Below are 193,104 nucleotides of genomic sequence, written 5' to 3' on the forward strand. Positions count from 1 at the left end.
ACCGAAGAGGAAGTCGCCAAGCGCCGCCAGGAGCTCAAGACCCTCATCAAGATGGGCAAGACGCGGGGTTTCCTGACGCATCAGGAAATCAACGACCACCTGCCCGAGAAGCTGATCAACGAGGAAATCCTCGAGGCGATCGTGTCGATGCTCAACGACATGGGCATCGCCGTGTACGAGCAGGCGCCCGACGCCGCCACGCTGCTGATCCAGGGCTCGACGTCTCCGACGGCCACCGAGGAGGAAGCGGAAGAAGCCGCGGAAGCCGCGCTGTCGACCGTGGACTCCGAGTTCGGCCGCACGACCGACCCGGTGCGCATGTACATGCGCGAGATGGGCACCGTCGAGCTGCTGACCCGCGAGGGCGAGATCGAGATCGCCAAGCGCATCGAAGGCGGCCTGCAGGCGATGATGCTGGCCATCTCCGCCTCCCCGACGACGATCGCCGAGATCCTGGCCATGGCCGCCAAGATCCGCGCTGGCGAGATGCAGATCTCGGAAGCCGTGGACGGCTTCGTCTCCGATGACGAGGCGGACGACTACGTCGCGGAAGAGGACTTCGACGAGTTCGACGAAGAGGACGACGACGACGGCGCCGGCGGCTCCAAGGCGCTGACCAAGAAGCTGGAAGAGCTCAAGAACGCCGCGCTGGCCAAGCTGGACTCGCTGGCGGTCAACTTCGACAAGATGCGCAAGGCCTTCGAGAAGGACGGCTACAAGTCGCCCAACTACAACAAGGCCCAGACGGCCATCAGCGCCGAGCTGATGACGATCCGCTTCACCGTCAAGACGATCGAGAAGCTGTGCGACATCCTGCGCTCGCAGGTGGACGACGTGCGCCGCTTCGAGCGCGAGATCCGCAAGATCGTGGTGGACAAGTGCGGCATGCCGCAGGACCACTTCATCAAGACCTTCCCGCCCAACGTGCTGAACCTGCAGTGGGCCGAGAAGGAAGTGGCCTCGGGCAAGCCGTACGCGAACATCATGTCGCGCAACCTGCCGGCCATCCAGGAGCTGCAGCAGAAGCTGATCGACATCCAGGGCAAGGCCGTGGTGCCGCTGGACGACCTCAAGGGCATCAACAAGCGGATGAACGAGGGCGAGAAGGCCTCGCGCGACGCGAAGAAGGAAATGATCGAGGCCAACCTGCGCCTGGTCATCTCGATCGCCAAGAAGTACACCAACCGCGGGCTGCAATTCCTGGACCTGATCCAGGAAGGCAACATCGGCCTGATGAAGGCGGTGGACAAGTTCGAATATCGCCGCGGCTACAAGTTCTCGACCTACGCGACGTGGTGGATCCGTCAGGCCATCACGCGCTCGATCGCGGACCAGGCCCGCACCATCCGCATCCCGGTTCACATGATCGAGACGATCAACAAGATGAACCGCATCTCGCGTCAGCATCTGCAGGAGTTCGGCTTCGAGCCGGATGCGCCGACGCTGGCCGAGAAGATGGAGATGCCGGAGGACAAGATCCGCAAGATCATGAAGATCGCCAAAGAGCCGATCTCCATGGAAACGCCGATCGGGGACGACGACGATTCGCATCTGGGCGACTTCATCGAGGACACCAACAACACCGCGCCGATCGAGGCGGCCATGCAGGCCGGCCTGCGCGAGGTGGTGAAGGACATCCTCGACAGCCTGACCCCGCGCGAAGCGAAGGTGCTGCGCATGCGCTTCGGCATCGAGATGAGCACGGACCACACGCTGGAGGAAGTCGGCAAGCAGTTCGACGTCACCCGCGAGCGCATCCGCCAGATCGAAGCCAAGGCGATCCGCAAGCTCAAGCATCCGTCGCGCAGCGACAAGCTGCGCACGTACTTGGACAATCTCTGATTGCCCAAGGACGTGCCCGCCGCAGGCGGATGACGACGCAGTCGGCATGCAGCGAGCGGCGGAGCCACAAGCTGCGCACTTACTTGGACAACCTGTAAATCCCCCTGCCCCTTCGGCGGCCAAACGGCCGCCGAACTTCGGGCACCGGGTTTGCCTCGCCAACCGGCCACCGTCTTCCGACGCTGGCCGGTTTTTCGTTTGGAGGCGCTATCGCTCCAGCGCGTTCCGGCATTCGCCCGCGTGTCGGGGGGGTGTTGTCGCGCTGGCGCCGATGGCCCCCGGAGCGGGGGCTTATCACCACGCTTGGCCCCGGGTGGCGCGGCTACACTGAGACTTCCTTCACATCTCACACCTGCCAGGCCGATGACCCAGATCCGCGAGCGCACCGTCCTGTTTGCCGATCTGCGCGGCAGCACGGCGCTGTTCGAGACGCTGGGCAACGCGGAAGCCTCCGGCCTGGTGACGCAGACGGTGGCCCTGGTGGGCCGCGCCGTCGATGAGCACCGCGGCGACATCATCAAGACGCTGGGCGATGGCCTGATGGCTGCGTTCGACAACCCGCGCGACGGCATCAAGGCCGCGATGCGGATGCAGGAGCTGCTGGTCAGCACCTCCGCGCGCAGCGAGCGGCTGCGGCACACGCACCTGCAGATCGCGCTGGCGCGCGGCGAGGTGGTCGAGATCCATGGCGACTGCTTCGGCGACGCGGTCAATGTCGCGGCGCGGCTGCTGGACCATGCCGGCGACGGCGAGACCGTCGTCACCGCCGAGGTCGTGCTCGGGCTGACCAGCGCGCAGAAGGCGCGCTTCCGCAGCCTGGACCACATCAGCGTGCGCGGCCGGGCCGAGCCGGTCCACATCTACGTGCTGGACCAGGGCCGCGGCGACCCGGCGGCGACGCAGTTCGGCGAGATCGTCCGCAGCGCCGCGCCGGAAGGCATCCGGCTGGTGTGGCAAGACCTGGACCGTGTCTTCGACATCGACCAGATGCCGGTCGTGCTGGGCCGCAGCACGCAGGCGACCTACTGCATCACCGACGTGCGCGTCAGCCGCTCGCATGCGCGCATCGACTGGCAGGGCAGCAGCTTCAGCCTGACCGACCTGAGCTACAACGGCACCTTCGTGCGCTTCGGCGCCGGCGGCCAGACGCTGAGCCTGCGCCGCGGTTCCTGCACGCTGCACGGCGCCGGCGCGATCGGCCTGGGCGGCCCGCCGTCCGAGACGCAGGCGCCCACGGTCCGCTTCGAAGTGCAGCACCTGGCCGAATCCGCCTCCCCGCTGCTGTCGCGGCGCGGGTTCTGAACGGCCCGGCGACGTTCCCGCCGCCCACCGCGGTGCCGGCCCCCCTTCTCTTTCCGCTGCCTCCCCGATGTCCTTCCGACCCGAACCCGAACACACCCACGGGCGCGCGCCGACGATCGGCGTGCTGCTGGTCAACCTCGGCACGCCCGACGCGCCGACGCCTGCGGCCACGCGGCGCTACCTCGCGCAGTTCCTGTCGGACCCGCGCGTCATCGAGATTCCCAAGGCCGCCTGGTGGCCGATCCTGCACGGCGTGATCCTGCGCACGCGGCCCGCGAAGTCGGCGAAGAAGTACGCCAGCATCTGGACCCGGGACGGCTCGCCGCTGATGGTCTGGACGGTGAAGCAGGCCAAGCTGCTGCAGGGCCAGCTCGGCGAGATGGGCCACCGGGTGAAGGTGCTGCCGGCGATGCGCTACGGCAACCCGTCGATCGCGTCGCAGCTCGACGCGCTGCGCGCCGATGGCGCGACCCGCGTGCTGGTGCTGCCGGCCTATCCGCAGTACTCGGGCGCGACGACGGCCAGCGTCGCCGACGACGTCGCGCGCTGGTCGATGGCGCAGCGCCACCTGCCCGAGCTGCGCTTCATCAACCGCTATCACGACGACAAGCGCTACATCGCCGCGCTGGCCGAGAGCGTGCGCGCCCACTGGAAGGCCGAGGGCCGCGGCGAGCTGCTGGTGATGAGCTTCCACGGCATGCCCGCGCGCACGCTCGCGCTGGGCGATCCTTATCACTGCGAATGCCTGAAGACCGGCCGGCTGCTGGCCGAGGCGCTGGGGCTCTCGGACGCGCAGTACAAGGTCACCTTCCAAAGCCGCTTCGGCAAGGCGCGCTGGCTGGAGCCCTACACCGAGCCGACGCTGCGCGAGCTGGCCGGCCGCGGTCTGAAGTCGGTCGACCTGATCTGCCCGGGCTTCTCGGCCGACTGCATCGAGACGCTGGAGGAGATCGACATGGAGGCGCGCGAGGCCTTCCTGCACAGCGGGGGCCAGCGCTTCAGCTACATCCCCTGCCTGAACGACCGGCCCTCGCATGTGCGGGCGCTGGCGGCGATCGCCGAGCAGCACCTGCAGGGCTGGCCGACGACCGCGGTCCCCGACGAGACCCAGGCCGCCGCCCTCGCCCGCCAGCGTGAGGCCGCGATCGCGGCCGGCGCCGCGCGCTGAGCGGGGCTGACCAGGGCTGACGGCGCCGCTCAGCCCATTGCCACGGCGGCCTGGCGGCGCGCCCGGCGCGCGCCCAGCCACTTCATGAGGCGCGGCAGCAGCAGCACGATGGCCACGACGCCCAGCAGGAAGGCGGACATCGGGCGCTCGAAGAACACGCCCCAGTGGCCGCCGCCGATGGCCACGCCATTGCGCAGGTGTGCCTCGGCCAGCGGGCCCAGGATCATGCCCACCACCACCGGCGCGGTCGGGAAGTCGAAGCGCCGCATCACCACGCCCAGCAGGCCGATGGCCAGCATCAGATAGAGGTCGAAGGCGCTCTGGCGCATGCCGTACACGCCGACGGTGGCGAAGATCAGGATCCCGGCGTACAGCGGCGCGCGCGGGATGCGCAGCAGCTTCACCCACAGGCCCACCAGCGGCAGGTTCAGCACGAGCAGCATCACGTTGCCGATGTACAGCGACGCGATCAGCGCCCACACCAGGCCCGACGAGGTCGTGAACAGCTGCGGACCGGCCTGGATGCCGTAGTTCTGCAGCGCCGACAGCAGGATGGCCGCGGTCACCGAGGTCGGGATGCCCAGCGTCAGCAGCGGCACCAGCGTGCCGGTCACGGCCGCGTTGTTGGCCGCCTCCGGGCCCGCCACGCCTTCGATCGCACCGGTGGTGCCGAACTCCTCCTTGTGCCGGGACAGCTTGCGCTCGGTGGCGTAACTGAGGAAGGTCGGGATCTCGGTGCCGCCGGCGGGAATCACACCGAAGGGGAAGCCCAGCCCGGTGCCGCGGATCCATGCCGGGATCGAGCGCTTCCACTCCTGGCGCGTCATGTGCACGCGGCCCATCGTGTTCATCGTCAGGTTGCTGCGCCCTTCGTAGAGCGCCACGTACAGCGTCTCGCCGACCGCGAACAGGCCCACCGCGACCAGCACCGTCTCGATGCCGTCCATGAACTCGGGGATGCCGGCGGTGTAGCGGATCTGGCCGGTGATCTGGTCCATGCCGACCAGCCCCATCGCCAGGCCGATGAACAGCGCGGTCATGCCGCGCAGCGTGCTCTGTCCGAGCACCGCGCTGACGGTGGTGAAGGCCAGCAGCATCAGGCAGAAGTACTCGGGCGGGCCCAACGTCACGGCGAAGTCCGCCAGCACCGGCGCGAACAGCGTCACCAGCACCGTCGCGATCGTGCCGGCGAAGAACGAGCCGATCGCCGCCGTGGCCAGCGCCGCGCCGGCGCGGCCGTGGCGGGCCATCTTGAAGCCCTCGAGCGCGGTCACCATGGTGCCGGTCTCGCCCGGGGTGTTGAGCAGGATGGAGGTGGTGGAGCCGCCGTACATCGCGCCGTAGTAGATGCCGGCGAAGAAGATCATCGACGCGGTCGGGTCGACCTGCGCGGTGATGGGCAGCAGCATCGCCACGGTCACTGCGGGGCCCAGGCCCGGCAGCACGCCGATGGCGGTGCCGAGCGCGCAGCCGACGAAGGCCCACATCAGGTTCGCGCCCGAGGCGGCCGTGGCGAAGCCGCCCATCAGGTGGGTCCAGAGGTCTTGCATGTCAGGACTCCGGTGGGCTCAGAGCCAGCCGCCGGCGGTGATGGCCGGCAGGTTCAGGGCGAGCAGCTTGTTGAAGAGCCAGAACACCGGGGCCGCGATCAGCAGGCCGGTGATGGCGTCGATGAGGACCTGGCGCGCGCCGCCGTGGCCCTTGCCCTCGGCGCGGCGCAGGCCGCGCACGGCCAGCATGAAGCACAGCGTGCAGGCGAGCACGAAGCCGATGGTGGTGATCAGCGCCGCGTTGGCGACCACGCCGCCCGCGACCCAGAGGGCGGACAGCCAGTCCGCGCGTGGCGCGCCCGAGGGCGGCTCCATCGAGCGGTAGCCGCCGGTGCGGGCTTCCCACACCAGCCAGGCGCCGCACAGCATGAGCACCGCGGCGACGAACCAGGGCAGCGCGTTGGGGCCGATGCCGGCGTAGCCTGCATCGGACGGGATCGCGCTGGCCCCGAAGGCCATCACGCCGCCGACGGCGACCGCCGCGACACCGACCAGGGTCTGATAGAGCGGCCCCGGTGCGGCCTGCTCGATGGAATCAGTCATAAGAGACTCCCGCTCCGAGATCAATGGACGAGGCCGCGCCGTTCCTACCCAGCGGAGCCCGTGGAACTGGCTCCGCCAGGCCACTGGGCTCGCCCCCTTGAGGGGGCCGGCGGAGCCGGTAGGGGGTGGGTCAGGCCCTGCCCCCTTGAGGAGGCCGGCGAAGCCGGCAGGGGGTGGGCTACACCATGCCGGACTTGTGCATGATCGCGCGCAGCGACGCGAACTCGCGGTCGACGAAGTCCTCGAAGTCCTTGCCCGTCAGCACGGCCGGTGTCCAGCCGTTCTTGTCGAGCGCCTCGGCCCAGGCCTTGGACTTCGTGGCCTTGACGATGGCGTCGATCAGCACCTGGCGCTGCTGCGGCGTGATGCCGGGCGCGCCGTACACGCCGCGCCAGTTGCCGATCTCGACGTTGTAGCCGAGCTCCTTCATCGTCGGAATGTCCAGGCCCTTGAGGCGCTGCGGCGCGGTGATGGCGATGGGGCGCATCTTGCCGCTCTCGATGTAGGGCTGGAATTCGCTGTAGCCGCTGCCGCCGATGGTGACGTTGCCGCCCAGGATCGCGGCCACCGCCTCGCCGCCGCCGCGGAAGGCGACGTAGTTGACCTTGGTCGCGTCGACGCCCACCTCATGCGCCAGCATCGCCGCGGCGATGTGCTCGGTGGCGCCGCGCGAGCCGCCGCCCCACTTCACCGAGCCGGGATCCTTCTTCAGCGCCTCGACCACGTCCTTCATCGTCTTGTAGGGCGAGTTGGCCGGCAGCACGAAGACGTTGTACTCGCTGGTCAGGCGCGCGATGGGGGTGGCCTGCGTCAGGCTCACCGGCTGCTTGCTGGTGATCAGGCCGCCCAGCATCACCGCGCCCATCACCATCATCGCGTTCGGGTCGCCCTTGGCGGCGTTGACGAACTGCGCCAGACCGATGGCGCCCGCGGCGCCGCCCTTGTTCTCGAAGGTCACCGCGCCCGCGGCGCCGGCGTCCTGCAGCGCCTTGCCCAGCGCGCGGCCGGTCATGTCCCAGCCGCCGCCCGGATTGGCCGGCACGAGGATCTTCAGCGCCGTCGCGGCGCGCGCGCTCAGCGGCAGCCCGGCGGTGGCGCCCAGCGCGGCCAGCGCGGCCGCGGACTTGAGGAACTGGTCTCGACGCATGCTCATGTCTCCTGGGTTGTCGCGCCGGGGCGGAGCTCGCGCCCGGCGTTCGTTGTAGGGGCGCATCCTGCACATGGCGGCTTTCAATCGGCTGTCGCGAGGCTCAGGGTTCACCCTGAGCGGCGGCGCCGCGGCGGCTGTCGGACACTGCCGCGATGAGGTTGTTTTTCGTCGAGGACAACGCGGCGCTGCAGACCACGGTCGCGCGCTCGTTCGAGCGCCGCGGCATCCAGGTGCACGGCTTCGCCGAGGGCCGTCCGGCGCTCGAGCGCTGGCGCGCGCACCCGCCCGACGTGGTGCTGCTGGACCTGTCGCTGCCCGACATGGACGGGCTGGACCTGCTGTCCGCCGCGCGCGCCGCGCAGCTGACCACGCCGGTGATCATCCTCACCGCGCGCGGCACGGTCGGCGACCGCATCCTGGGCCTGAACATCGGCGCCGACGACTACCTGCCCAAGCCCTTCGACCTCGATGAGCTCGAGGCGCGCGTGCGGGCGCTGGCGCGGCGCAGCCGCGGCTCGCCGGGCTCGCCTGGCGCGGCGGTCGAGACCGAGGCCTTCTGCGGCCTGCGCGTCGACGCCGACAGCGGCGCGGTCTATCACCTGGGCCTGCCGCTGGACCTGCCGCCGCGCGAGGCCGCGCTGCTGCGCGCGCTGCTGGCGCGGCCCGGTCACGCGGTGGCGAAGGAGCGCCTCACCGGCATCGTCTTCGCCGACGACCTGGACGTGCAGCCCGACGCGGTCGAGGTCGTCGCCTACCGGCTGCGCAAGCGGCTGCCGGCCGGCAGCGTGAAGCTGGTGACGCTGCGCGGGCTGGGCTACCTGCTGAAGGCGGCGGATTGAAGCGTCTGTCGTCCATGCGCAGCCGGCTGCTGGCCGGCATCCTCGTGCCGGTGGGGCTGCTGATCGCGGCCAACGCGCACCGCCTCTACCAGGACGCGCTCAAGGCCATCGACACCGCCTACGACCGCACGCTGCTGGCCTCGGCCAAGACCATCGGCGAGCAGCTCGACGTGGCCGGCACGCGCGACGCGCCGCGGCTCATCTCCGAGGTGCCCTACGCGGCGCTCGAGGCCTTCGAGGCCGACAACCGCAGCCGCATGTTCTATCGCGTCACCGGCTTCCAGGGCGAATGGGTCTCGGGCTTCGACGACCTGCCGCCGTGGCGCGGCAGGCTGCCGGACCGCGGCGCCTACGCGGCGCTGGTCGATTTCTACGACGACGTCTACCAGGGCGAGCCGATCCGCGTGGCGGTGCTCAAGCAGCCGGTGGCCGGCGAGGCGGGCCTGGGCGTGGCGACCATCCAGGTCGCCGAGACGCTGGAGATCCGCCGCACGCTGGCGCGTCAGGTGCTGGTCTCCACGCTGTGGCGGCAGGCGGCGCTGCTGGCGGTGATCGCGATCGTCGTGTGGGGCGTGGTGCTCCTGGCGACGCGGCCGGTGCGCGAGCTCAGCCGCGTCATCGCCGCGCGCGCCGGCGACGACGTCAGCCCCATCCCGCTGCCCAGCGTGCCGGCCGAACTCGCGCCGCTGGTGGCCGCCATCAACGAGGCCTGGCAGCGCCAGGCGGGTCTGCTCGCGCATCAGAAGCGCTTCGTGCGCGACACCTCGCACCAGCTGCGCACGCCGCTGGCGGTGCTCAAGGCGCAGGTGCAATCGGCCCGCCGCGGCGACCTGCCGGCGGCGCAGGCCATCGACGAGATCGGCATCACCGTCGACGGCGCGACCGCGCTGGCGAATCAGATGCTCGCGCTGGCCAAGGTCGAGCAGCTGCGTCAACAGGGCGATCCGCCGCGGCTGGACCTGGCCGGCACCGTGCGCGAGGTCGCGCTGGACCTGGCGCCGCTGATCGCCGACGCCGAACTGGATTTCGAGCTCAGCACCGAACCGGCGCCGGTGCGCGGCCATGCCTGGGCACTGCGGGAGCTGGTGCGCAACCTGCTGCACAACGCGCTGCGCCACTGCCCGCATGGCGGCCGGCTGGCGGTGGATCTGCGCGGCGGCGACGCGGTGGTGCTGCGCATCAGCGACAGCGGGCCGGGCATCGCGGCCGCGCTGCGGCCCAAGCTGGGGCAGCCGTTCGCGGCGGGACCCAATGGCGGTTCGGGCCTGGGCCTGGCGATCTGCCGCGAGATCGTCGGCTCGCTCGGCGGCACGCTGGCGCTGGACAACCGCGAGCGCGACGGGGTCATCGACGGCCTGGACGCCGTGGTCCGGTTGCCGGCGGCAGCATGGACCGATTCCCCGCCGGCATAGGACAATCCGCGCCCGATGGCTGCTTCCTCCCGCTCCTCCACCGAACTCGCCGCGCTGCGCCTGGACAAGTGGCTCTGGGCCGCGCGCTTCTACAAGACCCGCTCGCTCGCCGTCGAGGAGATCGGCAAGGGCCGCGTGACGGTCAACGGCCAGGCGGCGAAGGCCTCGCGCGACGTGCGGGTTGGCGACCTGGTCCAGCTGCGCCAGGGGCAGGTCGACCGTGAAGTTCGCGTCGCCGGCCTGAGCAGCGTGCGCGGCCCGGCACCGGTGGCGCAGACGCTGTACGAGGAGACGCCGGCCAGCGTCGCCGCCCGCGAACGCGCGGCCGAGGCGCGCCGGCTCGCGCCCGAGCCCGCCGACACCATCCAGCAGGGCCGCCCGACCAAGCAGGACCGCCGCAAGCTCGCCGAGTGGGACCGCTGGAGCGCCAGCATCGACGAATGACTGGACATCCCGCACTTCCCCCTCGCCCCCTTCGGGGGAGAGGGAGGGGTGAGGGGTCGCGCCACACCGCTGCTGCCTTTCGAGGCACCCCCTCTCCCCTGCCCTCTCCCCCCTCGCGGGGGGCGAGGGAGTTCTTGCGCAGGGGCGCAGGGGCGCAGGGGCGCTAGCAGGCCCCGGGTTTGCCCGCGCCCGGATGTGAAAATCACCCTCTTGAACTTCCGGCCATGGGCCCCAGATGCGTCGGATCGCCCGGCGCAGACCGGGCTCCGCCCTGGGCACAGCAACCATGACGACCGACCACCAACAACCTGACCCGACCCTTGATGAACTGACCCAGCAGGCCGCCGCGGCGGCCGCCGCCTCGGTGCCCGAGACGCTCGAGGCCAAGCTGGCCGATACCGAACGGCGCTTGGCCGAGATGTCCGACGCCTACCTGCGCGCCAAGGCCGAAGTCGAGAACACCCGCCGCCGCGGCGAGGAGGAAGTCTCCAAGGCCCGCAAGTACGCCGTCGAAGGCTTCGCCGACGCGATGCTGCCGGTGATGGACAGCCTCTCCGCCGCGATCGCCCGTCCCGATGCCAGCGTCGAGCAGGTGCTCGAAGGCGTGCACGCCACGCTGCGCCAGCTGCAATCGGCGCTGGAGCGCAACAAGGTGCTGGAGATCAACCCGGCCGCCGGCACGAAGTTCGACCCCCACCAGCACCAGGCGATCTCGATGGTGCCGGCCGAGCAGGACGCCAACACCGTGGTCACGGTGCTGCAGAAGGGGTTCCTGATCGCCGACCGTGTCCTGCGTCCCGCGCTGGTGACCGTCGCGGCGCCCAAGTAGGCCGGCCCTTGAATCCCGGCCCCTCATCCACAGATCAGAAGCATTCCGGAACGACGTTCCAGCCGCCCCGGGGCTGAGCCTCCCGCGCTGACCGTTCCCCCCGTTTTTTCATATTCAGGAGCACCACATGGCTAAGAAGAAGATCATCGGCATCGACCTGGGCACGACCAACTCGTGCGTCGCGGTCATGGAAGGCAACACCACCCGCGTGATCGAGAACGCGGAAGGCGCCCGCACCACCCCGTCGATCATTGCGTACCAGGAAGACGGCGAAGTGCTGGTGGGCGCCTCGGCCAAGCGCCAGGCCGTGACCAACCCGCGCAACACCCTGTACGCGGTCAAGCGCCTGATCGGCCGCAAGTTCCAGGAGAAGGAAGTCCAGAAGGACATCGACCTGATGCCCTACACCATCGCCGCCGCCGACAACGGCGACGCCTGGGTGGAAGTGCGCGGCAAGAAGATGGCGCCCCCGCAGGTCTCCGCCGAAGTGCTGCGCAAGATGAAGAAGACCGCCGAGGACTACCTCGGCGAAGAGGTCTCGGAAGCCGTCATCACGGTCCCGGCCTACTTCAATGACGCGCAGCGCCAGGCGACCAAGGACGCCGGCCGCATCGCCGGCCTGGACGTCAAGCGCATCATCAACGAGCCCACCGCCGCGGCCCTGGCCTTCGGCCTGGACAAGCACGGCGCCGGTGACCGCAAGATCGCGGTGTTCGACCTGGGCGGCGGCACCTTCGACATCTCCATCATCGAGATCGCGGACGTCGACGGCGAGAAGCAGTTCGAGGTGCTGTCCACCAACGGCGATACGTTCCTGGGCGGCGAGGACTTCGACCAGCGCATCATCGACTACATCATCGGCGAGTTCAAAAAGGAACAGGGCGTCGACCTGACCAAGGACGTGCTGGCCCTGCAGCGCCTGAAGGAAGCGGCCGAGAAGGCCAAGATCGAGCTGTCGAACTCGTCGCAGACCGACGTCAACCTTCCCTACATCACGGCCGACGCGACCGGTCCGAAGCACCTGAACATCAAGCTGACCCGCGCCAAGCTGGAGTCGCTGGTGGACGAGCTGATCGAGCGCACGATCGCCCCCTGCCGCACCGCCATCAAGGACGCCGGCGTGTCGGTGGGCGAGATCGACGACGTGATCCTGGTCGGCGGCATGACCCGCATGCCCAAAGTGCAGGAGAAGGTCAAGGAGTTCTTCGGCAAGGAGCCGCGCAAGGACGTCAACCCCGATGAGGCCGTGGCCGTCGGCGCCGCGATCCAGGGCCAGGTCCTGGGCGGCGAACGCACCGACGTGCTGCTGCTGGACGTCACCCCGCTGAGCCTGGGCATCGAGACCCTGGGCGGCGTGATGACCAAGATGATCAAGAAGAACACGACCATCCCGACCAAGTTCAGCCAGGTGTTCTCGACCGCCGAGGACAACCAGCCCGCGGTGACGATCAAGGTCTACCAGGGCGAGCGCGAGATGGCGCAGGCCAACAAGAGCCTGGGCGAGTTCAACCTGGAAGGCATCCCGCCGGCGATGCGCGGCACGCCGCAGATCGAGGTGAGCTTCGACATCGACGCCAACGGCATCCTGCACGTCGGCGCCAAGGACAAGGGCACCGGCAAGGAGAACAAGATCACCATCAAGGCGAACTCGGGCCTGTCCGAGGCCGAGATCGAGAAGATGGTGAAGGACGCCGAGGCCAACGCCGCCGAGGACAAGAAGAAGGTCGAGCTGGTGCAGGCCAAGAACCAGGCCGACGGTCTGGTGCATTCGGTGCAGAAGTCGCTGGGCGAGCATGGCGACAAGCTCGAGGCCGGCGAAAAGGAGAAGATCGAGGCCGCGATCAAGGACCTTGAGGAAGCCATCAAGGGCGAGGACAAGGCCGACATCGACGCCAAGACCGAAGCGCTGATGACCGCCAGCCAGAAGCTGGGCGAGAAGATGTACGCCGACGCCCAGGCGGCCCAGGCGGCCGCGGGCGCGGCCGCTGCGGCCGGCGGCGCCGAGGCCGGACACGCGCAGGCGGCCGGCGCGCAGCAGGCCTCGTCCAAGCCGGCCGACGACAACGTCGTCGACGCCGAGTTCAAGGAAGTCAAGGACTCCAAGTAAGCCGCGCCTGCCGACAACGTCGGCATCGCGATCGGCAATCGCTGTCGATGACAGCCGCCGCGCGGGGTCGCCAGCCTCGCGCGGCGTTTTGGTTTGAGGCTCCCAGGAAGATCCATGGCCAAGCGTGACTATTACGAAGTCCTAGGCGTCGCGAAGAACGCCAGCGAGGACGACATCAAGAAGGCGTATCGCAAGCTTGCGATGAAGTACCACCCTGACCGCAATCAGGGCGAGGGCGCCAAGGACGCCGAGGACAAGTTCAAGGAGGCCAAGGAGGCCTACGAGATGCTGTCCGACGGCCAGAAGCGCGCGGCCTACGACCAGTACGGCCACGCGGGCGTGGACCCCAACCAGGGCTTCCGCGGCGGTCCGGGCGCGGAGGGCTTCGGCGGTTTCGCCGAGGCCTTCGGCGACATCTTCGGCGACCTGTTCGGCGGCGGTGGCGGCGGCGCGCGGCGCGGCAACGGCGGCCAGCAGGTCTACCGCGGCAGCGACCTGAGCTACGCGATGGAGATCACGCTGGAGGAGGCCGCGCGCGGCAAGGAGACGCAGATCCGCATCCCGTCGTGGGAGGGCTGCGAGACCTGCCACGGCAGCGGCGCCAAGCCCGGCACCAGCGCCAAGACCTGCGGCTCCTGCGGCGGCAGCGGCACGGTGCACATGCGCCAGGGCTTCTTCAGCATCCAGCAGACCTGCCCGCACTGCCACGGCACCGGCAAGATCATTCCGGAGCCCTGCACCACCTGCAACGGCGCCGGCAAGATCAAGAAGACCAAGACGCTGGAAGTCAAGATCCCGGCCGGCATCAACGAAGGCATGCGCATCCGCTCGGCCGGCAACGGCGAGCCGGGCGTCAATGGCGGGCCGTCGGGCGATCTCTACATCGAGATCCGCATCAAGCAGCACGACATCTTCGAGCGCGACGGCGACGACCTGCACTGCACGATGCCGGTGTCGATGACGACGGCGGCGCTGGGCGGCTCGATCGAGGTGCCGACGCTGGGCGGCAAGGCCGAGATCGAACTGCCCGAGGGCACGCAGCACGGCAAGACCTTCCGCCTGCGCGGCAAGGGCATCAAGGGCGTGCGCTCGAGCTATCCGGGCGACCTGTACTGCCACATCAGCATCGAGACGCCGGTCAAGCTGACCGAGCATCAGCGCAAGCTGCTCAAGGAGCTCGACAAGAGCCTGCGCGACGGCGGCGAGCGCCACTCGCCGAACGCGAAGTCCTGGACCGACCGGGTCAAGGACCTCTTCAAGTAAGCCCCCAACAGCCGCGCGCAAATCGCGGCCACGGTTGAGGAATCCGGCCGGGCGACCCCACGCAAACACGGGGGCCCGGCCCTTGTCGCCAGGCGGACAATCCGTCCGTGGTTGACGACATTCGCACACATCGTTGGGATACCGCCAGCCCGCTCTCTCCGGAGGCGGGCTGTTTCATTTGGGGGCAGCGGTCATGACCCTGGCCAGCCCGCTCGCGAAGACCCAGGCGCTGGTGATCGACGGCAACGCGACCTCGCGCAGCCTGATGACGGCGCAGTTGCGCGAGCTGGGCGTGGGCCATGTGCGCCAGGCCACGCGGGTGCGCGACGCGCGGGTGATCCTCGAGACCCAGCCCTACGACATCGTCCTGTGCGACTACTACTTCGACGGCTCCGAGCTCTCGGGTCAGGACCTGCTCGACGAGCTGCGCCGCGAGCAACTGCTGCCCTACTCCACCGTCTTCGTGATGGTCACCGGCGAGGCCTCGTACGCGAAGGTCGCGGAGGCGGCCGAGGCCGCGCTCGACGCCTACCTGGTCAAGCCCTACACCAGCGCGGCGCTGGCCGACCGGCTCGCCAACGCGCGGCACCGCAAGCTGGAGCTGAAGGCGATCTTCGAGGCCATCGACACAAAGGCGTTCGACCGGGCGGCCGACCTGTGCCTGGCGCGCTTCCAGCAGCGCGCGACATACTGGCTCTACGCGGCGCGCATCGGCGCCGAGCTGCTGCTGCGGCTGGAGCGCCATGCCCAGGCGCGCGAGCTGTACGAGGCCATCATCGCCGCGCGCACCGTGCCCTGGGCGCGGCTGGGCGTGGCGCGGACCGAGGTCGCCAGCGGCAACCTGAGCGCCGCGCGCCGCACGCTGGAGACGCTGATCGGCGAGATGCCGGACCAGGCCGACAGCTACGACCTGATGGGCCGCGTGCAGATGGAGCAGGGCGAGATCGGCGCCGCGCTGGCCACCTACCGGACGGCCGCGACGCTGACGCCGGGCTGCCTGCTGCGCCAGCAGCATTGCGGCACGCTGGCCTTCTACGCCGGCGAGCGCGAGGAGTCGGCCCGGATGCTCGAACGCAGCCTGGCGCAGGGACTGCGTTCCAAGCTCTTCGACTGGCACAGCGTGGCGCTGCTGGCGCTGATGCGCTTCGATGCCAAGGACGGCAAGGGCCTGAAGTACGCCACCGATGCGCTGATGCAGGGCATTGATCGCGCGCCGCGCGATGCGCGGCTGCAGCGCTTCGACCAGTTGATGCAGGGCCTGCGGCTCCTGATGGAGCGGCGCCTGGCGGATGCGCTGGAGATCGCGCGCCGCTTCGCGCGCCAGGCGGCCGAGGAGGATTTCGACCTCGAGTCGGCCAGCCTGCTGATCGCGCTGTGGGTGCGCATGGCGCGGCAGGACATCGAACTCGGCGAGATGGAGACGCTGATGACGCAGCTCGGGCTGCGCTTCTGCAGCTCCAAGTCGGCCGCCGAGGTGCTGACCTGCATGGCCGAGGGCCACGAGCCCAGCACGCAATTGCTGCGCGACGCCAATGGACGGGTGTTCGCGATCTCCGAGACGGCGATGCGGCACGCGATGCGCGGCGATCCGCAGACCGGCGTGCAACTGCTGCTCGAGCAGGGCGCGCTGACGCTCAATGCCAAGCTGATCGACATGGCCGCGCTGGTGCTCAAGCGCTACCGCGAGCGCATGACCGACCCGGAGGCGTTGGCACCCCGCATCGAAGCGCTACAGCGCCGCTACGTCCAAGCCAGTGGGCAGGGCCTCAAGGCCGCTCGTGCGGCCGGCGGAATGGCGTTAAGAAGCTGAAGCCCCTCTCGGATAAGCTGGGCGACTACTCAAACAGGCTTCAGGGCCGCTTCAGCCGCGCGCTCTACAAGAGCCGGCTTCTTGCCTGCCCGCCCTCAGAACGATGCCGCTTTCCGATTCCTCGACCCTGTCTCCGCGCGGCGCTGGCGCCGCGCGCGCCCGTTCCCCGCTGACCTTGGCCTGGCTGACCGCGCTTTGGGTGGGCGCGCTCGGCAACTGGCCGCTGTGGCAGCGGATGTGGGGCATGCCGGACTACGCCGGCGCCTCGGGCAAGCTCTTCGTGATCGTCTTCGCCGGCATCGTGATCATGGTGCTGGCGGCCTTCTTCAGCCTGATGGCGTGGCGGGTCGCGGTCAAGCCGCTGCTCAGCCTGATGCTGCTGCTGACGGCGCCGCTGGCCTACTTCATCGGCAGCTACGGCGTGATCATCGACAGCACGATGGTCACCAACGCGCTGCAGACCGATGTGCGCGAGACCCGTGACCTGATGGGCTGGGGCCTGGCGGCGCATGTGCTGGTGATCGCGCTGATCCCGATGGTGTGGATCTGGCGGCAGCGGCTGAGCGACCTGCGCTGGTTCAAGCGGCTGGGCTGGAACCTGGCCAGCGTGGCGCTGGCGCTGGCGCTGGGCTTCGGCCTGGCGGCGGCGCGCACGGCGGACCTGGCCTCGACGCTGCGCAACAACAAGGCGCTGACCAAGATGGTCAGCCCGGTGAATGCGATCTGGGCCACGGCCGCGCTGGCGGCGGAGAAGCACAAGAAGCCCAAGGGGCCGCCCGAGGTGGTCGCGGCCGATGCGAAGCTGACGCCGCGCGCGGCCGGCACCCGTCCGCCGCTGGTGCTGCTGGTGGTCGGCGAGACGGCGCGCTCGGTCAACTTCCAGCTCAACGGCTATGACCGGCCGACCAATCCCGAGCTTTCGGCCAAGCCGGTGCTGAGCTATCGCGAAGTCGCGTCCTGCGGCACGTCGACGGCGGCCTCGCTGCCTTGCATGTTCTCGCAGCTCGGGCGCGAAGCCTTCGTCGATCACCCGGGCAACCAGGAGACGCTGCTGGACGTGCTGCAGCGCGCGGGGCTGGCGGTGCTGTGGCTGGACAACCAGTCAGGCTGCAAGGGCATCTGCGATCGCGTGCCCAACGCGCAGGCGATCAATCCGATCCGGCCGGACCATCCGATTCCGGCGGGCCTGTGCCGCTCGGATGGCGAGTGCTTCGACGAAGTGATGCTGCACGACCTGGACGCGCGCCTCGCGGCGCTGGACCCGCAGCGGGTCGCGCGCGGCGTGGTGCTGGTGCTGCACCAGATGGGCAGCCACGGCCCGGCCTACTACCTGCGCGCGCCGGAGGACCGCAAGCCCTTCCAGCCGGAGTGCCGCAGCAACGCGCTGCAGCAGTGCCCGGTCGAGCAGGTCCGCAACGCCTACGACAACACGATCGCGTACACCGATCACGTGCTGGCGAAGGCGATCGACTGGCTGGGAACGCAGGAGAAGCGCTTCGATCCGAGCCTGCTGTACGTGTCGGATCACGGCGAGTCGCTGGGGGAGAACCAGCTCTTCCTGCACGGCATGCCCTATGCGCTGGCGCCCAAGCAGCAGAAGCATGTGCCGCTGATCCTGTGGCTGCCGGAGCAGACCAGACAGTCGCAGAAGCTCGATGGTGCCTGCCTGCAGCAGCGGCGGGACACGCCGATGTCGCACGACGGGCTGTATCACACGGTGCTGAGCCTCACCGGCGTGCAAACGGCGGTCTATCGCAAGGACTGGGATTGGGTGGCGGCGTGCCGCCGTCCGTGACCGCGATGGACGGCGGCGGCATGAAACGGCGCTAGCCGCCGCGCACCGACGGCAGGACGGACTGGAGCGCGCCGCAACCTTTGCGGCCTGGATCGGTACCCATGACATCGATCCGCTTGCCCGCCCCCGTCCATGACCCTCCGCGCCGCAGCCGCGACGCCTTCGTCCGCCCCCCTCGCGCTGGTGCTGCATGACGCCGGCGCCGGGCCGCCGTTGCGGCTCGCCGGCGGGTGGATCGTCGCGGCCAGCGCGCCCGGCCCGGCGGGACCGGTCATCGCGCTGCGCGGCGACCGGCTGCTGCCGGGCCTGATCAACGCGCACGATCACCTCCACCGCAACTCGCTGCCGCGCCTGCGGTACCGCGCGCATCACCGCAACATCGCCGACTGGATCGCGGACCTGACGCCGCGCCGCGCCACGGATCCCGTCCTGCTCGCCGACAGCGCTCGTCCGCGCGAGCAGCGCTTCTGGCATGGCGCGATCAAGAACCTGCTGAGCGGCGTGACGACCGTTGCTCACCACGACCCGCCCGATCCGGCCCTCGATGCCGCCGACTTCCCGGTGCGCGTGCTGGCCCACCCCGCCTGGCGCGACGCGCTGGGCCTGGACGGAGAAGAGGCTGTGCGTCGCTCGCATCGCGAGACGCCGCGGACCGCGCCCTGGATCGTCCATGCCGCCGAGGGCCTCGACGCCGCGGCCGAGGCGGAGTTCGACACGCTCGAGCGTCTGGGCTGCATCACGCCGAACACGCGCCTGGTCCACGGCGTCGGACTGACCGGCGCACAGCGGCAGCGTCTGGCCGCGAGGGGCGCGGCGCTGATCTGGTGCCCGGCCTCCAACCTGCACCTGTTCGGCCGCACCGCGGAGACCGGCGCGCTGCTGGCGATCGGGCGTGTGGCGCTGGGCAGCGATTCGCGCGCGAGCGGCTCGCGGGACCTGCTCGCCGAACTCGCGCTCGCCCGCGAATGCCAGCCGCTGAGCGACGCGCAGGCGCAGGCGCTGGTGACCTCAAGGGCCGCGGCCTGGCTGGGCCTGCCGGATCGCGGGCGGCTCACCGCCGGCGCGCGTGCCGATCTCGTGGCGCTGCCAGCCGGCCTCCCCTTGGCCCGGGCGACCCGCGCGGACCTCCGTCTGGTCATGCTCGGGGGCGAGCCGCTGCTCGCCGATCCCGATGTCGCCGAGGCCCTCGGCCCGCTGGCCGATCTGGTCCCGGTTCGCGTCGACGGCCGGCCCAAGCGCCTCGCGCGGCGCGTGGTCCGGCGACTGTGGTCGCTCGGTGTCGAAGAAGCCGGCCTGGCGCTGCCGCCTCGCCCTGCGGATGACGAGGCAAGCGGATGAGCAGCGGCACGGGACTTCGCGTCGTCCAGCTCTGCCTGCTGCGCGATCCGGCCGGGCGGCAGCCCGCGGAATTGCTGCGCGCCTGGCCGACGACCGCGCTCGTCGCCGAGTCAGCGGCCAGCGCTGGCTGCACGGTGTCGCTGCTCATGGCGAGCGCGCATCGCGAGACCCTGGCGCGCGCGGGTGTCGAGCATCACTTCGGTCCCTGGGACCGCGATGCCGGCCCCGAGGCCGACAGCGCGCTCGCGGCAGTCCTGCGCAAGCTGCGCCCGGACGTGCTGCACCTGCATGGGCTGGACTTCGCCGAGGAAGCGCTGCGGCTGCGCCGCCTGATGCCGGACGTGCCGCTGCTGATCCAGGATCACGCCGACCGCCCGCCTCCCGTCTGGCGATGGGAGCGCTGGTGGCGGCAGCGGCTCGCGCTGGCGGGCGCCGCGGGCGTGCTCTTCTGCGCCGCGGAACAGGCCCGCCCATGGCGCCGCCGCGGACTGATCCCGCGCAGCCTGCCGGTGATCGAGCTCGCCGAGTCGAGCACCGACGTCACGCCGGTGGCGCGCGAGGCCGCACGGGCGCGCCTGCGCGTGCGGGGCGCGCCAGCGGTGCTCTGGGTCGCGCACCTCGATGCCAACAAGGATCCGCTCACGGTGCTCGACGGTGTCGCGAGCGCGAGCGCCGTTCTGCCCGAGCTGCAGCTGTGGTGCTGCTTCCGCGACGCGCCGCTGCTCGAGGCGGTGCGCGCGCGCATCCGCCGCGATCCCCGTCTGGCCGCGCGCGTCCACCTCGTCGGCGCGGTCCCGCATGCGGAGATCGCGGGCTGGTTGTCGGCGGCCGACCTCTTCGTCGCCGGCAGCCACCGCGAGGGCTCGGGCTATGCGCTCATCGAGGCGCTTGCCTGCGGCCTGCCGCCGGTGGTGACCGGCATCCCGTCGCATCGGATGCTCACGGGCCGCGGCGCCATCGGTCAGGTCTGGCCCGCCGGCAATGCCCAGGCGCTGGCACGGGCGCTCGTGGACGCCTGGCCGGCCGACCCACGGGAACGCGCCCGGCAGCGCGAGGCCACGCGGGCTCATTTCGACCGGCATCTGTCGCGCGAAGCGCTCGGCCGCGCACTGGCGGCGGCTTATGCGGCCGCTCACGGCGCAGCGCAGTCCACCGTCCCTGCCGCCGCTCCTGCAACCTCTGCAACCTCTGCAACCTCTGCAACCTCTGCAACCTCTGCAACCTCTGCAGCCCCTGCAACCTCTGCAGCCGCTGCAGCCTCTCATGCCGCCGCGCGCCGGAGCCGCTGATGCAGCGCCGCGCCTCGTGGATCCACGCCGGCTCCCTCGCATCGACGCAGGCGATGCAGTTCGGCGTCGCGCTGATCCTGGCGCGGCTGCTCACGCCGCACGAACTCGGCCTCTTCGCGATCGCCTCGGCGCTGACGGGGCTGCTGCACGGCGCCCGCGATCTCGGCGTGTCGGCCTACCTGCAGCGCGCGCCGTCGCTCGACGCGGCCCAGGTCCGCGCGGCGCTCGGCCTGTCGTGCGCCGCCAGTGCGCTGCTGGCGGGCGGACTGCTCGCGCTGGCCCCGGGCATCGCGGCCGTCTTGAACGAAGCCGCGCTCGCCGCACCGCTGCGCGTGCTCGCGCTGGGCTTGGCGGCGGTCCCTGTCGGGGCCGTCATGACGGCGCTTGCGCTGCGTGATGGCGATGCGCGCCAGCTCGCGCGCACCACGGCCTGGGGCAATGCCAGCCAGGCAATCGTCGCCATCGCGCTGGCCAGCGCCGGCGCGGGCGCCCAGGCGCCGGCCTGGGGACAGGCCGTCAACCTGGCCGTGTGCAGCCTGGTGGTGTGGCCGCTGCGGCCGCGCGCGCTGTGGGGCTGGCCTCGCCTGCGCGGCTGGGCACCGATCCTGCGCATCGGCCGCGGCACAGTCGCCGGCGGCGCGTTGACGGCGGCCCAGGGTGCCGCGCCGGCCCTGCTGCTGGGCCATTGGGCCGGCGCCGCGCAGGTCGGGTGGCTGGGCCGCGCCCAGTCGCTGACGGCGCTGGTGCCCGGGCTGGCCGGCATGGCGCTGAACTTCGGCGCGCTCGGACGCTGGGCGCGGCTGCACCATCGGGGCCGGGCGCTCGCGCCGGCGGTCGCTGCCTCGGCGGGGCAGTTGGCGGCCATCGCCTGGCCCTTGCTCGCCATCGTCACGGCGCTGGCCGAGCCGCTCGTGACGACGCTGTTCGGCCCCGCGTGGCGCCAGGCCGCCGCCGCCGTCGGGCCGCTCGCCTGGCTGGCCGCGGCGACCATCGTGTTCAACGGGCTGGGGCCGGCGCTGGCGGCCGTCGGACGGCCGGGCTGGGCCGCGCTGCCGCAGGGCGTGACGCTGATCGCCTGGGCGGCCTTCGCCATGGTCCTCGCGGCGACCTTCGGCGGGCCGGACGGCCTGCTCCGCGCCAACCTGAACGACGCGGCCACGGTGCGCTGGTTCGCCGTCTGCTGGCTGATCGCCGGCCTCGCGGCCCTGCCCTGCCAGTTGTGGCTCTGCCGGCGCTGGCTGGGCCTGCGGCCTGCCGTCCTGCGGCGCGCCCTGCTGCCCGGCGCGATCGCGGCGGGAATGGCCGGCGTCGCGGCCCGGCTCGGCGCCGGCGCGGTCCCGGCCGGCGCGCCCGAGTGGCTCACCGTCCTTGCCGGCTTCGCCGCGGCCACGCCCGCGTGGTGGCTGACCGTCCGCAGCGCCCGCGGCGCGCGCCCGGCTCAGCCGGCCTCGGCCTCGGACCGCTTGCGCATCACGATCAGGAAATGATCGCCAAGCTGCCGCAGGCCGGGCCAGCCCGCCACTCGCCGATCGAGCCGCCACAGCCGCTCGTGCCAGCCCGGATGCCGCTCCTTGAAGTCGACCAGGTAAGGCGGCGGCGCGAACACGCACACGCCGCGCACCTGCACGAGCTCGAACTCCGGCGCGAAGTCGCGATGGAACTCGCCCGGCGTGAAGTAGCGCGTCCAGATGGTCTGGCGGTTCATGCCCACCGGCACGGTGCCGCGCTCGTAGCGGACCAGCGCGCGCGCCCAGCGGCCCTGGCGCGCGTAGTGCAGCACTTCCCACGGGCAATGGCGGCCGATGACGGTGAAGACCAGCGCGCCGCCGGGACGCAGCAGCCGGGCGCATTCACGCGAGACGGCGCGCAGGTCCGGAACGCAGTTCAGCGGGCCCAGGTTCGAGTAGGCGCCATCGAAGCCGGACGCGGCGGCGGCGTCCGGCTCGCCGGGCTCATCGAGACCATCGAGCTCATCGAGCTCGCGGCCCGAGAGCCGGTGCAGCTCGTGCGCCCCGACCGCCAGCGCCCGCACCCGATCGGCGACGCCGGCGAGCGCGGCCCGGTCGCCGGTGCGCTCGACCATGCGCGGCGACCAGTCGGTGGCCAGCACGCGATGGCCGGCCTCGGCGAGATGGACCGCATCCAGGCCCGTGCCGCAGCCCAGGTCGATCAGCCGGCTGCCCGGCGCGAAGGTGGCATCGAGCCAGCGCCACATCTCGGCGCGCATGTCCTGGATCGCGGCGTTGTTGCCGCGCGGGCCGTCGTAGTCGGCGGCCACGCTGTCGAAGGCGGCCTGCGTCTGGCGCAGCTGGGTCTGGAGATCGGGAAGGGTGTTCATGGCAAGGGGCTGGGCGTGAGGGATGACGAAATGAGGAAAGCGCAAGGGGAATGCATGACGAAGGCAAGGACGCCGGGAACGCCGATGACGTGCGCGCCCGCGCAGGAGCGCGCGGCATGACGAAGCTGGCGCTGGTGGTCCCGGGCGGGGTGCATGGCTCGGGCACGCAGGACGTGATTCCGGCGGTGCTCGCGCTGGTGGAGCGGCTCGCGGCCCGGCACGAGCTGCATGTGTTCGCGCTGTTCCAGCAGCCCGAGCCGGCACGCTGGGCCTTGCGCGGCGCGCAGGTGCATGCGGTCGGCGGCCGCGCCCGCGCGGCCCCGTGGCGGGCGCTGGCGGCGATCGCGGCCGAGCATCGGCGCGCGCCGTTCGAGCTGGTGCAGTCGCTGTGGGCGGGGCCCTGCGGCATGACGGCCGTGCTGGCGGCGCGGCTGCTGTCGTTGCCCGCCGCGGTCCATGTCGCGGGGGGTGAACTGGCCGCGCTGCGCGACATCGGCTACGGCGGCCTGCTGACCTGGCGCGGCCGCCTGCGCGAGCGCTGGGTGCTGCGCCGCGCCCATGCGGTCACCGCGGCCAGCGCGATGATCCTGACGCAGATCGCCACGCAGGGCGTGACGGGGCGGCGCCTGCCGCTGGGCGTCGACCTGCGCGCCTGGCCGCCGCGTGCGCCCCGGCCGCGCCGCGCCGGCGAACCGCTGCGGCTGCTGCACCTGGCCAGCCTGAATCGCGTCAAGGACCAGGCGACGCTGCTGCGCGCGGTCGCTCGCGCGGCCGCCGCGGGCCTGCCGCTGCGGCTGGACGTGATCGGCATCGACACGCTCGGCGGCGCCGTCCAGGCGCAGGCCCGGGCGCTGGGCCTGGACGACGGGCTGGTGCGCTTCCACGGTTTCCTGCCTCAGGCCGGCTGCCGTTCCTGGGTCGCGCAAGCGGACCTGCTGGTGATGGCCTCGCGGCACGAGGCCGGTCCGCTGGCGCTGCTGGAAGCGGCCGTCGCCGGCGTGCCGGGCGTGGGCACGGCCGTCGGCCATTTCGCCGAATGGGCGGAGCAAGGCGCCGCCCTCGCGGTGCCGGCCGGCGATGACGAGGCGCTCGCGCGGGCCATCCTGCGCCTCGGCGCGGATGAGCCGCTGCGGCTCGCGCTCGCGCGGCGCGCGCAGGCCCTGGCCTGCGCCGAGGACGCCGATCACACCGCGGCGGCCTTCGAGGCGCTGCATGCAGAGCTCCTGGCGGGCCGGAGCCAGCGATGACATCGGTCCGCCGCTCATCGCCACTCGTAGGCCATCGCCTGCTCGACCGAGAAACGCGCCGCCGGCAGGCCGTCGATGCGCCAGCGCCTGACGCGCGCCCAGCGCGGCAGCGATGCCGTCGGGTTGTCCCGTATCCAGGCCTCGGCGCCGCGCGCCGCGCGCGATTGCTCCTTCGCGGCGCGGGACGGCCACAGGCGTGCGCGCACCAGCCGCAGCGCCTCCACGGGGTCGCGCGCCCACACCAGGCCGGGGAGCCAGGGACAGAACAGCCGCGAGGTCGACAGGTCGGTCAGCGAGGCCTCGCGGGCATGCCGCCGCAGCCAGGGCGGGCAGCCCGGCTCGAAGGCCCGCAGGCGGTGTTCGTCGATGCCGCACGACGGGAAATGGCGCAGGGCCATGCGCAGCGGCGGCAGCGCCCACCAGGCCGGCGCGTGTCCGCCCTCCCCCGCGGCCAGCGACGTCCAGTCGGACTCGGTCAGGCGATCGGCCATCAGTGCCAGGTCGTGCAACTGGATCAGCCGCAGCGACCGGGTGCGCATGTTGCCGGCCGCGTGCAGCAGCAGATGCCGCATCAGCGCCGCCCGGCCGGGGTACGGCCGCAGCCCTGGCCTGGCCGATGCGGGCAGGATGCGCGCGGTGATGTCGACCTCGCGCGCGGGCAGCGGCTCGGCCACGCGGGTGTGGAGTTCCAGCTTCACCGGGTGATCGGCGTGCTCGCCGAGATGGACCGGCGCGTGCGGGGCCGACGACGCCGGCAGCAGCGTCAGGTGACGGCCGCTGTCCACGCCGGGCCGGTAGCCAAGCCGCGCCAGCATCCGCAGCGCGGTCAGCCGGTTCTCGGGCTGCACGAGCAGGTCGATGTCGGCCATCGGACGGCGGCCCGGCGCGTACAGGTTCATGCTCAGCAGCGCCGAGCCCTTGAGCCCGACCACCGGCAGACCGTCGCGGCGCGCCTCAAGGTCGATGCGTTGCAGTGTGTCGCGGATGCGCTGCTCGCGCTGCCGCATCTGATGCCGCTGATCGGCCAGGAAGGCCTGCCAGAGCGGTGGTCCTTCCCAGCGCAGCCGATCCGCGAGCAGGCCGGCGACGCCATGGATGGTCGCCGCGGCCATCGCCACGCGCCAACCGGCCTCGTGCCAGGCCGGCGGCTCGTCCGAGGCCTGCGCCAGTTCGCGGGCCAGGCGCTCGGTGCTCTCGCGCAGCATCGCCGCGAGTTCCGCGGCCGGCGGCAGCGCCGGACGGCCGCCGCTGCGCGTTTCCTGGCGCCCGGCGGCGCGCGTGGCGTCCTTCGCGGCCTCCTTCGCGCCCTCAGCGCGCGCCATGCCGTTCATGCTTGTTGACATTGAATTCCTTCCATCGATGACTGCCATGCGAATGACTCCCCTGGGCGATCCGGTCGACCCCTTTGACGAACAGACCTCCCCGCGCTGGCGCCGCCAGGCGCATCTGCTGGGCGCGTCCTTTGAATTCCTGGCCGACGACGAGGCGCTGCTCGCGCTGGCCGACGCGGCTTACGCGGGCTTGCCGCCCCAGCGGCTCGGCAACGCCGCGCCGCTGCAGGTGCGGCTGCGGCGCGGCGACGCGGCCGGCTGGCCGCCGGACCTCGAGCGCCCGCCCGCCGCGCGTCATCTCAGCGGCGCGGGCGTGGTCGGCGTCGCACTCGATGCGGTCAACATGGCGCTGGTGATGCCGGAACTCGGCCGGGCGCTGGTGACGGTCTCGCCCGAGCTGCTCGCCCGGCCGCGCGACGCGCGGATCGAACTGGTGGAATGCGCCGTCTACCAGCTCGCCGCCCGCGCGCAGGGGCTGCACGCGCTGCATGCGGGCGCGGTGGCGCTGGACGACCGCGCCGCGCTGCTGATCGGTCACAGCGGCGCGGGCAAGTCGACGCTGACGCTGCAGGCGATGCGTCAGGGCCTGGCCGGCGTGACCGAGGACGGCGCCTTCCTCGACCCGGTCTCGCTGCGGGTGCTGGGCGTGCCGGGCTTCCTGCACCTGCGCACCGACAGCCTCGATCGCATCGACGATCCCGCGCTGCGCGCGCGGCTGGCGGTCTCGCCGGTGATCCGGCGGCGCAGCGGCGCGGAGAAGGCGGTGCTCGACCTGCGCGGCACCGGACTCGCGCTGGCGGGGGATCCGCCGGCGCTCGCGCTGCTGGTATTCCTGTCGCCGGAGCCCGCCGCCGGCCCCGATCCCTGGCGGCCGCTGGCGCCGCACGAGGTCGCGGCCAGACTGGCCGCGACGCAGCCCTACGCCGCCTGGCGTCCCGGCTGGGCGGACACGGTCGAGCGCTGTGCGCATCTGCCGGCCTTCGAGCTAGGTCGCGGCCGCGATCCCGGCGACAACGCCGCGCGGCTGCGACTCCTGCTCGGCGCCGGCGCGGCCTGACACCGGCGTGCGATGGCGGTGCTCGCGGCCGAGCAGCACCTGCCACTGGCGCCGCAGCCGCGTGCGCTCCTGGCGCAGCCGCGCGGCCTCGGCATCGCGAGTCGCGTTCGAGTTCGCGAGCTTCACCTGCCGGTGCAGCAGGTCGCGGAAGGCGCGGTAGAAGCCGCTCGTGTAGCGGCCCTGGAACATCATGGCCAGGTCGCCGCTGTCCTCCCAATGGGTCTTGGCGCCGAGCTGGGCCTTGACCTGTTCATGGAAGGGCGTGCCCGGCAGCGGATAGGACACGCTGACGCCGATGTCGTCCGGGCGCGTGGCCTCGATCAGCGCGCGGGTGGCGCGCAGGTCCTCGATCTCCTCGCCGAGGTAGCCCAACTGGATGAAGAAGCCGACGCGGATGCCGCGCTCGCCGAGCCGGCGGCGCGCGACATGCAGTTCCTCGACGGTCGTGCCCTTGTGCATCGCGTCGAGCACGCGCTGGCTGCCGCTTTCCGCGCCGATCCAGGCCTCCTGGCAGCCGGCGTCACGCAGCGCGTCGGCCATCGCCTCGGTGATGAGGTCGGCCCGGGTCTGGATCGTGAACGGCAGACCGCCGCCGCCGGCCGCCAGCGCCGCGGCGAAGCGGCGCACCCAGTCGGCGCGGAAGCCGAAGATGTCGTCGGCGAACCAGACATGGTCCGGCGCCAGGCGTTGCCGGAGCCAGAGCATCTCGGCGGCGACCGCCTGCGGGTCGCGCGGCTGATAGCGGTTGCCCCAGATGGGCTTGGCGCACCAGGCGCAGCGGAAGGAGCATCCCTTGGAGCCGGCCATGTTCAGGCTGAAGCGGCCATGCGCCCCGCGCCACACGGCGCGATAGCGATCGACATCGACCAGGTCCCAGGCGACGTCGTCGACGGGCGTGCGCGGTGGCGCCGAGGGCGGCGATTCGTCCGCCCCGAGCCAGAGCACCTGGCGGCCGGCGGAGACGTCCGCCACGGAGGCGGGCACGGGCGCGGGCGCGGGCGCTGCGGCCGCCGCCTCGTCATGGCGGCGGACGGTCTGCCCGCCGACGCGCGTGGCGATGCCGGACAGGCCCAGGCAGAGCTGCTCGACGGGCGCGTGGAGATCTCGATCCAGCCGCGCCAGCAATTGGCGCAAGGGCTCGAGTCCTTCACCGATGAGCACGACCTCGGCGCCGGCATCGAGGTAGGGATCGGGGTCATCGCTGGGGTCGGAGCCGGCGACGAGCACCCGCGCGCCGCGGCGCCGGGCGGCGGCGGTCATCTCGCAGGCGGCGGCCCGCATACGGGCCAGGCACATCTTGCTCAGGTAGTTGTAGTTGTCCTCGTAAAGCACCACGACCTGCGGCAGCTGCGCGCGCAACTGGGCCTCGAAGTCGGCGGTGCCGTCGGCCAGCATCGCGTCGAACAACGCGACTTCATGGCCGGCACGGCGCACCTGCGCGGCGACTTGCAGCGTGGCCAGCGGGGGATAGGGCTTGGCGCGCTCGAACTGCTTGGGATCGAAGCGAAGGAAATAGGCATGGCCGATCAGGATGGACAGCATCGCGCTCCCGCGAAAGAGAACCCTCTGGACCTTCGCGATGGAGCGATGGCGCCGATGCGGCGAGCGATTTCCGGGAAGGGGCCGCTGGCCGCTTCATGGGTGCTCGTTCGGTGCGCAGAAGGTTGCGGGAGCGGGAGGGGATACGTTTTTTTACTTGTGCCGCGTCGGCACTACTTTCGGGCGGGGAGCGGGCGGATGTAGGTGACCGAGATGCCGCCACGCTCCAGATACTCGAGCGGCCGAGACAAGAGATCCCAGGTCGTGTACTTGCAGACGGCATCCGAAAGCCCCTGCCCTTCGGGCGGACCGAAGAGCAGCCCTGGCGACTTCAGAAGGTCGATCACCGCCTCCAGTTCGGACACGTCATGCGCTACCGGCAAGGGCCGCACCATCACAGCGACCAGCCGGCTACTTGCGCTGCTCGACGTCACCACCCGCTCATCCGTCATCGACCCATTCACGATCATCGCCACACCCTCTGCCAAGCGAGTCCACGACTCGAAGGCCACCAGTGTCTGCGTGCCGTTCACAAAAGAGAGCCCCTCCGAAGGACGTTTCGACGGGGGATGCTGATCTCGGTGGGTCACTCCCCCTGCGCATACTGAGGAAGGTCATTGCAGCTTGAGCCGTGATGGGGTCAGGCCTTGCGCCCCCGCTCCGGACTGCTTTCAGAACAGCGACTGCTGCCCCTCCACCTTCGATGGCGGACGGAACTCGCTGAAGTCGAACTGATGCCGTTCGCGCCCCAGTCCCAGCCGCTGCGCCGCCTTGCGCAGCCGCTGCTGCAGCAACTCCGCCCAGATGCCCTCGCCCGTGAAGCGCGTGCCGAAGCGCGGATCGTTGTCCTTGCCGCCTCGCATGTCGCGCAGCCGCGCCATGATGCGCGCCGCCTTGTCCGGTTGATGCAGCCGCAGCCAGTCGTGGAACAAGGGCGCCACCTCCCACGGCAGCCGCAGCGGGATGCTGAAGGCCTTGGTCGCGCCTGCCTGCGCCGCGGCCTCGAGGATGCGCTCCAGCTCCGGCTCGTTGAGGAAGGGAATCACCGGCGACACGCTCACCCCGACCGGCACGCCCGCCTCGGCCAGCGCCTTGATCGTGCGCAGCCGCCGCTGCGGCGAGGCCGCGCGCGGCTCCAGGATGCGCGACAGCTCCGGATCCAGCGAGGTCACCGACAAATACACCGACACCTGCCGCCGCTGCCCCATCGGCGCGATCAGGTCCAGATCGCGCTCGATGCCGCTGGACTTGGTCACCACCGAGAACGGATGCCTCGCCTCGGTCAGCACCTCCACCACCGCGCGCGTGAGGCCGAGCTTGCGCTCGATCGGCTGATACGCGTCGGTCGCCGTTCCCAGCACCAGCGGCGCCGGCCGGTACGCCGGCGAGGCCAGCGTCTCGCGCAGCCGCTCCGCGGCGTTGACCTTGGCGATGATCTTGGTCTCGAAGTCCAGGCCCGGCGAGAGGTTCAGGTAGCTGTGCGTCGGGCGCGCGAAGCAGTAGATGCAGCCGTGCTCGCAGCCGCGGTACGGGTTGATCGACAGATCGAAGCCGATGTCCGGCGACTGGTTGCCGCTGACGATCTTCTTGGCGTGCTCCTCGATGATCTCGGTCCGCGGCGCGACGTGTTCCTCGACGGCCTCCTGATCCAGCGTGCCCCAGCCGTCGTCGTACTGCTCCCGCTCCACCGATTCGAAACGGTGCGGCATCGCCCAGGCGCTGCCCCGCCCCTTGAGGGCGTCGGCCTGGATGAACAGTGGTGGAGCGGCGATCTTGGGGGGCTGCGGCATACTGTCAATTTATACAGTATCGGCGCCGATTGCCAGTGCCTCTCGGCATGTGCGTCCTGGGCGCGGGCGATCCCGCACACAATGGCCGACTCCTTCACGACCCCGGACATGCCGACGATGGACCCGCTCCAGGACCTGCTGCGCGCCGCGCTCGCAGAGATGACCCGCGGCCGCCATGACCGGGCCGTCGCGCTGCTCGAGCCGCACGCCCAGGTGGCCTCCAACGAGCTGCAGCGCTATCTGGGCGAGTCGCTGCGCCGCGCCGGCCGCGTGCAGGACGCGATCGGCCCGCTGATGCAGGCGCTGTCGCTCAAGATCGATGACGTCGACGCCTACCTGCAGCTCGCCTTCGCGCTGCAGTCGCTGCAGATGAAGGCGGAGGCCGCCGAGTGCTTCCGCACCGTCGCCACGCTGCAGCCCGCCAGCGTCATGGCCCAGGCCTATCAGGCTCATGGCGACCAGCAATGCGCGCGCTGGCAGGACTTCGAGGCCAATCTCCAGGCGCTGCGCGCGGCGCTGAGCGCCAAGCCGGACGACGCCGGCGACGAATTCGGCGTCCCCTTCGCACTGGCCGCCCTGCCCCATGCGCCGGCGGAGCTGCTCAAGATCGGCAGGCTGAGCGCGCGCTTCCTCAGCCGAGGCCTCCGCGCGCTGCCGCCGGTGCAGGCGATCGCGAAGCCGCGGCTGCGCATCGGCTATCTGTCCTCGGACTTCCACGCCCACGCCACCGCCGCGCTGATGGTCGAGGTGCTCGAGCAGCGCGACCGCGAGCGCTTCGAGGTGCTGCTGTTCTCGCATGGGCCCGACGACGGCTCCGCGCTCCAGCGCCGCATCCGCGCCGCCTGCGAGCGCGTCGTCGAGGTCGGCGATCTCGATCCGTCAGGCATCGCCGCGCGGATGCGCGCCGAAGGCGTCGACATCGCCGTGGACCTGAAGGGGCACACCGCCGGCAGCCGCTTCGCCGCGCTGGCCGCGCGGCCGGCGCCGGTGCAGGCCGCCTGGCTCGGCTTCCCCGGCACCTGCGGCGCGGACTTCATCGACTACGTCATCGGCGACGCCATCGTCACGCCGCTCGAGGACGCGCCCTTCTATTCGGAACGGATCGCCCAGTTGCCGCGCTGCTACCAGCCCGGCGACGCGGCGCGGACCATCCACCCGGTGCCGCGCGCGGAGCTCGGCCTGCCCGAGGACGCGATCGTGCTGCTGTCGGCGAATGCGGTCTACAAGATCACGCCGCCGCTGTTCGATGCCTGGATGGCGATCCTGCATCGCCTGCCCGGCGCGCTGCTCTGGCAGCTCAGCGGGGGCGAGCAGGCGGACGCGCAGTTGCGCCTGGAGGCGCAGCAGCGCGGCATCGCGCCTGAACGGCTGGTGTTCATGCCGCCCACGGGCATGGAGAAGCACTGGAATCGCCTCGCGGCGGCGGACGTGGCGCTCGACACCTGGCCGTGCAACGGCCACACGACGACCAGCGACGCCCTCGCCGCGGGCGTGCCCGTGGTGACGCTGCGCGGGGATGGCTTCGCCTCGCGCGTCGCGGAAAGCCTGCTGACGCAGGCCGGCTTGTCCGGACTGGTCTGCGATTCGCTGCAGGCGTATGTCGATCAGGTCTGCGCGCTCGCCACCGGACCGAAGCCGGCGATCCGGCCTTGGATCGACTCCACCGGTTTCGCGCGCGATCTGGAGGCGCTCTATGAGCGGATGTGGGCCCGCGCGGTCGCAGGCCTGCCGCCAGCGGAGCTGCCGGCCCAGCCGCTCGCTGGAGGCGGCGCCGGCAGCGCTGCAGTTCAGAAGGTGTAACCCGCCGCGACGTAGGCCACCGGCGTCGTCTTGCGGCGCGTCAGCGGGCTCTTCGCGGCGTCGCCGACCAGGTGCTGCGCGCCGACCGAGCCCAGCACGCTCCAGTTCTTCGAGAACTTGTGCTGCCAGCTCGCGCTGGCCTCGACCTGGTAGAAGCCGGACTTGGGCGTGAACACCGCGTAGCCGGTGCGCGCGGCCTGCGCGGCCGTCACGCCGTGATAGGTCTGCAGGTACTTGGCGTCGCCCGCGTTGGCGCCGGCGCTCAGCACCCAGGTGTCCTTGCCGTCGTCCAGCAGCTTGGCCGACACGCCCAGACCGTAGACCGCGCCGTTCTCGCGCTTGGTCAGCGGCTGCTCGGTGTGGACCTGCAGGTCCAGCCACGGCAGCACTGAATAGCCCACCGAGAAGTGGCCGGTGACGCTGCCCTTCACGTCGCCCATGCCGTTCAGGTATTTGCTGCCGCTGCCAAAGCCGGCGCCATCCTTCTTCTTCTCGTAGCGCGGGCCGCGATAGCTGATCGCGGCGCTGTAGCTCACCGGGCCCAGCCCGCCGCCGTAACCGGCACCGCGCAGCGTGCCGATGAAGAAGCCGCTGGGGTGGGTGTATTCGGCCGCAACCAGCGGGGCCACGAGCGTCTCGTCGGAGCCGGCATAGCGCGTCGTCACCGCGGCGCCGCCGCCAATGGTGAAGGTCGATTCCGCCGGGGGCGCCTTGGGCGGCGTGGCGGCCGGCGCGGCGGTGGAGGCCGCGGTCTGCGCCCGCACGGCGCAGGAAAACAGGCTCAGGCAGGTCAGCGCGGCGGCCAGCGCGGCGGCGCGCGGCAGGACGTGGCGGAGGAACAGCTCGGAGTTCAGGGATTCAGTCATGTCGACAACTCGGTAAAGGAACGGGACCTGAGGGAAACGGCAAGGGCCGGATTGCGGATGCAGTGTCGAAAACGCCCATGAAGTGAACCTTTGGGCTGCATGAAGAAAGCATGAAGGCGCGGCGCGCATCGCCCATGGCCGGGCCGGCGCGCTGGTCCAATGCGCGGCATGAAGATCCTTCTCATCGAGGACGACCTGGACCTGGGCAACGGCGTGCGCATCGCGCTGGCCGATCAGGGCATGGACGTCGTCTGGACCCGCCAGCTCGCCGCCGCCCAGCGTCAGCTGGACGAGCAGCCCAGCGACCTGGTGCTGCTGGACCTGGGCCTGCCCGACGGCGATGGCCTGCATCTGCTGGCCAAGCTGCGGCGCGAGCACGGCACGCTGCCCGTGCTGATCCTGAGCGCGCGCGACGCGCTACAGGACCGGCTCACCGGGCTGGATTCCGGCGCCGACGACTACCTGGTCAAGCCTTTCGAGCTGGCCGAGCTGCTGTCGCGCATCCGCGCGCTGGCGCGCCGCAGCTACGGCTTCGACGGCGAATCGCTGTCGCTGCGCGGCGTGCTGCTGCACGTGCCGACGCGGCGCGTCAGCGTCGACGGCCGGCCCGTGGACCTGACCGTCAGCGAATACGAGTTGCTGCGCCAGTTGATGATGCGCGCGGGCCGCATCGTCACGCGTCGCACGCTCGAGGAGCAGGTGCTGCCCGGCGGCGCCGGTAACGCGAGCAACGCGCTGGACGTGCACATGGCCAACCTGCGCCGCAAGGTCGGCGACGGCCTGGTGCGCACCGTCCGCGGCGTCGGCTACGTGATCGACCAGGAGGCCCCATGAACCCGGAGGCTCCATGAGCGCGCTCGTGCCGCCGATCGGCGAGCCCCACCCGCGCGGCCTGCTGCACCGGCTCGCACGGCTGCCGCGGCGCGTGGTGCTGTCGGTGCTGCGGCCCAGCCTGGTGCGGCGGCTGCTGGTGGCGCAGATGGCGCTGCTCACGCTGGCCTGGGTCTGCGGCCTGGCCTACCTGCTGAGCGCCGGCGGCCGCGCGATCCTGCTGCTCGAGTCCACGCAGATCTATCCCACCATCATGGCCATCGCCGACGACCGCGGCGGCACGCCCGAGCGGCGCCAGCGCCAGCTGGACCTGCTGCACTCGGCCATCGTCGAGGACTACCGCACCACGCCGGACCGGCAGCCCTCCTTCACCGTGACGCGCGGCGCGCACTTGCTCTATCGCTCGCCCAATGCGCCGGACCTCCAGCCGCCCGCGGACACCGGCCGCCTGGTGCGGATGCAGGCGAACGGACGCGGACTCGGCGCCCGCAGCGAGGCCGGGCCGGACGGCCTGCGGGTGACCTTCTTCGCGCCCGATGATGGCTGGAACGTGCTGCGCACCGTGTACTCGGACGGCTTCTACCTGTGGCCGCTGCTCACCTGCCTGCCCTTCCTGGTGATGCCCGCCTGGCTGTCGATCGTGATGGCGATGCGGCCCTGGACCGCCGTCGCGCGCGAGGTCGCGCGGCGCGGGCCGCAGGACCTCGCGCCGCTGAACTACCGCGATGGCCACCGCGAGCTGGCGATCATGGTCGACGCGATCAATGGCTGGATGCGGCGTGTCGAGAGCAGCGCGCAGCGCGAGCGCACCTTCATCGCCGACGCGGCGCATGAGCTGCGCACGCCGCTGGCGGCGATGCTGGTGAACGTCGAGGCGCTGCGCGCGGCCACGCATGACGAGCGCGAGCGCCAGCTGATGACCGGCGTGCTGAGCAGCGGCCATCGCGCGACGCGGCTGGTGAACCAGTTGCTCTCGCTGATGCGCAGCGACGCGGCGGCGACGGAGCCGGTGGCGGACGTGGAGCTCGAAGGCCTGCTGCAGGACCGGCTGGCCGCCTTGGGCGGGCTGGCCTCGGCGCGCCGGGTGGAACTGGAGCTCGCCACCGAGCCGGGCCTGGCCGTGCGCGGTCAGCGCGGCGCGCTGGAATCGCTGGCCGACAACCTGGTCGAGAACGCGATCAAGTACGGCCCGCCCGGCGGCCTGGTGCGCGTGGCGCTGCGTCGCGATGGCGGCGAGGCCGTGCTCGCCGTCGAGGACCAGGGCCCCGGCATTCCGGAGGTGCTGCGCGAGCGCGTCTTCGACCGCTTCTTCCGCGATCCGGCGCAGCGCGAGCCCGGCAGCGGGCTCGGCCTGGCGATCGTGCGGGCGGTGGTGACGCGGCACGGCGGCCGCATCGCGCTGGCCGGCGGCACGCGCCGCGGCCTGCGCGTGACGGTGCGGCTGCCGCTGTCCGCGTCAGGATGAGCGCCGGCGCGCGGTGAGCCACTTGTCCGAGCCCAGCGGCTCGCTGCACAGGCGGATCTCGCCGATGCTGCCGAGGAAGCCGTTGGACGGCGCGCCGCCGTAGACACCGCCGCCCACGATCATCCGATCGGTGGCGCTGGTGACGGCGATGCCGTTCGTGTTCGACGCGTTGCGCAGGATGGGCGCGCCCTCGACGTACATGATGGTGCTGTTCTGCGCCGGGTCATTGACGATCGCCACATGGATCCAGCGCTCGGTGATGATCTCGCCGGAGAAATTGGCGGCCGGCGAACGGGTGCCCGGCGTGCTCGGCGTCACCTCCCATTGCACCTCGCGCAGGCTGGAGATCGCGAAGATCAGCGCGCTTTCATCGCCGTCGGCATCGGGATCGATGCCGGCGATGTCGCCCCGGCGGCCCTCGCGCTCCATGATGTTCATCCACGCGTTGTTCGAGGCCGTCCAGCCCGCGGGAATCTTCAGGAAGGCCTCGACGGTGTAGCCGGCATCGAAGCTCACGCCATTCAAGGGCGCGTTGACATCGGTCGCGAAGGCACTCATCCGCAGCGGCGAGTTCACCGAGTTGGCGAAGCGCACGCTGCCGGGCGCGGCGGACAGGTAGTGGTGGTCGCTGGACCAGGTGAGGTCGCCGTCCTGCGCGGCGCCGCCCTGGGCGAGCGCCTGGCGCGCGATCGGATTGCGCCCCGTCTCGTCGTTGATGACCTGGCCCACCGGCACCACGGCGCCGTCGGCACCGCCGAAGAAGCGCCAATGCGCGACGGTGCTGGCCACGAGCGGGTAGTCGGACGTGCTCGAGGCCGGCGTCTTGGCGCTCGCGGCCGGCTCGGTGAAGTGGGACAGCAGCGCCGCCTTGGCGCGGTCGTTGATCGGCGCATTCGCGGCCGCCGGCGTGGTGAAGCCCGGATTGAAGCGGGCAAAGCGCTTCTTGAAGTCGATGGCGATCTCGAACTGATGGTTGGGCTCGGTCAGCACGGCCACATCGAACTCGTTGAGCGTGTCGGCCGGCTTCTGCGTCACCCACGGCGAGAACGACAGCACCTTGATCTTGTTGTTCGTGAGGTCGAACTCGTAGAGCCGCATCAGCCCGTTGCCGCCCATGTAGGCCATCTGGTAGTCGACCACCATCTCCTCGACGGCATTGCCGAAGTCGTTGGTCTTGGTCAGGTGCGCGCCGCCGTGGTAATGACCGTTCAAGGTCATGAAGATCTGGTCGTTGTCGCGGATCAGCTTCTCCCACAGCATCAGGCCGTAGGGCACTTCCAGCGGGCTCACGCCGTCGGCCGCGATGTTGAGCAACTGGTGGGTCGACAGGATGACCGGCAGCGTCGGATGCTGGGCGAGCACGCCGCGCGCCCAGGCGATCGCGGCGTCGGAGGCGCGCCAGGACATCGACAGCACCATGAAGGCGTTCCCGTCGACGTTGAAGACGTGGTACTCGTGGAAGCCCGACGGATCGCGGCCGCCGAAGGTGGCCTGCTGCTGCGCCCGCGTGGTGGGGAAGGCCTGCAGGTAGGGCTCCTTGGCGAGGTTGCGCTGCGCATCGGTGTTGGCCGACTGGCTGCTCGCGTCGACGTAGTCGACATCGGAGATGACGTCGTGGTTGCCGGCCAGGATGGCGTACGGCATCTTGGCGGCCTCGAGCACCTTCATCGCCGAGTCCGCCACCTGCCATTGCAGCGGCTTGCCCTGCTGGTCCACGACGTCACCCAGGTGGATGGTGAAAGGGATGCGCAGCGCCGCGGCGTTGTCGGCGATCCACTTGGTCTGGGCAACGAAGGGCGTCGAGCCGTACTTGCGCTGGAACTGCAGGTTCTCGTCGGTCGTCGCGTAGCGCGAGTAGAACTGCGTGTCGGGCAGCACGGCCAGCGCGAAGCTGTTGACTTGCGCCGTGCCGGGACCCTGCGCGGGATTGCCGCTGGCATCGCCGCCGTTGTCGCTGCCGTTGCCGCCACCGCCCCCGCAGGCCGACAGGACGGCCGAGCCGCCCAGGGACAGGCCCAGGCCGGCGCGCAGCAGCAGCCGGCGCTGGCGATCGGGCAGGCCCTCCAGTTCACGCAGGGACGACAGGGAAAGCGGCGTGGCGCTCGAGGGCTTTGAAGACATGGCCGAAGGGGGTCGGGAGTGCGGAAACCCGTGACCCTATCCAGGCGGGATGTCACCGGCATGGCGTTCCCGTGAAACGGGATGCGGGCGCCGTTAAGGCGGGCTCGGGCCCGCGCGAACTACCGCTTCCCCGCGCCCGCCCCGGCGCCGCCTGACGGCGACGGCGACGCTGACTGGCCTTGCTGCTGTTGCTGCCCCTTGATGAAAGCGTCCGCATCCTCCAGGCCCGCGCTGAGTTCGACCTTCTGCAACGCCCTGCGCTTGTCGAAGGTCCATTCCTTGAGCGGCCCGTCGGGCGACCGCGCCGCCTGCGCGGCTTGCGCCAGCACGGCGTCCCCCGCCGCGCGCGTGAGCGGGCGGAAGCTGACCTGTACCGCGGGCATGGACGGCAGCACGCCTCGCACGACCTCCAGGCCGCGCTGGCCGTAGCGCCACATCACGCGGCCAAGATCCGCGCTGCTCACACCGAAAGCGCGTTCGAACGCCGCGGTCGGCGACGCGCCGTCACCGACCCGCTGGAGATAGCGGCTCAGCCGCTTGCGCCGCTCGTCCGACGAGAACGCGTAATGCGTCAGCAACCACGACTTCGCCTCGAACTCCAGACGCATGCCGTCCTCGCCGCCATGGCCGTGCGCCAGTGGCAGCCGATGCTCGAGCACGTCTTCCCATTCGAGGTGGTATTTGCGCCCCGCATTCAGGAATCTCAGGTAGCCGGCGACGTCCCTGGGCGCCCGTCCCACGACCGTCTGCTGCGCCGAGAACCGCACGCTGGAGAAGTACTGCGCGAAGCCCTCGATGAACCACGCGGGCGCGCGGATGTCGGTATGGCGGTGGAGGAAGTGCCGCGCATAGGCCTCGAAGACATAGGTCAGCGAGTCGTTCAGCGGCGCCTTCTCGAGTTGCTCGTCACCCAGCGTGGCGATGCGCTCCAGATGAACGCCGAATCCCTGCGCGGCGCCCGCGTCGCCGCTGTACAGGCCGATGGCGTCGGCCGGCGTGCTGCCCGCGACCGCCCGCAGGCCCGAGAGGCTGGCGTGGTAGTACAGCGTCAGCTTCGGCTCCTGAGGGTCGCCGGACGCGCCTGCGCGCGGGGATTGCTCAGGCTGGGATTGCGGGAGCTGGGATTGCGGAAGCTGGGTATAGGCACGCAGCAGCCGATCCAGCTTCTCCAGGTTGTCCAGCAGCGGCGCGACGTCCTCTTCCCGGGTGTCCGAGTACACGACGAAATGCGGACTCTCGGCGCGGAACCAGGGCGAGACTTCCGTCTTCCGTCCCGCCACCTCGACGCGCTCCAGGTTGGCCGTGCCGGCATCCTGGGCACAGGCGGCGCCGGCCGGGCATAGGCAGAGCAGCGAGAACAGGGAGAACGGGACAAGGGCCGCGGCGAGCGCGGCCCGGAATGAATGGGACATGAGTATCGGAATCCAGGCAGGGGCCCGCCGTGTCCGGGCGGGCCCCGATCCGCATCGGCGGTCGTTCAGAGCTCGTAGCGGCCCGTCAGGTAGTAGCTGCGTCCCGGGAAGTTCCAGCTCGAGCCCATGAAACCAGGGGTCTGCTGGAAGGTGCGGCGAACCGTCACGTTGTTCAGGTTGGTCACGCTGAGCGACAGCCCGAACTTCTCCGTGAAGTTGTACGACACGCCGCCATCCCACTGCCCGAAGGCCTCCTGGTACTGCGGCAGACCCCACCACGTGTCCTGCGCGCCGGCGCGCGCCGGATCCGCGCTCGTGCCGTTCTGGCCATTGAAGTCGACGCCGACATTCCTCAGCACGCGGCTGGTCCAGTTGTAGGCCAGGCGGGCTGAGAAGCCGTAGCGGTCATAGCGCAGCGCGAAGTTGGCCGCGTTCTTCACCAGGCCGGGCACCGGCAGCGCGCCGAAGGGCCTGCCGTTGGTGTCGCAGCCGTACACCTTCAGCGCGTCGCTCGTGATCGTGCCGCTGGGCGGGCAGAACTGCACCTGGGCGTCGCGGTAGAAGCGCTGGCTGCTGCCCAGGTAGGTGTAGTCCGCCGAGACGCCGAAGCCCTTGACCCAGTCAGGCAGCCGGTCCTTCAGGAAATCGAAGTGGTCCAGATAGGTCTCGGCCTTGAGCTCGATGCCATGCACCCAGGCGCGGGCGGCGTTGCGCGGTCCCTTGATCAGGAAGGTCTGCGGGTTGCCGGCCAGGCTGTTGTAGTCGCGCGTGTAGGTCGAGTCGTAGATCACGTCCTTCACGTCCTTGTAGAAGGCCGTGACCGAGACCATCTGGCCGCTGCGCGGGTACCACTCGAGCCCCAGGTCGAAGTTGTCGGACGTCAGCGGCTTGAGCTTGGCGTTGCCGGTGTTCTCGCCCGTGTAGGTGATGCGGTTGTTGGCCGTGTCGATGTTCTGCTTGAGCGACACCGATTCCTGCAGCTGGTTGAAACCCGGCCGGTACACGCTGCGGGCCGCCGCGATGCGCCCCAGCAGCTTGTTGTCGCCCGTCAGGTTGAACTTCAGGTTCAGCGAGGGCAGCACGTCGACATGGTTGGCGTCGACGTTCAGGTTCTCGTTGATCGGACCGAAGCGCGGCACGTCGGGCGGCGTGCGGTTGTCGTAGGTCGCGTCGAAGGTCGTGTGCCCGTGCGACGAACGTCCGGTGTAGACCACGCGCACGCCCAGGTTGCCGTCCACCGGGATCTTCCAGTCATCGAAGCCGAAGCGCAGGCTGCCGTAGACGGCATGGGTGCGCTCGGAGATGTCGCTGGTCATGTTCGGGTTCAGCCCGTAGTACAGCGTCGTGTCGTACTTGTAGTCGCTGGCGTTGCAGGTCGGGACGTTGATCTGGTTCTGCGGGTTCTTCGCGTTCTGCCCCTTCGCCCACGCCTGCGAGTCCAGGCACTGGTTGTAGCGGACGTCGCCGATCAGCTTGCTGTAGGTGTTGTAGTCCTTGAGGGCGCCATAGGTGGGAAACACCACGCTGGGCGGGTTGTTGCCACCGAAGGGGGTGTAGTTGAACAGCTCCACCGGCGCGGCCGCCGCGTAGCGCGGATCGCTCAGGTAGGCGAAGTTGCCGCGCGACTTCCAGCTCTGGTCATCGGTGGGTCCGGGCAACTGGCCCGGCGTGCTGGTCTGACGCACGGTCCACGGCTCGGCGATCGACTTCCAGCCCACGCTCGTCAGATCACCCGCGTAGACCGCCGCTTCCCGCTTGGAGCTGCGGTAGGTGGTGCGGAAGCCGACTCTCAGGTCGCGCAGGATCGAGTCGTCGAACACGTACTTGCCGTCGACCTTCCAGGCATACAGGTCGGCGTCACCCTTGTAGCGGCCGGGCATGACCGACAGCCAGAAGTAGTTGCCCGGGTCGGCGAGGAAGTTGCGCGACCTCTCGTCGAAGCCGATCTGCACCGGCTTGCTGCCCGAGGTGGTGATGTCCATGCTCGGCACGAAGGTGGCCGTCTGCACTTCCTCGCCGCGGGTACGGAAGGTGGACTTCACCCACTGCAGGTCGTTCTGCAACGCGAAGCGGTCGTTGACGGCCCACTGGAAATTCCAGGCCAGCTCGGCGGTGTTGGTGCGGTGCTGGGTGAACGCGCGGCTGGTGCCCATCATGATGCCGCCGTCGGCGAACTGGTTCGAGCCCTTGCCCCCGTGGTTGAAGTCCGTCACGTTGCCGTTGGCATCGCGGGTCAGCTGCAGCGGATAGCTGTAGTGGCCCGACACCACGACGCCCCGGTCGTCGATCACCGGGTTGTCGACCCGCACGTTGTACGGCGACATGTTGAAGTTGCCGTCCGCGAAGCTCGGGTAGATGTTCGAGCCGGTGTTCTCCTCCCGCGACTTCGAGACGAACGCCGTCAGCGACGACTGCATGTTGTTCTTCTTCCACTGCAGCGCGCCGTAGAAGCCCTTGCGGTCGCTGTTGCCGACGTTCTGCCCCCAGTCCGCCGCGCCGGGCACCCACACCGTCCGGCCGGGCACCACGTCGCTGCGCGGGTAGTAGGGCTGGACCTCGAGCTTCTGCTGCTCATACGTCGAGTGGTTCATCGCCAGGTCGACCAGTGCGCCCCAGCGGCCGGACTCAGCCTCCCACCGCGTCGAGTAGAGCCCCGAGAGCGTCGGCGATGTCTTCTTCGTGCGTTGCTCGTAGTTGCCGCCGAACGAGACGACGCGCTTGGTGCCTTCGTAGTCGAAGGGCAGCGCCGTGCGCAGGTCCACCTGGCCGCTGACGCCGCCCTCGATCTTCTCCGCTGAGGGATTCTTGTAGACGTCCACGCCCGCCATCAGTTCGGCGGGCACGGCGCTCCAGCTCAGGTCGCGGCCCGGCCAGCCGGCCGAGAACACCTCGCGGCCGTTGAGCGTGGACGATCCCCACGAGAGGCCGCGCACGTTGATGCGGTCGTCGCTCCCTTCGGAGAAGTGCTTGGGGTCGTTGTTGGTCGAGCGCAGACGCTCGACGGTCACGCCGACGATGCGCTGCAGCACTTCGGTGATGGACTTGTCGGGCAGCTTGCCGGCTTCCTCCGCCACGACGGAGTCGACGATCTCCTCGGCGTTCTGCTTGATCTTCTGGGCCGACTGCAGGGCGGCGCGCTGTCCCTTGACGACAACGGTCCCCAGGGCGGCTGGCGTTTCAGGCTCCTTGGGGGGAGGGGTCTGGGCAAATGCGGTGCTGCCAGCGGTCAGCAGGAGCATCTGGACCATGCCGCGATGGACGGCGGTGGTGCGGAACTGTCTCATCGTTTTTCTTTCTGATGCGGTTGTGCGGCGCCAGGCGATCACTGGAAGGTGATCGGGCCGAAGACGGTGATGTCCGTGCTGAGCGTGTAGGCCGGGTCGGTCGGAGCCGGCAGCGAGCCATCCGCGTTGGGCGTCGGGCGGCTCAGGTTGATGCTCGGACCGAACTGCAGGGCGCGCACGCCGAAGCTGCGGATCTGGGCCAGCCCGGCCTCCGCGGTCTGCGCGATGTCGGTGCCGCAGGTTTCCGTCACCGAGAAGTTCTTCAACGGGATGAAGTACGCGGTGGGCGCGGCGGACGTCGGCTGCACGTTGGCCGAGGCGGTGATGTAGCACTCGTCCCCGTTGGGCTTTTTCTGCAGGTTGTTCGTCTGGATGCGGACGGCCACGGCGCCGCCGCCGTCGAACAGCGTCTGGTTCAAGCCGAGCGTGACGAACAGCGACTCCTCGGTCTTGAGGTCGAACGGCAGGCGGTCACCGCTCTGCGTCTTGGGCGCGCCGATCTCGTAGTTGTAGTAGGCCCACCATCCCGACGTCGAGCCGTCCCAGCCGCTGCCCGCCTTCTGCTTGATGTCGAACCCGAAGGTCGACGCGAAGCTGCTCACCGTCAGGTGGCAGAACGAGGGATCCACGCCGCCACACCAGCTGGCGATGGGCACGCCGGCGCCGGTGTTGATGTCGCCGAACTCCAGCGTGCGGTTGGTCGCCGGGTTGAATCCGCTCGCGAAGAAGTGCGGATCGACGACCACGCCGAGGTTCTCGGTGGCGCCGCTGGCGCTGGACAGGGTCACGGTGCAGGTGCCCTTGGTCAGGATCTGGAGCTCGCTGCCCGCCACCGTGCACACGGTGGGCGCGGTGCTCGCGTAGCTCAAGGCGCTGCCACCGGCATCGACCGTGGCGAGCGCGACGGTCTGCGTCTTGCCCTGGCTCTGCACGACGGGCGGGGGCAGCGGCGACACCGCGATGAGCGCCGTGCCGGTCAAGGCCTCGTGGGTGGCGTCGGCGGGAGCGGTCACGGCCAGCTGGCAAAGCCCGCTGGCCAGCACCGTCAGCGCGTTGCCGCTGACGGTGCATGCGGAAGGCGTCGTCGACTGGTAGGTCGCCGCCAGCCCCGCGTCGGTCTTGGCGGACAAGGTCACGGTGGCGCTGGCCGCGCGCAGCATCACGGCGACCGGCACGACCGGGGCTTGCGCCCGTCCGAGCACCGTGAACAGCTGCCCCACGTCATCGGCCGCGGCCCATTGCTTGCCGCCGGCGTCCGCGCCGCCGGCCTGGCTGGCGGTCACGCGGCATTCGCCCTTGGCCACGAGCGTGAGCTGGTCACCGGACACCGTGCAGATGTCGGGCGTCCCGGACTTGAACGTCACGGGCAGCCCGGAGTCCGCGGTGGCCTTCAAGGTCACCGGTCCGGCCAGCAGCGTGGCGCCGCCGGGGTAGCTGAAACTGATGGCCTGGAACAGCCCCGAGCCGCCCCCGCCATCGCCTCCGCCCCCGCCGCAGGCCGCCAGCAGGGCACTGGCAGCCAATAGCGAAAGCGTGGTCCTGTGTTTGCACACCGTCTTCGTCACGTCCTGTCTCCTCTTTTGTAAGTGGCCGCGCCACACCCGAAATCTGTGTTCGGTACTCGCCCTCGGTTAACCCGTAGCAGCAAGATTTTGCGCTAAATCATATGTTTGGCCTGACCAAAGCGTGTTAGTACAAACGCCGGTCTGACCAAATCCAACGAAATGCGCACAGAGGTCCAACGGGACGCACGGGGCGTGGGGAGCGGCGCATGGGCGCGCCGCTTCTGGGGCCTCACGGCCGAAGGTGGTGGGGTTCGCTCATCGGCGGGCTAGCGCGCGCCGGCCTGGTCCGCGATGCAGGACGGCAGGCTCGAAGCGGTGCTGAGCACCGCAGAAACGGCCAGGGCCGGCGCCAGCCTGCCCTCGCGGCCGGGATCAGTACTCGTCGCCGCCGGGGCTGACGTAGCCCGGCGCCAGATTCTCGAACTTGGTGTTCTGCCGCGCGAAGGCCAGCTTCACCGTGCCCACCGGGCCGTTACGCTGCTTGGCGATGATGATCTCCGCGACACCAGGCTCCTTGCACTCGTCCTTGGTGTAGTACTCGTCGCGGTAGATGAACATGATGATGTCCGCGTCCTGCTCGATGGCGCCAGACTCGCGCAGGTCGGACATCATCGGCCGCTTGTCCGGCCGCGTTTCGACCGACCGGTTCAACTGCGACAGCGCGATCACCGGGCAGCGCAGCTCCTTGGCCAGCGCCTTCAGGCCCCGCGAGATCTCGCCCACCACCGTCGCGCGGTTCTCCTCGGAACCGCCGCCGTTGCCGCTCATCAGCTGCAGGTAGTCGATGATGATCAGGCCGATCTGCCCCGAGATTCGCGCCTGGCGTCTGGCACGGGCGCGCACTTCGCTCGGCGACAGGCCGGGGCTTTCGTCGATGTAGATCGGCGCGTTGCCCAGCTTGTCCACCGCCTCGGCCAGCCGGCCCCATTCGTCGTCCTTGAGGCGGCCGGTGCGCAGGTTGCTCTGGTCGATGCGGCCGATGGAGCCGACCATCCGCAGGGCCAGTTGCGCCGCCCCCATTTCCATCGAGTAGATGATGACCGGCAGACCCTCGTTGATCGCCACCGCCTCGCCGATGTTGATCGCGAACGCCGTCTTGCCCATCGACGGACGCGCCGCCAGGATGATCAGGTCGCCGCGCTGCAGGCCGGCCGTCATGCGGTCCAGGTCGTAGAAGCCGGTGCGCACGCCGGTGACGTCCTCGGCGCCCTGCTCGGCCAGCTCGTTGACGCGGTCCATCAGCTCGACCATCAGCCGGTCCATGCTCTGGAAACCGGTGCCGCCGCGCGAGCCCTCCTCGTTGATGCGGAAGATCTTGCCTTCGGCCTCGTCCAGGATCTCGTTGACGGCGCGGCCGGCCGGGTTCAGCGCCGCCGTCGCGATCTCGTCCGAGGTCGCCACCAGCTTGCGCAGGATCGCCCGCTCGTGAACGATCTCGGCGTAGCGGCGCAGGTTGGCGGCGCTCGGCACGCCTTGCGCGAGCGCGTTCAGATACGCCAGCCCGCCGCAGTCCTCGGCCTTGCCGACCGAGGTCAGTTCCTCGAACACCGTCACCACGTCCGCCGGCTTGCCGGCGTTCACCAGCTTGCCGATCGCGGCGTAGATCTGCTTGTGCTCGTAGCGGTAGAAGTCGCTGTCGCTGAGCGTGTCCGCCGCCTTGTCCCAGGCGGTGTTGTCGATCAGCAGGCCGCCAAGCACGCTCTGCTCGGCTTCCACCGAGTTCGGCGGCACGCGCAGCTTGGCGACTTCGCTATCGCCGGCAGCAGATCCTGGTGAGGTAAAGATCGCGGACATTGTGGACAAGCCTGTGGATGAACGCTGGACAGCCTGTGGGGCGAGCGGGATAACTCTCACCCCGGAAAAGCAGAAAGCCGACCGCTTCGCAGCTGTCGGCTTTCTTGGGTCTTCCACCATCGTTGCAGCCCTCGAAGGGACTGCAAAGCTGGGGAATGTCCGGTGGACGCGTACAGCGCCCAACCGGTGTGTCGAGTGATTACTCGGCTTCGGCGACGACCTTGACGGTCACCTCGACCACGACGTCCGTGTGCGGGGCGACGCTGATCGGGAATTCGCCGACGGTCTTCAGCGGACCGTTGGGCAGACGCACTTGCGACTTGACGATGGCCGTGCCGGCCTTGGTCAGCGCTTCAGCGATGTCGGCGTTGGTCACGGAACCGAACAGACGGCCATCGACGCCAGCCTTCTGCGAGATCACGACGGTCGAGCCGTTGATCTTCTCGCCCAGGGCTTGAGCGGCCGACAGCTTCTCGGCGGCGACCTTCTCGAGCTCGGCGCGCTTGGCTTCGAATTCCTTGATCGCGGCTTCCGTGGCGCGGCGCGCCTGGCGGGTCGGGATCAGGAAGTTGCGTGCGTAACCGTCCTTGACCTTGACGACGTCGCCCAGGTTGCCCAGGTTGGCCACTTTTTCCAGCAGGATGACTTGCATGGGGTGGACTCCTTAGACCTTGTGCTGGTCGCTGTACGGCAGCAGGGCCAGGTAGCGGGCGCGCTTGATGCACACCGACAGCTGACGCTGGAAGAAGGCGCGCGTGCCGGTCAGGCGGGCGGGCACGATCTTGCCGTTTTCGCTGATGAAGTCGCGCAGGACGTCGACGTCCTTGTAGTCGATCTGCTCGACACCGGCGACGGTGAAGCGGCAGAAGCGCTTGCGCCGGAACAGCAGCGATTGTTGGTTGCGCTTGGGCTTGCGGTCCTTCGAGAACCGACCTTTACCACGTGGCGGGGGCATAGTGACCTCTTGATCTATCCAGATGTAAACGATATGCGCGAGCTGTCCGTCCCGTTCAGTCCGCCAGCCCGGTGATGTGAAACACCGTGCCGCGGCCTTGCCGCTGTGCCGAGAGGAATCCGGTGAACACCGTCTTCTCCGTCAGGCTCAGCGCCTGGACCCGCTTCACGACCTCTCCGATGGCCACCGCCTTGATCTCCAGCGCGACCTTGCGCTGGGAACCGGCTTCATCGACCAGGGACTCGTGCCGGAGCATCAGGTCCAGGGCCGGGAGCCCGGCGGGGGTGTATCGGATCGCCGCGGTTTCGAGGATCTGCGCCTGCAGGACCAGTCGGTTCATGCGTGCGCGGATCGGCGGGTCAGCAGTTCGGGAACGTCAGGAATCGCGCCTGTCAGCTCAGGCGGACGCTTCTTGCGGAGCCTTGCGGGCTTCTTCGCGCTCGACGGCCTTCATCATCACCGACGGGTTCGTCTCGGCCTTGTCCTTGACGACGGTCAGGTGACGCAGCACGGCGTCGTTGAAGCGGAAGCCGGTTTCGATTTCAGCCAGGACTTCCTTGCTGCACTCGATGTTCAGGCACAGGTAATGCGCCTTGGCCAGCTTCTGGATCATGTAGGCCAGCTGACGGCGGCCCCAATCTTCCACGCGATGCACCTTGCCACCGCCGTTGGTGACCAGGCCCTTGTAGCGCTCCAGCATCGCCGGAACTTGTTCGCTTTGATCCGGATGGATCAGCAGAACGATCTCGTAATGACGCATATGAACTCCTTGTGGATTTCAGCGGCCGCCGGCGGGATTCCGCCCTTGGCCTGAAAGCCGGACCCCAGCGTCAATTCCTGGGCCCGGCAAGGGAATCGCGGATTCTAGTCGAACCCGCGCGTCCCCGTCCACCCGCGCGTCGGGATCAGGGCCGGACCCGCGTGGCGGTCTCTCCGCCGGCGTCGGCCGTCGCGCGGTTCGCGCCCGTCGCGCCCAGGCCCGCGGCCACCTTCGGCAGCTGTTTGGCGACCTCGTCGCGGATGGACTCCTGCAGGGTCTCGATTTTCTGCTTGGTCGTCAGCAGATCCCAGGCGTCGCCTGCCCCGTCCACGCTGTTGGTGGTCATCGACTCCGCGAAACGGATCGGCGCGCTGCCGGTCACCGCGCCCTGGGCCACGTCGATCACGCTGAGCTCGGCATAGACGTAGGGCGCCAGGAAGCCGCGGCGCGCCGCGATCGCCTCGGACTCGGCGCGCACGAAGGTGTTGCGATCCAGATAGAAGCCCAGGCCGCGAAGCTGCCCCTGCCCCATCGTGTTCTGCGCCATCTGCACGCGCGCGGGCGCGCGCAGCGGCCGCAGCAGCACCAGGTGCGTGGCCTTGAGCTCCTTCAGCGCCTGGTTCAGCATGTCGCTGCCGACCCAGCGGCCTCCGTCGACCAGCTTGTCCGTGTCGCCGAGCACCGAGGCCGACTTCAGCTTGAGCGGGATCAGCAGCGCATTGGCGCCGGCCAGGCCCTGCTGCAGCTGCCCCAGCGCGTAGACGTCGAAGATGCCCTCGGGCACCGGGAAGACGTCCTCGACGCGGCGGTCCTTGAAGTGGCTGCCGGTGGTGGGCTCGCTCTGGACGACGGTGATCGAGTCGCCCAGCGCCGAAACGATCGCGACGCGTCGCTGTTCCTGCGCCTGCGCCGCCATGGGGGCCACCAGCGCGGCGGCCCCGGCGAGGCCGGCGGCCAGCAGCGCGCGGCGCGCCAGGCGGGTCGGGAACAGCGTGTTCAGCGTCTTCATAGGAATCCTCCCTTGCATGTGGAATGTGCGCTCCCCTTCTTGTTGGAGCGCTGGATGGCCGGCCTTCGATCGAGGCCAGACGGGAGCGGCCGGCGCCTCGCTCCCGCCGGCCCTGTCATCCGGAGCCCGTGATCCTGGCCTGCAGCGCTTGGGCGGTGGGCGATGGGGACGGCGTGAGCAGGCTGACGGCCACCAGCGCCGCGATGCCCGCCGGCAGGCCGAAGATCGCGGCCGCCATCGGCTGGATGCCCCACCACAGTTGCGGCTCGCCGCCCAGGCCCAGCGCCTGGCGCAGCCCGGCATGGGCGCCGACCATGTAATAGAGCGTCACGCCCAGCCCGGCCAGCATGCCGGCCGCGGCGCCCTGCTTGTTGGCGCGCTGCCAGAAGATCCCGGCGACCAGTGCCGGCACCAGCGTCGAGCCCGACAGCGAGAACGCCGCCGACACCAGCAGCAGGATGTCCGCCGGCCGCTGCGCGGCGACGGCGGCGGCGGTGAGCGCCGTGGCGAGCAGCAGCGCCTTGGAGATCGTGACCCGCTGCGTCATCGAGGCACGCGGGTTCATGACGCGGTAGTACACGTCGTGCGACAGCGCGCTGGAGATCGTCAGCAGGAGCCCGTCCGCCGTCGACAGCGCCGCCGCCAGCGCCCCCGCCGCGACCATCGCGGCGAGCACGGACGGCAGCCCCGCCAGCTCCGGCGTCATCAGCACGACGATGTCGCCGCCCAGCCTCAACTCGCCGAGCTGCAGGATGCCGTCCTGGTTGATGTCCTGGATGCTGAGCAAGCCGGGATCGACGCGCATCCACTGCCGCATCCAACCCGGCAGTTCCGCGATCGGCATGCCGACGAGGTGATGCAGCACCTCATGCTTGAGCATCACCGCCAGCGCGGGCGCGAACAGGTAGAGCAGCGCGATGAAGAACAGCGTCCAGGCCACCGAACTGCGAGCCTCCGCGACCGAGGGCACGGTGTAGTAGCGCGTCAGGATGTGCGGCAGGCCCGCGGTGCCGACCATCAGCACCAGCACCAGCGCGAGGAAGTTGCGCCGCGAGAGCGTGTAGGCCTCCTGCTCGGCCGGCGTGCCCTCGGGGTCGCCCGCGAAGGGCCGCGCATGCGGCGGCATGCCGCCGAGCGGCTCGGCGCGCTGACGGTTCGCGGTGACGGCGCGCTGCCAGAGCTCCCGGGCCTCGGACTCGGTCCGAGGCAGCGCGGCGCGCACCTTCTCCGCGGCCTGGATCTGCGCCAGCGGCGCGTCCTCCGCCCGCAACTGCGCGATCACCTGCGAGACGCGCTGGCGCTCGGCATCCAGGGACTGCGGCAGGCCGGCCAGCAGATGCTCGAAGTCCTGGGCGCGCTGCTCGAAGAGCGCGCGCACCTGCAGCTCCTTCGGATCGCGCAGCAACTGCTGCTCGCGGGTGGCGATCTCGCGGACCTCGCTGCCGGCGGTGAACTGCGGCAGCGGGAAGCCGGTCTGCTGCGTCGACAGCCACATCACCGGCACCACGTAGGCCACGATCATGATGATGTACTGCGCCACCTGGGTCCAGGTCACGGCCCGCATGCCGCCAAGGAAGGAGCACACCAGCACGCCGCCCAGACCGACGAACAGGCCGATCTCGAACGTGAGACCCGTGAGGCGCGTGGTGATCAGGCCGATCGCGTAGATCTGCGCGACCAGGTAGATGAACGACACCAGCACCGCCGCGGCCGCGCCCATCACGCGCAGGCCGCGGCTCTCGAACCGCGCGCCGAGGAAGTCCGGCACCGTGAAGCCGCCGAAGCGGCGCAGGTACGGCGCCAGCAGCAGCGCCACGAGGCAGAAGCCGCCGGTCCAGCCCAGCACGAAGGCCAGTCCGCCATAACCGGCCAGATACAAGCTGCCGGCCATGCCGAGGAAACTCGCGGCGCTCATCCAGTCGGCGCCCGCGGCCATGCCGTTGTAGAACGCCGGGACGCGGCGGCCGGCCACGTAATACTCGACCGGGTCGGTGGTCCGGCTGAACACACCGATGCCGGCGTAGACCAGCACCGTCAGCAGCAGGAACGAAAAGCCCAGCCACTGCTTGGGCATCCCCAGCCGCTCGAGCACGCCCAGCGCGCCCGCCAACAGCACGAAGCCCAGCGTGTACGCGGCATAGGTGCGGTTCAGGCGGCGGCGGAAGGCAGCGTCGGACGACGGACGGGGCATGGGGCCGCATCATCGTCGTCTTGCCGCGGCGGCACATCCACAACTTCCCCTGTATGGGGCGCCCGCCATGAAAAACGGCCCCTTGCGGGGCCGTTCAACGCAGCGCGTCTCAGCGCTTGGCCAGGCGCTGCCAGGTGTCGATGACCGTGTCCGGATTCAGCGACAGCGAGACGATGCCCTCGGCCGCCAGCCATTCGGCGAAGTCGGGATGGTCACTGGGGCCCTGGCCGCAGATGCCGATGTACTTGCCGGTGGCGCGGCACGCGGTGATGGCGCGCGAGATCATCGCCTTGACCGCCGGATCGCGTTCGTCGAAGTCGCCCGAGAGCAGCTCCAGCCCGGAGTCGCGATCCAGACCCAGCGTCAGCTGCGTCAGGTCGTTCGAGCCGATCGACATGCCATCGAAATGCTCCAGGAACTGCTCGGCCAGGATGGCGTTGCTCGGGACCTCGCACATCATGATGACGCGCAGGCCATCCGTGCCACCCGCGGCGGCGCGCTTCAGGCCGCGCTCGGCCAGCATCGCCACGACCTTCTCGGCCTGCCTGACGGTGCGGACGAAGGGCACCATGATCTCGACGTTGGTCAGGCCCATGTCGTTGCGCACGCGCTTGAGCGCCTCGCACTCCATCGCGAACGCGTCCTGGAACTCGCCCGAGATGTAGCGCGACGCGCCGCGGAAGCCCAGCATCGGGTTCTCTTCGTCCGGCTCGTAGCGCGAGCCGCCGATCAGCTTGCGGTACTCGTTGCTCTTGAAGTCGGACAGACGCACGATCACCGGCTGCGGCCAGAAGGCGGCCGCGATGGTCGCGATGCCCTCGGCCAGCTTGTCGACATAGAACGCGCGCGGCGAGGCGTGGCCGCGGGCCACCGATTCGACCGCCTTCTTCAGGTCGCTGTCGACATTCGGATAGTCCAGGATCGCCTTCGGGTGGACGCCGATGTTGTTGTTGATGATGAACTCGAGGCGCGCCAGGCCGACGCCGCTGTTGGGCATCTGCGCGAAGTTGAACGCGAGCTGCGGATTGCCGACGTTCATCATGATCTTCACCGGGCTGTAAGGCATCTCGCCGCGGTGGACTTCGCTGATCTCGGTCTCGAGCAGGCCGTCGTAGATGTAGCCGGTGTCGCCTTCCGAGCAGGCCACCGTCACCAGCTGCCCGTCCTTGAGCCGGTCGGTCGCGTCGCCGCAGCCCACCACTGCCGGGATGCCGAGCTCGCGCGCGATGATCGCCGCGTGGCAGGTGCGGCCGCCGCGGTTGGTGACGATGGCGCTGGCGCGCTTCATGACCGGCTCCCAGTTCGGGTCGGTCATGTCGGTGACCAGCACGTCGCCGGGCTGGACGCGCTCCATCTCGGCGACGCTGTCGACCAGGCGGACCGGACCGGTGCCGATCTTCTGGCCGATCGCGCGGCCCTCGGCCAACACGGTGCCGGTGCCCTTGAGCTTGAAGCGCTGCTCGACCTGCCCCTCGGCCTGGCTCTTCACCGTCTCCGGACGGGCCTGCAGGATGTAGAGCTGGCCGTCCTTGCCGTCCTTGCCCCATTCGATGTCCATCGGGCGGCCGTAGTGCTGCTCGATGATCACGGCGTACTTGGCCAGCTGCACGACGTCCTCGTCGCTCAGCGAGTAGCGGTTGCGCTGCTCGACCTCGACGTCGACGGTCTTGACCAGCTTGCCGCTGGCGGCCTTCTCTTCCGGGGTCGAGAAGGTCATCTGGATCAGCTTGGAGCCGAGGTTGCGGCGGATCAGCGCGAACTTGCCACGCTGCAGCGCCGGCTTGTGGACATAGAACTCGTCGGGGTTGACGGCGCCCTGCACCACCGTCTCGCCCAGGCCGTAGCTGGAGGTGATGAAGACGACGTCCTTGAAACCCGACTCGGTGTCGATGGTGAACATCACGCCGGCCGCGCCCAGGTCGGAACGCACCATGCGCTGCACGCCCGCCGACAGCGCGACGTCGCTGTGCGCGAAGCCCTTGTGCACGCGGTAGCTGATGGCGCGGTCGTTGTACAGGGAGGCGAAGACCTCCTTCATCTTGTGCAGCACCTCCTCGATGCCCACGACGTTCAGGAAGGTCTCCTGCTGGCCGGCGAAGGAGGCGTCGGGCAGGTCCTCGGCGGTCGCGGACGAGCGCACTGCGAAGGATGCGTCCGGATTGCCTTCGGTCAGGCGGGCGAACTCGGCGCGGATCGCGGCCTCGAGGTCGGCCGGGAACGGCTGGGCCTCGAGCCAGCCGCGGATTTCGGCGCCGGCCGCGGCCAGCGCGCGGACGTCGTCGGTGTTCAGGTCGGCCAGGCGCTTCTGGATGCGGGCGTCCAGCCCTTCATGCTTGAGGAAGTCGCGGAAGGCATGCGCGGTGGTGGCGAAGCCGCCAGGGACCCGCACGCCGGTCTCGGCCAGCTGCGAGATCATTTCGCCGAGCGAGGCGTTCTTGCCGCCCACCGACTCGACGTCGGACATCCTCAGTTTCTCGAAGGGTACGACCAGGGCGGTCGCCTCGAAGCGAGCATCAGACATGGGAAAACTCCGTGATGTTGAGAAACCGGGGCTCCCCGCGCGCTCCCGAGCAGGCCGGCGTGGCCGGCGGCGTCGAGGGAGGCAGGCATGACGCGGCGCGCGACAGGTCTTGTCGATTCTTGTGGGCGTCGCGGCGTGGCGGTCATGCGGCAGGCAGGGGCAAGTTGCGGGCGATTCTAGTGGGTCGCCGATCTATGATGTAAGCCCTCGTTCGGGGCGCGGCCGGGCGCTCGTCCCGTCCAAACTTCCTGCTTCGGCACGCGGCATGCCCGGTGTGGCGAAGGCTCCCGGACCGCTTCCGGATCGTTTCCCCAGGCTCGCCATGACCCAGCACACCGTCTACTTCGTCTCCGATGGCACCGGCATCACCGCCGAAACCTTCGGTAACTCGATCCTGGCCCAGTTCTCGGTGAAGGCGCGCCACGTGCGCCGCCCCTTCATCGACAGCGGCGAGAAGGCCCGGCAGTTGGTGCGCGAGATCAACGAGACCGGCGAGCGCGAAGGCGTGCGCCCGATCGTGTTCGCGACGCTGGTGAACCGCGAGGTGCTGAATGTGGTGCGGCAGGAATGCCAGGGCCTGGTGATGGACATGTTCGGCACCTTCATCGCGCCGCTGGAGGACGAGTTCCGCGTCAAGTCCAGCCACCGCGTGGGCCGTTTCTCGGACGTGGCCAAGAGCCAGGAATACCACGACCGGATCGAGGCGATCAATTTCTCGCTGGCGCATGACGATGGCCAGTCGGCGCGCAACCTCGACTCGGCGGATGTGATCCTCGTGGGCGTGAGCCGCTGCGGCAAGACGCCGACCTCGCTGTACCTGGCGATGCAGCACGGCATCAAGGCGGCCAACTACCCGCTGATCCCCGAGGACTTCGAGCGCGGACAGCTCCCCTCGCTGCTGATTCCGCACAAGAAGAAGTGCTTCGGCCTGACCATCGATCCCGAGCGCCTGGCGCAGGTCCGCAACGAGCGCCGTCCGGGCAGCAAGTACGCCGACCTGATGAACTGCCATTACGAGGTGCGCGAGGCCGAGACGATGATGAAGAAGGCCGGCATCAGCTGGCTGTCGTCGACGCACAAGTCGATCGAGGAAATCGCGACCACCATCCTGCGGGACATCCGCCCGGATCGCCTGATCTACTGATCGCGGACGCCCGAACGCATGCCGGTCACCGCGCTGGCCCTGGTCGTCGCGGCCGCGCTGATCCACGCGCTGTGGAACTTCGCCGCCAAGAAGGCCCAGGGCAATCATCATTTCGCCTGCATCACCGCCGTCGGTGTCAGCCTGCTGTGGCTGCCGGTGGTCGTCGTCGCGGGCCTGGACGAACTGCCGCGATGGGGCTGGCAGGCCTGGGCTTTGACGCTCGCCAGCGCGATCGTCCACCTCGCCTATTTCAATTCGCTGCTCGCCGGCTATCGCGCGGCCGACATGACCGTGGTCTATCCGGTCGCGCGCGGCAGCGGGCCGCTGATCTCGGCGCTGGTCGCGGTGGTGCTGCTGGACGAGCACCTGGGCTTCGGCGGCACGCTCGGCCTGGCGGGCGTCGTCGGCGGCATCCTGCTGATGGCGGCGGGACCGGCGCTGCTGGCGCGTGGCAAGGCCGTCGATCCAGCACTGCAGCGCAAGCGCCGGCTGGGCATCGCCTGGGGCGCGCTGACCGGCGCGACCATCGCCGCCTACAGCGTCATCGATGGTTACGCGGTGAAGGTGCTGGCGCTGTCGCCGCTGGTCTACGACTACTTCTGCAACCTGCTACGCGTGCCGGTGAGCCTGCCCTCCGTGCTGCGCGACCGCGCCGGCTTCCTGCCCGCGCTGCGCCGCCAATGGAAGCATGCGCTGGTGGTCGCGATCGGCGCACCGTCGGCCTACATCCTGGTGCTGTACGCGATGAAGCTGGCGCCGCTGTCGCGCGTCGCGCCGGCCCGCGAGCTCTCGATGCTGTTCGCCGCGCTGATCGGCGGCCAGTTGCTCGGTGAAGGGGAACGCGGCTGGCGCATCGCTGGGGCGATGCTGATCGCGCTGGGCGTCGCGGCGCTGGCGATGGCGAAGTGATGCGCTGACGCGCATGGGCCTGTGATCAGGCCTGACGCTGCCCCCAGGCTTCGAGTCGATTCAACCAGGCGTCGAACAATGGGCATTCGGCGCGCATGGGCGCGAGGCCGATCTCAAGCGCCGCGATCGTTCCGTAGAGCGGCTTCTGATACTCCGGGACCAGCGCTTCGATCCGCTTCGAGGGCGCGGTCTGCGGCGAGTCGTTGATCGCTTCTGGCGATTCGAATTGATCCCGGATTGCCTGGAACGGCACCTGGAGTTCCGGACGGCCTATCCCCTCGCTGAATCGCCTCGGGCAACTGAAAAGCAGCCCCTCGAACTCGTGCATGACGACGAACGGAATAAAGCGCTCGCTCGCGGATCCGGCAGCGGCGCCGAGTTCCAACGCCATGTCGCTGTGCAGAGCCGCTTCCACCACCGAGGACTTGTTGGCGAAGGACATTTGGTTGGCCTGCTCACGTCCGGGCCATGCACCGGAACCAGTGGCAGGGAGCGCATAGAAGTCGACGAATGTCGCGGAGGCTGCGCCAGCATCCTGCAGCAGGTGCCGGGCAATGTCGCGCTTAACGGCTGGCCAGGCCTTGATCCCCCCGCGTCGTTCCCGCAAGCGGGCGTTGCCAAGCAATCGAGCCGAGACGTGGGTAAAGCCATGCCCATAGAGATGCGGTGCCAGGATGTCGTTGACGAACGACTCCTCGGTCTGGCCCTCGACGTGAATGAGCAAACGCGCCAAGGCTTCTCCTACACCGGCTCCGCCGAGGGCCGGCCACCTAGTTCGTTCTTTTCCCAGAGCTGACCCAGACTGTAGTCCTCCAGCCAGCTCGTGAGCTTGTCGACGTCCAGGCGCTTCAACTGCGTTCCCCCATCGACACGGTCCGCGACCAGCACGTCGGCCGGATCGAAGTGGTCGAGCAGCAGCGGCGATTGCGTCGACAGGATGACCTGAGTTGCCACGGCAGACTGCTTCACGAGGGATGCCAATATCGTTACCGCGAACGGGTGGAGGCCGAGTTCGGGTTCATCGACGAGGATGACGGAAGGTCGATAGTCCACCGGTTGAAGGAAGAGCGTCGCGAGCGCGATGAACCGGATCGTGCCGTCTGAAAGGCTGGAGGCATCGAAGTAGTCCTCCGTCCCGACGTGCCGCCATTCGAGCCGGATCTTGTTCGGATTGAGCTGCTGCGGCGCGAGCTGGAAGTCCTCGAAGAAGGGCGCGACCCGCTTGACGCTCTTGCGGATCAGCTCGTACGACTCGTTGTGTTTTTCCTTGAGGAAATAAAGGAACGCAGCCAGATTGGATCCGTCAGGGCGCAGGTACGCGTTGTCGTGAAGATCCGTCGTCTGCTTCATCGGAGACGTGCTGCTCGTATCGTGAAAGTGATACAGGCGCCATCGATCGAAATGGTCCCGGACGTACTTCGCGATCCGCGTTGAGCGGTCGGTTCCGATGCCCGCTTCCTTGCCCCTTCGAGACAACGATTCCGAGAATGGCTGTGGATGGGTCTTGTCCCAGAAGTAGACCTGCTCGCTGAGGGGGACAAGCTCATCGGTCGTCGTCGGAGACAGCAAGACGCTGTACTGGTTCTTTTCACCTTCAAAGGCAACCCGCACCGATAGATGCTTCGACTTCTTCGCTCCGAAGTGCAGCACTCGGTTCGCTCCGCCAGCGTTCAGCGTGTATTCCTCGAGGTGGCCCGCCTTCAATGCATGAAGAAACGAGAACACGCCGATGAAGTTGGACTTGCCCGAACCGTTGGCGCCGATCACGACATTGATGGCCCCCAGCTTCAGCTTCTCGATCGAAGCGATGCTCTTGAATCCTTTGACGGTGATCCAGTCGAGTTCAGGCATTGCAGGCAGAGTTCAGATGACCGCACGTAGCGGATTGATCAGTATGCGCGAAATCCGGCGATGTCTGCGTCGCCGTACCACTCACACCAGCCGCCGCCGCGCGCTTTCGTAGAGGCAGATCGACGCCGCGCTCGCGACGTTCAGCGACTCCTCGCCCCCCGGCTGAGGAATGCCGATGCGCAGCGCGCAGCGCTGCATCAGCGCCTGCGCGACGCCCTGCCCTTCGTGGCCCATGACCCAGGCGCAGGGGCTCGGCAGATCAGCCTCGTGCAGCAGCGCGTCGGAGTGCGAGCTCGTCGCCAGCAGCGGCACCTTCAGCGCGTCGAGCTCCTCGACGGCCAGCCCCTCGATGAGCCGGAGCCCGAAGTGCGCGCCCATGCCGGCGCGCAGCACCTTGGGCGACCACAGCGCCGCGGTGCCCTTCAAGGCGAGCACCTGGCGGAAGCCCAGTGCCGCCGCGCTGCGCAGGATCGTGCCGACGTTGCCAGCGTCCTGCAGGCGGTCCAGCACCACCGAATCGGCCATCGGCTCGATGCGTGGCTGCGCCGGCAGCGCCAGCTCGAACCCGATCTGCGCCGGCGACTCCAGTCCCGACACCGTCTTGAACAGCGCCGCCGAGACCACCAGCACCTTGGGCGCCTCGTCGGCCAGCGCGCGCATCGACGCGTCCGCCGCCGCCGCGTCGGTGATCAGCGCCAGCGCCGGCCGCACGCCGCGCTGCAGCGCCGCGCGCGCGAGGTGGTCGCCCTCCAGCCACACGCCGCCCAGCTTGCGGTATGCGCCGCCGTCCTGCGCCAGCTTGCGCAGGTGCTGCAGCTTGGGGTTGTCCCGCGCGGTGATCGATTGCCAGCTCATCCGATGCTCATTCCATGGCCGCTTCGCCCAGCGAGACGGCGAACCCGTCGATCTCGAGCGAACGCACCGGCGCGAAGCTCTGCCGGTGCCAGACCGTCGCGCCGTGCACGCGCAGCGCCTCGAGGTGCTCGCGCGTGCCGTAGCCCTTGTGACTGTCGAAGCCGTACTGCGGATGCTGCTCGTGCATCTGCAGGCAGAAGCGGTCCCGATGCACCTTGGCCAGGATCGACGCCGCCGAGATCGCCGGCACCAGCGCGTCGCCCTTGACGATGGCCTCGGCCGGGATGCGCAGCACCGGCAGCCGGTTGCCGTCCACCTGCACCCGCGCCGGCTTCAGCCGCAGACCCTCGACGGCACGGCGCATCGCCAGCATCGTCGCCTGCAGGATGTTGATGCGGTCGATCTCCTCGACCGTCGCCTCCGCGATGCAAAAGCACAGCGCCTTGGCGCGGATCTCGTCGAAGAGCTGCTCGCGCTTCTTCTCGCTGAGCACTTTGGAATCGTTCAGTCCCTTGATCGGGTTCTGGTCGTCCAGGATCACCGCCGCCGCCACCACCGGGCCGGCCAGCGGCCCGCGGCCCGCCTCGTCGACACCGCACAGCAGGCCCTCGCCGGCCCATTCCAGGCCCAGCTGCGTCGGCTTCTCAGGCGCCGAGGATTTTCGCGATCGCATCGCCGGCCCTTTGCGCGGTGTTGCAGCGCAGCTGTTGATGGATCTCGAGGAAGCGCGCATGCAGACGCTCGCGCCGCGGCGCGTCCTCCAGCCAGGCCAGGCCCTCACGCGCGATGCGCTCCCCGGTGCAATCGTCCTGCAGGCACTCGGGCACCAGCGTCTCGCGGGCAAGCACGTTGGGCAGCCCCACCCAGGGCAGCAGCGCCTTGCCCTTCATCCGCCACGCGTTGAACCAGTGCAGCTTGTAGGCGATCACCATCGGCCGCTTCAGCAGGGCCGCTTCCAGCGTCGCCGTGCCGCTGGCGACCAGCGTCAGGTCGCAGGCGGCCAGCGCGTCCTGCGCGCGGCCGTCGAGCAGCGCGATCGGCAGACCCGCGCCGTGACGCGCGATCAAGTCGTCGACCATGGGCCGCAGGCCGGGCGCGATCGGGATCACGAAGCAGAGCTCGGGCCGCGCTTTCAGCATCCGCTGCGCCGCGTCCAGCAGCGGCGGGCCGATGTAGGTCAGCTCGCTGCGGCGGCTGCCGGGCAGCAACGCCACGATCGTGTCCGTGTCGCCGTAGCCGAGTTCGCGGCGCGCGTCCTCGCGCGGCGGCTCGAACGGGATCTGGTCCGCCAGCGGGTGGCCGACATAGGTGGCCGCAATGCCGGCCTTCTCAAGGATCTCCGGCTCGAACGGGAACAGGCACAGCACGTGATCGGCGCTGCGCTTGATCGTGTGCACGCGCTCGGCGCGCCAGGCCCAGATCGACGGGCAGACGAAGTGGACCGTCTTGATGCCGGCCTCGCGCAGACGGTGCTCGAGGCCGAAGTTGAAATCCGGCGCGTCGACGCCAACGAACACCGAGGGCCGCTCAGCCAGCAGCCGGTCGCCCAGCTGACGCCGGATCGCCAGCAGTTCGCGGATGTTCTTGATCGCATCCCAGTAGCCGAAGATCGACAGCTTGTGGCTCGGCCACCAGGCGTCGAAGCCCTGCGCCTCCATCTTCGGGCCGCCGATGCCGGCCGACGTCAGGCCCGGCCAGCGCGCCTTCAGGCCGCGCAGCAGCAGACTGGCCAGCAGGTCCCCGGAGGCCTCGCCGGCCACCAGGCCCAGTCGAGGATCCGTGGAGGTCATGTCGGGATGTCCGTGCCGCTCAGCGTCTCACCGGACCAGGCCGCGCTTGGCGCCGGCCAGGAAGTCCAGCATCACCTGGAGGTCGCGCAGCGACTCCGCGTCCTGGCCCTGCTTGAGCGCCTCGATCTCGGCGACCGATTGCTCCAGCGTCAGCCCATCGCGGAACAGCAGCTTGTGGACCTGGCGGATGACGCCAATGCGGTCGTTGCTGAAGCCGCGCCGGCGCAGGCCGGTCAGGTTGACCGCGCGCACCGCCAGCGGATTGCCGTCGACCGTCATGTAGGGCGCGACGTCCTGCGCCACATGGCCCTGGAAGCCGATCATCGCGTGCGCGCCGACATGCACGAACTGATGCACGCCCGTGAGTCCGCCGATCGTGGCCCAGTCGCCGACGTGGACATGGCCCGCCAGCGTCGCGTTGTTGGCGAGCACGCAGTGGTCGCCGACGATCACGTCATGCGCCAGATGCACGTAGGCCATGATCCAGTTGTCCGAGCCGACGCGCGTGACGCCCTGCTCCTTGAACGTGCCGGTGTTGAAGGTGCAGAACTCGCGGATCGTGTTGCGGTCGCCGATGACCAGCTCGGTCACTTCGCCGCCGTGGCTCATGTCCTGCGGCATCGCGCCGATGGAGGCGAACTGGAAGATCTTGTTGTCGCGGCCGATCGTGGTCTTGCCCTCGACGACCGTGTGCGGACCGATCCAGGTGCCGGCGCCGATGCGGACCTCCGGGCCGATCACCGCATAGGGACCGACCTGGACGGAGTCATCGAGCTGCGCCTTCGGATCGACGATGGCGGTGGGATGGATCTGAGCCATACGCAAGCAGTTCGGAAGCCGCGGACGATCAGCAGTCGAGCTTGCGCATCGTGCACATCAGGCCGGCCTCGGCCACGACGTCACTGCCCACCAGCGCCCTGGCGCCGAACTTGTAGATGCCCGCCTTGGCGCGGTCCAGCGTCACTTCCAGGATCAACTGGTCGCCCGGCTCGACGGGGCGCTTGAAGCGCGCGTTGTCGATGCCGGCGAAGTAGACGACATGGTTCTCGTCCAGCGTGAAGTTGTAGCTCTCCACCGCCAGCAGCGTGGCCGCCTGGGCCAGCGCTTCCAGGATCAGCACGCCCGGCATGACCGGCCGGTGCGGGAAATGGCCCTGGAAGAAGGGCTCGTTGATGCTGACGTTCTTCAGCGCGCGGATGCGCACGCCCTTCTCGACCTCGATCACGCGGTCGACCAGCAGGATCGGGTAGCGGTGCGGCAGCTTCTCGAGGATGCCGTGGATGTCGATGATCGTCTCGTTCATGTCGTCTTCTTTTCCAAAGCGCGCACGCGCTGGCGCAGCTCATAGAGCCCGCGCAGCGCGGCGGCATTCTTCTGCCAGGAGGCGGCGTCCTCGAAAGGCCACATGCCGGCGTAGGCGCCGGCCTTGTCGATGCTGTTGCTGATGTTGGCGGTCGGCCCGATCTGCACGCCGTCAGTGATCTTGATGTGGCCGTTGATGCGCGCCGCGCCGGCCACGATGCAGTGGGCGCCGATCTCGGCGCTGCCCGCGATCGCCACCGCGCCGGCGATCGCCGTGCCGCGGCCGATCTTCACGTTGTGCGCGATCTGGACCAGGTTGTCGATGATGACGCCGTCGCCGATCTCGGTGTCGCCCAGCGCGCCGCGGTCGACGCAGGTGTTGGCGCCGATCTCGACGCCATCACCGATGCGCACCGCGCCGAGCTGCTCGATCTTGACCCACTCGACGCCGGCTTCACCCTTGGTGGGCGCGAAGCCGAAACCGTCCGCGCCGATCACCACGCCGCTGTGCAGCAGCGAGCGCTCGCCGATGACGCAGTCATGGCCGAACACCACATGCGGGGCCAGCCGCGTGTGGGCGCCGATGCGGGCGTCCTGTTCGACGATGGTGTGGGCGCCGATGCGCACGCCGTCGCCCAGCACCGCGCCGGATTCGATCACGGCATGCGGGCCGACCTCGACCCCCTGGCCCAGCGCCGCGTCCGGCGCCACCGTCGCGGTCGGATGAATGGCCGGCGCCGCGCGCGGCTTGCGCATGTTCGCGGCCCACCACTGAGTCAACCGCGCGAAGTAGAGATAGGGGTCCGGCGCGACGATGCAGCACGCCGTCGTGCCGGGGCCCTGGCGCGCGGCGGCGGCCTCGGCCAGTTTGGGCGAGACGATCACGCAGGCGGCGCGCGTCGTCGCCAGTTGGGCTTCGTACTTCGGGTTGGAGAGAAAGGAGATCGCGTCCGCGCCGGCGTCCTCCAGCGGGGCGATCGCGCGGATCGCCGTGGAGGAGGCACCAACAAGATCGCCGCCCAAGGCGGCGATCAGATCCGAGACCAGAACCTGTTTCATGGTCACTTCTGCGCGTTGAGCTGGTCGATCACCTTCTTCGTGATGTCCACCCGCGGGCTGGCATGGATCGCATCCTGAACGATCAGGTCGTACTTGTCATCCTCGAAGATCTTCTTGATGACCTTGTTCGCCTTCTCGACCAGCGCCGCCGTCTCCTCGCTCTTGCGCTGGGCGACGTCCTCGTTGAACTCGCGGCGCTTGCGCTGCAGGTCGCGGTCCTGCTCGATCAGCTCGCGCTGACGGCGGCCGCGCTCCACATCGCTGATCGCCGGACTGTCCTTGTCGAGCTTCTCGGCAGCCGCGCGCAGCTTGTTCTCCTGGTCCAGCAGCGCCTTCTCGCGGCGGCCGAACTCGGCCTGCAGCTTGGTCTCGGCGGCCTTGGCCAGGTTGGTCTCGCGCAGGATCCGCTCGCTGTTCACGTAGCCGATCTTCACTTCCTGTGCTTGCGCGCCCAGGGTCGCCACGCCCGTCAACAGGGCCGCGGCGACGATCTGCGACAGCTTGCTCTTCATCAGAATGCAGTCCCGATCTGGAATTGGAATCGCTCGATTCTATCCGTGGGCTTCTTGCGGATCGGCGAGCCGTAGCTCAGCCGCAGCGGCCCCATTGGCGACAGCCAGCTGATACCGACGCCCGCCGAGGCGCGCACCCCGCTGAAATCGAGCTTCTCGTCCTGGCCCCACACGTTGCCGGCGTCGACGAAGCCGAACAGGCGGAAGCTCTTGTCGTTGCCCGATCCGGGCACCGGCACGTAGAACTCGGCGTTCAAGTTGAACTTGCGGTTGCCGCCGGTGTACGAGCCCGTCACGTCGACAGGGCCCAGCGTGCCGGGCTCGAACACCCGCACCGAGCCCAAGCCGCCGCCGTAGAAGTTCTTGAAGATCGGATACGGGCGGCCACCCAGGCCACGGCCGTAGGCGACTTCGCCGTTGAGCATCAGCGAGAACTTGCGGCCCAGCGGGAAGAACTCCTGGTACTGCAGGTTCACGATCGAGTAGCGCGAATCGCCGACCGGGCTCAGTTCCAGGTTGACCCGCTTCATCGAGCCGGCGGTCGGGGTGATCACCGAGTCGCGGTTGTCCTTCTTCCAGCCGATGGTCAGCGGGATCGCCACCGCCGACGACCCGAACTGGTTGCGGAACAGCCAATAGCTGTTGGGCAGGCCAGTCGTCGTCGTGATGCGGGTCGTCTCGTAGCCGATGCCGAAGAAGACGGTGTCGTCCTCCGAGAAGGGCACGCCGAACTTCACCGAGCCGCCATAGGACGCGAACTCGTATTCCTCGCCGAGGTTGTTGATCGGCTTGACGGTCCGGTAGAACACGTCGATCGCGCGCGACACGCCGTCGACGGTGAAGTACGGGTCGACCGTCGTGACGCCCAGCGAGCGGCCCGTACTGGCGGTGTTGACCTGCACGCCCAGATAGTTGCCCGAGCCGAACACGTTCTCTTGCGAGATCGAGCCCGACAGCGACAGCTTGCTCGCGCTCGAGTAGCCGGCGCCGATCTGGATGTTGCCGGTCGGGCGCTCGGTGACGGTCAGCGTGACGTCGACCTGGTCGGGCGAGCCCGGCACCTCGGTCGTGTCGATCGTGACGTCCTTGAAGTAGCCCAGGCGCTCGACGCGGTCGCGCGAGGCCTTGATGCGGCCGCCGTCGTACCACGACGATTCGAACTGGCGGAACTCGCGGCGGATGACTTCGTCGCGCGTGCGGGTGTTGCCGGAGATCAGCACGCGGCGCACGTAGACGCGGCGCTGCGGCTCGCCCACCAGCGTCACCGTGACCTGGCCGGTGGCTCGATCGATCTCGGGCCGGCTCTCGACCCGCGCGAAGGCGTAGCCGAAGGTGCCGTAGAGGTCCTGGAAGTTGCGCGTCGTCTGCGCCACCGCCTCGCCGTTGTAGGGCTGCCCCGGCTTGAGCGAGATAAGGCGCTTGAACTCCTCGTCGCGGCCCAGGAAGTCGCCTTCGAGCTTGATGCCGTTGACGGTGTAGGGCTGACCCTCGTTCACCGTGATCGCGATGCTGATGCTCTGCTTGTCCGGCGAGATCGTCACCTGCGTCGACTCGACGTTGAACTCCAGGTAGCCGCGGTTCAGGTAGTAGGAGCGGATGGTTTCCAGGTCGGCGTTGAGCTTCGCTCTGGAGTAGCGGTCGGTCTTGGTGTACCAGGTCAGCCAGCCCGACGTGGTCTGCTCGAGCAGACCCAGCAGCGTGCCTTCGGAGAAGACCTTGTTGCCCAGGATGCGGATCTCGGCGATCTTGGCCGGTTCGCCCTCGGTCACCGAGAAGCTGACGTTGACGCGGTTGCGTTCGATCGGGGTGATCGTCGTCGTCACTTCGGCACCGTACAGCGAGCGGGTCAGGTATTGCCGCTTCAGTTCCTGCTCGGCGCGGTCGGCCAGCGCCTTGTCGAACGGCTTGCCTTCGCCGATGCCCACGTCCTTCAGCGACTTGGTCAGCGCCTCGGTGTCGAATTCCTTCAGGCCGACGAAGCTGACGTTGGCGATGATCGGACGTTCCTCGATCACGATGACGACGGCATCGGTGTCGAGGTTGATGCGCACGTCCTTGAACAGGCCCGTCGCAAACAGCGCGCGCAGCGCGGCGGCGCCCTTCTCGTCGTTGTAGGTGTCACCGATGCGGAACGGCAGCGCCGCGAAGACGGTGCCCGGGTCGGTGCGTTGCAGGCCCTCGACGCGGATGTCCTTGAGGACGAAGGGCTCGGCGGCCCAGGCGGAACCGGCATTCAACGCGGTGGCCAGCACCGCCAGTTGGATCACGTGGGGGCGCAGAGCGTCGGGCAGGAGTCGGGACATGCGGAAGCTTCAGTGCAGACCCAGCGTACGGGTCAGATCGTTGAAAAGGGCCAGGCTCATCATCAGCAGCACGACGGCGATACCTGCGCGTTGCAGCTGCTTGTGCCACCGCTCAGAGACAGGGCGGCCGCTCAAACCCTCAAAAAGATAATACATCAGGTGTCCGCCATCGAGCATCGGCAGCGGCAGCAGGTTCAGGACACCCAGGCTCACGCTGACCGCCGCGAGGAAGCTCAGGAACGCAGCCAGGCCGAGGCTCGCAGACTGGTCCGCGGCCTTGGCGATGGTCAGCGGTCCGCTCAGGTTCTTTACCGAAGCTTCACCGATCAGCATGCGGCCCAGGGTCTTGAGCGTCAGCGCGCTCAGGTCCCAGGTGCGGGTCAGGCCTTGCCTGATCGAATCGACCGGGCCGTAATGCACCGTCACCATCGCCGGCCTGGTCGCGAAACCCGCGCCGATGCGCGCGACGCGCTGCTCGCCAGTCCCTTCGATCGAGGGCGTGACCTCACGCTCGAGGACCTCGCCATCGCGCCGCAATTCGATGCGCAGGGTCTCGGCCTTGCCATCGACCTGCGCGCGGCGCACGCGCTGCACGAACCAGGCGAAGTCCGGCACCGCCTCGCCGTTGACGCGCAGCAGCCGGTCGCCCGGATGCAGACCGGCGCTCTGGGCCGGACTGCCATCGGTGACCTCGCCGAGCACCGGCTCGAAGAACACACCGCCCAGCCCGATGGCCTGCGCCGTGCGTTCGTCGAAGTCGCGGCTCGGCAGTTGGTCCGTGTCCAGGCGGAGCGTGCGCGCGCCATGACCGGCAATGCCGGCGACGCTGAGCAGCAGCGGCCGCTTGTCCGCGACCGCCCGTGCCAGTTGCCAGCCGAAGTCCGGCATCGAGCGCACGTCCTCCCACTCCTGGCCGTCGGCGGACCAGGCCTGGATCCAGTCGCCAGCGCGCAGGCCGGCGCGTTCGGCCAGGCCGCCCGCCACCGGCGAGCCGATCACCGCCTTGGGCTCCTCGCGGCCGATCCACCCGACCGCCGCGAACAGCAGCACCGCCAGGATCAGGTTGGCCGCCGGCCCGGCAGCGACGATGGCCGCGCGCTGCCACAGCGTCTTGCGGTTGAAGGCCTGGGAGAGCTGGTCCGGCGGGACCGGGCCGTCACTCTCGTCGAGCATGCGGACGTAGCCGCCCAGCGGGATGGCGCTGAGCGTGAACTCGGTGTCCTCGGGCGACTTGCGCCGGCGCAGCAGCACCCGGCCGAAGCCGACCGAGAAGCGCAGCACCTTGACGCCGCAGGCGCGGGCGACACGGTAGTGGCCCCACTCGTGGATCACGATGAGGATGCCCAGCGTGACGAGGAAATAGAGGACTTGGGAGAGCATCGCGGACGTCCTGGATCGTGGGCTGGCGCGGGGTGACGGAAGGCCGGAGGGTCAGGCCGTCGCGGCCAGCGCCGCGATCCGCTGTCTGGCCTGCCGGCGGGCTCTGGCGTCGAGCGCCAGCAGACCCTCGATGCTGTCGACCTCGCCGGCCTCAGGCATCACGCTGTCGAGCGCATCGCGGTTGACACGGCAGATGTGATCGAAGCGCAGTTGGCCGTCGAGGAAGGCGGCGACCGCCTCTTCGTTGGCCGCGTTCAGCACGGCGGTGCTGCCCTCGGCCGCGCGCAGCGCCTGCCACGACAGATGCAGACCGGGGAAGCGCCGCTCGTCGGCCTCCTCGAACGCGAGGTTCGGCGCCTTCAGCAGATCGAGCATGCCGGCGCCCGACTCGATGCGCTCCGGGAAGGACAGCGCGTAGGCGATCGGCACGCGCATGTCGGGCGTGCCCAACTGCGCCAGCACCGAGTGATCGCGGCACACGACCATCGAGTGCACGATGCTCTGCGGATGGATCAGGACCTTGATCTGCTCCGGCTTGAGATTGAAGAGCCAGCGCGCCTCGATGACCTCAAGCGCCTTGTTCATCATCGTCGCCGAGTCGACCGAGATCTTGCGCCCCATCACCCAGTTGGGATGCGCGCAGGCCTGATCGGGCGTGACGCTGGCGAGAGTGGCCGGATCGCGCTGGCGGAACGGACCGCCCGAGGCGGTCAGCACGATGTGATCGATGCGCTCGGCCCAGGTGGCGCGGTCTTCGGGCAGGCACTGGAAGATCGCCGAATGCTCGGAGTCCACCGGCAGCAGCGTGGCGCCGCCCTGCTCCACCGCGCGCATGAACAGCGCGCCGCCCAGCACGATCGCTTCCTTGTTGGCCAGCAGCAGACGCTTGCCCGCGCGTGCCGCGGCCATCGCGGGCGCCAGGCCGGCCGCGCCGACGATGGCGGCCATCACCGCATCCACGTCGGGATGCGCAGCGATCTCGCTCAGCGAAGCCATGCCGTCGAGCACTTCGGTGCGCGAACCCGCTTCGCGCAGCCGGGCGCGCAGTTGCGCCGCCAGCGCCGCATCGGGCAGCACCGCGAAACGCGGCGCGTGCCGAACGCATTGCGCGGCCAGGTCGTCGACGCGGCTCATCGCCGAGAGCGCGAAGACGCGATAGCGGTCCGGATGACGGGCGATGACGTCGAGGGTGCTGGTGCCGATCGAGCCGGTAGAACCCAGCACGCAGACCTGCTGCGGGCGGTGGTGGAGGGAGCTCATCGGAAAGGTCCGGAAGGTCAGAGGGAAGTCAGCGCGAGCGCCAGCGGCAGCACCGGCAGCAGCGCGTCGACACGATCGAGCACGCCGCCATGGCCGGGCAGCAGCTGGCTGCTGTCCTTGGCGCCGGCGGCGCGCTTGACCAGCGATTCGAAGAGGTCGCCGACGACGCTCATCGCCGACAGGAAGACCACCGCCAGCACCGAGACGACGCCGATGCGCCGCACCAGCACGCTGTACAGCGAGGCCGAATCCACCGGCACGCGCACGTCGATGACATGCACCCAGACCACGCCCAGCACGATCACGCCGACAAGGCCGCCGATCGCGCCTTCCCAGCTCTTGCCCGGGCTGATGGCCGGCGCCAGCTTGCGTCTGCCGAAGGCCTTGCCGGCGAAGTAGGCGGCGATGTCGGCCATCCAGACCAGGCACATCGCCGACAACAGGAAGTTGATGCCGCGCGCCCGCGCGGCGATCAGCGCCAGCCAGGCGGCCCACAGCAGCACCGCGCCCAGCGCCAGCCGTAGCGCCGGAGAGATCTTCGGCCAACCCGCGACGCCGGCCGCGAGCGCGCGCACGCCGCCCAGCACCCAGAGACCGCCGGCCAGCCACCAGCACCACGCCGGCACGCTGAAGCCAACGAGATAGAAAGTGCACGCGCAGAGCGCCGCGAGCGCCGCGCCGAAGCCGATCGCCGCGGCACCCGGCCGGCCGTTCAGCCGCGACCATTCCCACCCCGCCGCAGCGATCATCACCAGCGTCAGCAGCGCGAACCACATCGGGTTCGACGCGAACAGCGCCGGCAGCAGGATCGCCAGCAGCACGAGGGCCGTGATCACGCGCTGAATCAGCATCTCAAGCCTCCTGGGCGACGCCCGGTACGTTCACGCCACCGAAGCGGCGGTCGCGCGCCCGGAACGCGGCGATGGCCTCGTCCAGTTGCGCCTCGCCGAACTCGGGCCACAGGCAGTCCGAGAAGACGAACTCCGTGTACGCGGTCTGCCAGAGCATGAAATTGCTGATGCGCAGCTCGCCGCCCGTGCGGATGAAGAGGTCAGGATCCGGCGCATAGCTCATCGCCATGAACTCGGACAGCTTGGCCTCGGTCAGTTCCGCAGCGGGCACGCCCGCCTCGATCGCCTTGCGGCAGGCCTGGACGATGTCCCAGCGGCCGCCGTAGTTGAACGCGACGTTCAGCGTCAGCTTGCTGTTGTGAGCGGTGGAATTCTCGGCCTCGGCCCAGGCGGCGCGGAGCTTGTCCGACACCGCCTCGCGGTCGCCGACGATGCGGATGCGCACGCCCATCGCGCCCATGCGCGCCAGGTAGCGCGACACCGCCGCCAGCACCAGGCCCATCAGCCCGGACACCTCGTCGCTGGGCCGCTTCCAGTTCTCGCTGGAGAAGGCGAAGACCGTCAGATACTCGATCTCGCGATCGATGCAGGCCTGCACCACTCGCACCAGGGCGTCCACGCCCTGCTTGTGACCGAAGAAGCGCGGAAGGAAACGCTTCTTCGCCCATCGACCGTTGCCATCCATGACGATGGCCACATGGCGGGGCACTCCCGCCTTGCTGTCGGCGCTCACAGGGATGCGACGCTCAGACGGCCATGATCTCGGCTTCCTTGGCCGAGAGCAGCTTGTCGATCTCGGCGACGACCTTGTCGGTCAGCTTCTGGACCTCGTCCTGGCTGCGGCGCTCGTCGTCCTCGGTGATGGCCTTGTCCTTGGCCAGCTTCTTCGCCTGTTCGTTGGCATCGCGGCGCAGGTTGCGCACGGCCACCTTGGCGTCCTCGGCAGCGCCCTTGGCGACCTTGACCAGGTCGCGGCGGCGCTCTTCCGACAGCGGCGGCATCGGCACACGGATCAGGTCGCCCTGCGACGAGGGGTTCAGGCCCAGATCCGATTCGCGGATGGCCTTCTCGATCTTCTGGCCCATGCCCTTCTCCCAGGGCTGCACGCTGACCGTGCGGGCATCCAGCAGCGACACGTTGGCCACCTGCGAGATCGGCACCATCGAGCCGTAGTAGTCCACGTGCACCTGGTCCAGCAGGCCCGGGTGGGCGCGGCCGGTGCGGATCTTCTGCAGTTCGTTCTTGAAGGCCTCGATGGACTTGACCATCTTGGCTTCCACGTTCTTCTTGATGTCGGCAGTGCTCATGTTCTTTTCCTCGATCAATGGGTCGGCGCCGTCTTCAACGCGCGAGCCCGATCAGACGTGCACCAGGGTGCCTTCGTCCTCGCCCATGACGACGCGCTTGAGCGCGCCCGGCTTGAAAATCGAGAACACCTTGATGGGGAGCTTCTGGTCGCGGCACAGCGCGAAGGCCGTCGCGTCCAGGACTTGCAGGTTCTTGCTGATGGCCTCGTCGAAGCTGATGCGCGCGTAGCGCGTCGCCGTCGGGTCCTTCTTCGGGTCGGCGGTGTAGACGCCGTCGACCTTGGTCGCCTTGAGCATGATCTCGGCGCCGACTTCCGCGCCGCGCAACGCGGCGGCGGTGTCGGTCGTGAAGAAGGGATTGCCGGTGCCGGCGGCGAAGACGACGACCTTGCCTTCTTCCAGATACTGCAGCGCCTTGGGGCGCACGTAGGGCTCGACGACCTGCTCGATCGCGATCGCCGACATGACGCGGGCGGTCATGCCTTCCTGGCGCATCGTGTCGGCCAGGGCCAGCGAGTTCATCACCGTCGCCAGCATGCCCATGTAGTCGGCCGTCGCGCGGTCCATGCCGACGGAGCCGCCCGCCACGCCGCGGAAGATGTTGCCGCCGCCGATGACGACCGCGACCTCGACGCCGAGCTGCGTCACTTCCTGGATCTCCTGGACCATGCGAACGATCGTCGCGCGGTTGATGCCGTAGGAGTCGTCGCCCATCAGGGCTTCGCCGGAAAGCTTGAGCAGGATGCGTTTGTGGGCGGGCATTGTTACCTCGTCAATACAGCCGATAGAGAGAGTGTCTGACCTGCGCCTGCGAGCGCAAGCGCACAAGTGTAAAGGGCGCCAGAGGCGCCCTTTTTGAGTCGCGAGCCTTACTGCTGCTTGCTCGCGGCGGCCACCTGGGCAGCCACTTCGGCAGCGAAGTCGTCGACCTTCTTCTCGATGCCTTCGCCCACCACGTACAGGGTGAACGACTTCACCGTCGTGGCCTTGTCCTTGAGCATGCCGGCGACGGTCTGCTTGCCGTCGGCGGCCTTCACGAAGACCTGGTCCAGCAGCGAGACTTCCTTCAGGAACTTCTGCACCGAGCCCTCGACCATCTTGGCGACGATCTCGGCCGGCTTGCCGGATTCGGCGGCCTTCTCGGTGGCGATCTTGCGTTCCTTCTCGACCAGCTCGGCCGGGACTTCGGCGGAGGACAGCGCGGCCGGCTTCATCGCGGCGACGTGCATGGCGACGTCCTTGGCGGCGACTTCGTCACCCTCGAACTCGACCATCACACCGATGCGGGTGCCATGCAGGTAGGAGGCCAGCTTGGCGCCTTCATAGCGCTTGAAGCGGCGGATCGTCATGTTCTCGCCGATCTTGCCGATCAGGCCCTTGCGCACGTCCTCGACCGTCGGGCCGAAGCCTTCCTGCGACAGCGGCAGGGCGGACAGGGCGGCGATGTCGGCGGGGTTCGACTCGGCGATCATGCCGGCCAGCGCGTTCACGAAAGCCAGGAAGGCATCGTTCTTGGAGACGAAGTCGGTTTCGCAGTTGACTTCGACCAGCGCGCCGGCGTTGCCCTTCACGGCCGCGGCGACGATGCCTTCGGCGGTGATGCGCGAAGCGGCCTTGCCGGCCTTGTTGCCCAGCTTGACGCGCAGGATCTCTTCAGCGCGGACCAGGTCGCCCTCGGCTTCGGTCAGCGCCTTCTTGCACTCCATCATGGGAGCGTCGGTGCGGGCGCGCAGCTCGGCGACCATGCTTGCGGTAATTGCTGCCATTTCAATCTCCGTGTGTCGCGGCGCCGGAACGACCCGGCACCGCTGAAATTTGAATCTGATTGGACGAAGGGGGCTGAATCAGCCCCCTTGTCGTCACCCGTGGCGGGCCAGGGCCTGGATCAGGCGCCTTCGTTCACTTCCACGAACTCGTCGCCTTCGGCGGCGACGGCGGCCACGACGTCATTGGACGCGTTGGCGCGGCCTTCCAGGACCGCGTCGGCGACGGCCTTGGCGTACAGCGCCACGGCCTTGGCCGAGTCGTCGTTGCCGGGGATCACGTAATCGATGCCTTCGGGGCTGTGGTTGGTGTCGACCACGCCGATGACCGGAATGCCCAGCTTCTTGGCTTCGGCGACGGCGATCTTGTGGTAGCCCACGTCGATCACGAACAGGGCATCAGGCAGCGCGGCCATGTCCTGGATGCCGCCGATGTTCTTTTCCAGCTTGGCGATATCGCGCTGGAACATCAGGGCTTCCTTCTTGATCGACGGCTGGGTGCCCGCGTCGACCTGGGTCTGCATGTCCTTGAGCTTCTTCAGCGAGGTCTTGACCGTCTTGAAGTTGGTCAGCGTGCCGCCCAGCCAGCGCTGGTTGACGCTCGGGACGCCGGCGCGCTCGGCTTCGGCGGCGACGATGTCGCGGGCCTGGCGCTTGGTGCCGACCATCAGGATCGTGCCGCGCTTGGAGGCGAGCTGGCGCACGAACTTCAGGGCTTCCTCGAACGCCGGCAGCGTCTTCTCGAGGTTGATGATGTGGATCTTGTTCCGATGGCCGTAGATATACGGGGCCATCTTGGGATTCCAGAAGCGGGTTTGGTGACCGAAATGGACGCCGGCTTCCAGCATCTCACGCATCGTGACGGACATAAGTACTCCGAAGGTTGGTTCTAGAATCCGGCACGAATTGCGACGTCTGCTTGTACGTTGCAACACCTTGATTCGCCGGATCCGCGAATTTGCGAGGTGCGACGGGCTCAAAGCCACTGCCTGCACACCGCGTTCCCACCAGACTCCAGCCCCCTTGGCTGGCGTATCCGGCAAAAACCCGACGAGTATAACCCGTTTCTGCATGTCGATCGACCTGACTGAGGCACTGGCCGCTCTGCGCGATGGCCGGACCGATGCGCGCGCGCTGCTGGAGGAGAGCCTCGCGCGAGCCGCGTCACCGGCTTGCGGGCAGGTATTCCTGCGCCGCTTCGACGCCCAGGCGCGCGCCGCCGCCCAGGCTTGCGATGACGCCGCCCTCCACGGGCTGGGCCGCCCGGCGCTGGGCGGTCTGGCCGTCTCGGTGAAGGACCTGTTCGACGTCGCCGGTTATCCGGCGACGGCGGCCTCCGCCGCGATGAGCGACGCGCCCGCCGCCACGCGGGACGCTCCAGCGGTCGCCCGGCTGCGGGCCGCGGGCGCCGCGCTGATCGGCCATACCAACCTGAGCGAATTCGCGTTCTCCGGCGTCGGCACCAATCCGCATCACGGAACGCCCCGCAATCCGGTGACACACGCCGTCGACGGGCTCGACCGCGTCCCCGGCGGCTCGACCTCGGGCGGCGCCGTCAGCGTGGCCACCGGTGCCGCCTGGGCGGCGCTCGGCTCCGACACTGGCGGTTCGCTGCGCATCCCGGCCGCGCTCCAGGGACTGGTCGGCTTCAAGGGCACCGCGCGGCTCGTGCCGCTCGAGGGCTGCGTGCCGCTGTCGCCCTCGCTGGACACCGCCGGTGTGATCACGCGCTCGGTGCGCGACGCCGCGTTGCTGCATGGCGTGCTCAGTGGCGCTCGCGCTGACCTCGATGAGCGGCCGCTTTCGGCGTGGCGGCTCGCGGTCACGCCGACCTTCATGCAGGACGAGCTCGAGCCCGCGGTGGCCGCGGCCTTCGAGCGCGCCCTGACGGCGCTGCGCGCCGCCGGCGCCCGGATCGAGGAACGCGCGCTGCCCGCCCTGCCCCGTGTGGCGGAACTGCAAACGCAGGGTGGCATCACCGCAGCCGAGGCTTGGGCGTGGCACCATGCGCGCCTCGCCGAACGAGGCGACCGTTACGACCCGCGCGTCGCTGTGCGCATCCGCCGCGGCGAGGCGATCGCGCCGCCCGCCTACCAGGCGCTGCTGGACGCCCGCCAGCGTTGGATCCACGACATGAACGCCTCGATGCGGGACATCGACGCCTTCCTGAGCCCCACCGTTCCCCTCCAAGCCCCGGAGATCGCCCCCTTGCTGCACAGCGACGACCTCTTCTTTGCCACCAACGCGCGCCTGCTGCGCAACACCGCCGTTGTGAATCTGCTCGACGGCTGCGCGATCTCGATCCCCTGCGAGCACCCCGGCGAGCTGCCCGTCGGCCTGATGCTGTGGGCGCCGGCGCTGCGCGACGGCACGGTGCTGGGCGCCGCCGCCCGCGTGGAAGCCGCGCTGGCGGCGGCATGCCCGGCAGGAGCGCGCTGACATGCGGGTCGCGATCATCGGAGCCGGCCTGGCCGGCGTCACCAGCGCGTACGAACTGGCGCTGCAGGGGCATGAGGTCCACGTCTTCGAACGCGATACCAGCGTCGCCACCGGCGCGAGTTTCGCGCCGCCGGGGCTGATCGCGCCGGGCCTGATGGCCGCGCGGCCGGAGCTGCCGCTGGTCTGGCGCGGCAAGCCGGGACAGATGAGCTGGAAGTTCGCGCACTGGCGCGCCAGCCGCGCGCGCGGCGCTGCGGCGATGCCCGAGGCGCTGCACGCGCTGGCCCTGCGTGGCCAGGCGGTGATGGCCGTGTGGCGGCGCGAACTGAAGATGGAGGTGGAGCGCGAAGCCGGCGTGCTGCTGCTCTGGCGCACCGCCAAGGACTACAAGGCCGCCGCACCGCTGCTGGCGCGGCTGCAGGCGCGCCAGGTGCCGCACCGCGAGCTCGACGCCGACGGCTGCCGTGCCCATGAGCCCGGCCTCAATCCGGAGACGGCCCTGCATGGCGGCATCCTGCTGTCGCAGGACGAGGCAGCCAATGCGCGCCAGTTCAGCCAGGCGCTGAAGCTCGAGGCGCAGCGCCTGGGCGTGCGCTGGAACTTCAACACCGACGTGCTGCGCATCGAGCCCGGCAACCAGCCCGCCGTCCACGTCGCGGCCCGGGAGCCGCTGCGCGTCGATGCCGTGCTCCTCTGCGCCGGCAAGGGCGCGGCGCCGCTGCTTGCGGCACAAGGCCTGAAGCTGCCCTGGGGCACGGTGCACACGCACACGCTCACGGCACCGCTGCGGCAACTCGAGGCCCATCCGGATCTTGGCCCGCGCGCGAGCGTGCTGGACATGAGCCTGGGCGTCAGCCTCACCCGGCTCGGCCAGCGCGTGCGCGTTGGCGGCGCCCATGAGCTCGGCGGGTCCTCGGCCCAGCCCGACGGTCAGTCGATGGGAACCCTCCATCAGGCGGCGCACGACTGGTTCCCCGGCGCGCTGCTCGCGGGCGGCCAGCAACGCTGGAAGGCCTCGCGCCTGATGCTGCCCGACGAGCTCCCGCTGATCGGCGAGTCCGGCCTGCCGGGCGTGTGGCTCAACATCGGCCACGGCGAGCATGGCTGGACCATGGCCGGCGCCGCCGCGCAACTGCTCTCCGCGCGGCTGGCGAAGAAGGATCCGGGCATCGACGCCGCGCTGCTGGAGCCCGGCCGGCTGAAGTGAAGGGGCAAAGGGACGCCGCGCGGGGGCCGGGATAGAGTCGGCGCCATGCTGCCGGTGTTTCCCACTTCCCACGATTGGCCTCTGCATGACGCGCCCTCGAGCCGGCGCGCCGAGGCCGCCGCGCTGTCGATGCACCCGCCGCACACGCTGATCGAGCGCGCGGGACTCGCGGTGGCGCGCCTGGCGCTGGCGATCCAGCCCTTGGGCCGCCATGCGGTCGTCTTCGCGGGCCCAGGCAACAACGGTGGCGACGGACTTGTCGCGGCGCGGCACCTCGCGGCGCTGGGGTGGACCGTTGAGGTCCTCCTCGCCGGGCCGGAACCCAGGACTGGCTCGGACGCCGCGCACGCGCTGGCGGCCGCCCGCCAGGCCGGTCTGGTGCCGCAACGGGAAATCGATCCAGCGCCGCGAAGGACCGACCTCGTCATCGATGCCCTGCTCGGCCTGGGCGCGAGCCGCGCGCCCGCAGGCGAGATCGCCAGCGCCATCCAGGCCATCGATCGCCTGCGGCAGGCGGCCGCGACGATCCTGTCCATCGACGTCCCCAGCGGCCTCGACGTCCGCACCGGTCAGCCACTTGGCGCCGATGCCGTGCGCGCCGATCACACGCTGACCTTCCTGACGCTCAAATCCGGCCTCTTCACCGGCGAGGGACGCGCGCTCGCCGGCCGCCTCTGGTTCGACGACCTCGGCGTTCCGGCCGGCAAGGATGGCGTGGGGCTGCTCTTCGGCGCGTCACGCATCGCCGAGTGGCAACGCACCCACGCACGCGCCGCCACGAGCCACAAGGGGCGCAACGGCGATGTCGTCGTGCTAGGCGGCGCACCATCAATGCGCGGCGCGGCCTGGCTCGCGGCGGGCGCGGCGCTCGCCGCGGGCGCAGGACGCGTCTACGCGGCCCTGCCGGACGACGACGGCCTGCCCTGGCCCGCCCGGCCGGAACTGATGCACTGGGACTTCGCGCGCTGGCAGGCGCCGGCCGCGCACTGGCGCGATGTGGTCGCCGTGTGCGGCTGCGGAGGCGGCACAGCGATCAGCGCTGCGCTGTCGACCGTGTTGCATGGCGCGACACGCGTCGTGCTCGATGCCGACGCGCTCAACCTCATCGCCAGCGACGAGTCCCTGCAAGCCGTCGTCAAACAGCGCGCCGCGCATGGATGGGACACGGTGCTCACGCCGCATCCACTCGAAGCGGCGCGATTGCTGGGTCTGGGCTCGGCCGCGGACGTTCAGGCCGATCGGCTGGACGCCGCGACGCAACTGGCGCTGCGTTTCGAGGCCACCGTGGTGCTCAAGGGATCAGGCAGCGTCGTCATGACGCGCGGCCGGCCGCTGTCGATCAACAGCACCGGCTCGTCCGCCCTGGCCACCGCGGGGAGCGGTGACGTGCTCGCGGGCTGGATCGGCGGCCTGTGGGCGCAATCGCCCGGCATCGCGCCGCACGACCTGGCGTGCGCGGCCGTCGCCTGGCACGGGGCGGCGGCCGAGGACCATCGAGGCCCCCTGCTCGCCGCCAACCTCATCGAGGCCATGGCCAGCCGGCACGCGCCGGCCGCCTGACGCGCTCAGGCGCCGCGCTTGCGCCGCGCCGTCTTCGCCGCGGGCGCGCCGCTGCCCTTCGCCGCGACCGACTTGGCCGAACTGCGCGCCGTGCGCTTGGCCGCCTGCACCGGATGGGTGGTCGCGGTCTTGGTCGCGCGCGCCGACTTGCGGCGCTCGGACTTCAGCACGCGATCCGCCTGCTCGATGCGCTCGAGCGCGTCGACCGCGGTTGGCGGGTCGGGCGGCGGCAGCGGCATCGGCTCCACCGTGGCGGCCGGAGCCGCCGCGGCATCGCGGCGCGCGCGCTGCTGATCGCCACGCTGATCGGCCCGCTTGTCCTGCTTCCTGCCGGAACGATTGCCGTCGCCTTGGCGCTCGCCATGCTTGTCGCGCATCGCGCCGCGCAGCAGGCGATGCTCGTCCTGCTCGCGCACCAGACGGAAATCGATCTTGCGCCCGTCCAGGTCCACGCGGCTCACCTGCACCTGCACGCGCGCGCCGGTGGCGTAGCGGATGCCGGTGCGCTCGCCGCGCAGCTCCTGGCGGACCTCGTCGAAGCGGAAGTACTCGCCACCCAGCTCGGTGATGTGCACCAGGCCCTCGACATACAGCGCATCCAGCTGCACGAACAGCCCGAAGGTCGTCACCGCGCTGACGGTGCCGGCAAATTCCTCGCCGAGGTGGTCGCGCATGAAGCGGCACTTCAGCCAGGCCTCGACGTCACGCGAGGCTTCGTCGGCGCGGCGCTCGTTGGCACTGCAATGGGCGCCGACGATCTCCCAGCGCTCGGCCTCGGTCGTGGCGGTGGCCGGACTCGGCGTCTTCGCCTGAGGCTTGCCGGGACGCTTGGGCAGCGGGTTGGCCGCGTCCATCTTGTGCGCGTCCAGCGCGTACTTCTTCGAGCCCAGCAGCGCCTTGATCACACGGTGCACCAGCAGGTCCGGATAACGCCGGATCGGGCTGGTGAAGTGCGTGTAGGCCTGGTACGCGAGGCCGAAGTGGCCCGAGTTGAACGGCGTGTAGATCGCCTGCTGCATGGAGCGCAGCAGCATCGTGTGGATCTGCTGCGCGTCCGGACGATCCTTGGTCGCTTGCGCGATGGCCTGGTACTCGCCGGGCGTGGGGTCGTCGCTGATGCCCATGCCGATGCCCAGCGCGCGCAGATAAGCCTGCAAGGTGCCGCGCTTCTCGGGCGTCGGCCCCTCGTGGACGCGATACAGCGATGCATGCTTGCCGCCAGCAATGAAGTCCGCCGCGCAGACATTGGCGGCGAGCATCGCTTCCTCGATCAGGCGGTGTGCCTCGTTGCGGGTGCGCGGAACGATCTTCTCGATGCGGCCGTTGTCGTCGCAGACGATCTGGGTCTCGGTGGTCTCGAAGTCGACCGCGCCGCGCTTGGCGCGCTGCGACAGCAGCGCGCGGTAGACCTCATGCAGATGCAGCAGGTGCGGCACCAGCGCCTTGCGCTTGTGCGCCTCCGGTCCATGGGTGTTGCCCAGGATCGCGGCGACCTCCGTGTAGGTGAAGCGCGCATGCGAGTTGATCACCGCCGGATAGAACTGGTAGGCGTGCAGCTCGCCGGCCTCGGTGATCAGCATGTCGCAGACCATCGACAGCCGGTCCTGCTCCGGGTTCAGCGAGCACAGTCCGTTCGACAGCTTCTCCGGCAGCATCGGGATCACGCGGCGCGGGAAGTAGACCGAGGTCGCGCGCTCGTAGGCATCGCGATCGAGCGGCTCGCCCGGCTTCACGTAATGGCTGACGTCGGCGATCGCGACCAGCAGGCGCCAGCCCGCGAAGGCGGTCTTGCCGCGGCCCTGCTTGTGCGGCGCGCAGTAGACGGCATCGTCGAAGTCGCGCGCGTCCTCGCCGTCGATGGTCACCAGCGCCACGTCGCGCAGATCGACGCGGTGCTTCATGTCGACGGCGCGCACCCTGTCCGGCAGCTTGGCGGCCTGCGCCAGGGTGTCCGCGGAGAACGCGTGCGGGACCTCGTACTTGCGCACGGCGATCTCGATCTCCATGCCGGGGTCGTCGATCTCGCCCAGCACCTCGGTCACGCGGCCCACCGGCTGCGAGTACAGCGATGGCGGCTCGGTGAGCTCGACCGCGACGATCTGCCCGGCGGTCGCGTTGGCGATCGCGTTCTTCGGGATCAGGATGTCCTGGCCGTAACGCTTGTCCTCGGGCGCGACCAGCCAGATGCCGGACTCCAGCAACAGGCGGCCGATGATCGGCTTCTTGCGCCGGTCGAGGATCTCCAGCACGCGGCCTTCGGGACGGTTGCGCTTGTCGTAGCGCACCACGCGCACGCGCAGGCGATCGCCGTGCATCACGGCGTGCATCTCCTGCGAGGACAGATAGATATCCGGCTGGCCGTCGTCAGGCATCAGGAATCCGTGCCCGTCGCGGTGGCCCTGCACCGTGCCTTCAACCTCCCCCATCAGCTGATGGCTCGGGGGGCTTGCGTTCTTGAAGTTTTTGATAGTAGAATCCTTGTCTTTCCTGAAACGCAGAAGCGATTTGGCGTTTCGAAGAAACTGAAGGCTCAAGAATACTTCAAAGTAGCTTGATCCGAGTTTTTCGAGAAGCTGGCTTCTGACCTTGCCCAGGTGGCGGAATTGGTAGACGCACTAGTTTCAGGTACTAGCGGGTAACTCCGTGGAGGTTCGAGTCCTCTCCTGGGCACCAAATCTGAAAAGCCGGCCACGAGCCGGCTTTTCTCATTCTTCCGCCCAGGAAGTGATGCCCAGTGGGCATCACGGGAGGACTCGAATGGTTTGGACCGTTGGTCCAAACCGGGGTCGCGCGAAGCGTGACCGAGTCCTCTCCGCGGCGGCAGCGAGCGCGGCGCACTCCCGGCACCCCCAAACAAAAAGGGCTGACATCGTCAGCCCTTCGTTCATCAGATCGCGAATTTCTTCGCCAGCGCTTCCGGGCGCAGCGAATCATAGTCCTCGAACGGCTGGTGGATCCAGGGGCTGGTTTCCAGCATCTCGACGTAATAGTCCGGGGTGTATTCCGAGACACTCTTCGTCCAGATCACCGCCGAGCGCAGTTCTCTGATCGCCGGCATTCCGCGCAGCCGCTCCACCACGGCCTTCAGCGTCACGCCCGAATCCGCCAGGTCATCCACCAGCAGCACGCGGCCGGCCAGTTCGCCTTTGGGCATGGTGATGTACTTGGCGATATCCAGACGGCCCTGAATCGTGCCAGCCTCGGCGCGATACGAGCTGGTCGACATGATGCCCAGCGGCTTGTCGAACACCCGCGACAGCACATCCCCTGGACGCATGCCACCACGCGCCAGGCACAGGATCTGATCGAACTCCCAGCCGGAGGCATGCACCTTCAGCGCCAGGCGTTCAATCAACAGGTGGTATTCATCCCAGGACACGTACAGATGTTTGCCGTCGTCGGTCAGCATGGGGGAGGCTCCTCAGCGAAGAATGGGGTCAGGTCTGGATAAGACGAAAATCAACAGGGTCCGAGCGATCGCTCAGGCCTGGAACGGGTGCTGCAGCAGGATGGTGTGCTCACGGTCGGGACCGGTCGACACCATCGCGATCGGTGCGCCAATCACTTCCTCGACGCGCTTCAGGTAGGCGCGCGCGTTGGCCGGCAGTTGCTCCCATCGGGTGATGCCGAAGGTCGATTCGGTCCAGCCCGGGAAGACTTCGTAGATGGGCTTGCATGCGACGATCTCGTCGGCATCCAGCGGCAGGATGTCGATCTGCCGGCCGTCGAGCTCGTAGCCCACGCACATGTTGATCTCGGGCAGGCCGTCGAGCACGTCCAGCTTGGTCAGGCACAGGCCGGTGATGCCGTTGATGATGATCGAGCGCTTCAGCGCGGCCGCGTCGATCCAGCCGCAGCGGCGCGCGCGGCCGGTGACGGTGCCGCGCTCCTGACCGACCGTCGACAGGTGGTGTCCCACCGTGCCGGGCGTTTCCCAATCGAGTTCGGTCGGGAACGGGCCCGAGCCGACGCGGGTCGCATAGGCCTTCGTGATGCCCAGCATGTAATGCAGCATCTGCGGACCGACGCCAGCGCCCGCGGCCGCGTTGCCGGCGACGCAGTTGCTCGAGGTGACATACGGATAGGTGCCGTGGTCGATGTCCAGCAGCGTGCCCTGCGCGCCTTCGAACAGGATGTTGTCGCCCCGCAAATGCGCCTTGTGCAGCATGTAGCCGACGTCGGCCATCATCGGCCTGATCTGGCCGGCCAGTGCCATCGCGTGATCGAAGACCGGCTGGAACTCCAGTGCCTTCGAATTCAGATAGCCCGACAGCGCCACGTTGTGCAGCTCGATCAGTTCCTTCAGCTTCTTGGCGAAGCGCTCGGGATGCTTCAAGTCCTGAACGCGCAGCGCGCGGCGGGCGACCTTGTCCTCATAGGCGGGGCCGATGCCCTTGCCGGTCGTGCCGATCTTGCCGCTGCCGCTGCTTTCGCGCAGCGCCTCGCGGGCGCGGTCGACCTCGACGTGGAACGGCAGGATCAGCGGGCAGGACTCGCTGATGTACAGGCGCGAACGCACCTCGACGCCCGCCTTCTCCAGGCGCTCGATCTCCGACAGCAGGTGGGTCGGATCCAGCACCACGCCATTGCCGATGTAGCAGGCGACGCCATCGCGCATGATGCCCGAAGGGATCAGCTGCAGCGCCGTCTTCACGCCCTTGATGACCAGCGTGTGGCCGGCGTTGTGACCGCCCTGGAAGCGCACCACGCCCTGGGCGTGGTCCGTCAGCCAGTCGACCACCTTGCCCTTGCCCTCGTCACCCCACTGGGTGCCGACGACCACCACGTTGCGGCCGCGCGCGATCTCACTGCTTTGCATGACGTTCTTCCGATGAATTGAGGTTGAGGGGGTGGAGGGGCGGATCGCGTCGCTCAGAGCGATCGCAGCACCCATTGACCGCCGGCCTGAACCAGCTCGCGGTCGCATTCGAACTCGTCGTTCTCTTGTTCGTGGCCTGGCAGCACGCAGACCACGGTCTCGCCCTGCTCGCGCAGGCGGCGGACCGCCGCGCGCAGGTCGGGCGCCTCGCCCCAGGGGGCGCGCACCGCGGCCCGCAGCGAGGTGGCGGGGATCAGCCCCACCAGCGTCTTCAGATCCAGGCTGAAGCCGACCGCCGGACGCCGGCGGCCGAAGACCGCGCCGACCTCGTCGTAGCGGCCACCGCGCAGGACCGCATCGCTGCCGCCCTCCGCGTACAAGGCGAAACGGACACCGCTGTAATAGCCGAAGCCCGGCAGGTCCGCGAGGTCCACGCCGATGCGCACGTCGGGATACGCGGCGCGCAGGTGGTGGATCAGCCAGTCCAGATCGTCCAGCGCGGCCGTGACCAGCGCATTGGCGGGCAGCGCTCGGCGCGCGTCGGCCAGCACCTCGGTGCCGCCATACAGACGCAGCAGCGTCTGCAGCGCGGCAACCACGTCGTCCGGGAGTTCGTCGGAGAAAGCGGCCACGCCCGCCGCGTCCTTGGCGGCCATCGCGGCCACCAGCGTGCTCAGGCGGTCTTCGCTCAGCGAGTGATCGCCGAGAACGCCGCGCACCAGGCGCGCGTCGCCCAGGTCCAGCACGAGCCGTCTCAACCCGGCACGCTGCATCGCGTCGATCGCGAGCTCCTGCGCTTCGAGGTCGGCCTCCAGACCGGCATGGCCGTAGATCTCGACGCCGAACTGCAAGGGTTCGCGCGTCGCCGTCAGGCCTTCAGCCCGGGTATGCAGCACGGGGCCGCAGTAGCACAGGCGCGTCACGCCGGCGCGGTTCAGGAGGTGAGCGTCGATGCGGGCCACTTGCGGCGTGGTGTCCGCGCGCAGGCCCAGGCTGCGACCGGAGAGCTGGTCGACGAGCTTGAAGGTCTTGAGGTCCAGCGCCTGACCGGTGCCGGAAAGCAGCGAGTCGAGATGCTCCAGCATTGGGGGCATCACCAGCTCGCAACCGTAGGTCCGCGCCATGTCCAGCAATTCGCGCCGCAGTTCTTCGATGCGGCGAGCCTGGGAGGGCAGGACGTCAGCAATGTGCTCGGGCAGCAGCCAAGCAGAGGCCATGGACGTTCAGGGAGGGGTTAAAAACGGCATTGTACCGGGGTCGCGGCGAACCACGGCGGCCGAGCCCCCGACGCGCGGGTCCGGCGCGGATTCGTCAACGGTTCACCGAGGCTTCGCGACAGCCGCCGCGATGCCTCCCGCAGGGCCCCGCTCCTCGGAACCGCCGCTCAGAGCAGCAACAGCAGCAAGCCGCCGCACAGCACGCTGGCCAGCCCGAGGAAACGCAGTTGACCGTCGTTCATCGCCAACAGTTTGGCGAACAGCTGGCGCCATGCGCCGGGATTCAGGAAGGGCATCAGCCCTTCCATGATCAGCAGCAGCGCCAGCGCCGCCAGCCACTTGTCGCCGCTCATGATGAGCACGCCCTCCCCGGTTGCCACCTCACGGCGCAATGGCGCAACGACCGCGCGGCGCCCGGTCCGAAGACCGGTGCGCCGCAGCGGCGATCACTTCTTCGGCGCGGCGGCCGGGGCGCCTGGGCCCCCGTTGCGCATCGTGCTGAAGAACTGGCTCGATGGATCGAGCACCATCACATCGCTCTTGTTCTGGAACGAGCGTTGATACGCGTCCAGCGAACGGAAGAACTGCGCGAACTGCGGGTCGCGGCCAAACGCGTCGGCATACAGCGCCGAGGCCTTGGCGTCGCCCTCGCCCATGATCTTCTGCGCGTCGCGATACGCCTCGGCGGTGATGATCACCAGTTGCTTGTCGGCATCGGCCTTGATCTTCTCGCCCTCGGCGGCACCGGTGGAGCGCAGCTCGTTGGCCACGCGCGCCCGTTCCGACTTCATCCGGTTGTAGACCGACTCGGTGATGCTGGCCGAGAAGTCCACGCGCTTGACCCGCACGTCGACGATCTCGATGCCGAACTGCTTGGCCTCTTCCTCCAGGCGCTTGCGCACGTCGAGCATGACCTTCTCGCGTTCAGTCGCGAGCACCGCGCGCACGGTGCGCTTGGTCACTTCCTCGTTCAGCGCGGCCTGCACGATCGGGCTCAGGCGCGACTCCAGGTTGCGCATGCTGGGACCGCTGTTGCGGATGAACTGGCGCGAGTCGACGATGCGCCACTTCACCAGCCAGTCGATGACGATGCTCTTCTTCTCGGCGGTGAAGATCGCGCGCGGATCGGCGCTGTCCAGCGTCTGCACGCGGCGGTCCAGGAAGACCACGTTCTGCAGCGGGGGCGGAAGCTTGAACTTGAGGCCGGGCTCGGTGATCACTTCCTTGATCTCGCCCAGCGAGTAGACGACCGCGAACTGGCGCTGGTCGACGACGAACAGCGTCGAGCTGGCGATCATGAACAGGATCAGCAGGCCGACGACGACGGAGACGATGCGATTCATTGTTGTGGGCTCCTGTCGATCAGCGGCCGTCGCGATCGCGGCTGCGCATGCTGTCGCGCGAGCGTGGATCGGTGCTCAGCGGGCTGGCGCCGGCGGTGGCCGGATCGGTCGGGATGACGGGCGTCGGGGCCGTCGTGGTGACCGTGCCCTGGCCGGACTGGGACTGCTGCACGAGCTTGTCCAGCGGCAGGTACAGCAGGTTGGAGCCGCTGCGCGAGTCCACCATCACCTTGGTCACGCGCGAATAGACCTGCTGCATCGTGTCGATGTAGAGACGGTCGCGCGTCACGGCGGGCGCCTTCTGGTACTCGGCCAGCACGGACTTGAAGCGCTGGGCATCGCCCTCGGCGAACGAGACGACGCGGGCGCGGTAGGCCTCGGCGTCCTCGCGCAGGCGGGCCGCCTGGCCCTGCGCGCGCGGGATCACGTTGTTGGCGTAGGCCTCGCCCTCGTTCTTCAGGCGCTCGCGGTCGGCGGTCGCACGGACGGCGTCGTCGAACGCGGCCTGCACCTGCTCGGGCGGCTGCACGCTGCTGACGTTCACGTTGACGATCTGGATGCCGGTCTTCAGCCGGTCGAGCTGCGCCTGGATGGACTTGGCCAGGTCGGTGGCGATCGCGTCGCGCTGCTCGTACAGCACCGAGTCCATGTTGCTGCGGCCGACGATCTCGCGCACCGCCGACTCGGAGGCCTGCGTCACGGCGTCATCGGTGTTGACGTTCTCGAACAGGTAGTCGCGCGAGTCCTTCAGCCGGTATTGCACGGTGAAGCGGATGTCGATGATGTTCTCGTCCTGCGTCAGCATCGACGAGTCGCGCAGGCCCGAGGCCTGGCCCACCGAATTGCGGCCGACGTCGACGGTCTGCAGCTGCGTGAACGACACGACCTCGTGCGCCTGGAACGGATACGGGAGGCGGTACTGGATGCCAGCGTCCACGGTGCGGCTGTACTTGCCGAACGAGGTGATCACGCCCTGCTGGCCTTCCTGCACGATGAACACGCCACTGGCCAGCCAGCCCAGCGCGACGACGCCGATCACCAGACCGACGCCGATGCCAGCGCCCTTCATGTCGGGCTGCAGGTTGCCGCCGCCATTGCCCGACGGGCCGCCGCCCTCATTGCCGCCGCGGCCACCGAACAGGCGAGACAGCTTGCGGTTGAAGTCGCGCCAGAGTTCGTCCAGATCCGGCGGGCCTTCGTTGCGGCCATTGCTCATCCAGAGCCCCAGCCGGCGGCGCAGGCCACCGGTTCCACCCTGCGGGCCACGTCCGCCGGCTGCGGCGGACAGGCGATCGTCTTGATTCATACGCATCCTGATGAGGAAGTCTTGTTGCAAGTATCGGGCATTGATGAGCGATCTCAGCCTGTGCGTCCCTGCGGATGATCCTGCGGGTCTGGCGGATCTTGGGGCAGGTCTTGCGGGTTCAAGTCAGCATCGCCGCCGCCCTCCCGCGCCTGCGCCAGATCGGTGTCCAGGCCCGCGTACTCGGGCACCGGCTCGGCCTGCATCAGCGACGCGATCATCGCGCGCAGCTCGTCGAGCCCCTCGCCGTGCACCGCGCTGACGAAGAGGCGAGGCAGCCGCTGGCCGCCATGCTCGCCGCCGATGCGCGTGAGCCAGTCCTGCAGCTGGCGCGGGCGCTGGGTCTCCTCGAGCAGGTCGAGCTTGTTGTAGACGAGCACCTGCGGGATGTGCTGCGCGCCAATCTCGGCGAGCACCCGCTCGACCTCCTCCATCTGCTCGGTCAGCACCGGGCTGGCGGCGTCAACGACATGCAGCAGCAGGTCGGCGTCGGCCGCTTCCTGCAGCGTCGCCTTGAAGGCCTCGACCAGCTTGTGCGGCAGGTCGCGGATGAAGCCGACGGTGTCCGACAGCGACACGCTGGTGCCGGCCTCCTCGAGGTAGAGCGAGCGGGTCGTCGTGTCCAGCGTCGCGAACAGCTGGTTGGCCGCGTAGGCGCGCGCCTTGGTCAGCGCATTGAAGAGCGTGCTCTTGCCGGCGTTCGTGTAGCCGACCAGCGAGACGCGGAACACGCCGTTGCGGGCTCGTGCGCGGCGCTGGGTGGCGCGCTGCTTCTGGACCTTCTTCAGGCGTTCCTTGATCGACTTGATGCGGTCGTCGATCATCCGGCGGTCGAGCTCGATCTGGCGCTCGCCGGGGCCGCCGCGCATGCCGATGCCGCCGCTCTGACGCTCCAGGTGGCTCCAGCGCCGCACCAGGCGCGTGGCCAGGTACTGCAGCCGCGCGAGCTCCACCTGCAGCTTGCCCTCGAAGCTCTGCGCGCGGGCCGCGAAGATCTCCAGGATCAGCGCGGTGCGGTCGGCCACGGGCACGCCGAGGTGGCGTTCCAGGTTGCGTTGCTGGGCGGGGGAGATGGCCTGGTCGAACAGCACGGTGTGGGCGCCGTGCGCCTGCACCATCAGCTTGATCTCGTCGGCCTTGCCGGAACCGACGAACAGCGCCGCATCGGGCGCCTTGCGCTTGGCGACGATCCGGGCGACCGGGGTGTCACCGGCGGACTCCGCCAGCAGCGCGAGTTCGTCAAGGGTGGGGTCGAAGGCCTCGCCGCGGCCCAGATCGACCCCCACCAGAATGGCGCGCGCCGCCTCAAGGGGCGGCGTCGAATGGGTGGGGTCTTGCGTGGTCAATCAGCTTCAGCTGGCGTCGTTGCTCTCGCCGGCGTGGAAATTCACGGCGCGGCCGGGGACCACCGTGGAGATGGCGTGCTTGTAGACCATCTGCGTCACCGTATTGCGCAGCAGCACCACGTACTGGTCAAAGGACTCGATGTGGCCTTGCAGCTTGATGCCGTTCACGAGGTAGATGCTCACAGGAACATGCTCCTTGCGCAGCAGGTTCAGGAAGGGGTCTTGCAAGAGTTGTCCTTTGTTGCTCACGATATGCTCCGTGTTGTGGGAGTGGTGTTGGAAGCCCGGACCTTATCACAGCCCCGGGTTTCCCCGGACGGCCGGGACCTCAGGATTCGGCGAACGGATTCTTCGAGGACCGCAGCTCGATCTTGAGCGGCGTGCCCACCAGCTTGTAATGGTCGCGGATGCGGCCTTCCAGGTAGCGCTTGTAGACGTCGCTGACGCCGTCCAGCGCATTGCCGTGGATGACCACGATCGGAGGATTCATGCCGCCCTGGTGCGCGTAGCGCAGCTTCGGCCGCGAAATCCCCGCCCGCTGCGGCTGCTGATGCTGCACCGCTTCCTGGATGAGCCGGGTCAGCACCGGCGTCGTCATCTTGCGATAGGCCGACGAGTAGGCGTCCGCGAGCGCCTTCCACAGCGGGCCCAGGCCCTGCCGCTTCAGCGCGGAGATCTTCAGGATGGGGGCGAAGCGCAGGAATGCCAGGCGCGTCAGGATCTGGCGCTCGATGGTCTCGCGCTGATAGCTGTCGATCGCGTCCCACTTGTTGATCGCCACGACCACCGCGCGGCCGCTGTCCAGCACGTAGCCGGCGATGTGCGCGTCCTGGTCCGTGACGCCCTGTGTCGCGTCGATCAGCAGCAGCACGACGTTGGCATCGGCGATCGCCTGCAGCGTCTTGACCACCGAGAACTTCTCGATCGCCTCGAAGACCTTGCCCTTTCGGCGCAGGCCGGCGGTGTCGATCAGCTTGAACTTCTGGCCGTTGCGCTCGAAGTCGACGCTGATGGCGTCGCGGGTCGTGCCGGGCATGTCGAAGGCGACCAGCCGTTCCTCGCCCAGCCAGGTGTTGATCAGCGTGCTCTTGCCGACGTTGGGGCGGCCGGCCACGGCCAGGCGGATCGCCCGCTCGTCGTCCGGGCCGGCGCCCTCGGCGGGCTCATCGTCCTCGTCGTCCCCGGCGGGCGCGTCGAAGCTGTCCAGCACCGCCTCGAGCAGCGAGCGGATGCCCTGCCCGTGCGCGGCCGAGACCGGATGCGGCTCGCCCATGCCCAGCTCGTGGAACTCGGCCAGCAGCGGGCTGTCGCTCATGCCCTCGGCCTTGTTGACGGCGACGAAGACGCGCTTGTTGCACTGGCGCAGGTAGCGGCCGATGTCCATGTCCTGGCCGGCCAGGCCGGTGCGCACGTCCAGCACGAAGATCACCGCATCCGCCTCGGCCACGGCCTGGCGGGTCTGCTTGGCCATCTCCTTGACGATGCCGGTGGTGCTGTCCGGCTCGAAGCCGCCGGTGTCGATGACGATGAACTCGCGATCGCCCAGGCGGCCGTCGCCGTAGTGGCGGTCGCGCGTGAGGCCGGCGAAGTCCGCGACGATGGCGTCGCGGCTTTTCGTCAGCCGGTTGAACAGCGTGGACTTGCCCACGTTGGGGCGGCCCACCAGGGCGATCACAGGTTTCATATCAGTCTTGGCGCAGCGCGAACAGGCGTCCGCTGCGGGTGGCGACCAGCACCGTGCCGCCGAGCTGCACCGGCGCCGCGGCGATGCCGGAGCTGTCGGTCTGCAGGCGCTGCACGGTCAGGCCCTTGTCCTTGGACAGGAAGTGCACGTAGCCCTCGCTGTCGCCGACGATGACCGACTTGTCGGTCACCAGCGGCGCGCTGAGCTTGCGGTTCTGGAACTGGTCCGCGGTCCAGACGACGTCGCCCGAGCGGGTGCCCCAGGCGGTCAGGCGGTCCGAAGCGTCGGCGCCGACGACGATCGCCGCGTCGCCGCCCAGGCCGCGCAGGCCGGCGTTGTTGCGGGTCCAGACGGTATTGCCACGCTCGGCGTTGACGCAGGCGACGGCGGACTGGAAGGCGCGGGCGCAGAACACGTCGTTGTCGCGGGCCATTGGCGCGACCAGGTCGGCCAGGCGCTCGACCTCGTTGGTGCCGCGCGGATTGGAGACGGTCGCTTCCCACATCAGCAGGCCGCGCAGCGGATCGACGCCGGCCAGGCGCGAGCCCTGCCCCACCAGCAGCGTGTTCTGGTAGGCGGCGAGCACGCCGGCCTGCTGCAGCGTCAGCGGCTCGCCCGGACGGCGCAGTTCCCACAGGCGGCGGCCATCGGCGGCGTCGAAGGCCAGCACCGCGCGGTCCAGCGTCAGCACGAACACGCGCTCACCGGCCACGAAGGGCGCGGTGACCACCGGGGTCGTCAGCGACTTGCGCCACAGGATGCGGTCGCCCTCGGTGACGACCAGTTCGTTCTCGCGCGTCACGGCGGCGGCGAAACGGCCATCGCTGCCAACGCCGGCGCTCAGGCCCTTGCCAATGTCGGCGCGCCAGAGCGTCGTGCCGTCAGCGGCCGAGATCGCGCTGATGACGCCATCGGAGCCGCCGACCACGAAGCGGTCGTTGACGGCGGTGATGGTCAGCGGGAACTTGACGCTGTCCACGCGCGCTTCCCAGGCCACGCGGGCCTGCAGCGTCGGGGTCAAGTTCTCGAGCGGGGCCGGCTTGGGCGCATTGGAGCTGCTGAACAGCGAGCAGGCGCCCATCGTCAGCGCGACCGAGCCCAGCAGCACCGCGCGGGCGGCCGCGCGAATGCCGGGACGGCGGATCGGACGGGCGCTCATTGCGCGGCTCCCGAGGCCGGCTCGTCGGCGGCGACGGCCACGCCCAGGCTGGCCAGCTTCACTTCCAGCAGGCGGCGGTAGTCCAGTTGCTTGTCCATGCCGTCGAAGGCCTTCTTGAATTCGGCCTTGGCGACGTCGGGCTTGTTCTGCAGCAGCGCCAGGTCACCGCGGCGATCGGCCACCAGCGGCGCGAAATCGGCGCTCTTGACGCCGTCCAGCGTCTTGCCGGCCTCGTCGTACTGCTTGGCGTCCATCTGCAGCGCGGCCAGTCTCAGGCGCGCCAGGTCGCGATAGCCCTCGTCCTTCGCGTTGGCGACGGCCCAGGTCAGCGTCGCGCGGGCGTCGTCGGCCTTGTCCTTGTCCACTTGCGCCTTGGCCAGCAGCAGGGCGCCCTGGGCCGCATAGCCGGTGCCGGCGAAGTCCTGGCGCAGCGTGCCGAACATGCCGGCGCCCTTGCCGAGATCGCCGGCGCGCAGCGCCACGTCCATCTCGCTGAAGGCCTTGCCGGCCTTGGCGGCCTGCTGGCGCTGCCAGTAATTCCAGCCGGTCCAGCCGGCGTAGGCCACCAGCACCAGCGTCAGCAGCCAGGTGATCGCATTGCCCCAGCGTTTCCAGAACGCCTTGAGCTGCTCCAGCTGTTCCTGTTCTTCGAGATCGAGATGAGCCGCCATGTGCGAGAGAGGGTCCGTGGGTTGAAATCGAGGCCGCGATTATGCGGTGCGCAGACCAGCCGCCCATGTGGCGACCGTGTGAAGCGGATGGGCGACCTGCTCGCCGTCGCCGCGCAGCGGCTTGACCGCGACCTCGCCGCGGGCGAGCTCGTCGGCGCCGAACACCAGCGCGTAGCGGGCGCCCGAGGCGTCGGCCTTCTTGAACTGCGACTTGAACGAGCCGCCGCCGGCATGCATCTGCACCGCGACGCCTTCGGCGCGCAGCGCTTCCAGCACCGGCATGGCCTGGGCCAGCGCCGAGGCGTCGGGCAGGATCGCGTACGCGTCCGGCGCCGAGGACGGCACCGCCAGGCCCAGCTCGTCGATCAGCAGCAGCAGGCGCTCGACGCCCAGGCCGAAGCCCACCGCCGGCGTCGGCTTGCCGCCGAGCTGCTCGAACAGCCCGTCATAGCGGCCGCCGCCGCAGACCGTGCCCTGCGAGCCGAGCTGGTCGGTGACCCACTCGAACACGGTCAGGTTGTAGTAGTCCATGCCGCGCACCAGGCGCGTGTTGATGCGGTACTCCAGGCCGGCCGCGTCGAGGATCGCCCGCACCGCGTTGAAGTGCGCCAGGCTGGCCTCGCCCAGGAAGTCCATCAGCTTGGGCGCGGCCTCGACCACGTCCTGCATCGCCGGGTTCTTGGTGTCGAGGATGCGCAGCGGATTGCTGTGCAGGCGGCGCTTGCCGTCCTCGTCGAGCTTGTCGGCGTGGCCTTCCAGGTAGGCGATCAGCGCGGCGCGGTGCGCGGCGCGCTCCTCCGGCTGGCCCAGCGAGTTCAGCTCCAGCCGTACATGCTGACCGACCACCAGCCCCAGCTCCTGCCACAGACGGCGGACCATCAGGATGATCTCGGCGTCCACGTCCGGGCCGGCGAAGCCCAGCGCCTCGACGTCGAGCTGGTTGAACTGGCGGTAGCGGCCCTTCTGCGGGCGCTCGTGACGGAACATCGGACCCAGCGTCCACAGGCGCAGCGGGCCGTTGTACAGCGCGTTGTGCTCGACCATCGCGCGCACGATGCCGGCGGTGGCTTCGGGGCGCAGCGTCAGCTGGTCGCCGTTCATGCTGTCGGTGAAGGAGTACATCTCCTTCTCGACGATGTCGGTCACCTCGCCCAGGCCGCGCACGAACAGCGCGGTCGGCTCGACGATCGGGGTCAGCATGTACTGGTAGCCGTAGCGCTGCAGCACGCCGCGCAGCGTGGTCTCGAACCAGCTCCACAGCTGGCTGCTCGGCAGCTTGTCCTTGCGGTCGACGCTGGCCGGGAGGATGTCGTTCATCCCCTTCACGGCCTGGATGTTCTTGCTCATGCGGTGGTGGTGCTCGCGCCGAAGCGCTTTTCGATGTAGTTCTCGACCAGGGCGTGGAACTCGCTAGCGATGTTCTCGCCGCGCAGCGTCAGCGCCTTCTGGCCGTCGATGAAGACGGGGGCGGCCGGGGCCTCGCCGGTGCCGGGCAGGCTGATGCCGATGTCGGCATGCTTGCTCTCGCCCGGGCCGTTGACGATGCAGCCCATCACGGCGACCTTCATGTTCTCGACGCCGGGGTACTTCTCGCGCCAGACCGGCATCTGCGCCCGCAGGAAGTCGTCGATCTGCTTGGCCAGTTCCTGGAAGGTGGTGCTGGTGGTGCGGCCACAGCCGGGGCAGGCGGTGACGCTCGGGTTGAACGCGCGCAGGCCCAGCGACTGCAGGATCTCCAGCGCGACGACCACTTCCTGCGTGCGCGACTCGCCGGGCTGCGGCGTCAGCGAGACGCGGATCGTGTCGCCGATGCCTTCCTGCAGCAGCACCGACAGCGCCGCGGCCGAGGCCACCGTGCCCTTGGTCCCCATGCCGGCCTCGGTCAGCCCCAGGTGCAGCGCGTAGTCGCAGCGCCGGCTCAGCGCGCGGTAGACCGAGATCAGGTCCTGCACGCCGCTGACCTTGCAGCTGATGATGATGTTGTCGGGATTCATGCCCAGCTCGCGGGCATAGGACGCCGATGACAGCGCCGACTGGATCAGCGCCTGGTACATGACCTGCTTGCCGTCCCAAGGCTGCGCGCGCCTGGCGTTGTCGTCCATCATCTGGGCGAGCAGCTCCTGGTCCAGGCTGCCCCAGTTGACGCCGATGCGTACGACCTTGTCGTACTGGATCGCGGCCTCGATCATCTGCGCGAACTGGCGGTCCTTCTTGTCGCCCTTGCCCACGTTGCCGGGATTGATCCGGTACTTGGACAGCGCCTGCGCCATCGCCGGATGCTCGGTCAGCAGGCGGTGGCCGTTGTAGTGGAAGTCGCCCACCAGCGGCACGTCGATGCCCATGCGGTCGAGCTGCTCGCGGATGTGCGGGACGGCGTCGGCGGCCTCGGGCGTGTTGACGGTGATGCGGACCAGCTCGGAGCCCGCGACCGCGAGTTCCTTGATCTGGATCGCGGTCTCGATGACGTCGACGGTGTCGGTGTTGGTCATCGACTGGACGCGCACCGGCGCATCGCCGCCGATGGTGACCACGCGGCCGCCCCAGCGGACCTGCGCCTGCCGGGAGCGGCGCGCGGACGGCGCCGCGGCGGCGATCAGGTCCGAGAGGTCGGAAGCTTCGGCGGAATCGGGAATGACTGGCTGGTCCATCATGCGGCGCTCTTGCTGAACGGGTACTGCTGGAGGGGCGGCTCGGGGCTGCGGCGGGGGACGATGGTGGTGGCGGGCCGGCGGGGATCAGTTCAGCTCGAGCCGCGCGACGTTGTCGCGCGATCTCGCGGCCAGGTCCACGGTCTGGCCGCGGAACACCAGTTCCGTGCCCGACACGTTGCCTACCCGCAGCCTCAGCGGCGCAACGCCGTTGACATCGGCCTGATCGCCCGGACGGAGCAGCTTGGACAGGAGCACCTGGCCCTTGGCGTCGACCACTTCGACCCAGGTCTCGGCGCTGGCGCGGATCTTCAGCGGCGAGGTGCCGGGCGCCGCGGCGCCGGCCTGGGTCGGCTGGGCAGCCGGCGCGGAGGCCGAAACGGGCGGCGTGGTCTGCGTCGTGATCGGTGCCGGGGTGGCCGTCGATGGCGCGGCCGCGCCCGAGGTCTGCGGGGGCAGCGCCGGGACGCTGGCCGCGGCTTGCGTCGCGGGTGCGGTCTCGGAAGCGCTCACCACCGGTGCCTCGACATTCGCCGGAGGCGTGTCCGTCGCCGCGGGCGCGGTCACGACGGCGGCGCCCGGTCCGGGCGCAGTCGTGGCGGCCGGCTCCGGCGCGCGCAGCCGCTGCGTCACCTGCTCGATCCAGCTCGACGGAATGGCGTACACGGCGACCGCGGCCACCAGCAGCACGGCGACGCCCAGCACGGCCGGACGCTTCAGCAGTTCCGCCGAAAGCATCGGCTCGTGACCCACCGAGCGTTCGCGGAAGGGCTGGTTCAGGCCCGGCGTGACCCGGTCCAGCGAGGCCTCGGCGCCGCTGCTCGGCAGCATCGCCAGCACCGGCGCGGCCTCGATCTTCAGCACGCGGCACATCGAGCGCGCCAGCGCCCGCGCGAAGGTCGCATCGGGCAGGTCCTGGTAGCGGTCGGCCTCCAGCGCCTCCAGCTTGGATTGCGGCACCTTCAGCGTCGCGGCCAGCGCGGCGATGTGCAGGCCACGGGCTTCGCGCGCGCGCCGCAGCGCGGCGCCGGCCGAGCTGGGCCCGAAGGTGGATGGCGCAGCGGACGCGGCTGCGGGCGTCGCCTCGTCGGCGGCCGTCGGAGTCATGCGATGTCCCTCATTCATCGAATCGACCGTTGTTCAATGCTTGCGTCTCGGGCGCCTGCGGGTACTTGCGCCGCAGTTGCTGGCCGAGATCGTCCATGTTCGATGTGTTGCCCATACGGCGCTCGATGCGCAGTTCCAGCCACAGGCTGGCGGCGTTGGCCTGCTCCACGTTGCTGTTGACGCGGCGGGCGTAGAAACGCGCGCGCTCGTACTCGCCCTGGCGGTACAGCACCTCGCCCAGGTTCATCGCAATGGTCGGATTGCCGGGATCGGCCTCGAAGGCGCGTGACAGGTGCGTCAGCGCCGCCGCCAGCCGGCCTTCGCGCGCCTCGCAGGCGCCCCAGGCCAGCAGCGTGCGCGCGGGCGTGCGGTAGGTGGGGAGCGCGACGGCGGCCTCGAACTGCTGGTAGGCCTCGGCGTAGCGCTGGCGCTGGCACAGGAACCAGCCGTAGTTGTGCAGCGTGTCGCCTTGGGCGCGGTCGCGGGCCAGCAGTTGCTTGAAGCCGTCCTCGGCCAGGCCGTATTCGCCCATCGCGGCGTAGATCAGGCTGCGCAGGCTGATCGCCTCGGGCAGGTCGGGCTTGGCGGCCATCGCCAGCTTGACCTCGTCCAGCGCCGTCTCGTACTGGCCGCGCGCGAAGTAGCCGCTGGCGAGCTCGAGCCGCACCTGGGCCCGGCGGTCGTTGTCCGTCTGGTCGCTGGCCGTCTTGGGCTGCTGTTGCTGCGGCTGCGTCCCGCACCCGGCCAGCGCCGCGGCGATCAGCAACACGGCGGACAGGGTCCGGGCGGAACGACGCGGAAAGACGGAGCCGGGCGACTGAACGGTCATGGGCGTGGGCCTGTAGGAGTGGCTGGAGGGGCTGGAGTGACGGAAGTCGCGGGGGCCTGCGCATCGGCCGGGACGCCGGGCGCAGCCGCGCCGCGCTGGACCACCACGGGCGCGCGCACCATGCGCAGGTGGACCCGGGTGCGGTCCTGCACTTCGCCGGCCAATTGGCCGCACGCGGCGTCGATGTCGTCGCCGCGGGTCTTGCGCACGGTGGTGACGATGCCGGCCTGGATCAGCAGGTCGGCGAAGGCCTTGACGCGCTCATTCGAACTGCGCTTGAGGCCCGACGCCGGGAACGGATTGAAGGGGATCAGGTTCAGCTTGCAGGGGACCTTGCCCTTGAGCAGCGCGATCAGTTCGCGGGCCTGCTCCGGCGCGTCGTTCACCTCGTGCAGCATGCAGTACTCGAAGGTGATGAAGTCGCGAGGCGCCTTGTCCAGGTAGCGGTTGCAGCTGGCCAGCAGTTCCTCGATCGGGTACTTGCGGTTGAGCGGCACCAGTTGATCACGCAGCGGGTCGTTGGGGGCGTGCAGCGACACGGCCAGCGCGACCGGCGCGTCATCGCGCAGGCGGTCGATCATCGGGACCACGCCCGAGGTCGACACCGTCACCCGGCGGCGCGACAGGCCGTAGCCATGGTCGTCGAGCATCATCCGCAGCGCGGGGATCAGCGCGCCATAGTTCTGCAGCGGCTCACCCATGCCCATCATCACGACGTTGGAGATGATGCGTTCGTCCTTGCCCAGGCGCTGGCGCAGCGAGTGCTCGGCATGCCAGAGCTGGGCAATGATTTCCCAGGTCTCCAGGTTGCGGCTGAAGCCCTGGTGGCCGGTCGAGCAGAAGCGGCAGCCCACGGCGCAGCCGGCCTGGCTGGAGATGCACAGCGTGGCCCGGTCGTCCTCGGGGATGTAGACCGCCTCGACGGCGTTGCCCTGGCCGACGTCGAACAACCACTTGATGGTGCCGTCGGCAGAGACATGTTCGGAGATCACCGGCAGCGCGGTGATGTGGGCGCGCCCGGCCAGCTTGTCGCGCAGCGACTTGGCCAGGTCGGACATCGCGCCGAAGTCCGACGCGCCCTTCTGATGGATCCAGCGGAACAGCTGGGTGGCGCGGAAGCGCTTCTCGCCCAGCTGCTCGCAGTACGCGGCAAGGCCTTGCAGATCGAATCCGAGCAGGTTGACCGCGTCCATCATGCGTTCCTCTTTCTCAAGGGCCTCGTGGCCCGGAGGTCAGAGGCCTTGCCCAGTTCAGCGGGCGTTGATTTCCAGGCCGGAGAAGAAGAAGGCGACTTCCACGGCGGCGGTCTCGGGCGCATCCGAGCCGTGCACGGCGTTGGCGTCGATGCTGTCGGCGAAGTCGGCGCGGATGGTGCCCTTCTCGGCCTTCTTCGGATCGGTGGCGCCCATCAGGTCGCGGTTCTTCAGGATGGCGCCTTCGCCTTCCAGGACCTGGATCTGGACCGGGCCGGAGATCATGAAGTTCACCAGGTCATTGAAGAACGGACGGGCCTTGTGCACGGCGTAGAACGCTTCGGCTTCGGCGCGCGACAGCTGCTTCTGCTTGGACGCGATGATCTTCAGGCCGGCGCCTTCAAAGCGGGAGTAGATCTGGCCGATGACGTTCTTGGCCACGGCATCGGGCTTGATGATGGAGAGGGTGCGTTCGATGGCCATGTCTTTTCCTTGAAAATCTTGGGCTTGGCAAAGCCCGGCATTGTAATGCGTGAAGTCAAGCCCCCGAGTGACAACGCGTGATCAGCGCCTGTCGCCGGAAGGCAGAAAGCCGGGATTGACCCGGCCCCGGAGCGCCCTGCCCCGCCGCTGGCGGAAGCCGGGCACCGGAAGTCGATCAGCGGCGGCCGCGGCCACCGCCGCCACCGCCCCCTCCTCCGCCACCGCCGCCACCGCGGCGGCCACCGCCCCGGTTGTTGCGGTTGACGAAGGCGTCGGCGCCGATGTATCCGATCGAGGTCTTCATCGGATCCGGCTGGCGCTCGCCGCCCGGGCCGCGCTTGTTGCCGCCGCCCTGGTTGTGGTGGCCGGCATCGCTGCCGCCGCGGCCGAAGCCCTGCGGGATGCGCTTGCTGCCGGTGGCGAAGCGGCGGTCGAAGGTCTGCTCCAGCGGGTTGATGTGCTTCGGGATGAAGTCGTCATCGTCCTCGTCGCTGCGGCGGCGGTCGCGCTCGCGTTCCTGCTGCTGTTGCTGCGGACGCTGCGGCTGGGCGCGCTGCTGTTCCTGGCGCGACGGCTCGGGGCGGCTCGGGCGCGGACCACCGCTGTTGCCGCGGCGGCGCTTCTTGTCGCGCTCGTTGCGATCCTGATGGACGCGCTGCTCGCGCGGCTCGTTGCCGGCGAGTTGGCGGATGACGCGGACATCCGCGTCGCCGAGTTCGATGTACACGCCCCGGCGCAGGCCGCGCGGCAGCACGACGGTGCCGTAACGGATGCGGATCAGGCGGCTGACCGCCAGGCCGACGGTCTCGAACAGCTTGCGGACCTCGCGGTTGCGGCCCTCGGTGATGACGACGCGATACCAGCGGTTCACACCTTCGCCGCCACCGTCGTCGATGCTCTTGAAGCTGGCCTGCTGGCCGTCGACATCGACGCCGCTCAGCAGCTTGTCCTTCTGCTCCTTGCTCAGCGAGCCCAGCACGCGGACGGCGTACTCGCGCTCGACGCCGAAGCGCGGATGCATCAGCTGGTTGGCCAGTTCGCCGGAGTTGGTGAACAGCAGCAGGCCTTCGGTGTTCAGGTCCAGGCGGCCGACCGACTGCCACTTGCCCTGCGGCAGGCGCGGCAGGTTGCGGAAGACGGTGGGACGGCCCTCGGGGTCGTTGAAGGTGACGACCTCGCCGACCGGCTTGTGGTAGGCCAGGATGCGCGGCGCGATCGGCGCGATGCGGACCTTGATCGGTTTGCCGGCCACCGCGACACGGTCGCCGTAGGAGATGCGCTGGCCGACATGCGCGACCTCGCCGTTCACCGTGATCTGGCCCTTGGCGATCATGTCCTCGATGTCGCGGCGGGAACCGACGCCGGCCTGGGCCAGCACCTTCTGCAGCTTGGGCGCATCCGGTTCCGGAGCCAGGACGCGCTTGGCGGGCTGGCCGGCGCCGTCGGCCTCACCGTCGTCACCGGAGGAGGCTTGCGCCTCCTGCGCCGGAGCCGCGGCGGCATCACCGTCGACATCGACATCGAACGCACCCGACACCAGCGCGTCGAAACGCTCCTGGGCAGCGGCCTGGAGCTGCGCGTTGTCGGCCCGGGCCGGCGACGCGTCGGCGCCTTCGGCGGCCTCGCCTTGCGACTGACCTTCCTGGGCTTCACGCGGTTCACGGTCGCGGTCACGTCCGCGGCGGCGGCGATTGCGGCCACGGCCTTCGCGCTCGCCAGATTCCCCCTCGGCCGGTCCGGCTTCCTCGCCACCGGGCGACACCAGCTCGCTGACCGCCTCGGCGACCGGGGAGACCGGCGCGGGCGACACCTCGATCGTCGCAACCGGCAGAGGGAGCGGCATCTCGGCCTGCGCCGGATCGGCGCCGGTCTCGGAGGCCTTCTTCGCGGCGCGGCGCTTGGGCTTGGGCGCCTCCTCGGCGGCCGGCGCGTCGGCGGCGGCCACGGCGGGCACGTCAGCCACGGTATCCGGGGCACCGGCCGGAGCGTCGGCTGCGGCCGCCGCCTTGCGTGTGCGCTTGGGCTTCGGAGCGTCCTCGCCCGCGGGCGCCGCCTCCGTCTCGGCCACCGCCGGCGCAGCCGCCCTGCGGGTGCGCTTGGGCTTCGCGGGTGCGTCAGCGGGCGTGTCGGCCGGGGTGGCCGTCAGCGTCTCGGGCTTGGAATCGTCGATGTCGTTGGAATTCATGTGTCGGCTTGCACCTTGTCAGCGGTGGACACGGCCCCTTCCCGGGGCGTCATGTGGGCTCGGGGTTGACAGCCCCGGCCGGTGGTTCTTCACCCGGCTCGCGCGTGGCGGCCGGCTTGGCGTCGTCTTCAGTGGCGGCGTCCGAGGATTCGGGCGCCGCCGGTTCATTCATGCCGGCGCGCTCGCCGGTTGCCTCCGGCACGCCGGATGCCTGGGCGGCGCCGTCTTGCGCCGCCGGTCCGTCCTCCAGCGCCTGCGTCCCGGGGGGCGCCGTGGACTCGCCCTCCGGCGCGCCGATCGCAACCGGCAGCGCGCCATCCGGCTCCGCCTCGACGATCGCATCGCCGGGCGGCTCCTCCAGCAGCGAGGCCTGCAGCGCGCCGGCAATCGGCGTCGGGTCTCCGCCCTGGATCAGCGCCGGCAACTGCTCCAGCGAATGCAGGCCCAGATCGTCCAGGAACTGCTTCGTCGTCGCATACAGCGCCGGCCGGCCCGGCGCCTCGCGATGCCCGATGACCTCGATCCAGTTGCGGTCCTCGAGCTGCTTGATGATGGGCGTCGCCACCACCACGCCGCGGATGTCCTCGATGTCGCCGCGGGTCACCGGTTGACGGTAGGCGATGATCGCCAGCGTCTCCAGCACTGCCCGCGAATACTTTGGCGGCTTCTCCGGATTCAGCCGGTCCAGGTGCTCGCGCATCTCCGGCCGGCTCTGGAAACGCCAGCCCGATGACAGCGCCACCAGTTCGACGCCGCGCCCTTCCCACTCGCGCAGCAGCGCATCGAGCAGCGTCCGCACGCTGTCCGCGTTGAGCTCGTCCGCGAACAGCGCGCGCATCTCGCGCAGCGTCAGCGGCGCCTGCGCGCACAGCAAGGCGGTTTCCAGGACCCGCTTGGCCTCCTGCGTGTCCATGGGCTCAGCTCGTGACGCCGGCCTCGGGGCCGGTCAAATCGGTGTGTTTCGCCATCTTGGGCGCCAGCGGCGGCAACGGGCCGCGCTGGACGGGTTCGATCTGCTTGCTTGGGAGCTCTTCGCTCCAACGGCCGCCGCTCAGTGGACGGACCCGGCCGGTGGGACGGACGCCGCATCGGTGCGCGGCCTGCGCGGCGGACGGGGTCGACTGCCGGCCCGCCACCGTCCTGCGCAGGATCTCGCGCAGGAACAGGGGCGCATTGTAGCCACAGCGCGCGGACTCCTCTCAGAACACGGGATCGGGCAAACCCGCGAGGCGCCAGCCGGCTGCCAGTTCGTCGGGCAAAGGCGCCTCGAAACGCAGCGCCTGGCCGGTGATCGGATGCTCGAAACCCAGGCGCGCCGCGTGCAGCGCCTGGCGCGGCACGCCAAGCGCCTGCGCCCCGCCGTACAGCGCGTCGGACACCAGCGGATGCCCCTTGTGCGCGGCATGCACGCGGATCTGGTGAGTCCGTCCCGAATGCAGCACGCAGTGCAGCGCCGACACCGTGCGATCGAGCCCGCGGGCGTCGCGCCACACGCCATCGGCCAGCTTGAAGAAGTCGGTGCGTGCCGGCTTGCCGCCGCCGACCACCGCCATCCGCATGCGCGACTGCGGATCGCGTCCGATCGGCGCCTCGACGACCCATTCGTCCGGCGTGCGGCCGTGCACCAGCGCGAGGTACTCGCGATGTACCTCGCGCGCCGCGATCATCCGCACCAGCGCGGTCACCGCCGGCAGCGTCTTGCCCACGACCATGAGTCCGGAGGTGTCCTTGTCCAGCCTGTGAACGATGCCGGCGCGCGGCAGCGCCGCCGCCTTCGCGTGGTGCGCCAGCAGTCCGTTCATCAGCGTGCCGGACCAGTTCCCGGCCGCAGGATGCACCACCAGCCCGGCCGGCTTGTCGATCACCAGCAGGTGATCGTCCTCGAACACGATGCGCAGGTTCAGCGGCTCGGCGCGGAAGGCGAGCGCCTCCTCGGTGGGCACGAGGTCGATCTCGAGCCGCTGACCCAGCCGGGGCTTGCGCGAGGCCTGCGTGACCACCTGCCCGTCGAGCGTGACGCAACCGCGCTCGATCAGGCCCTGCAGATGGCTGCGCGAGAACTCCGGCGCCAGTTGCACCAGCCACTTGTCCAGGCGCAACGCGAGCTCATCCGGACCGGCCTCGGCGCGGCGGCGCTCGGGGGCGTCCACGCCGGGATCCGGGGCGTCCTCGGGACCGTCGGAAGGCGACTCGCGGGGGCCTTCAGCGCCGGTGGAACCACCCGCTGATCCGCCCGGCGATCCACCCGGCGATCCACCCGGCGATCCACCCGGGTAAAGGCTGTCTTCCGCCGCCGGGCCGTGTCCGACCTGAACCATATAATCGCCGCTCCAATTTCAGATGAGGGCCGCCGCTGCGCGGGCCCTGTGGACCATGATCGAGACTTGGGTGTTGCGCCGCCGGACCGCGGAATCTGTCGAAGCGTCCGGTTCCTGGCGCGCCGCGTGGCGCTGCGTGGCGATGACCGCCGCGGCGGCTGCCGTGCTGGGGCTGGCGGCCTGTTCCTCGGCCCCCAAGGAGGACCCGAACTCCCAGGCCAACCTGGAGAAATTGTACGCAGAGGCCAAGGAGGACATGCTCTCCGGCTCGTACGACCGCGCGATCAAGACGCTGGAGCGCATCGAGGGCCGCGCCGCCGGCACGACGCTGGGCCAGCAGGCGCAACTGGACCTGGCCTGGGCCAACTACAAGAGCGGCGAGCGCGTGCAGGCCGTGACGGTGCTGGACCGCTTCATCAAGCTCAACCCGTCCAGCCCGGCGCTGGACTACGCGCTGTACATGAAGGGCCTGGTCAACTTCAACGACGACCTGGGCCTGTTCGGCCGCATCGCCCGCCAGGACATCAGCGAGCGTGACCAGCAGGCGTCGCGCGATTCGATGCAGGCCTTCAAGCAACTGGTCGAGCAGTTCCCCGAGTCGAAGTACTCCGAGGACGCCCGCATCCGCATCGACTACATCACCAACAGCCTCGCGGCCTACGAGGTGCATGTGGCGCGCTACTACTACAACCGCGGCGCCTACCTGGCGGCGGCGAACCGCGGCCAGGCCGCGCTGCTGGAGTTCCAGTACGCGCCGGCGCTGGAGGAGGCGCTGTTCCTGATGATGCAGAGCTACGACAAGCTCGGCATGGAGCAACTGCGCGACGACACCCGCCGCGTGCTGGTGGCGAGCTTCCCGGACAGCTCCTATCTGACGACGGGCAAGGCCCGTGAGAAAGACAAGCCGTGGTGGAAGATCTGGTGATCCTCCCCACGGGCCTCTTTGAGTGAGGGCCAAATGAACGAAGCCCGCTTTCGAGCGGGCTTTCTCTTTGGCGCGCCGGAGCTCGGGGCCCTCAGGTCTCGTGAGAGGCCCTCAGCTCGGCGAGCCACGCCTGCGCGGACGCCTCGTCGGGCACCTGCGTCATCGGCGGCAGCGCCTCGCGCAGGCGCTTGCCGTAGTGCGAGCCCGCCAGCCGCGGATCGCAGACGACCAGCAGCCCGCGGTCGCTCTCGGTGCGGATCAAGCGGCCGGCCCCCTGCTTCAGCGCGATCGCGGCCTCGGCGACGAAGTACTCCATGAACGGGTTGCGCCCCTCGGACTCGAGCCGCGCGACCCGCGCCTCGACCAGCGGATCGTTCGGCGGCGGGAAGGGCAGCTTGTCGATCAGCACGCATTGAAGCGCATCGCCGGGAACGTCGATGCCTTCCCAGAAGCTCGCGGAACCCACCAGCACCGAGGCCGGCTGGTCGATGAACTGCTGCAGCAACTGCCGCTTGGGCATCGTGCCCTGCACCAGCACCTCGATGCGGTGGCCGCCTTCCTCGAAACGCTGCCGCAGCACCTCCGCGACGGTCTGCAGCTGGCGCAGCGTCGTCGTGAGAATGAAAGTCCGGCCGCCGAGCCTGGCCGCCAGCCGCGCGCCGAGCCAGCCCACCGATTCACCGTGGTCCGGCTCGGAGGGCTTGGGGAAGTGCCGAGGCACATAGAGCCGCGCGTGCGCCGCGTAATCGAAGGGGCTGCCGACGCGCAGCGTCCGCGCCTCGCCCAGGCCGGCCGGCTCGGTGAACCAGCTGAGTTGATCGTCCTCGCCCAAGGTCGCCGAAGTGAAGATCCACGCCTTGGGCGTGCTGGCCAGCGCTTCCTGCATCGCCTCGCGGATGTCGAGTGGCGACTCGATCAGCCGCACCTGGTGCGTGCCGACATCGACCCAGCGCACCGCGCCCGGATCGGGCTCGCGGGCGAACAGCTGCGCCACCTTGTAGAGCTCCACCGCGCGCTCGTGCAGCCGCGCGAGATCGGGCCCGACCTCCATCACCGTCGCGAGCGCATCCACGCTCAATTCGATCGACTGCGCGAGCTGGCCCAGCGCCGCGTCGAACTCGGCCCGGCCGGCGCATTCGTTCCAGCGCAGCTTGAGCACGCCGCGCAGATCGCGCCCCCCGGCGCAGGCCAGGCGCAAGGCGCGCGCGCCGCGCTCGACGCCGGCCGCGATCTCCTGCCACTCCTGCAGGCCGCGCGCCTGCGCCAGTCCCTGCGCGAGCATGTCGCGCGCGAAATCGAACAGCTGCGCGCTGCCCAGCAGGCGGCCGAGGAAGTTGAGCCCGGCCTCGGGCAGCTGATGGGCTTCGTCGAAGATCGCGACCTCGACGCTGGGCAGCAGCTCCGCGACGCCGCTGTCGCGCAGCACCAGGTCGGCGAAGAACAGGTGATGGTTCACGACCACCAGGTCCGCTTCCATCGCCTCGCGCCGCGCCTTCACCACGTGGCACTCGCGGTACGACGGGCAGTCGGTGCCCAGGCAGTTGTCGCGCGTCGAGCTGACGATCGGAATCACCGGCGAGCGCTCGTCGAGTCCGTCGATCTCCGAGAAATCCCCGGTGTGCGTGGTCATGGCCCAGCGCTCGATGCGGGCCAGCTGCGCGACGGCGCGGCGGTCCGGCAGCTCGGCGCTGTGGCGCGCCTGCTCCAGACGGTGCAAGCAGAGGTAACTCCCTCGCCCTTTCAGCAACGCCGCGCGCAGCGGCAGCGCGAAGGTCTCGAGCAGGCGCGGCAGGTCGCGCATGAAGAGCTGGTCCTGCAGGCTCTTCGTGGCGGTGCTGATCAGCGTGCGGCCGCCGCTGAGCAGCGCCGGGACCAGGTAGGCGAAGGTCTTGCCGACGCCGGTGCCGGCCTCGACGACCAGCGTGCCGCGGCTGGCGATCGCCTGCGCGACGGCGCTCGCCATGCGGCGTTGCGGCTCGCGCGGCGCGTAGCCCGGGCCGTGCCGCGCCAGCGGGCCGCCGGTGTCGAACGCGGCCACCACGGACTGCTCGAGCTCGCCCGGCCGCATCGCCTCGACCGCCGCGCGCGTGCGCGACGCCGCCAGCGCCGGCGACGCCTCGGCCTCGCCCCAGGGGGCATCGGCCATCAGGTCGTCGGTCGAGTCGCCGGTGTCGGGGTCGTGACGATCAGGCCGGCTCATCGGGGTCACTGGCCCGCTCGAGCCGCGCGATCTCATCGCGCATCGCCAGGCGCTGCTTCTTGAGTCTGCGCAGCGTGAGTTCGTCGCAGGGGGCCGCGGCGATCGCGTCGGAGGCCAGGGCTCGCGGACCCGCCGCGGCGACGACGCCCAGCGCGGTCATCAGCGCGTCGATGCGCCCGTCCAGCTCGGCGTGCGCGATGCGCAGCTCGATCAGGCGCCGGGCGGGAGAGTGAAGTTGTTCATCCATAAACGGGGAACCACTCGACCGGAAGGCCGAGCGGCGCGATTATAGTTTTGGGATGAGTCGCACTACCCCAGGCTTTCGCCTCAGCGCCGCCACCGGCATCCATCGCGGCGATCGTCTGTACCAGCAGGATCAGGTCCAGGTCATCGCCCATCCGCGCCAGAGCGGCTGCATGCTGGGCATCGTCGCCGACGGCATGGGCGGCAAGAGCGGCGGCCGCAAGGCCGCGGACCAGGTCATCCTCACCGCGCAGCAGCTGTTCGAGCGTTTCGTCCCCGGCGAGGAGGACGAGGCCGAGCTGCTGCGCCAGATCGTCTCCGAAGCTCATCTGATGATCCGCCTGACGGCGATCTCCGCCGAGGAGGAGCCGCACAGCACGCTGGCCGCCTTCCTGCTCACCGCCGACCGGCGCTGCTTCTGGATCCACACCGGCGACTCGCGGATCTATCTCTTCCGCGGTCCCAACATGGTGACGAGATCGCTGGACCAGTCCTACGTGCAGCGCCTGGTCGACGAGGGCCAGATCACCGAGGACGAGGCGCTCGTCCATCCGCAGTCGAACCTGCTGACCGCCTGCCTGGGCACGGTGCAGGAGCCCACGCCGGTGGAGTCCTACATCGAGCACCTGGAGCACGGCGACAGCCTGATGGCCTGCAGCGACGGCTTGTGGCACTACTTCACCCCGGCCGAGCTCGGCACCGTGCTGCACAGCCTGCCGCCGCGCGATGGCGCGGAGCTGCTCGTGAACAAGGCGCGCCAGCGCGCCAAGGGCACCGGCGACAACCTGTCCATCGCCATCGTCCGGCTGGATCCGCTCGAGTAAACGCACTCGAACCGCCGAACTCTCCTTTCACCATGAAGAACGCCGGTCCGAAGACCGGCGTTTTGCATGGCGCTGAGCGGCTCAGTGCTTGGGCAGCGCGCGGATGTCGGAGGCCGACGGTGTCGGCAGATGCGCGGCGGGCGGCTTGGCGTTCTTGGCGCCGGCCGCCGCGGCCGACGCCGCGGAGGCCGCCTTGTCGGCGTACCGGGCCTGCATCTGGCTGGCCTTGCGCTGGCGCTCCTGGGCCTTCTCGCGGCGCTGCGCGGCGGCTTCCCGGCGCTGGGCGGCTTCCGCCTTGGCCTCGGCCTCCTGCCGCGCCTCGCGGCGCTGATGCAGCTCGGGATTCGCGCGCGGCGCGCGGGCCATCGGCGCGACCGGCACGACCGGCGCGGCCGACGCGGCCTCGCGCACCGACTGGGTCTTGCGCTGGGCCTCGTCCGCGGCGGCGTCGCGCTCCTTCTGCTGCACGCGCTCCTTGGCGGCGGCGGCGCGGCGCTGACGGTCCTCGGCGTTGACCTGGTGCTCGGCGCGGTCCAGCGGGCGCAGCGCCCGGATGCGCTCGTTGCGGGCGTCCTCGAGGCAGCCGGTCACGACGAAGCGCGCATTGCACTCGCGCACCTGGGCCTGGTAGGCCTGTTCGATGCGGGCGCGGGCCGCGTCGATCTCGGCGCGGCTCATCTCGGCGGCGCGCGCGGCCGGCGGCGCGGCGCACAAGGCGCCTATCGCGACCGGCGTGATCGCCGCGGCGGCAAGGACGGAGCGGAAAGTCATGGCCGCGATCATCGCATCCGCCAGCGGCCGTTCCGAGGAACTTGCCGCCCGTAACTTCCCTGTGAGGTCTTCGTGAATTCGCAGCGATGCCGCCGTGATTTCGCCTTTGTTCGCCTCAGCCAATCAGGTCAGCCGCGTATCGACCTCGCGGCGCTCCAGCTCCAGATACTCCTTGGACTGCATCTCCTGGAGCCGCGACACGGTGCGCGGGAACTCGTGCGCGAGCGGACCCTCGGTGTAGAGCTGCTCGGCCGGCACCGCCGCCGAGATGATCAGCTTCACCCGCCGGTCATACAGCACGTCCACCAGCAGCGTGAAGCGGCGCGCCTCGCTGGCCAGCCGTGGCGGCATCGCGGGCACGTTGGACAGGATCAGCGTGTGGAACTGGGTCGCCAGCTCCAGATAGTCGTTCTGCGAGCGCGGACCGCCACACAGCTCCGAGAAGTCGAACCACACCACGCCGCCGGCGCGGCGGCGCGAGCGGATCTCGCGATGCTCGATGTGCAGCAGCGGGTCTTCGTCGCGCGCCTCGGCCAGCGACTCGAAGGCGGCCGTCAGCGCCTGCTCGGTGTCGGCGTTCAGTGGCGTGTGATAGAGCTCGACGTGCTCCAGCGAGCGCTGCCGGTAGTCGGTGCCGTTGTCGACGTTGATGACTTCGAGATGCTGCTTGAGCAGCTCGATCGCCGGCAGGATGCGGTCGCGATGCAGCCCGTTCGGGTAGAGCCCGTCGGGATGGAAGTTGGACGTCGTCACGATGGACACGCGGTGGCGGAACAGCGCGTCCAGCAGGCGGTACAGGATCATCGCGTCGGTGACGTCGGCGACGTGGAACTCGTCGAAGCAGATCAGCCGAAAGCGGCGCGCGATGCGCTTGCCCAGCTCCTCCAGCGGATCCTGGATGCCCTTGAGTTCCTGCAGCTCGCGATGGACCTCGCGCATGAACTCGTGGAAGTGCAGCCGCGTCTTGCGCGTCAGCGGGACCGCCTGGAAGAAGCAGTCCATCAGGAAGCTCTTGCCGCGGCCGACACCGCCGAACATGTACACGCCGCGCGGCAGCGGCGGGCGCACCAGCAGCTTGGTCACCGCGTTGGAGCGCCGCGCCTTGTAGTCGGCCCATTCGTCCTGGCAGCGCTGCAGCGCGGCCACGGCGCGCAGTTGCGCCGGATCGGCGGTGTAGCCGCGTTCGGCCAGGGTCTGGTGGTAGAGCTCGGTGACGGTGGTCATGCGGCGGCTGTCGGGTCGGGACGGTCAGGGGGACTCAAGAAAAAAGGGGCGACTCCCGCCGCCCCTTCCCTTGCGTCCGTTGCGCTTCGAGCCAGGGCTCAGAAGTTCAGCGTGCGCTTGTCGATGGCCAGCGCCGCTTCCTTGGTCGCTTCGCTCAGCGACGGATGCGCGTGGCAGATGCGGGCGATGTCCTCGGCCGAGGCCTTGAACTCCATCGCCACCACGGCTTCGGAGATCAGCTCCGAGGCCATCGGGCCGATGATGTGCACGCCCAGGATCTCGTCGGTCTTGGCGTCGGCCAGGAACTTGACGAAGCCGGTCGTGTCACCCAGCGCGCGCGCGCGGCCGTTGGCCAGGAACGGGAACTGGCCCGCCTTGTAGGCCACGCCGTCCGCCTTGAGCTGCTGCTCGGTGCGGCCGACCCACGCGATCTCGGGGCTGGTGTAGATGACCCACGGGATGGTGTTGAAGTTGACGTGACCGTGCTGGCCGGCGATGCGCTCGGCGACCGCGACGCCCTCTTCCTCCGCCTTGTGCGCCAGCATCGGGCCGCGCACGACGTCACCGATCGCCCAGACATTGGGCAGGTTGGTCTTGCACTCGTCGTCGACGACCACGGCGCCGCGCTCATCGAGCTTCAGGCCGACGGCTTCCGGGTTCAGGCCGATGGTGTTGGCGACGCGGCCGATCGAGACGATCAGCTTGTCCACCGCCAGCGTCTGCTCGGCGCCCTTGGCGTCCGTGTACTTCACGGTCACGCCGGACTTGCCGTTCTCGACGGACGTGATCTTCACGCCCAGCTCGATGTTCAGGCCCTGCTTCTTGAAGACCTTGGCGGCTTCCTTGGCGACGGACTCGTCGGCGGCGCCCAGGAAGGCGGGCAGCGCTTCCAGGATCGTCACTTCCGCGCCCAGGCGGCGCCACACCGAGCCCATTTCCAGGCCGATGACGCCGGAGCCGATCACGCCCAGCTTCTTGGGCACGGCCGGGATGCGCAGCGCGCCGTCGTTGGACAGGATGTTGGTCTCGTCGAACGGGGCGCCCGGCAGTTGGCGGGCGTTGGAGCCGGTGGCGACGATCACGTGCTTGGCCGTGATGGTCTCCTCGGCGGCGCCGGCGACCTTGATCTCGTACGCGCCGTCCTTGGCTGCCACGAAGGAGCCGCGGCCGTGGAAGAACGTGACCTTGTTCTTCTTGAACAGGTAGAGGATGCCGTCGTTGTTCTGTTTCACGACGGTGTCCTTGCGGCCGATCATCTTGGCGATGTCGATCTTCAGGTCGCTCATCGAGATGCCGTGGTCGGCGAAGCCGTGGCTGGCGTGCTCGAAGTGCTCGCTGGACTGCAGCAGCGCCTTGGACGGGATGCAGCCGACGTTGGTGCAGGTGCCGCCGGGAGCGGGACCGCCCTTGTCGTTTTTCCACTCGTCGATGCAGGCCGCGTTGAAGCCCAACTGCGCCGCGCGGATCGCCGCGATGTAGCCGCCGGGACCGCCGCCGATGACGACGACGTCGAATTGCTTGCTCATTTCTGAATTCTCTCGAGTCTGAAAATACCTTGATATCCGACAGCGCCGATGAGTTCAGCGGCCGGGACGTCGATGCGCCGGGCGATCTCGAAGTCTTCGCGTTTGGACCCGCTCACGGAACAGAACAGTTCCACCAGCGGGTCGCCCGCGTTCGTCGAGTCAATCAGCGGATGCGTTCCGCGTTCCCGCGAACAGACGGCGGTAAGCGGCTGGCCGGACGGGTTCTTGCAGATCACCGCCAGATCGTTCTGGTAGCAGTCCAGCGGTGGACGGGCAGACGCAAACAGACCATCCAGCTTTGCCCGCTCGATGTCGGCGACCTTCACGAAATACCGATCGCTCGAATGTTGCGACTGGAAGTGCGAGCGGCAATCCGCGGCGGAAACGGCTTGTATCCCGTCCAGCACTTCGCGGTCCTGTGCCGGCACGCCCGACAACACGATGCGCAGCTCCGGGAGCGGCGCGCCACCATGCGTCTTGACCCACGACATCCGGTACTCGCCCTCGATCGCGCATCCGAACGCAGGCGGGAGACACGCGAAGGCGCCGAGGGCTACCGCCCCCAAGGTCTTCGTCATGGCCCGCCTGGCGTCCATCACAGGTCGAACAGCAGACGGGCCGGATCTTCCAGCGCGTCCTTCATGGCGACCAGGCCCAGCACGGCTTCGCGGCCGTCGATGATGCGGTGGTCATAGGACATCGCCAGGTAGTTGATCGGACGGATCACGATCTGGCCGTTCTCGACGACGGCGCGGTCCTTGGTCGCGTGCACGCCCAGGATGGCCGACTGCGGCGGGTTGATGATCGGGGTCGACAGCATCGAGCCGAAAGTGCCGCCGTTGGAGATCGAGAAGGTGCCGCCAGTCATCTCTTCGATGCCGAGCTTGCCTTCCTGGGCCTTCTTGCCGAACTCGGCAATCTTCTTCTCGATGTCGGCGAAGCTCATCTGGTCCGCGTTGCGCAGGATGGGCACGACCAGACCGCGCGGCGAGCCGACGGCGATGCCGATGTCGAAGTAGCCGTGGTAGACGATGTCATTGCCGTCGACCGAGGCGTTCAGCACCGGGTACTTCTTCAGCGCGTGGACCGCGGCCTTGACGAAGAAGCTCATGAAGCCCAGCTTCGTGCCGTGTTCCTTGGTGAAGCTGTCCTGGAACTTCTTGCGCAGCTCCATCACCGGGGCCATGTTCACTTCGTTGAACGTGGTCAGGATGGCGTTGGTCGATTGCGATTGCAGCAGGCGCTCGGCGATGCGGGCGCGCAGGCGGCTCATCGGCACGCGCTGTTCCGGGCGGTCGCCCAGGTTGGCGGACACCGGCGCGGCGACAGCCTGCAGCGGCGCCTTGGCCGGAGCGGCCGGGGCCTGCACCGGGGCCGGGATCGTGGCCGGCTTGGCGCCGCCTTCGATCGCGCCCAGCACGTCGCCCTTGGTCACGCGGCCATCCTTGCCGGTGCCGGCCACCGAGCCGGCGGCCAGGCCGTTGTCAGCCATGATCTTGGCGGCGGCGGGCATCGCGACGCCGGCCTTGCTGTCCGACGAGGCCGCGGCAGCCGCCGGCGCGGGAGCCGCGGCGGCAGGCGCCGGAGCGGCAGCGGCCGGCGCGGCGGCGCCCGCCTTGCCTTCGGAGTCGATCTTGGCGATCACCTGGTCCGAGGTGACGGTGCCGCCGTCGGCGACGACCAGCTCGGCCAGCACGCCGGCGGACGGGGCCGGCACTTCCAGCACGACCTTGTCGGTCTCGATCTCGATCAGGATTTCATCGATGGCCACGGCTTCGCCGGGCTTCTTCTTCCATTGCAGCAGCGTCGCTTCGGCGACCGACTCGGACAGCTGGGGGACTTTGACTTCAACGATTGCCATGATGTTTGTTCTCTCTTACTTGGTCAGCACGAAGCCCTTGAGCTTGCCGAAAGCCTGTTCCAGCAGCGCCTTCTGCTGTTCCTGATGCAGGTGGGCGTAGCCCACCGCCGGCGAGGCCGAGGCCGGACGGCCGGCGTAGCCGAGCTTCTGGCCATCGGCCATGTTCTCGTGGATGTAGTGCTGCACGAAGAACCAGGCGCCCTGGTTCTGCGGCTCGTCCTGGCACCACACGATCTCGGCGAGGTTCGGGTACTTCTTGAGCTCGGCCGCGAAGGCCTTGTGCGGGAACGGATACAGCTGTTCCACGCGCACGATCGCGACGTCCTTCTTCTCGCCGCGGGCCTTCATCAGGTCGTAGGCGACCTTGCCCGAGCAGGCGATCACGCGCTTGACCTTGCTGGCGTCGATCTCGGCGTTGACCTCGCCGATCACGGTGCGGAACTCGCCCTTGGTGAACTCGCTCACCGGCGAGGTGGCGTCCTTGGCGCGCAGCAGCGACTTCGGCGTCAGGATGACCAGCGGCTTGCGGAACATGCGCAGCATCTGGCGGCGCAGCAGATGGAAGATCTGCGAGGCGCTCGTCGGCTGGACGATCTGCATGTTGTTGTCGGCGGCCAGCTGCATGAAGCGCTCCAGGCGGGCCGAGCTGTGCTCGGGGCCCTGGCCTTCATAGCCGTGCGGCAGCATCATCGTCAGGCCGTTGGCGCGGCCCCACTTCACTTCGCCGGAGGCGATGAACTGGTCGATGACGACCTGCGCGCCGTTGACGAAGTCGCCGAACTGGGCTTCCCAGATCGTCAGCGTCTGCGGGTCCGCGGCGGCGTAGCCGTACTCGAAGCCCAGCACGGCCTCTTCCGACAGGATCGAGTCGATCACGACGAACGGGGCCTGGCCTTCCGCGACGTTCTGCAGCGGGATGTAGGTCCCCTCGTCGAAGCGCTCGCGGTTCTGGTCGTGCAGCACGGCGTGGCGGTGCGTGAACGTGCCGCGGCCGCAGTCCTCACCGGACAGACGCACCGGGTAGCCCGAGGCCACCAGCGACGCGAAGGCCATGTGCTCGCCCATGCCCCAGTCGACGTTGATGTCGCCGCGGCCCATGGCCGCGCGGTCGGCGATGACCTTCTCCACCAGCGTGTGGGCCTTGAAGCCGGCCGGCAGCGTGGTGATCTTCTCGGACAGGCGCTTCCACTCGGCCACCGGCAGCGCGGTGTCGCAGCTGTCGGTCCACTTCTTGCCGAGGAACGGGGTCCAGTCGGTGGCGTACTTGCTCTTGAAGTTGGTCAGCACCGGGTCGACGGTGTGACGGCCTTCGTCCATCGCCGCGCGGAAGGCCTTGACCATGCCGTCCGGACCGTCGGCGTCCATCACGCCCTGGGCCACCAGCTTCTCGCCGTACAGCTTGCGCGTGCCGGGGTGCTGGGCGATCTTCTTGTACATCAGCGGCTGCGTCAGCGCGGGCGTGTCCTGCTCGTTGTGACCCAGCTTGCGGAAGCAGACGATGTCGACGACCACGTCCTTCTTGAACTGCTGACGGTATTCCAGCGCCAGCTGCGTGCACAGCACGACCGCTTCCGGATCGTCGCCGTTCACGTGCAGCACCGGGGCCTCGATCATCTTGACGACGTCGGAGCAGTACAGCGTCGAGCGCGTGTCGCGCGGGTCGCTGGTGGTGAAGCCGATCTGGTTGTTGATGACGATGTGGACCGTGCCGCCGGTGTAGTAGCCGCGGGTCTGGGCCAGCGCCAGCGTCTCCATCACGACGCCCTGGCCGGCGAAGGCCGCGTCGCCGTGCACCAGCACGGGCAGCACCTGCTCGCCGGTCTTGTCGCCGCGGCGGTCCATGCGGGCCTTGACCGAGCCCTCGACGACCGGGTTCACGATCTCCAGGTGCGAGGGGTTGAAGGCCAGGCTCAGGTGGACCGGGCCGCCGGGGGTGGTCACGTCGCTGGAGAAGCCCTGGTGGTACTTCACGTCGCCGGACGGGAGGTCCTCGGGGGCGGTGTGGTCGAACTCGGCGAACAGGTCCTTGGGCATCTTGCCCAGGGTGTTCACGAGCACGTTCAGGCGGCCGCGGTGGGCCATGCCGATCACGATCTCCTGCACGCCCTTGATGCCGGCGCACTTGACCAGCTCGTCCATCGAGGCGATGAAGCTCTCGCCGCCTTCCAGCGAGAAGCGCTTCTGGCCGACGTACTTGGTGTGCAGGTAGCGCTCCAGGCCTTCGGCGGCGGTCAGACGCTCCAGGATCTGCTGCTTCTTCTCGGCCGTGTAGGTCGGCTTGCTGCGGATCGCCTCCAGGCGTTCCTGCCACCAGCGCTTCTCGGTCGGCTCGGTGACGTGCATGAACTCGGCGCCGACGGAGCCGCAGTAGGTGTCACGCAAGGCCTGCACGATCTCGCGCAGGGTCATGCGCTCGGCCTTGGTGAAGTAGGTGTTGGTCGCGCTGAAGGTGCGGTCCATGTCGGCCTCGGTCAGGCCGTAGGACGCGGGATCCAGCTCGGGAATCTTGGGACGCTCGGTGCGCTTGAGCGGGTCCAGGTCGGCCCAGCGCGAGCCCAGCGTGCGATACGCGGCGATCAGCGACTGGACGTGCACCTGCTTGCCGGCCACTTCGAGCTCGGCGGAGGACACCTGGTTGTTGAAGGCGTTGGCCTTGGCGCGCTGCGCGAAGGACTCGATCACCGGCGCATGCGCCACGTCGCGCTTGTCGCTGCCGTCCACCGCGGGGACGTGCTGCAGCGCGTCGAAATAGGCGCGCCAGTTGTCGGGCACGGCGCCCGGGTTGTCCAGGTATTGCTCGTACATCTCCTCGACGTAGGGAGCATTGCCCCCGAACAGATAGGAGTTCGAGCTGTATTGCTGCATCATCTTTCGCTCACCTCTGCCCCGGCTTCCGGAGCGATCGGCTGGTTAACAAACCTTCCGCGACACGGCTTGACCGGTTGGCGGATTGCGACCCGCCTTTGCTGTTGCCAGAAAAGGGGACGGGAAGGACCTGAAGTCACAAGCGCAGGACTGTAGCACCACGCCGCTTCCGCCGTTGTTGCGGGTTCGCCCAATTGTTGTGCGGGCTGTCCATCACTTGAATCAAGCAGGCGGCAGGTCAAACCATACAAACGTTTGCGATGCGATAGCCCATAGAAGTAGACTGCGCGCTGGCGTACCGCCCCGAGATTGAATGGCGGACTGCCCGGGACCACAGGAGATCCCACATGCAAGTTCGAGTCGTCGACTACCGCGCCGCGGATGCGGCCGAGCAATTCACCCGCTCCCTGCACGAGACAGGCTTCGGCGTCCTGGTGAATCACCCCCTGCCGCAAGACCTGGTCGAGAAGATCTATGCCGACTGGCTCGGCTACTTCAACAGCACCGAGAAACATGAGCTGGCGTTCTCGAAGGAGACGCAGGACGGGTATTTTTCGACCGAGATCTCGGAGACGGCCAAGGGGCACACGCAGAAGGACATCAAGGAGTACTTCCACATCTATCCGTGGGGGCGGATTCCCGCGTCGCTGAAGGACGACGCGATGCGCTACTACCGCATCGCCAATGATCTGGCGGCGGAGCTGCTGTCGTGGGTGGAGGCGCATACGCCGGCGGAGATCGCGAAGAACTATCGCGAGCCGCTGTCCAACATGATCAAGGACAGCCGGCTGACGCTGCTGCGGGTGCTGCGGTATCCGCCGCTGACGGGGAATGAGCCGGAGGGTTCGTTGCGGGCGGCGGCGCACGGGGACATCAATCTGCTGACGATCCTGCCGGCGGCCAATGAGCCGGGGCTGCAGGTGCAGGCCAAGGATGGGAGCTGGGTGGATGTGCCTGGGGATTTCGGGATGTTGATCATCAACATCGGCGACATGCTGCAGGAGGCGTCGCAGGGGTATTACCCGTCGACGCAACACCGCGTGGTCAATCCGACGGGTGAAGGTGCGAAGAAGAGCCGGGTGTCGCTGCCACTGTTCCTGCATCCGCGGGAGGACGTGGTCCTGTCGGACCGTTACACGGCGCACGAGTACCTGGAGGAGCGCCTGAGAGAACTGGGCGTCAAGACGTAAGGCTGGACGCCTTGAGACAGAGGCCCCTTCCCTTGCGGGACGGGGCCTTTGTACTTGGAGCGCGCCCCACGATCTTTCGAGAGCCGGCGGCGCCGGTGCCCCTCGGAGCGAACCCTGGACCGCAGGGAAGACTGTGAGCGCAGAGGGGCACCGGCGCCGCCGGCTCTGCGCTCGGTCGATCAAAGGCTCTTGATGGGCACCACGTCCTTGCCCTTGAACCCAAACACGGTGACTGCGGACGACTTCAGGTCATGGCGCTCGTCATAGGCGTACTCGCCGGCGACCCCGGTGAACGAGGACTTCGCCAGGTGTTCGCCGATCTTCTTCGGATCGGTCGACTGTGTCGCCTCGATCGCGCCCGCCAGGAGGTAGGCCCCGTCATAGAACGATGCCGCGTAGGTCAGCGGATCGCGCTTGAATTCGGCCTTGTACTTTTCCATGAATTGTTTGCCCTTGGCGCTGCGGTCGATGAGCGCGCCGCCCTGGGTGCAATAGACGTTCATGTCGCCGGAGACCTGCGACAGCGTGGCGGTCTCGGTCGAGCAGATCCCGTCGCCGCCGAGCAGGGGGGCGGTGATGCCCAGGCCGCGCATCTGGCGCAGCATCGGGCCGCCCTGGGCCGAATAGCCGCCATAGAACACGGCGTCTGGCTTGGCGGCCTTGACGGCGGTCAGGATGGAGCTGAAATCCGTGGCCTTGTCGCTGGTGAATTCCTTGGCCACGACCTTGATGCCCAGCTTGGCGGCCTGCGCGGTGAACTCTTGGGAGACGCCCTGGCCATACGCTGTGCGGTCGTCGATGACGGCCACGGTCTTGACCTTGAGATCCTGGGCGGCGTAGACGGCCATCTTGGCGCCGAGCTGGTTGTCGGTGGCGCCGATGCGGAACAGGTTGGTCTGGTTGGGCTGCTGCGTGATGCGCGGGTTGGAGGCCACTGTCAGGACGATGACGCCGCCGTCGGAGAACACCCGCGACGCGGGCATGGTCACGCCCGAGTTGTACGGTCCGAGGACGAACTTGATCTTCTTGTCGACCAGAGCCTGCGCCACCTGCACGCCCTGGCGCGGATCGGCGCCGTCGTCGTTGACGTCGAGTTCGAGGATCACGGGCTTGCCGCCCACCTTGACGCCCTTGGCGTTCAGTTCCTTGATGGCCAGGGCCGCGCCGTCGCGGTTGTCGATGCCATAGCCGGCCTGTGGGCCGGTGACGGGGCTCATGAAGCCGATGCGCACGCGTTCCTGGGCTTGGCAGCCGAGCGCGGCGAAGCTGGCGGCGAGCGCCAGCGCTTTCAGGGTGGTCTTGTTCATGGTTGTCTTCCTCGGTAAGGGAGACCGCGAGTCTACGAAGAAATGGCATGTCGCCCGACCACGTCTACAGTGGCGCATGTCCCGCGCTTCCTCCGGCCGCGTCATCTGGGTCCAGCCCGAGGCGCCTCCCAAGCCCGCTGTCGGCGAGCCGTGCAACGGCTGCGGTGTGTGCTGCCTGGCCGAGCCCTGCCCGCTGGGCGCGGTGGTCAGCCTCAAGCGCCATGGGGCTTGCCGGGCGCTGGTCTGGTCCGAGTCGCAGCGCCAGTACCGCTGCGGCATGCTGGTCCATCCGACGCGCTATGTGGGCTTGCCCACATGCCGGCCCGACGGCCTCGTCAACCGGCTGATCCGGCGCTACGCGCGGCGACTCATCGCCGCGGGCATCGGCTGCGACGCGGAACTCGAACCCCAGGGCGCTCCATCCGAACCTGCTCCGCCCACCCGGCCCCCGGAGAAGCGCTAAGCAACGCCTGGCCCCAGCGGGTCTAGCATCGCCCGTGCATCGCCTGACCCAGGCTTCACGGAGGCCCCCCATGTCTCGCACCCCGAGAGATTCCCGCTTCGTCCGCGCCCGCGTGGCGCTGTCCCTGGCGATCGCGCTTGGCGCATCGGCCGCCGTGTCCATCGCGCAGGCCGTGCCGTTGCGCTGGGCCGCGCAGAACGATGTGCTGACGCTGGATCCGCACTCGCAGGACCACACGACCACCACCGCCATCCTGCAGCACGCCTACGAGGGCCTGACCCGCTACAGCGAGGACTGGGAGATCGAGCCCTGCCTGGCCACGAGGTGGACGGCGATCAGCCCGACGCAGGTGCGCTTCGAGCTGCGCAAGGGCGTGAAGTTCCACGATGGCTCCCCGTTCACCGCGGACGACGTGATTTTCAGTTTCAACCGCATCCGCCAGCCGCAGGGCACGATGCAGATCTACGTCACCGGCATCAAGGAGATCAAGAAGATCGACGACTTCACCATCGATCTGATGCTGGACTCGCCGCAGCCGATCCTGCTGCGCAACCTGATCGACTTCCGGATCATGAGCAAGGCCTGGTCCGAGAAGAACAAGGCGACGCAGATGGCCGATTACAAGGCCAAGGACGAGAACTACGCCAGCCGCCACGCCGCCGGCACCGGCCCCTACGAGATCACCTCGTGGCAGCCGGACCAGAAGGTCTCGATGGTCATCAACAAGGCGTGGTGGGACAAGAACAAGGGCAACATCACCGAGGTCAGCTACATCCCGATCAAGTCGGACCCGACGCGGGTCGCGGCGCTGACCTCGGGCGACGTGGACCTGCTGACCGACGTGCCGACGCAGGACGTCGGCTCGCTGAAGGCGGACAGCAAGCTCAAGACCATCGACGGCCCCGAGACCCGCACCATCTTCTTCGCGATGGACCTGGGCAGCGACGAGCTGCGCGGCTCGTCGGTGAAGGGCAAGAACCCGTTCAAGGACGTCCGCGTGCGCGAGGCGCTGTCGCTGGCCATCGACCGTGAGGCCATCAAGCGCAGCATCATGCGCGGGCTGTCGGTGCCGGCGGCGCTGATGGTCGCGCCCGGCGTGCACGGCTATGACGCGGCGCTGGACAAGCCGCGCGCGCCCGACATCGCCAAGGCGAAGAAGCTGCTGGCCGATGCCGGCTATCCCAGCGGCTTCGAGGTCCCGCTGAACTGCCCCAACAACCGCTACGTCAACGACGAGAAGGTCTGCCTGGCGGTGGTGTCGATGTGGAGCAAGATCGGCATCACCGCGCGGCTGACCGCGCAGCCGATGTCGCAGCACAGCCAGCTGTTCCAGCGCTTCGAGGCGCCGCTGTACATGCTCGGCTGGGGCGTGTCCACGCGCGACGCGCTCTACGCGATGCAGGCGCTGGCGCGTACCCGCAGTGGCGGCGCAGACGGCAGCTTCAACTTCTCCAAGGTCAGCGATTCCGAGCTCGACAAGCTGATCGACGCGGCCAAGAGCGAGATCGATGTCGCCAAGCGCGATGCGCTGCTGCGCGACGGGCTGGTGCGGATCCGCGATCAATATCTCTTCATCCCGTTGCACCACCAGGTGCGCCCGTGGGCGATGCGCGCCAACCTGCAGACGCTGCATCGCGCCGACGACCGGCCGCAGGCGCGCTTCACGACGATCAAGTAGCGCCTCGCATTTCCTTCCTCGCCGACCGGATTTGCCGGCCCGTCCTTGGGGCAATCCCCGAGGCCGGGCCGGTCGTCCATGGGCGCGTCCGCGGCTAGCATCCAGCGACTTCACGTCTTCTTAACGACATCGCCAAGGAGCTGCCGCTCATGCCGAGGATCTCTTCCGGATCGATCCGATCTCCCCGCACCGCGCTGTGCGCTGCCGCAGCAGCAGCGCTGCTGTCCGTCCTGCCCGGGCTGTCCGCGCACGCGGCGCCGTTGCGCTGGGCCGCGCAGAACGACGTGCTGACGCTGGATCCGCACTCGCAGAATCACAGCACGACCAACGCGATCGCGCAGCACGCCTACGAGGGCCTGACCCGCTACGACCGCCAGTACCAGGTCGAGCCCTCGCTCGCGACGAAATGGACCCAGACCAGCCCGACCACCTGGCGCTTCGAGCTGCGCAAGGGCGTCAAGTTTCATGACGGCTCGCCGTTCACCGCGGACGACGTGGTGTTCTCCTTCCACCGCATCAAGCAACCGGTGGGCACGATGCATCCGTTCGTCGCCGGCGTCACCGACATCAAGAAGGTCGATGCGAACACGATCGACGTGATCCTCGCGGCGCCCAATCCCATCCTGCTGCGCCAGTTCGTCGACTTCCGGATCATGAGCAAGACCTGGGCGGAGAAGAACAAGGCGGTCAATCTGCCGGACTTCAAGGCCAAGGAGGAGACCTTTGCGACGCGCAACGCCAATGGCACCGGGCCCTACCGCATCACCGGCTGGCAGCCGGACCAGCGCATCACGATGGTCCAGAACAAGGACTGGTGGGACGCGAAGAACGCGACCAATGTCGACGAGGTGATCTACACGCCGATCAAGTCCGACCCGACGCGTGTCGCGGCGCTGCTGTCGGGCGACGTGGACCTGCTGTCCGACATTCCGACGCAGGACGTGGGGCGGCTCAAGGCCGATGCCAGGCTCAGCGTCGCCGAGGGCAGCGAGACGCGCACGATCTTCATCGGCATGGACCAGGGCAGCGAGCAGCTCAAGGGCGCCAGCGTGACCGGCAAGAACCCGTTCAAGGACAAGCGCGTGCGCGAGGCGATGTCGCTGGCGATCGACCGCGAGGCGATCAAGCGCGCGACGATGCGGGGCCTGTCGGTGCCGGCGGGGATCATGGTCGCGCCGGGCGTGAACGGCAACGCGCCGGACATCGACGTCGCGACGAAGGCCGATGCCGAGCGCGCGCGCAAGCTGCTCGCGGAGGCCGGGTACCCGAACGGCTTCGAAGTGCCGATGAACTGCCCCAACAACCGCTACGTCAATGACGAGGAGATCTGCCTGGCGGTGGTGTCGATGTGGAGCAAGGTGGGGATCAAGGCGCGGCTGCAGACGGAGTCCTTCAGCACCTTCAGCCCGAAGCTGCAGGCCTTCGAGTACCCGCTGTTCCTGTACGGCTGGGGCGTGCCGACCTATGACGCGCTGTACACGATGCAATCGCTGGCGCGCACGCGCACCGGGGGCGCGGACGGCAGCGGCAACTACTTCCGCCTGAGCGACGCGAAGCTGGACCAGATCATCGATGCCGCGAAGGTCGAAGGCGATGTGGCCAAGCGCAACGCGCTGCTGAAGGAGGGGCTGGTGCGCATCCGCGATGAGGTGTTCTTCATCCCGCTGCACCACCAGGTGCGCCCGTGGGCGATGAAGAAGACGGTCAGCACGCCGCACCGCTCGGACGACCGGCCGGAGGCGCGGTTCACGACGATCAAGTGATCGGTGACGGGAGCCCCTCAGGGCTCTCTACGCCAACGCCCGAACCACCATCACGCCACGCCATCGGCGACCCGGCTCGGCGGCCGGGTCCACTTCAGCAGCACCTCGACGAGCTCGGCCGGCACGATCGGCTTGCCGATGTGCGCGTCCATCCCCGCAGCGAGGCAGGCCTGGCGGTCCTCGTCCATCGCCGCCGCCGTCATCGCGACGATCGGCAACCCATGCCCCTGCGGCAGCAGCCGGATGCAGCGCGCCGCCTCGATGCCGCCCATCTCCGGCATCTGCATGTCCATCAGCACCAGGTCGAAGTCGCGCTCGCGCACGAGATCGACGGCCTGAAGGCCATTGCCCGCGATGGTCACCGTCAAGCCGCCCAGTTCGAGGAAGGCCTGCGCCACCTGCTGATTCACCGGGTCATCCTCGACCAGCAGCACCTCGGCGCCCCGCAAGGGCCGCAGCGCCTCATCGAGCGATTTTTCCAGCGGCCGCGCCACCTTGGGCGCGGCAGTGCCATGCTGCAGGCGCACGATCGCCTCGAACAGGCGCGACGGCGTCACCGGCTTGGCCAGCACCTCCAGCCCCGGCCGGCGCCCCAGCTCCCGCCCGACGGCATCGAGTTGATGCGCCCCCGCCAGCACCACGACCCGCGGCAGCGGCTGGGCGCGCTCCAGGCACAGCGCCCGAATCTTGTCCAGCACCTCCAGCGCGCCGGTCTTCCAGTCCAGCACGAGCAGCTCGTACGGCGCGTCGTGCCCCACCGCGCGCTGGCTCTTGAACACCGCGTCGTCGACGAAGGCCGCCGTGCTCACCTGGAATCGCCAGCTCGACAGCATCTGGCTCCAGGCCTCGCGTTCGGTCGGCTGGCCATCCATCACCAGCGCGCGCATGCCGCGGATCCGATAGAGGTCGCGCCGCGCCGCGCCCGCCGCCGGCAGACCGAACCACGCGCTGAAGCGGAAGGTCGAGCCCTGCCCGGGCTCGCTTTCCACCGCGATGTCGCCGTCCATCAAGGTGACCAGCCGCCGGCAGATCGCCAGCCCGAGACCCGTCCCGCCAAAGCGCCTCGCCGTGCCCATCTCCCCTTGCGCGAAAGCCTCGAAGAGCTGCTCGCGCGTCTCGCGGCTCATGCCGATGCCGGTGTCGCGCACCGACAGCGCCAGGCACACCCGGCCCGCCGCGCGCTCCTGCACCTCGACGCGGATCACGATCTCACCGCGCGGCGTGAACTTGATCGCGTTGCCCACCAGGTTGTTCAGCACCTGCGTCAGCCGGAACGCGTCGCCCACCGTGCGCGGCGGCACGTCACGGTCGATCTCGAAGACCAGGTCCAGCCCCGTCTCCTCGAGCCGCGCCGAGAACAGCTCGCCGACGTTCTCCACCACCTCCTCGATGCCGAACTCCTCCGCCTCCAGGCTGATCTTGCCGGCCTCCACCTTGGAGTAGTCCAGGATGTCGTTGAGCAGCGCCAGCAGCGCCTTCGACGACGCATGCGCCTTGGCCACGTACTCGTGCTGGCGCCCTTCGAGCGGCCCTTGCAGCGCCAGGTGCGTCAGGCCGATCACCGCGTTCATCGGCGTGCGGATCTCGTGGCTCATGCTCGCCAGGAACAGGCTCTTGGCCGCGTTCGCACGCTGGGCCTCGTCGCGCGCCAGCGCCAGCTCCGATGAACGCTCGCGCTCGCGGCCATGCGTCTGCGCCAGCCGCGCGTAGAGGACGGCGTTCTCCAGCAACAGCTCGACCAGCACGGCGCCGCACGCGATCAGGCCGTAAATGCGGCCGGCGTAAAAGCCCAGGTCATAGCGGCCGCCATTGAGCATCGCCGACAGCGCGATGTCGCAGAGCCAGGCGACCAGCACCACGCGCAGGCCCAGGTCGAGCACGCTCGCCTCGCGGCGGCGCGAGAGCAGCGCCGCGAGCCCCGCGATGCACACGGCCCACACCGTGCCGACCGCGACGATCATCGCGGGCGTGTAGCGGTTGCCGTCCATGATCGCGGGAAGCCAGTCATGACCGGCCGTCGCCAGCACGGTCAGACCCACGCCGAGCCCGAGCGCGATGCCCGTCGCGACCAGCGCGACGCGCCGTTCCTGCCGCTCCTGCCCCTCCTTCCACGGCGAATCGATGCCGCCCGCAATCACGGGAGGCGCGCGGCGCCGCATCCACGCGTACGCGATCACGAACAGCGGAAAGCCGCCGTGCCAGGCCATGTAGAGCCAGGCTGTCGTCTGGGGGCCCGCACCGATCGCGCCATCGGGCGCGAACACGCCCGGGAAGGACAGCGCGTGGCCGATCGTGATCGTCGCGGTGAAGAGATAGCCGCTGGCCAGCACCGACAGCGCCGGCAAGCGCGTGATCCGCCACTGGCCGTAGAGCAGCGCGGCGGTGATCAGGTCGTTGAGGATGAGCGCGGCCTCATAGGCCGGAATGAAGGCGGCCACCGCCGGCAGCTGCACCTTGGCGAAAGGCAGCAGCGCCAGGCAGATGCCGATGGACAGCGCGATCGTCGCCAGCGCGCGGGATCGCGCGCGGCGATCGGCCGGCTGGATCGCGAGAAAGGATGGCGCCGGGTCCTGCGGCGGCTCCTGCCGCTCCCGCACCTCCCGCGCCTCCCCATTGGCTGCGACGTCACGAGCGTCGCGTTGCGCGTCGCCCGAAGCGCCGCGCCGTGCATCGACTTCGCCCACGCTGCCTCCCTGAAGGCATGCCCGATCGACTGTCTCCGGATGGTTGCCCATCGGCTGGCGGATTGCAACCGCTCATTCGACTGCCCGGGGCCCACACGCATCGCAGGCCAGAAAGCACAACGCCCCGGCGAGCGGGGCGTTGTGCAGCGTGGGAAGGTCCCCAAAGCTGTCCGGCCGTTCAGCCGTTCAGCCGTTCAGCCTTCAGGACTTCACGTCTTCAGGCCAGCGCCAGACGCTGGCGTGCCGCGGCGTACTCGCGGCCGAAGCGCGCGACCAGTTCGCCGGCCGGCAGCACCTCGCGGATCGCGCCGATGCCCTGGCCGCTGCCCCATACGTCCTTCCACGCCTTCGCGCCGTTGCCGCCGAAGTTCATCTTCGTCGGATCGCTCTCGGGCAGGTTCTCCGGATCGAGCCCCGCCTTCACGATCGAGCCCTTCAGGTAGTTGCCGTGCACGCCAGTGAACAGGTTGCTGTAGACGATGTCGTCGCTGTTGCTCTCGACAATCATCTGCTTGTATTCGTCGGCGGCGCGCGCCTCCTCGGTCGCGATGAAGGCCGAGCCGATGTAGGCCAGGTCCGCGCCCATCGCCTGCGCCGCCAGGATCGCGTCGCCGCTGGCCATCGAGCCCGACAGCGCCAGCGGGCCGTCGAACCATTCGCGGATCTCCTGGATCAGCGCGAACGGGCTCTTGACGCCCGCATGGCCGCCGGCGCCCGCCGCGACGGCGATCAGGCCGTCGGCGCCCTTCTCGATCGCCTTCCTCGCGAACTTGTTGTTGATGATGTCGTGCAGCACGATGCCGCCCCAGCCGTGCACCGCGGCGTTGACGTCCTCGCGCGCGCCCAGCGAGGTGATCACGATGGGCACCTTGTACTTGGCGCACAGGGCCATGTCGTGCTCGAGCCGGTCATTGCTCTTGTGCACGATCTGGTTGATCGCGAACGGCGCCGCCGGCGACTCCGGATGCGCGCGGTCATGCGCGGCCAGCGTCTCGGTGATCTCGGCCAGCCACTCGTCGAGCAGCTCGGCCGGACGCGCGTTCAGCGCCGGCATCGAGCCCACGATGCCGGCCTTGCATTGCGCGATCACCAGCTTCGGATTGCTGATGATGAACAGCGGCGAGCCGATCACCGGCAGACGCAGCTTGTTGAACAGCGGGGGAAGTGCCACCTCGGAATCTCCTCGGGTCAATGTCGTCGGATGTTGCCCCGGGTGCGCGCTGACACGCGTCACGCCGGGGACGATGCGGGCTGGATCAGAAGGCGTCGACCGGCAGCGCCATCACGCTGCCGGCGCCGTTCACGATCGCGTCGCGCTGCGCGGCGCAGCGCGGCAGGATGTGCTCGGCGTAGAAGCGCGCGGTGGCGATCTTGGCGTCCATGAAGGCGACATCCTGGCCGGCGGCCTTGAGCTCCTGCGCCGCCAGCAGCGAGCGCGCCAGTTGCCAGCCGGCCATCAGGTTGCCGCCCACCATCAGGTAGGGCACCGAGCCGGCGAAGGCCGCGTTCGGATTGGCCTTGCCGTTGGCGGCGATGAAATCGACGACGTCGACGAAGGCCGCGCGCGCCGCCGCGAGCTGTGCCCGCACCGCCAGCGCGTCGGCGCTGCCGCTGCCGGCCAGCGCGCCTTCGGTTTCCTCGACCTGCGCCGCGACCGAGCGCGCGAACGCGCCGCCGTCGCGCACCGTCTTGCGGCCCACCAAGTCGTTGGCCTGGATCGCGGTCGTGCCTTCGTAGATCGGCAGGATGCGCGCGTCGCGGTAGTACTGCGCCGCGCCGGTCTCCTCGATGAAGCCCATGCCGCCGTGCACCTGCACGCCCAGCGAGGTCACCTCCAGGCTCATCTCGGTGCTGTAGCCCTTGACCAGCGGCACCATGAATTCGTAGAAGGCCTGCGCCTGCTGGCGGGTCTCAGCATCCTCGTGGTGATGCGCCATGTCGTAGGCCGCGGCGGCGTCGATCGCCATCGCGCGGCAGCCCTCGACCAGCGCGCGCTGCGTCATCAGCATGCGGCGCACGTCGGGGTGGTGGATGATCGCGGCCGCGTCCTTCGACGAGCCATCCACCGGGCGCGACTGCACGCGGTCCTTCGCGTACTCGACCGCCTTCTGGTAGGCCCGGTCCGCCACCGCGATGCCCTGCACGCCCACGCCGAAGCGGGCCGCATTCATCATGATGAACATGTATTCGAGGCCGCGGTTCTCCTCGCCGATCAGCGTTCCGATGGCACCACCGTGATCGCCGAATTGCAGCACCGCAGTCGGGCTGGCCTTGATGCCGAGCTTGTGCTCGATGGACACGCAGTGCGCGTCATTGCGCGCGCCCAGCGAGCCGTCCGCGTTGACCAGGAACTTGGGCACCAGGAACAGGCTGATGCCCTTCACGCCTTCCGGGGCGCCCGGCACGCGGGCCAGCACCAGGTGGACGATGTTGTCCGCCATGTCGTGCTCGCCCCAGGTGATGAAGATCTTGGTGCCGAAGATCTTGTAGGTGCCGTCGCCCTGCGGCTCGGCGCGCGTGCGCACCATCGCCAGGTCCGAGCCCGCCTGCGGCTCGGTCAGGTTCATCGTGCCGGTCCACTCGCCGGAGATCAGCTTGGGGATGAAGGTCTGCTTCTGCGCCTCCGAGCCCGCCACCAGCAGCGCCTCGATCGCACCGTCGGTCAGCAGCGGGCACAGCGCGAAGCTGACGTTGGCCGCCTGCACGATTTCGCCGCAAGCCGCGCCGATCGTCTTGGGCAGGCCCTGGCCGCCATAAGCCTCCGGATGCTGCAGCCCCTGCCAGCCACCCTCGACGTACTGCTTGAACGCCTCCTTGAAGCCGGGCGTCGCGAAGACCTCGCCGTTCTTCCAGTACGAGGGGTTCTTGTCGCCTTCCACGTTCAGCGGGGCGATGACGTCCTCGTTGAGCTTGGCCGATTCCTCGAGCACCGCCTGCGCGGTGTCCAGGCCATGGTCGGCGAACGCGGGAATCTGCTCGGACAGCGTCTGCAGGCCAGCCAGGGCCTGCATGTCGAACAGCATGTCCTTGATCGGGGCGCGGTAGGTCATGGAGTGTCTCCGGATGAAAAAAGGGCGCCGCGCGTCGTCGGCGGGCGCCCTTGGTCTTGTCTGCGACCGTTCGATGCGGCCGCGGTGCTCAGCGATCGATTACAGGGCCTTGACCAGTTCAGGGACGGCCGTGAACAGATCCGCTTCCAGGCCGTAATCGGCGACGGAGAAGATCGGCGCCTCCGGATCCTTGTTGATCGCCACGATCACCTTGGAGTCCTTCATGCCGGCCAGATGCTGAATCGCGCCCGAGATGCCGGCCGCGATGTACAGCTGCGGCGCGACGATCTTGCCGGTCTGGCCGACCTGCCAGTCGTTGGGCGCGTAGCCCGCGTCCACCGCGGCGCGCGAGGCGCCCAGCGCGGCGTTCAGCTTGTCGGCCAGCGGGGTCAGCACTTCGTTGAACTTGTCGCTGCTGCCCAGCGCGCGGCCACCCGACACGATGATCTTGGCGGCGGTCAGCTCGGGGCGGTCGCTCTTGGTCACCTCGCGGCCAACGAAGCTGCTCTTGCCGCTGTCGGCCACGGCCGTCAGCGATTCGACCGCGGCGCTGCCGCCTTCGGCCGCCGAATCGAAACCGGTCGTGCGGACGGTGATCACCTTGACCGCGTCAGTCGACTGCACGGTCGCGATCGCGTTGCCGGCGTAGATCGGACGCTCGAAGGTGTCGGCCGAGACGACCTTGGTGATGTCGCTCACCTGGCCCACGTCCAGCAGCGCGGCCACGCGCGGTGCGACGTTCTTGCCCGCGGCGGTGGCCGGGAACAGGACGTGCGAGTAGTCCTTGGCGATGGCGAGCACCTGCGCGGCGACGTTCTCGGCCAGGCCGTCGGCGAACTGGGCGCCGTCGGCGTGCAGCACCTTGGCGACGCCCGAGATCTTCGCCGCGGCCTGCGCGGCGGCACCGGCGTTGGAGCCGGCGACCAGCACGTGCACGTCGCCACCGATGGCGGCGGCGGCGGTGACCACGTGGTGGGTGGCGCCCTTGAGCGAGGCGTTGTCGTGTTCAGCGATGACGAGGATGGTCATGTCTTATCTCCGAATCTTGTTCTGGGGGCTCAGATGACCTTGGCCTCGGTCTTCAGCTTGGTGACCAGCGTGGCTACGTCCGGCACCTTGATGCCGGCGCTGCGCTTCGGGGGCTCGGCCACCGACAACGTCTTGATGCGCGGCGCCACGTCCACGCCCAGGTCGGCCGGCTTGACCACGTCCAGCGGCTTCTTCTTGGCCTTCATGATGTTGGGCAGCGTCACGTAGCGCGGCTCGTTCAGGCGCAGGTCGGTCGTCACGACCGCCGGCAGCGTCAGGCTGACCGTCTCGAGGCCGCCGTCCACTTCACGCGTCACCGCGACCTTGCCGTCGGCCACTTCCACCTTCGACGCGAAGGTGCCTTGCGGCAGGCCCGTCAGCGCGGCCAGCATCTGGCCGGTCTGGTTGCAGTCGTCGTCGATGGCCTGCTTGCCCAGGATCACCAGCTGCGGCTGCTCCTTGTCGACCAGCGCCTTGAGCAGCTTGGCCACGGCCAGCGGCTGCAGCTCCGCGTCGGTCTCGACGAGGATGGCGCGGTCGGCGCCGATGGCCATCGCGGTGCGCAGCGTCTCCTGGCATTGCGTGACCCCGCAGGACACGGCGATCACCTCGGTGACCACGCCCTTCTCCTTCAGACGCACCGCCTCTTCAACGGCGATCTCGTCGAAGGGATTCATCGACATCTTCACGTTGGCGATGTCCACGCCGGTCCCGTCACTCTTGACGCGCACCTTGACGTTGTAATCGACGACTCGTTTGACGGGGACCAATACCTTCATCGAAGCACTCCAAGCGGATTGACGTTAACGTTAATCAGATTCTAGGGGAGCCCCGGGGCGCTCCCGTGTCTCCCAGCCGTCATGCGCCCTGCTCCCGTCCCGGAGATCCCGGGCGCCCGGGGTGCGCCTGGTCGGCGCCGGCTCGAAAATAAAACGAACGATCGTTCTATTCTAGCCATCGAACGGAGGATGCCAAGCAGCTTGGGGGCACGAATGAGGGAATCCCTCTAGACTCCGCTCCCGACACGCCGCCCCACGATGACGACTTCCCGTTCTGCATCTCCTGCCCCCCCGCCATCGGTGCTTCCCTCGCCAGCGACCCGCATCCCTTCGATCGGGGTCTTCGACTCCGGCGTCGGAGGCCTGACCGTGCTGAAGGCCTTGCGCGAACAGTTGCCCGGCGTGCCGCTGCGCTACCTCGCCGACACCGCGCACGCGCCTTATGGCGACCGCAGCAGCGAGTACATCATCGATCGGAGCGTGAAGGTGGCGGAGCATCTGCACCGCGTCGGCGCCGTGATGGCCGTCGTGGCCTGCAACACGGCCACGGCGCATGCGGTGCAGGCCATGCGCGAGCGCTGGCCGCATTGGCCGGTCGTCGGCATCGAGCCCGGCGTGAAGCCGGCCGTCGCGGCGACGCGCAACGGACGCATCGGCGTCATGGCAACAACGGCGACGATCGCGAGCCGCCGCTATGAGCAACTCGTCGCGGCGCATGCCAGCGACGTCGAGCTCATCAGCCAGCCCTGCCCCGGCCTCGTGACCCTGATCGAGCGCGGCGACCTTCGCAGCGCGGAACTCGGCGAGCTGGTCGATCGCTATTGCGCGACGCTGCGCGCGGCCGGCGTCGACACGGTGCTGCTGGGCTGCACGCATTACCCGCTGATCCAGGCGCGCATTCAGGCCGCGCTGGGCGATGGCGTGCGGCTGCTCAACATCGAGGACGCGGTCGCGCGCCAGGCGCGCCGCGTGTGGGAAGGCTTCGGCCTCACGCCCGGCGGCGATGCCGGGATCGTGCTCGAAAGCACCGGCGACCCCGCGCCGCTCCAGCATCTGGCGCGCGAAGCGCTGGGCTGGCGCGATGTGACGGCCAGCCGCGTCGCGGCCTGAGGTCGCCGCCCCGCTCGCTCAGCCCTCGCTCAGACGAGCGCCCGCGCCAGCCCGCGGGTCATGTCGACGCGTCTGAGCAGCCCATAGCCGAGCGCGAAAAACACCCCCGTGGCGAGGATCGCGAGCCGGTGGTTCCCTGACGTCATCGCGGTGACCGCGCCATAGGTCAGCGGGCCGATGATCGCGGCGAGCCGCGTCGCGAAGGTCCACAGGCCGAAGAACTCGGCCAGGCGGTCATGCGGCGCGAGCGCGCCCGCCAGCGCACGGCCACAGGACTGGCTCGAACCCATGCACAGGCCGGCGATCAGCGCGGCGATCCAGAAGAGCCAGGCGCTCGTCGCCACAAAGGCGAGCAGCACCATCATCATCCAGCCCACCAGCGTGACCGCGAGCGCCGGCTGGTGGCCGATGCGGTCCTCGTAGTAGCCGAAGGCGAAGGCGCCGACGGCCGACGCGATGTTGACCACGAACACCAGCGTCATCGTCTGCGCCGGCGTGAAGCCCAGCGCCTGCTCCGCATAGACGGCCGCGAGCGCGATGACCACGGCGATGCCGGCCTGGTAGCTGGTGCCGCAGGCGAGCAGGCGCAGGAAGTCGGGATAGGCGCGGGCCCGCTGCCACGACGCCCAGAGCTGCGACAGGCCTGACCCCATGTGTGCGGCGCGTCGCGTTGCACAGGGATCGGCGCGCTCGCGCATCAGCAGGAAGGTGGGCACGGCGGCCAGCAGATAGAAGGCCGCGGTGATCAGCATCGTCACCGGGACGGCATGGCTGGCGGACTCGCCTCGCGCCGAGGCGCTCAGCACATAGCCCAGGCACAGGCCCAGCGCGAGCATGCCGCCGAGATAGCCCACAGCCCAGCCCCAGCCCGACACGCGGCCCAGCGCATCGCGCCGCGCGAGTTCGGGCAGGAAGGCGGCGATCAGCGACTCGCCATACGAGAAGAACACGTTGGAGATGACGACCGCGGCCGCGGCCCACCAGAGCTGTTCGGGCCCGAAGAAGGCCAGCGCCGCCGTCGACAGCACGCAGCCGCCCGTGCAATAGCTCAGCAGCCGCTTCTTGGCCGCGTGGGCGTCAGCCCAGGCGCCCAGCCCCGGCATCGTGACCATCACGACGAAGCTGGAGAACGCCACCAGCACCGTCCACAGCAGCGTCGCGGAGGGTTGCCCCTTGGCCAGGACGCCGACGAAATACGCGTTGTAGACAGCCGTCAGGACGACGGTCGTGTAGCCGGAATTGGCGAAGTCATACATCGACCAGCCAAGGACTTCGCGTTTGCGGACGCCCGGATTCAACAGTTCCTGCGCGAACAAGGCCATGCGATGCGATGCCCCGGAAACCATGCGCGTGGTGCCTGGAACGGGACTCGAACCCGTACGCCGGTGAAGGCGGCGGATTTTAAGTCCGCTGTGTCTACCGATTTCACCATCCAGGCCGCGACGGCTCCGAGGAGTTCCAAGTCGAGGTGACCGGACATTATCGGGGCCGCCGGGAAAGAAAAAAGGGAAGCCGGCTCGGCTTCCCTTTTGAAGAGTTTGGAGCGGGAAACGAGGCTCGAACTCGCGACCTCAACCTTGGCAAGGTTGCGCTCTACCAACTGAGCTATTCCCGCATCGCAGGACAGCCGGATGACTCAGCATCCAACCACCCTTTGGTGTCATTGGAGCGGGAAACGAGGCTCGAACTCGCGACCTCAACCTTGGCAAGGTTGCGCTCTACCAACTGAGCTATTCCCGCAATGTCCATTCTTTGGAGGCGCGATCCGGAGTCGAACCGGACTGACCGGATTTGCAATCCGGGGCATAACCGCTTTGCTATCGCGCCCCAGAACCCTGGACGGGATTCTGTTGAAACCGGATTTGGTTGTCCGATTCCGATAAAAAATGGAAGCCGGAGCTTCCATCCTTTTCAAACCTGGAGCGGGAAACGAGGCTCGAACTCGCGACCTCAACCTTGGCAAGGTTGCGCTCTACCAACTGAGCTATTCCCGCAGGGTCTTCAACGCACTGCCTGCTTCAACTTCTCTGCGTCTCTTGCGATTCGCTTTGCTGTCGCAGCACCGTTTGCGCTGAAGCCGAGAGTATAGAACGGTTTTTGACGCTCACACAAGAGTTCCGCGCATTCTTTATGAAGATCGCCCAAGCGCGCCGCAATGAAGAATGGCGCCCTGAGGCGCCATTCGCGGGTCATTGAAGCGGTCAGTGCTTCAGCGAGTCGCCGCCCGCTTCGGGCTTGGGCTCGGCGACCTTCTCGGCGGGAGGCGTCGCAGCGACCTCTTCCTCCGGCAATGCCGACGGGTAGGTCTCCAGCGCCACCTCGAGCACGCGGTCGATCCAGCGCACCGGAACGATCTCCAGCTGGTTCTTCACGTTCTCCGGGATGTCCTGAAGATCCTTCACGTTCTCTTCCGGAATCATCACCGTCTTGATGCCACCCCGATGCGCGGCCAGGAGCTTCTCCTTCAGGCCGCCAATCGCCGTGACCTCGCCACGCAGTGTGATCTCACCGGTCATCGCGACGTCGGCCCGCACCGGGATGCCGGTCAGCGTCGACACGAAGGCCGTCGTCATCGCGGCACCCGCGCTCGGACCGTCCTTGGGCGTCGCGCCATCGGGCAGGTGCACGTGGATGTCGCGCTTCTCGAAGGCTTCATCCTTGATGCCCAGCCGGCGAGCCCGCGACCGCACCACCGTGCGCGCCGCCTCGACCGATTCCTTCATCACGTCGCCCAGCGAGCCGGTGCGGATGATGTTGCCCTTGCCCGGCATCGACGTGGCTTCGATGGTCAGCAGATCGCCACCCACTTCCGTCCACGCCAGACCGACCACCTGGCCGACCTGGTTCTTCTTCTCCGCGCGGCCGAAGTCGTACTTGCGCACGCCGAGGAACTCGTGCAGGTTGTCCTCGTTGACCACCACCTTGCCCTCGAAGGACTTGAGCTGCAGGCCCTTCACGACCTTGCGGCAGATCTTCGAGATCTCGCGCTCCAGCGAACGCACGCCGGCCTCGCGGGTGTAGTAGCGGATCACGCCGCGGATCGCGTCTTCGGTGACCTCGAGCTCGTCATCCTTCACGCCATTGTTGCCACGTTGCTTGGGCAGCAGGTAGCGCTGGGCGATGTTGACCTTCTCGTCCTCGGTGTAGCCCGACAGGCGGATGACCTCCATCCGGTCCAGCAGCGCCGGCGGGATGTTGAGCGAGTTCGACGTCGCCACGAACATCACATCGCTCAGGTCGTAGTCGACCTCGATGTAGTGGTCCGCGAAAGTGTGGTTCTGCTCGGGGTCCAGCACCTCCAGCAACGCCGACGACGGGTCGCCGCGGAAGTCCATGCCCAGCTTGTCGATCTCGTCGAGCAGGAACAGCGGATTGCGCGTGCCAACCTTGGACAGGCTCTGCAGCACCTTGCCCGGCATCGAGCCGATGTAGGTGCGGCGGTGACCGCGGATCTCGGCCTCGTCGCGCACGCCGCCCAGCGCCATGCGGACGAACTTGCGGCCCGTGGCGCGCGCCACCGACTGACCCAGCGAGGTCTTGCCCACGCCCGGAGGGCCGACCAGGCACAGGATCGGCGCCTTGACCTTGTCCACGCGCTGCTGCACCGCGAGGTATTCAAGGATGCGTTCCTTGACCTTGTCCAGGCCGTAGTGGTCCTCGTTCAGCACGGCCTCGGCGTTGGCCAGGTCGTGCTTGATCTTGGTCTTCTTCGACCACGGCAGGTTGACCAGCGTGTCGATGTAATTGCGCACGACGGTCGCCTCAGCGGACATCGGCGACATCAGCTTGAGCTTCTTGAGCTCCGCCTCGGCCTTCTTGCGCGCTTCCTTCGGCATGCGAGCAGCCTGGATCTTCTTCTCCAGCTCCTCCATGTCGGCGCCTTCCTCGCCGTCGCCCAGTTCCTTCTGGATGGCCTTGACCTGTTCGTTCAGGTAGTACTCGCGCTGCGACTTCTCCATCTGGCGCTTGACGCGGCCACGGATGCGCTTCTCGACCTGGAGGATGTCGACCTCGTGCTCAAGCAGGTCCAGCAGCTTCTCCAGCCGCTTGCCCACTTCCGACAGATCCAGCACCGACTGCTTGGCATCGAGCTTGAGCGGCAGGTGCGCGGCGATCGTGTCGGCCAGGCGGCCGGCGTCGTCGATGCCGGCGATGGACGTCAGGATCTCGGGCGGGATCTTCTTGTTCAGCTTGACATACTGGTCGAACTGCTGCGTCACCGCGCGGCGCAGCGCCTCGACCTCGGGCTGGTCGTCGGCTTCCGGCGGGATCGGCAGGACCTCGGCGGTGAAGTGCTCCTCGCCGTCCTCGATCTTGTTGGTGGTGGCGCGCTGCAGGCCTTCGACCAGCACCTTCACGGTGCCGTCGGGCAGCTTCAGCATCTGCAGGATGCTGGAGACGCAACCCATCTCGAACATGTCGTCGGGCTTGGGTTCGTCCTTGCCGGCCGCCTTCTGCGCGACCAGCATGATCTGGCGGCCCGCTTCCATCGCCGCTTCCAAGGCCTTGATGGACTTGGGACGGCCCACGAAGAGCGGGATCACCATGTGCGGGAACACGACGACGTCGCGCAGCGGCAGCAGCGGCAGCGTGATGGGTTCCGCGGGGAGGATCGGATGACCGGACATGAAAACCTCTCTTTCTCAGGCCCACCTGGGGCCCGAGGGGCCAATTACAAGGTGCCGTTCAATAGCCTTTGAGCAATTGCATTCCACGGCAAGGAGTGGCAAGCAGATCGCCCGGGTGTCTTGGCAGGGAGCGGGCTCAGGCGCTCGCCTTGGCCTCGCGGTAAACCAGCAACGGCTTGGTGTCCTCATCGATGTTGTGTTCGTCCAGCACGACCTTGGCGACGCTCTCCAGCGACGGCAACTCGAACATCGTGTCGATCAGCGCATGCTCCACGATCGAGCGCAGCCCGCGCGCGCCGGTCTTGCGCGCCAGCGCCTTGCGCGCCACCGCGCTCAGCGCGGAGGGGCGCACTTCCAGCTCGACACCGTCCATCGCGAACAGCTGCTGGTACTGCTTGACCAGCGCGTTGCGCGGCTCGGTCAGGATCTGCACCAGAGCGTCCTCGGTCAGCTCGCCCAGCGTGGCGATGACCGGCAGACGGCCGACCAGTTCCGGAATCAGGCCGAACTTGATCAGGTCGCCCGGCTCGACTTCGCGGAACAGCTCGCCGACCTTCTTCTCGCTCTTGCTCTTGACGGAGGCGCCGAAACCGATGCCCGACTTCTCGGAGCGGTTCTGGATGACCTTTTCCAGGCCGTCGAACGCGCCGCCGCAGATGAACAGGATGTTGGTCGTGTCGATCTGCAGGAAGTCCTGGTTGGGGTGCTTGCGGCCGCCCTGCGGGGGGACCGAAGCCATCGTGCCTTCGACCAGTTTCAGCAGCGCCTGCTGGACGCCCTCGCCCGACACGTCGCGGGTGATGGAGGGGTTGTCCGCCTTGCGGCTGATCTTGTCGATCTCATCGATGTAGACGATGCCGCGCTGGGCGCGCTCGACGTCGTAATTGCAGTTCTGCAGCAGCTTCTGGATGATGTTCTCGACGTCCTCGCCGACGTAGCCGGCCTCGGTCAGCGTGGTCGCGTCGGCGATCACGAACGGGACGTTGAGCACCCGCGCCAGCGTCTGCGCCAACAGCGTCTTGCCCGAGCCGGTCGGCCCGATCAGCAGGATGTTGCTCTTGGACAGCTCGACGCCGTCCTTGGTGTCGGCCGCGTGGCGCAGCCGCTTGTAATGGTTGTAGACCGCCACGGCCAACGTGCGCTTGGCCACGTCCTGGCCGATCACGTACTGGTCCAGCGTCGTCTTGATCTCGCTGGGGACGGGCAGGTCCGATTTGCTGGCACGGCCGCCGGCCGCCGTCTCGGCCGGGACTTCATCCCGGATGATGTCGTTGCACAGCTCGATGCACTCGTCGCAAATGAACACCGACGGGCCAGCGATCAGCTTCTTGACCTCATGCTGGCTCTTGCCGCAGAAGGAGCAGTACAAGACTTTTTCGCTGGAGTTGCCTTTTTTCTCGGCCATGGGAGTGCTGCTGGGGCTGCTGGAGGGGCTGCGGGGAATACAGGCAAGTGCCTGCATTGATGATAGTTCAATTGCCGGCACCACCCTTGGGGGGATAAAAGCCCCTAAGAGTGGTCAGTTGGTACGGTCAACGGCGGTCAGTTGCCGTGCACGGCCGGCGGTTCCATCCCGCGTGGCGGGATGGAGGCGGACGCAGCCGCGATCAGGGACGCTTCGCGATGACCTGGTCGATCAGGCCGTAGGTCGAGGCCTCGTCGGCCGACATGAAGTAATCCCGCTCGGTATCAGCCTGGATCTTCTCCAGGCTTTGGCCCGTGCGCTCGGCCAGGATGCGGTTGAGCTGCTCGCGGGTCTTGAGGATCTCGCGAGCGTGGATCTCGATGTCGGTCGCCTGACCCTGCGCGCCGCCCAGCGGCTGGTGGATCATGATCTTGGAGTTCGGCAGCGCGAAGCGCTTGCCCTTCTCGCCGGCGGCCAGCAGGAAGGCGCCCATCGAGGCGGCCATGCCCATGCACAGCGTCGACACCTGCGGCTTGATGAACTGCATCGTGTCGTAGATCGACATGCCGGCGGAGACGCTGCCGCCCGGGGAGTTGATGTACAGCGAGATCTCCTTGTCCGGGTTCTCGCTTTCCAGGAACAGCAGCTGGGCGACCACCAGGTTGGCGACGGCATCGTTCACCGGGCCGACCAGGAACACGATGCGCTCGCGGAGCAGGCGGCTGTAGATGTCGTAGGCGCGCTCGCCGCGGCCCGACTGTTCGATGACGATGGGCACCATGCCCAGGTTGCTGGTTTCAAGCGCGCTCATGAAATCCTCTGTATTGGTTCGAGATCACGACAAACCATTATGTCGTGCGCTCCATCCCCTTTCCGCCATGCGGGGGGCCCTCCGGAGAGTGGCCGTCGCGCGCCGGTTGCGCCAGGGAAAGAAAAAGGCGCCGGCCTCGCGGCCTGGCGCCTTACTTGGCGGTGACTGCCCGGCGAATCAAGAGGTCCTGCGGGTCGTCCCTCGCTGGATCGGCGTCCAAGCCGATTCCGCCGGGCCAGCCGATCAGGCCGTCGCCATCAGTTCGTCGAACGGCAGCTGCTTGTCGGCGATCTTGGCCTTGCCCAGGATGAAGTCGGTGACGTTGTTCTCGATCACGACGGCTTCGACCTCGGCCATGCGCTCGCGGTCCGACAGGTACCAGCGCACGACTTCCGCCGGCTTCTCGTAGCTCTGCGAGATGTCCTCGATGTGGGCCTGCAGCTGCTCGGGCTTGGCTTGCAGGTTGTTCGAGCGCACCAGCTCCGCCACGACCAGACCCAGGCGCACGCGCTTCTCGGCCTGTTCATTGAACAGCTCGGCCGGGATCGGGGCCTTGTCGGCGTCCTTGATGCCGCGCTTCTTCAGGTCTTCGCGGGCATTGGCGACCATGCGCTCGGCTTCGCCGGCGATCAGCGCCTTGGGCACGTCCAGCTCGGCCTTGCCGACCAGCGCGTCCATCGCGGCGCCCTTGTTGCGGGCCAGCACGCGGAACTTCACTTCGCGCTCGAGGTTCTTCTTGATGTCGGCGCGCAGCGCCTCGACCGTGCCGTCCTTGATGCCCAGGGCCTTGGCGAACGCTTCGTTCACTTCAGGCAGGTGCTGGGCTTCGATCTTCTTGACGGTGACCAGGAAATCGGCTTCCTTGCCGGCGACGTCCTTGCCGTGATAGTCCTCGGGGAAGGCGAGCGGGAAGGTCTTGGACTCGCCCGCCTTCATGCCACGCACGGCCTTCTCGAAGGCTTCGAGCATCTGGCCCTCGCCCAGCAGGAACTGGAAGCCGTCGGCCTTGCCGCCGGCGAAGGGCTCGCCGTCGATCTTGCCTTCGAAGTCGATGGTCACGCGGTCGCCGTCGGCGGCCACGTCGGCCGCGCCGCGCTGCGCGAACGAACGGCGCTGCTTGCGCAGGATCTCGACGGTCTTGTCGATGGCTTCCTCGGTGACGTCGGCGGCCACGCGCTCGACTTCAGCCTCGGCCAGGTCGCCGATCTTCACTTCGGGGTAGATCTCGAAGGTCGCGTCGAAGGCCAGTTCGCCTTCGGCCGCGCTGTCCTTCTGGGTGATGGTGGGCATGCCGGCCACGCGCAGCTTGGCTTCGTTGGCGGCGATCGTGAAGGCCTCGCCCAGCTTGTCGTTGACGACTTCGTACTGCACCTGCGCGCCGTAGCGCTGCGCCACGAAGGACATCGGCACCTTGCCGGGACGGAAGCCGTCGGCCTTGACGGTGCGGGCCAGCTTTTTCAGACGGGCTTCGACCTCGGTGTTGACGTCGGCGGCCGCCAGCGTGAGCGTGATGCGGCGTTCGAGCTTTTCGAGAGTTTCGACGGTGACAGCCATAGTGGACTCGGAATCAGTTGGAAGTGTGGTGCGCGGGGCCGGACTCGAACCGGCACGCCCGTGAAGGCGTCAGGACCTAAACCTGGTGCGTCTACCAATTTCGCCACCCGCGCCGGGTGAACTGGGGACGCCGCGATCGCTGCGCGCAGTCCGCGCGACGGCCCCTTGGTAATTCAGAGTTGCAGAAAGTAGAGCCCATGGCCCTGCCGTCCGCGATCCGGAAAACCGGCGATTGTAGCCAAGGATTCGCGCGTTTCCGGCGGGGGCACCCGCCCTCACCGGCGGGGGAAACCCCTCCCCCGCCAGCGGGACCGGTGGGTCAGCGGATCAATGTGACGAAGGCGCGATGCCCGCGTCCCGGTCCCGGTCGACCCGGAACCAGGCGGCGTACATCGCCGGCAGCGCCAGCAGCGTGAGCACGGTGGCCACGATCAGGCCGCCCATGATGGCCACGGCCATCGGCCCCCAGAACACGCTGCGCGACAGCGGCACCATCGCCAGCACGGCGGCCGCGGCGGTCAGCGCGATCGGGCGCAGCCGGCGCACGGCGGACTCGACGATGGCCTGCGCCGGCGGCACGCCGCGGCTGCGGTCCTGCTCGATCTGGTCGATCAGGATGACCGAGTTGCGCTGGATCATGCCCATCAGCGCGATCACGCCGAGCAGCGCGACGAAGCCGAACGGCCGGTTCAGGATCAGCAGCGCGGCGGACACGCCGGCGATGCCCAGGAAGCCGGTCAGGAAAGCCAGCATCGCCCGCGAGAAGCTGTGCAGCTGCAACATCAGCAGCGTGAACGTCACGAACAGCATGATGGGCACGCCCGCGGCGATCGACCCGGTGCCCTTGCTGCTCTCCTCCACCGCGCCGGCGATCGAGATCGAGTAGCCAGGAGGCATCTCCTTCTGCATCTTGTCCAGCGCCGGCCAGAGCTGGTTGGTCACCGTCGCGCCCTGCAGGCCCTCGATGACGTCGCCCTGCACGGTGATGGCGAACTGGCGGCTCTCGCGATGCATCACGCCCGGCTCCCAGGTGAACTGGGGCTTGGCGATCTGCGTCAGCGGCACCGAACGGCCCGAGGCCGTCGGCACATAGGCATTGGCCAGTTCGGACAGCGTGTCACGCTCCTGCGCCGGCTGGCGCAGGACGATGTCGATGAGCCGGTCGGCCTCGCGGTACTGCGACACCGCCGTCCCGCTGACCAGGATGCGCGCCGCCTGCGCGATGCTCTGGCTGGTGACACCCAGCGCCCGGGCCTTGTCCTGGTCGACCTGCAGGCGCAGGACCTTGATGGCCTCGTTCCAGTTGTCGTTGACGCCGACCATGTTGGGATTGGCCCGCATCATCTCCTTGGCCCGGTCGGCGTACAGGCGCAGCTGCGCGGGATCGTCGCCGGCGATGCGGAACTGCACCGGATACGGCACCGGCGGGCCATTGGGGAGCAGCTTGACGCGGCCGCGCACCTCGGAGAACTCCTCGGCCAGGATCTGCGGCAGCTTGTGCCGCAGCGTCTCGCGGTCGGCCGGCGTCTTGGGCAGGATGATGGCCTGGCTGACGTTGGTGTTGGGCAGGATCTGGTCCAGCGGCAGGTAGAAGCGCGGCACGCCCGAGCCAACCCAGGTCGCGATGCTGCCCACCAGCGGCTCCTTGGCCATGCGGGCCTCGAAGCGCTTGGCCACGACGTTGCTCTGCTCGATGGTCGAGCCCTCGGGCAGCCACAGGTCGACCAGGATCTCCGGCCGGCTCGAGTCCGGGAAGAACTGCTGCTGCACCTTGCCCATGCCGGCCAGGCCCAGCACGAACACCAGGATGGTCAGGCCGATGGTCTTCCAGCGGTGGTAGACGCACCAGGCGACCCAGCGGCGGAAGCGGTTGTAGAACGGCGTGTCGAAGACCTCGTGGGCCTCGCCCTCGTGGCCGGCGCGGGTCTTGAGCAGCAGCGCGCCCAGATACGGCACGAAATAGACCGACACGATCCACGAGATCACCAGCGCCGCCGCGGTCACCGCGAAGATGGCGAAGGTGTATTCGCCGACCGTGGACTTGGCCAGCCCGATCGGCAGGAAGCCCACCGCGGTGATCAGCGTGCCGGTGAGCATCGGCTTGGCGGTGACGTCATAGGCGTACGTCGCAGCATGCATCTTGTCGTAGCCCTCCTCGAGCTTTCGCACCATCATCTCGACCGCGATGATCGCGTCGTCCACCAGCAGGCCGAGCGCGATGATCAGCGAGCCCAGCGAGATCTTGTGCAGCCCCACGCCCGCGTAGAGCATCACGACGAAGGTGATGGCCAGCACCAGCGGGATCGTGATGCCGACCACCAGCCCCGGCCACACATCGATGCGCAGCGGCTTGGTGTGCAGGCCCAGGCTGATGAAGCTGACGCCGAGCACGACGACCACCGCCTCGATCAGCACGTGCACGAACTCGCCCACCGAGGTCTTCACCGCCGACGGCTGGTCCTGGATCTGCTGCAGCGTGATGCCCGCGGGCAGCTGCTGCTGCAGCCGCGTGACGGTGCCCTGCAGCGCCTTGCCCAGCGCGATGATGTCGCCGCCCTTGCCCATCGACACGCCCAGCGCGACGACCTGCTTGCCGTTGAAGCGCACCATCGTCGTGGCCGGATCGACGTAGCCGCGGCGCACCTTGGCGATGTCGCCCAGCCGGATGCTGCTGCCCGCGCCGGTCTGCGCGTTGACGCCGCGGATCGGGAAATCGCTCAGCGCCTGGATCGAGTTCAGTTGGCCCTCGATGCGGATCTGCACATTGGCGCTGCCGGCGTCCATCACGCCGGCGCTCTCGACCGCGTTCTGCGCGTTGAGCTGCGACACGACCTGGTTGAAGTCCAGGCCCAGTTCGGCGAGCCGCTTCTGCGAGATCTCGATGAACAGCTTCTCGGCCTGCACGCCGAACAGGTCGACCTTGGCGACGTCGGGCACGCGCAGCAGCTCGGAGCGCACCGCCTCGGCCTGCTGGCGCAGTTCCTCCATCGAGAAGCCGCCATCCGACGACAGCGCGAAGATCGAGCCGTAGACATCGCCGAACTCGTCGTTGAAGAACGGGCCCAGCACGCCTTGCGGCAGCGTGGCCCTGAGGTCGCCGATCTTCTTGCGCACCGTGTACCAGAGCTGGGGCACTTCCCCCGGCGAGGTGTTGTCCTTCACCTGGAAGATGGTGAGCGACTCCCCCGGCTTGGTGTAGCTGCGGATCTTGTCGGCGTGCGGCACCTCCTGGAGGGTGCGTTCGATCTTGTCGGTGACCTGCTCGGCCATCTGCTGCGGTGTCGCGCCGGGCCAGTAGGCCTGCACGACCATCGCGCGGAAGGTGAACGGAGGATCCTCGTCCTGGCCCAGCTGGAAGTAGGCGGCGAAGCCCAGCACCATCAGCACCACCATCAGGTAGCGTGTCAGCGGGGCATGCTCCAGCGCCCAGCGCGAGAGGTTGAAACCGGCGCGGCTCGGGTTGCTCATTCAGCGCTCCCCGGGATCAGCGCGAGGCCGGTGCGGCGGGCGGCGGCGCGGCGCCTTCGGTCGGCGTGCCCGGCGGACGGAAGCGCTTGACCTTCTGCCCCGGCGTCAGTACGTGACCGCCGGCCGTGACCACCTCCTGACCCGGGGCCAGGCCTTGCACGACGAGCTCGTTGCCCTCGGCGCCGACGACGGTCACCGGCTTCGGATTCACCGTCATGGTCTTGGGGTCGAGCAGCAGCACGGCGCTCTTCCCTTGCGATTCCATCACCGCGCTCAGCGGCAGCTTGATCGCGTTGTCCGTCGGCGCGCCGGTCAGGATCACCGTCGCGGTCTGGCCCAGATGCACGTCCTGATCCCGCAGCTCGGCCTTCACGAGGAAGGTGCGGGTCACCGGATCGGCGGCGGCGGCGAGTTCGCGCAGCTTGATCGGCTGGGCCTCGGCCTTGGCGTCGCTCCACAGGCGGACCTTGAGGCCGTCAGGACGCGCCGCCGCCGCGCGCACCAGCGCGACCTGGTCTTCGGAGACCGAGAAGACGATGTCGCGCGGCCCGTCGTTGGCCACGCGCACCACCGGCGTGCCGGCGGCCACGACCTGCCCCGGCTCGGCGTCGATGCCGGTCACCACGCCGGCGACGTCGGCCACCAGGCTCGAGTACTGCGCCTGATTGCGCTGCACGTCGGACTGCGCGCGCGCCTGGTCGAACTGCGCCTGCGCGGCCTTGAAGGCGGCATCGCGGCGGTCGAGTTCGGCGGCGCTGATGAAGCCCTGGTTGTGGAGGTCGATGTAGCGCCTGTAATCGGCGCCGAGTTGATCGCGATTGACCTTGGCTGCCAGCACGCCGGCCTTGGCGGCCTCCTGCGCCAGCACCAGGTCCGAGCTGTCCAGCCGCGCCAGCACCTGGCCCGGCTTCACCACCGAGCCCAGGTCCACGCGGCGCTCCAGGATCTTGCCGGCCACGCGGAAGGACAGGCGCGATTCGACGCGGGCCCGCACCTCGGCGGCGAACTCGCGCTGCAGGCCGGCCGATTGCGGCGTCAGCACGACGGTGCGCACGTAGCGCTCCGGCTCGGGGGGCGGCGCCTGCTTGCCGCAGGCCGCCAGCACGGCCAGGGCGGCGGTTGCCGCCAGGCTCTTCAACGCACGACCCCAGGAGCGGCCGGACGGGGAGCCGGCGAAACGATCGGACGGACCGACGGAGAGGAACACAGGAGACCGTGGGGGCATGAACACCTCGACAAAGCCGCGGCGCCCAGCACCGGGCACCGGAGTAACTGACTGACCGGTCAGTAATGTATTCAGCGGGTCCGGACGTGTCAAACCGACGGCGTACGGTTCGGCGGGGTACTGCGAGGGGACTGCGAGGGTTTGATGTTCCCGGATGACGGCGCGCAGTTCCAGCACCCAGGTTCATCAAGATGGCAGGCCCGCTCAGCGGAGAATGCCGGCCGTGAGCATAGAGCACTACGAAAACTTTCCTGTTGCTTCCTGGCTGAGTCCGCCGGCCCTGCGTCCCGCGATCATGGCGATCTATCGCTTCGCGCGGACCGCCGACGATCTGGCCGACGAAGGCGACGCCACGCCGGAGCAGCGCCTGCGCGACCTGGCCGCCTATCGCGCGGACCTGCGCGCCGCCGCCGCCGGGCAGGCGCCCTCCCCGCGCTGGACCGCGAGCGTGTTCGCGGCGCTCGGCCCGGTGATCGCCCGCTTCCAGCTGCCGGTGCCACTGCTCGAGGACCTGCTGGACGCCTTCGAGCAGGATCTGGTCAAGACCGATTACACGACCCGCGCCGAGCTGCTGGACTACTGCCGCCGCTCGGCCAACCCGGTCGGGCGGCTGCTGCTGCACCTCTACGGGATCGGCGACGAGGACGCGCTGCGGCGCTCGGACGCGATCTGCTCGGCGCTGCAGCTGATCAACTTCTGGCAGGACTTCACCGTCGACGGCCTGCGCGGCCGGATCTACGCACCGCTGGAGGACCGCCGCCGCCATGGCGTCGAGGGACAGGACCTGCTGGCGCTGCGCGATGGTCCGGCGGCCCGCGCGCTGATCGAATCGCTGTGCGGCTGGGCCCGCGCGCTGATGCTCGAAGGCGCCCCGCTGGTTCACCGGATCCCGGGACGCGCCGGCTGGGAGCTGCGCTTGGTGGTACAAGGCGGCCTTCGCATCCTCGACAAGCTGCAAGCGGGGCGCTTCGACGCGCTGCGCCGGCGGCCCACGATCGTCGCGTCCGACGCGCCGCTGCTGCTGTGGCGCGCGCTGTCGATGACCGCGACCCGAATGAACACCCGCCGCGAAGGGACGGCGCGATGAGCACCAAGACCGACAAGACCCCCGATGCGCCGGCCGCCGGCGCCTCCACGCCGGAGCAGTACGTCCAGCAGAAGGCCGCCGCGAGCGGCTCCAGCTTCTATTACGCGTTCCTCTTCCTGCCGCCGCCGCGGCGCGCCGCGATCACCGCGTTCTACGCCTTCTGCCGTGAAGTCGACGACGTGGTCGATGAAGTGTCCGACCCTGGTGTCGCCGCGACCAAGCTGGCCTGGTGGCGCAAGGAGGTGATGAGCGCCTTCAACGGCCAGCCCTCGCATCCGGCGATGAAGGCATTGCTGCCGCATGTGAAGGACTACGACATCCGCGTCGAGCACCTGCTCGCCGTCATCGACGGTTGCCAGATGGACCTGGAGCAGACGCGCTACCTGGACTACGCCGGCCTGCAGCGCTATTGCCATCTGGTGGCGGGCGTGGTGGGCGAAGTGGCGTCGGGCATCTTCGGCCGCACGGACGCGCAGACCGTGGCCTATGCCCACAAGCTGGGCCTGGCGATGCAGCTCACCAACATCATCCGCGATGTCGGCGACGACGCGCGCCGCGGCCGCATCTACCTGCCGGTGAGCGAGCTGCAGCAATTCGACGTCAAGGCGCACGAGATCCTCAAGCGCGACGCGCCCTGGGGCTACAGCGACCGTTTCATCGCGCTGATGAAATTCCAGGCCGAGCGCGCGCACCGTCTCTACGACGAGGCGATGGCGCTGCTGCCCGAGGCCGACCGCAAGGCGCAGAAGCCCGGCCTCATGATGGCCAACATCTACCGCACGCTGCTGCGCGAGATCGAGGCCGAGAACTTCCAGGTCCTGCACCAGCGCATCGCGCTGACGCCGCTGCGCAAGCTGTGGATCGCGATGAAGACGAACTGGCGCGGGCGCTGACGTGAGGCGGGTGGCCGTCATCGGCGGCGGCTGGGCGGGCCTGGCCGCGGCCGTGGAGGCGGCGTCGCTGGGCGCCGCGGTCACGCTGCTGGAGATGGCGCCGGCGCTCGGCGGCCGGGCGCGCAGCCTGGAGGGCGCCGCCCCCGCGCTGGACAACGGCCAGCACATCCTGATCGGCGCCTACACCGAATCGCTGGCACTGATGCGCCGCGTGGGTGGCGATCCGGAGGCCGGCCTGCTGCGAATGCCGCTGCGGCTGCGCTATCCCGATCGCGAGACGCTCACGCTGCCGCCTGGGCCGCCCACCCTCGCCTTCCTGCGTGGCGTGCTGGGCTGCGCGGCCTGGCCGCTGCGGGACCGGCTGCGCTTCCTCGCGGTGAGCGGCGCCTGGATGCTGCGCGGCTTCCGCTGCGATCCCGCGCTGACGGTCGAGCGGCTCTGCGCGAACCTGCCCCGCGTGGTGCGCGACGATCTCATCGATCCGCTCTGTGTCGCCGCGCTCAACACGCCCGCCGGCCAAGCCAGCGCGCAGGTTTTCCTGCGCGTGCTGAAGGACGCGCTGTTCAGCGGGCCCGGCAGTGCCGACCTGCTGTTGCCCCGGCAAGGGCTGAGCGCCCTGCTGCCGGCGCCTGCGCGCGATTGGCTGCTCGCGCGCGGCGCGGCGGTCCGCACACAGCGGGTCCAGCGTCTGGAGGCGGCAGGGCGTGGATGGGCCGTCGATGGCGAGGTCTTCGACGCCGCCATCGTCGCCTGCAGCTCGGTCGAGGCCGCCCGGCTCACGCGCGATCTGGCGCCATCCTGGAGCGCCATGGCCGGCGCCTTCGAATTCCAGCCCATCGTCACGGTCTACTTGCAGAGCGCCGGCTCGTCCTTGCCAGCGCCCATGGTCGCGCTGCGCGAATCACCGGCGGAGCCGGCGCAGTTCGCCTTCGACCTGGGCCAGCTCGGCGTGCATCCCGGCTTGTTCAGCCTCGTCGTCAGCGGCGCCGCGCCATGGATTGCCAAGGGCCTCGAAGCCACCGGCGAGGCCGCGCTCGCACAGGCGCTCCGGCATTTCCGATGGGTGGCGGCGCCGAGGATCGTCCGCGTGCTCAGCGAGAAGCGCGCGACCTTCGCCTGCACGCCCGGCCTGCGCCGCCCGCAGGCCTCGATCGCGGCCGGACTCTGGGCCGCTGGCGACTATCTGGCCGGGCCCTATCCGGCCACGCTCGAAGGCGCGGTGCGCAGCGGTCTGAACGCGGCCCGTTCCGCCATGCGGCAAACCGCGAGCGGACCGGCCGCCTGAACGCTGTTTTCGCCCACTGCGTGCACGCTTGATGGGCAAACGCGACGGAGAGCGCCCGGTAGACGCGCCTCTCGGTTTCGCCATGCAAAACCGGGGAGAAATCCTTCACAATCGTCCGCCATGAAGTCCAAGGAGCTCCAGACCCCCGCCATCCAGGTCCTCGAGCGCACGTTCGCCCTGCTGGACGTGCTGGCCCAGCACCAGGACCCTGTTTCGCTGAAAGTGATCAGCGAGACCACCGGCCTGCATCCCTCGACCGCCCACCGCATCCTGAACGACCTGGCGCTGGGCCGCTTCGTCGACCGGCCCGAGGCCGGCAGCTACCGCCTGGGCATGCGGCTGCTGGAGCTGGGCAACCTGGTGAAGGCGCGGCTGGACGTGCGCGAAGCGGCGATCGGCCCGATGCGCGAGCTCCACAAGCTGACCCACCAGCCGGTCAACCTGTCCGTGCGCCAAGGCGACGAGATCGTCTACATCGAACGCACCTACTCCGAACGCAGCGGCATGCAGGTCGTGCGCGCGGTCGGCGGCCGGGCGCCGCTGCACCTGACCTCGGTCGGCAAGCTGTTCCTGGCCAGCGACGATCCGCAGCGCGTGCGCGCCTACGCCACGCGCACCGGCCTGTCGGGGCATACCCGCAACAGCCTCACCGAGATCAGCCTGCTGGAGCGCGAGATGGCGCTGGTGCGCCAGCGCGGCGTCGCGCGCGACGATGAGGAGCTGGAACTGGGCGTGCGCTGCATGGCCGCCGGCATCTACGACGACCAGGGCAAGCTGGTGGCGGGGCTGTCGATCTCGGCGCCGGCGGACCGGCTCGAGGAGGGCTGGCTCCCGCGGCTGAAGGAAACGGCCACACGCATCTCCGCGGCGCTCGGTTTCCGCGGCTGAAACGACGAAGCGGGCTCAAGGCCCGCTTCTGTGCTCGGCCTCGACGGCCGCCGGCTTGCTTCGACGAAATCACTTCGCCTGAATCATCTCGCCCACATCATTTTGCCGAGATGGCGGGCGCGACCGCCGTGGCCGTGGCCGCCGCCAGCGGCGATGCGGCTCCGGTCAGCCACTTGCGGACGCGTTCGGCGTCGCCGATCCGCGAGTACTTCCCGGCCGAATCCAGGAACACCATGATCAGCTTGCGCCCGGCGAGCTGGGCCTGCATCACCAGGCATTGGCCGGCCTCGTTGATGAAGCCGGTCTTCTGCAGGCCGATGTCCCAGTCGCCCTGGCGGACCAGGCCGTTGGTGGTGCCGAAGCGGACCTGCCGGCGGCCCAGCGCGACGGTGTACTCCGGTGAGGTCGACAGCTCGCGCAGCAGCGGGAAGCTGTGCGCCACCTTGACCAGCTTGGCCAGGTCGGCGGCGCTGGACTGGTTGCGGCTCGACAGGCCGGTGGGCTCGACGTAATGGGTGTCCATCATGCCCAGCAGCCGCGCCTTGGCGTTCATCGCACCGACGAAGGCCTCCAGGCCGCCCGGATAGTTGCGCCCGAGCGCATGCGCCGCCCGGTTCTCCGAGGACATCAGCGCCAGGTGCAGCAGCTCGCCGCGGGTCAGCGTGGTGCCGACCGCCAGGCGCGAGCCGGTGAACTTCTCGGTGTCCTTGTCCTCGTCGGTGATCTCGAGCTTCTCGTCAAGCGACTGGTTGGCCTCGACGACCAGCAGCGCGGTCATCAGCTTCGTGATCGACGCGATCGGCAGCACCGCCGACGGGTTCTTCGAGAACAGCACCTCGTTGGTGTCCTGGTCGACCACGTAGGCGACGCTGGACTTGAGGTCGAGGGGGTCTTCGGTGTCGTGCAGGCCGTACATCGTCCCGAAGGACGGTTTGGCGGGCACGACCTCCCGGATCGGGGCCGCCGCGCGGGCAGCCACCTTGCGCGGAGAGCGCGGCGCCGGCTTGGCCTTGCGCACGCTCTTGGCCTTGGCTTTGGAGGACGACGTGGTGGTCGCCGCCTGCGCCGCTTGAACCGGCGCGAGACTGGCGGTCAAACCCGTCAGCAACATGACGCCGCTGAGCGCGGCACCAGACAGCAATGTCGCAATGGTCTTCAATCCAGTCCCCAGATGTGGGCGCGAGTTTAGGGGATCGCTGAAAGACCGGCAAGATCAATGACTTAACGCAGGCTCTTAAAGTGCCTGAATCCGTGCCATCCGGCGCGGCCCGAGGGCCTGCGCGTGTTGTCCTGTCAACCTTGGGCGGCGACCCGCTCCGTTTTGCTCTGCAACTTGTTCAGAGCGCTCAAATATGCTTTGGCCGAGGCGACGACGATATCCGGGTCTGCCCCCACGCCGTTCACCACGCGACCGGCATGCTGCAAGCGCACCGTCACTTCGCCCTGCGATTCTGTGCTGCCGCCGGTGATCGCACTGACCGAATACAGCAGCATTTCGGCCCCACTTTGGACCTTGCTCTCGATGGCCTTGAGCACCGCGTCCACCGGCCCGTTGCCATCGCTCTCGGTGCGGTGCTCGACCTCCCCTTCCGCGAACACCACCTGCGCCTGCGGGCGCTCGCCGGTCTCGGAGCGCTGCGCCAGCGCGACCAGCCGGTAGTGCTCGTGGTCCTGGGTCACCGACTCGTCCATCACCAGCGCAATGATGTCCTCGTCGAAGATCTCCGACTTGCGGTCCGCCAGATCCTTGAAGCGGACGAAGGCGGCGTTGATCTCGGCCTCCGACTCCAGCGGGATGCCCAGTTCCTGCAGCCGCTGCTTGAACGCGTTGCGTCCCGACAGCTTGCCCAGCACGATCTTGTTGGCGCTCCAGCCCACGTCCTCGGCGCGCATGATCTCGTAGGTGTCGCGCGCCTTGAGCACGCCGTCCTGGTGGATGCCGGACGCGTGCGCGAACGCATTGGCGCCCACCACCGCCTTGTTGGGCTGCACGACGAAGCCGGTGGTCTGCGACACCATCTTGGACGCCGGCACGATCTGCGACGGATCGACCCGGACCTCCAGTCCGAAGTAGTCGCGGCGGGTCTTCACCGCCATGACAACCTCCTCCAGCGAGCAGTTCCCGGCGCGCTCGCCCAGGCCGTTGATGGTGCACTCGACCTGGCGCGCGCCGCCGATCTTGACGCCCGCCAGCGAGTTCGCCACCGCCATGCCCAGGTCGTTGTGGCAGTGCACGCTCCAGATCGCCTGGTCCGAGTTGGGTACCCGCTCGCGCAGCGTGCGGATGAACTGGCCGTAGAGCTCGGGGATCGCGTAGCCGACCGTGTCGGGGATGTTGATCGTGCGCGCGCCTTCGCGGATCACCGCCTCGACGACACGGGCGAGGAACTCCGGGTCCGAGCGGTAGCCGTCCTCGGGGGAGAACTCGATGTCGCCGGTCAGGTTGCGGGCGAAGCGCACCGCCTGGATCGCCTGCTCCAGCACCTGCTCCCGGGTCATGCGCAGCTTCTTCTCCATGTGGAGCTCGCTGGTGGCGATGAAGGTGTGGATGCGCGAGCGCGCCGCGCCCTTCAGCGCCTCGGCGGCGCGCGCGATGTCGCGGTCGTTCGCGCGCGCCAGCGAGCACACCGTGCTGTCGCGGATGGTGTCGGCGATCGCCTTCACCGCCTCGAAGTCGCCATGGCTGGCCGCCGCGAAGCCGGCCTCGATCACGTCCACCTTCAAGCGCTCCAGCTGCCGCGCGATGCGCAGCTTCTCGTCCTTGGTCATGGACGCGCCGGGCGATTGCTCACCGTCGCGCAGGGTGGTGTCGAAGATGATCAGTTGGTCGGACATGAAGGGCTTTCTTGCGATGGCGGGCCGTGGCGATGAGCGGCGATCTTAGGCCGAGGATCAGGCGGTGATGCGGTCGGCGAGCTTGAGCACCCCGCGCTGGGCCGCGCGGCGCAGGCCGGACACGATCGCCTTGAGCGAGGCCGAGGCGATGTTGCCGTCCATGCCCACGCCGAACAGCGTCGCCTCGCCCACGCGCAGTTCCAGATAGGCCACGGCCTGGGCGTCGGCGCCGCTGCCCAGCGCGTGCTCGTGGTAGTCGAGCACGCGGACCTGGGTCTTGAGCAGCTTGTTCAGGCCCTCGACGAAGGCGTCGATCGGGCCCTTGCCCTGGCCGTCGATCCGCACCATGCGCACGCACAGGTCGGCCTGCGCCTGGACGCGGGTCTGGCCGTCTTCGGCGGTATCGATCTGCGGATGCAGCGACGGCGCCTGCTTCACGCCGTATTCGCGATCGAAGATCTGCCAGATGTCGGCCGCGCCGAGCTCCTTGCCGTTGGTGTCCATCACGCCCTGGACGATCTGGCTGAACTCGATCTGCAGACGGCGCGGCAGCTCGATGCCGTACTCAGCCTCGAGCAGGTAGGAGATGCCACCCTTGCCCGACTGGCTGTTGACGCGGATCACCGCCTCATAGCTGCGGCCCAAGTCCTTCGGGTCGATGGGCAGGTAGGGGATCTCCCAGATGTCGCCTTCCTTGCGGGCGGAGAAGGCCTTCTTGATCGCATCCTGATGCGAACCCGAGAACGAGGTGTAGACCAGCTCGCCCACATACGGATGGCGCGGGTGGACGGGGATCTGGTTGCAGTGCTCGACGCAGCGGCGGATTTCGTCGATGTCGGAGAAATCGAGTGCCGGATGCACGCCCTGCGTGTACAGGTTGAGCGCAACGTTGACCAGGTCCAGATTGCCGGTGCGCTCGCCGTTGCCGAACAGACAGCCCTCGACGCGGTCGGCGCCGGCCATCAGCGCCAGCTCGGCGGCGGCGGTGCCGGTGCCGCGATCGTTGTGCGGATGGACCGACAGGATCACGCTGTCGCGGCGTTCGATGTTCCGGCCCATCCACTCGATCATGTCGGCGTAGATGTTGGGCGTCGAATGCTCGACGGTGGTGGGCAGGTTGATGATGATCTTGCGTTCCGGCGTCGGTCCCCAGGCCGCGGTCACCGCGTCCACGACGCGCTTGGAGAACGCCAGCTCGGTGCCCGAGAACATCTCCGGCGAGTACTCGAAGCGGAAGTCCGTCTCCGGCTGCCTGGCGGCCAGCTCGCGAATCATCGCCGTGTGCGTCACGGCCAGGTCGACGATCTCGTCCTCGCTCATGTTCAGCACGACGCGGCGCATCACCGGCGCGACCGCGTTGTAGAGGTGGACCACCGCGCGCGGCACGCCCACCAGCGATTCGAAGGTGCGCTCGATCAGCGGCTGGCGCGCCTGCGTCAGGACCTGGATGGTCACGTCGTCAGGGATGTGGCCGTCCTCGATCAGCATGCGGACGAAATCGAAATCCGTCTGCGACGCCGAGGGGAAGCCCACCTCGATCTCCTTGAAGCCGATCTTCACCAGCATCTGGAACATGCGCAGCTTGCGCTCGGGATCCATTGGCTCGATCAGCGCCTGGTTGCCGTCGCGCAGGTCGGTGCTCAGCCACAGCGGCGCCTTCGTGATCTGCGCGTCGGGCCAGCGGCGGTCCGGGAGGGCGATGGGAGCGAAGGCGCGGTACTTGGTCTGCGGTTGCTTGAGCATGAGAGCGTTCCTGGTGGGTTCAGGGGCGCAACTCGCAGACTCCAAATGAACGAACGGCCCGCTGCGAGTTGCAATCGGGCCGTTGGATCTGGATGAACGTCGTGAGACTGACGGACGTGCGCAAATCAGCGAACCCGAAGGTCGCCTCGTAGTAGCAGCGCGGTGGCGGTCAGAAACGTCATGGGGATCGAATATAGGGGCGCGGCGCGGCGATCGTCAACGACAGTGCGGCGCGCGGCGCGCTTCAAGCATTCGCTATCGGTGAAGGCCGGCTTCATCGGGCTCGTCGGTCGACATCGCGATCACGCTCGCCGGCTTGCCCTTGGCGCGCCGCACCGCGTAGACGATGTAGCCCGAGATGCCATAGGCGCAGAAGACACCGAACAGCACGCGCGGAGGATCGATGTTGATCGCGGCGATGGCCAGCATGATCACCACCAGCACGATGAAGGGCACCGAGCGCTTGAAGGTGATGTCCTTGAAGCTGTAGAACGGCGCGTTGGTCACCATCGTGAGGCCCGCGTAGAGCGTGAAGCCGAAGGCCAGCCAGGCCAGCGCCGGATCGCGGTGGATGTCCTTGTAGCCGGCGCTGTCCAGCGCCCAGATCAGGCTCATCACCAGCGCAGCCGCGGCGGGACTGGGCACGCCCTGGAAGAAGCGGCGGTCCACGACGGCGATGTTGGTGTTGAAGCGCGCCAGCCGCAGCGCCGCGCCGGCGATGTAGACGAAGGCCGCGAACCAGCCCCACTTGCCCAGGCCCTGCAGTGCCCAGGAATACATGATGAGCGCCGGCGCCGCGCCGAAGGACACCATGTCGGACAGCGAGTCCATCTGCTCGCCGAAGGTGCTCTGCGTGTTGGTCATGCGCGCGACGCGGCCGTCCAGGCTGTCGAGCACCATGGCCGCGAAGATGCCGTAGACGGACTGCTCGAAGCGCCCGCCGATGCCCATCACCACGGCATAGAAGCCGCTGAACAGCGCGGCCAGGGTGAACAGGTTGGGCAGCAGGTAGATGCCCTTGTGGCGCGGGCGCTGCGGGGCGTCGAGGACGTCGAGCTCGTCCTCGTCGAGCAGGTCCACGTTCTTGTTTTCGGTCGAATTCATGGGCCGGGAGGATAACCCACCCCCTACCGGCTTGCGCCGGCCCCCTCAAGGGGGCGCACCCGGTGGCCTGGCAAAGCCACGCCACGGGTGCCGCTTGGAAGACAAACAGCCCGAACAGCCGGCGAGACGCTCTGCCGGTGCACAGCTGAAAGGCAAACAGCCCGGGCTGCTGACGCAGGCCGGGCTGTCGAGGTGCTGATCAGGCGATCAGTTCTTGGACTTGTCGACCAGCTTGTTGGCCTTGATCCAGGGCATCATCGCGCGCAGCTGTTCGCCGACCTGCTCGATCGGGTGCTCGGCGGTCAGACGGCGGCGGCTGATCAGCGTCGGGGCGCCGGCCTTGTTCTCCAGGATGAAGGACTTGGCGTACTCGCCGGTCTGGATGTCCTTCAGGCACTGGCGCATCGCGTCCTTGGTCGCCTCGGTGACGACGCGCGGGCCGGTCACGTACTCGCCGTACTCCGCGTTGTTGGAGATCGAGTAGTTCATGTTGCCGATGCCGCCTTCATAGATCAGGTCGACGATCAGCTTGAGCTCGTGCAGGCACTCGAAGTAGGCCATCTCGGGCGCGTAACCGGCTTCGGTCAGCGTCTCGAAACCGGCCTTGATCAGCTCGACGGCGCCGCCGCACAGCACGGCCTGTTCGCCGAACAGGTCGGTCTCGGTCTCCTCGCGGAACGAGGTCTGGATGATGCCGGCCTTGCCGCCGCCATTGGCCGAGGCGTAGCTCAGCGCCAGATCGCGCGCCTTGCCGGTCTTGTCCTGGTAGACGGCGATCAGGTGGGGCACGCCGCCGCCCTGGCGGTAGGTGTTGCGCACCGTGTGGCCCGGGGCCTTCGGGGCGACCATCCACACGTCCAGGTCCTCGCGCGGCTGCACCTGACCGTAGTGCACGTTGAAGCCGTGCGCGAAGGCCAGCGAGGCGCCCGCCTTGATGTTGGGCTCGACTTCCTTCTTGTAGACGTCGGCGATCTGCTCATCGGGCAGCAGGATCATGACCACGTCGGCGGACTTCACCGCCTCGGCGATCTCCGCCACCTTCAGGCCGGCGCCTTCGGCCTTGGCCCAGGACGCGCCGCCGCGGCGCAGACCCACGGTGACCTTCACGCCGCTGTCGTTGAGGTTCTGGGCATGGGCATGGCCTTGCGAGCCGTAGCCGATGATGGTGACGTTCTTGCCCTTGATCAGGCTGAGGTCGGCGTCCTTGTCGTAGTACACGTTCATGGTGGTCTCTCCGGGGGAAATCAGTACAGGGGGTGGTTCAGTGGCGCGCGTGGTCAGACGCGCAGGATGCGTTCGCCGCGGCCGATGCCGCTGGTGCCGGTGCGCACGGTCTCGAGGATCGCGGTGCGGTCGATCGCGTCGATGAAGGCGTCGAGCTTGCCGGCGTCGCCGGTCAGCTCGATCGTGTAGGTCTTCTCGGTGACGTCGATGACATGGCCGCGGAAGATGTCGGCGGTGCGCTTGAGTTCCTCGCGCTCCTTGCCGACGGCCCTCACCTTGATCAGCATGAGCTCGCGCTCGATGTAGCGGCCTTCGGTCAGGTCGACGACCTTGACGACCTCGATCAGCCGGTTCAGGTGCTTGGTGATCTGCTCGATCACGTCGTCGCTGCCGCTGGTGACGATGGTCATGCGCGACAGCGAGGGGTCCTCGGTCGGCGCCACGGTCAGGCTCTCGATGTTGTAGCCCCGGGCGGAGAACAGCGCGACGACGCGCGACAGCGCGCCCGGCTCGTTCTCGATGAGCAAAGCAATGATGTGTTTCATGGAATCTCGTCCTTCGCGCTCTTCAGACCGCCGGCGGTAACCGGACGGCCCTTGGCCACGCTCTTCGATCTAGGGAATGGGCCAGATCGCTCCGAGCGCCTCGGGCCTTGCGCCGCCGGCCGCGACGCGCGCGGTAACGCGCGCCGCGCCGGACGGCTTCGAGCCGTCAGCGGTCTCAGAGGTCCTCGGACCCCAGCAGCATTTCCGAGATGCCCTTGCCCGCCTGGACCATCGGCCAGACGTTCTCGGTCGGGTCGGTGCGCACGTCCAGGAAGACGGTGCGGTCCTTGAGCCGCATCGCCTCGCGCAGCGCGGGCTCCACGTCCGAAGGCTTCTCGACCAGCAGACCCACGTGCCCGTAGGACTCGGCCAGCTTGACGAAGTCGGGCAGCGCGTCCATGTAGCTGTGCGAGTAGCGCTTGCCGTAGTCCAGTTCCTGCCACTGCCGCACCATGCCCAGGTAGCGATTGTTCAGCGACACGATCTTGACCGGCGTCTTGTACTGCTGGCAGGTGGACAGCTCCTGGATGTTCATCTGGATGCTGCCTTCGCCGGTGATGCAGAAGACGTCCGACTCCGGCTTGGCGAGCTTGATGCCCATCGCATAAGGGAGGCCCACGCCCATCGTGCCCAGGCCGCCGGAGTTGATCCAGCGGCGCGGCTCGTCGAAGCGGTAGAACTGCGCGGCCCACATCTGATGCTGGCCGACGTCGGAGGTGACGTAGGTGTCGCGGCCGCGGGTCATGTTCCACAGCGTCTCGACGACGTACTGCGGCTTGATGACCTCGGTCGAGTGCTTGTAGGCCAGGCAGTCGCGCTTGCGCCAGTCGTTGATCTGGCTCCACCAGGCGTTGATGGCCTCGCTGTCCGGACGCGCCTGCGCCTCCTTGATCTGAGCGATCAGTTCCTGCAGCACATCCTTGACGTCGCCCACGATCGGGATGTCCACGCGCACGCGCTTGGAGATCGACGAGGGATCGATGTCGATGTGGATGATCTTGCGGTCGACCGAAGCGAAGTGCTTCGGGTTGCCGATCACGCGGTCGTCGAAGCGGGCACCCACGGCGAGCAGCACGTCGCAGTGCTGCATCGTCATGTTGGCCTCGTAGGTGCCGTGCATGCCGAGCATGCCCAGGAAGCGCGGATCGGTGCCGGGCATCGCGCCCAGGCCCATCAGCGTGTTGGTGCAGGGATAGCCGAGCAGTTCCACCAGCTGGCGCAGTTCGGCCGTGGCCTCGCCCAGGATCACGCCGCCACCGGTATAGATATAGGGACGCTTGGCGCCCATCAGCAGCTGGACCGCCTTGCGGATCTGGCCGCTGTGGCCCTTCTTCACCGGGTTGTAGGAGCGCATCTCGACGCGCTCCGGGTAGTGGAACGCGGTGCGGTTGAGCGAGACGTCCTTGGGGATGTCCACCACCACCGGGCCCGGACGGCCGGTGCGCGCGATGTGGAAGGCCTTCTTCAGCGTCGTGGCGAGATCGCGCACGTCCTTGACCAGGAAGTTGTGCTTGACGATCGGGCGGGTGATGCCGACGGTGTCGCACTCCTGGAAGGCGTCCAGCCCGATGGCGGGCGTGGGGACCTGACCGGTGATGATCACCATCGGGATCGAGTCCATGTACGCCGTCGCGATGCCGGTGATCGCGTTCGTGACGCCGGGACCCGAGGTCACCAGCGCGACGCCGACTTCCCCGGTCGCCCGGGCGTAGCCGTCGGCCGCGTGCACGGCCGCCTGCTCATGACGGACCAGCACGTGCTGGATGGCGTCCTGCTTGTAGAGCGCGTCGTAGATGTAGAGGACGGCACCGCCTGGATAGCCCCAGAGGAACTTCACGCCTTCGGCTTGAAGACTCTGAACCAGGATTTCGGAGCCATTCAGTTCCTGACCGGAACTGACGGAATGGGGGTGCGGTTGTGAGCGAGCTTCCGTGATCGCTGCACGTTTGATGTCCGCGGCAGACATGTCCATATGTCGAACCTCTGAGATTTTCTCTGACGAAAAACCATCGGTGCTTCTCCTCTCGCCCTTGTGAGGCGGACTTGAAACGTCGCGTCAAAAACAGGAAAGCCCCGGTTGGGCGGCCTACTTGAGACTTAAAAACTGCGGTGTGCGAGGGGGCTGATTATGCACACAAACCCGCAGGCGGCCCGCGAGGCAATGGCTATTTGTAGTGCCGGTGCCATAATCCGCGCCGTTTTGCCTGCCTTCCCGCCCTCCGGCGGCACCCGCCCTTTGGCCACAGACAAAGAACTCAACGACTTTCTCAAATCCGTCGATCGCCGCGCGTTCAAGCGCACGGTCTACATGGTGCGAGACGAGGACGCCGCGCTGGACATCGTCCAGGACGCCATGATCCGCCTGGCCGAGAAGTACTTCGACCGCCCCGCGGCCGAGCTGCCGATGCTGTTCCAGCGCATCCTGTCCAACGCGACGATGGACTGGTTCCGGCGCCAGAAGGTGCGCAACGCGGTCTTCAGCAACCTGTCGGACTTCGAGGGGAGCGACCCCGGCGACGACTTCGACCTGCTGGAGTCGCTGGAGACGCAGGAAGGCTCGATGGGGTCGCTGTCGGCCGCCGACGAGGTCTCGCGCGTTCAGGTGCTGGGCGCGATCGAAGAGGAAGTGGCCGCCTTGCCGGCGCGTCAACGGGAAGCCTTCCTGCTGCGTTACTGGGAGGAACTCGACGTCGCCGAGACGGCTGCGGTCATGGGTTGCTCCGAGGGCAGCGTGAAGACACACTGCTCCCGCGCCGTGCATGCGCTGGCCAAAACGCTGAAAGCCAAGGGAATCTCGCTATGAAGAAGAACACGCCAGGAACGCCGCTGCCGCTGGAGGCTGAAGCGCGCGTGACCCGTTTCGGGTTGCGGGTGGCTGCCGGCCTGACCGAGCAGAGCGAGACCTTGTCCGGCGACATCCAGGAGCGGCTGCGCTTCGCGCGTGAGCAGGCGCTTGCCAAGGCGATGGCCGCGCGGGCCGCGGCCCCGGCCCAGACCGCGTCCGACGCGCGTCAGGTCGGTGGCGGCACGCTGGCGCTGGGCGGTGGCGAGAAGACGCCGCGCTGGCGCAAGGCCGCCGCGCTGCTGCCGCTGGCGCTGCTGCTGGGGGGCCTGCTGCTGATCCAGCACAGCCAGTGGTACGAGCAGATCCGCAGCGCGGCCGAGCTCGACACCGAGATGCTCTCCAAGCCGCTGCCGCCGGCCGCTTACAGCGATCCGGGCTTCCGCGAATACCTCAACGAGGACCGCACCGACCCCAACACCCCCGCCAGCGCCGAAGAGGGCGAGAAGTCCGACGAAGCGAAATCGTCGCAGTGAGGCGGTGCGTGGTCAGACTCCCCACCTCTCCGCTCTTTCCCGGCCTCGGTGTTTTCCCTGATCTTCGCGACTGGCGTCCGCTGCCGCGCTGCCTGAGCCTGGCGGCCGTCTGCGGCGCGCTGGCCATGAGCGCGGCTGCGGTGTCCGCCCAGGAGACGGCGGCGTCCGCGATCGCTCCCGCTCCCCGCGCTTCCTCGACCATCCATCACGCCGGCCCGGCGACCGGGCCCGGCGCGCTCGTCGTCGGTCAGAACTGGGCGTCGCTGAGCGCCTCGCAGAAGGAGGCGCTCGCGCCCTTGGCCAAGGAATGGGACCAGCTCGACGGCGCTCGCAAGGGCAAGTGGCTGGAGATCGCCGCGCGCTACCCCTCCCTGTCCGCCGAGCACCAGCAGCGCCTGCGCGAACGCATGGCGGAGTGGGCGCAGATGTCGCCGGCCGAACGTCAGCGCGCGCGCATCGGCTACCAGCACGCCAGCGAGCTGCGCACGCCGGAACAGGAATCGCAATTGCGCGCCAAGTGGGAGGCCTACCAGGCGCTCCCGGCCGAGAAGCGCCAGCGCCTGGCGGAACGGGCCGCCGAGAAGGCCTCGGCCGCCGGCCTCGAGGGCTCGTCCCGTCCGAACCGCGGCCATGCGCCGATCGGCCGTGCGCCGCTGAGCTCGGCGGCCAGCCCGACCATCGTCCAGGCCCTGCCCGGCGCGACCACGGTGCTGCTGACGCAGCGCGCCGAGCCGCCGCTGCCCGGCGCCAGCGCGGCCCCCGGCCGGCCGCTGCGCTCGCCGCGCGATGCCAGGCTCGACCCGAACACACTGCTTCCCCGGCGCGACGGAGCCAGCCGCTAAACTGGCCGGATGACCTCCGCCCCTGTTGCCCCTGCTGCCGGCGACGACGCGCCGCCGGGCCTGATGCGCCGCCTCGCCGCCTTCATTTATGAAGGCGTCGTGCTGTTTGGCGTCGTCTTCATCGCCGGCTGGCTCTACTCGACGCTCACCCAGCAGCGCAACGCGATGGTCGGCCAGCACGGCCTGCAAGCCTTCCTGTTCCTGGTGCTGGGCATCTATTTCATCTGGTTCTGGTCGCGCGGCGGCCAGACCGTGGCGATGCGCGCCTGGCACCTGCGCGTCGTCGACACCCAAGGCAGACCGCTGACCCAGGCGCGCGCCACCGCGCGCTACCTGGCGTCCTGGCTCTGGTTCCTGCCGGCGCTGGCCAGCGTGCACCTGCTGGGCCTGGACCACAGCACCGGCGCGATCTTCGGCGCCATGGCCGCCGGCATCGCCGGCTATCTGCTGCTGGCCCGGCTGCATCCGCAGCGCCAGTTCCTGCATGACGTGCTCTGCGGCACGCGCCTGGTGACGCGGCGCCCGCCGCCGCGCGCCTCGTCGGCCCTGCCGGCCGGTGATTCCTGAGATCTCTTCTTCCCCGACGATGAGCAACCCCCACAAGGGCCGCACCGGCCTGAACCGCATCCTGCACGCGGCTGGCTATTCCTGGGCCGGCCTGGTCGCCGCCTACCGTGGCGAGAGCGCCTTCCGCCAGGAGACCTGGCTCACCATCATCGGCGCGCCGCTGGCCTTCTGGGTCGGCAGGGACTGGGTGCAAGTCGCGCTGCTGCTGGGCTCGCTGCTGCTGGTGCTGATCGTCGAGCTGCTGAACTCCGCGGTCGAGGCCGTGGTCGACCGTGTCTCCTTCGAGCTTCACGAACTCAGCAAGCGCGCCAAGGACATCGCCAGCGCCGCCGTGCTGCTGTCACTGCTGCTGGCGGGCGGCGTGTGGGCCGCGGCGCTCTGGCAGCACCTGCGCTGACGGCCGCGAGCGCTGGTCAGCGCGGAATGAACAAGGGCGGGACGCCAACCGGCGCCCCGCCCTTGCTGTTTCTCGCGTTCTGAAAAGCGGCGATCCGAGGATCAGACGGCGGCTTCGTCCTGTTCGCCGGTGCGGATGCGGATGACCTGCTCGACGGCGGTGACGAAGATCTTGCCGTCGCCGATCTTGCCGGTCTTGGCGGCCTTGAGGATGGCGTCGATGCAGCGGTCGACCTCGTCGTCCTTGACCACGACCTCGACCTTCACCTTGGGCAGGAAGTCGACCACGTACTCGGCGCCGCGGTACAGCTCGGTGTGACCCTTCTGGCGGCCGAAGCCCTTCACTTCGGTGACCGTCAGGCCGGAGGCGCCGACCTCGGCCAGCGACTCGCGCACTTCGTCGAGCTTGAACGGTTTGATGATGGCGGTGATCTGTTTCATCGCGGGCTCCGAGAGAGGGAAATGACAGGCGGGACTGGCGGTGATTTAAGCACGGAACGCCCGGCCGGGGCGCCCGCCATTGGAGAAGGGAGTCATCGCGCGCCCGGCCGCGCCGGCCGCTTCAATCCGGGATGCGGTCCAGGTCCGCGAGCCACACGGCCGGCTCGGAATCGCTGGGCGCGCGCCAGTCGCCGCGCGGCGACAGCGAACCGCCGCTGCCGACCTTCGGCCCGTTGGGCACGCAGCTGCGCTTGAACTGGCTGCCGCGGAAGAAGCGGCTGACGAAGATCCGCAGCACGCGCTTGATCTCGGCCAGCGGGTAGTCGTTGCGCTGCACGTGCTCGCCGTCGGGCCAGTCGCCGCGGGCCTTGTCGCTCCAGGCGTGGCGCGCGAGGAACGCGATCTTGGCCGGCGCGTAGCCATGGCGGATCGTGTAGAACAGGTTGAAGTCCTGCAGCTCGTAGGGGCCGATGCGGTCCTGCGTGCTCTGCAGCGCCGCGCCGGCGTCGCGGCCCTTGCCTTCCGCGGTCGCGGCGTCCGCGCGCACGTCCTGCGGGACCAGCTCGGGGCTGATCTCGGTATCGAGGATGTCCAGCAGCACCTCGCGTCCGGCGTGGCCGAGCTGCTCCGTCTCCGCGACCCAGCGCACCAGGTACTGGATCAGCGTCTTGGGCACCGACCCGTTCACGTTGTAGTGCGACATATGGTCGCCGACGCCATAGGTGCACCAGCCCAGCGCGAGTTCGCTGAGGTCGCCGGTGCCCAGCACCAGCGCCCCAGTGTGATTCGCCAGGCGGAACAGGTGGCTGGTGCGCTCGCCGGCCTGGACGTTCTCGAAGGTGACGTCGTAGACCGGCTGGCCGTTCGCGTACGGATGGCCGAGGTCCTTGAGCATCTGCTCGCAGCTGGGGCGGATGTCGATCTCGCGGGCCTCGCAGCCGATCTCGCGCATCAGGCGCAGCGCCTGGTCGCGCGTGCGGGTGCCGGTGGCGAAGCCCGGCATCGTGATGCCGAGGATGTTCGACCGCGGCCAGCCCATCTGGTCCATCGCGCGCGCGGCCACCAGCAGCGCATGGGTCGAGTCCAGTCCGCCCGAGATGCCGATGACCAGCTTGTGAATGCCGCTGGACACCAGGCGCTGGACCAGTGCCTGGACCTGGATGTTGAAGACTTCGTTGCAGCGCTCATCGCGGCGCTGGCGGTCGGCCGGCACGTAGGGGAAGCGCTCGACGCGGCGGCGCAGCGGCAGCGGCTGGGCGCGATCGATGCCCAGTTCGAACTCGACGGTGCGGAAGGTCTTGAGCAGCGGGGCGTGGTGCCGCACCGAATCGCCGAAGCTGGTCTGCCGCATGCGTTCGCGCGAGAGCCGCTCGAGGTCGACATCGGCCGCGACCAGTTGCGAGCGGCGCTGGAAGCGTTCGCTTTCGGCGAGGAAGCTGCCGTTCTCGTAGACCAGGGCCTGGCCGTCCCAGGCCAGGTCGGTGCTCGATTCGCCGGCGCCGGCCGAGGTGTAGACGTAGGCCGCGAGACAGCGCGCCGACTGCTGCCCGACCAGTTGATGCCGATAGCCCGACTTGCCGACGGTGATGTTGGAGGCGGACAGGTTCACCAGCACGGTCGCGCCGGCCAGGGCGGCGTAGGAGGACGGCGGGATGGGGGTCCACACGTCCTCGCAGATCTCGACGTGCACGCGCAGCAGCGGCAGGTCGCTGGCCGCGGCGACGATGCGCGTGCCGAAGGCCACGCGCTGGCCGAGCAGCACGATCTCGTCGCTCAGCGCCTCGTCGGCGGCGTTGAACTGGCGGGCTTCGTAGAACTCGCCGTAGTTGGGCAGGTAGCTCTTGGGCATCACCGCGAGCAGCCGGCCGCGCTGGAACACCACGGCGCAGTTGAAGAGCCGATGCTCGATGCGCAGCGGCAGGCCGACGATCGCGACGGTCGGCAGGTCCTTGGACACGCTCAGCAGATGGGCGAGCGCCGCTTCGCAGCCGTCGAGCAGCGCGCGCTGATGGAACAGGTCGTCGCTGGTGTAGGCCGCCAGGCCGAGCTCGGGGAAGGCGGCGACGGCCGCGCCATCGGCGGCGGCCTCACGCAGCAGCTGCGCGGTCTGCTCGCCGTTGAAGGCCGGATCGGCGACCCGGCACAGCGGGATGCCGACGGCGACGCGGGCGAAATCGTGGGTGTAGAGGTTGTCGAAAGACGGGCCCGCGGCGGCGGGCGAGGAGGTCGTTGACGCTTGCATGGCGAGCATCCTGCCACCAAAGCGAGGGCTTTGAACTTGCCCCTAAGATTTGCCGCGCATGACCGCCCCGCCCTCTTCTTCCCCCCTGCCCGCGGCGGACGCCGTACAGCCGCTGATCCGCGTCGACGACGATCCCGCCGCACTGCCGCGCGATCAATGGAACGCGCTGCTGGCGGCCGCGCCGCTGCCCTCGCCGTTCATGAAGCTCGAGTACCTCGAGGCGATGCAGGCCTCGGGCTCGGCGGTGGCGAAGAAGGGCTGGCAGGCGCAATTCATCAGCGTCTGGGACGAGGGCACGCTGATCGCGGCGTGCCCGGCGTATCTGAAGGGGCATTCGTACGGCGAGTACGTCTTCGACTGGGCCTGGGCCGATGCCTACGAGCGCCATGGGCTCGCGTACTACCCCAAGCTGCTGGTGGCGGTGCCCTTCACGCCGGTGCCGGGCAGCCGTCTGCTGGCGCGCGACGAGGCGGCGCGGCAATGGCTGGTGAAGGCGCTGCGGGCGCTCGCGGCGCGGGCGGAGCTGTCGTCGGCGCATGTGCTGTTCGGCGACGAGCGCGACCAGCGCGCGCTCACCGGCGAGGGCTGGCTGGCGCGCCAGCAGGTGCAGTTCCACTGGACCGGCGACGGCGTGCCGAGGTCCTTCGCCGACTACCTCGCGACGCTGCACCGCGACAAGCGCAAGAAGATCCAGCAGGAGCAGCGCAAGGTCGCCGCGGCCGGCATCCGCTTCGAGTCGCTGCGCGCCGGCGCGATCACGCCCGGCGACTGGGACTTCTTCTACGAGTGCTACACGCGGACCTACCTCGCCCACCGCAACAAGCCCTACCTGACGCGCGACTTCTTCGCCCGCATGGCCGCCGACATGCCGGAGCACTGGCTGATGTTCGTCGCGCGCGACGAGCAGGGAGCGCGCGTTGCGGCGTCGCTGGTGGCGATCGATGAATCGCAGCGCGCCGCGTATGGGCGCTATTGGGGCTCGACGCGCTACATCCCCAACCTGCACTTCGACGCCTGCTACTACCAGCCCCTGGCCTGGTGCCTGGAGAACGGCTGGCGCCGCTTCGAGGGCGGCGCGCAGGGCGAGCACAAGATGGCGCGCGGGCTGATGCCGGTGGCGACGTACTCGGCGCACTGGCTCGCGCACTCGCAGTTCCGCGAGGCGGTCGCCGATTTCCTCCGGCGCGAGGGCGAGGCGATGGAGGAATACATCGATGAGCTGGAGCGGCATCAGCCGTTCAAAGCCGCACCGGAGCTCGAACGTCCCGATTGACATCCATGAATGGCGAACCATCGTTCGCATCCGGCGCCTGCACTTCGCATCCAGGGCCTAGGGCATCCACGGTGACCTCGACACTGCCGACCGGCCATGCGGCCGTCCGCACGTTTGATGGACACACCAAGGAAATACGGATGGGATGTTTTTCCTCCAAACCCCTCAGCCCGCGGGCCTCTGACGCAGTGCTCAGGCGAACTGGGGCTTTCGAAGCCAATTCGTCCTCTTCAACAGGCTCCTCGCCCGCCGCTGGCACGATGGGACACCATGCGCTATCGCCGCGAGGCGCGAGCCCGTCGGCGCAAGGCGCGTCCCCTGGGCCTCGCGCGGCGCTGGCGTCCTCCTCCCGCTCGGGTCACTCGACCATCGGACTGCAAGGGGAGTCCTACGTGCAGCGGAATGGGGAGGTCCTGCCTTCGATCAACACGCTGCCCAAGGCAGCGCGCGCGGCGTTCCTGACGAAGCATGATCCGGTCAGTCAGCTGAAGCTGACCGATGCGTCGGAGTTCTTCCGGGCGACGGAAAGAGACCGTATCCAGGACGGCCGGTTGGAGGGTCATCCAGCCGCGGGCGCCACCATCAGGAACCACCTCGCCCTCGCGCCCAATCCGTACATGCCGGGGCAGTTCATGCCGGCAACGATGTTGGCGCTCCATCTGCCGGATCCGGCGCTGAACGTCATGTTCGGTCCCGACGCCTACCAGGCCGCGATGAACTATGCGTCCACCCATGGTCGCGTGCCGGTCAAGATGACGCTCGGCGATATCCGCCGCGCGGGCGGCGGTGACGTCTTCCTCGACGTCCGGGCGCCGTCGGGCCAGGACGACAGCGCTCGCGCGCTGATCGTCACGCTGCCCGCCGGCGCGTCGGTGCCTGTGACCCGCGTTGATTGAGCGGGAGCGGCCAGCACCGCGCGGCCCGCGCGCATCAGGCGCGGCTGCGCTCCTCCAGGGCCAAGGACGCGAACGCCAGCAGCGAGGCGACGTCCTCCTTCATCTTGAAGGCCGTCGGATCGCGGTGCATGCCCACGCGCATGCAGACCGACCGCACCAGTTCAGGCAACAGGGACGCGTTCCAGCCGCCGACATCGATCTGCTGCTGGATCTCCCAGGCCGCGCCGAACACGGCGGAGCGCCGGTCCCCATCCGGGCTCATGAAGGCGATGGTCTGATCTCCCTGGAGCTTCAGTCCGCGCAAGTGACGACAGGTCGCGAGCAGCGCCCCCGGCGCGATGGCCTCATCGCGCGCACCCGGGATCCGCAGCCAGGCCATTCGCTGCTCGAGGGCCCCGGCACCGCGCTGCTCGCCATCCACCGCGACAGAACAATCGGCCGCGGCCGCCCGGCCATCGGCGCCCTTTCGATGCGGCTGCATCACCGCCGTGACGTCGCGCAACAAGGCGTCCGGGCCCAGCTCCGGCATGCGCTTCTCCAGCACGTGCCCCGTGAGACTGGTGTTCGCCGCCTTGAAAGCCACGGTGTGGTGCTCCAGAACGGCCGGCGCAGTGCTGCGCATGCAGTGATTGAGCCGGCCCGCTTCATCGCGATCACCGACATCGACCACCACGGCCACCCGGTGTTCGGCACAAGCGGCTGCCCAGGGGATCGAGTCCCGCACGCGCGGCGAAGCCATCACCAGGCTGCGGGCGCTGGACATCGATCCGCTCGACAGCCACGACGCATGCAATTGCCCCGCCGCCTTCGCGGCAGCCGGGTGTGTCACCTCGACGCGCGTGGCCAGCGGCAGCGGACGTTCGGGTGCCGCGCTGGCCGCGAACGTCTCGGTCGTCGGCGACCGGCGGCCCGGGCCGAGATCGGCCGCGATGGCCGCGTGGACGGCGCCGGCCTCCTTGAAAGCGGCAGTCCAGCGGGCGGCGTACGCACCGCTCCAGCGGGGCGGCGGGCGAAGGGCCTCGGCCCCGGGCGACTCGCAGGCCGGGGAGGTCGAGGAAGACAGCGCTTTGCGCAGAACGGACACCAGCTTCATGGGATGACGGGCAATTCGTTGAACGAGCCCGTCAGTTGTCACGAGACCACGTCCGCATGGACGATCAATGCGCCGAATTGTTCGATTCGAGGTTCTGCCGGGCCAGTGATCGCCTGTCCACCGATCTCGTTCCTCACACGAACCGGCGTGGCTCGAAACGCCAGAAAAAAAGCGCCCCGCGGGGCGCTTTCTCGAGGAGCTGGCCGGATCAGGCCTGCTGGGCCTTGGCGTAGTTGGCCATGCCGTCGGTGATTTCCTTCTTGGCGGCTTCGGGGCCTTCCCAGCCCTTGACCTTGACCCACTTGCCAGCTTCCAGGTCCTTGTAGTGCTCGAAGAAATGCTGGATCGCCTTCAGGCGCATCTGGTTGATGTCTTCCGGCTTGGTCCAGTGCTCGTAGATCGGCAGGATCTTGGTCGTGGGCACCGCCAGCAGCTTGGCGTCGCCGCCCGCTTCGTCGTCCATCTGCAGCACGCCGATCGCGCGGCAGGTCACGACCACGCCCGGCGTCAGCGGGAACGGCGTGATCACCAGCACGTCCACCGGATCGCCGTCATCGGCCAGCGTCTGCGGGATGTAGCCGTAGTTGCACGGGTAATGCATCGCCGTCGTCATGAAGCGGTCGACGAACAGCGCGCCGCTTTCCTTGTCGACCTCGTACTTGATCGGGTCGGCGTTCATCGGGATCTCGATGACGACGTTGAACTGCTCGGGCGCCTTCGCGCCGGGGGTGACTTTGTGCAGGCTCATGGTGGTGGACAGCGGTGAATGCGGAGGAATCCCGGAGCGTTCCGGAAAAGCCGCGATTCTAGAGGCTCGCCCGAATGGCCCCTGACGCGCCTGCCGAGACGCCTGCGCCTGCCGCCCCGGCGCCGGACTCCGTCATCAGGTCGTCAGACTGTGCGCCGGCCGCTCGCCGGCCAGCGCCTGCGCCAGGCTGGCCAGCACCATCTCGCCCATCGCCGCCCGCGTCTCCTCGGTGGCGCTGGCGCGATGCGCCTGCAGCACGACGTTGTCCATGTCCAGCAGCGCGGCCGGGACATGGGGCTCGTCGGCGAAGACGTCCAGGCCCGCGCCGGCGATCCGCTTGTCCCGCAAGGCAGTGACGAGATCGGCCTCCTTGACCAGCCGCCCGCGCGCGACGTTGATCAGGAAACCCCGCGGTCCGAGCGCGTCCAGCACCGGCGCGTCGATCAGGTCACGCGCCTGGTCGGCCGCGGCGCAGAGGACCAGCGCGTCGCTGTCGCGGGCGAGCTGGACCAGATCCGGCTCGAACGCCCAGGGCACCCCGGGCATCTCCTTGAGGTCGGTGTAGCGCACCGGGCAGCCGAAGGCGTCCAGGCGCTGCGCCACCGCGCGGCCCACGCGCCCCAGACCCACGATGCCCACCCGCATCCCGCTGACCCGCCGCCCCAGCGGCAGCGCGCCTGGCTGCGGGAACTTCGGCCACAGGCCGCCGCGGACGAAGCGATCGACCGCGCCGAGGTGACGGCAGGTCATCAGCAGCAGGCCCAGCGCCATGTCGGCCACGTCCTCGGTCAGCGCGCCGAAGGTGCCGGTCACCGGCAGCCCGCGCGAACGGGCGTAGGCCAGATCGACCGCATCGGTGCCGACGCCATTCACCGCCACCACCTCCAGCGCGGGCAGCCGTTCCATCATCGCGCGCGAGATGCCGGTGTGCCCGCCGGTGATCACACCGCGCATCGATGCGCCATGCGCCGCGAGATACGCGTCCGGATCGGCCTGCTCGAACAGCCGGTGCATCGTGTACAGCGCTTCGAGCCGGGCGTTGATGGCCGGCACGAGGATGGGATTGAGTTGGAGGATGTGAGGCTTCATGGCGATTCCTGTTGGCGATGGCGTCATTCGGGCTGGATGCCGGCGGTCTTGATGACCTCGCCCCAGCGCTTGTATTCGGCGGCCTGGAAGCTCGCGAGCTCGGCCGGCGTGGAGGTGAAGGGCTCCATGCCGTTCTGCTCGACGAAGCGCTTGACGGTCTCGGCCGTCATGGCCTTCTGCATCAGCGCGTTGATGCGGTCGATCACCGACGCCGGCGTGCCCGCGGGCGCGTAGACGGCGTTCCAGTAGCTGATCTCGTAGCCGGGCAGACCGGCCTCGGCGATCGTCGGCAGCTCCGGCACCAGCGGCGAGCGCCGGGGACTGCTCACGCCCAGCGCCTTGAGCTTGCCGGCCTTGACCTGCGGCAGGCTGGTCGTCAGGTCCACGATCATCAGGTCGACCTGTCCGCCCACCAGATCCACCATCGCCTGCGGATTCGCCTTGTAGGGCACGTAGGTCAGCTGCGTGCGCGTCATCTGCTGGAAGAGCTCCGCCGCCACGCGCGCCGACGAGCTGCCCGCGCCGAAGGTCAACTGCTGCTTCCTGGCGATCGCGGACAGCTCCGTGACATTGCGCGCGGGCAGGCGCGGATTCGTCACCAGCAGCAGATAGCCCTTGACCAGCGCGCCCACCGGGGCGAAGTCCTTCACCGGGTCATAGGCGAGCTTGCGGAACAGATGCGGATTGGCGGCCTGCGTCGTGTTCGTCGTCATGAACAGCGTGTAGCCGTCGGCGGCCGCGCGGGCCACCGACTGCGCCGCGATGCCGCCGCTGGCGCCGGCCTTGTTCTCGACGATCACCGGCACCTTGGTCGCGGCGGTGATCTCCGTGCCGATGGCGCGGGCCAGTCCGTCGGTGGTGCTGCCCGGACTCGAGCCGACGACGATGGTGATCGGCTTGGCCGGAAAGGCGCCCGCGCTGGCGGACTGGGCGAACGCGCCCGCGGACGCGAGACAGGCGGAAGCGAGGATCGAGCGCACGGCGGCGCGGCGGGTGGGATGCATGCGGTTGTCTCCGAGGGGTCCAGGATCGGCATCGCGAGCGCTTCTGACTGGTGCTCGTCGATGTCGCGTGGACTCATGCTGGCAGTGGCCGAATGACGGGTCAATATTGATCATCAAGATCAACGTGACCCGATGAACACGGCCGTTATTTCGACGTAGTCGCCTGTTTCGCGGTCTGTACGTGGTTGACGTTGACGATTACATTGACGGACCGATCAACGATTCCGCGGACGAACGCGCCCGGCCGATGCCCACCTGGATGACCCTGGACGAAGCGCGCGATGCGCTGGGCGTGCGTCCGCAGACGATCTACGCCTACGTCAGCCGCGGCCGCATCGGCGTGTCGCCCGATCCGGAGGACTCGCGCCGCAGCCTCTATCGCGCCGAGGACGTGAAGGCGCTACTGCGCCGCAAGGAGACGGGACGCACGCGCGAGACCCTCGCGGCGACCACGCTGTTCGGGGCCGAGCCCAGCTTGCCGACCTCGATCTCGACCTTCTCCGGCGGCCGGCCGTTCTATCGCGGTGTCGATGTCGTCGAGCTCGCGGCGACCGCCACGCTCGAGGACGCGGCGCGTCTGCTGTGGAACGTCGAGCAGCCGCCGCGCTTCCCGAGTCCCCCGGCCGTGAAAGGTCCCGCGATGACGCCGGCGCTGCAGGCCGTCTCCGCGCTGCCGGCCGGCCGCGCCCGCGCCTTCACCGAACTGGCCGCGCTGACCGCGACGGGCCATTCGACGCGCGGCCGCGTCGCGCGCGTACTGGCCGAAGAGGCCGCAGCGCTCGTGGGCCGGCTGGCGTGCGCCTTCGGCGCCTCGGACGAGGACGCACGGCCGCTGCACGAGCGCCTGGCGCGCGGCTGGGGCCAGTCCCGCGCCGTCGCCGCGCTGCTGCGCAAGACCCTGGTGCTCGCGGCGGACCACGAGATCACCAGCTCCGCGTTCTCCGCGCGCATCACCGCATCGACCGGCGCCTCGCTGCCGGCCTGCCTGCTGGCCGGCCTGACGACCTTCTCCGGCCCGCTGCACGGCGACGCCTCGGGCCGCGTGCGCGCGCTGTTCGACGAGGTCGAGCGCGACGGCGCGGACGCGGTGGTCCATCGCCATCTCTCCTCGGCGACGCCCATTCCCGGCTTCGGCCATCACCTCTATCCGGATGGCGATCCGCGCGCCGCGTCGCTGCTGGCCGACTTCAAGCCGCCGGCCGCGATCGCACGGCTGATCGAGCGCGTCGTCGCGCTGACCGGCCTGCCGCCTTCGATGGACGTGGCGCTGGCGGCCCTCGCGGCGCGCCACCGTCTGCCCCGCGACGCGGCTTTCGCCCTCTTCGCGATCGCGCGCAGCGTGGGGCTGCTCGCCCACAGCATGGAGCAGCTCGGCGTCGATTCGGTGATCCGCCCGCGCGGCCGCTACACCGGCCCCCGCGCGGCGCAGCCGGCCGATCCGCGCAAGGCCCGCCGCAAGCGTTGATCGGCCCCGGCCGGCCGGCCGGGCGTCAAGGACGCGTAAAACCTGCCGCCCCGGCAGACGCCATGCCCGGGGGCCAGTCCTTGCCTCACTCCCGCGACACGGCCCCGCAAAGCCTGACACCACACTTGCAAGGGCCGGCGATCCGCTGGTAAACGCTCATGCCATGCGAGAGGCCCGGCCTTAGCATGATCCGACGGACTGTTGCTGTTGCGTGCGCGCAGGCCCGGCGCCCGCTGGATGGAACGTCTTCACAGGATGGCGATCAGCGAGAGGAGACACACACATGTCGACGAGTTTGGCGCTGTACTTCGCGTTGGCCTGCGGGCTGGCGGCGGTGCTCTATGGCTTTATCCAACGCAGCTGGATCCTGAGCCAGGATGCCGGCAATCCGCGCATGCAGGAGATCGCCGGCGCGATCCAGCAGGGCGCCGCGGCCTACCTGGCCCGGCAGTACCGCACCATCGCGATCGCCGGCGTCGTGCTGGCCGTGCTGATCGGGATCTTCCTGAAGTGGCAGACGGCGGTGGGCTTCATCGTCGGCGCGGTGCTCTCCGGCGCCTGCGGCTTCATCGGCATGAACGTCTCGGTGCGCGCCAACGTGCGCACCGCCCAGGCCGCCACCCAGGGCATGGCCCCGGCCCTGAACGTCGCCTTCAAGGGCGGCGCCATCACCGGGATGCTGGTGGTGGGGCTCGGCCTGCTGGGCGTGGGCCTGTTCTTCATGTGGATCAGCCAGAACGGCACCCATGCCGACAGCGACACGCTCAAGCCGCTGCTGGGCCTGGCCTTCGGCTCGTCGCTGATCTCGATCTTCGCGCGGCTGGGCGGCGGCATCTTCACCAAGGGCGCCGACGTCGGCGCCGACCTGGTGGGCAAGGTCGAGGCCGGCATCCCCGAGGACGATCCGCGCAATCCGGCCGTGATCGCGGACAACGTGGGCGACAACGTCGGCGACTGCGCCGGCATGGCGGCCGACCTGTTCGAGACCTACGCCGTCACGCTGATCGCAACGATGGCGCTGGGCGCGCTGACCTTCGGCGGCATGTCCGCCGCGGCGCTGGTCTATCCGCTGGTGCTGGGCGGCGCGTCCATCATCGCGTCCATCATCGGCTGCGGCTTCGTCAAGGCCAGCCCCGGCATGAAGAACGTGATGCCGGCGCTCTACAAGGGCCTGATCGTCGCCGGCGTGCTGTCGGCGATCGCGTTCTGGTTCATCACCCGCGCGCTGTTCCCGCAGGACCTGACGCTGCCCGGCGGCCAGACCATCGGCGCGACCGCGCTGTTCCTCTCCTGCCTCGTCGGCCTGGCGCTGACCGCCGGCATGGTCTGGATCACCGAGTACTACACCGGCACCGACTACAAGCCGGTGCAGCACGTGGCGCAGGCCTCCACGACCGGCCACGGCACCAACATCATCGCGGGGCTGGGCGTGTCGATGCGCTCGACCGCCTGGCCGGTGCTGTTCGTGTGCATCGCGATCGTGGTCGCGTACAAGCTCGCGGGGCTCTACGGCATCGCCATCGCGGCGACCTCGATGCTGAGCATGGCCGGCATCGTCGTGGCGCTGGATGCCTACGGCCCCATCACCGACAACGCCGGCGGCATCGCCGAGATGGCCGAGCTGCCCGAGAGCGTGCGCGACATCACCGACCCGCTGGATGCCGTCGGCAACACGACCAAGGCGGTGACCAAGGGCTACGCGATCGGCTCGGCCGGGCTGGCCGCGCTGGTGCTGTTCGCCGACTACACCCACGCGCTGGAGTCGCAGGGGATGACGGTCAGCTTCGACCTGAGCAACCACATGGTGATCGTGGGGCTGTTCATCGGCGGCCTGATCCCCTACCTCTTCGGCGCGATGGCGATGGAAGCGGTGGGGCGCGCGGCGGGCTCGGTGGTGGAAGAGGTCCGACGCCAGTTCCGCGACATCAAGGGCATCATGGAAGGCACCGCCAAACCGGAGTACGGCCGCGCCGTCGACATGCTGACCGCCGCCGCGATCAAGGAGATGATCGTGCCGTCGCTGCTGCCGGTGATCGCGCCGATCGTCGTCGGCCTGGCGCTGGGGCCGGCGGCGCTGGGCGGCATGCTGATGGGGACCATCGTCACCGGGCTGTTCGTCGCCATCTCCATGTGCACCGGCGGCGGCGCCTGGGACAACGCCAAGAAGTACATCGAGGACGGCCACCACGGCGGCAAGGGCAGCGATGCCCACAAGGCCGCGGTGACCGGCGACACCGTCGGCGACCCCTACAAGGACACGGCCGGCCCGGCGGTCAATCCGCTGATCAAGATCATCAACATCGTGGCGCTGCTGATCGTGCCGCTGCTGCCGGCGGTGGGCATCACCGGGCCGGCCGCGGGCGGCCACACGCCGCCGGCGGTCACCGCGCCGGCCGCGGACGCCTCGATGCCGGCCGGCGTGCCGGAGGTGGTGGCCAGCGGGCCGACCGAAGGCGCCAGCGCCCCGGCCACGGAGGCCAGCGCGGCATCCGCGCCCTGAGCTTGGTGAAAACGCTGAGAAAAACAGCCCCCCAGGGGGCTGTTTGCGCTTTGAAGGGCCCTGCGGGCGCGGCAAAATCCGCGATCAGCACCACCATCGATCCGGGACTCCGCTCAACATGCTCAGCCAGGCCATCACGCCGCGCGAATTCGAACGCCGCCGCGAGCAGTTGGCCGAGCTTCAACGCTACCTCGCCTCGCAGGAGGCCGAGTACGCGGACTGCCGGCAGTGGATGCAGCGCTTCGTGGATCGCTACGTCGGCGCGCTGGGCCCGCTCTACATGGAGCTGGACGCCCTCGAATCCCAGCTCTACTGCGCGATGCGCTACCTGCACGAGGCCCTGGCCCGCAACGGGCTGGAGCACCGCGCCCCCGAGCCCCCGCGCGCCACGGCGATGCCGCAGCTGCCGATGCTCCCGGCCGGCGCCCCGCTTCCGGCGGAGCCCGAAGGCGGACTGATCCAGGTCGGGCCGCCCCCGCTGAAGACGCTGTACCGGCGCGCCGCGAAGCGGCTGCATCCGGACCTGGCGCCCGATGACGCCGAGCGCGCCCGCCGCGAACGCAAGATGGCCGAGGTCAACGAGGCCTACGCCGCCTGCGACCGCGGCCGCCTGGAGGCGCTGCTGCTGGCCGCCGGCGAAAGCCCGGTCAAGGTGCGCGGCGGCGACGCCGACGCGGTGATGGAATGGCTGCGCGGCGCCGAGCGCGCCGTGCAAGGCCGGCTGCGCGTGGTCCAGGCCCATCTGGCGCTGCTGAAGAACCACGCGATGCATGAACTCGGCGCATCGATCGAGCGCGCCGAGAAGAAAGGCCTGGATCCGCTCGCGATCATGGCCAGCCGGCTGCGCGCCCAGATCACCGAGCGCCGCCAGGAGCTCTACATCGGCCAGCGCCTGCAGCCCGCGTCCAGCATGGCCGAGGCCTTCCTGCGCCAGCGCCAGCAGCGCATGGGGGGCGGCATCGCCGCCTCGCTCTGACGCGCGGCCCGCTCGCGCCGTGCCGCTGCGTTTCGCGCCGTCCGCGGACGTTCCGTCGCAAGGGCATGGCCCCTCCCGCGCCGCCGCGGGACAGTCGCGTCCATCACGACACGACCTGGAGCCCGACATGCACGCCACCCCCTCCCTCCTCGAGATCCTCGGCCACATCCCGCTGTTCGTCTGGGCGATCCTCGCCATCATCCTGTCCATCGGCATGAAGCTGACTCGCACGACCCGCGTCGCGACGCGGCGCGTGGTGCTGCTGCCGCTGATCTGGCTGGCCTTCGGCGCCTGGGGCGTGGACAGCGGCCCCGGCCTGCTGAGCACGGCCGGCGGCGCCTGGGCGCTGGCCCTGCTGGCGGGCGCCGGCCTGGTGCGCGCGCTGCGCTGGCCCGGCCAGGTGCGCTTCGACGCCGCCACCCAGCGCTTCATCGTTCCCGGCAGCTGGATCCCGCTGGCGCTGATGCTGGCCATCTTCGCGCTGAAGTTCTATGCCGGCATGACGCAGGCCATGCATCCGGGCGTCGCCGCGCAGTTCGGCTTCGCCGCCGGCACGAGCGCCGCGTTCGGATTCCTCAGCGGCTGCTTCCTGGGACGCTCGCTCGGCATCCTCGCCGCCCGTCCCCGCGCCGACACGGCGATCGCCGCCTGACCGCGAGCGCCTGCGTCCCCACGACCGCCCCGCTCTTCCTCGCGCCTCGAATGACTTCCACCGCCCGTCCGCTCTCTCCCCGCTGGTGGCTCAAGCAGTTGCTGATCGTGGCCGTCATCGCGGTGGGCGTGTGGGCGGTGCTGGTCTCGGCATTCCGCCAGCCGCCGGCGATGACCTTGATCTACTGCTTCTTCATCTCGCTGTGCTGCGCCAGCGCGATCTCGGCGCTGCGCTACGGCCTGGCCTGGCTGCGGCGGACCGTGCGGCGCCGCCTGGGCCTCGCCGCCCGGCCGGATGCGCCGGGCGTGGACGCGTCAAGCGCTGCAGACGACGCGGGCTGGCCGGGCTGGCCGCTGATGCTGGTCAGCCTCGTGCTGGGCACCGCCGTGGGCTACTCGGCGGGCGTGGCCATCGCCAACGCGCTGACCGGCGAGCAGGCGCATACCCTGATGTCGATCCCGCTGCGCCGCGCGCTGGGCGTGATGGTGGTGTCGCTGATCCCCGGTTTCGCCGCCACAGGCTTCTTCCTGCACCGCCACCGCATGGCCGCCGCCTCGGCCCAGGCCGAGACACTGCGCCGCCAGGCCGCCGAGACGCAGCTGCGTCTGCTGGAGTCGCAGCTCGAGCCGCACATGCTGTTCAACACGCTGGCCAACCTGCGGGTGCTGATCGGCATGGACCCCGAGCGGGCGCAGGCGATGCTGGATCACCTGATCGCCTTCCTGCGTGCGACGCTGTCGGCCTCGCGCGCCGAGCGCCACACGCTGAAGGACGAGTTCGCGCGGCTGGACGACTACCTGGCGCTGATGCAGGTGCGGATGGGCGCGCGGCTGCGCTTCTCGTTCGAGCTGCCGGAGCCGCTGGCCGGCGTGCTGGTGCCGCCGCTGCTGCTGCAGCCGCTGGTGGAGAACGCGATCAAGCATGGCCTGGAGCCGCATGTGGGCGGCGGCATGCTGACGGTGCGCGCGGCCCGCGACGGCGACCAGTTGCAGCTGGACGTGGAGGACGACGGCGCCGGCTTCGATCCGGCCGCCGTGCCCGCGCCGGGCGGCGGCTTCGGCACGGCGCAGGTGCGCGAGCGCCTGGCCGTCGCCTGCGGCGCGCAGGCCAGCCTGACGCTGCGCCGCCGCGAGCACGGCGGCACGCTCGCCCGCATCCGCATGCCGCTGGCCGCGCCCTCCTCTCCCGCCGCGGCAGCTGCCGCGCCCTCTTTCCCCTCGATCTGAGAGTCCCATGCCCACCGCCCTGATCGCCGAAGACGAAGAACTGCTGGCCGCCCATCTGCGCCAGGAACTGCGGGCGCTGTGGCCCGAGCTGGACGTGGTGGCGATGGCCGCGCATGGCGAGGAGGCCGTGACGCTGGCCTTGCGGCACCGGCCGCAGGTGTGCTTCCTCGACATCCGCATGCCGGGCATGACCGGCCTGGAGGCCGCCGCGCAGTTGGCGGACGAGTGGCCCGACGGGACGCCGTTCCCGCTGCTGGTCTTCGTCACGGCCTACGACCAGTTCGCGCTGCAGGCCTTCGAGCGCGCGGCGGTCGACTACGTGCTCAAGCCGGTGCAGCGCGAGCGGCTCGCGCAAACCGTGAGCCGGCTGCAGGCGGCGCTCGCGCAGCGGCAGACGCCGCCCGCGGCGCTCGAGTCGGCGATCGAGCAACTGCGCGGCCTGCTGGGCGGCGGCATGCCCGCGCCGGCAACGCCGGCCGGCAGCGCGAGCGCTTCAGGCCTGCTGCGCCACCTGCAGGTCGGCGTTGGCGACGCGATCGTGATGGTGCCGGTCGACGAGGTCGTCTACCTGGAAGCGGCCGACAAGTACGTCCGCGTGCTGACCGCCGATCAGGAGTACCTGGTGCGCATCTCGCTGCGCGAGCTGCTGCCGCAGCTGGATGCGCAGCGCTTCTGGCAGGTGCACCGCGGTCACATCGTGCACGTCGACGCGATCGATCGCGTCCTGCGCGACGACACCGGCAAGCTGACGCTGCGGCTGCGCCAGCGGCCGGAGAAGCTAGCGGTGAGCCGGATGTACGCGCATCTCTTCAAGGCGATGTGAAGCGCGAGGCTCCTCAGAGGACGAACTCGCTGCCGCTCCTCGACAAACGGATCTGGAGATCCGTGCTGGCGTCGCCCGGTGTGATCAGGATGCGCTGGTCGTAGTTGAGCGCCGACGTTTCTCCGTTGCCATCAAAGTCGACCCATAGCGAGATCGTGCCGTCCGCCTTGACGTCCTTGCGAAGGTACTTGCTGATCTCGCCGGGCGAAGTCGTGTCGAATCGGAAGTAGCCGAACTCGATGAGGTCACCCTCTCGGCGGTTGTAGCCGTGGATCCAGTCGCCCTCCCGGTCGGCGCCATTGCGCCACCAATAGAACACGTCGGCCGCCGCGGTGCCGTACAGATGGTCAGAAGAGCTCGTTGATGCCCTGGCGATCGAATGGCTTCCTTCGAGCTTCGCATCGACCACTCGTGTGTTCATCAATTGCCCGTCGGCAATCATGACGACATGGAGGTCCTCGTGCCCGGGTTCGGAGTCCTGGCCGTGCATGGACACGAACGCCGCATTGCCGGCCCGGTCCACCGCCACTGCCACATGCAGGCCGACCGTGTGCTGGAGCCAGTCCTGCTTGGCGGCCGTCTGCGCCGGCCCCGCCTTGACCAGCAACCCGGACTTCAGCCAGCCGTTGAGGTAACTGGAGGGCGTCCCGTCATTGGCGGTATCGACCGGGATGAACAGCACCTGGACATCTTCGTCAGCGGTGAACGCCGTGCGCTGTGAGAGCGACCCGTCCGTGGTCCTCCAGAAGTACTGCGCCGAAACCGTAGGCGCCTGAAGGTCGACGTTCAATGTGACTGCCCGCTCGCTGCTCCAGTTCCCGGCCACGTCCTGCTGCTGAACCCAGACCTCCATGGCACCCGGCTGCGCGCTGCCGAGGGAAATGCGGTCGCCGCTGCCGGTCTGGTAGCTGGCTCCGCCATCGAGGCTGTACCGCCATGCCATCGCGCCCGCTTCCTGCTTGACCTGGATCCAACTGTCCCGGTTCACGTCATTGCCGGTGTGGAACAGTGAGGAGCCAGCCTTCGTGTTGGCAATCGGATAGTTGTCGCGCGCCGCGCTGCGCAGGACGCAGTCCGGCTTGGCGGCCTGGGTGTCCAGCGTGAAGTCCAATTGCGCCGACGGGCTCGGATTGCCGCCACCGTCGGTATGGCGGACGTAAACCCGCTGGGGCCCGTCCCGGCCGAAGACGGACGCGTGAATCGAGTCGCCCACGCCGTCCGCCCAGTCGATCCCGTTCAGGCTGTATTCCCACGCCCCTCCATTGGCCAATCCGCCGACCTTGACCGTCGCCACCGACGTGATGCGGTCCGCGGCGCTGGCGCCGGTGTCCTGCGCCAGGCTCAGCGCCGGCGCCGCTGCGGCATGGACGAGCTTGAAGGCCAGCGAGGCGCTGCTGACGTTGCCCGCAGCGTCGTTCTGCCGGACCTCGACGGCGTGATCGCCGTCCGCACCGAACTCGCTCGCCGCGATGAGATTGCCGCGGCCGCTCTTCCACGGTCCATCGTCGATGCGGTAGGTCCACACGCTGTCCGGCTCGATGCCGGTCACGGCGATCTCGGCATTCCTGGTGATGCGATCGTCCGCCGTGCCCGTGTCGTTCGCCAGCGCGATCACCGGGGGCATCACCACCGTGTCCATGACGAACGCCAACTCGGCAGGCAAGCTGCGAGAGCCCGCCGCGTCGATCTGGCTCACCATCAACTGCTTGCCGCCATCGGCGCCGAGCATGCCGGGCGTCAGCACGGCGCCTTGCCCGGCCGTCCAGGTCTTGCCCTCATCCAGCGAATACTCCCAGCGCGCATCCGTCTCCAGCGCTCCGACACGGATCTCGCCGGCAGCGCCGAGCAGGCCAAGGCGCGAGGCGCCCGGTGAATGCAAGGTCAGCGTGGGCGTGTCGGGAACGCGTTGCGGCTCGGGCCCGGGTTTCAGGTCACCGCCGTCGGTCTTGTCACCGCCGTCGGTCTTGTCTCCGCCGTCAGGCTTGCTGCCGCCGTCATTCTTATCTCCGCCATTGGAGTTCTTTCCCTCGCCGGGCTTCTCGCCGTCGCCGGGCTCGGGCGGTCTGCCATTGCCCTGGCCACTGTCCTTGTCGGGAACTGGTCTGGAGCCGTCACCAGCATCCGGTCCGGGCTGCGGCGGCATCGGGGGCCGAGGCGCCGGGCCCGCCTTCTCCTCTCCGTGCGAGTCGGACTTGCCACCGCTGCCGACCAGCGTCACGGCGGACCCCGCCGTCAATGCGGCTCCCAGGAGCCAGGTCCCCATCGCGGCAAGGGATTTCTCAGTCGATCGCTCGTCCTTCCCTGCGTCCTCGGAGGGCGCAGCCGCAGTGGCGGACTCTGGCATGGCCTGCGGGACCACAGCCGCGGCGGGCGCGGCGTCTTCAGGGGCATCGCCGGACCGTGCGTCTTCGTCCAGTTGGTCGGGAGAATCGTCGCGACGTCGGCGCTTCGCACCGGCTTTCGCGAACGTGTCGTGATCAAACTCAGTTGTCGTGGGGGGGTGTTCGGTGGGATTCATCGGGTCAGTCATGGGTCGTCTCTTTCGGGCCGGGCAGTATCAAAAGCGCCGCCATGCCGCGTCGATGACCCGCAAGGCCCCGCCCGCCGCGCGCCCACCCGCCTGAAATAGGGCCTCACCTACCCGAACGCAGCAGATCCACCCCATGCAGCTGGCACCCAGATCCTCTGGTCGAACATATCTGCCCGAGAAACGGGGGGACACCGCGCCACGTAGAATCTGCGGCCTCTTTCGAGACTCCATTCATCGATGTCCAGCCACGACAAGACCGCTGCCGCTCCGGCGCCCGACAAGACGGACGCCACCGCCGTCAAGCCCAGCAACTTCCTGCGCGCGATCATCGAGCGCGACCTGGAACAGGGCTTCCAGCCGGCGCGCCACTTCGGCGGCAGTCCGGGCGACGCGGCCCACCACGCCGCCGGTCCGCTGGATCCCGCCAGGATCCGCACCCGCTTCCCGCCCGAGCCCAACGGCTACCTGCACATCGGCCACGCCAAGTCGATCTGCCTGAACTTCGGCCTGGCGCGCGACTACGGCGGCGTCTGCCACCTGCGCTTCGACGACACCAACCCCGAGAAGGAGGAACAGGAGTACGTCGACGCGATCAAGGAGATGGTCGCCTGGCTGGGCTGGAGCTGGGAGGCGCCGGATGGCACCGGTCACCTCTTCTACGCCAGCAACTACTTCGACTTCATGTACCGCGCCGCCGAGTACCTGGTGTCGCAGGGCCTGGCCTACGTCGACGAGCAGACGCCCGAAGAGATGCGCGCCAACCGCGGCGACTTCGGCACGCCGGGCAAGAACAGCCCCTTCCGCGACCGTTCTCCCGTGGAGAACCTCGCCCGCCTGCGCGAGATGCGCGACGGCAAGCACCCCGACGGCGCGATGGTGCTGCGCGCCAAGATCGACATGGCGTCGCCCAACATCAACCTGCGCGACCCGGCGCTGTATCGCATCCGCCGCGCGACGCACCACAACACCGGTGACCAGTGGTGCATCTACCCGATGTACACCTACGCGCATCCGATCGAGGACGCGCTGGAGTGCATCACCCACAGCGTCTGCACGCTGGAGTTCGAGGACCAGCGCCCGTTCTACGACTGGCTGCTCGAGCGCCTGGCCGAGGGCGGCCTGCTGGCCCGGCCGCTGCCCCACCAGTACGAGTTCGGCCGCCTGAACCTGAGCTACGTCGTGACCTCCAAGCGCAAGCTGCGCCAGCTGGTCGAAGACAAGCACGTCGACGGCTGGGACGACCCGCGCATGCCCACGCTGGTCGGCATGCGCCGCCGCGGCTACACGCCCGAATCGATCCGCGCGATGGTCGAGAGCACCGGCGCGTCCAAGACCAACGCCTGGATCGACTATTCGGTGCTGGACGGCTACCTGCGCGCCGACCTCGAAGGAAAGGCCGCCCGCGCGATGGCGGTGCTGGATCCGGTGCCGCTGAAGCTGGAGAACTATGCCGAGATCTTCGGCTCGCTCGAGCACCGCGAGCCCTGCTCCGCGCCTGCCCATCCGCATGTGCCGGAACTCGGCCAGCGCCAGTTCAGCCTCGGCCCGGCGCTGTGGATCGAGCGCGAGGACTTCATGGAGACGCCGCCCAAGGGCTACCACCGCCTGTTCCCGGGCAACAAGGCGCGCCTGAAGTACGGCTATGTCATCGAGTGCACCGGCTGCGAGAAGGACGCCGGCGGCACCGTCACCGCGGTGCTGGCGAAGCTGGTGCCCGACACCAAGAGCGGCACGCCGGGCGCGGACGCGGTCAAGGTCAAGGGCGTGATCACCTGGGTGGGGGCCCATGAGGGCGTGGCGGCCGAGCTGCGCCTATATGACCGCCTGTTCACCGAGGCACAGCCCGACGCCGGCGAGCGCAACTTCCTGGAGCTGCTGAACCCGGGCGCCAAGCGCGTCGTGCGCGGCTACCTGGAGCCGTCGCTGAAGGACGTGGCGCCGGATACGAAGGTGCAGTTTGAACGTCATGGCTACTTCGTCGCCGATCGCGTCGACCATCGTGCCGACGCGCCGGTCTTCAACAAGATCACCGGCCTGAAGGACAGCTTCGGCAAGTAAGGCTGGCCTCGCCGCCGCACCGGCTGGACCACCAACCGGACCCGTGACGGGCGCGCCCATGGCGCGCCCGTCGCCGTTTCAGGCCTTCGGCCCTTCAGGCGGCCAGCACCGCATTCGGCATCGCGGCCGTCGCCAGTTCCAGATGAGGCGGCTGCGGCCAGTCCCGGTCGAGCTCGATCCTCACCGTCGTCGGGATGCTGGGATTGCCGGCGGCATCGACTTGCACCACCGCCACGATGACGGGGCCCTGCAGCTGGTCGAACAGGCTGGCGGGCACGTCGTCGCCGGTCCAGGGGAAGAACGCCCCGCCATTGATGGAGAGCTCCAGCGTCGTGGTGGGATCGCGCCGGTCGATCCGCATCCGCGGATCAGTGGTGATGCCGTCCGTGGCCGACAGGCCCGTGTCGTTCACCAGCGAGATCCGCGGCCACGCCGGCGGCGTGGTGTCGAGGACGAACGCCAGTTCGGCCTGGCCGCTCTCGTGCCCGGCCGCGTCGCTCTGATAGACACGCACCTGCTTCGGACCATCGCCGGTCGCGGCCGCGACCCGGCCCGGGATGGAGGCCGCCTCGCCCTGCGTCCAGGTCGCGCCGTCGTCGAAGCTGTACCACCAGCGGCCATTCGGCTCGAGACCGCTGACCAGCACGGTGCCGTCATTGGTCAGCGGCCGGCCGTCGGGCGCGGTCGCGGCGATGCGCTGCAGCCCCAGCACGGCGGTCGCCGTCGACGGCGTCCCGCCCTCCATCGCCGCTTCGTGCGGCCGCGCCGGCACGACGGGCAGCGGCAATGCGCCCGGCTTCGCGTCGCCGGGCCCGCCGGCGATGAGCGCGGGCATCGCCGCCGCGCCGCCCGCGTGGCCCGCGGCCATCGCGCCGGCGCCCAGCCCGCCGAGCATCAGCGCCATCAGCGGCGTGCGGTCGTCGTCGTCCGGCGCGGGCGCCTGGGCGGCGCGGTCAGCGTCGCCAGAGCCGCCGCCAGAGCCGCCGCCAGAGCCGCCGTCAAAGCGGTGGTCAGCGCGGTCGTCAGAGCTGTCATCAAGGCGGTCATCGGAACCATCGGCCAGCGGCGCCAGCCCGGTCATCGGCAGTCGAGTGCGGAACATGTCGGATCCAGAAGAGTGGGAGGAGGCCCAAGTGTTCGCCTCGCTCGCGCCAGGCGCATCTGCCTACTCCAGTAGACGAACCCGCTCGCCCCACGGACTCCAGTAGTCGGACCGACTTGTCCGCGTGGTGGCCTCGCCGGTGCGCTGTCCGGCAGCGGCCCGGACAGCGTCCGTCCGGCGTCCGCGAACTGTCCGCGGACACATCAGCCGCCTCGCGCGCCAACGGCAAGTGCCTGATTTTCCAGGGACTTCGCGCGCCGGCCCGCCTGGCATGGGGCTTGCGAACAAGTGCGGCATCGATCACACGCGCCAACGCTCGGACACCTTCATGATTCGCGACACCTCCGGACAGGACCGCCCCCTTGCCCGCCCGCACGGACGCCGCCGCCTCTGGCTGGCGCTGGGCGGCGCGGCGCTGCTGATCGCCGCCGTCACCGCCGCGCCGGCGGTGCAGCGGATGATGGGCAGCGGCAACTCGGTGAGTCTGCAGCGGCTCTCGGTCGCCGCGGTCGAGATCGGCCCGCTGGTGCGCGACGTGGCCGGCGAGGGCAAGGTCGTCGCGGCGATGAGTCCCACCGTCTACGCGCTGCATGGCGGCAACCTGGTGCTCAAGGTCAAGGCCGGCGACAAGGTCGCCAAGGGGCAGCTGCTCGGCGAGATCGACAGCCCCGACCTGCGCGCCAAGCTCGCGCAGGAGCAGAGCAACGCCGACGCGCTGCGCACCGAGGCCCTGCGCGCCGAGGTCGATGGCCGCGAGCAGCGCGCCGCCCTGCGCTCGAGCTACGAGAACGCCGCCATCGACCTGCAGACGGCGCGCAACGACCTGGAGCGCCAGACCAAGGCCTACGAGGCCGGCGCCGTCGCCGGCATGCAGGTCGAGAAGGCGCGCGACGCGCTCGAGAAGGCCCGCATCACCGCCGCGCATGCGCAGTCGGGGCTGGGCCTGAAGGACGACAGCCTGAAGTTCGAGCTGCAGTCCAAGCAGCAGGCGCTGCAGCGCCAGCAGTTGCTGGTGAAGGACCTGGAGCGCCAGGTCGCCGAGCTGCAGCTGCGCTCGCCGGTGGACGGCCAGGTCGGCCAGTTGCTGGTGGCCGAGCGCGCCAACGTCAATGCCGGCACCGGCCTGCTGACGGTGGTCGACCTGAGCGCGCTGGAAGTGCAGATGCAGGTGCCCGAGAGCTTCGCCCGCGACCTCGCGATCGGCATGCCCGGCGAGATCGCCGGCAATGGCCGCCAGTGGCGCGGCCTGGTCAGCTCGGTGTCGCCCGAGGTGGTCAACAACGAGGTCGCCGCGCGGCTGCGTTTCGACGGCGCCCCGCCCGACCAGCTGCGCCAGAACCAGCGCCTGTCGGTGCGCGTGCTGCTGGACCGCCGCGAGAAGGTGCTGACCGTGGCGCGCGGCAGCTTCGTCGAGGACGGCGGCGGCCGCTTCGCCTACGTCGTCGAGGACGGCCAGGCCGTGAAGCGCCCGATCCGGCTGGGCGCGCAGAGCCTGTCCAAGGTCGAGATCCTGGAGGGTCTCAAGCCCGGCGACCGCGTCGTGGTCTCCGGCACCCAGGCCTTCGACGGCGCCGAGCGCGTCACGCTGAGCCCCTGAACCAACGCCCCGCTATCCCTTTCGATTTCCCTCCATCACCGCCATCACCGCCCGTGAGGACTCCCATGCTGAAGATGCAATCGCTCTCCAAGGTCTATCGCACCGAAATGATCGAGACCTACGCCCTGCGCGACTTCAACCTGCAGGTGCGCGAAGGCGAGTTCGTCGCCGTGACCGGGCCGTCGGGCTCGGGCAAGACCACCTTCCTGACCATCGCCGGCTTGCTGGAGGCCTTCAGCGGCGGCCGCTACGAGCTCGACGGCATCGACGTCAGCGGCATGGACGACACCCAGCGCTCGCGCATGCGCAACGAGAAGATCGGCTTCATCTTCCAGGCCTTCAACCTGATCCCCGACCTGAACGTGCTGGACAACATCGAGGTGCCGCTGCGCTACCGCGGCATGAAGGCCGCCGAGCGCCAGCGCCGCGCCCGCGAGGCGCTGGCCCGCGTCGGCCTGTCCGCGCGCGAGCGCCACTATCCCGCCGAGCTGTCGGGCGGCCAGCAGCAGCGCGTGGCCATCGCCCGCGCGCTGGCCGGCGAGCCGCGCCTGCTGCTCGCCGACGAACCCACCGGCAACCTCGACAGCGCGATGGCGCGCAGCGTGATGGACCTGCTCGAGGAGCTGCACCGCGACGGCGCCACCATCGTGATGGTCACGCATGATCCGCAGCTCGCCGCCCGTGCGCAGCGCAACGTGCATGTGATCGACGGCCAGGTCGTGGACATCGCCGCCGAGCTCCACATGGATCCCGCGCTGCTGCGCGCCACCCCATCCGCCGCGTCGGCCTGAGTCCATGCGCATGTCCTTTCCTTCGAGACTGGCGGCGCTGGCCGTGGCCGCGCTGTGCGCCGGCTGCTGCCTGCCCGCCGCGGCCGAGGACCTGCTCGAGGTCTACGCGCAGGCCCGCGCCGCCGACCCGGTGCTGGCGGGCGCGCGCTCGGTGCTGGGGCAGCAGCAGGAGCTCGCCGTGCAGGCCCGCGCGCCGCTGCTGCCGCAGTGGTCCGCGCAGCTGAGCGAGCAGCGCCAGGACGGCGGCGCGGGGCAGCATGGCGTCACCCACGGCATCACGCACAGCCTCACGCAGGTGCTGGTCGACCTGAGCCAGCTGCGCAGCTGGCATGCGGCGCAGACGCTGGCCGACGCCGAAGGCGCGCGCGTGCGCGCCGCCGAGGCCGACCTCTGCGCCCGCGTCGCCCGGGCCTACTTCGGCGTGCTGACGGCGCAGGCCGCGCTGACCACCGCGCAGGCCATCGAGGACGCCTACGGCCAGCAGGTCGCGCAGGCGCAATCGCGCTTCGAGGCCAAGCTGTCGGCCTCGCTCGACGTCGAGCAGGCGCGCGCCTATTTCGAGCTGGCGCGCGGCAGCACGGCCCAGGCGCGGGAGGAATTGCTCGATGCGCGCCAGGCGGTGGCGCAGCTCACCGGCCGCATGCCCGGCGCGCTGCATCCGCTGGCGCCGGAGCTGGCGATGCTGATGCCCGATCCCGCCGATCCCCAGGCCTGGGTGGCGCAGGCGCTGCGCGACAACCCCTCGCTGCAGGCGGCGTCGCTGGCGGTGACCGCCGGCGACCAGCGCGTGGCCGCGGCGCGCGCCGCCCACCTGCCGACGCTGAGCGCCGGGCTGGATGGCCAGCGGCTGTCGGGCTCCGCCGTGAACAGCGACATCACCGGCCGCTACAACACCACGGTCGGCCTGAAGCTGACGATCCCGCTGTTCGCAGGCGGCGCGACCGAATCGCAGAAGCGCCAGGCCGTGTTCCAGCGCGAGCAGCTGCGCGACGACCTCGAAGGCGCGCGCCGCGCGATGACGCGCGAGACGCAGGCGCAGTACCAGGCGGTGCTGTCGGCGCTGAGCCAGATGCGCACCGCCGGCGCGGCGGTGCAGGCGGCGGACAAGGCGCTGGCGTCCACGCGCAGCGGCCTGGACCTGGGCGCGCGCTCGATGACCGACCTGCTGCTGGCGATCCAGACGCAGAGCAACGCCCGCAATGCCTGGGAGCAGGCGCGCCACCGCTACGTGCTGTCCAAGCTGCTGCTGCAGCAGGCGGCCGGCGCGCTCGGCGAGCCGCAGCTGGCGGCCGTCAACACGCTGCTGGATCCGGCGCCGTCCGCGGCGGCGGTCACGGCGGCCCGATGAGATGAGAGAGGACCCACCATGCTGACCTACTACCTCGAGCTCGCCGTGCGCGCCCTGCGCAGCCACCGCGGCCTGACCGTGCTGATGCTGCTGTCGATCGCCATGGGCGTGGCCGCGTGCATGACGACGCTGACGCTGTTTCACGTCATGTCCGGCGATCCGATCCCGGACAAGAGCGCCCGCCTGTTCAACGTGCAGCTGGACGCCGAGCCCAAGCGCGACTGGAAGCCAGGCGACGAGCCCGAGCTGCAGCTCACGCGCTTCGATGCCGAGGCGCTGCTGCGCCAGAAGCGCGCGGTGCGCCAGGTCATGATGACCGGCGCCTTCATCGCGGTCGATCCGGCCGGTTCCGGCGACGCGGCGCAGCCGCCCTTCTTCACCGGCGGGCGCTGGACCTCGGCCGACTTCTTCGCGATGTTCGACGCGCCCTTCCGCTACGGCAACGGCTGGTCCGCCGCCGACGACAGCGCCGAGGCGCGCGTGGCGGTCATCTCCAGCACGCTCAACGAGCGGCTCTTCGGCGGCCAGGACAGCCGCGGCAAGACCGTGCGGCTGCGCGACAAGGACTTCACCGTGGTGGGCGTGCTCAAGCCGTGGCGCCCGGCGCCGCACTACTTCGACCTGACGCTGGGCGCCTACGCGAAGCCGGCGGACGTCTACGTGCCCTTGAGCACCTCGCTGGCGCTGCGCCTGGGCGCCTCCGGCAACATGAACTGCTGGGGCCGCACCGATGGCGTCGATCCCCGCGCGCCCAACGCGCCCTGCGCCTGGCTGCAGTACTGGGTGCAACTCGACACGCCGCAGCAGGTCGCCGACTACAAGACCTACCTGACGCAGTACTCGGACCAGCAGCGCGAGGCCGGGCGCTTCGAGCGCCCGTCCAATCCGCGGCTCAGCAGCGTGATGACCTGGCTGAGCCTTCAGAAGGTGGTGCCCAGCGACATCAAGCTGCAGGTGTGGCTGGCCTTCGGCTTCCTGGCGGTGTGCCTGACCAACACGGTCGGGCTGCTGCTGGCCAAGTGCCTGCGCCGCAGCGGCGAGATCGGCGTGCGGCGGGCGCTGGGCGCGCCGCGGCGGCAGATCTTCCTGCAGTTCCTGGTGGAGGCCGGCACGCTGGGCATCGCCGGCGGCCTGCTGGGACTGGCGCTGACCTGGGCCGGCCTGTGGGTGGTGCGCCAGAACCCGTCCGACTACGCCCAGCTGGCGCAGCTCGACTGGCCGATGCTGGCCACGACGCTGGGCGTGTCGCTGGCGGCCAGCCTGCTCGCCGGACTGCTGCCCGCGTGGCGCGCCTGCCAGATCACGCCCGCCATCCAGCTCAAGACGCAGTAAACCCGAGACCCGTGGCGCGGCCGCCGCCGCGCCCAAGGAGCCTTCCCCATGGACATCCTGCCCATCCTCTCCACGCTCAAGCGTCACAAGACCGCCGCCGGGCTGATCGTGCTGCAGATCGCGCTGACCTGCGCGATCGTGTGCAACGCGCTGTTCCTGATCTTCCAGCGCATCGAGCGCATCAGCGCCGACACCGGCATGGCCGAGTCCGAGCTGGTGATGTTCTCGCTGTCCAGCATGGCGCGGGTCGAGAACCCCGAGCCGCAGACGCAAGCCGACCTGGCCGCGCTGCGGCAGTTGCCGGGCGTGGCCTCGGTGACGCTGACCAACCAGTACCCGTACGGCCGCAACTCCAACAACTCCGGCGTGCGCCTGGCGCCGGACAACAAGCTGCCCAGCCGCGCTGTTGCGAGCCACTACCAGACGGGCCGCGACTTCATCCGCACCCTGGGCCTGAAGCTGGTGGCGGGCCGCGACTTCGAGCCCACCGAATACGTGGCGAATTCGTCGCTGGACGACAACCCCAATCCGCGCGTGCCGGCGGTGATCCTCAACAAGCGGCTGGCCGAGGTGCTGTGGCCGGGCGAGTCGGCGCTGGGCAAGGCGATCTACGTCTACGGCGACGAGCCCCAGCGCGTCGTCGGCGTGGTGGAGTCGCTGTCCTCGCCCAATCCCGGCTCGCAGGATGACAACACGCTGAACGCGATGATGTTCCCGGTGCAGCCGAGCTTTCGCGGCGGCAGCTTCGTGATCCGCGTCGCGCCCGGCGCCGACCGCGAGGCGGTGCTGAAGGCGGCCACGGACAAGCTGCTCGCCAACAGCCCGGGCCTGCGCCGCGTGATCCGCGACCAGGACACGATGCTCAAGCTGCGCGCGAACTACTACCGGCAGGACCGCTCGATGATCCAGCTGCTGGCCGGCGTGTGCGTGGGCCTGCTGGTGGTGACGGCCTTCGGCATCGTCGGCCTGGCCAGCTTCTGGGTGCAGCAGCGCACGCGGATGATCGGCACGCGGCGCGCGCTGGGCGCCACGCGCGGCCAGATCCTGCGCTACTTCCAGACCGAGAACCTGCTGCTGTCCACCGTGGGCATCGCGCTCGGGATGATCGGCGCCTACGGCATCAGCCTGCTGCTGATGCGGACCTACGAGTTGCCGCGGCTGCCCTTCGTCTACCTGCCCGCCGGCGCGCTGGCGTTGTGGACGCTGGGCCAGATCGCGGTGCTGGCGCCGGCGCGCCGGGCCGCGGCGCTGCCGCCGGTGGCCGCGCTGCGCGGCGGTTGAAGGCGCGTGATCCACACGATGTCCGATATGCTGCGCCACCCATGAGGACCGTCCTGATCATCGATGACCACGCCGGCGTCGGCGAGGCGCTGTCGCTGCTGCTCTCGCTGCACGACATCGAGCCGCTCTACGCGGCCTCGCCGGCCGAGGGCCTGGCGCTGCTGGGCCAGCGGCGCGTGGACCTGGTGATCCAGGACATGAACTTCAGCGCCGACACGACCTCGGGCGAGGAAGGCCGCGCGCTGTTCCAGCGCCTGCGCGAGCGCCATCCGGATCTGCCCATCATCCTGCTGACCGCGTGGACGCAGCTGGAGCAGGCCGTGGCGCTGGTGAAGGCCGGCGCGGCCGACTATCTGTCCAAGCCGTGGGACGACGCCAAGCTGCTGGCCACGGTCGAGAACCTGCTGGAGCTGGCCGAGAACGGCCGCGCGCTGCGCGAGAGCCGCCACGAGCAGCGCCAGCGCCGCGAGGAGCTGCGCCGCCGCTACCAGCTCGACGGACTGGTGTTCGAGTCGCCGGCGCTGACGCGCTGCCTGGAACTGGCCTGCCAGGTCGCGCGCTCGCCCGCGTCGGTGCTGGTGACGGGGCCCAACGGCAGCGGCAAGGAACGCATCGCGGCGATCGTGCACGCGAACTCGGCGGTGGCGGACGGGCCCTTCGTCGCGGTCAACTGCGGCGCGCTGCCGGGCGAGCTGATCGAGGCCGAGCTCTTCGGCGCGGAGAGCGGCGCCTACACCGGCGCGGCCAGCGCGCGCGAAGGCCGCTTCGAGAAGGCCGATGGCGGCACGCTCTTCCTCGACGAGATCGGCAATCTGCCGCTGGCCGGCCAGGTCAAGCTGCTGCGGGTGCTGGAGACGGGCCGCTTCGAGCGCCTGGGCTCGAGCCGCACGCGGCAGACGGTGGTGCGGGTGATCTCGGCGACGAATTCGGACCTGCGCGCGATGGTGCGGGCCGGCACCTTCCGCGAGGACCTGTACTACCGGCTCAACGTGATCGAGGTCGCGCTGCCGGGTCTGGCCGATCGGCCGCAGGACATCCTGCCGCTGGCCGAGCATTTCCTGGCTGGCCGCGCGGCGCTGAGCGACGGCGCGCGCGAAGCGCTGCTGGCGCATCCATGGCCCGGCAACGTGCGCGAGCTGAAGAACGCCATCGAGCGCGCCGCGCTGCTGGCGCCGGGCCGCGTGATCGGCGAGGCCGACCTTGCGCTGCCGGCTGCGGCGCCGCTGGCCTCGCGCAATCTGGACGAGCCCAGCCGCGAGGCGGTGGTGGCGGCGCTCGAGGCGGCCTCGGGCGTGGTGAGCCGCGCGGCGCAGTCGCTGGGGCTGTCGCGCCAGGCGCTGTACCGCCGCATGGAACGCTACGGGCTGGACGCCGGATGAAGGAGGCGCCGCGGCCGGAGCGACGCGCGGGCTGGCACCGCTCGCTGCATCTGCGGCTGGCGCTGTGCCTGATCGCCGCCGCCGTCGCGGCGGTGCTGATTCACATGACGCTGACGCTCTGGCCGGTGCCGCAGCTGGCGGCCGCGCTGGGCCGGACGCCGCTGACGCCATGGAGCTGGCAGGCGCTCGCGCTGAGCTTCGGGCTGATGCTGCCGATCGCCTGGGGACTGGCCAGTCTGCTGCTGATGCCGCTGACCAGCCTGCTGCGGGCGCTGGAGAGCACGGTGCTCAGCTACCGCGACGGCGAATTCGGCAGCGCGATCGCCGCCGATGCGCCGGGCGGGCTGTCGGAGCTGTCCAGCCTGATGCGGCTGCACAGCGAGCTGGGCCAGGCGCTGCGCGAGCAGCGGCGGCACCTGGCGCAGCGTGAGCTGCTGCTGGACACGGTGGTGCAGAACACGCCGGTGGCGCTGGTGCTGACCGACGCGCGGGAGCGCATCGCCTACGCCAACATCGCGGCGCGGCAGCTGATGGACCACGGGCGCAGCCTGGCGGGGCGCTCGCTGGACGAGGTGCTCGCGCAGGCGCCGGAGGATCTTCGGCTGGCGCTCGCCGGCGCGCAGGACGGGCTGTTCAGCGTCGGGCTGGATGGGCAGGAGGAGCGCTTCCACCTGTCGACGCGGGACTTCCGGCTGCAGGGTCAGCCGCACCGGTTGCGGCTGCTGCGGCGCATGACGCGCGAACTGTCGCGGCAGGAGGTCGCGAGCTGGAAGCGCGTGATCCGCGTGATCAGCCATGAGCTGAACAACTCGCTGGCGCCGATCTCGTCGCTGGCGCACAGCGGCGCGGAGCTGGCGCGGCGCGGCCAGCATGAGCGCGTGCCTGGCGTCTTCGCCAGCATCGGCGAGCGCGCGCAGCACCTGCACGCCTTCCTGGCCGGCTACGCGCGCTTCGCGAAGCTGCCCGCGCCGGCGCTGGCGCCGGTGGACTGGGGGCCGTTCATTGAATCGCTGGGGGCGCATTACCCGTTCACGCTGACGGGCGCGTTGCCGGCGGCGCCGGGCCGCTTCGACGCGGCGCAGATGGCGCAGGCGCTGATCAACCTGCTGAAGAACGCGCATGAGTCCGGCAGCGCGCCGGAGGGGGTGAGCCTGTCCGTCAGCGCGCCGCGCGAGGACTGGCGCATCGAGGTCGGCGACCGCGGTCCGGGGATGACCGAGACGCAGCTGTCGCAGGCGCTGCTGCCGTTCTATTCGACCAAGCGCAGCGGCAGCGGGCTGGGGCTGGCGCTGTCGCGCGAGATCGCCGAGGCCCACGGCGGCCGCATCGCGATGGGCAACCGCGAGGGCGGCGGCCTGTGGGTGGCGATCAGTTGGCCGCGCGCGTGAGGCTCACTTGTAGAAGGCTTCGACCTTGCCCTTGAGCTTGATCATCAGCGGCTGACCCTTGCGGTCCAGCGTGCGGCCGGCGGGGACCTTGATCCAGCCTTCGGAGACGCAGTACTCCTCGACGTCACGGCGCTCCTTGCCGTTGAAGAGGATGCCGATGTCGTGCTCGAAGACCGCGGCGTTGTAGTGCGCGCTGCGCGGGTCGATGGACAGGTGATCGGGCAGTTCGGGGCGGGTGGTGTCGCTCATGACAGGGTCGTGCAGGGGAATCCGGAAACGCGGCATTGTCACGCAGACGGAGGTCCTAACATCGTTCGCATGAACGCCGCCGCACATCCCCTTCCCCAGACCTCTTCTTCCGCCTCCGCCGGCTCATCCGGCTCCGCCATCGATGCCGTCACGCTGAAGGCGCTGGCGGACTTCCCCGCCCAGCTCGCGGCGCATTTCGCGCTCTTCCCGGCCGAGGCCCGGCATTGGGCGCCGCCGTCGTGGGACGGCGTGCCCAGCGAGCCGCTGACCGCGATCGAGCAGATCTGCCATGTGCGCGACATCGAGATCGAGGGCTACCAGCAGCGCATCCGGCGCACGCTGTCGGAGGACGATCCGCTGCTGCCCTCGCTGGACACGGACGCGCTGGCGCGCGATCGCCGCTACGGCGAGGACGACGCGGCTGCGGCGCTGGCCGCCTTCACGGCGGCGCGGGCGCGGACGCTGGCGATGCTGGCCGAGATCACGCCCGAGCAACTGACGCGCCGCGCACGCTTCGACGGCTATGGCCCGCTGACCTTCAAGGCGCTGATCCATTACCTGTGCAGCCATGACCAGCAGCATCTGGCGGGGCTGCAGTGGCTGCTTGGGCAACTGGATGCGGGCGATGCATCTCCAGTTTTACGCCCACTTGGACGTTGATCATTCATGAGAGCTCACCGCGGCGCTTCGGAATCATCGCGGAGTCGCCAGATCAAGGCCAAAGAACCCCGAGGAACTGAAACCGGCACCCGCCTGCCCCTGCTCGACTAGAAATAGTCCGAGTAAACCAACCTCAAAAGTGAAGCCAGGTCGGATGCCACTTTCCTCGCAGCCAAGTCCGAATTCGCATAAACCCCATCCAGCCCTACAACACATTCGACCGACGCAATTTGAGGCGAAGCATCAACGTATTCGACTCGGGTGGTATTCAATGTCGCCAATAGATCCTCAAATTCCCGTCCCGGGATCAGGTCTTCCCAAGGAAGACCTTGTCCTACAGCGGGCACCCGACTCAATACAATACGTCCCTGGGCCGTGCCGATCGGCCGGGTAGGAGACGCGAATATCGGCACACTGATATGAGTTGACATGATATTAAGACGCCGGTCAAGTAGGCGTCGGTGTTGGCAGGCCAAAACGCCTCATATGCTTCCCAATAGTGCCGTGTCTAAACCAGTCATCGATCTCTTGAACAGCGGCGGTGGCGTCAGCCACAGCGCTGCTCAAACGACCGCTGCGATTGAGCGGAAAAAATCCCTCACCGAACCACTGTTGCCAGCGCGGGTTGCGGTAGAGGCGGAAAGCATTGCTCAATGAAGAAACGTTCAACTGCGACTGCTCGAAGTGGCCCCAAGGGAGCGTTACGCCGCCGGGCGGAGCAATGCCAACATTGATGACAAATTTAGGAGCACCACGCTTGTCTAGTTGTATTTCGACGAGTTGCAGGTTGAGCCCGTCCTGGCGTTGAAATCTTCCTAGCGGGAAAGCGGTTTGCATCTCGGTGCTGCTGCGCTCTTGCGGACTAGCCGCTCGTTTCGCGAATCCGCTCGACTGCAAGGTCGGCACTAACTGTTGCTGCAAAGCATCTAGCATCTCTGCCCGCCCTGTCTGGTGTTGATGTGCCATTGCGGTCCTATTGGCAAATGCAGTTGTCCGTCGACGCGGCGCCCACACCGGCGCCAGCGGCACCACCTAAAACTGCCCCGACTTTTGTGACCCAGTCGTATGTCCAGCGCTCGACGTGATAAGCGTCACCGAGGACTCGTCGTGCAATTCGCTGCGCGCGAGTAAGCCCGGCAGTTCCAAACTTTGACTCGACGAAATATTTGACGCCATTCCGGCTCAGCCAGGCGCTGTCAACGACAGTCGTGAGCCCTTGGATTTCGACCTGTGTACCGAGTAGTGAACTACCCTTCAGCCAGTTGTTCAAGAGTGATGCAGCTTCGCCAATCTGCCCTTTAGCTGAGTTCGACAGCATCTTTGCTCCCGCTGGAAGTCCACGGGCTCCTGCTATGCCGCCGGCCGCCGTAAGCGCAGCAACGCCGGTCCACTGCCCCGCTCCATATGCACCGGAGCAGCGGTTGATCCCGCCGTTGACCCCAACAAGATTTCGGATTCGCTGGCCTTGTCCGAGGAGTAGTTCATCGCCAAGACCTGCCGAGAAATTAACGAGTTCCTGCGAGGGCTCCCGGCCTCCCGTCCAGTTGTAGATGGCACCGTACACATCATCCATTCCCCAAAGGCCATATGGGTCGTAAAAACTCAGCGGGTTGCCGTTCGCATATGCGTATGTGTTAATGCCGCCCCCAAGGCCTATCGGGTCAGTTTGGACATATCTTCCCGTCGTCCCGTCATAGTCCCGGAAGTAGTTGTAGCTCAGCCCCGACTCCTTGTCGAAGTACTGGCCCGGGAACCGCAGGTTGACGACGAGGTTTTCGAGCGAGTTGGGAATCGACTCTGCCGCCGTGGTCCCAAAGGGTTCCGAAATCCAGCGCCAGCGCACGTCGCCTGCCGCATTCACGATCACCCGCGGCGCATTCAGGTGATCGGAGTATGCGTAATACACCCGCGGCTCGGTCGTCGTCGAGTTCGTGAGCACGGCGATCAGCGTACCTCCGAGCCAAACGAATTCCTGCAGCACGCCACCGCTGCTGTTGTATTCCCCGAGTAACTGTCCGTTCTGGTCGTACGCGAAGTGAGGTTTGGAGGTGCCCGTCACCTTGCGAACGCGCTGACCCGCTGCGTCGTAGTTGAAGGTCGTCGTGACGCCCGCTCGGGTGAGCGATGCGAGCCGGTTATCCAGGCCGTAGGTCGCCGTGTAGGCGATGCCCGTGTCGCTCAGCGTGTTGCCCGCGGGGTCGTAGGCAAAGCTGCGAGCGGGGTTGGCAATGCTCGAGAGCCGGTTGCTCGTGGTCTCGGTCGTGTAGGTCGACGTGGTGCCGTTGAGCGTGAATCCTGTCCGATTCCCATTGGCGTCATAGCCGATGGTCCAGCTTGCAGTCGGCATGACGATGCCGGTGAGCCGGCCCATTTCGTCGTAGCTGAAGCTCTGGTTCATGGCCTGGGCTTCAGCGGTCACTTGGCCCGTTGTCGCGTCCAGGTGTGTATAGCTAACGATGCGATCGGCCGCGTCGTAGGTGATGTCGCGCACCACCGAGCCCAGCGGGTAACGGACCAAGCGTCCGTATTGGTCGTAGACCCGCTCCTGCGCTTTGGCGCCGGAGTTCAGCTGCATCTGCCAGCTTTGGATGGCTCCGAAGGACATCCACTGGATCTGACTGATCAGCGGCTTGGCCGCGCTGCTCCCGTCCTTGGCCAAGCTCATGCTGGCCGGCACGCCGTTGGCATAGGTGATGGTCAGCACCCGTCCCGAGGGATACGTGATGCTGGTGATGTGCCCGGCAAGGTCATAGCCGTAGCGCGTCGTGAGCACGACGGAGCCAACGGTCTGGATGACGCTGACGACTCGGCCGAAGCCGTCATAGCCGTACTTCGTGTTCCCTGCTGGACTGGTGGCCGTCGTCAGGCGGCCAATGCCCGCGCCGAAGGTGGCGCCCGTCTGGTCGTAGGTCCACGAGTAGCTCACCGTCGTCTGGCCGCTCTTCGTGTAAACCGCCGAGGTCATCCGGTCCAGGCCGTCATAGACGTAGGTGCCGAGCACGCCGCGGCTGTCGGTGCGCGTGAGCAGGTTGCCGTTCGCGTCGAAGGTGCTGTTGGCTGTACCGGTGTCGGGACTGGTGAGCTGGTTCAGGTCGCCCAGCCCGTTGCGCTGGTACGAGGTGACCAGTTGCCTCGGATCCGTGACCTGCTTGAGCTGATCGAGTCCGTCGTAGCCCAGCGTCGTCACGCCGTTGCGGGCATCGGTGTTGGTCTTCACGCGATCGAGTGCGTCGTACGCGTTGGATGTCGCAAAGCCAAAGCCGGACACGCCCTTGGCCTTGATCACCTTGGTCGGAT

General features: G+C 68.9%; 156 protein-coding genes and 7 tRNA genes. 58 read left to right on the forward strand and 105 right to left on the reverse strand.

Annotated features, from left to right (window positions below; translation table 11 throughout):
• The 3 genes from rpoD to hemH all read left to right on the forward strand — a co-directional run.
• On the forward strand, positions 1-1,842 hold a 1,842-nt coding region (gene rpoD / locus ABDW61_RS13880), incomplete at its 5' end, for an RNA polymerase sigma factor RpoD (protein WP_343639433.1).
• Between the two features lie 363 nt (positions 1,843-2,205).
• Positions 2,206-3,144, forward strand: coding sequence for an adenylate/guanylate cyclase domain-containing protein (locus ABDW61_RS13885; RefSeq protein ID WP_343639434.1), 939 nt, complete (start codon positions 2,206-2,208; stop codon positions 3,142-3,144).
• A gap of 67 nt (positions 3,145-3,211) precedes the next feature.
• Positions 3,212-4,312 (forward strand): ferrochelatase, encoded by a 1,101-nt coding sequence (gene hemH, locus ABDW61_RS13890; RefSeq protein WP_343639436.1) that lies wholly within the window; start codon positions 3,212-3,214, stop codon positions 4,310-4,312.
• Positions 4,313-4,341: 29 nt separating this feature from the next.
• On the opposite strand, the gene ABDW61_RS13895 is transcribed toward hemH, so the two are convergent.
• The 3 genes from ABDW61_RS13895 to ABDW61_RS13905 all read right to left on the reverse strand — a co-directional run bounded on the left by ABDW61_RS13895 (position 4,342) and on the right by ABDW61_RS13905 (position 7,552).
• Complete coding sequence (locus tag ABDW61_RS13895; protein ID WP_343639437.1) at positions 4,342-5,862, reverse strand: tripartite tricarboxylate transporter permease; 1,521 nt, start codon at positions 5,860-5,862, stop codon at positions 4,342-4,344.
• An 18-nt stretch (positions 5,863-5,880) separates the two neighbouring features.
• Positions 5,881-6,405, reverse strand: coding sequence for a tripartite tricarboxylate transporter TctB family protein (locus ABDW61_RS13900; RefSeq protein ID WP_343639438.1), 525 nt, complete (start codon positions 6,403-6,405; stop codon positions 5,881-5,883).
• 178 nt (positions 6,406-6,583) lie between these two features.
• Positions 6,584-7,552: a tripartite tricarboxylate transporter substrate binding protein gene (locus tag ABDW61_RS13905; RefSeq protein ID WP_343639634.1), complete on the reverse strand. Its 969-nt coding sequence runs from the start codon at positions 7,550-7,552 to the stop codon at positions 6,584-6,586.
• A 155-nt stretch (positions 7,553-7,707) separates the two neighbouring features.
• Between ABDW61_RS13905 and ABDW61_RS13910 the strand changes: the two genes are divergently transcribed.
• The 11 genes from ABDW61_RS13910 to ABDW61_RS13960 all read left to right on the forward strand — a co-directional run bounded on the left by ABDW61_RS13910 (position 7,708) and on the right by ABDW61_RS13960 (position 22,168).
• Positions 7,708-8,394: a response regulator transcription factor gene (locus tag ABDW61_RS13910; protein ID WP_343639440.1), complete on the forward strand. Its 687-nt coding sequence runs from the start codon at positions 7,708-7,710 to the stop codon at positions 8,392-8,394.
• The gene (locus ABDW61_RS13915) at positions 8,391-9,806 is read left to right on the forward strand and encodes a sensor histidine kinase (RefSeq protein ID WP_343639441.1); all 1,416 of its coding nucleotides are present in this window, start codon (positions 8,391-8,393) and stop codon (positions 9,804-9,806) included. Before ABDW61_RS13910 ends, ABDW61_RS13915 begins: the two co-directional genes overlap by 4 nt.
• Before the next feature lie 15 nt (positions 9,807-9,821).
• On the forward strand, positions 9,822-10,250 hold the full coding sequence (locus tag ABDW61_RS13920; RefSeq protein ID WP_343639443.1) for an RNA-binding S4 domain-containing protein: 429 nt from the start codon (positions 9,822-9,824) through the stop codon (positions 10,248-10,250).
• Between the two features lie 286 nt (positions 10,251-10,536).
• Entirely contained in the window at positions 10,537-11,079 is a 543-nt protein-coding gene (grpE, locus tag ABDW61_RS13925) for a nucleotide exchange factor GrpE (protein ID WP_343639445.1), read from the forward strand.
• A gap of 127 nt (positions 11,080-11,206) precedes the next feature.
• The gene (gene dnaK / locus ABDW61_RS13930) at positions 11,207-13,186 is read left to right on the forward strand and encodes a molecular chaperone DnaK (RefSeq protein ID WP_343639447.1); all 1,980 of its coding nucleotides are present in this window, start codon (positions 11,207-11,209) and stop codon (positions 13,184-13,186) included.
• A gap of 114 nt (positions 13,187-13,300) precedes the next feature.
• Entirely contained in the window at positions 13,301-14,449 is a 1,149-nt protein-coding gene (dnaJ, locus tag ABDW61_RS13935) for a molecular chaperone DnaJ (RefSeq protein WP_343639448.1), read from the forward strand.
• Positions 14,450-14,642: 193 nt separating this feature from the next.
• A complete protein-coding gene (locus ABDW61_RS13940) occupies positions 14,643-16,259 on the forward strand; it encodes a response regulator (RefSeq protein ID WP_343639449.1) in 1,617 nt (538 codons plus the stop codon).
• Positions 16,260-16,362: 103 nt separating this feature from the next.
• On the forward strand, positions 16,363-18,054 hold the full coding sequence (locus tag ABDW61_RS13945; protein ID WP_343639450.1) for a phosphoethanolamine--lipid A transferase: 1,692 nt from the start codon (positions 16,363-16,365) through the stop codon (positions 18,052-18,054).
• A gap of 132 nt (positions 18,055-18,186) precedes the next feature.
• Positions 18,187-19,392: an amidohydrolase family protein gene (locus ABDW61_RS13950; RefSeq protein WP_343639451.1), complete on the forward strand. Its 1,206-nt coding sequence runs from the start codon at positions 18,187-18,189 to the stop codon at positions 19,390-19,392.
• Positions 19,389-20,681 carry a glycosyltransferase family 4 protein gene (locus ABDW61_RS13955; protein ID WP_343639453.1) on the forward strand — a complete coding sequence of 431 codons (1,293 nt, stop codon included), beginning with the start codon at positions 19,389-19,391 and terminating at the stop codon, positions 20,679-20,681. Before ABDW61_RS13950 ends, ABDW61_RS13955 begins: the two co-directional genes overlap by 4 nt.
• Entirely contained in the window at positions 20,681-22,168 is a 1,488-nt protein-coding gene (locus tag ABDW61_RS13960) for an oligosaccharide flippase family protein (RefSeq protein ID WP_343639454.1), read from the forward strand. The genes ABDW61_RS13955 and ABDW61_RS13960 overlap by 1 nt, the downstream gene beginning before the upstream one ends.
• Here the strand turns inward: ABDW61_RS13960 and ABDW61_RS13965 are convergent.
• Complete coding sequence (locus ABDW61_RS13965; RefSeq protein WP_343639455.1) at positions 22,120-23,019, reverse strand: class I SAM-dependent methyltransferase; 900 nt, start codon at positions 23,017-23,019, stop codon at positions 22,120-22,122. The two genes, ABDW61_RS13960 and ABDW61_RS13965, sit on opposite strands and share 49 nt — an antisense overlap.
• A 50-nt stretch (positions 23,020-23,069) precedes the next feature.
• On the opposite strand from ABDW61_RS13965, the gene ABDW61_RS13970 reads away from it, so the two are divergent.
• Positions 23,070-24,266 (forward strand): glycosyltransferase family 4 protein, encoded by a 1,197-nt coding sequence (locus ABDW61_RS13970; protein ID WP_343639457.1) that lies wholly within the window; start codon positions 23,070-23,072, stop codon positions 24,264-24,266.
• Positions 24,267-24,280: 14 nt separating this feature from the next.
• Here ABDW61_RS13970 and ABDW61_RS13975 read toward each other — a convergent pair whose 3' ends face one another.
• Positions 24,281-25,588 carry a nucleotidyltransferase family protein gene (locus tag ABDW61_RS13975; protein ID WP_343639458.1) on the reverse strand — a complete coding sequence of 436 codons (1,308 nt, stop codon included), beginning with the start codon at positions 25,586-25,588 and terminating at the stop codon, positions 24,281-24,283.
• Positions 25,589-25,634: 46 nt separating this feature from the next.
• On the opposite strand from ABDW61_RS13975, the gene ABDW61_RS13980 reads away from it, so the two are divergent.
• On the forward strand, positions 25,635-26,654 hold the full coding sequence (locus ABDW61_RS13980; protein ID WP_343639459.1) for a hypothetical protein: 1,020 nt from the start codon (positions 25,635-25,637) through the stop codon (positions 26,652-26,654).
• Here ABDW61_RS13980 and ABDW61_RS13985 read toward each other — a convergent pair.
• The 3 genes from ABDW61_RS13985 to ABDW61_RS13995 form a co-directional block, all read right to left on the reverse strand.
• Positions 26,583-28,196, reverse strand: a complete 1,614-nt coding sequence (locus tag ABDW61_RS13985) for a radical SAM protein (protein WP_343639460.1) — start codon at positions 28,194-28,196, stop codon at positions 26,583-26,585. The two genes, ABDW61_RS13980 and ABDW61_RS13985, sit on opposite strands and share 72 nt — an antisense overlap.
• Before the next feature lie 170 nt (positions 28,197-28,366).
• The gene (locus ABDW61_RS13990; protein ID WP_343639461.1) at positions 28,367-28,726 is read right to left on the reverse strand and encodes a hypothetical protein; all 360 of its coding nucleotides are present in this window, start codon (positions 28,724-28,726) and stop codon (positions 28,367-28,369) included.
• Positions 28,727-28,864: 138 nt separating this feature from the next.
• Positions 28,865-29,983: a PA0069 family radical SAM protein gene (locus ABDW61_RS13995; protein WP_343639462.1), complete on the reverse strand. Its 1,119-nt coding sequence runs from the start codon at positions 29,981-29,983 to the stop codon at positions 28,865-28,867.
• Positions 29,984-30,091: 108 nt separating this feature from the next.
• On the opposite strand from ABDW61_RS13995, the gene ABDW61_RS14000 reads away from it, so the two are divergent.
• Complete coding sequence (locus tag ABDW61_RS14000) at positions 30,092-31,783, forward strand: UDP-N-acetylglucosamine-peptide N-acetylglucosaminyltransferase (RefSeq protein WP_343639463.1); 1,692 nt, start codon at positions 30,092-30,094, stop codon at positions 31,781-31,783.
• Here the strand turns inward: ABDW61_RS14000 and ABDW61_RS14005 are convergent.
• A complete protein-coding gene (locus ABDW61_RS14005) occupies positions 31,771-32,649 on the reverse strand; it encodes a MipA/OmpV family protein (RefSeq protein ID WP_343639464.1) in 879 nt (292 codons plus the stop codon). The genes ABDW61_RS14000 and ABDW61_RS14005 overlap by 13 nt on opposite strands.
• A gap of 168 nt (positions 32,650-32,817) precedes the next feature.
• On the opposite strand from ABDW61_RS14005, the gene ABDW61_RS14010 reads away from it, so the two are divergent.
• Positions 32,818-33,483 (forward strand): response regulator, encoded by a 666-nt coding sequence (locus tag ABDW61_RS14010; protein ID WP_343639465.1) that lies wholly within the window; start codon positions 32,818-32,820, stop codon positions 33,481-33,483.
• A 13-nt stretch (positions 33,484-33,496) separates the two neighbouring features.
• Positions 33,497-34,945 (forward strand): ATP-binding protein, encoded by a 1,449-nt coding sequence (locus ABDW61_RS14015; protein ID WP_343639466.1) that lies wholly within the window; start codon positions 33,497-33,499, stop codon positions 34,943-34,945.
• Here the strand turns inward: ABDW61_RS14015 and ABDW61_RS14020 are convergent.
• The 12 genes from ABDW61_RS14020 to ppsA form a co-directional block, all read right to left on the reverse strand.
• On the reverse strand, positions 34,937-37,066 hold the full coding sequence (locus ABDW61_RS14020; RefSeq protein WP_343639467.1) for a LamG-like jellyroll fold domain-containing protein: 2,130 nt from the start codon (positions 37,064-37,066) through the stop codon (positions 34,937-34,939). The two genes, ABDW61_RS14015 and ABDW61_RS14020, sit on opposite strands and share 9 nt — an antisense overlap.
• Positions 37,067-37,185: 119 nt before the next feature.
• Entirely contained in the window at positions 37,186-38,478 is a 1,293-nt protein-coding gene (locus tag ABDW61_RS14025) for a hypothetical protein (protein WP_343639468.1), read from the reverse strand.
• A gap of 65 nt (positions 38,479-38,543) precedes the next feature.
• Positions 38,544-41,762 carry a TonB-dependent receptor gene (locus ABDW61_RS14030; RefSeq protein ID WP_343639469.1) on the reverse strand — a complete coding sequence of 1,073 codons (3,219 nt, stop codon included), beginning with the start codon at positions 41,760-41,762 and terminating at the stop codon, positions 38,544-38,546.
• 38 nt (positions 41,763-41,800) lie between these two features.
• Complete coding sequence (locus tag ABDW61_RS14035; RefSeq protein ID WP_343639470.1) at positions 41,801-43,285, reverse strand: hypothetical protein; 1,485 nt, start codon at positions 43,283-43,285, stop codon at positions 41,801-41,803.
• A 414-nt stretch (positions 43,286-43,699) separates the two neighbouring features.
• Positions 43,700-45,121: a replicative DNA helicase gene (dnaB, locus tag ABDW61_RS14040; protein WP_343639471.1), complete on the reverse strand. Its 1,422-nt coding sequence runs from the start codon at positions 45,119-45,121 to the stop codon at positions 43,700-43,702.
• Positions 45,122-45,320: 199 nt separating this feature from the next.
• On the reverse strand, positions 45,321-45,773 hold the full coding sequence (gene rplI, locus ABDW61_RS14045; protein WP_343639472.1) for a 50S ribosomal protein L9: 453 nt from the start codon (positions 45,771-45,773) through the stop codon (positions 45,321-45,323).
• Positions 45,774-45,785: 12 nt separating this feature from the next.
• A complete protein-coding gene (gene rpsR, locus ABDW61_RS14050; RefSeq protein WP_067062534.1) occupies positions 45,786-46,076 on the reverse strand; it encodes a 30S ribosomal protein S18 in 291 nt (96 codons plus the stop codon).
• 55 nt (positions 46,077-46,131) lie between these two features.
• Positions 46,132-46,416, reverse strand: a complete 285-nt coding sequence (gene priB, locus ABDW61_RS14055) for a primosomal replication protein N (protein WP_343639473.1) — start codon at positions 46,414-46,416, stop codon at positions 46,132-46,134.
• Positions 46,417-46,473: 57 nt separating this feature from the next.
• On the reverse strand, positions 46,474-46,836 hold the full coding sequence (rpsF, locus tag ABDW61_RS14060; protein ID WP_091723036.1) for a 30S ribosomal protein S6: 363 nt from the start codon (positions 46,834-46,836) through the stop codon (positions 46,474-46,476).
• 145 nt (positions 46,837-46,981) lie between these two features.
• Complete coding sequence (locus ABDW61_RS14065) at positions 46,982-47,845, reverse strand: hypothetical protein (RefSeq protein WP_343639474.1); 864 nt, start codon at positions 47,843-47,845, stop codon at positions 46,982-46,984.
• Between the two features lie 115 nt (positions 47,846-47,960).
• Positions 47,961-50,036 (reverse strand): sodium:solute symporter family protein, encoded by a 2,076-nt coding sequence (locus ABDW61_RS14070; RefSeq protein WP_343639475.1) that lies wholly within the window; start codon positions 50,034-50,036, stop codon positions 47,961-47,963.
• A 109-nt stretch (positions 50,037-50,145) separates the two neighbouring features.
• Positions 50,146-52,557: a phosphoenolpyruvate synthase gene (gene ppsA, locus ABDW61_RS14075; protein ID WP_343639476.1), complete on the reverse strand. Its 2,412-nt coding sequence runs from the start codon at positions 52,555-52,557 to the stop codon at positions 50,146-50,148.
• A 322-nt stretch (positions 52,558-52,879) separates the two neighbouring features.
• On the opposite strand from ppsA, the gene ABDW61_RS14080 reads away from it, so the two are divergent.
• Positions 52,880-53,701, forward strand: a complete 822-nt coding sequence (locus ABDW61_RS14080; protein WP_343639477.1) for a pyruvate, water dikinase regulatory protein — start codon at positions 52,880-52,882, stop codon at positions 53,699-53,701.
• Positions 53,702-53,719: 18 nt separating this feature from the next.
• Positions 53,720-54,610 (forward strand): DMT family transporter, encoded by an 891-nt coding sequence (locus ABDW61_RS14085; protein WP_343639479.1) that lies wholly within the window; start codon positions 53,720-53,722, stop codon positions 54,608-54,610.
• A 25-nt stretch (positions 54,611-54,635) separates the two neighbouring features.
• On the opposite strand, the gene ABDW61_RS14090 is transcribed toward ABDW61_RS14085, so the two are convergent.
• The 18 genes from ABDW61_RS14090 to rpsB form a co-directional block, all read right to left on the reverse strand.
• A complete protein-coding gene (locus ABDW61_RS14090) occupies positions 54,636-55,343 on the reverse strand; it encodes a DUF4276 family protein (RefSeq protein ID WP_343639481.1) in 708 nt (235 codons plus the stop codon).
• A gap of 8 nt (positions 55,344-55,351) precedes the next feature.
• Entirely contained in the window at positions 55,352-56,461 is a 1,110-nt protein-coding gene (locus tag ABDW61_RS14095) for an AAA family ATPase (protein ID WP_343639482.1), read from the reverse strand.
• A gap of 81 nt (positions 56,462-56,542) precedes the next feature.
• The gene (locus tag ABDW61_RS14100) at positions 56,543-57,316 is read right to left on the reverse strand and encodes an RNA methyltransferase (protein ID WP_343639484.1); all 774 of its coding nucleotides are present in this window, start codon (positions 57,314-57,316) and stop codon (positions 56,543-56,545) included.
• Positions 57,317-57,323: 7 nt separating this feature from the next.
• Positions 57,324-57,989, reverse strand: coding sequence for a ribonuclease HII (gene rnhB / locus ABDW61_RS14105; protein WP_343639485.1), 666 nt, complete (start codon positions 57,987-57,989; stop codon positions 57,324-57,326).
• A complete protein-coding gene (lpxB, locus tag ABDW61_RS14110; protein WP_343639486.1) occupies positions 57,961-59,106 on the reverse strand; it encodes a lipid-A-disaccharide synthase in 1,146 nt (381 codons plus the stop codon). Before lpxB ends, rnhB begins: the two co-directional genes overlap by 29 nt.
• Positions 59,107-59,133: 27 nt before the next feature.
• Complete coding sequence (lpxA, locus tag ABDW61_RS14115; protein ID WP_343639488.1) at positions 59,134-59,925, reverse strand: acyl-ACP--UDP-N-acetylglucosamine O-acyltransferase; 792 nt, start codon at positions 59,923-59,925, stop codon at positions 59,134-59,136.
• 28 nt (positions 59,926-59,953) lie between these two features.
• Entirely contained in the window at positions 59,954-60,409 is a 456-nt protein-coding gene (gene fabZ, locus ABDW61_RS14120) for a 3-hydroxyacyl-ACP dehydratase FabZ (RefSeq protein WP_343639489.1), read from the reverse strand.
• The gene (lpxD, locus tag ABDW61_RS14125) at positions 60,406-61,467 is read right to left on the reverse strand and encodes a UDP-3-O-(3-hydroxymyristoyl)glucosamine N-acyltransferase (RefSeq protein ID WP_343639490.1); all 1,062 of its coding nucleotides are present in this window, start codon (positions 61,465-61,467) and stop codon (positions 60,406-60,408) included. Before lpxD ends, fabZ begins: the two co-directional genes overlap by 4 nt.
• Positions 61,468-61,469: 2 nt before the next feature.
• On the reverse strand, positions 61,470-61,979 hold the full coding sequence (locus tag ABDW61_RS14130; RefSeq protein ID WP_343639491.1) for an OmpH family outer membrane protein: 510 nt from the start codon (positions 61,977-61,979) through the stop codon (positions 61,470-61,472).
• The gene (gene bamA / locus ABDW61_RS14135) at positions 61,979-64,282 is read right to left on the reverse strand and encodes an outer membrane protein assembly factor BamA (RefSeq protein WP_343639492.1); all 2,304 of its coding nucleotides are present in this window, start codon (positions 64,280-64,282) and stop codon (positions 61,979-61,981) included. The genes ABDW61_RS14130 and bamA overlap by 1 nt, the downstream gene beginning before the upstream one ends.
• A 9-nt stretch (positions 64,283-64,291) precedes the next feature.
• Positions 64,292-65,662: an RIP metalloprotease RseP gene (rseP, locus tag ABDW61_RS14140; protein WP_343639493.1), complete on the reverse strand. Its 1,371-nt coding sequence runs from the start codon at positions 65,660-65,662 to the stop codon at positions 64,292-64,294.
• A 51-nt stretch (positions 65,663-65,713) separates the two neighbouring features.
• Positions 65,714-66,922 (reverse strand): 1-deoxy-D-xylulose-5-phosphate reductoisomerase, encoded by a 1,209-nt coding sequence (gene ispC, locus ABDW61_RS14145; RefSeq protein WP_343639494.1) that lies wholly within the window; start codon positions 66,920-66,922, stop codon positions 65,714-65,716.
• A 17-nt stretch (positions 66,923-66,939) separates the two neighbouring features.
• The gene (locus ABDW61_RS14150; protein WP_343639495.1) at positions 66,940-67,773 is read right to left on the reverse strand and encodes a phosphatidate cytidylyltransferase; all 834 of its coding nucleotides are present in this window, start codon (positions 67,771-67,773) and stop codon (positions 66,940-66,942) included.
• A gap of 1 nt (position 67,774) precedes the next feature.
• Positions 67,775-68,506 (reverse strand): polyprenyl diphosphate synthase, encoded by a 732-nt coding sequence (uppS, locus tag ABDW61_RS14155; protein WP_343639496.1) that lies wholly within the window; start codon positions 68,504-68,506, stop codon positions 67,775-67,777.
• A 13-nt stretch (positions 68,507-68,519) separates the two neighbouring features.
• Positions 68,520-69,080: a ribosome recycling factor gene (frr, locus tag ABDW61_RS14160; protein WP_343639497.1), complete on the reverse strand. Its 561-nt coding sequence runs from the start codon at positions 69,078-69,080 to the stop codon at positions 68,520-68,522.
• 51 nt (positions 69,081-69,131) lie between these two features.
• Positions 69,132-69,842 carry a UMP kinase gene (gene pyrH, locus ABDW61_RS14165; RefSeq protein WP_343639499.1) on the reverse strand — a complete coding sequence of 237 codons (711 nt, stop codon included), beginning with the start codon at positions 69,840-69,842 and terminating at the stop codon, positions 69,132-69,134.
• A gap of 107 nt (positions 69,843-69,949) precedes the next feature.
• The gene (gene tsf / locus ABDW61_RS14170; RefSeq protein ID WP_343639500.1) at positions 69,950-70,846 is read right to left on the reverse strand and encodes a translation elongation factor Ts; all 897 of its coding nucleotides are present in this window, start codon (positions 70,844-70,846) and stop codon (positions 69,950-69,952) included.
• Between the two features lie 119 nt (positions 70,847-70,965).
• The gene (gene rpsB, locus ABDW61_RS14175) at positions 70,966-71,712 is read right to left on the reverse strand and encodes a 30S ribosomal protein S2 (RefSeq protein ID WP_343639501.1); all 747 of its coding nucleotides are present in this window, start codon (positions 71,710-71,712) and stop codon (positions 70,966-70,968) included.
• A 202-nt stretch (positions 71,713-71,914) separates the two neighbouring features.
• On the opposite strand from rpsB, the gene ABDW61_RS14180 reads away from it, so the two are divergent.
• Genes ABDW61_RS14180 through ABDW61_RS14190 form a run of 3 tightly spaced genes read left to right on the forward strand, consistent with a single transcriptional unit; the run spans position 71,915 to position 76,049 of the window.
• The gene (locus ABDW61_RS14180) at positions 71,915-73,282 is read left to right on the forward strand and encodes an amidase (RefSeq protein WP_343639503.1); all 1,368 of its coding nucleotides are present in this window, start codon (positions 71,915-71,917) and stop codon (positions 73,280-73,282) included.
• A 1-nt stretch (position 73,283) separates the two neighbouring features.
• Positions 73,284-74,489, forward strand: coding sequence for an FAD-dependent oxidoreductase (locus ABDW61_RS14185; RefSeq protein ID WP_343639505.1), 1,206 nt, complete (start codon positions 73,284-73,286; stop codon positions 74,487-74,489).
• 45 nt (positions 74,490-74,534) lie between these two features.
• Positions 74,535-76,049 carry an NAD(P)H-hydrate dehydratase gene (locus ABDW61_RS14190; protein WP_343639507.1) on the forward strand — a complete coding sequence of 505 codons (1,515 nt, stop codon included), beginning with the start codon at positions 74,535-74,537 and terminating at the stop codon, positions 76,047-76,049.
• 5 nt (positions 76,050-76,054) lie between these two features.
• Here the strand turns inward: ABDW61_RS14190 and rnr are convergent, their stop codons facing one another.
• Positions 76,055-78,475, reverse strand: coding sequence for a ribonuclease R (gene rnr / locus ABDW61_RS14195; protein WP_343639509.1), 2,421 nt, complete (start codon positions 78,473-78,475; stop codon positions 76,055-76,057).
• Positions 78,476-78,637: 162 nt separating this feature from the next.
• Here rnr and ABDW61_RS14200 point away from each other — a divergent pair.
• A tRNA-Leu gene (locus ABDW61_RS14200) sits at positions 78,638-78,722 on the forward strand.
• A gap of 214 nt (positions 78,723-78,936) precedes the next feature.
• Here the strand turns inward: ABDW61_RS14200 and ABDW61_RS14205 are convergent.
• From ABDW61_RS14205 to ABDW61_RS14300, 20 genes are all read right to left on the reverse strand, one after another.
• Positions 78,937-79,458: a phosphoribosyltransferase gene (locus ABDW61_RS14205; protein WP_343639510.1), complete on the reverse strand. Its 522-nt coding sequence runs from the start codon at positions 79,456-79,458 to the stop codon at positions 78,937-78,939.
• A 72-nt stretch (positions 79,459-79,530) separates the two neighbouring features.
• Positions 79,531-80,868, reverse strand: coding sequence for an adenylosuccinate synthase (locus ABDW61_RS14210; protein ID WP_343639511.1), 1,338 nt, complete (start codon positions 80,866-80,868; stop codon positions 79,531-79,533).
• 53 nt (positions 80,869-80,921) lie between these two features.
• Entirely contained in the window at positions 80,922-82,085 is a 1,164-nt protein-coding gene (locus tag ABDW61_RS14215; RefSeq protein ID WP_343639512.1) for an ATP phosphoribosyltransferase regulatory subunit, read from the reverse strand.
• Between the two features lie 167 nt (positions 82,086-82,252).
• On the reverse strand, positions 82,253-82,438 hold the full coding sequence (locus ABDW61_RS14220; RefSeq protein WP_343639514.1) for a DUF2065 domain-containing protein: 186 nt from the start codon (positions 82,436-82,438) through the stop codon (positions 82,253-82,255).
• Positions 82,439-82,531: 93 nt separating this feature from the next.
• Entirely contained in the window at positions 82,532-83,428 is an 897-nt protein-coding gene (gene hflC, locus ABDW61_RS14225; protein WP_343639516.1) for a protease modulator HflC, read from the reverse strand.
• A gap of 19 nt (positions 83,429-83,447) precedes the next feature.
• Positions 83,448-84,644: an FtsH protease activity modulator HflK gene (gene hflK / locus ABDW61_RS14230; RefSeq protein WP_343639635.1), complete on the reverse strand. Its 1,197-nt coding sequence runs from the start codon at positions 84,642-84,644 to the stop codon at positions 83,448-83,450.
• Between the two features lie 143 nt (positions 84,645-84,787).
• Positions 84,788-86,077, reverse strand: coding sequence for a GTPase HflX (hflX, locus tag ABDW61_RS14235; protein WP_343639517.1), 1,290 nt, complete (start codon positions 86,075-86,077; stop codon positions 84,788-84,790).
• Between the two features lie 6 nt (positions 86,078-86,083).
• Positions 86,084-86,326 (reverse strand): RNA chaperone Hfq, encoded by a 243-nt coding sequence (gene hfq, locus ABDW61_RS14240; RefSeq protein WP_091722923.1) that lies wholly within the window; start codon positions 86,324-86,326, stop codon positions 86,084-86,086.
• A 79-nt stretch (positions 86,327-86,405) separates the two neighbouring features.
• Complete coding sequence (gene der / locus ABDW61_RS14245; protein ID WP_343639519.1) at positions 86,406-87,761, reverse strand: ribosome biogenesis GTPase Der; 1,356 nt, start codon at positions 87,759-87,761, stop codon at positions 86,406-86,408.
• A gap of 1 nt (position 87,762) precedes the next feature.
• On the reverse strand, positions 87,763-88,920 hold the full coding sequence (gene bamB / locus ABDW61_RS14250; RefSeq protein WP_343639520.1) for an outer membrane protein assembly factor BamB: 1,158 nt from the start codon (positions 88,918-88,920) through the stop codon (positions 87,763-87,765).
• Positions 88,917-89,591, reverse strand: coding sequence for a tetratricopeptide repeat protein (locus ABDW61_RS14255; protein ID WP_343639522.1), 675 nt, complete (start codon positions 89,589-89,591; stop codon positions 88,917-88,919). Before ABDW61_RS14255 ends, bamB begins: the two co-directional genes overlap by 4 nt.
• A gap of 39 nt (positions 89,592-89,630) precedes the next feature.
• Positions 89,631-90,938, reverse strand: a complete 1,308-nt coding sequence (hisS, locus tag ABDW61_RS14260; protein ID WP_343639523.1) for a histidine--tRNA ligase — start codon at positions 90,936-90,938, stop codon at positions 89,631-89,633.
• Complete coding sequence (ispG, locus tag ABDW61_RS14265) at positions 90,935-92,239, reverse strand: flavodoxin-dependent (E)-4-hydroxy-3-methylbut-2-enyl-diphosphate synthase (RefSeq protein ID WP_343639637.1); 1,305 nt, start codon at positions 92,237-92,239, stop codon at positions 90,935-90,937. The genes hisS and ispG overlap by 4 nt, the downstream gene beginning before the upstream one ends.
• Positions 92,240-92,326: 87 nt before the next feature.
• Positions 92,327-93,346, reverse strand: a complete 1,020-nt coding sequence (locus tag ABDW61_RS14270; protein WP_343639524.1) for a RodZ domain-containing protein — start codon at positions 93,344-93,346, stop codon at positions 92,327-92,329.
• 10 nt (positions 93,347-93,356) lie between these two features.
• Positions 93,357-94,115 carry a type IV pilus biogenesis/stability protein PilW gene (gene pilW, locus ABDW61_RS14275; protein ID WP_343639525.1) on the reverse strand — a complete coding sequence of 253 codons (759 nt, stop codon included), beginning with the start codon at positions 94,113-94,115 and terminating at the stop codon, positions 93,357-93,359.
• A 56-nt stretch (positions 94,116-94,171) separates the two neighbouring features.
• Positions 94,172-95,371: a 23S rRNA (adenine(2503)-C(2))-methyltransferase RlmN gene (gene rlmN, locus ABDW61_RS14280; RefSeq protein WP_343639527.1), complete on the reverse strand. Its 1,200-nt coding sequence runs from the start codon at positions 95,369-95,371 to the stop codon at positions 94,172-94,174.
• Positions 95,372-95,425: 54 nt separating this feature from the next.
• Positions 95,426-95,851 carry a nucleoside-diphosphate kinase gene (ndk, locus tag ABDW61_RS14285; RefSeq protein ID WP_091722894.1) on the reverse strand — a complete coding sequence of 142 codons (426 nt, stop codon included), beginning with the start codon at positions 95,849-95,851 and terminating at the stop codon, positions 95,426-95,428.
• A gap of 175 nt (positions 95,852-96,026) precedes the next feature.
• Positions 96,027-98,036: a pseudouridine synthase gene (locus ABDW61_RS14290; RefSeq protein WP_343639529.1), complete on the reverse strand. Its 2,010-nt coding sequence runs from the start codon at positions 98,034-98,036 to the stop codon at positions 96,027-96,029.
• Positions 98,037-98,085: 49 nt separating this feature from the next.
• Positions 98,086-98,949 carry an SMC-Scp complex subunit ScpB gene (gene scpB, locus ABDW61_RS14295; RefSeq protein WP_343639531.1) on the reverse strand — a complete coding sequence of 288 codons (864 nt, stop codon included), beginning with the start codon at positions 98,947-98,949 and terminating at the stop codon, positions 98,086-98,088.
• 286 nt (positions 98,950-99,235) lie between these two features.
• The gene (locus tag ABDW61_RS14300) at positions 99,236-100,186 is read right to left on the reverse strand and encodes an RluA family pseudouridine synthase (protein ID WP_343639533.1); all 951 of its coding nucleotides are present in this window, start codon (positions 100,184-100,186) and stop codon (positions 99,236-99,238) included.
• A gap of 310 nt (positions 100,187-100,496) precedes the next feature.
• On the opposite strand from ABDW61_RS14300, the gene ABDW61_RS14305 reads away from it, so the two are divergent.
• On the forward strand, positions 100,497-101,279 hold the full coding sequence (locus tag ABDW61_RS14305) for an outer membrane protein assembly factor BamD (RefSeq protein WP_343639639.1): 783 nt from the start codon (positions 100,497-100,499) through the stop codon (positions 101,277-101,279).
• A gap of 91 nt (positions 101,280-101,370) precedes the next feature.
• On the opposite strand, the gene ABDW61_RS14310 is transcribed toward ABDW61_RS14305, so the two are convergent.
• On the reverse strand, positions 101,371-103,347 hold the full coding sequence (locus tag ABDW61_RS14310; protein WP_343639640.1) for an ATP-dependent DNA helicase: 1,977 nt from the start codon (positions 103,345-103,347) through the stop codon (positions 101,371-101,373).
• 118 nt (positions 103,348-103,465) lie between these two features.
• Positions 103,466-103,726, reverse strand: coding sequence for a YdcH family protein (locus ABDW61_RS14315; RefSeq protein ID WP_343639535.1), 261 nt, complete (start codon positions 103,724-103,726; stop codon positions 103,466-103,468).
• A gap of 52 nt (positions 103,727-103,778) precedes the next feature.
• On the opposite strand from ABDW61_RS14315, the gene ABDW61_RS14320 reads away from it, so the two are divergent.
• Positions 103,779-104,546: a protein phosphatase 2C domain-containing protein gene (locus ABDW61_RS14320; RefSeq protein WP_343639536.1), complete on the forward strand. Its 768-nt coding sequence runs from the start codon at positions 103,779-103,781 to the stop codon at positions 104,544-104,546.
• A gap of 81 nt (positions 104,547-104,627) precedes the next feature.
• Here the strand turns inward: ABDW61_RS14320 and ABDW61_RS14325 are convergent, their stop codons facing one another.
• From ABDW61_RS14325 to ABDW61_RS14350, 6 genes are all read right to left on the reverse strand, one after another.
• Positions 104,628-105,317 carry a hypothetical protein gene (locus ABDW61_RS14325; protein WP_343639538.1) on the reverse strand — a complete coding sequence of 230 codons (690 nt, stop codon included), beginning with the start codon at positions 105,315-105,317 and terminating at the stop codon, positions 104,628-104,630.
• 123 nt (positions 105,318-105,440) lie between these two features.
• The gene (gene zapE / locus ABDW61_RS14330; RefSeq protein ID WP_343639540.1) at positions 105,441-106,541 is read right to left on the reverse strand and encodes a cell division protein ZapE; all 1,101 of its coding nucleotides are present in this window, start codon (positions 106,539-106,541) and stop codon (positions 105,441-105,443) included.
• Positions 106,542-106,639: 98 nt separating this feature from the next.
• On the reverse strand, positions 106,640-108,067 hold the full coding sequence (gene lpdA, locus ABDW61_RS14335) for a dihydrolipoyl dehydrogenase (protein ID WP_343639541.1): 1,428 nt from the start codon (positions 108,065-108,067) through the stop codon (positions 106,640-106,642).
• Positions 108,064-108,645, reverse strand: coding sequence for a hypothetical protein (locus ABDW61_RS14340; RefSeq protein ID WP_343639542.1), 582 nt, complete (start codon positions 108,643-108,645; stop codon positions 108,064-108,066). The genes lpdA and ABDW61_RS14340 overlap by 4 nt, the downstream gene beginning before the upstream one ends.
• A gap of 17 nt (positions 108,646-108,662) precedes the next feature.
• Positions 108,663-109,928, reverse strand: a complete 1,266-nt coding sequence (odhB, locus tag ABDW61_RS14345; protein ID WP_343639543.1) for a 2-oxoglutarate dehydrogenase complex dihydrolipoyllysine-residue succinyltransferase — start codon at positions 109,926-109,928, stop codon at positions 108,663-108,665.
• 15 nt (positions 109,929-109,943) lie between these two features.
• Positions 109,944-112,796, reverse strand: a complete 2,853-nt coding sequence (locus tag ABDW61_RS14350; protein ID WP_343639544.1) for a 2-oxoglutarate dehydrogenase E1 component — start codon at positions 112,794-112,796, stop codon at positions 109,944-109,946.
• A 344-nt stretch (positions 112,797-113,140) separates the two neighbouring features.
• Here ABDW61_RS14350 and ABDW61_RS14355 point away from each other — a divergent pair, with 344 nt between their 5' ends.
• A complete protein-coding gene (locus ABDW61_RS14355; RefSeq protein ID WP_343639545.1) occupies positions 113,141-113,983 on the forward strand; it encodes a 2OG-Fe(II) oxygenase family protein in 843 nt (280 codons plus the stop codon).
• A gap of 179 nt (positions 113,984-114,162) precedes the next feature.
• On the opposite strand, the gene ABDW61_RS14360 is transcribed toward ABDW61_RS14355, so the two are convergent.
• Complete coding sequence (locus ABDW61_RS14360) at positions 114,163-115,290, reverse strand: branched-chain amino acid ABC transporter substrate-binding protein (protein ID WP_343639546.1); 1,128 nt, start codon at positions 115,288-115,290, stop codon at positions 114,163-114,165.
• A 76-nt stretch (positions 115,291-115,366) separates the two neighbouring features.
• Here ABDW61_RS14360 and ABDW61_RS14365 point away from each other — a divergent pair, with 76 nt between their 5' ends.
• The 3 genes from ABDW61_RS14365 to ABDW61_RS14375 all read left to right on the forward strand — a co-directional run bounded on the left by ABDW61_RS14365 (position 115,367) and on the right by ABDW61_RS14375 (position 119,194).
• Positions 115,367-115,753 carry a hypothetical protein gene (locus ABDW61_RS14365; protein ID WP_343639547.1) on the forward strand — a complete coding sequence of 129 codons (387 nt, stop codon included), beginning with the start codon at positions 115,367-115,369 and terminating at the stop codon, positions 115,751-115,753.
• 70 nt (positions 115,754-115,823) lie between these two features.
• On the forward strand, positions 115,824-117,431 hold the full coding sequence (locus tag ABDW61_RS14370; protein ID WP_343639548.1) for an ABC transporter substrate-binding protein: 1,608 nt from the start codon (positions 115,824-115,826) through the stop codon (positions 117,429-117,431).
• Positions 117,432-117,580: 149 nt separating this feature from the next.
• Positions 117,581-119,194: an ABC transporter substrate-binding protein gene (locus tag ABDW61_RS14375; RefSeq protein WP_343639550.1), complete on the forward strand. Its 1,614-nt coding sequence runs from the start codon at positions 117,581-117,583 to the stop codon at positions 119,192-119,194.
• Positions 119,195-119,244: 50 nt separating this feature from the next.
• On the opposite strand, the gene ABDW61_RS14380 is transcribed toward ABDW61_RS14375, so the two are convergent.
• The 5 genes from ABDW61_RS14380 to ABDW61_RS14400 all read right to left on the reverse strand — a co-directional run bounded on the left by ABDW61_RS14380 (position 119,245) and on the right by ABDW61_RS14400 (position 126,736).
• Positions 119,245-121,878 carry a response regulator gene (locus tag ABDW61_RS14380; protein WP_343639551.1) on the reverse strand — a complete coding sequence of 878 codons (2,634 nt, stop codon included), beginning with the start codon at positions 121,876-121,878 and terminating at the stop codon, positions 119,245-119,247.
• A 217-nt stretch (positions 121,879-122,095) separates the two neighbouring features.
• Entirely contained in the window at positions 122,096-123,049 is a 954-nt protein-coding gene (locus ABDW61_RS14385) for a nitronate monooxygenase family protein (RefSeq protein WP_343639552.1), read from the reverse strand.
• An 85-nt stretch (positions 123,050-123,134) separates the two neighbouring features.
• On the reverse strand, positions 123,135-124,928 hold the full coding sequence (locus tag ABDW61_RS14390) for an acyl-CoA dehydrogenase (protein ID WP_343639553.1): 1,794 nt from the start codon (positions 124,926-124,928) through the stop codon (positions 123,135-123,137).
• 99 nt (positions 124,929-125,027) lie between these two features.
• A complete protein-coding gene (locus tag ABDW61_RS14395) occupies positions 125,028-125,957 on the reverse strand; it encodes an electron transfer flavoprotein subunit alpha/FixB family protein (RefSeq protein ID WP_343639555.1) in 930 nt (309 codons plus the stop codon).
• Positions 125,958-125,986: 29 nt separating this feature from the next.
• Positions 125,987-126,736: an electron transfer flavoprotein subunit beta/FixA family protein gene (locus ABDW61_RS14400; protein ID WP_297389849.1), complete on the reverse strand. Its 750-nt coding sequence runs from the start codon at positions 126,734-126,736 to the stop codon at positions 125,987-125,989.
• A gap of 300 nt (positions 126,737-127,036) precedes the next feature.
• On the opposite strand from ABDW61_RS14400, the gene murI reads away from it, so the two are divergent.
• Positions 127,037-127,846 carry a glutamate racemase gene (gene murI / locus ABDW61_RS14405; protein WP_343639557.1) on the forward strand — a complete coding sequence of 270 codons (810 nt, stop codon included), beginning with the start codon at positions 127,037-127,039 and terminating at the stop codon, positions 127,844-127,846.
• A gap of 29 nt (positions 127,847-127,875) precedes the next feature.
• On the opposite strand, the gene ABDW61_RS14410 is transcribed toward murI, so the two are convergent.
• From ABDW61_RS14410 to ABDW61_RS14470, 13 genes are all read right to left on the reverse strand, one after another.
• Positions 127,876-129,168: an MFS transporter gene (locus ABDW61_RS14410; RefSeq protein WP_343639559.1), complete on the reverse strand. Its 1,293-nt coding sequence runs from the start codon at positions 129,166-129,168 to the stop codon at positions 127,876-127,878.
• Positions 129,169-129,197: 29 nt separating this feature from the next.
• Positions 129,198-129,284, reverse strand: a tRNA-Leu gene (locus ABDW61_RS14415).
• Positions 129,285-129,385: 101 nt separating this feature from the next.
• A tRNA-Gly gene (locus ABDW61_RS14420) sits at positions 129,386-129,461 on the reverse strand.
• Positions 129,462-129,510: 49 nt separating this feature from the next.
• Positions 129,511-129,586: transfer RNA gene (locus ABDW61_RS14425), tRNA-Gly, on the reverse strand.
• A gap of 13 nt (positions 129,587-129,599) precedes the next feature.
• A tRNA-Cys gene (locus ABDW61_RS14430) sits at positions 129,600-129,673 on the reverse strand.
• Positions 129,674-129,764: 91 nt separating this feature from the next.
• Positions 129,765-129,840 (reverse strand) — tRNA-Gly (locus tag ABDW61_RS14435).
• A gap of 207 nt (positions 129,841-130,047) precedes the next feature.
• Positions 130,048-132,474 carry an endopeptidase La gene (lon, locus tag ABDW61_RS14440; protein ID WP_343639561.1) on the reverse strand — a complete coding sequence of 809 codons (2,427 nt, stop codon included), beginning with the start codon at positions 132,472-132,474 and terminating at the stop codon, positions 130,048-130,050.
• A 136-nt stretch (positions 132,475-132,610) separates the two neighbouring features.
• Complete coding sequence (gene clpX / locus ABDW61_RS14445) at positions 132,611-133,879, reverse strand: ATP-dependent Clp protease ATP-binding subunit ClpX (protein WP_343639562.1); 1,269 nt, start codon at positions 133,877-133,879, stop codon at positions 132,611-132,613.
• Positions 133,880-134,081: 202 nt separating this feature from the next.
• Positions 134,082-134,690, reverse strand: a complete 609-nt coding sequence (gene clpP / locus ABDW61_RS14450) for an ATP-dependent Clp endopeptidase proteolytic subunit ClpP (RefSeq protein WP_343639564.1) — start codon at positions 134,688-134,690, stop codon at positions 134,082-134,084.
• Between the two features lie 243 nt (positions 134,691-134,933).
• The gene (tig, locus tag ABDW61_RS14455; RefSeq protein ID WP_343639566.1) at positions 134,934-136,244 is read right to left on the reverse strand and encodes a trigger factor; all 1,311 of its coding nucleotides are present in this window, start codon (positions 136,242-136,244) and stop codon (positions 134,934-134,936) included.
• 26 nt (positions 136,245-136,270) lie between these two features.
• Positions 136,271-136,357, reverse strand: a tRNA-Leu gene (locus ABDW61_RS14460).
• Positions 136,358-136,571: 214 nt separating this feature from the next.
• Complete coding sequence (locus tag ABDW61_RS14465; RefSeq protein WP_343639567.1) at positions 136,572-139,712, reverse strand: efflux RND transporter permease subunit; 3,141 nt, start codon at positions 139,710-139,712, stop codon at positions 136,572-136,574.
• Between the two features lie 16 nt (positions 139,713-139,728).
• Entirely contained in the window at positions 139,729-140,850 is a 1,122-nt protein-coding gene (locus ABDW61_RS14470; protein WP_343639568.1) for an efflux RND transporter periplasmic adaptor subunit, read from the reverse strand.
• Between the two features lie 301 nt (positions 140,851-141,151).
• Between ABDW61_RS14470 and hpnC the strand changes: the two genes are divergently transcribed.
• The 4 genes from hpnC to ABDW61_RS14490 all read left to right on the forward strand — a co-directional run bounded on the left by hpnC (position 141,152) and on the right by ABDW61_RS14490 (position 145,090).
• The gene (hpnC, locus tag ABDW61_RS14475) at positions 141,152-142,024 is read left to right on the forward strand and encodes a squalene synthase HpnC (protein WP_343639569.1); all 873 of its coding nucleotides are present in this window, start codon (positions 141,152-141,154) and stop codon (positions 142,022-142,024) included.
• Complete coding sequence (gene hpnD, locus ABDW61_RS14480) at positions 142,021-142,917, forward strand: presqualene diphosphate synthase HpnD (protein WP_343639570.1); 897 nt, start codon at positions 142,021-142,023, stop codon at positions 142,915-142,917. The genes hpnC and hpnD overlap by 4 nt, the downstream gene beginning before the upstream one ends.
• Positions 142,918-142,927: 10 nt before the next feature.
• On the forward strand, positions 142,928-144,202 hold the full coding sequence (gene hpnE / locus ABDW61_RS14485) for a hydroxysqualene dehydroxylase HpnE (protein ID WP_343639571.1): 1,275 nt from the start codon (positions 142,928-142,930) through the stop codon (positions 144,200-144,202).
• 120 nt (positions 144,203-144,322) lie between these two features.
• A complete protein-coding gene (locus tag ABDW61_RS14490) occupies positions 144,323-145,090 on the forward strand; it encodes an IclR family transcriptional regulator (protein WP_343639572.1) in 768 nt (255 codons plus the stop codon).
• 97 nt (positions 145,091-145,187) lie between these two features.
• Here the strand turns inward: ABDW61_RS14490 and pbpG are convergent, their stop codons facing one another.
• From pbpG to ABDW61_RS14525, 7 genes are all read right to left on the reverse strand, one after another.
• The gene (gene pbpG, locus ABDW61_RS14495; RefSeq protein ID WP_343639574.1) at positions 145,188-146,201 is read right to left on the reverse strand and encodes a D-alanyl-D-alanine endopeptidase; all 1,014 of its coding nucleotides are present in this window, start codon (positions 146,199-146,201) and stop codon (positions 145,188-145,190) included.
• A gap of 182 nt (positions 146,202-146,383) precedes the next feature.
• Positions 146,384-147,925, reverse strand: a complete 1,542-nt coding sequence (locus tag ABDW61_RS14500; protein ID WP_343639576.1) for a 2-isopropylmalate synthase — start codon at positions 147,923-147,925, stop codon at positions 146,384-146,386.
• A 57-nt stretch (positions 147,926-147,982) separates the two neighbouring features.
• The gene (leuA, locus tag ABDW61_RS14505; protein ID WP_343639578.1) at positions 147,983-149,668 is read right to left on the reverse strand and encodes a 2-isopropylmalate synthase; all 1,686 of its coding nucleotides are present in this window, start codon (positions 149,666-149,668) and stop codon (positions 147,983-147,985) included.
• A 255-nt stretch (positions 149,669-149,923) separates the two neighbouring features.
• Entirely contained in the window at positions 149,924-150,772 is an 849-nt protein-coding gene (pssA, locus tag ABDW61_RS14510) for a CDP-diacylglycerol--serine O-phosphatidyltransferase (protein ID WP_343639580.1), read from the reverse strand.
• 207 nt (positions 150,773-150,979) lie between these two features.
• Positions 150,980-151,996 carry a ketol-acid reductoisomerase gene (gene ilvC, locus ABDW61_RS14515; RefSeq protein ID WP_343639581.1) on the reverse strand — a complete coding sequence of 339 codons (1,017 nt, stop codon included), beginning with the start codon at positions 151,994-151,996 and terminating at the stop codon, positions 150,980-150,982.
• A gap of 53 nt (positions 151,997-152,049) precedes the next feature.
• Entirely contained in the window at positions 152,050-152,541 is a 492-nt protein-coding gene (gene ilvN, locus ABDW61_RS14520) for an acetolactate synthase small subunit (RefSeq protein WP_343639582.1), read from the reverse strand.
• Positions 152,542-152,716: 175 nt separating this feature from the next.
• On the reverse strand, positions 152,717-154,513 hold the full coding sequence (locus ABDW61_RS14525; protein WP_343639584.1) for an acetolactate synthase 3 catalytic subunit: 1,797 nt from the start codon (positions 154,511-154,513) through the stop codon (positions 152,717-152,719).
• A 264-nt stretch (positions 154,514-154,777) separates the two neighbouring features.
• Between ABDW61_RS14525 and ABDW61_RS14530 the strand changes: the two genes are divergently transcribed.
• From ABDW61_RS14530 to ABDW61_RS14550, 5 genes are all read left to right on the forward strand, one after another.
• Positions 154,778-155,344, forward strand: coding sequence for an RNA polymerase sigma factor (locus tag ABDW61_RS14530; protein WP_343639641.1), 567 nt, complete (start codon positions 154,778-154,780; stop codon positions 155,342-155,344).
• Positions 155,341-155,859 carry a DUF3619 family protein gene (locus ABDW61_RS14535; protein ID WP_343639586.1) on the forward strand — a complete coding sequence of 173 codons (519 nt, stop codon included), beginning with the start codon at positions 155,341-155,343 and terminating at the stop codon, positions 155,857-155,859. The genes ABDW61_RS14530 and ABDW61_RS14535 overlap by 4 nt, the downstream gene beginning before the upstream one ends.
• 125 nt (positions 155,860-155,984) lie before the next feature.
• Positions 155,985-156,701, forward strand: coding sequence for a DUF3106 domain-containing protein (locus ABDW61_RS14540; protein WP_343639588.1), 717 nt, complete (start codon positions 155,985-155,987; stop codon positions 156,699-156,701).
• Between the two features lie 9 nt (positions 156,702-156,710).
• Complete coding sequence (locus ABDW61_RS14545; RefSeq protein WP_343639589.1) at positions 156,711-157,268, forward strand: RDD family protein; 558 nt, start codon at positions 156,711-156,713, stop codon at positions 157,266-157,268.
• Positions 157,269-157,287: 19 nt separating this feature from the next.
• Complete coding sequence (locus ABDW61_RS14550; protein ID WP_343639590.1) at positions 157,288-157,665, forward strand: diacylglycerol kinase; 378 nt, start codon at positions 157,288-157,290, stop codon at positions 157,663-157,665.
• Between the two features lie 101 nt (positions 157,666-157,766).
• On the opposite strand, the gene ABDW61_RS14555 is transcribed toward ABDW61_RS14550, so the two are convergent.
• Together ABDW61_RS14555 and ABDW61_RS14560 are read right to left on the reverse strand one after the other, a co-directional pair.
• A complete protein-coding gene (locus ABDW61_RS14555; RefSeq protein WP_343639592.1) occupies positions 157,767-158,105 on the reverse strand; it encodes a P-II family nitrogen regulator in 339 nt (112 codons plus the stop codon).
• Between the two features lie 121 nt (positions 158,106-158,226).
• Positions 158,227-160,347 carry an NAD(+) synthase gene (locus ABDW61_RS14560; protein ID WP_343639593.1) on the reverse strand — a complete coding sequence of 707 codons (2,121 nt, stop codon included), beginning with the start codon at positions 160,345-160,347 and terminating at the stop codon, positions 158,227-158,229.
• Between the two features lie 58 nt (positions 160,348-160,405).
• Here ABDW61_RS14560 and ABDW61_RS14565 point away from each other — a divergent pair, with 58 nt between their 5' ends.
• Positions 160,406-161,620 (forward strand): GNAT family N-acetyltransferase, encoded by a 1,215-nt coding sequence (locus tag ABDW61_RS14565; protein ID WP_343639595.1) that lies wholly within the window; start codon positions 160,406-160,408, stop codon positions 161,618-161,620.
• A gap of 71 nt (positions 161,621-161,691) precedes the next feature.
• A complete protein-coding gene (locus ABDW61_RS14570) occupies positions 161,692-162,516 on the forward strand; it encodes an AvrPphF family type III effector (protein ID WP_343639596.1) in 825 nt (274 codons plus the stop codon).
• Between the two features lie 34 nt (positions 162,517-162,550).
• On the opposite strand, the gene ABDW61_RS14575 is transcribed toward ABDW61_RS14570, so the two are convergent.
• The 4 genes from ABDW61_RS14575 to ABDW61_RS14590 all read right to left on the reverse strand — a co-directional run bounded on the left by ABDW61_RS14575 (position 162,551) and on the right by ABDW61_RS14590 (position 166,450).
• Positions 162,551-163,609 (reverse strand): hypothetical protein, encoded by a 1,059-nt coding sequence (locus ABDW61_RS14575; RefSeq protein WP_343639597.1) that lies wholly within the window; start codon positions 163,607-163,609, stop codon positions 162,551-162,553.
• A 208-nt stretch (positions 163,610-163,817) separates the two neighbouring features.
• Complete coding sequence (ppa, locus tag ABDW61_RS14580) at positions 163,818-164,357, reverse strand: inorganic diphosphatase (protein ID WP_343639598.1); 540 nt, start codon at positions 164,355-164,357, stop codon at positions 163,818-163,820.
• 135 nt (positions 164,358-164,492) lie between these two features.
• The gene (locus ABDW61_RS14585; RefSeq protein ID WP_343639600.1) at positions 164,493-165,446 is read right to left on the reverse strand and encodes a 2-hydroxyacid dehydrogenase; all 954 of its coding nucleotides are present in this window, start codon (positions 165,444-165,446) and stop codon (positions 164,493-164,495) included.
• 23 nt (positions 165,447-165,469) lie between these two features.
• On the reverse strand, positions 165,470-166,450 hold the full coding sequence (locus ABDW61_RS14590) for a tripartite tricarboxylate transporter substrate binding protein (RefSeq protein ID WP_343639602.1): 981 nt from the start codon (positions 166,448-166,450) through the stop codon (positions 165,470-165,472).
• 247 nt (positions 166,451-166,697) lie between these two features.
• On the opposite strand from ABDW61_RS14590, the gene ABDW61_RS14595 reads away from it, so the two are divergent.
• The 6 genes from ABDW61_RS14595 to ABDW61_RS14620 all read left to right on the forward strand — a co-directional run bounded on the left by ABDW61_RS14595 (position 166,698) and on the right by ABDW61_RS14620 (position 174,092).
• The gene (locus ABDW61_RS14595; RefSeq protein ID WP_343639604.1) at positions 166,698-167,915 is read left to right on the forward strand and encodes a citrate synthase family protein; all 1,218 of its coding nucleotides are present in this window, start codon (positions 166,698-166,700) and stop codon (positions 167,913-167,915) included.
• A 283-nt stretch (positions 167,916-168,198) separates the two neighbouring features.
• A complete protein-coding gene (locus ABDW61_RS14600; RefSeq protein ID WP_343639605.1) occupies positions 168,199-170,415 on the forward strand; it encodes a sodium-translocating pyrophosphatase in 2,217 nt (738 codons plus the stop codon).
• Between the two features lie 118 nt (positions 170,416-170,533).
• Positions 170,534-171,391 (forward strand): J domain-containing protein, encoded by an 858-nt coding sequence (locus tag ABDW61_RS14605; protein WP_343639606.1) that lies wholly within the window; start codon positions 170,534-170,536, stop codon positions 171,389-171,391.
• A 127-nt stretch (positions 171,392-171,518) separates the two neighbouring features.
• Complete coding sequence (locus ABDW61_RS14610; protein WP_343639607.1) at positions 171,519-172,043, forward strand: DUF6622 family protein; 525 nt, start codon at positions 171,519-171,521, stop codon at positions 172,041-172,043.
• Between the two features lie 50 nt (positions 172,044-172,093).
• A complete protein-coding gene (locus tag ABDW61_RS14615; protein ID WP_343639608.1) occupies positions 172,094-173,269 on the forward strand; it encodes a histidine kinase in 1,176 nt (391 codons plus the stop codon).
• A 7-nt stretch (positions 173,270-173,276) separates the two neighbouring features.
• Positions 173,277-174,092, forward strand: coding sequence for a LytTR family DNA-binding domain-containing protein (locus ABDW61_RS14620; protein ID WP_343639609.1), 816 nt, complete (start codon positions 173,277-173,279; stop codon positions 174,090-174,092).
• Between the two features lie 13 nt (positions 174,093-174,105).
• On the opposite strand, the gene ABDW61_RS14625 is transcribed toward ABDW61_RS14620, so the two are convergent.
• Positions 174,106-176,622, reverse strand: coding sequence for a hypothetical protein (locus ABDW61_RS14625; RefSeq protein ID WP_343639611.1), 2,517 nt, complete (start codon positions 176,620-176,622; stop codon positions 174,106-174,108).
• A 237-nt stretch (positions 176,623-176,859) separates the two neighbouring features.
• On the opposite strand from ABDW61_RS14625, the gene ABDW61_RS14630 reads away from it, so the two are divergent.
• The gene (locus ABDW61_RS14630; RefSeq protein WP_343639613.1) at positions 176,860-178,680 is read left to right on the forward strand and encodes a glutamine--tRNA ligase/YqeY domain fusion protein; all 1,821 of its coding nucleotides are present in this window, start codon (positions 176,860-176,862) and stop codon (positions 178,678-178,680) included.
• Positions 178,681-178,774: 94 nt separating this feature from the next.
• On the opposite strand, the gene ABDW61_RS14635 is transcribed toward ABDW61_RS14630, so the two are convergent.
• Positions 178,775-179,782: a hypothetical protein gene (locus ABDW61_RS14635; RefSeq protein WP_343639614.1), complete on the reverse strand. Its 1,008-nt coding sequence runs from the start codon at positions 179,780-179,782 to the stop codon at positions 178,775-178,777.
• Positions 179,783-180,110: 328 nt separating this feature from the next.
• On the opposite strand from ABDW61_RS14635, the gene ABDW61_RS14640 reads away from it, so the two are divergent.
• From ABDW61_RS14640 to ABDW61_RS14670, 7 genes are all read left to right on the forward strand, one after another.
• Positions 180,111-181,379 (forward strand): efflux RND transporter periplasmic adaptor subunit, encoded by a 1,269-nt coding sequence (locus tag ABDW61_RS14640; RefSeq protein WP_343639616.1) that lies wholly within the window; start codon positions 180,111-180,113, stop codon positions 181,377-181,379.
• A 65-nt stretch (positions 181,380-181,444) separates the two neighbouring features.
• Positions 181,445-182,170, forward strand: a complete 726-nt coding sequence (locus ABDW61_RS14645) for an ABC transporter ATP-binding protein (protein ID WP_343639618.1) — start codon at positions 181,445-181,447, stop codon at positions 182,168-182,170.
• A gap of 10 nt (positions 182,171-182,180) precedes the next feature.
• The gene (locus tag ABDW61_RS14650) at positions 182,181-183,518 is read left to right on the forward strand and encodes a TolC family outer membrane protein (RefSeq protein WP_343639620.1); all 1,338 of its coding nucleotides are present in this window, start codon (positions 182,181-182,183) and stop codon (positions 183,516-183,518) included.
• An 18-nt stretch (positions 183,519-183,536) separates the two neighbouring features.
• Complete coding sequence (locus ABDW61_RS14655; RefSeq protein ID WP_343639622.1) at positions 183,537-184,850, forward strand: ABC transporter permease; 1,314 nt, start codon at positions 183,537-183,539, stop codon at positions 184,848-184,850.
• A 48-nt stretch (positions 184,851-184,898) separates the two neighbouring features.
• Entirely contained in the window at positions 184,899-186,131 is a 1,233-nt protein-coding gene (locus ABDW61_RS14660) for an FtsX-like permease family protein (RefSeq protein WP_343639624.1), read from the forward strand.
• 41 nt (positions 186,132-186,172) lie between these two features.
• Positions 186,173-187,510 (forward strand): sigma-54 dependent transcriptional regulator, encoded by a 1,338-nt coding sequence (locus tag ABDW61_RS14665; RefSeq protein ID WP_343639626.1) that lies wholly within the window; start codon positions 186,173-186,175, stop codon positions 187,508-187,510.
• Positions 187,507-188,898 carry a HAMP domain-containing sensor histidine kinase gene (locus ABDW61_RS14670; RefSeq protein WP_343639628.1) on the forward strand — a complete coding sequence of 464 codons (1,392 nt, stop codon included), beginning with the start codon at positions 187,507-187,509 and terminating at the stop codon, positions 188,896-188,898. Before ABDW61_RS14665 ends, ABDW61_RS14670 begins: the two co-directional genes overlap by 4 nt.
• Before the next feature lie 3 nt (positions 188,899-188,901).
• On the opposite strand, the gene ABDW61_RS14675 is transcribed toward ABDW61_RS14670, so the two are convergent.
• Positions 188,902-189,147 carry a DUF3297 family protein gene (locus tag ABDW61_RS14675; protein ID WP_343639630.1) on the reverse strand — a complete coding sequence of 82 codons (246 nt, stop codon included), beginning with the start codon at positions 189,145-189,147 and terminating at the stop codon, positions 188,902-188,904.
• Between the two features lie 69 nt (positions 189,148-189,216).
• Between ABDW61_RS14675 and ABDW61_RS14680 the strand changes: the two genes are divergently transcribed.
• Complete coding sequence (locus ABDW61_RS14680; RefSeq protein ID WP_343639631.1) at positions 189,217-189,807, forward strand: DinB family protein; 591 nt, start codon at positions 189,217-189,219, stop codon at positions 189,805-189,807.
• Between the two features lie 447 nt (positions 189,808-190,254).
• Here ABDW61_RS14680 and ABDW61_RS14685 read toward each other — a convergent pair whose 3' ends face one another.
• A complete protein-coding gene (locus tag ABDW61_RS14685) occupies positions 190,255-190,644 on the reverse strand; it encodes a hypothetical protein (RefSeq protein ID WP_343639632.1) in 390 nt (129 codons plus the stop codon).
• A 136-nt stretch (positions 190,645-190,780) separates the two neighbouring features.
• A partial coding sequence (locus ABDW61_RS14690) for an RHS repeat-associated core domain-containing protein (RefSeq protein WP_343639633.1) occupies positions 190,781-193,104 on the reverse strand: 2,324 nt, incomplete at its 5' end.

The organism is Roseateles sp. (assembly GCF_039595595.1).
GTDB lineage: Bacteria > Pseudomonadota > Gammaproteobacteria > Burkholderiales > Burkholderiaceae_C > Roseateles.

Bases quoted from the DNA above. Each gene is read 5' to 3' on its own strand.
- ABDW61_RS13945 (WP_343639450.1), top strand. From the start codon at position 16,363: ATGCCGCTTTCCGATTCCTCGACCCTGTCTCCGCGCGGCGCTGGCGCC.
- ABDW61_RS14290 (WP_343639529.1), bottom strand. From the start codon at position 98,036: ATGAATTCCAACGACATCGACGATTCCAAGCCCGAGACGCTGACGGCC.
- ABDW61_RS14400 (WP_297389849.1), bottom strand. From the start codon at position 126,736: ATGAAGGTATTGGTCCCCGTCAAACGAGTCGTCGATTACAACGTCAAG.
- ABDW61_RS14015 (WP_343639466.1), top strand. From the start codon at position 33,497: ATGAGCGCGCTCGTGCCGCCGATCGGCGAGCCCCACCCGCGCGGCCTG.
- ppsA (WP_343639476.1), bottom strand. From the start codon at position 52,557: ATGTCTGATGCTCGCTTCGAGGCGACCGCCCTGGTCGTACCCTTCGAG.
- lpxD (WP_343639490.1), bottom strand. From the start codon at position 61,467: ATGAAACAGGTTCTGGTCTCGGATCTGATCGCCGCCTTGGGCGGCGAT.
- ABDW61_RS13955 (WP_343639453.1), top strand. From the start codon at position 19,389: ATGAGCAGCGGCACGGGACTTCGCGTCGTCCAGCTCTGCCTGCTGCGC.
- ABDW61_RS13985 (WP_343639460.1), bottom strand. From the start codon at position 28,196: ATGCTGTCCATCCTGATCGGCCATGCCTATTTCCTTCGCTTCGATCCC.
- ABDW61_RS14205 (WP_343639510.1), bottom strand. From the start codon at position 79,458: ATGCTGACCGACGACGGCAAACATCTGTACGTGTCCTGGGATGAATAC.
- der (WP_343639519.1), bottom strand. From the start codon at position 87,761: ATGAAACCTGTGATCGCCCTGGTGGGCCGCCCCAACGTGGGCAAGTCC.
- ABDW61_RS14655 (WP_343639622.1), top strand. From the start codon at position 183,537: ATGCTGACCTACTACCTCGAGCTCGCCGTGCGCGCCCTGCGCAGCCAC.
- ABDW61_RS14500 (WP_343639576.1), bottom strand. From the start codon at position 147,925: ATGTCCGACCAACTGATCATCTTCGACACCACCCTGCGCGACGGTGAG.
- priB (WP_343639473.1), bottom strand. From the start codon at position 46,416: ATGAACCGACTGGTCCTGCAGGCGCAGATCCTCGAAACCGCGGCGATC.
- ABDW61_RS14350 (WP_343639544.1), bottom strand. From the start codon at position 112,796: ATGATGCAGCAATACAGCTCGAACTCCTATCTGTTCGGGGGCAATGCT.
- ABDW61_RS14270 (WP_343639524.1), bottom strand. From the start codon at position 93,346: ATGACTCCGACGGCCGCCGACGAGGCGACGCCCGCAGCCGCGTCCGCT.
- rplI (WP_343639472.1), bottom strand. From the start codon at position 45,773: ATGCAAGTCATCCTGCTGGAAAAAGTGGCCAACCTGGGCAACCTGGGC.
- ABDW61_RS14010 (WP_343639465.1), top strand. From the start codon at position 32,818: ATGAAGATCCTTCTCATCGAGGACGACCTGGACCTGGGCAACGGCGTG.
- pyrH (WP_343639499.1), bottom strand. From the start codon at position 69,842: ATGCCCGCCCACAAACGCATCCTGCTCAAGCTTTCCGGCGAAGCCCTG.
- ABDW61_RS14365 (WP_343639547.1), top strand. From the start codon at position 115,367: ATGTCCCGCGCTTCCTCCGGCCGCGTCATCTGGGTCCAGCCCGAGGCG.
- ABDW61_RS13905 (WP_343639634.1), bottom strand. From the start codon at position 7,552: ATGCGTCGAGACCAGTTCCTCAAGTCCGCGGCCGCGCTGGCCGCGCTG.
- ABDW61_RS14220 (WP_343639514.1), bottom strand. From the start codon at position 82,438: ATGAGCGGCGACAAGTGGCTGGCGGCGCTGGCGCTGCTGCTGATCATG.
- ABDW61_RS13900 (WP_343639438.1), bottom strand. From the start codon at position 6,405: ATGACTGATTCCATCGAGCAGGCCGCACCGGGGCCGCTCTATCAGACC.
- ABDW61_RS13950 (WP_343639451.1), top strand. From the start codon at position 18,187: ATGACCCTCCGCGCCGCAGCCGCGACGCCTTCGTCCGCCCCCCTCGCG.
- bamA (WP_343639492.1), bottom strand. From the start codon at position 64,282: ATGTCCCGACTCCTGCCCGACGCTCTGCGCCCCCACGTGATCCAACTG.
- grpE (WP_343639445.1), top strand. From the start codon at position 10,537: ATGACGACCGACCACCAACAACCTGACCCGACCCTTGATGAACTGACC.
- ABDW61_RS14550 (WP_343639590.1), top strand. From the start codon at position 157,288: ATGAGCAACCCCCACAAGGGCCGCACCGGCCTGAACCGCATCCTGCAC.
- ABDW61_RS14610 (WP_343639607.1), top strand. From the start codon at position 171,519: ATGCACGCCACCCCCTCCCTCCTCGAGATCCTCGGCCACATCCCGCTG.
- ppa (WP_343639598.1), bottom strand. From the start codon at position 164,357: ATGAGCCTGCACAAAGTCACCCCCGGCGCGAAGGCGCCCGAGCAGTTC.
- rseP (WP_343639493.1), bottom strand. From the start codon at position 65,662: ATGCTCTCCCAAGTCCTCTATTTCCTCGTCACGCTGGGCATCCTCATC.
- ABDW61_RS14625 (WP_343639611.1), bottom strand. From the start codon at position 176,622: ATGACTGACCCGATGAATCCCACCGAACACCCCCCCACGACAACTGAG.
- ABDW61_RS14355 (WP_343639545.1), top strand. From the start codon at position 113,141: ATGCAAGTTCGAGTCGTCGACTACCGCGCCGCGGATGCGGCCGAGCAA.
- rpsB (WP_343639501.1), bottom strand. From the start codon at position 71,712: ATGTCCGTCACGATGCGTGAGATGCTGGAAGCCGGCGTCCATTTCGGT.
- dnaK (WP_343639447.1), top strand. From the start codon at position 11,207: ATGGCTAAGAAGAAGATCATCGGCATCGACCTGGGCACGACCAACTCG.
- ABDW61_RS14665 (WP_343639626.1), top strand. From the start codon at position 186,173: ATGAGGACCGTCCTGATCATCGATGACCACGCCGGCGTCGGCGAGGCG.
- ABDW61_RS14185 (WP_343639505.1), top strand. From the start codon at position 73,284: ATGCGGGTCGCGATCATCGGAGCCGGCCTGGCCGGCGTCACCAGCGCG.
- ABDW61_RS14130 (WP_343639491.1), bottom strand. From the start codon at position 61,979: ATGAAGAGCAAGCTGTCGCAGATCGTCGCCGCGGCCCTGTTGACGGGC.
- ABDW61_RS13965 (WP_343639455.1), bottom strand. From the start codon at position 23,019: ATGAACACCCTTCCCGATCTCCAGACCCAGCTGCGCCAGACGCAGGCC.
- ABDW61_RS14070 (WP_343639475.1), bottom strand. From the start codon at position 50,036: ATGCCCCGTCCGTCGTCCGACGCTGCCTTCCGCCGCCGCCTGAACCGC.
- ABDW61_RS14390 (WP_343639553.1), bottom strand. From the start codon at position 124,928: ATGACCTACCGCGCCCCGATCAAGGACATGCTGTTCGACATGCAGGCC.
- ABDW61_RS14620 (WP_343639609.1), top strand. From the start codon at position 173,277: ATGCCCACCGCCCTGATCGCCGAAGACGAAGAACTGCTGGCCGCCCAT.
- ABDW61_RS14025 (WP_343639468.1), bottom strand. From the start codon at position 38,478: ATGTCCCATTCATTCCGGGCCGCGCTCGCCGCGGCCCTTGTCCCGTTC.
- pssA (WP_343639580.1), bottom strand. From the start codon at position 150,772: ATGAATTCGACCGAAAACAAGAACGTGGACCTGCTCGACGAGGACGAG.
- leuA (WP_343639578.1), bottom strand. From the start codon at position 149,668: ATGCTCAAGCAACCGCAGACCAAGTACCGCGCCTTCGCTCCCATCGCC.
- ABDW61_RS14535 (WP_343639586.1), top strand. From the start codon at position 155,341: ATGAAGAAGAACACGCCAGGAACGCCGCTGCCGCTGGAGGCTGAAGCG.
- ABDW61_RS13910 (WP_343639440.1), top strand. From the start codon at position 7,708: ATGAGGTTGTTTTTCGTCGAGGACAACGCGGCGCTGCAGACCACGGTC.
- ABDW61_RS14030 (WP_343639469.1), bottom strand. From the start codon at position 41,762: ATGAGACAGTTCCGCACCACCGCCGTCCATCGCGGCATGGTCCAGATG.
- ABDW61_RS14065 (WP_343639474.1), bottom strand. From the start codon at position 47,845: ATGAAGACGCTGAACACGCTGTTCCCGACCCGCCTGGCGCGCCGCGCG.
- ABDW61_RS14630 (WP_343639613.1), top strand. From the start codon at position 176,860: ATGTCCAGCCACGACAAGACCGCTGCCGCTCCGGCGCCCGACAAGACG.
- ABDW61_RS14095 (WP_343639482.1), bottom strand. From the start codon at position 56,461: ATGCCTGAACTCGACTGGATCACCGTCAAAGGATTCAAGAGCATCGCT.
- rpsF (WP_091723036.1), bottom strand. From the start codon at position 46,836: ATGCGTCATTACGAGATCGTTCTGCTGATCCATCCGGATCAAAGCGAA.
- ABDW61_RS14525 (WP_343639584.1), bottom strand. From the start codon at position 154,513: ATGGACATGTCTGCCGCGGACATCAAACGTGCAGCGATCACGGAAGCT.
- ABDW61_RS14660 (WP_343639624.1), top strand. From the start codon at position 184,899: ATGGACATCCTGCCCATCCTCTCCACGCTCAAGCGTCACAAGACCGCC.
- ABDW61_RS14315 (WP_343639535.1), bottom strand. From the start codon at position 103,726: ATGGATGAACAACTTCACTCTCCCGCCCGGCGCCTGATCGAGCTGCGC.
- ABDW61_RS13920 (WP_343639443.1), top strand. From the start codon at position 9,822: ATGGCTGCTTCCTCCCGCTCCTCCACCGAACTCGCCGCGCTGCGCCTG.
- ABDW61_RS14360 (WP_343639546.1), bottom strand. From the start codon at position 115,290: ATGAACAAGACCACCCTGAAAGCGCTGGCGCTCGCCGCCAGCTTCGCC.
- ABDW61_RS14080 (WP_343639477.1), top strand. From the start codon at position 52,880: ATGACCCAGCACACCGTCTACTTCGTCTCCGATGGCACCGGCATCACC.
- ABDW61_RS14675 (WP_343639630.1), bottom strand. From the start codon at position 189,147: ATGAGCGACACCACCCGCCCCGAACTGCCCGATCACCTGTCCATCGAC.
- ilvC (WP_343639581.1), bottom strand. From the start codon at position 151,996: ATGAACGTGTACTACGACAAGGACGCCGACCTCAGCCTGATCAAGGGC.
- ABDW61_RS14565 (WP_343639595.1), top strand. From the start codon at position 160,406: ATGACCGCCCCGCCCTCTTCTTCCCCCCTGCCCGCGGCGGACGCCGTA.
- ABDW61_RS14545 (WP_343639589.1), top strand. From the start codon at position 156,711: ATGACCTCCGCCCCTGTTGCCCCTGCTGCCGGCGACGACGCGCCGCCG.
- frr (WP_343639497.1), bottom strand. From the start codon at position 69,080: ATGAGCACTGCCGACATCAAGAAGAACGTGGAAGCCAAGATGGTCAAG.
- ABDW61_RS13980 (WP_343639459.1), top strand. From the start codon at position 25,635: ATGCGAATGACTCCCCTGGGCGATCCGGTCGACCCCTTTGACGAACAG.
- rlmN (WP_343639527.1), bottom strand. From the start codon at position 95,371: ATGATGGACGCGGTCAACCTGCTCGGATTCGATCTGCAAGGCCTTGCC.
- ABDW61_RS14605 (WP_343639606.1), top strand. From the start codon at position 170,534: ATGCTCAGCCAGGCCATCACGCCGCGCGAATTCGAACGCCGCCGCGAG.
- ABDW61_RS14005 (WP_343639464.1), bottom strand. From the start codon at position 32,649: ATGACTGAATCCCTGAACTCCGAGCTGTTCCTCCGCCACGTCCTGCCG.
- scpB (WP_343639531.1), bottom strand. From the start codon at position 98,949: ATGGACACGCAGGAGGCCAAGCGGGTCCTGGAAACCGCCTTGCTGTGC.
- hemH (WP_343639436.1), top strand. From the start codon at position 3,212: ATGTCCTTCCGACCCGAACCCGAACACACCCACGGGCGCGCGCCGACG.
- ndk (WP_091722894.1), bottom strand. From the start codon at position 95,851: ATGGCCATCGAACGCACCCTCTCCATCATCAAGCCCGATGCCGTGGCC.
- ABDW61_RS13970 (WP_343639457.1), top strand. From the start codon at position 23,070: ATGCATGACGAAGGCAAGGACGCCGGGAACGCCGATGACGTGCGCGCC.
- ABDW61_RS14215 (WP_343639512.1), bottom strand. From the start codon at position 82,085: ATGGCCTCTGCTTGGCTGCTGCCCGAGCACATTGCTGACGTCCTGCCC.
- ABDW61_RS14465 (WP_343639567.1), bottom strand. From the start codon at position 139,712: ATGAGCAACCCGAGCCGCGCCGGTTTCAACCTCTCGCGCTGGGCGCTG.
- ABDW61_RS14305 (WP_343639639.1), top strand. From the start codon at position 100,497: ATGACCGCCGCGGCGGCTGCCGTGCTGGGGCTGGCGGCCTGTTCCTCG.
- ABDW61_RS14600 (WP_343639605.1), top strand. From the start codon at position 168,199: ATGTCGACGAGTTTGGCGCTGTACTTCGCGTTGGCCTGCGGGCTGGCG.
- ABDW61_RS14670 (WP_343639628.1), top strand. From the start codon at position 187,507: ATGAAGGAGGCGCCGCGGCCGGAGCGACGCGCGGGCTGGCACCGCTCG.
- pbpG (WP_343639574.1), bottom strand. From the start codon at position 146,201: ATGTTGCTGACGGGTTTGACCGCCAGTCTCGCGCCGGTTCAAGCGGCG.
- hpnD (WP_343639570.1), top strand. From the start codon at position 142,021: ATGAGCACCAAGACCGACAAGACCCCCGATGCGCCGGCCGCCGGCGCC.
- ABDW61_RS14395 (WP_343639555.1), bottom strand. From the start codon at position 125,957: ATGACCATCCTCGTCATCGCTGAACACGACAACGCCTCGCTCAAGGGC.
- dnaB (WP_343639471.1), bottom strand. From the start codon at position 45,121: ATGTCCGCGATCTTTACCTCACCAGGATCTGCTGCCGGCGATAGCGAA.
- ABDW61_RS14340 (WP_343639542.1), bottom strand. From the start codon at position 108,645: ATGACGAAGACCTTGGGGGCGGTAGCCCTCGGCGCCTTCGCGTGTCTC.
- lpdA (WP_343639541.1), bottom strand. From the start codon at position 108,067: ATGAGCAAGCAATTCGACGTCGTCGTCATCGGCGGCGGTCCCGGCGGC.
- lon (WP_343639561.1), bottom strand. From the start codon at position 132,474: ATGTCCGGTCATCCGATCCTCCCCGCGGAACCCATCACGCTGCCGCTG.
- ispC (WP_343639494.1), bottom strand. From the start codon at position 66,922: ATGAGCTCCCTCCACCACCGCCCGCAGCAGGTCTGCGTGCTGGGTTCT.
- rnr (WP_343639509.1), bottom strand. From the start codon at position 78,475: ATGGGGGAGGTTGAAGGCACGGTGCAGGGCCACCGCGACGGGCACGGA.
- hflK (WP_343639635.1), bottom strand. From the start codon at position 84,644: ATGAGCAATGGCCGCAACGAAGGCCCGCCGGATCTGGACGAACTCTGG.
- ABDW61_RS13885 (WP_343639434.1), top strand. From the start codon at position 2,206: ATGACCCAGATCCGCGAGCGCACCGTCCTGTTTGCCGATCTGCGCGGC.
- tsf (WP_343639500.1), bottom strand. From the start codon at position 70,846: ATGGCAGCAATTACCGCAAGCATGGTCGCCGAGCTGCGCGCCCGCACC.
- hpnC (WP_343639569.1), top strand. From the start codon at position 141,152: ATGCCGGCCGTGAGCATAGAGCACTACGAAAACTTTCCTGTTGCTTCC.
- fabZ (WP_343639489.1), bottom strand. From the start codon at position 60,409: ATGAACGAGACGATCATCGACATCCACGGCATCCTCGAGAAGCTGCCG.
- ABDW61_RS14595 (WP_343639604.1), top strand. From the start codon at position 166,698: ATGCCCACCTGGATGACCCTGGACGAAGCGCGCGATGCGCTGGGCGTG.
- ABDW61_RS14100 (WP_343639484.1), bottom strand. From the start codon at position 57,316: ATGAGCTGGCAATCGATCACCGCGCGGGACAACCCCAAGCTGCAGCAC.
- ABDW61_RS14190 (WP_343639507.1), top strand. From the start codon at position 74,535: ATGCTGCCGGTGTTTCCCACTTCCCACGATTGGCCTCTGCATGACGCG.
- zapE (WP_343639540.1), bottom strand. From the start codon at position 106,541: ATGACCACCGTCACCGAGCTCTACCACCAGACCCTGGCCGAACGCGGC.
- rnhB (WP_343639485.1), bottom strand. From the start codon at position 57,989: ATGCGATCGCGAAAATCCTCGGCGCCTGAGAAGCCGACGCAGCTGGGC.
- ABDW61_RS14085 (WP_343639479.1), top strand. From the start codon at position 53,720: ATGCCGGTCACCGCGCTGGCCCTGGTCGTCGCGGCCGCGCTGATCCAC.
- ABDW61_RS14680 (WP_343639631.1), top strand. From the start codon at position 189,217: ATGAACGCCGCCGCACATCCCCTTCCCCAGACCTCTTCTTCCGCCTCC.
- ABDW61_RS14000 (WP_343639463.1), top strand. From the start codon at position 30,092: ATGCCGACGATGGACCCGCTCCAGGACCTGCTGCGCGCCGCGCTCGCA.
- bamB (WP_343639520.1), bottom strand. From the start codon at position 88,920: ATGAGCGCCCGTCCGATCCGCCGTCCCGGCATTCGCGCGGCCGCCCGC.
- ABDW61_RS14325 (WP_343639538.1), bottom strand. From the start codon at position 105,317: ATGACTTTCCGCTCCGTCCTTGCCGCCGCGGCGATCACGCCGGTCGCG.
- ABDW61_RS14410 (WP_343639559.1), bottom strand. From the start codon at position 129,168: ATGGCCTTGTTCGCGCAGGAACTGTTGAATCCGGGCGTCCGCAAACGC.
- ABDW61_RS14540 (WP_343639588.1), top strand. From the start codon at position 155,985: ATGAGCGCGGCTGCGGTGTCCGCCCAGGAGACGGCGGCGTCCGCGATC.
- ABDW61_RS14490 (WP_343639572.1), top strand. From the start codon at position 144,323: ATGAAGTCCAAGGAGCTCCAGACCCCCGCCATCCAGGTCCTCGAGCGC.
- ABDW61_RS14210 (WP_343639511.1), bottom strand. From the start codon at position 80,868: ATGCAAAGCAGTGAGATCGCGCGCGGCCGCAACGTGGTGGTCGTCGGC.
- ABDW61_RS14375 (WP_343639550.1), top strand. From the start codon at position 117,581: ATGCCGAGGATCTCTTCCGGATCGATCCGATCTCCCCGCACCGCGCTG.
- ABDW61_RS14635 (WP_343639614.1), bottom strand. From the start codon at position 179,782: ATGTTCCGCACTCGACTGCCGATGACCGGGCTGGCGCCGCTGGCCGAT.
- hflC (WP_343639516.1), bottom strand. From the start codon at position 83,428: ATGAATCGCATCGTCTCCGTCGTCGTCGGCCTGCTGATCCTGTTCATG.
- ABDW61_RS14645 (WP_343639618.1), top strand. From the start codon at position 181,445: ATGCTGAAGATGCAATCGCTCTCCAAGGTCTATCGCACCGAAATGATC.
- ABDW61_RS14590 (WP_343639602.1), bottom strand. From the start codon at position 166,450: ATGCATCCCACCCGCCGCGCCGCCGTGCGCTCGATCCTCGCTTCCGCC.
- ABDW61_RS13975 (WP_343639458.1), bottom strand. From the start codon at position 25,588: ATGGCGCGCGCTGAGGGCGCGAAGGAGGCCGCGAAGGACGCCACGCGC.
- dnaJ (WP_343639448.1), top strand. From the start codon at position 13,301: ATGGCCAAGCGTGACTATTACGAAGTCCTAGGCGTCGCGAAGAACGCC.
- ABDW61_RS14180 (WP_343639503.1), top strand. From the start codon at position 71,915: ATGTCGATCGACCTGACTGAGGCACTGGCCGCTCTGCGCGATGGCCGG.
- ABDW61_RS13895 (WP_343639437.1), bottom strand. From the start codon at position 5,862: ATGCAAGACCTCTGGACCCACCTGATGGGCGGCTTCGCCACGGCCGCC.
- ABDW61_RS14650 (WP_343639620.1), top strand. From the start codon at position 182,181: ATGTCCTTTCCTTCGAGACTGGCGGCGCTGGCCGTGGCCGCGCTGTGC.
- lpxB (WP_343639486.1), bottom strand. From the start codon at position 59,106: ATGACCTCCACGGATCCTCGACTGGGCCTGGTGGCCGGCGAGGCCTCC.
- ABDW61_RS14615 (WP_343639608.1), top strand. From the start codon at position 172,094: ATGACTTCCACCGCCCGTCCGCTCTCTCCCCGCTGGTGGCTCAAGCAG.
- ABDW61_RS14370 (WP_343639548.1), top strand. From the start codon at position 115,824: ATGTCTCGCACCCCGAGAGATTCCCGCTTCGTCCGCGCCCGCGTGGCG.
- hisS (WP_343639523.1), bottom strand. From the start codon at position 90,938: ATGAGCAAGAACATCCAGGCCGTGAAGGGGATGAACGACATCCTCCCG.
- ispG (WP_343639637.1), bottom strand. From the start codon at position 92,239: ATGGACCAGCCAGTCATTCCCGATTCCGCCGAAGCTTCCGACCTCTCG.
- odhB (WP_343639543.1), bottom strand. From the start codon at position 109,928: ATGGCAATCGTTGAAGTCAAAGTCCCCCAGCTGTCCGAGTCGGTCGCC.
- ABDW61_RS14685 (WP_343639632.1), bottom strand. From the start codon at position 190,644: ATGCAAACCGCTTTCCCGCTAGGAAGATTTCAACGCCAGGACGGGCTC.
- rpsR (WP_067062534.1), bottom strand. From the start codon at position 46,076: ATGCCCCCGCCACGTGGTAAAGGTCGGTTCTCGAAGGACCGCAAGCCC.
- ilvN (WP_343639582.1), bottom strand. From the start codon at position 152,541: ATGAAACACATCATTGCTTTGCTCATCGAGAACGAGCCGGGCGCGCTG.
- ABDW61_RS13960 (WP_343639454.1), top strand. From the start codon at position 20,681: ATGCAGCGCCGCGCCTCGTGGATCCACGCCGGCTCCCTCGCATCGACG.
- tig (WP_343639566.1), bottom strand. From the start codon at position 136,244: ATGGCTGTCACCGTCGAAACTCTCGAAAAGCTCGAACGCCGCATCACG.
- ABDW61_RS14575 (WP_343639597.1), bottom strand. From the start codon at position 163,609: ATGAAGCTGGTGTCCGTTCTGCGCAAAGCGCTGTCTTCCTCGACCTCC.
- lpxA (WP_343639488.1), bottom strand. From the start codon at position 59,925: ATGGCTCAGATCCATCCCACCGCCATCGTCGATCCGAAGGCGCAGCTC.
- clpX (WP_343639562.1), bottom strand. From the start codon at position 133,879: ATGGCCGAGAAAAAAGGCAACTCCAGCGAAAAAGTCTTGTACTGCTCC.
- ABDW61_RS14555 (WP_343639592.1), bottom strand. From the start codon at position 158,105: ATGAAACAGATCACCGCCATCATCAAACCGTTCAAGCTCGACGAAGTG.
- ABDW61_RS13940 (WP_343639449.1), top strand. From the start codon at position 14,643: ATGACCCTGGCCAGCCCGCTCGCGAAGACCCAGGCGCTGGTGATCGAC.
- ABDW61_RS14150 (WP_343639495.1), bottom strand. From the start codon at position 67,773: ATGCTGATTCAGCGCGTGATCACGGCCCTCGTGCTGCTGGCGATCCTG.
- ABDW61_RS14640 (WP_343639616.1), top strand. From the start codon at position 180,111: ATGATTCGCGACACCTCCGGACAGGACCGCCCCCTTGCCCGCCCGCAC.
- clpP (WP_343639564.1), bottom strand. From the start codon at position 134,690: ATGAGCGCGCTTGAAACCAGCAACCTGGGCATGGTGCCCATCGTCATC.
- ABDW61_RS14020 (WP_343639467.1), bottom strand. From the start codon at position 37,066: ATGTCTTCAAAGCCCTCGAGCGCCACGCCGCTTTCCCTGTCGTCCCTG.
- ABDW61_RS14560 (WP_343639593.1), bottom strand. From the start codon at position 160,347: ATGCAAGCGTCAACGACCTCCTCGCCCGCCGCCGCGGGCCCGTCTTTC.
- ABDW61_RS14320 (WP_343639536.1), top strand. From the start codon at position 103,779: ATGAGTCGCACTACCCCAGGCTTTCGCCTCAGCGCCGCCACCGGCATC.
- ABDW61_RS14310 (WP_343639640.1), bottom strand. From the start codon at position 103,347: ATGCGGCCGGGCGAGCTCGAGCAGTCCGTGGTGGCCGCGTTCGACACC.
- ABDW61_RS14585 (WP_343639600.1), bottom strand. From the start codon at position 165,446: ATGAAGCCTCACATCCTCCAACTCAATCCCATCCTCGTGCCGGCCATC.
- ABDW61_RS13995 (WP_343639462.1), bottom strand. From the start codon at position 29,983: ATGCCGCAGCCCCCCAAGATCGCCGCTCCACCACTGTTCATCCAGGCC.
- ABDW61_RS14255 (WP_343639522.1), bottom strand. From the start codon at position 89,591: ATGGCGGCTCATCTCGATCTCGAAGAACAGGAACAGCTGGAGCAGCTC.